Origin of the sequence: Ottowia sp. VDI28 (assembly GCF_049532675.1) — a bacterium.
Classification (GTDB): Bacteria; Pseudomonadota; Gammaproteobacteria; order Burkholderiales; family Burkholderiaceae_C; genus Ottowia.
On sequence record NZ_CP149820.1, the window covers coordinates 1,364,948 to 1,588,338 of the forward strand.

Annotated in this window: 223 protein-coding genes, 1 tRNA gene and 5 pseudogenes (2 of these 229 running past the window's edge); 139 read left to right on the forward strand and 90 right to left on the reverse strand. The window is 62.4% G+C overall.

What is annotated here, in order from left to right; translation table 11 throughout:
• On the forward strand, window positions 1-863 hold the 3' portion of the coding sequence (gene ubiB / locus WJU18_RS06360; protein WP_423459270.1) for a ubiquinone biosynthesis regulatory protein kinase UbiB. 706 nt of this gene lie to the left of the window's left edge; the window shows 863 of its 1,569 coding nt (coding positions 707-1,569); its start codon lies off the left edge, out of view; the stop codon is at window positions 861-863.
• Window positions 864-912: 49 nt separating this feature from the next.
• Here ubiB and WJU18_RS06365 read toward each other — a convergent pair whose 3' ends face one another.
• Window positions 913-1,812: a LysR family transcriptional regulator gene (locus WJU18_RS06365; protein WP_423459271.1), complete on the reverse strand. Its 900-nt coding sequence runs from the start codon at window positions 1,810-1,812 to the stop codon at window positions 913-915.
• Window positions 1,813-2,026: 214 nt separating this feature from the next.
• Here WJU18_RS06365 and WJU18_RS06370 point away from each other — a divergent pair, with 214 nt between their 5' ends.
• The 15 genes from WJU18_RS06370 (at window position 2,027) to WJU18_RS06440 (ending at window position 14,458) form a co-directional block, all read left to right on the forward strand.
• The gene (locus tag WJU18_RS06370) at window positions 2,027-2,869 is read left to right on the forward strand and encodes a DODA-type extradiol aromatic ring-opening family dioxygenase (RefSeq protein ID WP_423459272.1); all 843 of its coding nucleotides are present in this window, start codon (window positions 2,027-2,029) and stop codon (window positions 2,867-2,869) included.
• Between the two features lie 18 nt (window positions 2,870-2,887).
• Window positions 2,888-3,187 (forward strand): DUF2218 domain-containing protein, encoded by a 300-nt coding sequence (locus WJU18_RS06375; RefSeq protein ID WP_423459273.1) that lies wholly within the window; start codon window positions 2,888-2,890, stop codon window positions 3,185-3,187.
• Window positions 3,184-3,684: a hypothetical protein gene (locus WJU18_RS06380; protein ID WP_423459274.1), complete on the forward strand. Its 501-nt coding sequence runs from the start codon at window positions 3,184-3,186 to the stop codon at window positions 3,682-3,684. The genes WJU18_RS06375 and WJU18_RS06380 overlap by 4 nt, the downstream gene beginning before the upstream one ends.
• 258 nt (window positions 3,685-3,942) lie before the next feature.
• Window positions 3,943-5,388, forward strand: coding sequence for a sodium:solute symporter family protein (locus WJU18_RS06385; RefSeq protein ID WP_423459275.1), 1,446 nt, complete (start codon window positions 3,943-3,945; stop codon window positions 5,386-5,388).
• Window positions 5,389-5,596: 208 nt separating this feature from the next.
• Window positions 5,597-5,950 (forward strand): FmdB family zinc ribbon protein, encoded by a 354-nt coding sequence (locus WJU18_RS06390; RefSeq protein ID WP_423460950.1) that lies wholly within the window; start codon window positions 5,597-5,599, stop codon window positions 5,948-5,950.
• Window positions 5,951-5,975: 25 nt separating this feature from the next.
• The gene (locus WJU18_RS06395) at window positions 5,976-6,728 is read left to right on the forward strand and encodes a DUF502 domain-containing protein (protein WP_423459276.1); all 753 of its coding nucleotides are present in this window, start codon (window positions 5,976-5,978) and stop codon (window positions 6,726-6,728) included.
• Window positions 6,729-6,751: 23 nt separating this feature from the next.
• The gene (aspS, locus tag WJU18_RS06400; RefSeq protein WP_423459277.1) at window positions 6,752-8,548 is read left to right on the forward strand and encodes an aspartate--tRNA ligase; all 1,797 of its coding nucleotides are present in this window, start codon (window positions 6,752-6,754) and stop codon (window positions 8,546-8,548) included.
• A gap of 928 nt (window positions 8,549-9,476) precedes the next feature.
• On the forward strand, window positions 9,477-9,797 hold the full coding sequence (locus tag WJU18_RS06405; protein WP_423459278.1) for a DUF883 family protein: 321 nt from the start codon (window positions 9,477-9,479) through the stop codon (window positions 9,795-9,797).
• 48 nt (window positions 9,798-9,845) lie between these two features.
• Complete coding sequence (locus WJU18_RS06410; RefSeq protein ID WP_423459279.1) at window positions 9,846-10,232, forward strand: phage holin family protein; 387 nt, start codon at window positions 9,846-9,848, stop codon at window positions 10,230-10,232.
• Between the two features lie 21 nt (window positions 10,233-10,253).
• A complete protein-coding gene (locus tag WJU18_RS06415) occupies window positions 10,254-10,565 on the forward strand; it encodes a YqjK family protein (protein WP_423459280.1) in 312 nt (103 codons plus the stop codon).
• A gap of 23 nt (window positions 10,566-10,588) precedes the next feature.
• Window positions 10,589-11,059 carry a dihydroneopterin triphosphate diphosphatase gene (nudB, locus tag WJU18_RS06420; protein ID WP_423460951.1) on the forward strand — a complete coding sequence of 157 codons (471 nt, stop codon included), beginning with the start codon at window positions 10,589-10,591 and terminating at the stop codon, window positions 11,057-11,059.
• 35 nt (window positions 11,060-11,094) lie between these two features.
• Window positions 11,095-11,949: an endonuclease/exonuclease/phosphatase family protein gene (locus WJU18_RS06425; protein WP_423459281.1), complete on the forward strand. Its 855-nt coding sequence runs from the start codon at window positions 11,095-11,097 to the stop codon at window positions 11,947-11,949.
• Window positions 11,950-12,005: 56 nt separating this feature from the next.
• A complete protein-coding gene (gene folE, locus WJU18_RS06430; protein ID WP_423459282.1) occupies window positions 12,006-12,746 on the forward strand; it encodes a GTP cyclohydrolase I in 741 nt (246 codons plus the stop codon).
• A gap of 21 nt (window positions 12,747-12,767) precedes the next feature.
• On the forward strand, window positions 12,768-13,190 hold the full coding sequence (locus WJU18_RS06435; RefSeq protein ID WP_423459283.1) for a BLUF domain-containing protein: 423 nt from the start codon (window positions 12,768-12,770) through the stop codon (window positions 13,188-13,190).
• Between the two features lie 332 nt (window positions 13,191-13,522).
• Window positions 13,523-14,458 (forward strand): IPTL-CTERM sorting domain-containing protein, encoded by a 936-nt coding sequence (locus WJU18_RS06440; RefSeq protein ID WP_423459284.1) that lies wholly within the window; start codon window positions 13,523-13,525, stop codon window positions 14,456-14,458.
• Between the two features lie 29 nt (window positions 14,459-14,487).
• Here the strand turns inward: WJU18_RS06440 and WJU18_RS06445 are convergent, their stop codons facing one another.
• Both WJU18_RS06445 and WJU18_RS06450 read right to left on the reverse strand, forming a co-directional pair.
• Window positions 14,488-16,443, reverse strand: coding sequence for a sensor histidine kinase (locus tag WJU18_RS06445; RefSeq protein ID WP_423459285.1), 1,956 nt, complete (start codon window positions 16,441-16,443; stop codon window positions 14,488-14,490).
• A gap of 51 nt (window positions 16,444-16,494) precedes the next feature.
• Window positions 16,495-17,217 carry a response regulator gene (locus tag WJU18_RS06450; protein WP_423459286.1) on the reverse strand — a complete coding sequence of 241 codons (723 nt, stop codon included), beginning with the start codon at window positions 17,215-17,217 and terminating at the stop codon, window positions 16,495-16,497.
• Between the two features lie 109 nt (window positions 17,218-17,326).
• On the opposite strand from WJU18_RS06450, the gene WJU18_RS06455 reads away from it, so the two are divergent.
• A complete protein-coding gene (locus tag WJU18_RS06455; protein ID WP_423459287.1) occupies window positions 17,327-18,487 on the forward strand; it encodes an IPTL-CTERM sorting domain-containing protein in 1,161 nt (386 codons plus the stop codon).
• A 389-nt stretch (window positions 18,488-18,876) separates the two neighbouring features.
• The gene (locus tag WJU18_RS06460) at window positions 18,877-19,746 is read left to right on the forward strand and encodes a crotonase/enoyl-CoA hydratase family protein (protein ID WP_423459288.1); all 870 of its coding nucleotides are present in this window, start codon (window positions 18,877-18,879) and stop codon (window positions 19,744-19,746) included.
• 39 nt (window positions 19,747-19,785) lie between these two features.
• Here WJU18_RS06460 and WJU18_RS06465 read toward each other — a convergent pair whose 3' ends face one another.
• The 7 genes from WJU18_RS06465 to WJU18_RS06495 form a co-directional block, all read right to left on the reverse strand.
• Entirely contained in the window at window positions 19,786-21,480 is a 1,695-nt protein-coding gene (locus WJU18_RS06465) for a SulP family inorganic anion transporter (RefSeq protein ID WP_423459289.1), read from the reverse strand.
• Window positions 21,481-21,557: 77 nt separating this feature from the next.
• Window positions 21,558-22,802 (reverse strand): amidohydrolase family protein, encoded by a 1,245-nt coding sequence (locus WJU18_RS06470; protein WP_423459290.1) that lies wholly within the window; start codon window positions 22,800-22,802, stop codon window positions 21,558-21,560.
• A gap of 77 nt (window positions 22,803-22,879) precedes the next feature.
• Window positions 22,880-23,575 (reverse strand): ABC transporter ATP-binding protein, encoded by a 696-nt coding sequence (locus tag WJU18_RS06475; protein ID WP_423459291.1) that lies wholly within the window; start codon window positions 23,573-23,575, stop codon window positions 22,880-22,882.
• Between the two features lie 25 nt (window positions 23,576-23,600).
• Complete coding sequence (locus tag WJU18_RS06480) at window positions 23,601-24,521, reverse strand: ABC transporter ATP-binding protein (RefSeq protein WP_423460952.1); 921 nt, start codon at window positions 24,519-24,521, stop codon at window positions 23,601-23,603.
• A 2-nt stretch (window positions 24,522-24,523) separates the two neighbouring features.
• Complete coding sequence (locus WJU18_RS06485) at window positions 24,524-25,819, reverse strand: branched-chain amino acid ABC transporter permease (RefSeq protein ID WP_423459292.1); 1,296 nt, start codon at window positions 25,817-25,819, stop codon at window positions 24,524-24,526.
• 7 nt (window positions 25,820-25,826) lie between these two features.
• On the reverse strand, window positions 25,827-26,774 hold the full coding sequence (locus WJU18_RS06490; protein ID WP_423459293.1) for a branched-chain amino acid ABC transporter permease: 948 nt from the start codon (window positions 26,772-26,774) through the stop codon (window positions 25,827-25,829).
• Between the two features lie 104 nt (window positions 26,775-26,878).
• Window positions 26,879-28,123: a branched-chain amino acid ABC transporter substrate-binding protein gene (locus tag WJU18_RS06495; protein WP_423459294.1), complete on the reverse strand. Its 1,245-nt coding sequence runs from the start codon at window positions 28,121-28,123 to the stop codon at window positions 26,879-26,881.
• Between the two features lie 282 nt (window positions 28,124-28,405).
• Here WJU18_RS06495 and WJU18_RS06500 point away from each other — a divergent pair, with 282 nt between their 5' ends.
• A complete protein-coding gene (locus WJU18_RS06500) occupies window positions 28,406-28,912 on the forward strand; it encodes a TetR/AcrR family transcriptional regulator (RefSeq protein WP_423459295.1) in 507 nt (168 codons plus the stop codon).
• A gap of 2 nt (window positions 28,913-28,914) precedes the next feature.
• Window positions 28,915-29,154, forward strand: a complete 240-nt coding sequence (locus WJU18_RS06505; RefSeq protein ID WP_423459296.1) for a hypothetical protein — start codon at window positions 28,915-28,917, stop codon at window positions 29,152-29,154.
• A gap of 28 nt (window positions 29,155-29,182) precedes the next feature.
• On the opposite strand, the gene WJU18_RS06510 is transcribed toward WJU18_RS06505, so the two are convergent.
• The 3 genes from WJU18_RS06510 to WJU18_RS06520 form a co-directional block, all read right to left on the reverse strand.
• Entirely contained in the window at window positions 29,183-29,494 is a 312-nt protein-coding gene (locus tag WJU18_RS06510) for a BON domain-containing protein (RefSeq protein ID WP_423459297.1), read from the reverse strand.
• A 59-nt stretch (window positions 29,495-29,553) separates the two neighbouring features.
• Window positions 29,554-29,937 (reverse strand): glycine zipper domain-containing protein, encoded by a 384-nt coding sequence (locus WJU18_RS06515; RefSeq protein ID WP_423459298.1) that lies wholly within the window; start codon window positions 29,935-29,937, stop codon window positions 29,554-29,556.
• Between the two features lie 117 nt (window positions 29,938-30,054).
• On the reverse strand, window positions 30,055-31,521 hold the full coding sequence (locus WJU18_RS06520; protein WP_423459299.1) for a CHASE3 domain-containing protein: 1,467 nt from the start codon (window positions 31,519-31,521) through the stop codon (window positions 30,055-30,057).
• 143 nt (window positions 31,522-31,664) lie between these two features.
• On the opposite strand from WJU18_RS06520, the gene WJU18_RS06525 reads away from it, so the two are divergent.
• A complete protein-coding gene (locus WJU18_RS06525; RefSeq protein WP_423459300.1) occupies window positions 31,665-32,297 on the forward strand; it encodes a response regulator in 633 nt (210 codons plus the stop codon).
• Between the two features lie 82 nt (window positions 32,298-32,379).
• On the opposite strand, the gene WJU18_RS06530 is transcribed toward WJU18_RS06525, so the two are convergent.
• The 4 genes and pseudogenes from WJU18_RS06530 to gpmA form a co-directional block, all read right to left on the reverse strand.
• The gene (locus tag WJU18_RS06530; RefSeq protein WP_423459301.1) at window positions 32,380-32,769 is read right to left on the reverse strand and encodes a response regulator; all 390 of its coding nucleotides are present in this window, start codon (window positions 32,767-32,769) and stop codon (window positions 32,380-32,382) included.
• 191 nt (window positions 32,770-32,960) lie between these two features.
• Window positions 32,961-33,725 (reverse strand): HesA/MoeB/ThiF family protein, encoded by a 765-nt coding sequence (locus WJU18_RS06535; RefSeq protein WP_423459302.1) that lies wholly within the window; start codon window positions 33,723-33,725, stop codon window positions 32,961-32,963.
• Between the two features lie 135 nt (window positions 33,726-33,860).
• Window positions 33,861-35,299 (reverse strand): annotated as a pseudogene (locus WJU18_RS06540) (S41 family peptidase).
• Between the two features lie 126 nt (window positions 35,300-35,425).
• On the reverse strand, window positions 35,426-36,169 hold the full coding sequence (gpmA, locus tag WJU18_RS06545; RefSeq protein ID WP_423459303.1) for a 2,3-diphosphoglycerate-dependent phosphoglycerate mutase: 744 nt from the start codon (window positions 36,167-36,169) through the stop codon (window positions 35,426-35,428).
• A 132-nt stretch (window positions 36,170-36,301) separates the two neighbouring features.
• Here gpmA and WJU18_RS06550 point away from each other — a divergent pair, with 132 nt between their 5' ends.
• From WJU18_RS06550 to WJU18_RS06565, 4 genes are all read left to right on the forward strand, one after another.
• On the forward strand, window positions 36,302-36,709 hold the full coding sequence (locus WJU18_RS06550) for a rhodanese-like domain-containing protein (RefSeq protein WP_423459304.1): 408 nt from the start codon (window positions 36,302-36,304) through the stop codon (window positions 36,707-36,709).
• Between the two features lie 116 nt (window positions 36,710-36,825).
• Window positions 36,826-37,086 carry a glutaredoxin 3 gene (grxC, locus tag WJU18_RS06555; protein ID WP_423459305.1) on the forward strand — a complete coding sequence of 87 codons (261 nt, stop codon included), beginning with the start codon at window positions 36,826-36,828 and terminating at the stop codon, window positions 37,084-37,086.
• Between the two features lie 162 nt (window positions 37,087-37,248).
• Entirely contained in the window at window positions 37,249-37,689 is a 441-nt protein-coding gene (secB, locus tag WJU18_RS06560) for a protein-export chaperone SecB (RefSeq protein ID WP_423459306.1), read from the forward strand.
• Between the two features lie 33 nt (window positions 37,690-37,722).
• Window positions 37,723-38,748: an NAD(P)H-dependent glycerol-3-phosphate dehydrogenase gene (locus WJU18_RS06565; protein WP_423459307.1), complete on the forward strand. Its 1,026-nt coding sequence runs from the start codon at window positions 37,723-37,725 to the stop codon at window positions 38,746-38,748.
• Window positions 38,749-39,206: 458 nt separating this feature from the next.
• On the opposite strand, the gene WJU18_RS06570 is transcribed toward WJU18_RS06565, so the two are convergent.
• Together WJU18_RS06570 and panC are read right to left on the reverse strand one after the other, a co-directional pair.
• Window positions 39,207-40,256, reverse strand: coding sequence for an IS110 family transposase (locus WJU18_RS06570; RefSeq protein ID WP_423454084.1), 1,050 nt, complete (start codon window positions 40,254-40,256; stop codon window positions 39,207-39,209).
• Window positions 40,257-40,424: 168 nt separating this feature from the next.
• Complete coding sequence (gene panC / locus WJU18_RS06575) at window positions 40,425-41,273, reverse strand: pantoate--beta-alanine ligase (RefSeq protein ID WP_423459308.1); 849 nt, start codon at window positions 41,271-41,273, stop codon at window positions 40,425-40,427.
• Window positions 41,274-41,368: 95 nt separating this feature from the next.
• On the opposite strand from panC, the gene WJU18_RS06580 reads away from it, so the two are divergent.
• Window positions 41,369-42,781 carry a GntP family permease gene (locus tag WJU18_RS06580; protein WP_423459309.1) on the forward strand — a complete coding sequence of 471 codons (1,413 nt, stop codon included), beginning with the start codon at window positions 41,369-41,371 and terminating at the stop codon, window positions 42,779-42,781.
• 67 nt (window positions 42,782-42,848) lie between these two features.
• Here the strand turns inward: WJU18_RS06580 and WJU18_RS06585 are convergent, their stop codons facing one another.
• Window positions 42,849-43,643 (reverse strand): segregation and condensation protein A, encoded by a 795-nt coding sequence (locus WJU18_RS06585; protein WP_423459310.1) that lies wholly within the window; start codon window positions 43,641-43,643, stop codon window positions 42,849-42,851.
• Between the two features lie 88 nt (window positions 43,644-43,731).
• Window positions 43,732-43,956: a DUF3460 family protein gene (locus WJU18_RS06590; RefSeq protein WP_423459311.1), complete on the reverse strand. Its 225-nt coding sequence runs from the start codon at window positions 43,954-43,956 to the stop codon at window positions 43,732-43,734.
• A gap of 95 nt (window positions 43,957-44,051) precedes the next feature.
• On the opposite strand from WJU18_RS06590, the gene WJU18_RS06595 reads away from it, so the two are divergent.
• Entirely contained in the window at window positions 44,052-44,588 is a 537-nt protein-coding gene (locus WJU18_RS06595) for an outer membrane protein assembly factor BamE (RefSeq protein ID WP_423459312.1), read from the forward strand.
• 72 nt (window positions 44,589-44,660) lie between these two features.
• On the opposite strand, the gene WJU18_RS06600 is transcribed toward WJU18_RS06595, so the two are convergent.
• The 6 genes from WJU18_RS06600 to metG all read right to left on the reverse strand — a co-directional run bounded on the left by WJU18_RS06600 (window position 44,661) and on the right by metG (window position 52,714).
• Window positions 44,661-45,641 (reverse strand): tripartite tricarboxylate transporter substrate-binding protein, encoded by a 981-nt coding sequence (locus WJU18_RS06600; protein WP_423459313.1) that lies wholly within the window; start codon window positions 45,639-45,641, stop codon window positions 44,661-44,663.
• A gap of 2 nt (window positions 45,642-45,643) precedes the next feature.
• Window positions 45,644-47,032 carry an MmgE/PrpD family protein gene (locus WJU18_RS06605; protein WP_423459314.1) on the reverse strand — a complete coding sequence of 463 codons (1,389 nt, stop codon included), beginning with the start codon at window positions 47,030-47,032 and terminating at the stop codon, window positions 45,644-45,646.
• Window positions 47,029-47,727 carry an RraA family protein gene (locus WJU18_RS06610; RefSeq protein ID WP_423459315.1) on the reverse strand — a complete coding sequence of 233 codons (699 nt, stop codon included), beginning with the start codon at window positions 47,725-47,727 and terminating at the stop codon, window positions 47,029-47,031. Before WJU18_RS06610 ends, WJU18_RS06605 begins: the two co-directional genes overlap by 4 nt.
• A 98-nt stretch (window positions 47,728-47,825) precedes the next feature.
• Window positions 47,826-48,752 (reverse strand): LysR substrate-binding domain-containing protein, encoded by a 927-nt coding sequence (locus tag WJU18_RS06615; protein ID WP_423459316.1) that lies wholly within the window; start codon window positions 48,750-48,752, stop codon window positions 47,826-47,828.
• Window positions 48,749-50,449 carry a SulP family inorganic anion transporter gene (locus WJU18_RS06620; RefSeq protein ID WP_423459317.1) on the reverse strand — a complete coding sequence of 567 codons (1,701 nt, stop codon included), beginning with the start codon at window positions 50,447-50,449 and terminating at the stop codon, window positions 48,749-48,751. The genes WJU18_RS06615 and WJU18_RS06620 overlap by 4 nt, the downstream gene beginning before the upstream one ends.
• Window positions 50,450-50,602: 153 nt before the next feature.
• Window positions 50,603-52,714 (reverse strand): methionine--tRNA ligase, encoded by a 2,112-nt coding sequence (gene metG, locus WJU18_RS06625; protein WP_423459318.1) that lies wholly within the window; start codon window positions 52,712-52,714, stop codon window positions 50,603-50,605.
• Window positions 52,715-52,855: 141 nt separating this feature from the next.
• Here metG and apbC point away from each other — a divergent pair, with 141 nt between their 5' ends.
• Window positions 52,856-53,947 (forward strand): iron-sulfur cluster carrier protein ApbC, encoded by a 1,092-nt coding sequence (gene apbC / locus WJU18_RS06630; RefSeq protein WP_423459319.1) that lies wholly within the window; start codon window positions 52,856-52,858, stop codon window positions 53,945-53,947.
• A 73-nt stretch (window positions 53,948-54,020) separates the two neighbouring features.
• Here the strand turns inward: apbC and WJU18_RS06635 are convergent, their stop codons facing one another.
• The 4 genes from WJU18_RS06635 to WJU18_RS06650 form a co-directional block, all read right to left on the reverse strand.
• On the reverse strand, window positions 54,021-54,335 hold the full coding sequence (locus WJU18_RS06635) for a CcdB family protein (RefSeq protein ID WP_423459320.1): 315 nt from the start codon (window positions 54,333-54,335) through the stop codon (window positions 54,021-54,023).
• A 3-nt stretch (window positions 54,336-54,338) separates the two neighbouring features.
• Window positions 54,339-54,578: a type II toxin-antitoxin system CcdA family antitoxin gene (locus tag WJU18_RS06640; protein ID WP_423459321.1), complete on the reverse strand. Its 240-nt coding sequence runs from the start codon at window positions 54,576-54,578 to the stop codon at window positions 54,339-54,341.
• A gap of 102 nt (window positions 54,579-54,680) precedes the next feature.
• Entirely contained in the window at window positions 54,681-55,925 is a 1,245-nt protein-coding gene (locus WJU18_RS06645) for an alpha/beta hydrolase family protein (RefSeq protein WP_423459322.1), read from the reverse strand.
• Between the two features lie 162 nt (window positions 55,926-56,087).
• Entirely contained in the window at window positions 56,088-57,656 is a 1,569-nt protein-coding gene (locus tag WJU18_RS06650; protein ID WP_423459323.1) for a benzoate-CoA ligase family protein, read from the reverse strand.
• A 207-nt stretch (window positions 57,657-57,863) separates the two neighbouring features.
• Here WJU18_RS06650 and WJU18_RS06655 point away from each other — a divergent pair, with 207 nt between their 5' ends.
• The 4 genes from WJU18_RS06655 to boxA all read left to right on the forward strand — a co-directional run bounded on the left by WJU18_RS06655 (window position 57,864) and on the right by boxA (window position 63,491).
• A complete protein-coding gene (locus tag WJU18_RS06655; RefSeq protein ID WP_423459324.1) occupies window positions 57,864-58,769 on the forward strand; it encodes a helix-turn-helix transcriptional regulator in 906 nt (301 codons plus the stop codon).
• A gap of 137 nt (window positions 58,770-58,906) precedes the next feature.
• Window positions 58,907-60,550 carry a 2,3-epoxybenzoyl-CoA dihydrolase gene (boxC, locus tag WJU18_RS06660; RefSeq protein ID WP_423459325.1) on the forward strand — a complete coding sequence of 548 codons (1,644 nt, stop codon included), beginning with the start codon at window positions 58,907-58,909 and terminating at the stop codon, window positions 60,548-60,550.
• Window positions 60,551-60,608: 58 nt separating this feature from the next.
• Entirely contained in the window at window positions 60,609-62,036 is a 1,428-nt protein-coding gene (boxB, locus tag WJU18_RS06665; RefSeq protein ID WP_423459326.1) for a benzoyl-CoA 2,3-epoxidase subunit BoxB, read from the forward strand.
• 156 nt (window positions 62,037-62,192) lie between these two features.
• The gene (boxA, locus tag WJU18_RS06670) at window positions 62,193-63,491 is read left to right on the forward strand and encodes a benzoyl-CoA 2,3-epoxidase subunit BoxA (RefSeq protein WP_423459327.1); all 1,299 of its coding nucleotides are present in this window, start codon (window positions 62,193-62,195) and stop codon (window positions 63,489-63,491) included.
• Here the strand turns inward: boxA and WJU18_RS06675 are convergent.
• Window positions 63,485-64,276 carry a GntR family transcriptional regulator gene (locus WJU18_RS06675; protein WP_423459328.1) on the reverse strand — a complete coding sequence of 264 codons (792 nt, stop codon included), beginning with the start codon at window positions 64,274-64,276 and terminating at the stop codon, window positions 63,485-63,487. The genes boxA and WJU18_RS06675 overlap by 7 nt on opposite strands.
• 254 nt (window positions 64,277-64,530) lie before the next feature.
• Here WJU18_RS06675 and WJU18_RS06680 point away from each other — a divergent pair, with 254 nt between their 5' ends.
• The 6 genes from WJU18_RS06680 to WJU18_RS06705 all read left to right on the forward strand — a co-directional run bounded on the left by WJU18_RS06680 (window position 64,531) and on the right by WJU18_RS06705 (window position 70,901).
• A complete protein-coding gene (locus WJU18_RS06680; RefSeq protein ID WP_423459329.1) occupies window positions 64,531-65,991 on the forward strand; it encodes a 2-hydroxymuconic semialdehyde dehydrogenase in 1,461 nt (486 codons plus the stop codon).
• 36 nt (window positions 65,992-66,027) lie between these two features.
• Window positions 66,028-66,810 (forward strand): 2-oxopent-4-enoate hydratase, encoded by a 783-nt coding sequence (dmpE, locus tag WJU18_RS06685; RefSeq protein WP_423459330.1) that lies wholly within the window; start codon window positions 66,028-66,030, stop codon window positions 66,808-66,810.
• 21 nt (window positions 66,811-66,831) lie between these two features.
• A complete protein-coding gene (locus tag WJU18_RS06690; RefSeq protein ID WP_423459331.1) occupies window positions 66,832-67,746 on the forward strand; it encodes an acetaldehyde dehydrogenase (acetylating) in 915 nt (304 codons plus the stop codon).
• Window positions 67,747-67,759: 13 nt separating this feature from the next.
• A complete protein-coding gene (gene dmpG / locus WJU18_RS06695) occupies window positions 67,760-68,797 on the forward strand; it encodes a 4-hydroxy-2-oxovalerate aldolase (protein ID WP_423459332.1) in 1,038 nt (345 codons plus the stop codon).
• A gap of 168 nt (window positions 68,798-68,965) precedes the next feature.
• Window positions 68,966-69,754, forward strand: a complete 789-nt coding sequence (gene dmpH, locus WJU18_RS06700; protein WP_423459333.1) for a 2-oxo-3-hexenedioate decarboxylase — start codon at window positions 68,966-68,968, stop codon at window positions 69,752-69,754.
• A 163-nt stretch (window positions 69,755-69,917) separates the two neighbouring features.
• Window positions 69,918-70,901: a Bug family tripartite tricarboxylate transporter substrate binding protein gene (locus WJU18_RS06705; protein ID WP_423459334.1), complete on the forward strand. Its 984-nt coding sequence runs from the start codon at window positions 69,918-69,920 to the stop codon at window positions 70,899-70,901.
• 561 nt (window positions 70,902-71,462) lie between these two features.
• On the opposite strand, the gene WJU18_RS06710 is transcribed toward WJU18_RS06705, so the two are convergent.
• Window positions 71,463-71,681, reverse strand: a complete 219-nt coding sequence (locus tag WJU18_RS06710) for a SlyX family protein (protein WP_423459335.1) — start codon at window positions 71,679-71,681, stop codon at window positions 71,463-71,465.
• Window positions 71,682-71,687: 6 nt separating this feature from the next.
• Complete coding sequence (locus WJU18_RS06715; protein WP_423459336.1) at window positions 71,688-72,398, reverse strand: PaaI family thioesterase; 711 nt, start codon at window positions 72,396-72,398, stop codon at window positions 71,688-71,690.
• 9 nt (window positions 72,399-72,407) lie between these two features.
• Between WJU18_RS06715 and dapA the strand changes: the two genes are divergently transcribed.
• Entirely contained in the window at window positions 72,408-73,361 is a 954-nt protein-coding gene (gene dapA, locus WJU18_RS06720) for a 4-hydroxy-tetrahydrodipicolinate synthase (RefSeq protein ID WP_423459337.1), read from the forward strand.
• Here dapA and WJU18_RS06725 read toward each other — a convergent pair.
• From WJU18_RS06725 to WJU18_RS06775, 11 genes are all read right to left on the reverse strand, one after another.
• Window positions 73,283-74,917, reverse strand: a complete 1,635-nt coding sequence (locus WJU18_RS06725) for an IPTL-CTERM sorting domain-containing protein (RefSeq protein WP_423459338.1) — start codon at window positions 74,915-74,917, stop codon at window positions 73,283-73,285. The genes dapA and WJU18_RS06725 overlap by 79 nt on opposite strands.
• Window positions 74,918-75,135: 218 nt before the next feature.
• A complete protein-coding gene (locus WJU18_RS06730) occupies window positions 75,136-76,101 on the reverse strand; it encodes a helix-turn-helix transcriptional regulator (protein ID WP_423459339.1) in 966 nt (321 codons plus the stop codon).
• Window positions 76,102-76,364: 263 nt separating this feature from the next.
• Window positions 76,365-76,568, reverse strand: a complete 204-nt coding sequence (gene hemP / locus WJU18_RS06735) for a hemin uptake protein HemP (protein ID WP_423459340.1) — start codon at window positions 76,566-76,568, stop codon at window positions 76,365-76,367.
• Window positions 76,569-76,585: 17 nt separating this feature from the next.
• Complete coding sequence (locus tag WJU18_RS06740; protein ID WP_423459341.1) at window positions 76,586-76,996, reverse strand: ExbD/TolR family protein; 411 nt, start codon at window positions 76,994-76,996, stop codon at window positions 76,586-76,588.
• A 12-nt stretch (window positions 76,997-77,008) separates the two neighbouring features.
• Window positions 77,009-77,725, reverse strand: coding sequence for a MotA/TolQ/ExbB proton channel family protein (locus WJU18_RS06745; RefSeq protein ID WP_423459342.1), 717 nt, complete (start codon window positions 77,723-77,725; stop codon window positions 77,009-77,011).
• A 9-nt stretch (window positions 77,726-77,734) separates the two neighbouring features.
• Window positions 77,735-78,460, reverse strand: coding sequence for an energy transducer TonB (locus WJU18_RS06750; protein ID WP_423459343.1), 726 nt, complete (start codon window positions 78,458-78,460; stop codon window positions 77,735-77,737).
• Between the two features lie 241 nt (window positions 78,461-78,701).
• On the reverse strand, window positions 78,702-78,941 hold the full coding sequence (locus WJU18_RS06755) for a (2Fe-2S)-binding protein (protein WP_423459344.1): 240 nt from the start codon (window positions 78,939-78,941) through the stop codon (window positions 78,702-78,704).
• Window positions 78,942-79,043: 102 nt separating this feature from the next.
• A complete protein-coding gene (locus WJU18_RS06760; RefSeq protein ID WP_423459345.1) occupies window positions 79,044-80,135 on the reverse strand; it encodes an alpha-hydroxy acid oxidase in 1,092 nt (363 codons plus the stop codon).
• A gap of 233 nt (window positions 80,136-80,368) precedes the next feature.
• On the reverse strand, window positions 80,369-81,064 hold the full coding sequence (locus WJU18_RS06765) for a Fe2+-dependent dioxygenase (RefSeq protein WP_423459346.1): 696 nt from the start codon (window positions 81,062-81,064) through the stop codon (window positions 80,369-80,371).
• A 76-nt stretch (window positions 81,065-81,140) separates the two neighbouring features.
• Window positions 81,141-83,408 (reverse strand): TonB-dependent receptor, encoded by a 2,268-nt coding sequence (locus WJU18_RS06770; RefSeq protein WP_423459347.1) that lies wholly within the window; start codon window positions 83,406-83,408, stop codon window positions 81,141-81,143.
• 297 nt (window positions 83,409-83,705) lie between these two features.
• Window positions 83,706-84,053 (reverse strand): hypothetical protein, encoded by a 348-nt coding sequence (locus tag WJU18_RS06775; protein WP_423459348.1) that lies wholly within the window; start codon window positions 84,051-84,053, stop codon window positions 83,706-83,708.
• Between the two features lie 152 nt (window positions 84,054-84,205).
• On the opposite strand from WJU18_RS06775, the gene WJU18_RS06780 reads away from it, so the two are divergent.
• A complete protein-coding gene (locus WJU18_RS06780; protein ID WP_423459349.1) occupies window positions 84,206-84,727 on the forward strand; it encodes a hypothetical protein in 522 nt (173 codons plus the stop codon).
• Between the two features lie 3 nt (window positions 84,728-84,730).
• Here the strand turns inward: WJU18_RS06780 and WJU18_RS06785 are convergent, their stop codons facing one another.
• Complete coding sequence (locus tag WJU18_RS06785) at window positions 84,731-85,957, reverse strand: helix-turn-helix transcriptional regulator (RefSeq protein WP_423459350.1); 1,227 nt, start codon at window positions 85,955-85,957, stop codon at window positions 84,731-84,733.
• Window positions 85,958-86,134: 177 nt separating this feature from the next.
• Window positions 86,135-86,605, reverse strand: a complete 471-nt coding sequence (bfr, locus tag WJU18_RS06790; protein ID WP_423459351.1) for a bacterioferritin — start codon at window positions 86,603-86,605, stop codon at window positions 86,135-86,137.
• A 248-nt stretch (window positions 86,606-86,853) separates the two neighbouring features.
• Here bfr and WJU18_RS06795 point away from each other — a divergent pair, with 248 nt between their 5' ends.
• Together WJU18_RS06795 and fdhF are read left to right on the forward strand one after the other, a co-directional pair.
• Entirely contained in the window at window positions 86,854-88,614 is a 1,761-nt protein-coding gene (locus WJU18_RS06795) for an NADH-ubiquinone oxidoreductase-F iron-sulfur binding region domain-containing protein (protein ID WP_423459352.1), read from the forward strand.
• The gene (gene fdhF / locus WJU18_RS06800) at window positions 88,611-91,454 is read left to right on the forward strand and encodes a formate dehydrogenase subunit alpha (RefSeq protein ID WP_423459353.1); all 2,844 of its coding nucleotides are present in this window, start codon (window positions 88,611-88,613) and stop codon (window positions 91,452-91,454) included. Before WJU18_RS06795 ends, fdhF begins: the two co-directional genes overlap by 4 nt.
• Window positions 91,455-91,685: 231 nt before the next feature.
• Here the strand turns inward: fdhF and WJU18_RS06805 are convergent, their stop codons facing one another.
• On the reverse strand, window positions 91,686-92,831 hold the full coding sequence (locus tag WJU18_RS06805; protein WP_423458195.1) for an IS4 family transposase: 1,146 nt from the start codon (window positions 92,829-92,831) through the stop codon (window positions 91,686-91,688).
• 334 nt (window positions 92,832-93,165) lie between these two features.
• On the opposite strand from WJU18_RS06805, the gene WJU18_RS06810 reads away from it, so the two are divergent.
• The 9 genes and pseudogenes from WJU18_RS06810 (at window position 93,166) to WJU18_RS06850 (ending at window position 100,557) form a co-directional block, all read left to right on the forward strand.
• A complete protein-coding gene (locus WJU18_RS06810) occupies window positions 93,166-93,774 on the forward strand; it encodes a malonic semialdehyde reductase (RefSeq protein WP_423459354.1) in 609 nt (202 codons plus the stop codon).
• A gap of 27 nt (window positions 93,775-93,801) precedes the next feature.
• Window positions 93,802-94,698 (forward strand): sterol desaturase family protein, encoded by an 897-nt coding sequence (locus WJU18_RS06815; protein WP_423459355.1) that lies wholly within the window; start codon window positions 93,802-93,804, stop codon window positions 94,696-94,698.
• A 34-nt stretch (window positions 94,699-94,732) separates the two neighbouring features.
• A complete protein-coding gene (locus WJU18_RS06820; protein ID WP_423459356.1) occupies window positions 94,733-96,310 on the forward strand; it encodes a serine hydrolase in 1,578 nt (525 codons plus the stop codon).
• 225 nt (window positions 96,311-96,535) lie between these two features.
• Window positions 96,536-97,357 (forward strand): ABC transporter ATP-binding protein, encoded by an 822-nt coding sequence (locus WJU18_RS06825; RefSeq protein WP_423459357.1) that lies wholly within the window; start codon window positions 96,536-96,538, stop codon window positions 97,355-97,357.
• Window positions 97,354-98,137 (forward strand): annotated as a pseudogene (gene mlaE / locus WJU18_RS06830) (lipid asymmetry maintenance ABC transporter permease subunit MlaE). Before WJU18_RS06825 ends, mlaE begins: the two are co-directional and overlap by 4 nt.
• Before the next feature lie 22 nt (window positions 98,138-98,159).
• A complete protein-coding gene (gene mlaD / locus WJU18_RS06835; RefSeq protein WP_423459358.1) occupies window positions 98,160-98,648 on the forward strand; it encodes an outer membrane lipid asymmetry maintenance protein MlaD in 489 nt (162 codons plus the stop codon).
• A gap of 67 nt (window positions 98,649-98,715) precedes the next feature.
• Window positions 98,716-99,501, forward strand: coding sequence for an MlaA family lipoprotein (locus tag WJU18_RS06840; RefSeq protein WP_423460953.1), 786 nt, complete (start codon window positions 98,716-98,718; stop codon window positions 99,499-99,501).
• Window positions 99,502-99,617: 116 nt separating this feature from the next.
• Window positions 99,618-100,265, forward strand: coding sequence for an MlaC/ttg2D family ABC transporter substrate-binding protein (locus tag WJU18_RS06845; protein ID WP_423459359.1), 648 nt, complete (start codon window positions 99,618-99,620; stop codon window positions 100,263-100,265).
• 16 nt (window positions 100,266-100,281) lie between these two features.
• A complete protein-coding gene (locus WJU18_RS06850) occupies window positions 100,282-100,557 on the forward strand; it encodes an STAS domain-containing protein (protein ID WP_423459360.1) in 276 nt (91 codons plus the stop codon).
• A gap of 661 nt (window positions 100,558-101,218) precedes the next feature.
• Here WJU18_RS06850 and WJU18_RS06855 read toward each other — a convergent pair.
• Window positions 101,219-102,331: a helix-turn-helix transcriptional regulator gene (locus tag WJU18_RS06855; RefSeq protein WP_423459361.1), complete on the reverse strand. Its 1,113-nt coding sequence runs from the start codon at window positions 102,329-102,331 to the stop codon at window positions 101,219-101,221.
• Window positions 102,332-102,444: 113 nt separating this feature from the next.
• Between WJU18_RS06855 and WJU18_RS06860 the strand changes: the two genes are divergently transcribed.
• From WJU18_RS06860 to WJU18_RS06870, 3 genes are all read left to right on the forward strand, one after another.
• A complete protein-coding gene (locus WJU18_RS06860; protein WP_423459362.1) occupies window positions 102,445-104,310 on the forward strand; it encodes a serine hydrolase domain-containing protein in 1,866 nt (621 codons plus the stop codon).
• Between the two features lie 120 nt (window positions 104,311-104,430).
• Entirely contained in the window at window positions 104,431-106,536 is a 2,106-nt protein-coding gene (locus tag WJU18_RS06865) for a hypothetical protein (protein ID WP_423459363.1), read from the forward strand.
• Between the two features lie 92 nt (window positions 106,537-106,628).
• Window positions 106,629-107,072: a hypothetical protein gene (locus tag WJU18_RS06870; protein WP_423459364.1), complete on the forward strand. Its 444-nt coding sequence runs from the start codon at window positions 106,629-106,631 to the stop codon at window positions 107,070-107,072.
• A gap of 12 nt (window positions 107,073-107,084) precedes the next feature.
• Here the strand turns inward: WJU18_RS06870 and WJU18_RS06875 are convergent, their stop codons facing one another.
• The gene (locus WJU18_RS06875) at window positions 107,085-108,212 is read right to left on the reverse strand and encodes a helix-turn-helix transcriptional regulator (protein ID WP_423459365.1); all 1,128 of its coding nucleotides are present in this window, start codon (window positions 108,210-108,212) and stop codon (window positions 107,085-107,087) included.
• A 180-nt stretch (window positions 108,213-108,392) separates the two neighbouring features.
• Here WJU18_RS06875 and WJU18_RS06880 point away from each other — a divergent pair, with 180 nt between their 5' ends.
• The 21 genes and pseudogenes from WJU18_RS06880 (at window position 108,393) to tatC (ending at window position 124,738) form a co-directional block, all read left to right on the forward strand.
• Entirely contained in the window at window positions 108,393-108,869 is a 477-nt protein-coding gene (locus WJU18_RS06880; protein WP_423459366.1) for a hypothetical protein, read from the forward strand.
• A gap of 135 nt (window positions 108,870-109,004) precedes the next feature.
• On the forward strand, window positions 109,005-109,967 hold the full coding sequence (locus tag WJU18_RS06885; RefSeq protein ID WP_423459367.1) for an ABC transporter ATP-binding protein: 963 nt from the start codon (window positions 109,005-109,007) through the stop codon (window positions 109,965-109,967).
• Window positions 109,968-110,056: 89 nt separating this feature from the next.
• Window positions 110,057-110,797 carry an ABC transporter permease gene (locus tag WJU18_RS06890; protein WP_423460954.1) on the forward strand — a complete coding sequence of 247 codons (741 nt, stop codon included), beginning with the start codon at window positions 110,057-110,059 and terminating at the stop codon, window positions 110,795-110,797.
• Window positions 110,798-110,841: 44 nt separating this feature from the next.
• On the forward strand, window positions 110,842-111,081 hold the full coding sequence (locus WJU18_RS06895; RefSeq protein WP_423459368.1) for a BolA family protein: 240 nt from the start codon (window positions 110,842-110,844) through the stop codon (window positions 111,079-111,081).
• Between the two features lie 7 nt (window positions 111,082-111,088).
• The gene (gene murA, locus WJU18_RS06900; protein WP_423459369.1) at window positions 111,089-112,393 is read left to right on the forward strand and encodes a UDP-N-acetylglucosamine 1-carboxyvinyltransferase; all 1,305 of its coding nucleotides are present in this window, start codon (window positions 111,089-111,091) and stop codon (window positions 112,391-112,393) included.
• The gene (hisG, locus tag WJU18_RS06905) at window positions 112,393-113,046 is read left to right on the forward strand and encodes an ATP phosphoribosyltransferase (RefSeq protein ID WP_423459370.1); all 654 of its coding nucleotides are present in this window, start codon (window positions 112,393-112,395) and stop codon (window positions 113,044-113,046) included. Before murA ends, hisG begins: the two co-directional genes overlap by 1 nt.
• 41 nt (window positions 113,047-113,087) lie before the next feature.
• Complete coding sequence (gene hisD / locus WJU18_RS06910; protein ID WP_423459371.1) at window positions 113,088-114,458, forward strand: histidinol dehydrogenase; 1,371 nt, start codon at window positions 113,088-113,090, stop codon at window positions 114,456-114,458.
• 11 nt (window positions 114,459-114,469) lie between these two features.
• A complete protein-coding gene (gene hisC / locus WJU18_RS06915) occupies window positions 114,470-115,585 on the forward strand; it encodes a histidinol-phosphate transaminase (RefSeq protein ID WP_423459372.1) in 1,116 nt (371 codons plus the stop codon).
• Entirely contained in the window at window positions 115,582-116,178 is a 597-nt protein-coding gene (gene hisB, locus WJU18_RS06920; protein WP_423459373.1) for an imidazoleglycerol-phosphate dehydratase HisB, read from the forward strand. Before hisC ends, hisB begins: the two co-directional genes overlap by 4 nt.
• 407 nt (window positions 116,179-116,585) lie before the next feature.
• On the forward strand, window positions 116,586-117,257 hold the full coding sequence (gene hisH / locus WJU18_RS06925) for an imidazole glycerol phosphate synthase subunit HisH (protein WP_423459374.1): 672 nt from the start codon (window positions 116,586-116,588) through the stop codon (window positions 117,255-117,257).
• Window positions 117,258-117,335: 78 nt separating this feature from the next.
• Entirely contained in the window at window positions 117,336-118,076 is a 741-nt protein-coding gene (hisA, locus tag WJU18_RS06930; RefSeq protein WP_423459375.1) for a 1-(5-phosphoribosyl)-5-[(5-phosphoribosylamino)methylideneamino]imidazole-4-carboxamide isomerase, read from the forward strand.
• Window positions 118,077-118,113: 37 nt separating this feature from the next.
• Complete coding sequence (gene hisF, locus WJU18_RS06935) at window positions 118,114-118,893, forward strand: imidazole glycerol phosphate synthase subunit HisF (RefSeq protein WP_423459376.1); 780 nt, start codon at window positions 118,114-118,116, stop codon at window positions 118,891-118,893.
• 124 nt (window positions 118,894-119,017) lie between these two features.
• Window positions 119,018-120,346 carry an NADP-specific glutamate dehydrogenase gene (gene gdhA / locus WJU18_RS06940; RefSeq protein WP_423460955.1) on the forward strand — a complete coding sequence of 443 codons (1,329 nt, stop codon included), beginning with the start codon at window positions 119,018-119,020 and terminating at the stop codon, window positions 120,344-120,346.
• Window positions 120,347-120,390: 44 nt separating this feature from the next.
• On the forward strand, window positions 120,391-120,780 hold the full coding sequence (gene hisI / locus WJU18_RS06945; protein WP_423459377.1) for a phosphoribosyl-AMP cyclohydrolase: 390 nt from the start codon (window positions 120,391-120,393) through the stop codon (window positions 120,778-120,780).
• A 37-nt stretch (window positions 120,781-120,817) separates the two neighbouring features.
• Window positions 120,818-121,180: pseudogene (locus tag WJU18_RS06950) on the forward strand (phosphoribosyl-ATP diphosphatase); the annotation flags it as partial.
• A 19-nt stretch (window positions 121,181-121,199) separates the two neighbouring features.
• The gene (locus tag WJU18_RS06955) at window positions 121,200-121,595 is read left to right on the forward strand and encodes a DUF4870 family protein (protein WP_423459378.1); all 396 of its coding nucleotides are present in this window, start codon (window positions 121,200-121,202) and stop codon (window positions 121,593-121,595) included.
• A complete protein-coding gene (locus WJU18_RS06960) occupies window positions 121,588-122,619 on the forward strand; it encodes a patatin-like phospholipase family protein (protein WP_423459379.1) in 1,032 nt (343 codons plus the stop codon). The genes WJU18_RS06955 and WJU18_RS06960 overlap by 8 nt, the downstream gene beginning before the upstream one ends.
• Complete coding sequence (locus tag WJU18_RS06965) at window positions 122,616-122,975, forward strand: histidine triad nucleotide-binding protein (protein WP_423459380.1); 360 nt, start codon at window positions 122,616-122,618, stop codon at window positions 122,973-122,975. The genes WJU18_RS06960 and WJU18_RS06965 overlap by 4 nt, the downstream gene beginning before the upstream one ends.
• A 92-nt stretch (window positions 122,976-123,067) precedes the next feature.
• On the forward strand, window positions 123,068-123,307 hold the full coding sequence (tatA, locus tag WJU18_RS06970; RefSeq protein ID WP_423459381.1) for a Sec-independent protein translocase subunit TatA: 240 nt from the start codon (window positions 123,068-123,070) through the stop codon (window positions 123,305-123,307).
• Between the two features lie 90 nt (window positions 123,308-123,397).
• Complete coding sequence (tatB, locus tag WJU18_RS06975; protein ID WP_423459382.1) at window positions 123,398-123,871, forward strand: Sec-independent protein translocase protein TatB; 474 nt, start codon at window positions 123,398-123,400, stop codon at window positions 123,869-123,871.
• A 60-nt stretch (window positions 123,872-123,931) separates the two neighbouring features.
• The gene (tatC, locus tag WJU18_RS06980; protein ID WP_423459383.1) at window positions 123,932-124,738 is read left to right on the forward strand and encodes a twin-arginine translocase subunit TatC; all 807 of its coding nucleotides are present in this window, start codon (window positions 123,932-123,934) and stop codon (window positions 124,736-124,738) included.
• A 61-nt stretch (window positions 124,739-124,799) separates the two neighbouring features.
• On the opposite strand, the gene WJU18_RS06985 is transcribed toward tatC, so the two are convergent.
• Window positions 124,800-125,597 (reverse strand): hypothetical protein, encoded by a 798-nt coding sequence (locus tag WJU18_RS06985; RefSeq protein ID WP_423459384.1) that lies wholly within the window; start codon window positions 125,595-125,597, stop codon window positions 124,800-124,802.
• 137 nt (window positions 125,598-125,734) lie between these two features.
• Here WJU18_RS06985 and WJU18_RS06990 point away from each other — a divergent pair, with 137 nt between their 5' ends.
• Window positions 125,735-127,402 carry a hybrid sensor histidine kinase/response regulator gene (locus WJU18_RS06990; RefSeq protein ID WP_423459385.1) on the forward strand — a complete coding sequence of 556 codons (1,668 nt, stop codon included), beginning with the start codon at window positions 125,735-125,737 and terminating at the stop codon, window positions 127,400-127,402.
• Here WJU18_RS06990 and WJU18_RS06995 read toward each other — a convergent pair.
• Together WJU18_RS06995 and WJU18_RS07000 are read right to left on the reverse strand one after the other, a co-directional pair.
• On the reverse strand, window positions 127,356-128,030 hold the full coding sequence (locus WJU18_RS06995; RefSeq protein ID WP_423459386.1) for a LuxR C-terminal-related transcriptional regulator: 675 nt from the start codon (window positions 128,028-128,030) through the stop codon (window positions 127,356-127,358). The two genes, WJU18_RS06990 and WJU18_RS06995, sit on opposite strands and share 47 nt — an antisense overlap.
• A 74-nt stretch (window positions 128,031-128,104) precedes the next feature.
• Window positions 128,105-129,259 (reverse strand): trypsin-like peptidase domain-containing protein, encoded by a 1,155-nt coding sequence (locus WJU18_RS07000; RefSeq protein WP_423459387.1) that lies wholly within the window; start codon window positions 129,257-129,259, stop codon window positions 128,105-128,107.
• 192 nt (window positions 129,260-129,451) lie between these two features.
• Between WJU18_RS07000 and WJU18_RS07005 the strand changes: the two genes are divergently transcribed.
• Together WJU18_RS07005 and pdxA are read left to right on the forward strand one after the other, a co-directional pair.
• The gene (locus tag WJU18_RS07005) at window positions 129,452-130,225 is read left to right on the forward strand and encodes a Nif3-like dinuclear metal center hexameric protein (RefSeq protein WP_423459388.1); all 774 of its coding nucleotides are present in this window, start codon (window positions 129,452-129,454) and stop codon (window positions 130,223-130,225) included.
• Window positions 130,226-130,235: 10 nt separating this feature from the next.
• Window positions 130,236-131,276: a 4-hydroxythreonine-4-phosphate dehydrogenase PdxA gene (gene pdxA / locus WJU18_RS07010; protein WP_423459389.1), complete on the forward strand. Its 1,041-nt coding sequence runs from the start codon at window positions 130,236-130,238 to the stop codon at window positions 131,274-131,276.
• A 226-nt stretch (window positions 131,277-131,502) separates the two neighbouring features.
• Here pdxA and mscL read toward each other — a convergent pair whose 3' ends face one another.
• On the reverse strand, window positions 131,503-131,919 hold the full coding sequence (gene mscL, locus WJU18_RS07015; RefSeq protein ID WP_423459390.1) for a large conductance mechanosensitive channel protein MscL: 417 nt from the start codon (window positions 131,917-131,919) through the stop codon (window positions 131,503-131,505).
• A gap of 234 nt (window positions 131,920-132,153) precedes the next feature.
• Between mscL and petA the strand changes: the two genes are divergently transcribed.
• From petA to WJU18_RS07120, 21 genes are all read left to right on the forward strand, one after another.
• Entirely contained in the window at window positions 132,154-132,798 is a 645-nt protein-coding gene (petA, locus tag WJU18_RS07020; protein ID WP_423459391.1) for a ubiquinol-cytochrome c reductase iron-sulfur subunit, read from the forward strand.
• Complete coding sequence (locus tag WJU18_RS07025; RefSeq protein WP_423459392.1) at window positions 132,791-134,236, forward strand: cytochrome b; 1,446 nt, start codon at window positions 132,791-132,793, stop codon at window positions 134,234-134,236. The genes petA and WJU18_RS07025 overlap by 8 nt, the downstream gene beginning before the upstream one ends.
• Window positions 134,237-134,257: 21 nt before the next feature.
• Complete coding sequence (locus WJU18_RS07030; RefSeq protein ID WP_423459393.1) at window positions 134,258-135,025, forward strand: cytochrome c1; 768 nt, start codon at window positions 134,258-134,260, stop codon at window positions 135,023-135,025.
• Between the two features lie 99 nt (window positions 135,026-135,124).
• The gene (locus tag WJU18_RS07035; RefSeq protein WP_423459394.1) at window positions 135,125-135,736 is read left to right on the forward strand and encodes a glutathione S-transferase N-terminal domain-containing protein; all 612 of its coding nucleotides are present in this window, start codon (window positions 135,125-135,127) and stop codon (window positions 135,734-135,736) included.
• 47 nt (window positions 135,737-135,783) lie between these two features.
• Window positions 135,784-136,311 (forward strand): ClpXP protease specificity-enhancing factor, encoded by a 528-nt coding sequence (locus tag WJU18_RS07040; RefSeq protein WP_423459395.1) that lies wholly within the window; start codon window positions 135,784-135,786, stop codon window positions 136,309-136,311.
• 60 nt (window positions 136,312-136,371) lie between these two features.
• Window positions 136,372-136,447, forward strand: a tRNA-Thr gene (locus WJU18_RS07045).
• A gap of 176 nt (window positions 136,448-136,623) precedes the next feature.
• Window positions 136,624-137,859 carry a tyrosine-type recombinase/integrase gene (locus tag WJU18_RS07050; RefSeq protein ID WP_423459396.1) on the forward strand — a complete coding sequence of 412 codons (1,236 nt, stop codon included), beginning with the start codon at window positions 136,624-136,626 and terminating at the stop codon, window positions 137,857-137,859.
• A gap of 251 nt (window positions 137,860-138,110) precedes the next feature.
• Entirely contained in the window at window positions 138,111-138,821 is a 711-nt protein-coding gene (locus tag WJU18_RS07055) for a hypothetical protein (RefSeq protein ID WP_423459397.1), read from the forward strand.
• A 130-nt stretch (window positions 138,822-138,951) separates the two neighbouring features.
• Window positions 138,952-139,149: a helix-turn-helix transcriptional regulator gene (locus WJU18_RS07060; RefSeq protein ID WP_423459398.1), complete on the forward strand. Its 198-nt coding sequence runs from the start codon at window positions 138,952-138,954 to the stop codon at window positions 139,147-139,149.
• The gene (locus tag WJU18_RS07065) at window positions 139,149-139,334 is read left to right on the forward strand and encodes a hypothetical protein (protein ID WP_423459399.1); all 186 of its coding nucleotides are present in this window, start codon (window positions 139,149-139,151) and stop codon (window positions 139,332-139,334) included. Before WJU18_RS07060 ends, WJU18_RS07065 begins: the two co-directional genes overlap by 1 nt.
• A gap of 269 nt (window positions 139,335-139,603) precedes the next feature.
• On the forward strand, window positions 139,604-139,897 hold the full coding sequence (locus WJU18_RS07070; RefSeq protein ID WP_423459400.1) for a hypothetical protein: 294 nt from the start codon (window positions 139,604-139,606) through the stop codon (window positions 139,895-139,897).
• Between the two features lie 3 nt (window positions 139,898-139,900).
• The gene (locus WJU18_RS07075; RefSeq protein WP_423459401.1) at window positions 139,901-140,224 is read left to right on the forward strand and encodes a hypothetical protein; all 324 of its coding nucleotides are present in this window, start codon (window positions 139,901-139,903) and stop codon (window positions 140,222-140,224) included.
• Window positions 140,221-140,427 carry a hypothetical protein gene (locus WJU18_RS07080; protein ID WP_423459402.1) on the forward strand — a complete coding sequence of 69 codons (207 nt, stop codon included), beginning with the start codon at window positions 140,221-140,223 and terminating at the stop codon, window positions 140,425-140,427. The genes WJU18_RS07075 and WJU18_RS07080 overlap by 4 nt, the downstream gene beginning before the upstream one ends.
• On the forward strand, window positions 140,424-140,630 hold the full coding sequence (locus tag WJU18_RS07085) for a hypothetical protein (protein ID WP_423459403.1): 207 nt from the start codon (window positions 140,424-140,426) through the stop codon (window positions 140,628-140,630). Before WJU18_RS07080 ends, WJU18_RS07085 begins: the two co-directional genes overlap by 4 nt.
• Window positions 140,631-140,704: 74 nt before the next feature.
• Window positions 140,705-141,964 (forward strand): AAA family ATPase, encoded by a 1,260-nt coding sequence (locus WJU18_RS07090; RefSeq protein ID WP_423460956.1) that lies wholly within the window; start codon window positions 140,705-140,707, stop codon window positions 141,962-141,964.
• Entirely contained in the window at window positions 141,964-142,317 is a 354-nt protein-coding gene (locus WJU18_RS07095) for a hypothetical protein (RefSeq protein WP_423459404.1), read from the forward strand. The genes WJU18_RS07090 and WJU18_RS07095 overlap by 1 nt, the downstream gene beginning before the upstream one ends.
• Window positions 142,318-142,372: 55 nt before the next feature.
• Window positions 142,373-142,585 (forward strand): hypothetical protein, encoded by a 213-nt coding sequence (locus WJU18_RS07100; RefSeq protein ID WP_423459405.1) that lies wholly within the window; start codon window positions 142,373-142,375, stop codon window positions 142,583-142,585.
• Entirely contained in the window at window positions 142,575-142,775 is a 201-nt protein-coding gene (locus tag WJU18_RS07105) for a hypothetical protein (RefSeq protein ID WP_423459406.1), read from the forward strand. Before WJU18_RS07100 ends, WJU18_RS07105 begins: the two co-directional genes overlap by 11 nt.
• Window positions 142,768-143,022, forward strand: a complete 255-nt coding sequence (locus tag WJU18_RS07110) for a hypothetical protein (RefSeq protein ID WP_423459407.1) — start codon at window positions 142,768-142,770, stop codon at window positions 143,020-143,022. Before WJU18_RS07105 ends, WJU18_RS07110 begins: the two co-directional genes overlap by 8 nt.
• 73 nt (window positions 143,023-143,095) lie before the next feature.
• Window positions 143,096-144,349, forward strand: coding sequence for a phage major capsid protein (locus tag WJU18_RS07115; protein ID WP_423459408.1), 1,254 nt, complete (start codon window positions 143,096-143,098; stop codon window positions 144,347-144,349).
• Between the two features lie 1,073 nt (window positions 144,350-145,422).
• Window positions 145,423-145,683, forward strand: coding sequence for a hypothetical protein (locus tag WJU18_RS07120; RefSeq protein WP_423459409.1), 261 nt, complete (start codon window positions 145,423-145,425; stop codon window positions 145,681-145,683).
• 396 nt (window positions 145,684-146,079) lie between these two features.
• Here the strand turns inward: WJU18_RS07120 and WJU18_RS07125 are convergent, their stop codons facing one another.
• On the reverse strand, window positions 146,080-146,610 hold the full coding sequence (locus tag WJU18_RS07125; protein WP_423459410.1) for an IPTL-CTERM sorting domain-containing protein: 531 nt from the start codon (window positions 146,608-146,610) through the stop codon (window positions 146,080-146,082).
• 99 nt (window positions 146,611-146,709) lie between these two features.
• Between WJU18_RS07125 and WJU18_RS07130 the strand changes: the two genes are divergently transcribed.
• From WJU18_RS07130 to WJU18_RS07140, 3 genes are all read left to right on the forward strand, one after another.
• Entirely contained in the window at window positions 146,710-147,381 is a 672-nt protein-coding gene (locus WJU18_RS07130) for a hypothetical protein (RefSeq protein ID WP_423459411.1), read from the forward strand.
• A 139-nt stretch (window positions 147,382-147,520) separates the two neighbouring features.
• Entirely contained in the window at window positions 147,521-148,696 is a 1,176-nt protein-coding gene (locus WJU18_RS07135) for an acyl-CoA dehydrogenase family protein (RefSeq protein ID WP_423459412.1), read from the forward strand.
• Between the two features lie 23 nt (window positions 148,697-148,719).
• Window positions 148,720-149,370, forward strand: coding sequence for a glutathione S-transferase family protein (locus WJU18_RS07140; RefSeq protein ID WP_423459413.1), 651 nt, complete (start codon window positions 148,720-148,722; stop codon window positions 149,368-149,370).
• Between the two features lie 17 nt (window positions 149,371-149,387).
• On the opposite strand, the gene WJU18_RS07145 is transcribed toward WJU18_RS07140, so the two are convergent.
• From WJU18_RS07145 to WJU18_RS07190, 10 genes are all read right to left on the reverse strand, one after another.
• Entirely contained in the window at window positions 149,388-150,125 is a 738-nt protein-coding gene (locus WJU18_RS07145) for an aspartate/glutamate racemase family protein (RefSeq protein ID WP_423459414.1), read from the reverse strand.
• Between the two features lie 2 nt (window positions 150,126-150,127).
• Window positions 150,128-151,120 (reverse strand): Bug family tripartite tricarboxylate transporter substrate binding protein, encoded by a 993-nt coding sequence (locus WJU18_RS07150; protein WP_423459415.1) that lies wholly within the window; start codon window positions 151,118-151,120, stop codon window positions 150,128-150,130.
• Between the two features lie 50 nt (window positions 151,121-151,170).
• Complete coding sequence (locus WJU18_RS07155) at window positions 151,171-152,325, reverse strand: mandelate racemase/muconate lactonizing enzyme family protein (RefSeq protein ID WP_423459416.1); 1,155 nt, start codon at window positions 152,323-152,325, stop codon at window positions 151,171-151,173.
• 148 nt (window positions 152,326-152,473) lie between these two features.
• Complete coding sequence (locus WJU18_RS07160; protein ID WP_423459417.1) at window positions 152,474-153,376, reverse strand: LysR family transcriptional regulator; 903 nt, start codon at window positions 153,374-153,376, stop codon at window positions 152,474-152,476.
• 46 nt (window positions 153,377-153,422) lie between these two features.
• Window positions 153,423-154,901 carry a M81 family metallopeptidase gene (locus WJU18_RS07165; protein ID WP_423459418.1) on the reverse strand — a complete coding sequence of 493 codons (1,479 nt, stop codon included), beginning with the start codon at window positions 154,899-154,901 and terminating at the stop codon, window positions 153,423-153,425.
• Between the two features lie 21 nt (window positions 154,902-154,922).
• Window positions 154,923-155,186, reverse strand: coding sequence for a tripartite tricarboxylate transporter substrate-binding protein (locus WJU18_RS07170; protein WP_423459419.1), 264 nt, complete (start codon window positions 155,184-155,186; stop codon window positions 154,923-154,925).
• Window positions 155,102-155,821 (reverse strand): tripartite tricarboxylate transporter substrate binding protein, encoded by a 720-nt coding sequence (locus tag WJU18_RS07175; RefSeq protein ID WP_423459420.1) that lies wholly within the window; start codon window positions 155,819-155,821, stop codon window positions 155,102-155,104. Before WJU18_RS07175 ends, WJU18_RS07170 begins: the two co-directional genes overlap by 85 nt.
• A gap of 154 nt (window positions 155,822-155,975) precedes the next feature.
• A complete protein-coding gene (locus WJU18_RS07180; protein ID WP_423459421.1) occupies window positions 155,976-156,845 on the reverse strand; it encodes a Bug family tripartite tricarboxylate transporter substrate binding protein in 870 nt (289 codons plus the stop codon).
• A 156-nt stretch (window positions 156,846-157,001) separates the two neighbouring features.
• Complete coding sequence (locus tag WJU18_RS07185) at window positions 157,002-157,211, reverse strand: FAD-dependent oxidoreductase (RefSeq protein WP_423459422.1); 210 nt, start codon at window positions 157,209-157,211, stop codon at window positions 157,002-157,004.
• Window positions 157,151-158,419: an FAD-dependent oxidoreductase gene (locus WJU18_RS07190; protein WP_423459423.1), complete on the reverse strand. Its 1,269-nt coding sequence runs from the start codon at window positions 158,417-158,419 to the stop codon at window positions 157,151-157,153. The genes WJU18_RS07185 and WJU18_RS07190 overlap by 61 nt, the downstream gene beginning before the upstream one ends.
• A 107-nt stretch (window positions 158,420-158,526) precedes the next feature.
• Between WJU18_RS07190 and WJU18_RS07195 the strand changes: the two genes are divergently transcribed.
• A complete protein-coding gene (locus WJU18_RS07195) occupies window positions 158,527-159,330 on the forward strand; it encodes an IclR family transcriptional regulator (RefSeq protein WP_423459424.1) in 804 nt (267 codons plus the stop codon).
• Window positions 159,331-159,362: 32 nt separating this feature from the next.
• On the opposite strand, the gene WJU18_RS07200 is transcribed toward WJU18_RS07195, so the two are convergent.
• Window positions 159,363-160,259: a LysR family transcriptional regulator gene (locus tag WJU18_RS07200; RefSeq protein ID WP_423459425.1), complete on the reverse strand. Its 897-nt coding sequence runs from the start codon at window positions 160,257-160,259 to the stop codon at window positions 159,363-159,365.
• Between the two features lie 255 nt (window positions 160,260-160,514).
• Here WJU18_RS07200 and WJU18_RS07205 point away from each other — a divergent pair, with 255 nt between their 5' ends.
• The 3 genes from WJU18_RS07205 to WJU18_RS07215 all read left to right on the forward strand — a co-directional run bounded on the left by WJU18_RS07205 (window position 160,515) and on the right by WJU18_RS07215 (window position 164,667).
• Window positions 160,515-161,495 carry an amidohydrolase family protein gene (locus WJU18_RS07205; protein WP_423459426.1) on the forward strand — a complete coding sequence of 327 codons (981 nt, stop codon included), beginning with the start codon at window positions 160,515-160,517 and terminating at the stop codon, window positions 161,493-161,495.
• Between the two features lie 155 nt (window positions 161,496-161,650).
• Complete coding sequence (locus tag WJU18_RS07210) at window positions 161,651-164,125, forward strand: heavy metal translocating P-type ATPase (RefSeq protein ID WP_423459427.1); 2,475 nt, start codon at window positions 161,651-161,653, stop codon at window positions 164,123-164,125.
• A gap of 239 nt (window positions 164,126-164,364) precedes the next feature.
• Entirely contained in the window at window positions 164,365-164,667 is a 303-nt protein-coding gene (locus WJU18_RS07215; protein WP_423456851.1) for a hypothetical protein, read from the forward strand.
• A gap of 126 nt (window positions 164,668-164,793) precedes the next feature.
• On the opposite strand, the gene WJU18_RS07220 is transcribed toward WJU18_RS07215, so the two are convergent.
• From WJU18_RS07220 to WJU18_RS07245, 6 genes are read right to left on the reverse strand one after another with little or no spacing between them, the layout of a single operon-like run.
• Window positions 164,794-166,032 (reverse strand): FAD-dependent monooxygenase, encoded by a 1,239-nt coding sequence (locus WJU18_RS07220; RefSeq protein WP_423459428.1) that lies wholly within the window; start codon window positions 166,030-166,032, stop codon window positions 164,794-164,796.
• Window positions 166,033-167,028 carry a tripartite tricarboxylate transporter substrate binding protein gene (locus tag WJU18_RS07225; protein ID WP_423459429.1) on the reverse strand — a complete coding sequence of 332 codons (996 nt, stop codon included), beginning with the start codon at window positions 167,026-167,028 and terminating at the stop codon, window positions 166,033-166,035. It abuts the gene before it with no gap.
• Window positions 167,029-167,065: 37 nt separating this feature from the next.
• Entirely contained in the window at window positions 167,066-168,316 is a 1,251-nt protein-coding gene (locus tag WJU18_RS07230) for a CaiB/BaiF CoA transferase family protein (protein WP_423459430.1), read from the reverse strand.
• Between the two features lie 10 nt (window positions 168,317-168,326).
• Complete coding sequence (locus WJU18_RS07235; RefSeq protein WP_423459431.1) at window positions 168,327-169,301, reverse strand: Bug family tripartite tricarboxylate transporter substrate binding protein; 975 nt, start codon at window positions 169,299-169,301, stop codon at window positions 168,327-168,329.
• Between the two features lie 16 nt (window positions 169,302-169,317).
• Window positions 169,318-169,746, reverse strand: coding sequence for a MaoC family dehydratase (locus WJU18_RS07240; RefSeq protein ID WP_423459432.1), 429 nt, complete (start codon window positions 169,744-169,746; stop codon window positions 169,318-169,320).
• Between the two features lie 24 nt (window positions 169,747-169,770).
• On the reverse strand, window positions 169,771-170,244 hold the full coding sequence (locus WJU18_RS07245; protein ID WP_423459433.1) for a MaoC family dehydratase: 474 nt from the start codon (window positions 170,242-170,244) through the stop codon (window positions 169,771-169,773).
• Between the two features lie 128 nt (window positions 170,245-170,372).
• Here WJU18_RS07245 and WJU18_RS07250 point away from each other — a divergent pair, with 128 nt between their 5' ends.
• Window positions 170,373-171,131 (forward strand): IclR family transcriptional regulator domain-containing protein, encoded by a 759-nt coding sequence (locus WJU18_RS07250; RefSeq protein ID WP_423459434.1) that lies wholly within the window; start codon window positions 170,373-170,375, stop codon window positions 171,129-171,131.
• 30 nt (window positions 171,132-171,161) lie between these two features.
• On the opposite strand, the gene WJU18_RS07255 is transcribed toward WJU18_RS07250, so the two are convergent.
• A complete protein-coding gene (locus WJU18_RS07255) occupies window positions 171,162-172,154 on the reverse strand; it encodes an O-fucosyltransferase family protein (RefSeq protein WP_423459435.1) in 993 nt (330 codons plus the stop codon).
• A 221-nt stretch (window positions 172,155-172,375) separates the two neighbouring features.
• Here WJU18_RS07255 and WJU18_RS07260 point away from each other — a divergent pair, with 221 nt between their 5' ends.
• Entirely contained in the window at window positions 172,376-173,158 is a 783-nt protein-coding gene (locus WJU18_RS07260) for an aminoglycoside adenylyltransferase family protein (RefSeq protein ID WP_423459436.1), read from the forward strand.
• A gap of 76 nt (window positions 173,159-173,234) precedes the next feature.
• On the opposite strand, the gene WJU18_RS07265 is transcribed toward WJU18_RS07260, so the two are convergent.
• A complete protein-coding gene (locus WJU18_RS07265) occupies window positions 173,235-174,065 on the reverse strand; it encodes a DUF4743 domain-containing protein (protein WP_423459437.1) in 831 nt (276 codons plus the stop codon).
• Entirely contained in the window at window positions 174,055-175,164 is a 1,110-nt protein-coding gene (locus WJU18_RS07270; protein ID WP_423459438.1) for a metallophosphoesterase, read from the reverse strand. Before WJU18_RS07270 ends, WJU18_RS07265 begins: the two co-directional genes overlap by 11 nt.
• A 233-nt stretch (window positions 175,165-175,397) precedes the next feature.
• On the opposite strand from WJU18_RS07270, the gene WJU18_RS07275 reads away from it, so the two are divergent.
• From WJU18_RS07275 to WJU18_RS07285, 3 genes are all read left to right on the forward strand, one after another.
• Window positions 175,398-176,687 carry a hypothetical protein gene (locus WJU18_RS07275; RefSeq protein WP_423459439.1) on the forward strand — a complete coding sequence of 430 codons (1,290 nt, stop codon included), beginning with the start codon at window positions 175,398-175,400 and terminating at the stop codon, window positions 176,685-176,687.
• A gap of 125 nt (window positions 176,688-176,812) precedes the next feature.
• Window positions 176,813-178,447: a long-chain fatty acid--CoA ligase gene (locus WJU18_RS07280; RefSeq protein ID WP_423459440.1), complete on the forward strand. Its 1,635-nt coding sequence runs from the start codon at window positions 176,813-176,815 to the stop codon at window positions 178,445-178,447.
• A 24-nt stretch (window positions 178,448-178,471) separates the two neighbouring features.
• On the forward strand, window positions 178,472-178,795 hold the full coding sequence (locus WJU18_RS07285) for an EthD family reductase (protein ID WP_423459441.1): 324 nt from the start codon (window positions 178,472-178,474) through the stop codon (window positions 178,793-178,795).
• A 67-nt stretch (window positions 178,796-178,862) separates the two neighbouring features.
• Here WJU18_RS07285 and WJU18_RS07290 read toward each other — a convergent pair whose 3' ends face one another.
• Window positions 178,863-179,627 (reverse strand): SDR family oxidoreductase, encoded by a 765-nt coding sequence (locus tag WJU18_RS07290; protein ID WP_423459442.1) that lies wholly within the window; start codon window positions 179,625-179,627, stop codon window positions 178,863-178,865.
• 291 nt (window positions 179,628-179,918) lie between these two features.
• Between WJU18_RS07290 and WJU18_RS07295 the strand changes: the two genes are divergently transcribed.
• Genes WJU18_RS07295 through WJU18_RS07305 form a run of 3 tightly spaced genes read left to right on the forward strand, consistent with a single transcriptional unit; the run spans window position 179,919 to window position 182,481 of the window.
• Window positions 179,919-180,728, forward strand: a complete 810-nt coding sequence (locus WJU18_RS07295) for an AAA family ATPase (RefSeq protein ID WP_423459443.1) — start codon at window positions 179,919-179,921, stop codon at window positions 180,726-180,728.
• A gap of 5 nt (window positions 180,729-180,733) precedes the next feature.
• Complete coding sequence (locus WJU18_RS07300) at window positions 180,734-182,311, forward strand: hypothetical protein (protein ID WP_423459444.1); 1,578 nt, start codon at window positions 180,734-180,736, stop codon at window positions 182,309-182,311.
• Complete coding sequence (locus tag WJU18_RS07305; protein ID WP_423460957.1) at window positions 182,284-182,481, forward strand: response regulator transcription factor; 198 nt, start codon at window positions 182,284-182,286, stop codon at window positions 182,479-182,481. Before WJU18_RS07300 ends, WJU18_RS07305 begins: the two co-directional genes overlap by 28 nt.
• Window positions 182,482-182,489: 8 nt before the next feature.
• Here WJU18_RS07305 and WJU18_RS07310 read toward each other — a convergent pair whose 3' ends face one another.
• The 5 genes and pseudogenes from WJU18_RS07310 to WJU18_RS07330 all read right to left on the reverse strand — a co-directional run bounded on the left by WJU18_RS07310 (window position 182,490) and on the right by WJU18_RS07330 (window position 187,859).
• Window positions 182,490-183,641, reverse strand: coding sequence for an acyl-CoA dehydrogenase family protein (locus WJU18_RS07310; RefSeq protein WP_423459445.1), 1,152 nt, complete (start codon window positions 183,639-183,641; stop codon window positions 182,490-182,492).
• Window positions 183,642-183,694: 53 nt separating this feature from the next.
• Window positions 183,695-184,804 carry a CaiB/BaiF CoA transferase family protein gene (locus tag WJU18_RS07315; RefSeq protein WP_423459446.1) on the reverse strand — a complete coding sequence of 370 codons (1,110 nt, stop codon included), beginning with the start codon at window positions 184,802-184,804 and terminating at the stop codon, window positions 183,695-183,697.
• A gap of 3 nt (window positions 184,805-184,807) precedes the next feature.
• Window positions 184,808-185,986, reverse strand: a complete 1,179-nt coding sequence (locus WJU18_RS07320) for an acetyl-CoA C-acetyltransferase (protein ID WP_423459447.1) — start codon at window positions 185,984-185,986, stop codon at window positions 184,808-184,810.
• A gap of 98 nt (window positions 185,987-186,084) precedes the next feature.
• Window positions 186,085-186,866, reverse strand: a pseudogene (locus WJU18_RS07325) (SDR family NAD(P)-dependent oxidoreductase).
• A gap of 21 nt (window positions 186,867-186,887) precedes the next feature.
• Complete coding sequence (locus WJU18_RS07330) at window positions 186,888-187,859, reverse strand: Bug family tripartite tricarboxylate transporter substrate binding protein (RefSeq protein ID WP_423459448.1); 972 nt, start codon at window positions 187,857-187,859, stop codon at window positions 186,888-186,890.
• Between the two features lie 174 nt (window positions 187,860-188,033).
• Between WJU18_RS07330 and WJU18_RS07335 the strand changes: the two genes are divergently transcribed.
• A complete protein-coding gene (locus WJU18_RS07335; protein ID WP_423459449.1) occupies window positions 188,034-189,515 on the forward strand; it encodes a cryptochrome/photolyase family protein in 1,482 nt (493 codons plus the stop codon).
• A 1-nt stretch (window position 189,516) separates the two neighbouring features.
• On the opposite strand, the gene WJU18_RS07340 is transcribed toward WJU18_RS07335, so the two are convergent.
• Both WJU18_RS07340 and WJU18_RS07345 read right to left on the reverse strand, forming a co-directional pair.
• On the reverse strand, window positions 189,517-190,848 hold the full coding sequence (locus WJU18_RS07340) for an MmgE/PrpD family protein (RefSeq protein WP_423459450.1): 1,332 nt from the start codon (window positions 190,846-190,848) through the stop codon (window positions 189,517-189,519).
• Window positions 190,849-190,964: 116 nt separating this feature from the next.
• The gene (locus WJU18_RS07345) at window positions 190,965-191,864 is read right to left on the reverse strand and encodes a LysR family transcriptional regulator (protein WP_423459451.1); all 900 of its coding nucleotides are present in this window, start codon (window positions 191,862-191,864) and stop codon (window positions 190,965-190,967) included.
• A 201-nt stretch (window positions 191,865-192,065) separates the two neighbouring features.
• On the opposite strand from WJU18_RS07345, the gene WJU18_RS07350 reads away from it, so the two are divergent.
• The 7 genes from WJU18_RS07350 (at window position 192,066) to WJU18_RS07380 (ending at window position 199,111) form a co-directional block, all read left to right on the forward strand.
• Window positions 192,066-193,022: a Bug family tripartite tricarboxylate transporter substrate binding protein gene (locus WJU18_RS07350; protein ID WP_423459452.1), complete on the forward strand. Its 957-nt coding sequence runs from the start codon at window positions 192,066-192,068 to the stop codon at window positions 193,020-193,022.
• A gap of 34 nt (window positions 193,023-193,056) precedes the next feature.
• Window positions 193,057-193,923 carry a TauD/TfdA dioxygenase family protein gene (locus WJU18_RS07355; RefSeq protein WP_423459453.1) on the forward strand — a complete coding sequence of 289 codons (867 nt, stop codon included), beginning with the start codon at window positions 193,057-193,059 and terminating at the stop codon, window positions 193,921-193,923.
• 2 nt (window positions 193,924-193,925) lie between these two features.
• A complete protein-coding gene (locus WJU18_RS07360) occupies window positions 193,926-194,864 on the forward strand; it encodes a fumarylacetoacetate hydrolase family protein (RefSeq protein ID WP_423459454.1) in 939 nt (312 codons plus the stop codon).
• Between the two features lie 189 nt (window positions 194,865-195,053).
• Entirely contained in the window at window positions 195,054-195,872 is an 819-nt protein-coding gene (locus tag WJU18_RS07365) for a Bug family tripartite tricarboxylate transporter substrate binding protein (protein ID WP_423459455.1), read from the forward strand.
• On the forward strand, window positions 195,869-197,050 hold the full coding sequence (locus WJU18_RS07370; protein ID WP_423459456.1) for an alpha-hydroxy acid oxidase: 1,182 nt from the start codon (window positions 195,869-195,871) through the stop codon (window positions 197,048-197,050). Before WJU18_RS07365 ends, WJU18_RS07370 begins: the two co-directional genes overlap by 4 nt.
• 137 nt (window positions 197,051-197,187) lie before the next feature.
• The gene (locus WJU18_RS07375; RefSeq protein WP_423459457.1) at window positions 197,188-198,117 is read left to right on the forward strand and encodes a Bug family tripartite tricarboxylate transporter substrate binding protein; all 930 of its coding nucleotides are present in this window, start codon (window positions 197,188-197,190) and stop codon (window positions 198,115-198,117) included.
• A 52-nt stretch (window positions 198,118-198,169) separates the two neighbouring features.
• Window positions 198,170-199,111, forward strand: coding sequence for an SDR family NAD(P)-dependent oxidoreductase (locus tag WJU18_RS07380; protein ID WP_423459458.1), 942 nt, complete (start codon window positions 198,170-198,172; stop codon window positions 199,109-199,111).
• A 49-nt stretch (window positions 199,112-199,160) separates the two neighbouring features.
• Here the strand turns inward: WJU18_RS07380 and WJU18_RS07385 are convergent, their stop codons facing one another.
• On the reverse strand, window positions 199,161-199,715 hold the full coding sequence (locus WJU18_RS07385; RefSeq protein WP_423459459.1) for a carboxymuconolactone decarboxylase family protein: 555 nt from the start codon (window positions 199,713-199,715) through the stop codon (window positions 199,161-199,163).
• 100 nt (window positions 199,716-199,815) lie between these two features.
• The gene (locus WJU18_RS07390) at window positions 199,816-200,826 is read right to left on the reverse strand and encodes an AraC family transcriptional regulator ligand-binding domain-containing protein (RefSeq protein ID WP_423459460.1); all 1,011 of its coding nucleotides are present in this window, start codon (window positions 200,824-200,826) and stop codon (window positions 199,816-199,818) included.
• Window positions 200,827-200,970: 144 nt separating this feature from the next.
• On the opposite strand from WJU18_RS07390, the gene WJU18_RS07395 reads away from it, so the two are divergent.
• From WJU18_RS07395 to WJU18_RS07445, 11 genes are all read left to right on the forward strand, one after another.
• On the forward strand, window positions 200,971-202,032 hold the full coding sequence (locus WJU18_RS07395; protein ID WP_423459461.1) for a 3-keto-5-aminohexanoate cleavage protein: 1,062 nt from the start codon (window positions 200,971-200,973) through the stop codon (window positions 202,030-202,032).
• Window positions 202,029-202,616, forward strand: coding sequence for an RBBP9/YdeN family alpha/beta hydrolase (locus WJU18_RS07400; protein ID WP_423459462.1), 588 nt, complete (start codon window positions 202,029-202,031; stop codon window positions 202,614-202,616). Before WJU18_RS07395 ends, WJU18_RS07400 begins: the two co-directional genes overlap by 4 nt.
• A 37-nt stretch (window positions 202,617-202,653) precedes the next feature.
• Entirely contained in the window at window positions 202,654-203,628 is a 975-nt protein-coding gene (locus WJU18_RS07405; RefSeq protein ID WP_423459463.1) for a Bug family tripartite tricarboxylate transporter substrate binding protein, read from the forward strand.
• 33 nt (window positions 203,629-203,661) lie between these two features.
• Window positions 203,662-204,696 (forward strand): zinc-binding dehydrogenase, encoded by a 1,035-nt coding sequence (locus WJU18_RS07410; protein ID WP_423459464.1) that lies wholly within the window; start codon window positions 203,662-203,664, stop codon window positions 204,694-204,696.
• On the forward strand, window positions 204,693-205,496 hold the full coding sequence (locus tag WJU18_RS07415; protein ID WP_423459465.1) for a TauD/TfdA dioxygenase family protein: 804 nt from the start codon (window positions 204,693-204,695) through the stop codon (window positions 205,494-205,496). Before WJU18_RS07410 ends, WJU18_RS07415 begins: the two co-directional genes overlap by 4 nt.
• A gap of 289 nt (window positions 205,497-205,785) precedes the next feature.
• Complete coding sequence (locus WJU18_RS07420) at window positions 205,786-206,187, forward strand: carboxymuconolactone decarboxylase family protein (protein ID WP_423459466.1); 402 nt, start codon at window positions 205,786-205,788, stop codon at window positions 206,185-206,187.
• Complete coding sequence (locus tag WJU18_RS07425) at window positions 206,184-207,167, forward strand: Bug family tripartite tricarboxylate transporter substrate binding protein (protein ID WP_423459467.1); 984 nt, start codon at window positions 206,184-206,186, stop codon at window positions 207,165-207,167. Before WJU18_RS07420 ends, WJU18_RS07425 begins: the two co-directional genes overlap by 4 nt.
• A 961-nt stretch (window positions 207,168-208,128) precedes the next feature.
• Window positions 208,129-209,445 carry a DUF4365 domain-containing protein gene (locus WJU18_RS07430; RefSeq protein ID WP_423459468.1) on the forward strand — a complete coding sequence of 439 codons (1,317 nt, stop codon included), beginning with the start codon at window positions 208,129-208,131 and terminating at the stop codon, window positions 209,443-209,445.
• Complete coding sequence (locus tag WJU18_RS07435) at window positions 209,420-210,910, forward strand: argonaute/piwi family protein (RefSeq protein ID WP_423460958.1); 1,491 nt, start codon at window positions 209,420-209,422, stop codon at window positions 210,908-210,910. The genes WJU18_RS07430 and WJU18_RS07435 overlap by 26 nt, the downstream gene beginning before the upstream one ends.
• A gap of 671 nt (window positions 210,911-211,581) precedes the next feature.
• Entirely contained in the window at window positions 211,582-212,166 is a 585-nt protein-coding gene (locus WJU18_RS07440; protein ID WP_423459469.1) for a hypothetical protein, read from the forward strand.
• Window positions 212,167-212,198: 32 nt separating this feature from the next.
• Complete coding sequence (locus tag WJU18_RS07445; RefSeq protein WP_423459470.1) at window positions 212,199-212,894, forward strand: hypothetical protein; 696 nt, start codon at window positions 212,199-212,201, stop codon at window positions 212,892-212,894.
• Window positions 212,895-213,071: 177 nt separating this feature from the next.
• Here the strand turns inward: WJU18_RS07445 and WJU18_RS07450 are convergent.
• Together WJU18_RS07450 and WJU18_RS07455 are read right to left on the reverse strand one after the other, a co-directional pair.
• Window positions 213,072-213,695: pseudogene (locus tag WJU18_RS07450) on the reverse strand (tyrosine-type recombinase/integrase).
• A gap of 254 nt (window positions 213,696-213,949) precedes the next feature.
• Complete coding sequence (locus WJU18_RS07455) at window positions 213,950-214,747, reverse strand: hypothetical protein (RefSeq protein WP_423459471.1); 798 nt, start codon at window positions 214,745-214,747, stop codon at window positions 213,950-213,952.
• A 526-nt stretch (window positions 214,748-215,273) separates the two neighbouring features.
• Between WJU18_RS07455 and WJU18_RS07460 the strand changes: the two genes are divergently transcribed.
• Complete coding sequence (locus WJU18_RS07460; RefSeq protein WP_423459472.1) at window positions 215,274-216,215, forward strand: class I SAM-dependent methyltransferase; 942 nt, start codon at window positions 215,274-215,276, stop codon at window positions 216,213-216,215.
• On the opposite strand, the gene WJU18_RS07465 is transcribed toward WJU18_RS07460, so the two are convergent.
• Both WJU18_RS07465 and WJU18_RS07470 read right to left on the reverse strand, forming a co-directional pair.
• Window positions 216,205-217,182, reverse strand: a complete 978-nt coding sequence (locus tag WJU18_RS07465; protein ID WP_423459473.1) for a bestrophin family protein — start codon at window positions 217,180-217,182, stop codon at window positions 216,205-216,207. The two genes, WJU18_RS07460 and WJU18_RS07465, sit on opposite strands and share 11 nt — an antisense overlap.
• Window positions 217,179-217,922, reverse strand: coding sequence for an SDR family oxidoreductase (locus WJU18_RS07470; RefSeq protein ID WP_423459474.1), 744 nt, complete (start codon window positions 217,920-217,922; stop codon window positions 217,179-217,181). Before WJU18_RS07470 ends, WJU18_RS07465 begins: the two co-directional genes overlap by 4 nt.
• Window positions 217,923-217,975: 53 nt before the next feature.
• On the opposite strand from WJU18_RS07470, the gene WJU18_RS07475 reads away from it, so the two are divergent.
• Window positions 217,976-219,025: a GlxA family transcriptional regulator gene (locus WJU18_RS07475; protein ID WP_423459475.1), complete on the forward strand. Its 1,050-nt coding sequence runs from the start codon at window positions 217,976-217,978 to the stop codon at window positions 219,023-219,025.
• A gap of 4 nt (window positions 219,026-219,029) precedes the next feature.
• On the opposite strand, the gene WJU18_RS07480 is transcribed toward WJU18_RS07475, so the two are convergent.
• Entirely contained in the window at window positions 219,030-219,947 is a 918-nt protein-coding gene (locus WJU18_RS07480) for a LysR family transcriptional regulator (RefSeq protein ID WP_423459476.1), read from the reverse strand.
• A gap of 103 nt (window positions 219,948-220,050) precedes the next feature.
• Between WJU18_RS07480 and WJU18_RS07485 the strand changes: the two genes are divergently transcribed.
• The 4 genes in view from WJU18_RS07485 to WJU18_RS07500 are tightly spaced (at most 2 nt apart) and all read left to right on the forward strand, a layout consistent with a single transcriptional unit that may run on beyond the window.
• Window positions 220,051-220,350 carry a hypothetical protein gene (locus tag WJU18_RS07485; RefSeq protein ID WP_423459477.1) on the forward strand — a complete coding sequence of 100 codons (300 nt, stop codon included), beginning with the start codon at window positions 220,051-220,053 and terminating at the stop codon, window positions 220,348-220,350.
• The gene (locus WJU18_RS07490) at window positions 220,320-221,042 is read left to right on the forward strand and encodes a tripartite tricarboxylate transporter substrate-binding protein (protein WP_423459478.1); all 723 of its coding nucleotides are present in this window, start codon (window positions 220,320-220,322) and stop codon (window positions 221,040-221,042) included. Before WJU18_RS07485 ends, WJU18_RS07490 begins: the two co-directional genes overlap by 31 nt.
• Window positions 221,039-222,478, forward strand: a complete 1,440-nt coding sequence (locus tag WJU18_RS07495) for a M20/M25/M40 family metallo-hydrolase (RefSeq protein WP_423459479.1) — start codon at window positions 221,039-221,041, stop codon at window positions 222,476-222,478. The genes WJU18_RS07490 and WJU18_RS07495 overlap by 4 nt, the downstream gene beginning before the upstream one ends.
• A gap of 2 nt (window positions 222,479-222,480) precedes the next feature.
• Window positions 222,481-223,391, forward strand: partial view of a carboxylesterase/lipase family protein gene (locus WJU18_RS07500; protein ID WP_423459480.1) — the 5' portion only. Its footprint extends 691 nt past the window's final position; 911 of the gene's 1,602 nt are visible here — the first part of the coding sequence; the start codon lies at window positions 222,481-222,483; its stop codon lies off the right edge, out of view.

Below are 223,391 nucleotides of genomic sequence, written 5' to 3' on the forward strand. Positions count from 1 at the left end.
CCGATGTCATGGTCATGGAGCGCATGAAGGGTGTCCCGATCAGCCAGATCGAGCGCCTGCGCGAAGCCGGGGTGGACATCCCCAAGCTGGCGCGCGATGGCGTCACCATCTTCTTTACCCAGGTGTTCCGCGACGGCTTTTTTCATGCCGACATGCACCCGGGCAACATCATGGTGAGCCTGGAGCCCACTACCTTCGGCCGCTATATCTCGCTTGATTTCGGCATCGTTGGCACGCTGACGCAGTACGACAAGGAGTATCTCGCGCAGAATTTCACGGCCTTCTTCCGGCGTGATTACAAGCGTGTGGCCGAGCTGCACATCGAAAGCGGCTGGGTGCCGCACGACACCCAGGTAGACGAGCTCGAAGCCGCCATCCGCAGCGTGTGCGAACCCTATTTCGACCGCCCGTTGAAGGAGATCTCGCTCGGCATGGTGCTGATGCGGCTGTTCCAGACCTCGCGGCGTTTCCAGGTAGTGATACAGCCGCAGCTGGTGCTGCTGCAGAAAACCCTGCTCAACGTCGAAGGCCTGGGCCGCCAACTGGATCCGGAGCTGGATCTATGGCATACCGCCAAGCCGTTCCTCGAGAAATGGATGCTGGAGCAGGTCGGACCCAAGCGCGTGTGGCGCGAACTCAAGGACCAGGCGCCCTACTATGCCAAGATGCTGCCCGACATGCCGCGCCTGCTGCACGGCTATCTCTCGCAGCGCCCCTCGGAAGATCTGCGGCGCGAGATGCGGGCGCTGGTGGCCGAGCAGCAACGCACCAACCGGCTGCTGAAGGTCATCGCCAGCGTCAGCACGATCTTCTTGCTTGGCCTGATCGCGCTGTTCGTTTTTGCGCGGCTGCAGTGGTTCTAGGAGCATGGGCGCTGCCCCGCCCATGCTCCTGGGAGTGCCTTGATTCCATCTAGGGAAAAGCGGCTCCGATCCGCTGCACCAGAAAATCCACCATGGAGCGTACCTTGGCGGGCGGATGCCGGTTGGATGGCCAGACGGCGTAAATGCCGCCCAATTCGTGGCAGGGGTGATCCAGCGTCAGGGGCGTCAGAGCGCCGCTGGCTACTGATTCTCCCAGGATGAAACTGGGGTGATAGATCAACCCCAATCCCCCCAGGGCTGCTGCCAGCAGGGCCTCGCCGCTGTTGGCGCGCAGGTTGCTTTGTATGGGCTGCGTGACGCTGCCGTCTTGCCCGAAGCGCCACTGCATGGGGGCAGCACTGCTGGACAGCGTATAGGCCAGGCAATTGTGATTGGCCAGGTCGGCGACGGTGCGCGGCACGCCGTGCCGGTCCAGGTAGGAGGGCGCGGCGCACAGGATCATGCGGCAGCTTCCCATCCGGCGGGCCTGCAGCGTATCGTCATGCAGGTGGCCGATCCGCACCGCCATGTCCCAGCGCTCGTCCACCAGGTTCACGGCGGCATCGGTCATGCCCACATCCAGCGTTACGGCAGGGTGGGCCTCGCAGAAAGCCGGGAGCAAGGGCGCGATGTGGCGCATCCCGAAAGACAGCGGCATGTTCAGCCGCAGCATCCCGGTAACGCGCGTGCGCTGGGCGGTGGCGGCCGCATCGGCCTCGTCCACATCGGCGAGGATGCGCTGCGCCGACTCCAGATAGGCCTCGCCAGCTTCGGTCAGTACCAGCTTGCGCGTGGTCCGGTGCAGCAGCTTGACCCCTAGGCGTTCCTCCAGCGCGTCGACGTGCTTGGTGGCCATGGAAGGCGACATATCGAGGATGCGCGCCGCACCAGAGAGCGTGCCTGCCTGGGCGGCCAGGCAGAACACGCGCATACTGTTCAATCGGTCCATGACGTTATTTCAACCTTTGTTTTTTCGTTGCGGGGAAGCGTGGGGGCCACATTTTTTCGCCGCCGGGCCGTCCCAAGGCGAAAAAGGCCCCCTCGGGGGGCAGCGGACCTCGCGAAGCGGGGAAGCGTGGGGGCCACATTTCACACTCTGAGTCAAAACTGATTGGCCATTCTGGCGCTTTGAAAAGCGGCGGTCAAAGCACAAACTCTGATACATGAACACCTTCACCGCCTCTTCTGCATCCGTATCCGTCACCCGGATGCCTGCGCTCTACATTCCACACGGTGCCGGCCCCTGTTTCTTCATGGATTGGAACCCGGCGGATGCCTGGGACAAAACCGCTGACTTTTTGCGCGGCATTCCTGGCAGCCTGCCGGTGGCCCCCAAGGCTATCTTGCTGGTCACCGCGCACTGGCTGGCGCCACAGGTCACACTGACCGGTGCGGCGCAGCCGGACATGTTGTTTGATTACTACGGCTTCCCGCCCCATACCTACGAGCTGCGTTACCCCGCGCCCGGCGCACCCGTGCTGGCCGAGCGCGTGCGCGGCCTGCTGGCGGACGCGGGCATCCCCGCCGCGGTGGACCACCAGCGCGGCTATGACCATGGCACCTTCATTCCGCTGAAGGTGGCCTTTCCCCAGGCGGAAGTACCTGTACTGCAGGTCTCGCTGCTGGGCAGCCTCGATGCGCAGGCGCACGTCGACTATGGCCGCGCGCTGGCGCCCTTGCGGGACGAAGGCGTGCTGATCATCGGCAGCGGCATGAGCTATCACAACATGCGCGGCTACGGCGACCCGCGTTCGACACCCATCAGCGCCGAGTTCGATCGCTGGCTGTCCGACACCGTGGCGCTGCCGGCCACGGAGCGCAATGCGCGCCTGGCCGACTGGGCCGCTGCCAGCGGTCCCGCAGGACGCTTGTCTCATCCGCCGCGTGCCGAAGAGCACCTGCTGCCGCTGCACGTGGTGGCCGGTGCGGCGGGCGAGGGCGTGGGGCGCAAGGTGTTTTCGGATGAGGTGATGCGCACCACCATCTCGGCATTCCGGTTTGACTGACATGGCTCTGAATCGATCATGACTGAACGCACCGTATCCACCGCCACCATCACGACTGTGGAGCCAGCGCGCATCATCCTGCGTTTGTGCAAGCACTGGGGGCACAAGTTCCCGGTCAGCTACGACGACAGGCAAGGCCGCATCGAACTGCCGCTGGGTCTATGCCTGCTGGCCGCCGGCGAGGGGCAGCTCACGGCCCGCCTCGAAGGCGCGCCCGGCGCTGACATGGCGCGCTTCGAAGAGGTCGTGGCTGACCATGCCCAGCGCATGGCGCGTGACGAAACCTACTCCTGGGATTGGCGGCGAGAGTCCGCATGAGTGCTCCTGGCGTTCCCCTTGGGCTCTGGTTCAGGGAACTGAGCACAGAGGTCTGGTCCGCACCGGATGCCGGCGGGGCGGTCGATCTGGCGTTGCCCGTGGGCAGCAGTATGCTGGCCCGCGAGGTGCTGCGCCACACACCGCCGCGCCCGCTGGAAATCGAGCAGGCGATCGAGGTGGTGGAAGAAGCGGTCATGCCCGCACGTGCCCAACTGCCCGAAGCCATACAGCTTTTCTGCACGGATCCGCTGTTGCACGCGCTGGCCGCAGCCGAACCGCAGGCGGATGACCCTGTCTGGCTGAGTATGGAGGCCGTCGAGCAGCTGTTCAACCGCCTGGTGGCGCGTGCGGAAGGCCGGCCCGCCCCTCAGGACGATCTGCCCGTGGATGCCGCGAGCGCCGCCCGTCTGGTGATCGTGCGCGAAATCCTGCATCACTGGGGCTTGAACGGCTTGTACCTGGCCATTTCCCAGGGCGTGCCGCACACGACAACCTAGTCAGCGTTGCACCAGGGCAACGCTGAATAAGTTCTCATGCACGTCGCATCCCTGGACTCGGACGGTCTGCGGCGTTAAAAATGCTCGCGATATCGCCTGATATCGCTGCGCTTTTCGCCCCCGCACCCCATTACGATCCAGGGCGCGCCGCACACGACAACTAATTCAGCGTTGCCCTAGAATCGCCGTTTCCCACAGGAGCCCGCGCCGAAATCGTCAACAGGCTCTGAGACCTTCCTTTACTCCGGAGCGCCTGCCGTGCTGTTGACATTGGTCTTCGCCTATCTGTTGGTCACGATCGCCATCGGCCTGGTGGCCGCCAGGCGGGTCAAGAATACGGTTGATTTTGCGGTAGCCGGGCGGAACTTGCCGCTCATCATGATCGTCACCACCACGTTCGCCACGTGGTTCGGCTCCGAGACTGTGCTGGGCATTCCGGCCAAATTCGTCCAGGACGGCCTGGGCGGGGTGGTAGAGGATCCGTTTGGCGCAGGACTTTGCCTGATCCTGGTGGGCGCGTTCTTCGCGGCGCGCCTGTACCGGATGAACCTGCTCACCATCAGCGACTACTACCGCGAGCGCTATGGCCGCTCGATCGAGTTGGTGTGCTCGCTGTTCATCATGGTCAGCTACCTGGGCTGGGTGTCGGCGCAGGTGACGGCGCTGGGGCTGGTGTTCAACGTGCTGTCCGGGGGCGCGATCAGCATTCCAATGGGCATGACGCTGGGCGTGTGCTCGATCCTCATCTATACGCTGTTCGGCGGCATGTGGTCGGTGGCCATCACTGATTTCATTCAGATGATCATTCTGGTGGCTGGCCTTGTCATTTTGGCTTTCTACGCCGGCGAGCAGGCTGGCGGGGCGGACAAGGTGCTGGCGCTGGCTGTCAGCCAGGATATGTTCCGCTTCCTGCCGCCTCCCACCTGGCACGACATCATCTTCTTCGTGGCCGCCGCCATCACCATGATGCTCGGCTCGATCCCGCAGCAAGACGTTTTCCAGCGCGTGATGTCCGCCAAGAGCGAGAAAGCAGCCACCCGGGGGGCGATGATCGGTGGCGGGCTCTACATCGTGTTCGCCTTCATCCCGATGTTCCTGGTCACCAGCGCACTCATCATCATGCCCGAACGGGCCGCGGCCCTGCTGGCCGATGACCCCCAGAAGGTGCTGCCTCAACTGGTCATGGAGAACATGCCATTTGGCATGCAGGTCGTGTTTTTCGGGGCGCTGCTCTCGGCCATCAAATCCACGGCGTCCGCCACCATGCTGGCGCCCAGCGTCACTTTCGTGGAAAACATCTGGCGCCAGTTCCGGCCGCGCCTAAGCGACCGGCAGGAGCTTTTGACCATGCGCATCACCGTGCTGGTGTTCAGCGTGCTGGTATTGCTCTACTCGATCCGCATGCAGGGCACCTCCATCTATGAGATGGTCTCGGGGGCCTATCAGATCACCCTGGTGGGCGCCTTCGTGCCGCTGGTGTTCGGCTTGTATTGGAAGCGCGCCACCACGCAGGGGGCGATTCTGTCCATCGTGCTGGGCTGCCTGACCTGGCTGCTGCTGTTGGCCACGCCAGCGGGCGAGGCGTTTCCGGCGCAGCTGGCGGGTGTGTTGGCGGCGATGGCGGGCATGCTGATCGGCTCGCTTGGGCCGCAGGTGCTGCGCAATACCCACGGGAAGCACCATCAATTGCAGGGTTTAGGCTGAAAGCCTTTTCCGCTGGGACCGCCAAGCTCCAGCTTGGCAGGCTGCGTGCGAGAGAGGCGCTGCGGCCAAGCTGGAGCTTGGCGGTCCCAGAGTGCGCGTAGCGCGGCCGAGCCCTTGAATAAGTCCCCGCAAGCCTATAATTGAGGGTTTTTCTTCTCTCAGCCTGCCTTGGCCCGCTCTATCCGGAGCCTGTCCGGGCTTGATTGCCATGCCTATCTACGCCTACAAGTGCTCATCCTGTGGCCATGCCAAGGATGTGCTGCAGAAGATGTCCGATGCGCCCCTGACGGTTTGTCCGGAGTGCGGTGCATCCACATTCAGCAAGCAAGTGACCGCAGCCGGTTTCCAGCTCAAGGGCTCCGGTTGGTACGTGACCGATTTCCGTGGCGGCTCGCAGGGCGGGCAGGCCAGCGGCACGCCCAAGGAATCCAAGGGCACCGAAGGTGGCAGCACTTCCGAGAGCGCTTCGGCGCCCGCGCCATCGCCCGCACCCGCTGCCGCGCCGGCACCTGCGCCCGCGCCCTCCAGCGGTGGCACCTCCGGCTCGTCCTCCGCCAGCTGAACACCTCCAGACGGACGCCCGCCCGATGATGCAGCGCCTCAGGCAATATTTCATCACCGGCTTGCTGGTGTGGCTGCCCATGGGCGTCACCGTGTGGGTGCTGCTGTGGCTGCTCGGCATTCTCGACGGCATTTTCCTGGGCGTGCTCGGGGCCGCCGAGGCCATGGTGCCGGGCGCGGTGGGCGTGGCCGAGAAGCTGCGGCATATTCCCGGCCTGGGTGTCATCCTGGTCGCGCTCGTCATTTTCGGCACGGGCCTTTTCGTGGCCAACATGTTCGGGCAATGGTGGCTGCGCCAGTGGGACAAAGTGATGGTCCGCATCCCTGTGGTGCGAAGCATCTACAGCAGCGTCAAGCAGGTGTCGGACACCCTGTTTTCCGGCTCCGGCCAGGCGTTTTCCAAGGCCTTGCTGATCCAGTATCCCCGTCAGGGCGCCTGGACCATCGCCTTTCTGACCGGCCGGCCCGGCGGCGAGGTGGCGCGCCACCTGGATGCCGACTTTGTCAGCGTTTACGTGCCCACCACGCCCAACCCGACTTCCGGCTTTTTCCTGATGCTGCCCCGTGCCGACGTCATTGAGCTGAAAATGAGCGTGGACGAAGCGTTGAAATACGTCATTTCGATGGGCGTTGTGGCGCCCCCCACGCCGGTTTCGGGCCAAGAGCCCGGCCCAGCGGTACCTGCATCTTCCATTTCCACGCCCGCGGAGCAGAATCAGCTCCCTTTCCCTACTCCGGCAACCCCGGTAGGCGGCGCTGCCGCCAAGCCTGAATCCTGAACCGAATCCTGAAAGAAAACAGTATGTCGATGCGTTCCCACTACTGCGGCCTCGTGACCGAAGAATTGATCGGCCAGAGCGTGAGTCTGTGCGGCTGGGTGAACCGCCGGCGCGATCACGGCGGTGTGATCTTCGTCGATCTGCGCGACCGCGAAGGCTATGTGCAGGTGGTCTGCGACCCTGACCGCCCCGAGATGTTCAAGGTGGCCGAAGACCTTCGCAACGAGTTCTGCGTGCGCGTCGTCGGCGTGGTGCGTGCCCGCCCGGAAGGCACCACCAACGAGCAACTCAAGAGCGGCAAGATCGAGGTCCTGTGCCACGAACTCACCGTGCTCAACCCTTCCGTCACGCCGCCGTTCCAACTCGACGACGAGAACCTGAGCGAAACCACGCGTCTCACGCACCGTGTGCTCGATCTGCGCCGCCCCTACATGCAGCACAACCTGATGCTGCGCTACCGCGTGGCCATGGAAGTGCGCAAGTTCCTCGACACGAACGGCTTCATCGACATCGAGACCCCCATGCTCACCAAGAGCACGCCGGAGGGCGCACGCGATTACCTCGTGCCCAGCCGCGTGCACGATGGCATGTTCTTCGCGCTGCCGCAGTCGCCCCAGCTGTTCAAGCAGCTGCTGATGGTGGCCGGTTACGACCGCTATTACCAGATCACCAAGTGCTTCCGCGACGAAGACCTGCGCGCCGACCGCCAACCTGAATTCACGCAGATCGATATCGAAACCTCGTTCCTGGGCGAGCAGGAAATCCGCGACCTGTTCCAGGGCATGATCGCCAGTGTGTTCCAGAAAACGCTGGGCGTCGATCTGGGCGAGTTCCCCGTCATGCCTTATGCCGAGGCCATGCACCGCTACGGCTCCGACAAGCCCGATCTGCGTGTGAAGCTCGAATTCACCGAGCTGACCGACATCATGAAAGACGTCGATTTCAAGGTCTTCAGCGGCCCGGCTACCACCCCAGGAGGCCGTGTGGTGGCCCTGCGCGTGCCCGGCGGCGGCGAGATGAGCCGCGGCGAGATCGATGGCTACACAGAGTTCGTCAAGATCTATGGCGCCAAGGGCCTGGCCTGGATCAAGGTCAACGAGGCGGGCAAGGGCCGTGACGGCCTGCAGTCGCCTATCGTGAAGAACCTGCACGATGCAGCCATTGCCCAGATCCTGGAGCGGACCGGCGCCCAGAATGGCGACATTCTTTTCTTCGGTGCCGACAAGGCCAAGGTGGTCAACGACGCCATTGGTGCGCTGCGCCTGAAGATCGGCCACGGCGAACTCGCCCGCAAGACCGGCCTGTTCGAGGACCGCTGGGCACCGCTCTGGGTGGTTGATTTCCCGATGTTCGAGTTCGACGAAGACGAACAGCGCTGGAGCGCCGTGCACCACCCGTTCACGGCGCCGAAGGACGGCCACGAGGACTATATGGATTCGGACCCCGGCAAGTGCATTGCCAAGGCCTACGACATGGTCCTGAACGGCTGGGAGCTGGGCGGCGGATCGGTGCGTATCCACCGCGCCGATGTGCAGGCCAAGGTGTTCAGCGCCCTGAAGATCACGCCCGAGGACGCGCAGCAGAAGTTCGGCTTCCTGCTCGACGCCCTGCAATACGGTGCACCCCCGCACGGCGGCCTGGCCTTCGGTCTCGACCGCCTGGTCACCCTCATGACCAAGGCCGATTCGATCCGCGACGTGATCGCTTTCCCCAAGACCCAGCGCGCGCAGTGCCTGCTTACGCAAGCCCCCAGCCCGGTGGACGAGAAACAGCTCCGCGAGTTGCACATTCGCCTGCGCAACACAGCGCCAGCGGCTTAAGGCTGCTTTGGGGCGGTGTAGGGGGCGGTGTAGGGGGCGGGTTGGAAACCCATGCCTCTCAAGGTTTTTGGGCGGCACCCTGCGCCCTGGGTCTGAGTGCTGACGGCCCGGTATCTCCGGATGACTGTTGGGCCCTGTGATGAGGAGATTGGGAAATGAACAGCCGGGTGGAAGTGGCTGTGAAAGCCCCCACCGGCCCCCCAACCTTCCCCCAGAGGGGGAAGGAGTAAGACAGCGAAGCCCGTTGATTCGCGGGCCGAGCGCAGCGATGGCCCGAGCCACGGGTCCCCTCTGGCCGTGCCGAGGAGCGCAGAGCGAGGGGTAGGCAAGGGCACTGCAAGATGCCCTTGCTTCGTGCTCTGACTTGCTGCAGCTGTTTGAGCATAGAGAGCGAAGCGAACGCAGCGAGTTCTACAGCACTGCCCCTCGATCGAGCACCGGAGGTTGCCCGGAGCGAAGCGCAGGGACACGTCCAGTGGGGTCGCCTTTCTTCTGCCTACTCTTCTTTGGCGACGCAAAGAAGAGTAGGTGCACCGCCGGGGGCAATCCCGGCCTCTGACCTTAGATCAAACAGCAGAAGGCCATTAGGACGCAGAAGGCCGTTCAGATCAAGCGACTGTGAAAGCCCTCACCCCAGCCCTCTCCCAGAGGGAGAGGGAGCAAGGCATCCGCTCGGGCATCAATGCCCACCCTACGAGCGAAGGAGCTCCCGCATGGCAAAGACCTTGAAAGGCTGGGTTTGAAACCCGTCCGTACGGCGCTCGATTCCTTCGCGGCCCTCGCCACCTGAAGCCAGAAGCTTCAGTCATTTGTCACGCATCGCTAGATCGCGTGGCCAAGCATCAACGCCGTCCTACGCCGCCCGCACAAACGCTCTGCTAGGATTGACTCTCCACCCCATCTCCATCTTCAAAGAGAGAGTCTCATCATGTCCGATATGGTTGATTCCGCCATTGAAACCAAGGAACAGCTGGTTGCCAACCTGCGCCGCGTCATTGCCGATGCCGAGGACCTGCTGTCCGCCACCGCCGGGCAAACCGACAGCAAAATGGCTGAGTTGCGCGCCCGCGCCAAGGAAAACCTGTTCCTGGCCCGCGAAAAACTCGCCGATGCCGACTCGGCCATGCGAGCCCACGCACGCCGCGCCGCCGAAGCCACCGATGATTACGTTCACGAAAACCCCTGGTCGTCCATCGGCGCTGCCGCGGCTGTGGGCATGCTGATCGGCGTTCTGCTCGGCCGCCGTTGATGGGAGACCGTACGGGGTCTTCGAACACTGCCTTGATCACTGACCCGCATGCCACGTTCCCCGGGATCTGAGCAGCCCTCTACGGCAGCGCGCGTTCGCGGGCTGCTGGCTGATGTACTGGAGTTGGCGCAAGTCCGCTTCGAGCTGCTCACCATCGAGGCGCGGCAGGAGTTGCTGCGCCTGGGCCAAATGGCCATGTTCGGGGCCTTCGCGGTCACGTTTCTCAGTTTTGGCCTGATCTTCCTGGCCATCTTTTTGACCGTGCTGTTCTGGGATACGCACCGGTTGCTCGCGCTGGGCATTTTTACAGCGCTCTTCCTGGGCGGCGGCTTGGTCTTCTTCGCGGTAGCCTGGGCGCGTTTCAAGGAAGGATCGCGCATGTTCTCGGCTATCCGCGACGAAATGAAGCGAGATCAGGAGCGGCTGCGTTCATAAGCGCGGCCGAGAGATAATCCCGTGAGCGAAAAAGCCTACCTTGACGCCCGCCGTGAGCAGCTTCGCATGCGCTCGGCGCAACTGCGCGAGCAGCTCGCCCAGCGGGCTACCGTCGTCCAACCGGTTTTCCGCACTGCGGACCGTGTCCGTGAAGGCGCTTCGTGGGTGCAATCCAACCCGGCTCTGATCGCCCTGGTGGGCGCGGCTCTGGCCGGCGCCGTGCTGGCCAGGCCGAAAGCGGTGCTCGGACTGGGCCTTCGTGCCTGGTCCGGTTGGCAGATGTTCCAGCGCGTGCGGCCGGTGGCCAACGCATTCCTGCGCCAATTTCTGTAGGAAAGCCGTACTAAATGGCCGCAATGGCCGAGGCGGCTGCGCCGCGTCCTTACAAGATCCCTCAATCGGTGCTGGTGGTCATTTACACCACCGCGCTCGATATTTTGCTCATCCGCCGGGCCGACACCTCGGCAGACTACTGGCAATCGGTCACTGGCAGCAAGGATACGGAGGAAGAGTCCTTTGTAGACACCGCGGTGCGTGAGGTGTTGGAGGAAACTGGCATCGACGCGCGCGCGCCTTCCTGCGTGCTGCAGGATTGGGAACTTGAAAACGTCTACGAAATCTATCCCATATGGCAGCACCGCTATGCGCCAGGGATCACGCTCAACACCGAACACGTCTTCGGGCTCCGGGTTCCGGCCGATACACCGGTGCGCCTTAGTCCGAGGGAGCATACTGACTGGATCTGGTTGCCTTGGCAAAAGGCGGCCGACCGCTGTTTTTCGCCCTCAAACGCCGAAGCCTGTCTGCTGTTGCCGCGATTTATTTAGGGTGTCCTCAATTAAAGCTCCCACGCGCCTGACTCATGTTCACCGCTGATTTGACTGCCCACGGCAACGAAAGCGTGTTGCGCGTGGCCACTTACAACATCCACAAGGGGGTGCAGGGGATCGGGCCGGCGCGGCGGCTGGAAATACACAACCTGGCGTTGGCCGTGGACACGCTCGACGCCGACATCGTCTGCCTGCAGGAAGTGCGCATGGTCAACCGCCGCGAGGCGGACTATTTTTCAAGAAGGCGCCGGCCTGTTCAGGATTTCCTGAGCCCTCTGGGCATCGGGCCCGGGCGCGACTCCGATCCGGGGGCGCTTTGCTGGCCGGAAATGCCGCAGGCCGATTTCCTGGCGCCCGAGGGTTATGAGGCCGTCTACTGCACCAATGCGGTCACCAAGCACGGAGAACACGGCAATGCCTTGCTCTCGCGCTGGCCCATCATCGCGCACCGGCATGAGGACATGTCCGATCACCGCTTCGAGCAGCGGGGCCTGCTGCACGTGGAGATTCTCATCAACGGGGTGAGTCTGCACGCCATCGTGGTGCATTTTGGCCTGATTCCGGCTAGCCGCCTCCGGCAGACGGCGCAACTGCAGCGCTATATTGCCCGTGAGGTGCCGCCTGATGCGCCCGTCATCGTCGCCGGGGATTTCAATGACTGGGGCACCCAGGTGAAGAAGCTTTTGCGCGCCGAAGCGCTGCATTCCTTCGAAGGCCCGCGCACCTTCACCTACCCCTCCCGCCTGCCGGTGGTGCAGCTCGACCACATATACGCCCGGGGCATGCAGCCCCTGGGCCTGGCAGCACCCCGCGGGCGAGCCTGGAGCCGCATGTCCGACCATTTGCCGCTGATCGCCGAGTTCAAAATGGGCCGAGAAGCCGTTTGAGTTGAAAAGGCCCCGAAGCCCTATGGGCTACCAGCGCTGTTACCATGCGCATAGTCATGAAAACCCTGCCAGAACTTTCACCTGCCAGCGCAGCCAGTGCGGTGGCCGCCGATGATGCCGGCACCCCTGTCTCGGTCAAGATCCGCGAGCGCCTGCGCGCGGCGCGCCACCGTTTCAACGCCAACGACAACATCGCTGATTTCATTGAACCCGGCGAGCTGGAAAAGTTGCTCGACGAGGTCGAGCACAAGATGCAAGGCGTGCTCGACAGCATGGTGATCGACACAGAGAGTGATCACAACACGGCCAATACCGCGCGCCGTGTGGCCAAGATGTATATCAACGAAGTGTTCAGGGGCCGCTACGTGCAGGGCCCGCCGATCACCGAATTCCCCAACGCCGAGCGGCTGAACGAGTTGATGATCGTCGGCCCGATCACCGTGCGTTCGGCCTGTAGCCACCACTTCTGCCCGGTGGTGGGCAAGCTGTGGATCGGCGTCATGCCCAACGAGCGCACCAACGTCATTGGCCTTTCCAAGTATGCGCGACTTGCCGAATGGATCATGGGCCGTCCGCAGATCCAGGAGGAAGCCGTGGTGCAGCTGGCCGATCTGATCCAGGAAAAAACCAAGCCCGATGGCTTGGCCATCGTCATGGAAGCCACGCATTACTGCATGGCCTGGCGCGGTGTGAAAGACATGGACAGCAAGATGATCAACTCGGTCATGCGCGGCGTATTCCTGAAGGATGTGAACCTGCGGCGCGAATTCCTGGCCCTCATCCCACGTCAAGGCTAAACCCATACACGGCGGTTCATCATGCTCGTCCGACTCCTTTACGCCAGCCGCGCCGTCGACCCCTCGCCGGCCGCCATCGATGCCATCTGCGTCAGCGCGCGCCAGCACAACGCCGAGCACGGCGTGACGGGCGTGCTCGTCTATGGCGGCGGCATTTTCATGCAGGCCCTGGAGGGCGGCCGCCAGATCGTCAGCGATCTGTACGGCGTGATCCAGCGCGATGCCCGGCACAAGGACGTGGCGCTGCTTCATTACGAGGAAATTACCGAGCGCCGTTTCGGCGGCTGGACCATGGGCGTGGTCAACACCAGCCGCATCAACCCCAGCACCTTGCTCAAGTACAGCGAGCGGGCCGAGCTCAACCCCTATGCCGTTTCTGGCAAGGTTTCCATGGCCCTGATCGAAGAGCTGATGGCGACCGCCAGCGTGGTCGGGCATCCTTGATCAGACATGCTCTTGCCCCCTCTCCCGTGGTCGGGAGAGGGTTGGGATGAGGGGCAGCGGCGGTTCGCTTGTTCACGGCGTTTTTAATTTAATGGGCTTGCCCTAGCCAACGCAACTTGATCCCCCGTTCCCGCTCACGGGTGGTTACAACTCCATGTGCCATGTCGCCTTAAATGGCGACATACAGCAGCACTGCGACTGCGTACGCTTCCTTTTGTATTCATTTTTATCCGCTCGCGTCCATTTGTAGCCGCCTTGCCGGTTTGGCTGGTTCTGCGCGAGCAGGTGAATGAATCCCATCCCAGGCCTACATTGACGGAGACGCGGTAAAAATGAAGAAAACCCTCACATCCGGACGTCTGCTGATCGCCGGATTGCTGCTGAGCGGCACCATGCTGATGGCGGCACCCGCCCAGGCGCAGGCCGCCCCGCCGGCGAATGTGGCCACCAACCTCGACGCGCTTCCTGACGGTGCCGGCAACCTGGTCGTGAGCTGGACGCTACCGGTTGGCCAAGAAACCACTGCATCCGGTGTCCTCCTTGCGGCCTTGCCTCTCAGCGATCCTCCTGTTTTGCTTGGAGCGTCATGCGGCGCGGGAGCGACCAGTTGTGTCGTACCTGGCTATCAGGTTGGTACGGCTTACGGGGTGGCCGTAATTCTTACCGACAGCGAAGGCTTCCCGGTACAGTCGGAGGAATATCTGCAGGTGGCTACTCTGGCCTTGCCAGGCGGCAGCCAGGAAGCGACCGTACGCTGGCATGGCCCACTCACCGGCCAGACAGCGGAAGCCCCTGTATGCGTCTTGAGCGGATCGCCTGGCTTCACCACTCGCAGTGCTGAGGACTTGCAAAGCCAAGGCGCGCCAGCCGGCGCCACCGCGCCTTTGGGCGTGCTGCAATTTCAGGCCACGGGCTGCGGCCCGGAAGAGACGACACGGGTCGTTATCGACTACCCTGCGGGCACCCTGGCTGGGTTGAAAGCCTACAAGTATGGCCCGCCAGAAGCTGGGGCGGCATCCGGCTGGTTTGCGCACGGCGCCATCAGCGGCGACAGGGTGACCTATACGGTCGTCAACGATGGCGTCGGAGACAGCGACAGCGACCCCGCCGCGATCAATGACCCCTTCGCTCCGCTGGATGTACCGCCCGATACCTCCGGCCCTGGCGCTGGCGGCGTGCAGGCCGTGCCCACCTTGGGACAATGGAGCATCCTGATGCTATCGGCACTCGCCGGACTGCTGGGCTGGCGCGTGCGGCGCCGATTGTAAAAAGGGCCACTGCAGCTGACGAGGGAGATTCAGCGGGCTAGAGGAAGCCATAGCGTGAACACCGTTCCGGCATCTCCCGGCACCCAGGCCACATTCGCCCCCAGCGCCCGTGCGCGGCTGCGCACATTGCCCAAGCCCCGGCGGCCGGGCGGCACCATGGTGGGAGGGGTGAAGGGGCGGCCATTGTCCTGCACGCGAACCTGTACCCCAGGAATGTCCGCATCGGTGGGAGAGGGGGCCTCGGTGGTGGTCAAGATGATTTCCGCTGCGCCGCTGTGCTTGACGATGTTGGTAAGCACCTCCTGCAGGATGCGCAACACGTGTAGCGCGCTTTGCGCATCCAGCCAGGGCAGCGGCGGCAGATCGTTCATGCGCCAGCGCAGCGCCATGCCCGCGCCTTCCAGCCGCGGACCCAGCCGGTAACGCAGCGCGGCCAGCAGCGCCAGCAGGTCGGCATGTACGGGCTCCAGGGAGTCGATAGACAGCTTCAGATCGTCGATGCATTCCTTGAGCACCTGCGCGACATCCAGCGGAGCACCATTCGCCGTGCGATGGCCATGTTCCACCAGGCGCAACGCACTCATCAGCGAGGAGCCTACGCCGTCGTGCATCTCACGCATGAGGCGCTGGCGTTCATGCATCAAGGTCTGGTCGCGTTCAGCGGTGCGCAGCCGTTCATGTGCCTGTACCAATTCGTGCTCCTGCGCGGCCAGGCGTTCGGCGAGCACGTCGCGCGCATGCACGGCCATGTCTTGCGCGCGGCTGTAGCGCGTGAAGACAATCACCAGGAACAGCATGAGCAGCCAGACGCTGAAGTAGGGTGTGAGGTAGATGCCTTCGATATCCCTTAGATGGTTCTGCATCGCCATGTCGTGCAGGCTCAAGGGCGGGACCGATGCGCCCCACAGGGCCAGCAGGGCGCTGCTGCGGCTGCGCAGGCGCCAGGCGCCCACAGCCACGCCAACCAGCAGCACCAGCATCGCTGGTATCAGCAAGAGGCGGAAAACCGGCAGCATGGCCAGATAGGTTGGCCACCACGGGGGCAGTGTCACCACCGCCACGGCAATCAGGTACAGCGGCAGCACCCGCCCCAGGCGTGGCCACTGCTGGCCCTGCACCTTGCAGAGAAACTGGAACATGCACAGCAGCGACGCCAGCAGGGCCACCAGCGTCATCCAGCAGAACCAGGTGTAGTCCATGTCCAGGTCTTCGCTGTCCATCAGAAAGAGCAGGGCGGCGACCGATTGGCTGACCGACATGGCGAAGAACAGCAGGAAGAGGCTGGCCTCGTCAGGCCGGCTGCGGCGGTACCTGAACCACAGGGCGAATGCGAACAGGCTCAGAATGGTGAACGCGGCACGCCAGTACGTGACCAGGCCAGTTTGCCAGAAGGTGCGCCAGTGCAGCGACGGCAGCAGCGTCTGCGCAGTCCCCGTCCATACAGATGACAGTGCGCCGCCCGCACCTTGGGTACTGGCCATGCGGACGTGAACCGTGGCCGCTTGGCCTGGCGTTGCGAATCCGTCGAGATCGATCCACAAGGGGTGGTTGAATCCGCTCCATACTTGGCTGCCCGATTGCCAGGCCAGCCGCTCATTCACGTAGACCGCGAGCGTGCCCGACGTCTGCCAGCGCGGCAGGTACAGGCGGGGTTCCTGTATGCCGGGAGCGGCGGCAGGCAGCCTGAGCCGATACCAAAATACTTGGGGCACGTCGCCGGAAAGGCCTTGCCCCAGACCGCCGAAGGGTGCGCGCAATTGGGCGTGCGGCAAAGCCACGGGTTGCCACTGCGGCGAAGTGCCGAGCAGCAGGCGGTCACCATTGTCGAGGCTGGCGGCATCGAGGGCATTCGGAGGTTCCCAGGTGGTGCTGGCGGAGGGCCAGATACTGGCTTGCGTCAAGTGCACTTGCGCCCAGGCGGAGCCCGCGCCAGCCAGCATCCACCAGAGCGCGATCAGGCACAGGCCGTGCAGAAGCCTGGTCATGGGGCCGCGAAAGCTCTTGAATGGGCTCCGGCGTTCGGCCTTTTCTGGGGTCTATTTTTTTTCATGCAGCCATCCTTGACGCTCGCCCTCGCGCACTGCCTCGGCGCGGGAAGTGACCTGCAGTTTGTCATAGATGCGCCGCACGAAGGTGCGTACCGTATGGCGTGACACTTTCAGCTCATCGGCCACTTCATCCACTGTGTAGCCGCGTGCCACCAGGCGCAGCACCTCGGCCTCCCGCGCGGAGAGCGCCGGGCCGCTCCAGGCGGGGGACTGCGCGGGCAAGGCCGAAGGCGGCGCGGGTGCTGCACCCGCGTGGCCCAGGCTCGCCGCACGCATCAGCAGCTTGCGCGCCACCATGGGGTTGATGGGGCTGCCGCCCGCGCGCAGGCTGCGGATCTCATCCACCAGGGCCTGGGCGCTCAGATCCTTGAGCAGATAGCCCATGGCCCCAGCTTCGATGGAACGCAGCACGTTCTCCTCGTCGCCAAAGATGGTGCTCACCATCACCATAGCGTCGGGCGAGCGCTCGCGCAGCGCGGCCAGCACGTCGAGCCCGCTGCCGTCGGGCAAGCCCAAGTCCAGTACCAGCACATCCAGCGGCGTGTTTTTTGCCAACTCCTCCAACGCTTCCGCGCGGCTGCATGCCAACCACTGCACACGCATGTCGGGTGCAGCCTGCAGCGCATGGGCTAGCGCCATGCGGCAGGCACTGTCGTCTTCCACCACGGCGACGCGGATGGTTTCAGAAGGACTTGGCGGTGAACTGCTCATGTGGCAATGCTGCCACAGCGCCCAAACGCGTGCATGTCGCCTTAAAGGGCGACATACAACCTCTATTTATTTGTATACCTTAGGCTACATCCGAACATTGGAGGATCTTATGCGCAAGCTACCGATCTCGGCAATGAGCGCGACGTTAGCCGCCTGCCTGGCACTTCCAGCCCAGGCGCAGATGATCTCGCAACTGGTCAATGGCCCCTTCATGGGGGGCAGCCAGGGAGAAGGCCAGAGCTTCACATCCACGCAGACCGGCACCATCAAGCGGATCAGCGTGCGCCCCGGCCTATCCGGCGGTCCCGGCACCCCCACCACGCTGTACCTGTACAACGGTGGCGTTGGGAGCGGGATACTTGATGATCCAGGTACGCCTGCCTACACCCAATCCAGTCTGAGCCTGAGCGAAGGCCTCCAGGATGATCCTATGCAAGATCTGGTGTTGAGCACGCCATTTCCCGTGACGGCAGGGCAACGCTACACCTTCGTCCTGGAGGGAAACGGCAGCACGCCTTCCCTGTATCTGTCGTCCGACAACCCTTATCCGGGTGGGCAGCGCATCATGCGTTATAGCGAGACTATCCCGTTGCAGGATATGGACCTGGCGTTCCAGATCTGGACGCAGTGGACGCAAACGCTCGCCTTTACCAGTGCCGCGCCAACCAACGCACAAGCAGGCGGCACATACACCCCGGCGGCGCAGGCCACGTCTTCTCTTGCGCCGGAATTCTCGGTCGCATCCTCGTCCAGCGCGGTTTGCGCCCTGAATGGCGCCGACGTAACCTTCATCGGTCCGGGCACCTGTCTGCTCAACGCCGATCAGCCGGGAAATGCAGACTACGAGCCTGCGCCGCAGGTGCAGCAAAGCTTCACAGTGGCTGCCGCGCCGATCGCCTACACCATTGGCGGTACCGTGAGCGGCCTGACTGGAAGCGGGCTGGTGCTGCGGAACAACGGCGGCGATGACCTGCCCGTGAGCACGGACGGCTCCTTCGTCTTCTCTACCCTTGCCGTGCAGGATGGTCTCTATGAGGTCACGGTAGCTGAGCAGCCCGCGGGGCAGACGTGTACAGTGAGCAACGGCAGCGGTACAGCCAGCGGCGATGTGACCAGCGTGCAAGTTGATTGCCAGGCCCAACCGCCCGTCGGCCCGGGCCCTGGCGGTGTGCAGCCCGTGCCCACGTTGGGGGAGTCGGGCGTACTGCTGCTTTCCGCGTTGGCCGGCCTGTTGGGCTGGCGTGCTCGGAGGCGGGCGAACCGAGCCTGACGGCAGGCAGGGCCGGAGGCCCCCTCGACGGCGTGCAGGGTGGTATCAGATGGCCTATCTTGAGAGCGTGCTTACGATCTCCTCACGGATCCCTTGCGTCCGAAAAACTACGTCTGCGGCGTTGCCTATGCCGGCCGCGAAAATCCACGCGATATCACGAGGTATCCCTGCGGTTTTCGCCTTGCAGCCGCGGCTTTTCGAACACAATGGCTCTCGCGACGAGATCGTAAACACGTTCTAAGAACTTATTTAAAGTCTCTGCACAAGCCTCCCCCGTCATACCGGCTTTCGCCGGCATGACGAGGAAGAAGCTCAGCAAACCCCTCGTGGGGAGACTTTGAACACGCTTTAATATCCCTCTTTCTTTACCCTTCACAAGATCAAGGCAAATGACAGCTCCCGTATTCGAAACTCTCCGCTACGCGGTGGATCGGCACGTGGCCACCATCACGCTGCATCGGCCCGAGAAGCTCAACGCCTTCACGCCGCAGATGGCCGATGAGCTCATCGCGGCTTTCGATGCCACCGATGCCGACGACGAGGTCCGCGCCGTGGTCGTCACAGGAGCGGGGCGGGCCTTCTGCGCAGGGGCCGATCTGGGTAGCGGCGGTGCCACTTTCGACTACAAGGAACGCTACAGCATGCAGCCCGGCGAAGTGCACCGCGATGGCGGGGGCCGCGTCTCGCTGCGTATCTTCCGCAGCCTCAAGCCCGTCATCGGCGCCATCAATGGCGCGGCCGTAGGGATCGGCCTCACCATGCAACTGCCGATGGATGTCCGTCTGGCTTCGAGCGAGGCCAAGTTCGGCTTCGTGTTCGCGCGGCGCGGCATTACACCCGAAGCGGCTTCGTCGTGGTTTCTCTCGCGTGTGGTCGGTATTTCGTCCGCCCTGGAATGGGTCGCCACGGGGCGGATTTTCAGCGCACAGGAGGCCTTGGAGCGAGGTCTGGTGCGTTCAGTGCATGCCCCGGATCAATTGCTGCCGGCTGCATACGCCCTGGCGCGGGAGATCGCAGACAATGCGGCGCCTGTGTCCGTGGCCATGGCGCGTCAGATGATCTGGCGCATGGCTGGCGCGGCGCACCCGATGGAGGCGCATCGTCTCGATAGCCGCGCCATCCAGTCCCGCGGCAGCTCCCGCGACGCGAAGGAGGGCATTGCGTCGTTCCTGGAAAAACGCCCTGCGCAGTTTCCGGATCGGGTGTCGGCGGATTTGCCGGATTTCATGGATTGGCGCGGCGAACCCGAGTTTTTCTGATCCTGCAAGGAGTGGGGCGCCAGCGTGGCCTTCTGTGCCCTACACGGCAGCCGCAGGTTCGAGCTCTGGCACTGTGCCTGAGGCCTTGCCTGCAGACTGCTCCAGCCCCGTCAGCGCCCCGGCTTCGGTGCGGTACAGATGCAGCAACGGGTTGTCAGCCAGCGCGCCGGCGGCCTGAAGCACCTTCTCGGCCGGTAGCTTCAGGCCGCTGATGTGCAGGTGAATGCCATTGCCGTGCAGCATCCGGAGCAGACGGGTGAATACCTCGGCCCCGGTCGCGTCAATGCGGTTGATGGGTTGAGCAAACAGGCAGACGTGCCTGGTTTCGGGGTGATCGGCCAGGTACTCGACGATGGTGCGTTCGAACTGATTGGCCGCCGCGAAATCGAGCGGCGCATCCATGCGCAGCGCATAGGTGTGGGGCGCCAGCGGAGGGAGTTGCCAGAGATGGCGGTCACGCAGGCTGCCATCCGAGTGCAGGCCCACTTCGATGATGCGCGGGTGCAAATGCTGGAAGAGAAACAGCGAGAGCATCATCAGCACGCCCGCCAGCACACCCCAGTACAGGGCCGGCGCCGCCGCGATCGTCACCACGAAAGTGGTGGCCGCGATCAGGGCCTCTACGCGCGAGAGGCGCCAGAGCCTTGTGAATTCGCGCGGCTTGAGCAGCCCCACCACCGCGGCGATCACGATCGCCGCCAGCACCGGATTCGGTACGTAGCGCAGCACCGGCGTGAAGGTCAGCAGCGCGACCAGCACCACGGCCACTGAAAACACCGTGGCCCAGCCGGACTGCGCACCCGCGTACAGGTTGAGCGCCGAACGCGAAAAGGACGAACTGGTAGGAAACGCGCCCGAAAAACCGGAAACGATCTTGCCCAGCCCCTGGCCGATCAAGTCCTGATCCTGGTCCCAACGTTCGCCCTTGCGCTCGCTGTCCACCTTGGCGCTGGAGGCTGTCTCCAGGAAACTGACCAGGGTGATGATCATCACCGGCATCACCAGTTGGCCCATGGTGCTCCAGCCCGGCCAGCCTGGGATGTAGAGCGCGGGCAACCCTTGGGGCAGCTCGCCGATCACCTTGCCCCCGGAGGCTCCGAAACCCGTCAGGTAACTCAGCGCCGCGGCCAGGAGCACGATGACCAGCACGGTTGGAAACGTGGGCCGCCAGCGCCGCGCACCCATCAGCAGCGCCAGCGCCACCAGCCCGTAGACAGCCGACATGGCATGCCAGTGTGAGAAATCCGTCCAGCCGCCCTGCAGGCCCAGCAGTGGCGGGAGCTGCGAAGTGATGATCAGCACCGCTGCCGCCTGGGTAAAGGCCGTGAGCACCGGCGCATTGACCACGTTCAACAGCCAGCCGAAGCGCACGAAGCCCATCACCATCTGCAGCAAACCGGAGAGCAGGGCCAGCCACACCGCCAGCTCCACCCACCGTGCACTCCCCGGTTCGGCCATGCCGATGAGCGAGGCATAGATCAGCAGCGCGCTGAGCGCCGTCGGGCCTACCGAGAGGCGCGCCGAAGCCGAAAAGAAGGCGGCTATCAGCGCCGGCAGCATCGAGGCATAAATGCCCGTGACCAGCGGCATGCCCGCCAGCGCGGCATACGCCACGCCTTGGGGAATGACCATCAAGCCCACGGTGAGGCCGGCCATGGCCTCGCCTCGGAGTAAATCACCGCTCGGGCGCGGCCACCGCAGGGCGGGAATGAAGCGAGACCAGGAAAATCGCATCCCCATATGCTACAACCGCCGCGTGCCTGATTCCGAGGCTGGGCGTCCGGCCGCTGGCGCCCCGGCGACACCCGCCCCTACAAAGCGCTGAACTCCACCACGCCGCCCTTCATCACCAGGGGGATACGCTCGCCCTGCCCCAGCAGGCAGTCGACGCTGCGCAGCGGGTCGCCATCAACCAGCAGCAAGTCGGCCAGGGCCCCTGGGACGAGCCGGCCGAGCTTGCCCTCCATGCCCAGCACTTCGGCGCCGATCACAGTGGCGCTGGCGATCACCTCGGCGGGCGAGAGCACCTGGGCGCGCAGGCGGAATTCATCGCTTTGCAGGCGGTGCGATTCGCCCAGCAGATCAGTGCCGAAACCCATCTTGACGCCCGCGGCCTTGAAGAGCTCCAGCGAGCGCAGTCCGGCGCCGCGCACGCCTGCCACCTTGGCCACGCTGTCGGGAGGCAGGCCAAGCGAAGCGCCTTCGTTGGCCAGCGCATCGTAGGTGACAAGGGTCGGTACCGCGTAGGCATCGCACTTTGCCATCAGCGCCGCGGTCTGCGCGTCGACCAGGTTGCCGTGCTCGATGGTGCGCACACCCAGGCGCACGGCCCGCGCAATGGCGGCCGGCGTATAGGCATGCGCGAGCACGTAGGTGTTGCGGGCGGCCGCCTCCGCGACGATGGCCCTGATCTCGTCTTCGCTGTAGCCGAGCGCGTCCACCGGATCGGTGGGCGAGGCCACCCCGCCGGAGGCCATGATCTTGATCTGGTCGGCGCCCATCTGCAGTTCTTCGCGTGCGGCCTTGCGCACCGCTTCCACCCCGTCCGCCACGCGGGCGAGTGAGCCGACGCGCGCGCAGTTGGGGCAGAGGTTGTCGGGGAGAATGTAGTCGGAGCGCCCGCGGCTGTCGCCGTGGCCGCCGGTCTGGCTCAGTGCTCGGCCTGAAACGAACAGGCGCGGCCCCTGCGCCAACCCCGATTCCACGGCCTGTTTGAATGCGAAACTGGCGCCGCCCGCATCACGCACGGTGGTGAAGCCCCGGCGCAGCATGCCGCGCAAAATGGGCAGGCTGCGCAGCGTGACCAGTACCTGGGGCATGCTGGCCAGGCGCGTCAGGTTCAACTCGGTCGCGACCACGTGCACGTGCAGATCGATCAGGCCGGGCATCACGGTTCGCCCGCCGGCGTCGATGACCTGTGAATCGCGCACCGCAAGCGGCTTGTCGGATACCTCACGGATCAGGTTGCCTTCGATCAGGAGATCGTGGCGATTCTGCAGTTCCGGTAGCAGTGGGTCCAGCAGACGGGCATTCTTGACGATCAAGGTCTGGGTCATGCGGCCTCCGGAAATTCAGGAATGTGCAGGCGATTCAGTGCGCCATGATGCAGCAGCCCGTCGATGAACACCAGCCGTCAGACCTCAAGCCACTCCTTGCGTATGGAGCCGTCGGCGCGCAGGGTGGCAGGTGTGCCCTGGAACACGATGTTGCCGTGCCCCATGACCAGTGTGCGGTCGGAAATTTCGAGTGCGATGGTCAGCTTCTGTTCGATCAGCAGTACCGAGATGCCGCGCTCCTTGAGTTTCGTCAGATATTGGCCGACCAGTTCAACGATCTTGGGGGCCAGGCCTTCGGTGGGCTCATCGATGATGACGAGATCCGGGTCGCCCATCAGGGTGCGGCACAGCGTAAGCATCTGCTGCTCGCCGCCCGACAGAACACCCGCCTCGGTATGCTCCCGCTCCTTGAGCCGCGGAAACATCGCATACATATCGTCGAACGACCAGCGGCTGCCCTTGCCCGAACCCTTCTGTCCCAGCAACAGGTTCTGATGCACCGTGAGCTTCGGGAACACATCGCGGCTCTCCGGCACGTAACCCAGCCCCATATGAGCGATCTCGTAGGCCTTGCGCCCCACCAGTTCCTGATCTTTCCAGCGCATCGAACCCTGGCAGTCGACCAGCCCCATGATGGCCTTGGCCATGGTGGAGCGCCCCGACCCGTTGCGCCCCAGCAGCGCCACGATCTCGCCAGGCCGCACGTCAAAATTCACCCCGTGCAGCACATGGCTCTTGCCATAAAAAGCATGAAGATTCTCAATCTGAAGCATTTTCAGTCACCCATTGCGCTACGAGTCACCCGCAGCCTACGAAGCACAAAAATCCGAAAGGCCGCGGAGCAGGCCACCCCAAGGCGCCCGCGGAGCTGGCTCCGCCAGGCCGCCGGGCGCGTCCCCCCCGTGGGGGGAAGGCGCGAAGCGACTCAGGGGGCTTCCCAAGATATGCTTCTTGGACACGCGGATTGGCCCGGACGGCGTCGGGTGTGTCGAACGCCAGCACCTCGCCATACACCACGACCGCGATCTTGTCGGCCAGACCGAACACCACGCCCATATCGTGCTCCACCGTGAGCAGCGTGCGGCCTTCGGTGACTTCGCGGATCAGCCCGATGAAGCGGTGGGTCTCGCTCTGGCTCATGCCAGCGGTGGGTTCATCAAGCAGGATCACCTGCGCGCCGCCGGCAATCGTGAGGCCGATCTCCAGCGCGCGCTGCTCGGCATAGGTCAGATTCATCGACAGCACGTCGCGCTTGCGCTCCAGATGGATCAGGTGCAGCAACTCTTCCGCGCGTTGGTTGGCGTCTTTCAGGCCCGCCAGAAACTTGAAGCAGGTGTACTTATAGCCCAGGCTCCAGAGTACGCCGCAGCGCAAGTTCTCGAACACGCTGAGCTTCGGAAAGAGGTTGGTGATCTGGAAGCTCCGTGACAGCCCCATGCGGTTGATCTCGAACGGCTTGCGGCCGTCGATGCGCCGGCCGTCAAGCAGTATCTGGCCGCTGGTGGGCGCGAAGCGGCCGCTGATCAGGTTGAACAGCGTCGACTTGCCCGCGCCATTCGGTCCGATAATGGCCACCCGCTCTCCGGCCTTGACCGCCAGGTTGACGCCGCGAATGATCTCGGTCTTGCCGAAGCTCTTGCGCACGTCCTTCAGCTCCAGGGCGAAGGGGGCCTGCGCGCCGGATGTGCCCTGGCGCACGCCTGTCGTCGTCGCTTCCACGCTCACAGCGCCTCCTTCCGCTTGATTTCCGTTTCAATGTCTGCCTGGACGCGGTCCCATACGCGCACGAACCGTCGCCGTACAAGCTCGAACAGCCCCAGGCCGATCAGCAGCAGGAGCCCGGCGCCGATCCAGGAGGAGGGCGCCTTGGCATTCAGCGTCATGCCCACGAACTTGAGCTCGGGCCCGAGTGCCGCGTTGAGCTGCAGGTGGTAGATCATTTCAATCATGGCACCGCCACCCATCAACATCATCAGCGCCGCGACGGCCAGCCCGAGATAGCAGAGCCAGAGCCTGTGCAGCAGACCGAACCGCGCGACGCGTACGTTCATCATAATCAGGCTGGCGATGCCGCCGGGCGCATACATCACCATGAACAGGAACACGAGGCCGAGGTAGAGCAGCCAGGCAATGGTGAGTTCCGACAGCAGCACGGAGGCGAGCACCAGCAGCACCGCGCCGATGATAGGCCCGAAAAAGAACGTGGCACCCCCCAGGAAAGTGAAGAGCAGGTAGCCACCCGAGCGGACGCTGCTGACGCTGTCCATTGCCGTGATGATTTCGAAGTTGATGACCGTGAGGCCGCCGCCGATGCCCGCGAAGAAGCCGGCGATGATGAACGACAGGTAGCGCACGCGCTGCGTGTCGTAGCCGATGAACTCCACCCTCTCTGGATTGTCCCGCACCGCGTTCAGCATGCGGCCCAGAGGCGTACGCGTGAAGGCATACATGGCCGCCGTGCAGATGAAGCAATAGATGGCGATCAGATAATAGACTTGGATCTGCGGCCCGAAGGTGATGCCCAGGAACGGCTTGCCCACCATCCGGTCGGTCGTAATGCCGCCTTCGCCTCCGAAGAAGCCGGGAAACATCAGCGCCATGGACGCCACCAGCTCGCCGATGCCGAGCGTGATCATGGCGAAGGTCGTGCCGGATTTCTTGGTGGTGACATACCCCAGGAGGGCAGCGAAGAACATGCCCGCCAGGCCGCCGACGAGGGGCAGCAGCGACACTGGCAGCGGCAGCGCGCCTTTGCCGATCAGGTTCAGCGCGTGGATGGCGATGAAGGCGCCCAGCCCCGTGTAGACCGCGTGGCCGAAGCTCAGCATCCCGCCTTGCCCCAGCAGTATGTTGTAGGAGAGGCAGATGATGATCACGTAGCCCATCTGCGACAGCATGGTCATCGCCAGGCTGCTGCTGAACATCAGGGGGGCCACCAGCAGGATCAGCGCATAAAGGGACCAGATGATCCAGCGTGCGCGATTCGGGGACTTCAAGGGAAGGTAAGCGGTGTTCATGGCGGCTTCACTCTTCCCGCGTTCCGAGCAGGCCCTTGGGCCGGAAGATCAGGATCAGCACCAGGAACAGGTAGGGCAAAATCGGCGCCACCTGCGACAGTGTGAGCGATAACAGCGGAAAGCCCACCGTTTCCGGCGTGATGTCGAGCCCCATCGCCCGCAGCGCGCTGGCGCTCGAGTAATCGATGGCCACCGCGAAGGTCTGCACGATGCCGATCAGCAGAGAGGCCAGGAAGGCGCCCGCCAGAGAACCCATGCCGCCGACCACCACGACCACGAACACGATGGCGCCGACTGATGCGGCCATGGTCGGCTCGGTCATGTAGGTGTTGCCGCCGATCACGCCGGCGAGGCCGGCCAGCGCGGCTCCGCCGCCGAACACCAGCATGAATACACGCGGCACGTTGTGGCCCAAGGCTTCCGTCATTTCCGGGTGCTTCAGGGCGGCCTGGATGACAAAGCCGATGCGCGTGCGCGTGAGCAGCAGCCAGACCGACACCAGCATCAGCAGCGCCACCAGCATGATGAAGGAGCGCGATTTCGGGAAGGTGGTGCCGTAGAGCGTGAACAACGAGCCCTGCAGCTGCGGGGGCAGGCCGTAAGGGACGGCGGCTCGCCCCCAGATCAACTGCACCAGCTCGAGAATCAGGTACGACAGGCCGAAGGTGATCAGCAGCTCGGGAACGTGGCCGAACTTGTGCACGCGCCGCAGGCAGTACCGCTCGAACAGGGCGCCCAACCCGCCCACGAGCAGCGGCGCCAGCACCAGCGCCGGCCAGAACCCGACCAACCCCGAGATCGTGTAGGCCAGATAGGCGCCCAGCATGTAGAAGCTCGCATGCGCGAAATTGAGCACGCCCATCATGCTGAAGATCAGCGTCAGGCCGGAGCTCAGCATGAACAGCAGCAGCCCATAGCTGACGCCGTTGAGCAGGGAGGTGACAAAAAACTCCATGTCGGTGGTATTTTTCAGCAAAGAAAATCCGCCAGCTCCCGCAGGAGCCGGTCAACCCGAGGGCGCACCTGGCTGCAGGCGCACCCGATCGAAGACACGCCCGGTCAGGACGGCCGCTTCATCTGGCAGGAAGTCGGCGTGCTGGCCACGTAGGGGTCATAGGTTTTTACCGGCACGAAGGTGTAGCCCGTGTTCTCGGGCGAGTACGGGTGCTTGGCATCGGCCTTTTCCCAGCGCGAGATATAGAGCGTCTGCTGTGCCTGGTGATCGGCCTTGCGCAACTCGACCTCGCCGTTGAAGCTCTTGAACTTCATGCCTTCCATCGCGGCGGCCACTTTCGCGGGATCGGTGGATTTGATCTTCGCGAAGGTTTCGGACAGCGCCATGTACACCGAGTAGATGTTGGTGGAATAGAGGTCGTCGTTGAACTTGGCCTTGAACTGGTCGGTGTACTTCTGCATGACACCTTCCATGTTGTTGTAGCCGTAGGACGCCATGTAGACCTTGCCGGCCGAGGCTGCGCCCATGGCGGTGGGCGTTCCGCTGACGATGCCGTAGTAGGTGTAGAACTTGGCGTTCAGGCCGGCGTCGTTGGCGGCCTTGATGAGCAGGGTCAGATCGGACCCCCAGTTGCCCGTGATGATGGTGTCTGCGCCGGCCTGCTTCATCTTGGCGACGTAGGGCGCGAAATCGCGCACCTGGGCCAGCGGATGCAGGTCATCGCCCACGATCTTGATGTCGGGGCGCTTGCGCGACAGCATGGCCTTGGCGTAGGTGGAAACCTGCTGGCCGTGCGAGTAGTTCTGGTTAAGCAGGTAGACGTTCTTGATGTCCGGCTGGTCTTTCATGAAGGCGGTGAGCACCTCCATCTTCATCGAGGTGTCGGCATCGAAGCGGTATTGCCAGTAGCTGCACTTGCTGTTCGTGAGGTCCGGGTCGACCGCGGCGTAGTTCAGGTAGAGCACCTCCTTGCCGGGGTTGCGCGCATTGTGCTTTTCCAGAGCGTCGATGATGGCCAGCGCCGGGCCGGAGCCGTTGCCTTGCGCCACATAGCGTGCGCCCCGGTCCATGGCGGAGCGCAGCGCCGCTGTGGTTTCCTGCGGGCTCAGCTTGTTGTCGATGGGGATGACCTCGAACCTGACACCGGCCGCGTTCTTCTTGTTGAACTCCTCGGCGAAGAACTGGAAAGTCTTGAGCTGGTTCGTACCGACCGCCGCCATCAAGCCCGACAGCGGATCGAGCCAGGCGATCTTGACGACTTCGCCCTTCAAGGGGCCCGCGGACTGGGCAAAGGCCGTGCCTGCGCACGCCAGCGCCGCACCGATGGCAAGCTGATTCATCCATTTCATCTGTTTGTCTCCTGGTCGAAAAAAACCGCTGCGGCACCGGGCCCGTTCATGGTGTTATTCGTTTGTTTCCGGCGCGTTCTTCTTAAAAGAATGTAAATGTTTTTTTGGAAAAAGGGCATCAAGGAGCGGCACCGTTTCATAGGGAGTTACCCGGAAGAAGGCCGGCGCGGTGGGGACAGGAAGCTGAGGGAAGATGCTGGCACCGGCCTGGTTACTTTCTGGCACGATGCGTGTTATTCACGGTTTTCTGCCCGTGCCCAGGTTCTTCTCCATTCGCCTCGCATGCCCCCTACCAAGAACACCCGCGCACAAGACTTCGAGGCAAGCGATCGCCTGGGCCTTGCCATGGCCCCTACCGTGCCCGAGCCCGAGCGCCGGAAGCTGCCCCGGGGCACCTCGGGGCTACCGCGTGAAATCGTCGATCAGGAGCAGCGCAAGCGGCTCGTCGTGGCGACGGCGCATGTCGTGGCTGAAAAGGGCTACGCGGAGACGACCGTGGCCGACATCATTGCCGGCGCGGGCGTCTCGCGCGCCACGTTCTACGATCTCTTCAAGGACAAAGAAGAGTGCTTTCTCTACGGGTTCGAGAAGCTGTCGAAAGCCCACTTGCGCGACATGCTGCGCGCCATGGACCCTTCCTTGCCGCTTCCGGAGCAGTTTCTCAGCGGGCTGCGCGCTTACCTGCGCCGGGTCGATGCGGATTTGTCGCTGGCACGGGCTTTTTTGCGGAAGCTGAAAGCGCCACGCCGCGCATACGGGCCGAGTTCGCGCTTAGAGCGCAGGAGATGAGGGTGCGTTTCGGGGAGTGGCTGCGAGAGGTCCAGCGCTACCACCCCCAGGCCATCCGCACTGGTGAGAGCGAAATCCTGCTGATGACTTCGGGGCTACGGGGCTTCATCATCGATGGCGTGCGCAGCGGCCGGCCTTTCACTGAGAAAGATGCGCGGAAGGTGTGCCGCTTCGCGTTTGCCTGCTTCGGGCTCTACGCCTGGGCCGCGGAGTTCGACTCGATCGCGCCTCTGAACGAGTAGGCACCTCTACTCGGGAGCGATGCCGAACTCAGCGCACTACAAGGTTGTTGCGCACGCTCTTGACGCCTTTGACGTCGCGTGCAATCTGCCCGGCCCTGGCTTTTTCTTCGGCGCTCTTGGCAAAGCCTGCGAGCGAAACCTCACCGTTGAGAGTCTGAACGTTGATGGCTCCGGCGTCCACTGTTTTGTCGCCCACGAACTTGGCTTTCACCGCGGTCGTGATGGATGCATCGTCTACGTAGGCGCCTGCGGTTTCCTGTCCGCGGAACACGGAGCAGCCCGTGGCGACCAGCGTGAGGCCGGTCATGGTGGCGACGACGAGCGTACGAATCGCTTTCATGATGGGTTTCCTTTTCTTCTGGATGAATGGATGCGCGGTTGACGTGCGCGATGGGGGTCTCAACGGCGGCGGCGGCCCAGCAGCATGGCAAGCAGCGCGCCTGCAGCAGCAGCAATGGCCATGGATTTCATCGGCTGCTCGGCGACATAGGCACTGGTTTTGCCAGCGACCTCGTTGAACTTGTCGCGTGCTTGCGCAGAGGTTTCCGACGCAGCTGCTTTGCCGTGTTGCGCCATATCCTGCACCCGCGCGGAGATCGCGTCGATCGCAGGCTTGATGTCGTCGCGCAGCGTGCGAACCTTCGCATCTGCCTTGTCCAGCGTCTCGTTGGCAACTGAACGTGCCGCATCGACCGTGCGCTCGGCCTTGTCGGCCACTTTGTCCGTGGCGGCGGTAGCGCTGTCGGCGATCTTTTCAACCGAACTGAGGCTGGTCTTGCTCATGTGAGGGATCCTTTCAAGAATGACTAGAACCGCTACCGCCCTATCTCGAGCATCGGATAAGGCCAACTGTTTCGAGCGGTGTTGACCTAGTCTAGGACCGTATCCTCGCAGCAGTGATCAGCCACGAGCGGTGTCCGGTGTCGGCGAGGTTGTTTCGCGGGCGTAGGAGTTGACCGACATGGCGCCGGAGGCGGTCGCCAATTGGCTTTGCGCACGGGCCTGCCCCCGGGGTACCGTGCCGGTGATGCGCGTGCCGCGGCCCGCCCCGGAGTTGATGTCCAGCCTGCCGCCACCAGCTTCCACCCGGTGGCGCATGCCCACGAGACCGTGCGAGGATTGCGGCAGCGCGCTGGGGTCGAAGCCGCGGCCGTCGTCGGTGATCGAAGCTTCCGCGTGATAGACATAGTTCTTCAGCACGACGCGAATATTCTTGGCTTCGGCATACTTTCCGATATTGGTCAACGCTTCTTGCACCATGCGGTAGATGGTGAGCTCGGCGGCTGAATCCAGTTCCACGGGCTCCAAGGCGGTCTGCACGTGAAGCCCGGATCGGTCAGCGAACTCGCGGCAGAGGATTTCCAGCGAGGCGACGAGGCCCAGATTCGAAAGCGAGGAGGGGCGCAGGTCCTCGATGATGCGGCGCTTGAGGGCGATACCTTGATTCAGTGTTTCAGTGAGATGCTTCAGCCGCTCAGCCAAGTCAGTGGCGTCAGGCGGCAGGCGCGATTTCAGCCGGGCCACATCGAGCTTCGCTGCTGTGAGCAAGGCGCCCAGCTCATCGTGCAACTCGCGCGCGAGATGTGCACGCTCGTCTTCCACCGCCTGCTGCAAATGGGTGGCCAGTTCGGCCAGGCGGGTGGTGCGCTCGCGCACCTGCGACTCGAGCGCATCACGCTCGGCTTCCAGTGCGTTTTGATGCGCTTCGCTCGCGCGCTGCATCGCGCGGGTCTGCTTCAGGTGCAGGAAGAACGCCACGAATGCCGCCAACACGCCTGCCACCAGGCCAAGGCGCGACACATTTAGCAGGCGCTGCAGTTCCTGGCGCCTTTCCTGGATGTAGGTGTCGGCCTGGCTGAGCAACTCATCGCTTTGCGCGCGAAACGCCGCCATCTGCTCCAGGCCCACGTTGCTGGTGACCACGAAATCCACCACTTCAGGCCGGTTGTCTTCGCGCATGCGCACCGTGAGCGCCATTTCGGACATCTTCTCCGACATGAAGCTGCGAAAGCTCAGGAGCGTGCTCAGGTTGAACATCGACGTGGCCTGTGGCGTTTCCAGGGTCTTGCGAAGGCGCACGATTTCATTCAAGGCATTGTCATAGGGCTCCAGGTAGCGGCGGTCACCGGTCAGGGTGTAACCCCTTTGGTTCGACTCGGCTTCGGTGAGGGCGCGCGTGAGGCTGCTGATGGTTGTGCGCATCTGATTGGCCTGCTCGACTTCCTGCAGGACCTGGGTTGCCCGCATGTGCGTGCTTTCGTTGACCAGAACCATGGCCAGGGCGCAGAGTGCCGCGATGATCAAGGCCAGCCGTAGCGCGCTGAGGGAGCGCCGGCGTATCGATGAGTCGGATATTTGAGAGTGCATGGCGCTCGGCGAACTAGAATGGATGGATATCAAGAGTTGATCAACAACACCCGCCCAGGGAAATGCCGGGCTGTCCCAAGCTTTCTTACTCCTCGAGGGCAAGCTGGGCAGATTGCGGCGCTGGGGGGACTGAGAGGTATACCGTGATCAGAGTAGGTATTGTGGATGACCACGCCATCGTGCGTTCCGGGCTCAAGCAGTTCTTTTCCGAGCACGTAGATCTGCGCGTGGCGGGGGAAGCGGCCAGCGGGCGCGAAGCCATCGACCTGGTGCGGACCACCGAGCTCGATGTGCTGGTGATGGATCTGTCCATGCCCGGCCAAAGCGGCATCGATGCATTGGCCATGATTCGCGCCAAGGCGCCCGATGTGGGTATCCTGATTCTCTCCGGTTATCCCGAAGAGCACTATGCGATGAACCTGATCCGCCAGGGCGCCAGTGGCTACCTGAACAAGGAGTGCGAGCCTTCGGAGATCGTCGAGGCCATTCGCACCATCGCACTGGGCAAGCGCTACATCACACCTACGGTGGCGGAGCTTCTGGCGCAGCAACTCAATCGCAAGACCGATGCACCGCCGCATGAACAGCTGTCGGAGCGCGAGTTCCAGGTGTTTCTGAAGCTGGCCAAAGGCGAAACGGCCGGTGATATCGCCGAATCGCTCTCCCTCAGCGTCAAGACCGTCAGCACCTATCGTACGCGGCTGATGGAAAAAATGGGATTGAACTCCAACAGCGATTTGACCTATTACGCGCTGAAGAACAAGTTGATTGATTGAAATCGATATCTTGTTCATAGCGTCGTCTCCGGGACAGGTGGCTGTTCGGAGGCGCTTAGATCGTAAACACGTTCCAAGCCCTTTATCCGTTCGCACCCTCCAGGCCCACACAGAAATCAATCAGCGCATCGATGTCCGTGGACTTGTCGAACACGGCGTCCACGCCAAGCTCCTGGCAGCGCCGGCGGATATCGGGGGTGGCGTAGTTGGTGAGCACGACAACTCGCTGATGGGGTGCGCGGCTGCGGCAAGCTTCAATCACGCCCAAGCCGCTGCCTTGCTTCAGGAACAGATCCACGATCACCAGATCCCATTCGCCGGGATGAGCCTGTAGCCATTCCGCGCTCTGGTTCTCCGTTTCCGAAAAACCAACTGCTTCGACAGAGGCCAATTCCTCGAGAGTGCCGATCAGGTTCTCTCGGATGGTGGCGTTGTCTTCGACTATGTATGCGCGCACGGTAGCTACTTGCATGGAGAAGAAAGGCGGAAGACCTGCGAAAAACTCGGGTTCTTGGGCGGCATTGAAGTCGGGAAGAAGGGCGAGAGGGCTTGCTTTTGAATGTACGGGAGCAAGCGCGCGTCACGTGACAGCAGCAACTGCTTGCGCGTGTAGGAATGCGCTTACATTTCCCTCCGCCCCTCTAGGCGAAGGTGCCAAGCCTGTCAGTTTTTCCGCGAGGGTCCGTGCCCGCACACAGGGCATGCCGGGTCGCGCTGCAGCCGCATTTCATTGAATTCCGCGCCACGCGCATCAATGAGCAGCAGCCGGCTGACCAGCGGGATGCCCACGCCGCAAAGAACCTTCAAGGCCTCGGCGGCCTGAAGGGTGCCCACCATGCCGACAATAGGGGCGAAGACGCCCATGGTGGAGCAGCGGGCCTCTTCCACCTCTTGCGTCGGAGGGAACACGCAGGCATAGCAGGGCGAGGCAGCATCACGCGGGTCGTAGACCGATATCTGGCCGTCGAAGCCGATGGCCGCGCCTGAGACCAGCGGTTTGCCTGTGGCCACGCAGGCCTGGTTGAGTGCCTGGCGAGTGGCGAAGTTGTCGGTGCAGTCGAGGGCGATGTCGGCATGCGCCATGAGGGAGGTCAGGCGCTCGGCGTCGACGCGTTCCGCGATCGTGTCGACAATCACATCCGGGTTGATGGCGGCGATCGCCTGCCGGGCGGAATCGACCTTGGCCTGACCCACACGCGCCTCGGTGTGCATGATCTGGCGCTGCAGATTGGTGAGATCGACCGTGTCGTCATCCACGATGGTCAGGCGGCCCACACCCGCACTGGCCAGGTACAGCGCCACTGGAGACCCCAGGCCTCCCGCGCCCAGGATCAGGGCGTGCGCATCCAGCAGCTTCTGCTGCCCCTCGATGCCCAGGTCATCAAGGAGCAAATGGCGCGAATAGCGCAGCAACTGCCGGTCATCCATCGAATTGCCGTCTTCCCCCAGGGGGCTTCAAAGGGTTCTCGTCATTCCCGCGCAGGCGGGAATCCAGTGCAGCTCTTCAAGGCCCCCTGGATTCCCGCCTGCGCGGGAATGACGGAAGCGCAAGAGGGGCCTGGATTATTCCGTTTTTGGTTCTTCCTTACGCTCGACCAAAGTCTTGCTGACCTTCACCGGCTGGCCTTTCAGCTTGGCCAGAGCCTGCAGCAGCGGGAAATCCTTGTCGCTGCCGTATTCGGGCGGCCGGCGCTGGGAGGCGGGCTTGCGCGCTTCCTCTTCGAGCTTCTTGAGGGCTTCCTCGCGCTCTTTCTCCAGCGCAGGATCGGGTTTTTCCGGCTGATCGCCCACCAGCAAGTGCTTCTGCAAGTCCGCCTCGCGCGTGCGCAGCACGGCGAAGGGGCTTCCTCGGCGGTGTCGTCGACCATGATGTCGGGCACGATGCCCTTGGCCTGGATCGTCTTGCCGCTGGGGGTGTAGTAGCGGGCGGTGGTGATTTTCAACGCGGTGTCGGGGCCCAGCGGACGGACGGTCTGCACCGAACCCTTGCCGAAGGTCTGGGCGCCCATGATCGTGGCGCGCTTGTGATCCTGCAGGGCGCCAGCGACGATCTCGCTCGCAGAGGCGGAGCCTTCGTTTACCAGCACCACGATCGGCACCGTTTTCAGGGCGGCCGGCAGGCGCTTGAGCGGGTCGGCGGACCGGCGGCGCAGGTAGTCCTCGGGGCGTGCCTTGAAGACGGCCTTGCTTTCCTCGATCTGCCCGTTGGTGGACACCACGACGGCATTCTCGGGCAGGAATGCGGCCGAAACGGCTACCGCGGCGTCGAGCAGGCCGCCCGGATCGTTGCGCAGATCAAGCACCAGGCCTTTCAGGTTGGGCTCTTTCTTGTAGATGTCTTCCATCTTGGCGACGAAGTCATCGACCGTGCGCTCCTGGAATTGCGACAGGCGCAGCCAGGCGTAGCCAGGCTCGATCACCTTGGCCTTGACCGATTGGGTACGGATTTCCTCGCGTGTGATCGTGACCGGGAAGGTGCGGTTTTCCTCTTTGCGGAAGATCGTGAGCAGAACCTTTGTGCCCGGCTCGCCGCGCATGCGCTTGACGGCGTCGTTCATCGACAGGCCCTTGACCGCGGTGTCGTCGATCTTGGTGATCAGATCGCCTGGCTTGATGCCGGCGCGGTCGGCTGGCGAGCCTTCAATGGGCGAGACGATGCGGATCAACCCATCTTCCTGGGTGATCTCGATGCCCACGCCGACGAAGCGGCCCGTGGTGCCCTCGCGGAATTCCTTGTAGGACTTCTTGTCGAAATACTGTGAATGCGGATCGAGGCTGGAAACCATGCCGGAGATGGCGTCGGTGATGAGCTTTTTCTCATCCACCGGTTCGACGTAATCGCTCTTGATCATGCCGAACACTGCCGCCAACTGCTGCAGCTCTTCCAGCGGCAGGGGCGAAAGCGTCCCTCCGCGGGCCACGGTCTGCAGCGAGACGGTGGCCATTGCGCCCGCCAGTGCCCCGGCAGCGACCCAACCGACAATTTTGACTTTTTGACTCATGGCGTAGCGGTTCCAGGATTTCTCACAATACCCGTTCCAATATACATGCTCGCCGGTATTCGGGTGTGCCGGCTGCCGCTAAGTTCCGTACTTTTCTTGCGCTTTACGGAACGGTAGGGGAATCGGTCAGGTTTTCCCCTGATTGGCGACCGCGGCAGCGGCCTTGGCGGCGGCCTCCGCATCGCCCAGGTAGTAGTGGCGGATCGGTTTCAGGTTGGCATCGAGCTCGTAAACCAGGGGAATGCCGTTGGGGATGTTCAGGCCGACGATGTCCGTCTCGGAGATGCCGTCCAGGTATTTCACGAGTGCGCGGATCGAGTTCCCGTGGGCCGACACCAGCAGCCGCTTGCCGGCCGAAATGGCGGGTGCCATGGATTCATTCCAGAAAGGCAGCACGCGCGCCACGGTGTCCTTCAGGCACTCGGTGAGCGGGATTTCCTCGGGCTTGAGCTTGCCATAGCGCACATCGCCGCGTTCGCTGCGGGGATCGGTCGGCTCCAGGGCGGGGGGCGGCGTGTCGTAGCTGCGCCGCCAGACGAGTACCTGCTCGTCTCCGTACTGCTTGGCCATGTCGGCCTTGTTCAATCCTTGCAGGGCGCCATAGTGGCGCTCATTGAGGCGCCAGTGCTTGACGGTGGGCAGCCAGATGCGGTCCATCTCATCCAGTGCGTAATGCAGGGTATGGATGGCACGCTTGAGCACGCTCGTGTAGGCCACGTCGAATTCGTAGCCTTCCGCCTTGAGCAGCCGGCCGGCCTGCCTGGCCTGCTCCACGCCGGTGGGCGTCAGCGCGACGTCGGTCCAGCCGGTGAAGCGGTTTTCGAGATTCCAGGTGGATTCGCCGTGGCGGATCAGAACGAGCTTGTGCATGGGAGGACGGATGGGCGCGCAGCCTGAAAAATAACGGGATGAACCCAACATTCTAGAATCTCGTCAGTGGGCCGTAGTTTTGGCCGGATTTTCCGCAGGATTTCTGCACCTCGATTTTTAAGGAACAGGCAAGTGAATTTCGTGATGGCGAACTGGGCGCTGATACTTCTGGCGCTCGCCTCTGGCGGCATGCTGGCGTGGCCCCTTATCTCGGGTGGCCGGAGCGCCGGCGCACTGACACCTTCCGCGGCGGTGCATCTGATGAACCGCGAGAAGGCCGTGGTCATCGATGTGTGCGATGCCGCAGAGTACGCTGCCGGCCACATCGTGGGCGCCAAGAGCATTCCCATGGCTGAGTTGGAAGAAAAGCTGCCCAAGGTGGTCAAGAACAAGGCGGTGCCGGTCATCATGGTGTGCGCCTCGGGCGTGCGCTCCGCCCGCGCCGTCGGCATCGCGAAGAAACTTGGCTATGAGCAGGCCCAATCGCTCGGCGGCGGGCTGAAAGCCTGGCGGGACGCTAACCTGCCGGTAGAAGCGTGAGGTCCGCGCCCACTTCCCGGCGCGGCGGCTTCCGCCTCGCCGGTGCGGCGCTTGTCTGCGCGCTCATGTGGAGCGCGTCATGGGCGGCCGCGCAAGCACCCGACAAAGGAAAAACCATGCAACCAGTCAAGATGTACGCTACGGGCACCTGCCCTTATTGCATTCGTGCCAAGCAGATTCTCAAGGCCAAAGGCGCCCAGATCGAGGAAATCCGCGTCGATCTCGATCCCTCCCAGCGCGCCGTGATGACCGAGTTGACTGGCCGGCGTACGGTGCCGCAGATCTTCATCGGCAGCACCCACGTGGGCGGCCACGATGATCTGGTGGCGCTGGATGCGCGCGGCGGGCTCGATCCGCTGCTGACACCGGCACAGTGACTTTCTGTCACGGCCTGCTGAGATAATCAGGGCTTGTGTCGTCATTTCCGCGCAGGCGGGAAGCCAGTGCAGCCTTCGAAGACCCTCTGAATTCCCGTCTGCGCGGGAACGACGGGCACGAAGGCCCGACCTATTTTTTGCAAACTCCAACCGAGAATTTTTATGGCTGATCCCGTGTTCAACATCCAGCGCGTCTACCTCAAGGAGGCTTCGCTGGAGCAGCCCAACTCGCCAGCCATTCTGCTGGAAACCGAGCAGCCCGCCGTGGAAATCAACCTCGGCATCAACGCCGAAAACGTGGCCGAAGGCATTTTCGAGATCTGTGTCACGGCCACCGTGCAGACCAAGATCCAGGACAAGACCGTGTTCCTGGCCGAGTGCAAGCAAGCAGGTATCTTCGAAATTCGCGGCATTCCAGACGACCAGATGGGCCCCATCGTCGGCATCGCCTGCCCGCAGATCGTCTACCCCTACCTGCGCGGCAACGTGGCCGATCTGGTGACCCGTGCTGGTTTCCCTCCCGTGCATCTGGCCGAGATCAACTTCCAGTCCATGTACGAGCAGCAGCAGGGTGCCAATGCAGCGCCCGCGGTCACTCAGTAACCGTCCGTCCCCTTGGCGGCGGCGCGCTCTACTATGAAAATTGTAGTTATTGGCGCGGGCGCCTTTGGTACGGCCTTGGCCGTGAGTGCCTGCCGCAATCAAGCCGGGCACGCCGTCGAACTCTGGGCGCGCGACGAGGTCCAGGCTGCGGCGTTGCAGGCCGAGCGCCAGAACGCGCGTTATCTGCCGGGTATTCCGCTGCCCCATGCGCTGAAGGTGCGTGGCGGTCCCATTGCCACGTTGGTCGCCGGGGGCGGCTGGGCCGATCTGGTCGTCGTGGCGACGCCCATGGCGGGACTGCGCGAAATACTTACCATCTTGCGCGGCAGCAGCGCGCCCATTGCCTGGCTCTGCAAGGGGTTCGAGCCCGCCCGTGACCCGGCAGCCGCGCGCCCTTTCGGCTTGCTGCCTCATGAGGTGCAGCGTCAGGCGGCGCCCGAGCTGCTGGCAGGCGCCCTCAGCGGACCCAGCTTCGCGCAGGAAGTGGCGCGCGGTCAACCCACGGCGCTCGTGGCCACCAGCCGTCACGCGGGGGTGCGCGATGCCCTGGTGGCTGCTTTTCACGGCCTCACGCTGCGCGTCTATGCCAACGATGATCTGCCGGGCGTCGAAGTGGGCGGAGCGGTCAAGAACGTGCTGGCAATCGCCACCGGCCTGGCCGACGGCATGAACCTGGGGCTGAATGCGCGCGCTGCGCTCATCACCCGCGGGCTCGCGGAAATGTCCCGTTTTGGCCAGGCCCTCGGCGGGCGCGCCGAGACCTTCATGGGCCTTTCCGGCCTGGGTGATCTGGTACTGACCGCCACCGGCGATCTCAGCCGCAACCGCAGGGTCGGCCTGCTGCTGGCCGAGGGCAAGACACTGGAAGAAGCCGTCAAATCCCTGGGCCACGTGGCTGAAGGGGTGTACTGTGCCCGCACGGTGCTGGAGCGGGCGCGCCACGTGGGCGTGGAAATGCCGATCACCGAAAGCGTGGTGGCGCTACTCAACGGTGAACTCAAGCCGATCGAAGCTGTGGTCGCCCTGATGGGGCGCGATCCAAAGGGCGAGTTACTCTAGCGGGCAAAAGCTGTTGGACGGAGCGAGCACCCAAAGAAGCTCCGGGCCACACCTCTATCCCCGTCATTCCCGCGCAGGCGGGAATCCAGAGGGCGGTGGAGAGGTTGAACTGGATTCCTACTGGGGCATCCCACGTTGTCAAGCGAATATGGTTGTTATTTCTGATGGTTCTGATGGTTTAGTTGTTTATTACGGAGCTGACTGCAAGGACACTGAACTGAACGAAGAAAGACGGCCTACCTACTGACGGTCTTGTTGACGAGCTACGAAGAGCTTGGTGTCGGACCCAGATACGAGCCGCTCAGCGGAGGCTCCCATTCGCCTTTCGTGGCCTGAACAGGCCACCTGGAATCCATCGAGCTTATCCGCTGCCGGTCTAACCTGTTCAATTGATCTGCGAAGTGCCGTCCTGTTGAAACATCATTTTTTTGATAAACGAAACATGTGTCGATCTACTTCTACGTCGGTTTGACGCTCACATGATTGGCCACAAATGGCTGGCCTCGCGTGAACATCGCCCATAGAATGCGGGCGTTCTTGGCTGCCAGCGCGACAGCCGCCTTTTGCCAGCCCATGCGCTCACGCAACTGCTGCGCCCACAGCCACACTCGCTCCTGGCGTGGCTTGCTGCAGTGAATGGCCGATTTGGCGCCCTGCACCAGCAGCATCCGCAAATACGTATCTCCCTGCTTGGTAATGCCGCCAAGGCGGCTCTTGCCACCGCTGGAGTGCTGCGAGGGTGTCAACCCCAGCCAGGCAGCAAACTGCGCAGCCGTTTTGAACTGACTGAAGTCGGCCACGCTGGCCACGAGCGCCGAAGCGCCTATAGGCCCAATACCCAGTAGCTGCTGAGCCTGCTGAGCTCGACTGTCTTGCTTGATGTGTTGTGCAATGCGCTGCTCGCACCAGCCAATGTCCTGATCAAGCTGGCGCCACTGCATTTGCAGTCGCTCAATGCTTAATCTCACCAGCGCGGGCATCTCGTTGCTGGCATCCTCGTTGAGCTGGGTCAGCTGCTCCTTGAGCTTGCCCACCCCTTCAGGACACACCAGACCAAACTCGGCCAGCAGTGCACGAATACGGTTGATGCACGCAGTTCTGTCTTTCTCCCAGCCTTGACGCAGGGTGTGTACACCCAGGATCGCTTGCTGCTCGGTCGTCTTGATCGGCACAAAGTGCATTTGCGGGCGGCTGGCAGCCTCGCACACCGCCGCAGCATCATTGGCGTCATTCTTGCCTTTCTTGCCCTGCAAACGGTATGGCGCCACTAGATGAGGCGCGATCAGGCGCACCTGCAAACCAAGCTGGCTGAGCCGGCGTGCCCAGTGATGCGCTCCAGTACACGCCTCCATCACCACCAAACAACCGGCAGGCAACTTCGCGCACCAGGGCAGGAAACCTCGCCGCGCTAGCGCTCGGCGCACCAACACACCTGCCTGAGCATCCACCGCATGCACTTGAATCAAGTTCTTGGCCAGATCCACTCCAACTCGTGTAATCTCACTCATGGGACTTCTCCTTACTCTTTAGATTGACGTTCGCACCTCAATCTTGGCGCTTCGACGCCGTTCCTGGTAAGTGGGAAGTCCCCTCGTATTCGCCTGCGGGGGAATGACGGAGGAGGTGGCTGTGGAGTCAAAAAGCAGCCATTCCACACCAAGAGCGCGGGCTGCCTGTCAAAACTCCAAGTTGTCAATCAACCGCGTACTCCCCAGCCGCGCTGCCCCCAGCGCCACCAACTGGCCTGCGCCGTCACCTGCCTGCGGTGGCAGCAGATCGGCACGCCTGCGCACCGTCAGGTAATCAGGCTGCCAGCCGAGCGCTGCCAGCGCCTGCATGGCCGCCGACTCCAGGGTCGGCAGTTGGGCCGGTGAAGCCGCCGCCGCATCGCGTGCCAGGGCCTGCAGCGCCTGCGCCAATTGCAGGGCGTGGCTGCGCTCCTCGGTGCTGAGATAGCCGTTGCGGGAGCTCAGCGCCAGCCCGTCGTCGGCGCGCTCGGTCTCATGCCCGGCGATGTCGATCGGCAGGGCAAACTGCTGCACCATGCGGCGGATCACCATCAGTTGCTGGTAATCCTTCTTGCCGAAGACCGCCGTGCCTTGCGCCTTGCCGGCAAACACGGCCATGAACAGCTTCATCACCACGGTGGCGACCCCCGTGAAGAAACCCGGACGGAATTCCCCCTCCAGCAGATCGGCCAATGCCGGATCCGGCTGCACCTTGAAAGTTTGTGGTTCGGGATACAGATCGCGTTCGCGTGGCGCGAAAAGCACGTCGCAACCGGCGGCTTCCAGCTTGTCGCGGTCGGCTTCAAAGGTGCGCGGATAGCTGTCGAAATCCTCGTGCGGCAGAAACTGCAGGCGGTTGACGAAGATGCTGGCCACCGTGGCGTCACCCAGCGGCTTGGCCTGCGCGACCAGCGCCAGGTGCCCGGCATGCAGGTTGCCCATGGTGGCCACGAAAGCGGGGCGGGTGGTGTGGCGCAGCGCATGGCGCAACTCGGCGATGGAGTGAACGGTTTGCATGAATAAAAAAATCAGTTCTAAAACGTTTTTCGTAAGCTAGGCGTGTGGATCCCTTCGGACAATCATAAGTTTTTGCCTGGAGGAAACCGCTACTCATGAGCACTCTCGCCATTGTCCTATCGCTGCTGCTGCTGATGTTCCTGGCCTATCGCGGCTACACCGTGTTGTTATTGGCTCCCATCATGGCAGCGTTGGCGGTGCTGCTGTCGGGCGAGATCACGCAGATGTTGCCGATCTACACTGACACTTTCATGCGCGCATTGGGTAACTATGTGCTCGCATTTTTCCCTATCTTTCTGCTGGGGGCGCTGTTTGGCCAAATGATGGCCGACTCCGGCGCCGCCACTGCGATTGCCCGGTGGATCGAGCACACACTGGGCAGCAAGCATGCCATTTTGACGGTGGTGCTGGCTTGCGGCATTCTGACCTACGGCGGCGTGTCGCTCTTCGTGGTGGCCTTTGCCATCTACCCAATCGCCAAGTCGCTGTTCCGCGATGCTGACATTCCCAAGCGCCTGGTGGCGCCGGCCATTGCGCTCGGCTCGTTCACCTTCACCATGACGGCGCTGCCGGGCACGCCTTCCATCCAGAACGCTCTTCCGATTCCGTATTTCGGCACCAATACCTTCTCGGCGCCGGGCCTGGGCTTGATTGGCGGCTTCATCATGTTCGCGCTCGGCATGCTGTGGCTGCGCTCGCGCGAGAAAAAAGCGCGTACCGCAGGCGAGGGGTACGGAGATCACGACGATATCGACAACGACCCGCGCGGCATGGTCGGAGAGGCCGACATGAGCGGCGACGCCAGCCGCACCATGCCGCTGGTGCTTGCGCTGCTGCCGCTTGTGCTGGTGATCGGTATCAACGCACTGTTCACCTACAGCATTTTTCCTGGCATGGATTGGGGTTTCCTCAAGGGGCGTTTCCCACAATTGGACCCGGCCAAGCAGGCGGGCATGTGGGCATTGATCGTCGCGCTGACCACCGCGATCATCGTGCTGCTGGTGGTGGGCATCGGCCGCTGGGCGAATCTGCAGCAGACCATCAACAAGGGTGTATTGGGCTCCATGCTGCCGATTTTCAACACGGCTTCCGAGGTGGGGTATGGCGCGGTCATCGCCGGCCTGGCGGGCTTTGCCATCATCCGCGACGCGGTGCTGAACGTCTCCAGCAATCCGCTGATTTCCGAGGCGGTGGCCATGAACGTGCTGGCGGGCATTACCGGCTCCTCCTCCGGCGGGCTCTCGATCGCCCTGCAGACGCTGGGCGCGGACTATCTGCGCATGGCCAGCGAAACAGGCATCAGCCCTGATCTGTTGCACCGCGTGGCGGTGATGTCGGCGGGCGTGTTCGATTCACTGCCCCACTGCGGCGCCGTGATCACGCTGCTCTCGATCTGCAAGCTGACGCACAAGGAGTCCTACCTCAACCTCGGCGCCATGACGATCGTCGTGCCTTTGATTGCCCTGGCGGCAGTGATCGGCCTGGGAACGGTTTTCGGCAGTTTTTGATTCAGAAGGCCGCGGAGCAGGCCATTCGGGAATGCCGGGGAGGGAGCTTGGCCCGGCCGTAAGCGCCTCAGGGGGAGCTTGGTTGATAGGCTAGGCGAACGTAGATCGGCGCGAACGCCTCGGCTTGGGTAATTTCCACCAGGGTTTCTTTGCCCAGTTCCAGGAGGGCCAGCAGCGTGACCACCAGCACGGGCGCCCCCTGCTCGACGTCGAACAGCTCCTCGAAAGGCGCAAAGCGGCGGCCCTGGAGCTTTTTCAGCACCATGCTCATGTGCTCGCGCACGCTCAGTTCCTCGCGGCTGATCTTGTGGTGGGCCACCAGCTTCGCGCGCCCCAGGATGTCCTGCCAGGCGGCCTGGAGGTCGCCGATTTCCACGTCGGGAAAGCGGGGCTGCAAGCTCTGCTCGACATACACCTGCGCTTTCAGGAAATCCCGCCCATGCTGCGGCACCTCCGACAGGCGCGCCGCGGCCAGCTTCATGCGTTCGTATTCGAGCAGGCGGCGCACCAGTTCCGCGCGCGGATCTTCGGGCTCCTCTCCCTCGGCGGCCTTGCGGGGCGGCAGGAGCATGCGCGATTTGATCTCGATCAGCATTGCCGCCATCAGCAGATACTCGGCCGCCAGCTCCAGGTTGCGGCTGCGGATTTCGTCGACGTAGCTCAGATACTGCCGTGTCACCGCAGCCATCGGGATGTCGAGGATGTTGAAATTCTGCTTGCGGATCAGGTAGAGCAGCAGATCCAGCGGGCCTTCAAAGGCTTCGAGAAAGATTTCCAGCGCATCCGGCGGGATGTACAGATCCTGCGGCAGCGCAAACAGCGGCTCGCCATACAGGCGCGCCACGGCCACGTGGTCGATCACCTGGGGGAGGCCACTTCTTCCGCTGGCGCGGCGGCCAGCAGATCCGCGGCGTCGGCGGCCGGTTTCATTCGGGGCAGAAAGCGCGTGTTTACCGGTCGGCCGCAGGGGCGTTTTGGTACACGTAGGGCTTTTGCGGTACGCGGCCGGCACGAAACTCGGATTGCAGATCCCGATCGATCTGGCGGTCCCACAGCAGGGCACGGCCCTGGCGCTGGGATTGATCGAGCCCCGGCTTGTCGTGCTTGAGTTGCGCGATGAAGTCAGTGGTGTCCGAGGTGTAGTGAGGGCGGCGGAAAAAGTTGGCGAGGGACATAGATTTCTGTCGGTTTTTGCTGACGGCAAAGCAGGAACTCAAACACTACACTGCCAGCATCTGTTGATTGCCGTCGATTTTACCGGTACCTGCCCATGCAAAGTCTTTTGCACTTTTCTCTGTCCTTTTCCCGTCACGTGGCCGGTGCGCTGCTGGCCATTGGCCTGCTGGGCTTGGCGGCTTGCGATCCGCAGGCCATCCGCGAGCTGGAGGAGGGCGTTTCGACAGAAGCGGACGTCACCGCCCGCTTCGGCCAGCCTGAGCGCGTCTGGAACGGCTCCGGCGGCACGCGCATCTTCGAATACAACCGCCAGCCCGAGGGCACGCAGAACTACATGATCAGCATCGGGCCGGATGGCAAGATGAGTGCGCTGCGGCAGGTGCTGAATCCCGACAACTTCGGCCGCGTGCGGCCGGGCATGGGAGTCGAAGAGGTGCGGCAGATGCTGGGCAAGCCGGCCAAGCAGGTGCCTTATAAGCTCAAGAATGAGGTGATCTGGTCCTGGCGGTTCCTGGACCCTTCCGACAGCGCGAAAAAGATGTTCCATGTGGTTTTCAGCCCGGACTACCGGGTAATGCGGACTGAAACAGGGCCTGATATGGATGGGCCTGAGATGCGTGGTGGCGGCTAAGCTCAACAGGCTCCGCTGCCTTGCTTCTTCTCCGCAAGACCCTTCGCACCTTCCTGGAGCGTATGGACGTTCTTACAGCGTGATACCTGTTTCACGGATCACGCGGTCCCACGTGCCGACTTCCTTCCTGATGCGATCGCGTGCGTAGGCGGTGTTCTCTGTCACGACTTCCACGCCAAGTGCTGAGAAGCGGCTATTGACCTCGGGCTCACGCAGCACGGTATTGAGGTCTGCATTGAGCTGGTTCACAGCCGCCAGCGGGGTGGCTGCCGGTGCCGCGATGCCGAAAATGGAAACCACATCGTTGCTCATTTTCACGCCTTGCTCGGCCAGCGTGGGCACACCAGGCAGCGCCGCCACTCGGTTCGGGCCCGCAATGGCGAGCGCTTTGATGCGGCCGGTCTTGAGGTTGTTGATGGCCGTGGTCGTGTTGACGAACATGGCCTGGATCTGTCCGCCGATCAGGTCCGTCACGCCGGGGGTGGAGCCCTTATAGGGCACTGCCAGCATGTCGGTACCCGTGGCTCGCTTGAACATTTCGCCTGCGATATGCTCCAGGGAGCCATTGCCGGTCGACGCGATCGAGAAGCCGCCCGGTTTGGCCTTGGACGCCTTGATGAAGTCCTGCAGGGTGTTGACCCCCAGGCTTGCCGGCACGATGAGCACATTGGGCAAATAGCCCACGATGGCGACGTGCTGAAAGTCCTTCAGCAGGTCGTAGCCCATCGTGGCATCCATCAGCTTCTGGTTGATCGCGTAGGTGGTCAGCGCTGTCATCAGCAGCGTAGCGCCATTGGGCGGCGATTTGGCGACATACTGCGCGCCGATGTTGCCGGAAAACCCCGGTTTGTTGTCCACGATGACGGAGTTTCCGCGCAAGGCGCCCAGGCGCTGCGCAAGCACCCGTGCCATGGCGTCCAGCGAGCCGCCGGGAGGGTACCCAACGATGATGGAGGCATCATTGCCTCTGTTCTGTGCGTGGACGAATCCGGCATGAGCAGTCAAGGGCGCGGCTGCAGCGGCCAGGAGCCGGCGGCGGGAGATGGTAAACATGCCTAAGATGCCTTTCTGTTGTCTGATGGAAGCGCGAGCGCCTGTGCCAATTCACGCGCCGAGCAAGGAGGGGTTGAGCGGAGTTGACCGAGCAAGCGGCGGGTATGCGCCGCGCCGAGGGCTGGCCCGGCGCAAGCCGTGAATTTGGCTTCATGCTGGGCAGCTGAGAGCGGCATGCTGGGATGGCCGAGCGGCTTGGCTTGGCGCTGGCGGAAGATTTCCCTGCCGTCCCTCAGAACGGTCAGTTCGGCATAGTCGCCGTTGCCCGGCGGAAAGTCTTGCCCCACCGATAGGTGCACCTGACGGGCCCATTCGCGCAGACCTGGGCGTAAGAGCGCCTGGTCGGTGAAGTCAGCCACACCCTGAGTGCCGTCGCGGGCGGCCACTGCCACGCAGTACTCGACGTGAAACTTGGCGGCCAGTCCTGCGGCGGGCCAGCTCTTGCCGCGGGCGGCCTCCAGGCGCTGGCTGATGCCGCAGCGCAGTTCCAGGGATGACGACTGATGGCCAGCTGAGAAAAGCCTCTGGGCCCGTGCCTGCAGCACCAGATCGATCAGTGCATGCATCAAGGAGCAGGTAGGGTATTGCTTGTAGACGATTCCGGGCGTGAGCACCTCGAAGCGTTCGCCCAGGCCGTGCAGGGCGCGGGCTGCGTCTGCGCTGCCATCGTCGCAGAAGAGTTGCAGAAACCCCTCATGTCCTTCCAATGCCATGGGGCTGGCCGTCATGCCGGCGGCGGCCAGGCGGGCTGCCTGCATGCCGCGCTGAGCGGACAGGCCTACCTGCAGTGCCTTGGCCATGGTGCCGAAATTCGCGCGTAACCCGCCAGCCATGGAAGCGGCCAAGGCCAGGGCACGAGTGGTCTGGACGCCATCGAGCCGCAGCAGCCAGGCACAGGCCGCTGCCGCGCCCACGGTGCCCAGTGTGCTGGTCGTGTGCCAGCCCAGTTGCGAATGCCGGTCGTTGACACCACGCCCCAGGCGGCCCGCCACTTCCACGCCCGCAACATAGGCAGTCAGGAGATCCTCGCCGCTCGCGTTCACCATCTCACCCAGTGCCAGGACGGCGGGTACCAAGGGCGCGGAGGGATGTCCCCGCATGGATTCGTGTGTATCGTCCAGCGAGTGGGCATGGGCGGCGCAGCCATTGATGAGCGCGGCTTCGCCGACATCGGCATGCCTGGTGGAGCCCCAGAGGGTGCAGATGCCGTCCGGCCGCGAATGCACGGCGGTGGCGATGCGCGCCACGTCCTCATCCACCCCGGCGAGGGCGCTGCCCAGGCAGTCTGCCATGGCACGGCGCGCTTGCTCACGCGCGGCGGGCGGGATGTCGTCGGGGTGCAGGCCGGCTACGAAGGTAGCCAGCGCCTGCGTCAGGCCGGGGGGATTCATCGGGGCAGGCCTTCCGGAAACCAGGCCGCGACGTGCTGATCCATCTCCTGCAGAAAATGCTCGATGCCATGGCCGCCCGCGCTGTTGCGCAACGCCTGGGCTACGGCGGCCACGCTGCCGCGCGGGACGACCGCCACGCCTTCGCCGCTGGCGCAGACCACATCCCCCGGGCTGATCACCACGCCTGCGCAACCCACGGGTACATTGATTTCCGCAGGGCCGAGCTTGGGCCCCGAATGTGGCGAAACAGCCAGGCCATAGACCGGCAGGCCTTCGGCCTGGGCCTCCAGCACATCGCGCCAGGCGCCATGCACCAGCAATCCGGCCATGCCACGCTCATCACGGGCGTACTTGAGCAATTCAAAGCCGCCCATGCACCATTGGGTGAAGCCCAGGCCGTCCACTACGAGCACGTCGCCCCGGCCTATGTGGCGCACGGCCGCCATCACGCCCAGGTTGTCGCCCGGCGGGCATTTGACGGTGAAGGCCGGCCCGCACAGCGGCAGGGCAGGGGCGATGAGCGAATGGATGGACGGGTGGCAGGTGTACATCCGTCCTGCCAGGTCGCTGATGCGGGTGACGTCGGCACTGGCCAGCGTGGCGACATCTTCGGCGGCGGGCCGCTCGGCATCGCGGTTGAACACGAACGGCGTCAGCGGGTTTTTCCAGCGACGATCAGGGGTGTTCAGGGACATTGGAGGAGTTCCGCAAGCTGCTTAATGAATGCTGCGTATTGTCCCGAGCGCTTCCCTATTGGAAAAGCGATTAATAATAATTGGTTGAATAGAAAAACTTATGAACTTGAGCTGCCTGTATCCGGCTCAAGAGTCGGTGGCCGGGCGATTTCCTCAAGCAGCCAATCCCGGAATGCGGCTACTGCCGGGGCATCCTGTTTGGCTTCCGGGCATACCAGGTAGTAGCCTCGCGTGCTGGGCAACCCTTGGGCCGAGAGGCGAACCAGTTTGCCGCGGGCGATGCCCTCGGTCACCAGAAAGCGCGGCAGCAAGCCCACGCCCATGTGGGCCTGCAGCGCTTCCAGGATCATGTTGAAGCTATCGAAGCGCGGCCCCTGGAAGGCGTTGGCGGGATCCACCTGGACCTCGGCGAACCATTCCTGCCACGCCGAGGGGCGTGTGAACTGTTGCAGCAGCGTGGCGCGTTCCAGATCCGCGGGGGCATACAGGCCCAGCGAGCGCTGATAGTGCGCGCTGCAGACGGGCCCCATGTCGTCGTCCAGCAACTGGGTGCAGATGGCCCCGGACCATGAGGGCTCGCCGTAGTGAATGGCGGCATCGAAGGGCTCGGCATTGAAGTTGAAAGGTGCGTTGCGCGACACGAGGTTCAGGTTGATATGCGCATGCCTCGCGAAGAACCCCGACAGGCGCGGCACCAGCCACTTCACGGCGAAGGTGGGCACAGAGGCGAGGTTGAGCAATTCCCTGTCGCCAGTGGCCATTGCCTGGTGCGTGATCTCCCCTAGATCGCGAAGGATGCGCCTGACTTCCCGGAGATAGCGCTCGCCCGCGCTGGTCAGCAGTACGCGCTGGCGCACACGCGCGAACAGCGCCACGCCAAGCTGCGCTTCCAGGTGGCGCACCTGCTGGCTGACCGCGCCCTGTGTCAGATGCAACTCGGCCGCCGCGCGGCCGAAATTCAGATGCCGCGCGGCAGTCTCGAAGACCGTCAGCGTGGCGGTGGAGGGCAGGCGGATCCGTGTCATTCAAGAGGCTCCGGCTTGAAGGTCCGCACGGCCTCCTCCACAGCAGCCGCCACATCCGGCTGCAGATCGCCCGCCTGAGCTTCCAGCTGCCCCAGCAAACCAGTACGCCGGGCGATATCCAGCGGCTGGTTCATCAATCCGCTCACGATGAGGCGCACGCCCCGCTTGTGGCACGTGGCCACCAGGTTCTCCAGCGCCTCCGCGCCTGTGGAGTCGACATAGATCACGTTCTTCAGGTCCAGCACGAGCGTTTGCGGCGGCAAGTGGTCTTCCAGCGCCTCGACCAGTTTGGTGGCGCCGAAGAAGAGGGCGCCATAGAGCCGCCAAGCCTGCAGTTTCGCCTCATGGCCGGCCAGGGCCGGGTATTCTGCCGCCGTGAGCTGCTCTGAGCGCGAGAGGCTGGAGATGCGGTAGATGAAGGTCAGACAGGCGGCGAATATGCCGAACTGCACCGCGACCGTGAGATCGAACACCACCGTCAGGAAGAACACCGCCAGCAAGGTGATCCGGTAAGGCAGGCGGTAGGTGCGAAGGCGCGTGAATTCGCGCCATTCGCCCATGTTCCAGGCCACGAACATCAGAATGGCCGCCAGGCACGCCAGAGGGATCGAACTGGCCAGGGGGGCGGCGATCAGGATCACCGCCAGCAGGGTGAACGCATGCACCATGCCGGCCACCGGGCTGGTGGCGCCGTTCTTCACGTTGGTGACCGTGCGCGCAATGGTGCCCGTGGCTGGCATGCCGCCGAAGAACGGGGTGACGAAGTTCGCCAGGCCCTGTGCCATCAGCTCCTGGTTGGGGTCGTGCCGATCTCCGATCATGCCGTCGGCCACGCGTGCGCAGAGCAGCGACTCAATGGCGCCCAGAAGCGCCAGCGTGATGGTCGGCATGAGCAGAAAGCGCGCCGATTCCCAGCTGAAACTAGGCAGGGCGAACGCCGGCAGCGCGGCCGGGATGCCGCCGAACTTGCTGCCGATGGTTTCCACCGGCAGGTTGAAAATGCCCACCACCGCCGTGGCCAGCACCAGGGCCACGATGGAGCCCGGCACGCTGGAAAGCTTGTCTCCGAACGGCAGGATCGGCCCGAGACGGGGAATGCGCGCGGCCCCGCGTTGCCAGCCGACGATGATCGCCAGCGAGACCAGCGCCACGCCCAGCGCCCAGGGGTTCAGCGTATGCAGATGACTCCACAGCGCGCCCAGAATGCCGAAGAAATCGCCTGGCATGTGAGGGATCTTCAGGCCCAGAAAATCCTTGATCTGCGAAAGTCCGATCAGCACCGCAATGCCGTTGGTAAAACCGATGACTACCGAGATCGGAATGAAACGCACCAGCGTGCCCAGCCTGAAAAGGCCCATCAGGATCAGAAGCACGCCCGACATCGCGGTGGCGATGATCAGATTCGCTACCCCATACTGCTGCACGATGCCGTAGACGATCACGATGAACGCCCCCGCCGGCCCCCCGATCTGCACACGGCTGCCACCAAGCGCCGAGATGATGAACCCGGCAATGATGGCGGTAAAAATCCCCGCCTCGGGCTTCAACCCGGAAGCAATGGCAAAGGCCATCGCCAGCGGCAACGCCACCACCGCGACAGTCACCCCCGCCGCCACATCCTTGGTGAGCCGCGCCTTGTCATAGTCCTTCAAGGCATCGACAAGACGCGGACGAAAGCGAGGCAAGGCGAAATTCATGCCTTTGAATATATACCCATCTTCCTGAGAGGGATTTGGGCGTTGCGAAGCAGGCCGTGCGTGGTAGCCGCGGAGCTGGCTTTGCCAGGGCCGCTGGCTGCGTCCCCCTCCCGAAGAGAGAGGGGGAAGGCGCGTCAGCGCCTCAGCGGGTGGTTACCCCACCCTCATTCCGGGCTGCGCCCCAGGCCAAGGCTCCAGCACGTAGATGCCCGGGTTTTTCTTCTCGTCGGCGTGGCTGGCAGCCAGCACCATGCCTTCGCTCACGCCGAACTTCATCTTGCGCGGCGCCAGGTTGGCGACCAGCACCGTGAGCTTGCCAGCCAGTTGCTCGGGTTGATAGGCGCTGGCGATGCCGCTGAAGACATTGCGCAGCTTCGGTTGGCCGTCTTCGCTCGTTTCGCCGGCATCGAGCGTCAGGCGCAGCAGCTTGCTGGAGCCTTCGACCTTTTCGCAGGCCACGATCTTGGCAATGCGCAGGTCCACCTTGACGAAGTCATCGATCGAGATCGTGGGTGCGAGCGGCTCGCCGCCAGGGGCGCTGGTTGCAGGCGCTGTACTGGACGCTGAACCGGCGGCGGGCGCTTGGGGCGCGCCAGCCGGAGGTTCGAACAGCGCCTCGAGCTGCTTCACGTCCACGCGCTGCATCAGATGCTGGTACTCGCCAATCTGCGCACCCGCGCCCAGCGGTTTCAGGGCGGCGGCAAAATCCTCGGGCGGCAGTATCAGGAAGAGCGCCACATCGGCCGCCAGCTTGGGCAGGATCGGCTTCAGATAGATGGTAAGAATGCGGAAGGCCTCGATGCACACCGTGCACACATCGTGCAGGCGGGTTTCCATGCCTTCCTTCTTGGCCAGTTCCCAGGGCTTGTTCTGGTCCACATAGGCGTTCACGCGATCGGCCAGCGCCATGATCTCGCGCACCACCTTGCCGAACTCGCGCTCGGCGTAGAGGCCGCTCACCGTGGGAAGCGCATCGCGCAGATGGGTCAGCAGCGCGTCGCCGTCGGCTGAAATCTCGCCCAGGCGGCCATTGAAACGCTTGTGGATGAAGCCCGCGGCGCGGCTGGCGATGTTGACATACTTGCCCACCAGGTCGCTGTTTACGCGCACCATGAAGTCTTCGGCGTTGAAGTCCAGGTCTTCATTGCGCGCCGACAACTTGGCCGCCAGGTAGTAGCGCAGCCACTCGGGATTCATTCCCAACTGCAGGTATTTGAGCGGATCAAGGCCGGTACCTCGGCTTTTGCTCATCTTCTCGCCATTGTTCACGGTCAGGAAACCGTGGACGAACACGTTGTCGGGCACCTTGCGGCCGCTGAATTTCAGCATGGCCGGCCAGAACAGGGTGTGGAAGGTGATGATGTCCTTGCCGATGAAGTGGTACTGCTCCAGGTTCGGCTGCGCCATGTAGGCGTCGTAGCTCTCGCCGCGCTTTTCCAGCAGGTTCTTCAGGCTGGCCAGGTAGCCCACGGGCGCGTCGAGCCAGACATAGAAATACTTGCCCGGCGCATCGGGGATCTCGATGCCGAAGTAGGGCGCATCGCGGGAGATGTCCCAGTCGCCCATCTTGGGCTTGCCGTCGTCGCCGGGGGCGATCCATTCGCGGACCTTGTTGGCCACGTCGCTCTGCAGGCGCCCGTCCTGTGTCCACCTTTCCAGGAACTCCACGCAGCGCGGGTCGGACAGTTTGAAGAAGAAGTGCTCGCTGCTTTTCAGCTCGGGCTTGGCGCCCGTGAGCGCCGAGTAGGGCTCGATCAGGTCCGTGGGCGAATAGACCGCGCTGCAGACTTCGCAGTTGTCACCGTACTGGTCCTTGGCGTGGCAGTTCGGGCATTCGCCCTTGATGAAGCGGTCAGGCAGGAACATGCCCTTCTGCGGATCGAAGAACTGCTCGATGGTGCGGGAGGAAATCAGGCCATCGGCCTTCAGATCCTTGTAGATCGACTGTGCCAGCGCGGTGTTTTCCGGGCTGTGCGTGCTGTGCCAGTTGTCGTGGCTGATGTGAAAACCGTCAAGATACTGCTTGCGCCCGGCCGCGATATCGGCCACGAACTGCTCGGGCGTCTTGCCGGCCTTCTCGGCGGCGATCATGATCGGCGCGCCGTGGGCGTCGTCCGCGCCGACGAAATTCACCGCATGCCCCTGCATCCTCTGAAAGCGCACCCAGATATCGGCCTGGATGTATTCCATGATGTGGCCGATGTGGAACGTGCCGTTGGCGTACGGCAAGGCGGTGGTGACGAAGATCTGGCGCTGCGCGGTCATTCGGGGCTCTCTAGGATGAACCTCTAATTTTATGCGGGCTACTCCACCACCTGTTTTTCCCCTGCATGAGCGGCTTTAGCCGCCCCTGCAGCATGGAATCCTGGCGAACCGCTAGACTCTCGGGAAAAAGGAGAAGCCCCGATGGCTGTGAATGAAGGCGCGCTGATGGCCGCCCTGCAAACCGTGATCGACCCCAATACGGGGCGTGATTTCGTATCGACCAAGCAATTGAAGAACCTGCACGCGGGCGGCGGCGACGTCTCCTTCGACATCGAGCTGGGCTATCCCGCCAAAAGCCAGATCCCGGCGCTGCGCCAGGCCTTGATCGCGGCGGCGAGGAGCGTGGAAGGTGTGCAGAACGTCTCGGTCCAGATGTCGACCAAGATCACATCGCATGCCGTGCAGCGGGGCGTGCAGCTCATGCCCAACGTGAAGAACATCATCGCGGTGGCCTCGGGCAAGGGCGGCGTCGGCAAAAGCACCACGGCGGCGAACCTGGCCCTGGCCCTGGCCGCCGAGGGAGCGAGCGTGGGCCTTCTGGATGCCGACATCTACGGCCCGAGCATGCCCATCATGATGGGCATCAGCGGCCGCCCGGAGACCATTGACGGCAAGACCATGGAGCCGCTGGAAAATCACGGCGTGCAGGTCAACTCGATCGGTTTCCTGGTCGATCCCGACGAAGCCACGATCTGGCGCGGTCCCATGGCCACCCAGGCGCTGGAGCAACTGCTGCGCCAGACCAACTGGCGCGATCTGGACTATTTGATCATCGACCTGCCGCCCGGCACCGGCGACATCCAGCTCACGCTGAGCCAGCGCGTGCCCATGACCGGCGCCGTGATCGTCACCACCCCGCAGGATATTGCACTGGCGGATGCCAAGAAGGGCGTGGCCATGTTCGAGAAAGTGGGCGTGCCCATTCTCGGCCTGGTGGAAAACATGGCGGTGCACGTGTGCACCAACTGCGGCCATGTGGAACACATCTTCGGCGCCGAAGGCGGCAAGCGCTACGCGGCCGAAAAGGGCATCGATTACCTGGGGGCCCTGCCGCTGGCGCTGTCGATCCGCGCGCAGTCCGACAGCGGGAACCCCACGGTGGTGTCCGATCCTGATGGCGAAGTCGCCGGTATCTACAAGTCCGTGGCCAGGCAGGTCGCCCTGAAGATCGCGGCCAAGGCCAAGGATTTTTCGTCCAAATTCCCGTCGATCAAGATTTCTCAGGATACTTGAGACTTTGAACACGCTCTAAGCCAGCCTCTCCTTTGAAGGCTAGCCAGCGCACCGGGCAGACTGACTCCGGAGCTCAATAGGCTCCGAACAAGGTGTCCAGCGCATTGGCGATCAAGTCTGCATCTGTTCGCAGGTTCGCTACGGGCGTTTTCAGTTCAGACAAGGGTATGGCGCCGATGGCGGCTGTATCAAGTACGACGGCCACGCCATCGACTTCCAGTGCGGGGTTGAGATCCCGCATGGGAAGAGACAAGAGGCGGGCTGCCCGCAAGGGCAGAACCACCCGAGTATGGATGCCGCTGATGTACTCGTTTTGTACGTCGAGCAGGAACGGCGTGGCCTTGCGCAAGGCCGGATCAGGGTGCCGGTAGACATCGAAGCGAGCCATCGTTCAGAAGCTCCGGTATTTCGCGAGCGGCAGCCCTTCGGTGGCGATGCGCTCGTTGTACGCCGCAATGGCCTCCTGGTTGTCTTCATTCCAGCGCTCCCAATAACGGCGCTGGACTTCGGCTGCCAAAAGTTCATCCACAGTCTGGGACAAATTCATGCCCATGTTCCGCGCGGCTTCCAGCACCTTGCTGTTGAGCGAAAGATTGGTGGATTTCTTCGGGGCGTTGTCGAAGCGGAGCACGGTGGGCCTCTTCAATCGATTAGCGGATAAATGATGCGCATATTTTATGCGCATCATTTATCCGCCAAGAATTTTTGGGGCTCGCCATGGCCCCAACCCCTGTCACAGATCCCGTGCCAATGAGCCCAGGCGCTTCATCGTGAACTCGAAGTACTCTGGCACACAGCCCAGATGGCCGCGGTCCCCCGTGGTGCAGTCGGTCAGGCTCACGTTCGCGGCACCGGCCCCTGCTCCGGCGCTACGCAGTGCTTGTAGTGCGCTGACCGAAGCACCGTAAGGGACGGTCCGGTCGTCCTGGCCATGAAAGAGGTAGACCGGCGCCTGAGGCGCCCAGCCCAGGTGAACGCTGTGGTCGCGGGCAATCGCGTCCCGGTCATCGGCCAGATAGCGGTCTATGAACAGGGTTTGATAGGCGACATCAGCGTCGCCGGGAAATAGCCGCCCCATGAGCAAGCGGCGGACTTCGTTGCGCACGGATTCTGGCGCACGGCTCAGATTGCCGGGATTGAACAGTGCCCGCAGCCAGCTTGGCAGGCCCTCGCGCAATTCATCCAGTGTGAATTTGACATCATAGGGACCAGCGCCAGGAACAGACGCCACCACTTGCTGAGTGAGCCACCCATGGGTGCCGATACCTTGCAGGGCGCGGTGAGCCGCCATGGTGGCATAACCTCCTTCCGAATAGCCCGCCAGGAAAAGCTGACCGTTGTCGGCCACGCCTTGCTGCCAGCGCCAGGATTGCGCGGCAACCAGCAGATCGACCACGGCGTTGGCGGTCGCCTCGGCGGTCAGGTAAGGGTGTTCCAGGTCCTGGGTGCTGCCAAAACCCACGTAGTCTGGCGACACCACGATGTAGCCTTGCGAAGCCAGCACCATGGGCGGTTCACCGGGTTCAGTCCGGATACTGGGCGCCTCGTCGTTGTGGAAGATCGTGGCGTGCTGGTAGCTGAGCACAGGGCTGGCCGCGCCGGTAGCTTTAGCGGGTACGCTGACCAACCCGGACGCCACTACCCGCTGGCCATTTTTGTCGGTGGTCGTGTATGTGATGCGGTAGTTGCTGACGCCGTAGCGAGCAACAGCTGTGGTCTCGGGGCCTAACCGGCTGTCGGCCAAGGCCGCTTGCACCTGCGTGGCGGTCAACGTATTCACGAATTGCGCTGATCGCAGGCCGCCCTGTTCCTCGGGCGCCGGCATGGGCGGTGGCGCGGGGGCTGGAGCAGGTGCCGGAGGCTCCGCACCGCCGCTGTCGCCACCGCCGCAAGCCACCAGGCTGGCGGATAGGGCAGCCAGCGCGCACCAGCGGGTGAGTTGGCGGAGTCGAGTCAGTCGGGAGGGCGAAATCCGCATGAGGCAATGGGGTCGAAATGTAGACAACCCCATAGAGTAGCCACGCAGACCCTCGCGAGGCGCTCAAGCGCCTACTTAAACCGCTCTTACTTCAGGAACCCGTGAAAACAGCACGTTTTTCGCAGTGTGCGGGCTTCCTTGGGTGCCCTGTGAGGATTTTTTCTACCCGCGTTCTTGCTCTCTCAGCCGGAACCGCTGGATCTTGCCGGTCGCGGTCTTGGGCAGCTCGGTCACGAACTCTATGAAGCGCGGATACTTATAGGGCGCCAGGCGCTCCTTCACGAACGCCTTGAGCTCGTCCTCCGTCACCTTCTGGCCCGATTTGAGCACCACGAAGGCCTTGGTCTTGGTCAGGCCGTCGGCGTCGTCCTTGCCGATCACGGCAGCCTCCAGCACCGCAGGGTGTTGCACCAGCGTGGCTTCGACCTCGAAGGGGCTCACATAGATGCCGCTCACCTTCAGCATGTCGTCGCTGCGGCCGCCATAGGTATAGCTGCCGTCTTCGTTGCGCACGTACTTGTCGCCGCTCTTGGTCCAGCCGCCTTGGAAGGTATCGCGTGTTTTCTGGCGGTTGCCCCAGTACATCATGGCCGCCGATGGGCCCTGGATGTAGAGATCACCCGGTTCACCGTCAGGCACGGGTTCGCCATTTTCACCGCGCAGTTCCACCGTATAGCCTGGCACCGGCCAGCCGGTGGAGCCATAGCGGACCTTGTCCGGCCGGTTCGAGAGGAAGATGTGCAGCATCTCGGTGGAGCCGATGCCATCCACGATATCCACGCCAAAGTGCGCCTTGAAGCGCTCCCCCAGCTCGGCGGGCAGCGCCTCGCCGGCGGAGGACACCAGCCGCATGGCGACAAGCTCACGTGCCGGCAGTTGCGGATGCGCGAGCATGCCCGCGAACCCCGTGGGCGCACCGAAGAACACGGTGGGTTTGACGTCGCCCACCAGGCCGGTCCAGCGTTTGAAGGTGGCTTCCGGTGTGGGGCGCTCGCCCATCAGCAGCGTGGTGGCACCCACGCTCATGGGGAAAGTCAATCCATTGCCCATGCCATAGGCGAAGAACAGCTTGGCGGCTGAGAAGCAGACATCGTCCTCCTTCAGATCCAGCACGCCTTTGGCATAGAGCTCGCAGGTCCAATAAGGGTTGCCATGCGAATGCACCGTGCCCTTGGGGCGGCCGGTGGAGCCGCTGGAATAGAGCCAGAAACCAGGGTCATCAGGGCCGGTGGGGGCGGGTTTGTCCAGCGGCGCGTGGGCAGCCAGGAAGGCTTCGAATTCGATCTCTGAAGGGTGCAGGGGTGCCTGCGGATGCGAGACGATCACTTTCTGCACTTCATGATCGCTCTTGGTCAGGGCGGCATTCAGCGTGGGCAGCACAGCGCCCGATACCAGCACGGCCTGGGCGCGGGAGTGCTCCAGCATGTAGGCATAGTCATCCGCCGTGAGCAGCGTATTCACGGCCACGGGTACCAGGCCCGCGTACATGGCGCCGAGAAAGGACACTGGCCAGTCATTGCCATCTTGCATGAGCACCAACACCCGTTCCTCGCGGTGCAGGGACAGGCTGCGCAGGCCGGCCGCCATGCGGCGCACACGCTCGTCGAGCTGGCCGTAGCTCAGGGTACCGTGGTCGTCGATGAAGGCGGCCTTGCCGGCCCGGCCGGTATTTTGTGCAAGCAGATGTTCAGCGAAATTGAAACGCTCTGGCAGCGGGGCTGGGGTGCTCATGAGGCTTGTCTCCAACAGGTGAATGACTGGCTTGGGATACGAAAGGTGATCCTACGGCGGAGCAGTGGAGCGGGCAACGAGTGAACTGGTCTTCCGGATTTCGTCGTTCACCGGATTGATATTTCACCAACTCCATGTTGAAATGCATTATTCTGCTTGCACTATAACATGCAGTAAAGTGCATATCAAGCTATCCAAAAACAAAGAATGAGCATGGAGATTGAAGAAGCTTCGACCACGGCGGATGCCGGGCGCCATCCTTTTTTGATTGCTCTGGGGGAGCGGGTGCGTACGCTGCGCTCCCGCCGCGGCATGACACGCAAGGCCGTGGCCAAGGCCGCTGAAGTGTCCGAGCGCCATCTGGCCAATCTGGAGTACGGCGCAGGAAACGTGTCGATCCTGGTACTGCTTCAGGTAGCGCATGCATTGCATTGCGAACTCTCTGAATTGTTGGGCGACGTGACTACTTCATCGCCTGAATGGCTGATGATCCGCGAGCTGCTGGAGCGGCGCAGCGAGGCCGACTTGCGGCGCGCCCGCCAGTCGCTGGGCGAGCTGTTCCATAGCCATGGCGTCGATCGCGCCAAGAGTGCGCGCATTGCGCTGATCGGCCTGCGCGGCGCCGGCAAGACCACGCTTGGCAAGCGCCTGGCGGCTGATCTGGGTTATGCCTTCGTGGAGCTGAGCCGCGAGATCGAGCAGTTTGCCGGCTGCAGCATCAACGAAATCCACAACCTCTACGGTACCAATGCGTACCGCCGCTACGAACGCCGTGCGCTGGAGGAGGCCATTCAGATCTACCCCGAGGTGGTGATTGCCACGCCGGGCGGCTTGGTGGCCGATGCCGCCAACTTCAACCTGCTGCTGCAGCACTGCACCACCATATGGCTGCAGGCAGACCCTGCCGAACACATGGCCCGCGTGGCGGCCCAGGGCGATATGCGGCCCATGGCCGCCAGTTCGGAGGCCATGGAAGACCTCAAGCGCATCCTGGCCGGCCGTTCCGCCTTTTATGCCAAGGCGGATCTGCGCTTTGACACCAGCCACCACAAGGATGAAGATGCTTCTTACTTGGCGCTGCGGCAGCTGGTGGGCGAAGCCCTTTCCATTTGAAATAAATTTCTGCACTAAAGTGCATTGACGAATCCGGATTCATGCACTATTATTCATGAACTGGTTTCGCGGCCTTGTCTTGATCGCCCGTCAAGCCAGTGCCACTTCAGAACAATTTCAGCCCCAAGGATTCCACCATGACGCAAGATCTGACTGTCGACTATCGGACCGAGCCGAGCCGGTACCACCACCTCAAGCTGTCGTTCGAGGGCAGCACCGCGCACCTGGCGATCGATATCGACGAAAACGCGGGCCTGCGCCCCGGCTACAAGCTCAAGCTCAACAGCTACGACCTGGGCGTGGATATCGAGCTGCACGATGCGCTGCAGCGCGTGCGTTTCGAGCACCCCGAAGTCAAGACCGTCATCGTGACCAGCGCCAAGGAGAAGGTGTTCTGCTCCGGCGCCAACATTTTCATGCTGGGCGTGTCCAGCCATGGCTGGAAGGTGAATTTCTGCAAATTCACCAATGAAACCCGCAACGGCATCGAAGACAGCAGTGCGCACAGCGGCCTGAAATTCATTGCCGCCGTCAATGGCGCCTGCGCTGGCGGCGGGTACGAGTTGGCCCTGGCCTGCGACGAGATCATCCTGGTGGATGACCGCAACTCGTCCGTCAGCTTGCCTGAAGTACCCCTGCTGGGCGTGCTGCCCGGCACCGGCGGCCTGACCCGTGTGACGGACAAGCGCCATGTGCGCCACGATCTGGCCGACATCTTCTGCACCAGCGTGGAAGGCGTGCGCGGCCAGCGCGCGGTGGATTGGCGCCTGGTGGATGCCATCGCCAAGCCCCAGGTGTTCAAGGAGGCCGTGGCCAAGCGCGCTGCCGAACTGGCTGAAGGCAGCCGCCGCGGCGCCGGCAAGGGCGTGGCGCTGACCACGATCGAGCGCCAGATCGACGGTGACAAGATCAGCTATGCCAACGTCGGTATCGAAATCGACCGCGCCAAGCGCCAGGCCGTCTTCACGGTGAAGGCGCCGGCCGCCGCGCAGCCGCAGGACATCGCCGGTATCGAAGCCGCCGGGGTGGCCTGGTGGCCGCTGGCCATGGCGCGCGAGCTGGATGACGCCATCCTGCACATGCGCACCAACGAGCTGGACATCGGCACCTGGGTGCTCAAGACCAGTGGCGACGCCGCTGCTGTACTGGCTGCCGGCCAAGCGCTGGAAACGCACCGCGAGCACTGGTTCGTGAACGAAACCATCGGCATGCTGCGCCGGACCTTTGCTCGCCTGGACGTGACCTCGCGCTCCCTGTTCGCCCTGGTCGAACCCGGTTCCTGCTTCGCCGGCATCCTGGCCGAGCTGGCTTTCTGCGCCGACCGCGCCTACATGCTCGACGACGAGAACGCCGCCAGCATCATGCTCGACTCCTTCAACTTCGGGCTGCTGCCCATGGTCAACGGCCAATCGCGCCTGGCTCGCCGCTTCTACGAAGAGCAAGGCCCGATGGACGCCGTGCGCGATGCCGCTGGCAAAGCCCTGAGTCCCAAGGAGGCCTTGGCGCTGGGCCTGGTGACCGCCACGCCTGACGATATCGATTGGGCCGACGAAATCCGCATCGCCTTCGAAGAGCGTGCAGCCATGAGCCCCGATGCACTGACCGGCCTGGAAGCCAACCTGCGCTTCGCGCAACGGGAAAACATGCTGACTCGCATCTTCGGCCGCCTGACTGCTTGGCAGAACTGGATTTTCCAGCGCCCCAATGCCGTGGGCGAAAAGGGTGCGCTCAAGGTGTATGGCAAGGGAGACAAGGCCCAGTTCGATCTGAACCGCGTCTGAACCATCCATCTCACGGCCCCACACGCTTCACGATCAACCTTTCCTAGAGGAGATTCCCATGAGCAGCATCGACTACAGCGAAAAGATTCCCAATAACGTCAACCTGTCCGAAGACCGTACGCTGCAGCGCGCGCTGGAGCATTGGCAGCCCAACTACCTCGAATGGTGGAAGGACATGGGACCGGACGGCTCGCAGAATTTCGATGTCTACCTGCGCACCGCCATCAGCGTGGATCCGCAGGGCTGGGCCCAGTTCGGCCACGTCAAGATGCCTGATTACCGCTGGGGCATTTTCCTGAACCCGGCCGAGCAGGACCGCAAGATCCACTTCGGTGACAACAAAGGCGAAGCCGCCTGGCAAGACGTGCCCGGCGAACATCGCGCCAATCTGCGCCGTATCATCGTCACGCAGGGCGACACGGAGCCGGCATCGGTCGAGCAGCAACGCCATCTGGGCCTGACTTGCCCCAGCCAGTACGACCTGCGCAACCTGTTCCAGGTCAACGTGGAAGAAGGCCGCCACCTGTGGGCCATGGTTTACCTGCTGCACCGCTACTTCGGCCGCGACGGCCGCGAGGAAGCTGAAGCGCTGCTGGAGCGCCGCAGCGGTCACGATGACAACCCCCGCATCCTGCAGGCTTTCAACGAGAAGACGCCCGATTGGCTGGCCTTCTTCATGTTCACGTACTTCACGGACCGTGATGGCAAGTTCCAGCTCTGCGCCCTGGCAGAGAGCAGCTTCGATCCGCTGGCTCGTACCACGAAGTTCATGCTGACCGAAGAAGCCCACCACATGTTCGTGGGTGAATCCGGTATTTCCCGCGTGATCCAGCGCACCGTCAATGCCATGAACGAGCTCAAGACCGACGACGTGGCCAAGCTGCGCGCGGCGGGCGTGATCGATCTGCCGACGATCCAGCGCTACATCAACTTCCACTACAGCGTCACGATCGACCTGTTCGGCGCCGACGAATCGAGCAACGCCGCCACCTTCTACAGCTCGGGCCTGAAAGGCCGTTATGAAGAAGGCAAGCGCCAGGATGATCACGCGCTGAAAGGCCAGACCTACAAGGTGCTGAACATCGAAGGCGGCAAGCTGGTCGAGAAGGAAGTGCCGATGCTGAACGCGCTGAACGAAGTGCTGCGCGACGACTACATCACCGATTCCCGTGCCGGGGTCGAGCGCTGGAACCGCGTGATCGACAAGGCCGGCATCCCTGTCAAGCTCACGGTGCCGCACAAGGCGTTCCACCGCAACATCGGTTCGCTCTCCGGCGCCAAGGTTTCTCCAGACGGCCGTGTGGTGAGCGAGCAGGAGTGGAGCCAGAAAGTTGGCGAGTGGCTGCCCACCGACGAAGACCGCGCCTATGTAGCCTCCCTGATGGGCCGCGTGGTCGAGCCCGGCAAGTTCGCCAATTGGATCGCGCCCCCCGTCATCGGCATCAATCGCCAGCCGATCGACTTCGAGTACGTGCGCTTCAACTGAAACCAAAGCGCTGGGAGTGCGCGCCTGAGCTCCAGGCGCGCACATGACTTCTCGCCGCTCGCTTGGCATTCGTGGCAAATGACGTAAAAATCATCTGTCATCAAGCCGCGCCAGCGGCGAAGTCATTTGTCACAGCCCCACGAAAAGACCGCAATCATGGACACCTCCACTGACTCCACCGTCCTCAAGCAGCACCTGATTGATCCAGAGATCTGCATCCGCTGCAATACTTGCGAGTCCATCTGCCCAGTCAATGCCATCGAGCACGATTCGATGAACTACGTGGTCAAGGCAGACGTCTGCAACATGTGCATGGACTGCATTTCGCCGTGCCCAACGGGGAGCATTGACAACTGGCGCATCGTGGCACGCGCCAAGCCCTACACCATCGAGGAGCAATTCGGCTGGGACGAGTTGCCTGCCGAGCTGACGGCCGAGCAACTGGCCGAAATGGGTGCAGGCGGCGGCGAAGCTGACCAGGCCGCCGATCTGGTGCCGCAAGCGCAGGCAGCGGCGCCCGCCGCGGATCCTACCGGCGAAGCGCCTTTCAATTCCTCCGCCTATGGTGCCACGACGCCGCCCTGGTCGGCCGCGCACGCCTATGCCAACCTTTACGGCCCGAAAGCGGCCGACAAATTCATCACCGCGACCGTGGTGGGCAATGTGCGTGTGACCGATGTCGGCAAGGACTACGACACCCACCACATCGTGCTGGATTTTGGCGCCATGCCGTTTCCTGTCCTGGAAGGGCAGAGCATCGGCGTCATTCCGCCCGGAGTGGACGAAAGGGGCAAGCCGCATCATCCGCGCCAGTACAGCATTGCCAGCCCGCGCAACGGCGAGCGGCCCGGCTACAACAACATCAGTCTGACCATCAAGCGCGTGTTGGAAGACTACCAGGGCAAGCCGGTGCGCGGCGTGGCCAGCAACTACATGTGCGACCTGAAGGTGGGCGATCAGGTGCAGGTGACGGGGCCTTTCGGCATCAGTTTCCTGATGCCCAACCACCCGAAATCGAACATCGTGATGATCTGCACCGGCACGGGCTCCGCGCCCATGCGCGCCATGACCGAATGGCGGCGGCGCCTGCGCAAGTCAGGCAAGTTCGAAGGCGGCAAGCTGATGCTGTTCTTCGGCGCCCGCACCCAGGAGGAACTGCCTTACTTCGGTCCGCTGCAAAGCCTGCCCAAGGATTTCATCGACACCAACTTCGCTTTCAGCCGGACGCCCAATCAGCCGAAGAAGTATGTGCAGGATCTGATGCGTGAACGCGCGGCTGATCTGGTGGGTCTGCTGCGGGATCCAAATACCTTCCTCTTTGTCTGTGGTCTGAAGAGCATGGAAGAGGGCGTGGTCCTGGCGCTGCGTGATGTGGTGCAAAACGCGGGACTGAGCTGGGAAGAGGTCGGCGGCAAGCTCAAGAAGGAAGGCCGGCTGCACCTGGAGACTTATTGACCCTCCCTGTGGGCAGGGTGCGCACTTTGTGCGCACCCTGCAGGGGTCTTATAGGCGCTGAATATATCCACGCCCTCACGTGCCGCGGCTTTCAGCAACTCCGGCGTAGCCCGGATATGCGCCTCCAGCTCCAGCGCGGCGCGCAATTCATTGCCCGCCATGGCCGCCTCGAAGATGCCGCGATGCTCGTCGTGCACGTTGCGCCGGCCTTGGCCGATGCCGATGGCAAAACGGCGATAGCGCTCGCTGTGGCGGTTCAGGATGCGCAGGAGCCTGAGCGTCCAGGCGGAGCCGCAGTTGGCCACCAGCACCTCGTGGAACTGCGTGTTCGCGGCCTCCCAGCGCTGAACGCGCTCTGGAAGCAGGGGGCGCTCGATGTCTGACATCAATGTGTACGCCTGCTGCAACTCCTCGCGCCAGGGGGCGTTCGCATGGCGTATGGACTGCCGCAGCGCCTCGATCTCGATCCGTACCCGCAGATCCGTCAGATCATCCAGATCCTGCATGGTGACAGGGGTCACCCTGAAGCCACGCTGGCCCTCGGCCTCGACCAAGGCGTCGCTGACCAGGCGGTTGAGTGCCTCCCGCAAGGTGCCCGCGCTGACGCCGTAGCGCAGACGCAGGTGTTCCACCCGCAACTTCTCGCCGGGAAGAATGCGGCCTTCCACAATGTCATCGCGCAACTGCGTGTACGCCCGCTCGATCAGGGTGCGGGGCAAGCCGGCGTCATCGCCTTGGGGAAGCTCGTCGGAAAAGGCAGCGATGAGGGCAGGTCGTTTGGCCATGAGGGCAAGCATAGCAGTGATCTGCCAGCCAGAAGAGTGTTTTAAGCCAAAAATCTGTATAAATATCGATAAAGATGACGTTTCAATGCCTATTTCGATCTAATAATTCCGTATGAAAATTTAATTATCGAGATTTTTGTGGACAACAGAAAATTCTGATCCTAGAATCCGCCCCAGGCCTCAAAGCAATTGAAGCGCCGTCAGTCTTCAGTGCGGCACACCCGTTGCAGACACACGGAAACCAGGGACGTGAAATGAAAGAATTTCTCAACTTCATCAACGGCGAGTACGTCCGGAGCGCCGGCGGCAAGACTTTCGAGAACCGTAATCCGGTGGATGGCAGCGTCATCGGCCGAGTGCACGAAGCCGGCCAGCCTGAGGTGGATGCCGCCGTGGCGGCGGCCAAGGCGGCGCTCAAGGGCGACTGGGGTCGCATCGCCGTCGGCGAGCGCGTTCGGCTGCTTGATGCCGTGGCCCTTGAAATCAACCGCCGCTTCGATGATTTCCTGCAAGCCGAAATCGCCGATACCGGCAAGCCGCATGCCCTGGCCTCCCACGTCGACATCCCGCGCGGCGCGGCCAATTTCCAGGTCTTCGCCGACACGATCAAGAGCATGTCGACCGAATCCTTCACCATGCGCACACCCGACGGCAAATCGGCGCTCAGCTATGGCGTGCGCGTGCCGCGCGGCGTGATCGCGGTGGTGTGCCCGTGGAACCTGCCGCTTCTGCTCATGACCTGGAAAGTCGGACCAGCACTGGCTTGCGGCAACACTGTGGTGGTGAAGCCCTCGGAAGAAACGCCGGCCACCGCCACGCTTCTGGGCGAAGTGATGAACGCGGTGGGCGTGCCCAAGGGCGTGTACAACGTGGTGCACGGCTTCGGGCCGGGCTCCGCCGGCCAGATGCTGACCATGCATCCTGATGTGAACGGCATCACCTTCACGGGCGAAACCCGTACCGGCACGGCCATCATGCAGGCCGCTGCGGTCGGGGTGCGCCCGGTGTCGCTGGAGTTGGGCGGCAAGAACGCGGCAGTGGTGTTCGCCGACTGCGATTTCCAGGTGGCGGTGGATACCGTGACGCGCTCTTGCTTCGAGAATGCCGGGCAAGTGTGCCTGGGCACCGAACGTGTCTATGTGGAGCGCCCGATTTTCGACCGGTTCGTTGCCGCGCTGAAGGACAAGGCAGAGACCATGAAGCCCGGCCTGCCGTTCGAGAAAGACACGAAGATCGGTCCGGTCATCAGCAAGGAACACCAGGAAAAGGTGCTGTCCTACTACCGGAGGGCCAGGGAAGAGGGCGCCACGGTGGTGACCGGTGGCGGCGTGCCCGAGATGCCGGCGGCCCTGAAGGACGGCTGCTGGGTGCAGCCGACCATCTGGACCGGTTTGCCCGAAACAGCCGCTGTCATCACCGAGGAAATTTTCGGGCCTTGCTGCCACATCTCACCCTTTGACACCGAAGAGGAAGTGCTGGGCAAGGTCAACAATAACCGGTACGGCCTGGCCACGTCGGTGTTCACGCAGGATATCAGCCGCGCCAACCGCATGGGCCAGGCCATCGAGGTCGGCCTGTGCTGGATCAACAGCTGGTTCCTGCGCGATCTGCGCACCCCTTTCGGCGGCTCCAAGCAGTCAGGTATCGGGCGTGAAGGCGGCGTGCATTCGTTCGAGTTCTACACTGATCTTCGCAACGTGATGGTGAAGTTCTAGCCCATCAGAAGATAGATAAATCAGACATGAGGTGACATGAAAACAGAACTGATCAACCAACTCGGCGACGAGCTCTACGAAGCGCTCAAGGCCTGCCGCACGCTCGAGCCGCTGACCAACCGCCACCCGGACATCAGCATCGACGACGCCTACGCCATCCAGCAGCGGATGATGAAACGCCGCCTCGATGCCGGCGAGAAGGTCGTGGGCAAGAAGATCGGGGTCACCTCGAAGGCGGTGATGAACATGCTCGGCGTGTTCCAGCCTGATTTCGGCTGGCTGACCGACGGCATGGTCTACAACGAGGGCGAAGCCATCGAAGCCAAAACCCTGATCCAGCCCAAGGCCGAAGGCGAGATCGCCTTCGTGCTCAAGAAAACGCTGAAGGGTCCCGGCGTGAGCGCGGCCGACGTGCTGGCCGCCACCGAAGGCGTGATGGCCTGCTTCGAGATCGTGGATTCACGCATCCAGGACTGGAAGATCAAGATCCAGGACACCGTGGCCGACAACGCCAGCTGCGGCGTGTATGTACTGGGCGACCGGTTGGTGGATGTGCGCGACGTCGATCTCGCCACTTGCGGCATGGTGCTGGAGAAGAACGGCGAGATCGTCGCCACGGGCGCCGGTGCCGCCGCATTGGGCCACCCTGCCAATGCAGTGGCCTGGCTTGCCAACACGCTGGGCGCGCATGGCATCGCCTTGGAGGCGGGCGAGGTAGTTCTCTCGGGCTCGCTGGCGATCATGGTGCCGGTGCAAGCGGGTGACAACCTCCGCGTGAGCATTGGCGGCATTGGATCGTGCTCCGTCCGCTTCATTTGAAGAATACCCAAGGAAAAAGCCATGAACAAGAAGATCAAATGCGCCCTGATCGGCCCGGGCAACATCGGCACCGATCTGCTGGCCAAGCTGCAGCGCAGCCCTGTGCTGGAGCCCGTCTGGATGGTCGGTATCGACTCCACCTCCGATGGCCTCAAGCGCGCCAAGGAGATGGGCATCAAGACCACGGCCGATGGCGTGGACGGCCTGGTGCCTCACATCCGCGAGGACGGCGTGCAGATCGTCTTTGACGCCACCAGCGCCTATGTGCACGCGGAAAACTCGCGCAAGGTGAACGCCGAGGGCGCGATGATGATCGACCTCACGCCCGCCGCCATCGGCCCCTATTGCGTGCCGCCGGTCAACCTGAAGCAGCACGTGGGCAAGGCCGAGATGAACGTCAACATGGTCACCTGCGGCGGCCAGGCCACCATTCCCATGGTGGCGGCCGTGAGCCGCGTGCAGCCGGTGGCGTACGGCGAGATCGTCGCCACCGTGTCCAGCCGGTCGGTCGGCCCCGGCACGCGCAAGAACATCGATGAGTTCACGCGCACCACGGCGGGAGCGGTCGAGAAGGTGGGCGGCGCGAAGAAAGGCAAGGCCATCATCATCATCAATCCGGCCGAGCCGCCGCTGATCATGCGCGACACCGTGCATTGCCTCACGGTGGACGAACCTGACCAGGCCGCCATCACCCAAAGCATCCACGACATGATCACCGAGGTGAAGAAATACGTGCCGGGCTACCGGCTAGTGAACGGTCCGGTGTTCGATGGCAAACGCGTGTCCGTGTACCTCGAAGTGGAGGGGCTGGGCGACTACCTGCCCAAGTACGCGGGCAACCTGGACATCATGACCGCCGCTGCCGCACGCACCGCCGAGATGTTCGCCGAGGAAATCCTCGCCGGATCGCTCAAGCTCCAAGCCGTGGCCGCCTGAAGGAGAAAGAACGATGAGTGCACCCAAGAAGACCAGCGCCCTTAGCGGCCGGAAGATCACCGTGCATGACATGACGCTGCGCGACGGCATGCACCCCAAGCGCCACCTGATGACGCTGGAGCAGATGACCACCATCGCCAAGGGACTCGATGCCGCCGGCGTTCCGCTGATCGAAGTCACCCATGGCGACGGCCTGGGCGGCAGCTCGGTCAACTATGGCTTTCCCGCCCACAGCGATGAGGAGTATCTCGGCGCGGTGATTCCGCTCATGAAGCAGGCCAAGGTGTCGGCGCTGCTGCTGCCTGGCATCGGCACCGTCGATCACCTCATGATGGCGCGCGAACTGGGCGTGCACACCATCCGCGTGGCCACGCACTGCACCGAGGCCGATGTGAGCGAGCAGCACATCGCGATGGCGCGCAAGATGGACATGGACACCGTCGGCTTCCTGATGATGGCCCACATGAACACACCCGAAGGCTTGGTCACACAGGCCAAGCTCATGGAAAGCTATGGAGCCAACTGCATCTACATCACCGATTCGGCCGGCCACATGCTGCCGACCGACGTGACGGAAAAACTCGGCCGTGTGCGCGAGGCGCTCAAGCCCGAGACGGAGCTCGGCTTCCACGGCCACCACAACCTTTCCATGGGCGTGGCGAACTCGATTGCCGCCGTCGGAGCCGGCGCCAACCGCATCGATGCCGCCGCTGCGGGTCTGGGCGCCGGCGCGGGCAACACCCCGATGGAAATCCTGGTGGCGGTGTGCGATCTCATGGGGATCGAGACTGGCGTGGACGTGTTCGGCATCCAGGACGTGGCCGAGGACCTGGTGGTGCCCATCATGGATTTCCCGATCCGCTGCGATCGCGATGCCCTCACGCTCGGGTACGCCGGCGTGTACGGCTCCTTCCTCTTGTTCGCCAAGCGCGCCGAGAAGAAGTACGGCGTGCCCGCGCGCGAGATCCTGGTCGAGATGGGCCGCCGCGGCATGGTCGGCGGGCAGGAAGACATGATCGAAGACACCGCACTCACGCTCGCGAGGAGGTGACCCCCCTGAGTCGCTTCGCGCCTTCCCCCAGGGGACGCACCTGGCGGCCTGGCAAAGCCAGCTCCGCGGGTGCACTGGGATGGCCTGCTCCGCGGCCTTTTGAGATTTTGAGATTTATGCGGAGCGGGGGCGCTGCCCTGTGGACTATTGAGATGAAAGAGACGGAACATGGCACTCGATGACAAGACACTTGATCAACTTGCGGCGCATCTGGAAAACTGCCAGTTGAAAGCCGAGGACACTCCTAAGGTCACGGATACCCATCCGGATATGAGCTGGGACGATGCCTACGCCATTCAGGACCGCATCCTGGCGGCCAAGCTCGCGCGCGGTGCGCGCATCGCGGGCTATAAGGCCGGGCTGACCTCCCACGCCAAGATGAAGCAGATGGGCGTGACCGATCCGGTGTTTGGCTTTCTGGTGGATGGCTACACCGTGCCCGAAGGCGGCGAGGTCAAGGTGAGTGAGCTGATCCATCCCAAGGTGGAGCCGGAGATCTGCTTCGTGACCCGCACGGAACTCAGCGGCCCTGGTTGCAGCATCGCGACCGTGCTGGCCGCGAGCGATGTGGTGCTGCCTGGCATCGAGGTGATCGACAGCCGCTACCGTGATTTCAAATTCGATCTCAAGAGCGTGGTAGCCGACAACACTTCGGCCTCCCGCTTCGTGGTGGGCGGCCGTGCCATAGACGCACGCCGCGTTGATCTGCGCACCACGGGCATCGTGCTGGAGAAGAACGGTGAGGTGGTGGCGCTTGGTGCCGGAGCGGCCGTGCTGGGGCACCCCGCCGCTGCCGTGGCCATGCTGGTCAACCACCTCGGGCGCCGGGGCAAGAGCCTGCCCGCGGGGAGCCTCGTGCTTTCAGGGGGCATCACCGAGGCGGTCGCTGTGAAGGCCGGAGACAACGTGACATTGCGTGTGCAGGGCATGGGCAGCGTGTCTGTGCGGTTCACTTAAGCGCGTCTTGAGGCGCGGAGGCGCCTTTTCCTTATATCGCTTGAACTTGACGCCTTCTTCCGCACCGGAGGAGGCCGGAGGCCCAGCCGGGGGTGGGGGCGTGCGCGTCCTTATTCACATGGCATATGGGCCATCCATTCCCTAGTTTTCAATAGGAGACATCATGAAACGACGCGACCTGATCGCTGCCGCCGCTGCCACCGCCACTATCGGAAGTCTTCCTCGGACGGTTTGGGCGCAAGCCAACTATCCCAGCAAACCGGTCAAGCTGATCGTGCCGTTCCCGCCTGGAGGCCCTACCGACATCATGGGCCGTACCGCCGCCAAAGCGATGGGTGACAAACTGGGCCAGCAGTTCGTGGTCGAGAACAAGGCCGGCGCTGGCGGCAACATCGGTACCGATGCCGTTGCCAAAGCCGCGCCGGACGGCTACACCATCGCTCTAGCGGCCATCAGCAGTCTGGCGATCGGCCCGCATCTGTACAGCAAGTTTCCGTTCGACGTTGAGAAGGATCTCGCGCCGATCTCGCTGGTGGGCACGACGCCTTGCGTCATCGTGATCAACCCCTCGGCGCCATACAGTGATTTGAAGGGGCTAGTCGCTTATGCCAAGGCGAACCCGGGCAAGGTGCAGTATTCGGTGTCGGGCATCGGCACCAGCAACCACCTGGCGGCTGAGTTGCTGCAGTCGGTGGCGGACATTCAGCTGATGAGCGTGCCCTACAAGGGCTCCAGCCAGATCGTGCCGGATCTGCTTTCAGGGGTGATCCAATTGAGCATGGAGAGTTCGCTTGCCACGACCTTGCAGCACATCAAGGCGGGCAAACTCAAGGCGCTGGCGGTCACTTCGTCCAAACGATCCAAAGCTCTGCCGGATGTTCCAACGGTAGCTGAATCGGGCTACCCGGGCTTCGAGGTAGAGACCTGGTTCGGGCTGGTGGCCCCCGCGGCGACACCTTCGGCCATCGTCCAAAAACTTCATTATGCTTGGGCTCAAGGTGCCATGACGGGGGAGGCGCAAGCCGCTTTCGACAACATCTCCGGCAACCTGCGCGTGACGGCTCCGAAGGATTTCGGTGCGTTTATCCAGTCGGAGAGCAAGCGCTGGGGCGAGCTTATCCGCAAGCTGGGCATCAAGGCGGACTGAGGCCTCCCATTGCCCCGGGCCACGCGTCTGGGGCGCCAGCTCAATCCACTGAGATCTTTTGTTCCTTGATCAGGTTGGACAAGAGCGCATCTTCGCTGGCCAACAGGCTTTTGAACTCGCTCGTGGACATCGAAACCGGCTCCTGGGAATCCCTACTCGGCAATGGTGGGGGCATTTGGGAAGAAAGGCGAGCGCTTGGCGCTTACCATGCCAAGGAGCGTGACCCTGCCAGTACGGATGTGCGGAAAGGCGATGCCAGTGCAGCTCTCCGGCGAACCAGGTCTCCCGCACGCTGCACTACCTGCTCAAGATGCTCGAGAACATGCGGCACCTGGATGCCGATTGGCGCAATGGCGGAAACGAGGCCGGGGAGTAGGGCATTGCCCTAGGTGATAACCCTCTCCTCCGTCATTCCCGCGCAAGCGGGAATCCGGAGACTGTTGTGAGGATAAGCTGGATCCCCGCCTGCGCGGGGATGACAGCTATTGACGGTCTCGATCCAAAAATGCTTCAGCGCTGAATGGCTCGGCGCGGCTGTTTGCGGGCGAGCAAGGGGCAGAGTCAATAGTGCGGTGGGATTTCGTCCCGAGCATTCACAGGCCCTCCAGGGCCACCTTCCGGCATCCGGCGGCGCAACTCGCTCAGTTCGGACATCAACTGGTCGATCTGCTGCTGTTGGCGGTAGATCGTCATGTTCAATTGATCCAGCAAGTCTTCCTGGTAACTGGCCTTGATTTCGAGCGCGGTCAGGCGGTCGTCGGCGTCGCTTGGTGTCGGCATGGCGTGCTACACGGAAACAATTGTTCCTTGGGCCAACGCGACGAGCTTTTCTTCGCCCTCCGCCATGCAGATGATCTCGCACCGGCAGACGGCCTGGCGTTTGCCCGAATGAGCTGCCTGGGCGCGTGCCACCAGCCTGTGTCCCTTGGCGGGACGCACGTAGTTGATCTTGAATTCGGAGGTCAGCGCATCTCCGCCCAAGGCCAGACCGCCGGCGAAGGTCAGCGTATTGTCGGCAAGATAGCTGATCACGCCGCCGTGAACGAAGCCGTGCTGCTGTGTGTGGTGTTCAAGAATGGTCAGTGAAATTTCCGCACTGTCAGTGCTGGCGTCCGTGAGTTCGGCACCGAGAAACTGGCTGAATGGCTGGCTTTTGAAGACCTGCTGAGCGAATTCTTTGGTGGTCGTCATCCGGGGCAGGATAACAGGCTTGGTGAAATCAACTGTTTCGATATACTTTCGGCCATGGTTCGCCAACAGTCCTGCCGCTTCGCCTTGAATGCTTTCGCCGCTTCCCGCGCGATGGCAGCCGGCGCGCGCGCACCGGCCGTCAGCGCCAAATCCAAAGCCAAGAAACAGCCGCTCATCTGACCGGAGCACGCTGTTCCGTCGGATGAGCGACGGAACAGCCAGCCGGCAGCATCTTTTCTCTCGTTTTCCCTCCGGCTCGCACCCTCTTCGCCCTTCTGAACGGACTTTCCAATCGGTCGAGTTCAAGGGAAAAACATGTCTTTCTTTTCGGGTATCTGGGTTCCACTGGTGACGCCGTTCCAGGAAGGGCGCGTCGATGATGCGGCGCTCGATGCGCTGGTGCGGCGCTACAAGCGCGCGGGTATCGCCGGGTTCGTGGCGCTCGGCACGACAGGTGAGCCGGCCACGCTCGATGATCGCGAGCAGGAGACGGTGCTCGCCACAGTGCTCGCGGCGGCGGACGGCCTGCCGGTCATCGCAGGGGTAAGCGGCAACCATACGGCGCAAGTGCGTGAACGCGTCGAGGCGCTCAACGCGCTGCCCATTGCGGGCGTGCTGATAAGCGCGCCGTACTACGTCAGGCCCTCGCAGGCCGGCATCATCGGCCATTTCACGGCAGTCGCCGATGCGAGCCGCACCCCGGTGGTCCTCTACGATATTCCCGCCCGGACAGGGGTGGAGATGGCGTTGCCGACGCTTCTGGAGCTGGCCGGCCATGAGCGGATCAAGGCCGTGAAAGACTGCGGCGGTTCACCTGAGAAAACGCGCTCGCTGATCCTCGATGGCCGCCTGGACGTGCTGTGCGGTGACGACATCGACATGTTCGCCACGCTCTGCGAGGGCGGAAGCGGCGCGATCGCGGCATCGGCGCATCTTTTCCCCGAACGCTTCGTGGCAATGGCGCGCTTGCTGCGCGAGGGCCCTCTGGCCGAGGCGCGCACGATCTGGCATGGATTGATACCACTGATACGGGCCGCCTTTGCGGAGCCGAACCCTGCGCCGGTGAAGGCGGCGCTGGCTCGGCAAGGCTTCATCCGCAACGAGATTCGCGTGCCCATGACATTGGCGAGCCAAGAGTTGGAAGCTGTGCTGGGAGAGCTGATGCTTTCAAAGTCGTACACATCAGCGGATCAGACGCTGCCGCGTTTCCGGCGTTGCATGGCTCCCGCGCCCGCCATGGACAGCGACAGCAGGAGTACGCTTAACTGACCCAGGGTGGGCACCGCGGCCACCTTGTTGTCCGGCCCGCCGGGATTCCCGCCCGGACCGGCCTGGACTTGGGCGCACATGGAGAATTCCGAGCTTTCCATTGGCTGGCCGTCGTTGTAGTTACGACTGGCGATCATGGTCAAGTAGCTGCCTGCGGATACAGCGGGCAAGCCTACGGTGCCGGCGTAGCCGCCATTGGCGCCGAGGATGATCTCATCGTTGCCCAGCCATGTCTGGCCTTCCCCATATTGCGGACCATTGTTGCAGGCGGTGTTGGCGAAGAAGTCTACGCGGTAGCTGACGCTGGGCGCACCTGCCAGCTCGTAGCTCACGTGCGTGCCGGCCGCGTTGCCGGTCGCGCTGGTGAACATCGGGAGGCGAGGGCCGCCGTTCAAGGTGGGTGGGGGCGCACCGAAAGGGTCGGCTCCTGTGCCGGCATCGGTGTCGATCAGTTCCACCCCGAGACCGCCATTGCTGTGGATGCTGTTGACCAGCCACTCGTGGCGGCGTAACTCCGGCGCGTTGCTGGCGCGCTCCAGGCGGATGCCGTTGCCGCCCCAATAGGCGATGGTGTTGCCCTCGTCCGCCTGGTTGCCGCCGATCCGGGTACGCCGAGGGCTGGCGGCGTTGATGCTGACGATGTGAATGCCGTGCTCATCGCTGCCGCCGATGCCGCTGTTGCCGCCCGCGATGTCGGCTCCATTGGTGCCGACACCAATAAGATTTCTCTGGATGAAGGTGTCATCGGCGTCCCAGGAGACGCGGATGCCGGTGGCCAACGCGCCGATGACATTTTGATCGACGATCGTGCTCGCGCCGCCGTCGACCTTGATTCCCTCCATGGTGCCGCGCCGGGCGGAGCCGGCGGCATTGGTGCCGATATAGTTGCCTTGCACGCGTGTGTTGCTCGCGTTGCTGATGGCGACGGCGGCGCTGGTGGAGTTAGCCACGATGAGGTTTCGGGCGGCCGGGTTGGCGTCCTCGCTGCCCAACAGGGTATCGGTGGCCCGGTCATAGATCAGGACCCCGCCCTGGTTGGTGAAGGCGCTGCCCGCGTCAGGACCTGCGTCGCTGCCATCGGTGCCGATGCGGTTGCCTGCGAGAATCAGGCCGGTGAGGCTGCCCGCCATGTTCTGTCCATTGATCACCACACCAAAGCCAGGAAAGCGCGTGATCGTCAGCCCTCGCAGCACGGAGCCTGACGCGCCGGAGATGAAGCGCAGGCCGTGCAGATTCGAGCCCGCGAGATTGCCGCCGTCAAGGCGTGTGCCGCCAGCGTGGCCGTTGATGACGACGGGCGTACTGATCGCGGGCAACGTCGTGCCTACGTTGATAACGAGCGGGCCGGCGAAGGTGATCACGTCGGCGCCCGCCAGCGCGTTGGCTTCCTCGATGGCGGCACGCAGTGTGCACCCGCCGCCAATCACGTGGCAGAGCCCATCGCCCAGGGTGGCGTCGGGGGCATCGGCGGTGCTGTCCACAGTGAAGGTGGCCGCTTGCGTAATGGCAGGTATCCACAGCGTGGCGAGAACGAGGCGGCGAAGACGTGATGGCATGGTAGAGCGAGACTTTTTTGATGGCACTTGCACACTGCGAGGCCGGTCTGCTACATTTTTTGGAAACTACTTCAGCCTGTCTTGGCGTTGCACGACACGGCATTGACACCACGCGACACGGGTGCGAATTCGCAACGCTTCGTATTTTCGGGAGGGCGCTTTGCGGGAGGCTCCCCCGCTTTTGCATCTTTCGGCAGTGCGCCTCCAGGGGCTTTGGCCTATCGCAGGCTGGAGGGTGCTGCGCCAAATCGGCGGCGAAAGGCACGGTTGAAAGTAGAGGCCTCAGCAAAGCCGCAGTCGAGCGCGATATCGACCATGCGCAGGTGGCGCTTGGCGGGGTCGGTCAGCAAGGCGTGTGCCCGTTCCAGGCGGGCCGCGCGCAGTTCATCGGAAAAGCAAGTGCCTTCGGCCGCGAACAGGCGCTGTATCTGGCGTGGCGTGAGACCGTGACGGCGGGCCATCGCTTCGAGCGTGAGACTGGGTTGGCCCAGCCGGGTTTGCATGTCGCGGCGGATGAGCGCCAGGCGCGATGGCGCATGGGCTTCGTGCGGCGGAGTTATGCCTGGGCGGTGAGCGGACACCAGGGCGCTTGCCATCAACTCGTGCAGGTGGGTGGTTGCCAGGAACTGCTGGGCAGCGGGCAGGGCGGGGTTTGCGCTGAGCAGTTCAGCATAAGCCAAAGCCAAGGCAGCGCCTGGCGTGCCGGGCAGCAGCACGCGAAGCGGCGCTGCTTCCAGGCCGGGTGCCAGCCGTGCGATGTGGCGGTGCGGCACCTGCAGGCATACGCTGGGGCCGCCTCGGGGCGTGATGCCTTGATACTCGCGGGCTTTCGAGACGATGGCAACCGAGCCCGCAGGCACGGCCATTTCATAGCTGGGGGCGCGCAGCAACAGCCCGCTACTGCAGGCATACAGCAGCACGTCGTCGCATCCGTCCTGCATGAGCGCAGGCGAACGCCAGAGGTGCGTGGGCGTGTGGTGGGCGTGTACGTATACGGTACCCAGGCCCAGCGACGTAATGCGCGTGCGGAAATCGAATTTTCCGCACGCGTTATCGTGGCTCCAGAAGTCAGCGCGCATAACCTCTCGGCCGAAGAACTCGCGCAGCGCGGCCACACGATGATGAGCCGCAAAGTCGCTTGAGGCCAGAAGCGTGGATCGAAGGACGACAGGGCTGGCGGTCATGGGCGCGGTTCAGGGCGTTGGAAGCCAGGAAGATAGCAGCATGCCGGACTATCCGGAAAAGAAATTTTCGCGTTTCCCTGCTTCGCGTGGCTCGCGGCCATAAAAAAGAGCCTCGCTGGCTGACACCTTGAGGGTATCGGCTGGCTGTGGCCCTTGAATGGCGCCGTCAAGGCGCCTCCCACGATGAAAAAATTACGAGCGAAAGACTGTAGGCTGTGTACGAACGCTTCTTCAGCGGCTGGATGCGTTCTGCACCCGGCCGTTTATTTGGTGAGGATCAGTTTGCCCAGCTTGGTGGCCTGCAAGCGGTAGACGGAACCGTTGTGGCTGATCTCGATAGTCTTGCGGCCTTGCAGCAGATCGTCGCTGGGCAACGGTGCCGATGCCGCTTGCAGTGGCGTGGGCGGCACGCCGGTGGAGCGAACGGTGGCGCGCGGAAGACGCAGCGTTTGGAGGGAGCTTTGCATGGTGGTGTCCTCGTCGTTCAGTGCTTCGGTTCGGTGATGAAGCCGATCTTCTTCAGGCCAGCCTGTTGTGCCGCCGCCATGGCTTGCGCCACGCGTTCATAGCGCACGTCCTTGTCGCCGCGGATGTGCAGATCGGGTTGGGGTTCCTTGGCTGCTTCGGTCTTCAGGATGCCCGGCAGGGCGTCGTCCGAAACCTTCTCTTCGCCCAGGAAATAGCTGCCGTCAGCTTGCACGGAGAGATTCAGCGTCTCTGGCTTGATCAACTCCTTCTCGTTGCTGGCCTTGGGCAGTTCCACGTTGACGGCATGCTTCATGACCGGCACCGTGATGATGAACACGATCAGCAGCACCAGCATCACGTCGATGAACGGGACCATGTTGATCTCGCCCATCACCTCGTCGGTATCGTCGGCGGTGAATCCGGCCATTTACCGCTCCCCTCAGGCTTTCTTCATGGGGACCACGCGGCTCTCGGCGGGCATGGCGATGACGCGGGCGCCGGTCACGTAATAGGCGTGGAGATCGTGCGCGAAGCGGCCCAGCTTGGCCAGGATGTGCTTGTTGCCGCGCACCAGCGCGTTGTAGCCCAGCACGGCGGGGATGGCCACTGCCAGGCCCATCGCGGTCATGATCAGGGCTTCGCCGATCGGGCCGGCAACCTTGTCGATGGTGGCCTGGCCGGCCGCGCCGATACTCATCAAGGCGTGATAGATACCCCACACCGTGCCGAACAGGCCGACGAATGGGGCGGTGGAGCCGACCGAAGCCAGAATCGCCAGGCCGGCCTGCAGCTTGCCGGTAGTGTTGTCGATGCTGTTGCGCAGAGCGCGCGAGATCCAGTCGCTCACGTCGAGCGAATCATGCAGCTGGGCCTGGGTGGCGCGGTGGTGGGCAGCCGCCTCGCGGCCTTCGATCGCCAGCTCGCGGAAGGGGTTGCTGTCGGCCGTGCCGAGCTTGTTCATGCCCTCGGCCATGTCGGTGGAATGCCAGAAGCTTTCCACTTTGGCGGCCAGGCGCTTGGCGCGCACCACGTCCAGCGCCTTGATGATGATGACGATCCACGAAACCAGAGACATGCAGATCAAGGCGAGAAACACCGCTCGCGTCACGAAGTCGCCCTGCGACCAGACGTGAGAAAGACCAAACTGAGAATCCATGATGACTGTTTACTCCAAAACGAAATTAAGCGGCACGTTGAACCACATGGCTTCGGGCACGCCGTCGCGTGTACCGGGTTTGTAGCGCCAGCGGTTGAGCGTGGTATCAAGGGCGACCTGATCCAGGCGCTCGAAACCACTGGATTTCTGGATCCGCGCCTCTTGCGCGCGGCCGTCCGTGCCGATCAGTACGCGTACGACCACTCGGCCAGATTCACCCAGCCGGCGGCTCATGGGCGGATAGGGCGGCGGAGGGTTGTTCAGGTAGTCCGCGGTGTTTGAGGGTTGCACCAGTTTGGGCGGTGCGGGCGGCGCTGGTGGCGCGGGTGCCGGCGGGGCCGGTACGGGCGCAGGTGCCGGAACCGGGGCTGGAACTTCCACAGCCACGGCCGGTGCGGGCGCGGGATCGCTCACCGCCAGAGGCTGCGGCGCGGGGGCTGGCTTTGGACGCGGCGCTGGCTTGGGGCGCGGGGGCTGTGGCTTGGGCACCGGAGGCGCTGCCTGGGGCGGCGGGACGGGCTGAGGGGCGGGCTCGGGCGCAGGCGGTGCCGGCGTGATGAATTCAACCAGGATCTCGGCAGGGATCACCACCTCGGCGGCCCGCCTCAGCAGCCCGCTTTGCAGGGCCCACAGCCCGGCGCCATGCAGCAGCAGCACGGCGCCGACAATGGCCGTATTGCGGCCCAGGCGGGGCAGACGCATCGTATTGGGGGGCAAAGTAGCGGAAGCGGACATCGTACTCGTGGTGGGCGGCTCGGCGCTTGTAGTTTTTCCTGGCAGGGAGGGGAAGACGGAAAAGGCGGAAAAGGGAGAAGAAAGAAAACCGGGATAGCGCAGGAGCGCTGGAAAGCAGAACCAGGGTAGCTAACGCCGCAGAACCCACCACAGCGCGCCGATCACCAAGATCAGGCTGCCGCTGAAAGCAAGGAAAGCGCTGGCATGCATGAGGTGAAGCTCCTGGGACTTCAATACCCGCTCAGGCAGGTACCAGCGCCCCGCTTCCAAAGCCGCGCCGGTCAGCCGTGCTTTCCTGCCGCAGCGCGGCAGTGGGATGGCTGGTGCTGCACTGGGCCACGATATCGCGTGCGCAGCCTTCGCAGGCGCCGCAGCACGTGGCCACACCCAGCTCCAGCTGGATGTCGTCAAAGCTCATGCCGGCGTGGGCATGGCGGGTAATGTCGCGGTCAGAAACTCGGTTGCAAACGCAAATGATCATATTGATCACCCCTGAGGTGAAGTCTTGGGATGGATTCTAAATGAGAATTAGTCTCATTGTGAATATCTATTCGCCTGATAGGGAGAAGAATCTTGCGTTGGCTCAAGAAAGCTGCGATGCGCCATCCAGGAGCGCAGGGGTGGCGTCGCTCAGCGTCCGGCAGCCGGAGAGGGCCATGGCGATCTCCAGTTCGTCGCGCAAAATGCGTATGACGCGCGCAACACCCAGGGCACCTTCCACGGCCAGGCCGTGCATGACGGGCCGGCCCAACAGCACGGCGCTGGCGCCCAGGGCCACGGCCTTGAGCACATCCGTGCCGCGCCGGATCCCGCCGTCGACGATGAGAGGAAGCTTGCCTTCGAGGGCCTCGGCGATGCGGGGCAGCGCGCGGGCCGTGGCAGGGGCCGTGTCCAGCGTACGGCCCCCGTGGTTGCTGATGATCAGGCCGGCCACCCCAAGTTGCTGCGCCTGGAGGGCGTCCTGTGGGTGCAGCACGCCCTTGATCCAGACCGGCAGGGGCGTGCGCTCCTGCAGCCAGGCGATGTCTTCCCAGCGCAACGCGTGCGCGGGCAGGCCTCCGCAGTAGGTGCCGGCTTCAGCGTGCCGGAGGGAGGGCAGGCCTCGCAGATGGACGCTGGCGACGCCTGGCGGCAGGCTGAAACCCGTGCGCCGCTCGCGGTCCCGGGCGCCGCTGACGGGGGCGTCGGCGGTCAGGACCAGGGCTTCGTAACCGGCGGCACGCGCACGCTCGGCCAGGGAGAGGTTGAAGCCGCGGTCGTGCTGCCAATACAGCTGAAACCACAGGGGGCCGCGGCCTGGGTCGCCCAGCACGGCTTGCGACACGGTTTCCATTGGCACGCTGGATTGGGTGCTGAGCACGTATCCAGCGCCTTGTGCGGCAGCGGCCAGGGCGCTGGCGGCTTCGCCATCAGGGTGAGCCAGTTGCTGGTGCGCCACTGGGGCCAGCAGGATCGGGTGGGCCAGCGTACGGCCGGCCAACTGCACCTGGGTGTGCCCGCCGGCCAGGGCGCGCAGCACGCGCGGCCACAGTTCCAGGCGCTGCCAGCCCTCCGTGTTGGCGCGCAAGGTCAGTTCATCCGCCGCGCCGCCATATAGATAAGCCCAAGCGCCAGGATCCAGGCGTTCACGGGCCAGCGCTTCGTAGTCGGCGAGGGTGATGGGCTGTGGGGGCATGATGACGCGCGAGGCTCCGGGTTCTATTTCATCGCCCCACACCCTCACCCCAACCCTCTCCTAAAGAGAGAGGGAGCGAAGACCTCGCCATTTCACAGGGGTGGCAGGAAAAGGGGCAGAAAACAAGAGGCCGCGGAGCAGGCCATACGCAGGCACCCGCGGAGCTGGCTTTGCCAGGCCGCTGGGTGCGTCCCCCCATCGGGGGGAAGGCGCGTAAGCGCCTCAGGGGGGCCTCAAGTACTCGCCCACATCCGCAGCAGGTTGTGATAGGTGCCCGTCAGGGCGCGGGCTTCAGCCGATTCGCCGTGGCGCTGCCGCAGGGTGAGCAGGGACATGTCCATCTCGAACAGCAGCGCGCGCTGCTCGGGCGAGCGCACCATGCTTTCGATCCAGAAGAAACTGGCCAGGCGTTCGCCGCGTGTGACGGGCATGACCTCGTGCACGCTGGTGCCGGGGTACAGCACGGCATCGCCGGCCGGCAGCTTGATTTGGCGCGACGGCTCGCCGGGGCCGCCGTGGACCACGAGCTCGCCGCCGTCGTATTCATCGGGGTGGCTCAGGAAAACGGTGCAGGAAAGATCGCTGCGCACCCATTCGCCGCTGGCGGACGAGTGCATCACGGCGCTGTCGACGTGCGGGCCGTAGTGGTTGGCCATGCCGCCATAGCGGTTGAACAAGGGATTGAAGATCCGGCGGGGCAGAGCGGCCGAGAGCACCACGGGGTCGCGCCTCAGCGCCGCCAGCACCATCTCGCGCAGGGTGCCGGTACTGACGCTGTCTTGCGCCAGTTGCTGATTGTTTTTTTGCTGCACGGCCTGGGCGCCGGCGCTGGTCCGGCCGTCTACCCAGGGTGCTTCAGGGGCCAGCAGAAGAGCGCGAGCCTCGGCGACTTCGGTGGTGGTGAGCAGGCCCTTGAGGTGCAGCGTCATGAGGTTCGGGAAGCGGATACGGTCTTGCCCGAGATCGTACCCGCGAATGTGCCCGTGTTGGGGGCTGTTCCCTGACTTAGAACAGAGCCTTCACAGAGAGCTCCACCCGGCGCGGTGCGCCCGGCACGTAGAAGCCGCGGTACAGCGAATCGGCGTAGAGCTTGTTGCTCAGGTTGGTGACGTTGAGCTTGAGCGACACTTTCTCGTTGATCGCGTACTCGGCCATGGCATCGAAGGTCACGAAGCTGGAGGTGCGGTAGGTGCGCTGGCCGTCAGGGCTCTGGCTGCTGCGGTAGTTGGCACCCAGGCCCAGGCGCAGTTGAGGCAGCACGCGGTAGGTGGTCCAGAGGCTACCCGAATGCTTGGGCGTCAGGCCAGGGCGGTCGCCTTCGACTTGCGCACCGGTGCCGGTGGCCGAGAGCGCGACGTTGCTCTTGTCGATCTTGGCGCTGGGGATCCAGGTGTGGTTCCAGAACACTTCCCAAGCCGGGGTGATGCGGCCTGCGAAGTTGAATTCCATACCAGCGGCGTGGCGCTTGCCGGAGAGCAGTTCCTGCTGGGCGGCGGTGTCGGGATCGGTGTTGCGCTCGTTGTACTTTTCGCTGTAGAAGATGGCGACGCCTGCCATGGCGCGTTTTTCGAACAGGTCCCATTTACCGCCGATTTCGAAGTTCCGGCTTTTCTCGGGGCCCGTGTTGGAGGAGCGTTCAGTACCAGCGCTCACGTTCACGCCGTACTGGTAGGCATCACCCGAGGTGTTGAACGAGGTGCCGTACGAGGCGTAGTAGGACGAAGTGTCATTGGGCTGGTAGATCAGGCCGACACGAGGGCTGAACAGGTTGTCGCTGCGGGCATTGCTGAGCGTGCCGTCGGCGTTGTTGTAGGAGGCGCGGAAATGGTCGAAGCGCGCACCCGCCACCAGCTTGAAGGTGTCGGTAAGCTCCATGGTGTCTTGCACGTAGAAGCCGATGCTGCGCGAAGTGAATTTATTGAAAGGTACGGGCGTGGCGCGCTCGTCGGGTACCCAGGCGCCGTCGTTGGGCGTGCCCACGGTGGTGGGAGGGCGCGTGGCCGGGTTGGCGTAGTTGTTGGCGCGCTTGGCGCTTTCGTCGTAGACGTCCACACCCGTCAGCAACTGGTGTTTGCGCCCGCCGAGCTCAAAGGTGTTGCTGTAGTCGCTCTGCAGCATCACTACGTCACTCTTGCCGATGCGACCTTTCGAGGCTCGGTTGAGGACCGTGCTGTCCGTGATGTCGCTGACAGCCGTGGGGCGCGGTTGCGCGAATGAGATGGGGCTGCCGAGCAGGTCGCGCTCATATTGGCCGGCGCGCAGGCGGGTCTTGAGCTCGCCGCCGTTGTCGAACCGGTGCGTGTGGCCAAAAGTGACGTATTTGGCGGATGTGTTCAGGTGGTCGCCGTCCAGCCCGTAGAAGTTCCTGGCGGGCAGGGTGGGAATGATTTTGCCCGAGGAATCGATGATCCAGGGGTGCGCGTAGCTGGAACGGCCCTTGATGTCCAGGTAGTAGGCGCCCACGGTGAACTCGTCGCGCGTGCCGATGCCCCAGCGGAAGGTGGGGGCGACGCCGATCTTGCGTTGCTTGGCGCCCCAGTTCTCGGCGTCATAGCCCAGCAGGTTCAGGCGCAGCGCCGAGTCTTCGCCGGTCTGGAAGTTGAGGTCGCCCGTGATGCGCTTTTCGCTGCCGGTGCCGATCGTGGCGTTGACTTCGTGCTGGGTCATCAGGAACGGCTGTTTGCTGACCTGGTTCACCACGCCGCCGGTGGAGCCTTTGCCGAACAGCATGGAGGCCGAGCCCTTGATGATTTCGACGCGGTCGTCGTTGAACGTGTCGCGCTCATACAGCGGCGCATCGCGCATGCCGTCACGGTAGATGTCGCCAGCTTGGCCGAGCGAGAAGCCGCGCAAGCGCACGTCTTCCTCGCCTGTTTCACCGGCCTGGAAGGTGACGCCGGCGGTCGTGCGCAGCACTTCACGGAAGTCATCCAGGTTGCGGTCGCTCATGAGCTTCTCGGTCATCACGGTGACGCTTTGCGGAATGTCGCGCAATTCCTGGTCGCCCTTGCCGATCTGGGTGCGCTCGATGCGCAGCTCGTTCTTGCTATTGGTGGCGCCGCTGTCCTTTAGGGCAGAGTCCCGCACCGTGACGGTGCCGAGCGTCCCTGCGGTGGCGGGTGCTGCAGGGGCTTGTTGAGCCCAGGCGCCGCTGGCCAGGGAGCTTGCCAGCAGCATGGCGCCCAAAGGACGGAGTCCATGGACCGCCGGAGAAAAGGCTTCCCGCATGGAGCGGGAAAGAGGTGACTCGATGTTTTGGAAAGCAGAGGACATGCGGCGGCCCAGCCAGATAGTGGTTGAATGAGGAGAAGGCTGGCTACATGAGCGCTGAACCGGGAGGCCGGAGCGCACTTGGCTGGCTTGCAATGAAACAAAAACTTCACGATTCTATACAAATGAGAATCGTTGTTATTCGTGTTGTTGTGTTACGGCAACTAAATTCCGTGCAGTCTCGGGGAAACGGGGGGCGTGCACCTCATCGCGAGAGGGTGGGATGCCTGGTTGACGATACGCTTTGGTTTTTTCACCATGACGATGCCCACTTCCTCACCTGCCGCCGCACGCCAGCGCTTATGGCATGCGCTGGCCATGTATTGCGGACTGGGTTTGGGGCTTGCCCCGGTGGCGCCTGAGGTCTGCGCCGTGCTGCGCGGGTTGGTGGGCGCCGACGCTGCGGCGCTGTTCTGGCTCGACGCCCAAGGCCGGCACGAGGGCTTTTTCCACGAGGATTCGCCTGCCGGCGCGCAGGATCTGTTTCTCAACGAGTTCGACCGGCTGTTCGTGGGCCCGCATGAGATCAATGTGCCCACGCTCTCGCGGGCGGATGGGCCCCGTATTGGGCGCATGCTTGATCCTGGGGCGCGCTACTTCCGTTCCAACTCTTACAACCTGCTCGTGCGCGCGAGCGGTCATCACCATACGCTGGATCTGCGCGTGGAGGCGCAGGGCCGCACGCGGGCCGTGGCCATGTTGTTCCGTGCGCCGGGCCCGGGCTTCACGGCGGAGAATGCCGCGCTGCTCGAGCGTGCCGCGGGCTGGCTGGCGCGTGCTTTTGCGGAGTCTCCCCCGCCATGCCCGCGCACACGGCGGACGCGGGCGCCGTGGGCCATGTGGTGCTGGAGGCGGAAAGCCGTTTTCCGTTGTTTGCGGACGAGGCCGCCGCGCAATTGCTTCGCCAGGCCAATCTGCCGGGCCTGGGTCTGCGCGGGGAAACCCAGGTCACGCTGCCGCCTGATCTGCTGGAGCGCCTGGGGCTGGCGCGGTCCGAGGCCGCGGCCCGGATGGCGGTGCCTGGGGGCTGGCTGGCGGCGGGCATGAGCACGTTGCATTCGTTGGCGGGCCGTCCGGCGCATCACCTCGTGACCTTGCAGATGCAGCGTCCCCGCAGCGTCGACATGGTGCAGCGTGTGCTGGCATTGCCGTTGTCGCCGTTGCAGCGCGAATTAGCGTTGCTGGCCGGCTTGGGGCACGCGCGCGCCGACTGCCACCGTCTGGCCGGTGTGGGCGAGGCCGCGCTCAAGAAGCACCTGCGGGCCATCTTCGCGGCCACGGGGGCTCGCGACTGGGAGGATCTGGCGCAGCGAATCCGCTGACGATCAGGCGTGGAAGGGGTTGGTGCCGCCTGGAGGCGCGCCAGCGCGAGGCACGTCGCCCGGCGCCAACAGCATCAGGCGTGCGCCCAGCGCCACAAGATCCTGTTGGCGCTGCGTGCGCGTCTTGAGCAGCAGCGTGCTCATTTGAGTACGGACGGTGCGGATGCGCACGCCGCGTGCGTCCGCGAAATCCTGCGGCGTCTGGCCGCGCAGCAGCGCCAGCAGCAAGGCGGTTTCGGCCGGGCTCAGGCGAAAAGCCTGGCGCACGAGGGCAGCGGCCGCCGCGGCGTCCAGCGTGCGTTCCATGAGTACCCAGGCCACGCCGGAGGCGGGGTGGCCAAGCCCCAGCGCGGCAAGATCTCCCAGTGCCAGCGCGACCAGCAGCAAGCCGCCCGGCAACTCGATACATCCGCTGTCACCGCGCAGCGATTGCGCGAACAGGACGCGCAAGGACGCGTCCATCTGAGGGAGGCCGGCGAGCAGCCGCCTCAGGCTTCTGTGTTCCCGCCGTTCGGCCAGTGCCCGGGCTCTGGCATTGGCATGCAGCAGGCGGCCGCCGCTGTCGAAGAACAGCATGCCCATCGACAGGCGCTCCATCAGTCCTTCCAGCCCCTGGGTGCGCGTGCGAAGCGCCAGCATTTCACGGTGCAGGAAAGCGGCCTGCTGCACGGCGCCAAACTCCGCTTGAAACCGCTGCACCTGTTCACGGGTGAATCCGTCATCGTCGCGCAAGCGGTACACCGATGCGAACAGATCGCCCACCGGGTGCCGCGCGCTCCGGGCGCCGCCGAACATGCGTGTACCAATCCCGTGCGGGCGCAGGAAATCCTCATAGAAGGCCGCGTGGCGAAAGCGCTGCCGGGCTTGCCTGGGGGGATCCGTCACGACCGATATTCCGCCCGGGCCGGCCTGTGCATACCCTTCCATGGCCGCATCCCAAAGCGGATCCTGCGCGCGGAAGTGCTCTGCATAGCGCTGAGTCACCTCCGCGGTCACGCCCTGGCCGACGAGGGCAGGGCCGCCTTCGGCCGAGGGTGATTGCAGCCAGTAGGCCGGGTCGGGATGGGTGGCGAATTCCGCGCCCCGCTGGGCCAGTTGCTCCGGCCCGCTGGCCAGCACGAACCAGCCTATTTCGTCGGCTCCCAGGCTGACGGCATACCCATGCAGGGCCTCACCCCAGCGCGTGTCGTCAGCTACTGCGCGCAGCAAATCTGTCAATGCGGGATGCACAATTTCTCCTTCAGAGGGGCGATTGTTCCGGGGTGCGTGAACCCGCGCCATTCCCCTTGGGGATACCTTTTTGTGTGCCGAAAAAAAGCCGTCCACCCGCAGGGGGACGGCTTGAGCAGCACGGTAGCTTCGCTTTGGCGCGCGTGGGCGCACCAGAGTGAATGTCCGTGTGGAGTCTTACTCTTCCATCTGGCTCTGCAGGTAGTTCTGCAGACCCACCTTGTCCACCAGATCGATCTGCGTTTCGAGGAAGTCGATGTGTTCCTCGGTATCGTTCAGGATTTCCTGCAGCAGATCGCGCGAGACATAGTCGCGTACGCTTTCGCAGTGGGCCATGCCTTCCTTGATGGTGGCCTGCGCGCCTTGCTCCAGCTTCAGGTCGCTGCGCAGGAGTTCGGGCACGTCCTCGCCGATCATCAGCTTGCCCAGATCCTGCAGGTTGGGCAGGCCGTCGAGCGTGAAGATGCGGTCCATGAGTTTGTCGGCGTGCTTCATTTCGCCGATCGATTCCTCATATTCCTTCTTCGCCAATTTACCCAGGCCCCAGTGCTTGAGCATGCGGTAGTGCAGGAAGTATTGGTTGATGGCCGTGAGCTCGTTTTTCAGTTGAGCTTGCAGGTATTCGATGGCTTTTTTGTCACCTTGCATAAGCTGCTCCAGTTGGTTTCAGTTGGTTCAAGGCAACAGTTTAACTGTGGAAAATCACATGGGGGTTGAATCATTCGCATTTACGTTGTAGGGATTCTCATTCGCGCTGTAGGCATTCTGTAAGGGATCGCTGTTTGATCGCGTGATTTCATGGGTGTATGAGGAGAACACCCCCTAAACTCGGGGTAGTACAGGTTTTTTCGGCGTTGAGCGGAGACCGATCGGGCTCGGCGCGGTAGATGTGTTCCATGCAAGAAATAAATTCCCACAAAGAACGGCGGGTCATTCCGCTCCATGCGTCCGGCGGCGCAACCGGTAAAAAACGACCGCGCGCCGAACTGAAGGGCCGGCAACCCAGCGATGCAGCCCTGGCTGAAGTGCGCGCCCTGATCGGGGTACCCGAGGGCACCTATCGGCGCGATCTGCTGATCGAGTATCTGCACGCGCTCAACGATCACCACCACGGCCTTTTCGAGCGCCATCTGGTGGCGCTGGCCGCGGAGATGCGGCTGCCCATGGCCGAAGTCTATGAAGTGGCCAGCTTCTACCACCACTTCGAGATTCTCAAGGATGGCGCTCAGGCTCCGCGCCTCACGGTCCGTGTCTGCGAAAGCCTGAGCTGCCAACTGGCAGGCGCCGAGGACCTGCTTGAAAAGCTCCCTCAACTGCTGGGCACGGAGGTGCATGTGGTCCGTGCGCCCTGCATCGGCCGCTGCGAGCAGGCGCCGGCCGCGATGGTGGGGCGCTCTTCCATCGGGCATGCGACGGCCGAGGCATTGGCGGAGGCTTCATCGCAGGCATTGGCGCCAACCGCGCCGGTTCAGCCAGCCGTGCAGGCCGTGGCGTTCGCCGCCTATGCGCAAGCAGGCGGTTATGCCTTGGCGGCGGCGATCCAGCGCGGCGAGCGGGATGCCGAGGGCGTGATGAGCACGCTGGAGCATGCCGGCTTGCGCGGGCTGGGCGGGGCCGGTTTCCCCACGGGGCGCAAGTGGCGCATCGTCCGCGGGTTTGCGGCGCCCCGGCTCATGGCGGTCAATATCGACGAGGGCGAACCGGGCACGTTCAAGGACCGCCATTACCTGGAACGCGATCCGCACCGCTTCCTGGAAGGCGTGCTGATCGCGGCACAGGTGGTGGGCTGCGAGGCGGTCTATATCTATCTGCGCGACGAATACCCTGAATGCCACGCGGTGCTGGGGCAAGCCATTGCCGATTTGCAGGCGAACCCGCCGTTTCCGCTGCCGCATATCGAACTGCGGCGCGGCGCGGGCGCCTATATCTGCGGCGAGGAAAGCGCCATGATTGAGAGCATTGAAGGCAAGCGCGGCGAACCCCGCCTGCGCCCGCCCTACATCGCCGAAACAGGTCTCTTCGGCCGGCCGACGCTGGAGCACAACTTCGAAACCCTGTACTGGGTGCGGCAGATCCTGGAGCAGGGCGCCGAATGGTTTGCTTCCCACGGCCGGCATGGCCGCAAGGGCTTGCGCAGCTACAGCGTGAGCGGCCGGGTCAAAAATCCTGGCGTGAAGCTGGCGCCCGCCGGCATCACATTGCGCGAGCTGGTGGATGAATACTGCGGCGGCATGGCCGAGGGGCACGAGTTGTATGCCTATCTGCCCGGCGGCGCTTCGGGGGGCATCCTGCCTGCACGGCTCGCCGATGTGCCGCTGGATTTCGATACCCTGCAGCCGCATGGCTGCTTCATCGGCAGTGCGGCTGTGATCGTGCTCGGCCATCAGGACAAGGCCCGCGACGCCGCGCTCTCGATGATGCGCTTCTTTGCGGACGAGAGCTGCGGCCAGTGCACCCCCTGCCGGGTGGGCACGGCCAAGGCGGCGCAGTTGATGCAGGCAACCCAATGGGACCACGCCACGCTGGAAGACCTGGGCACGGTGATGATCGATGCCTCGATCTGCGGGCTGGGGCAGGCGGCGCCGAATCCCATCCGCTGCGTGCAGAAGTATTTCCCACATGAGGTGGGGGCAACCGCTGAAGGAGACCGTTCATGAGCGCGGTGCTGGATCAAAAACAGTTTCTTATTGAGTTCGAGCTCGACGGCAAGCCTGCCAGTGCATGCGAAGGCGAATCCATCCTGAAAGCCGCCGAGCGCCATGGCGTGAACATTCCGCGCCTGTGTTTCACGGACGGCCTGCGTGCAGACGGTAACTGCCGCGCCTGCGTGGTCGAGATCGAAGGTGAACGCACGCTGGCACCGAGCTGCTGCCGCGCCGTGCAGCCGGGCATGAAGGTCAAGGCCACGAGCGAGCGGGCACGCAAGTCGCAGGACATGGTGCTGGAGCTCTTGCTGTCGGAGATGCCGGAGGAAGGGTTCAAGTGGAACGATGCCGGCCTTCGCGCTGCGCCGGACGCACCCATGGGCCAGCACGGCGAACTCACCCATTGGGCTGCCCAGGCCGGCGTTTCAGTGCGCCCCGCGCTTCAGAACCTGAAGCGCAGCCAGCCAGCGCCGGACATCAGCCACCCCGCCATGGAGGTGAATCTCAGCGCCTGCATCCAGTGCACCCGCTGCGTACGCGCCTGCCGCGAGGCGCAGGTCAATGGCGTCATCGGGTATGCCGATCGCGGCAGCCACGCGCATATCGTGTTCGATCTGGATGATCCCATGGGCGCCAGCACCTGTGTGGCCTGCGGGGAGTGCGTGCAGGCCTGCCCCACAGGCGCTTTGATGCCCAAGACCCATGTGGGGGAGCAGAAGGTCGATCGGCAGGTGGATTCCGTCTGCCCTTTCTGCGGCGTTGGCTGCCAGCTCACCTACAACGTGCGCGACGAGAAGATCGTCAGCGTCACCGGGCGTGACGGTCCTGCCAACGAGGGGCGGCTTTGTGTCAAGGGCCGTTTCGGCTTTGACTATGTCGCCAGCCCTGAGCGCCTGACCAGGCCGCTCATCCGCAAGGCAGGTGTGGCGAAGGATCCGGCGCACTGCGACGACCGCGGTGATTGGCGGGACGTATTCCGGGAAGCGAGCTGGGAAGAGGCGTTGGAGCTGGCTGCGGGCAAGCTCAAGGGCCTGAAAGACCGGTACGGCGCCAAATCCCTGGCTGGCTTCGGCAGCGCCAAGGGCAGCAACGAAGAGGCGTATCTGTTCCAGAAGCTGGTGCGTACCGGTTTCGGGAGCAATAACGTCGACCATTGCACGCGCCTGTGCCACGCTTCCAGCGTGGCGGCGTTGCTTGAAGGCGTGGGTTCCGGCGCGGTGAGCAACCCGGTCAAGGACGTGGAGTTCGCCGAGCTGATCCTCATCATCGGCTCCAACCCCACGGCCAACCATCCCGTGGCGGCCACATGGATGAAGAACGCCGCCCAGCGTGGCGCGAAGATCGTGCTGGCAGACCCGCGCGTGACCGACATCGCCCGCCATGCCTGGCGCGTGCTGCCCTTCAAGCCTAGCGCCGACGTGGCCATGCTCAACGCCATGCTGCACGTGATCGTCATGGAGGGATTGGTCGACGACGCCTTCATCCGCGAGCGTGCCGGCAACTACGAGGCGCTCAAGGCCAACGTGCAGGGCTACAGCCCAGAGGCGATGGCGCCCATCTGCGGCATTTCCGCCGATACCCTGCGCGAGGTCGCGCGTGCCTACGCCACGGCCAAGTCTTCCATGATCCTCTGGGGCATGGGGATTTCGCAGCACGTTCATGGCACCGACAACGTGCGTTGCCTGATTGCGCTGGCCACCTGCACCGGCCAGATCGGGCGGCCCGGTACCGGCCTGCACCCCCTGCGCGGGCAGAACAACGTGCAGGGCGCGAGCGATGCCGGCCTGATTCCCATGATGTTCCCCAACTACCAGCGCGTGGACAACCCCGGCGCGCACGGCTGGTTCGAGGAGTTCTGGGATACCCGGCTCGATGACCAGCCTGGCTACACCGTGGTCGAGATCATGCACAAGGCACTGGCTGACGACAGCGATCCGCACAAGGTGCGCGGCATGTACATCATGGGCGAGAACCCGGCCATGAGCGACCCTGATCTGAACCATGCGCGCCATGCCCTGGGCAGCCTGGAGCATCTGGTGGTGCAGGACATCTTCCTCACCGAAACCGCGTGGCTGGCCGACGTAGTGCTGCCGGCTTCCGCATGGCCCGAAAAGACCGGCACGGTGAGCAACACCGACCGCATGGTGCAATTGGGCCTGCAGGCCTTGAACCCGCCAGGCGAGGCGCGCGCCGACCTGTGGATCATCCAGGAAATCGCACGGCGCATGGGCCTGGATTGGCGCTACGGCGAACAAGGCGGGCAGAGCCAGGGCTACCATGGCGTCGAACTCGTCTACGACGAAATGCGCCGCGCCATGCATGGCGCCATCGCCGGCATCACCTGGGACCGCCTGCAGCGTGAAAGCAGCGTCACCTACCCTTGCCTGAGCGAAGACGATCCAGGCCAGCCCATCGTTTTCACCGACGGCTTCCCCACGGCCGATGGCCGGGTCAAGCTGGTGCCAGCCGACATCATTCCCGCCGATGAGCGGCCCGATGCCGAATACCCCATGGTGCTGATCACCGGCCGCCAGCTGGAGCACTGGCACACCGGCGCCATGACGCGCCGCGCCACCGTGCTCGACGCGCTGGAGCCGGCGCCTACAGTGTCGATGAACGGGGAAGACATTACCCGCCTGGGGCTCAGCGCCGGCGGCATGGCTCACGTGACCACGCGGCGCGGCAGCGTCGAGCTGACGGTCCGGCGAGACGACGGCACCCCGCGAGGAAGCATCTTCATTCCCTTCGCCTACCGCGAAGCCGCCGCCAACCTGCTGACCAATGCGGCGCTGGATCCTTTCGGGAAAATCCCCGAATTCAAGTACTGCGCCGTGCGCGTGATGCCGGCGTAATCCGCCGCAAGGCCTCGCGGCGAAAGATGGATTCCGGCTTTCGCCCATATGCGCTAACGTAGTAAGTCATACGAATCAACTCTTTGAGAGCGTCGCCGTCGAGGCGACTCAGCCAGGCGCTGGCGCACAGATTGCCATTGCCGGATGGCCTCGCGCAGATTCATCGCAGGCGTCAGTGCACGGCATAGCAACTCGCGCATCAGCGAAGTCTCTCGCCAAGGGCACCAAGACTCAGTCGTACGCGATCTTCTCGATCTCGTATCCCCAGGGGGAAACGCGCTCGGCATGAGCAATCATGCGAGCGATCAGAAAGGCCACCAGCAGCTTGCCCTGCAGCCAGCTTCGCGCCGCCTGTTCATCGTGCTTTTTCAGATGCCCCAGCGAGATGAGCGACTTCAGCCGCTTGAACTCCAACTCGATTTGCCAGCGTAGACGGTAGATCTGCAGCACCTGCTGAGCACTGAGCTCTTGCGACAGACTGGTGAAGACAAAGACGTAATCAGCCGCCTCCAGCGTCTGCGGCTGCATCTGCGTGCCACTGCGCTGACTCTCACGCTGCACGCGCTGGCGTGCCCTGGCAGCAGCCTGCTGGCTTTTGCGTGCGATGCACAGGCGCCCGCGCACAATGGCCCCCTCCTTGGGGTGCACACACGCCTCAAACTCCTTGGGCTGACCTATCTGAACGGTGCGAGCACAAGCCAGAATATCAAGCTTTTGCGCCTTCGCAACAGGCACCCCAGTCTCATACAAAGGCAGTGTCACCAGGTTAAGCCGCACCAGCACATCGCCCCCACCGGCGCGCACGTGGGCAATGCCCGCCGGATGCGCGTAACCACGGTCGGCCACAAACACATCGCCCGCTCGCACCTCAAAGCGTTTGAGTGTCTCGCCCTGCCTGGCTGAGCCCAGGTGAACCTCCTGGCACTGCAGATCGGGCAGGCCGATCGCATAGTGCAGCCGCCACTGCGAGCCCGTGGGGCCCGGCTCGCGCACCACGCTGCCGTCGACCACGCGCAATCTGCGCCCACTCAGCAGGCTCTGCCCAGCCAGGGGCTGTGCTTGCAGCTCAGGCGCTTGCCTGACTTGCCCGGCCATCCATTCAAACCAAGCACCGCATGAGCGCAAGCGCTTGAGTAAGGCGACATCACTGATCTGGGCTATACCCGCCAGTTGCGCCTGCGCTGCCGTCTCCCGCAGGCTGCAGCCTTGCGCCAGGTGAATCAGCATCAGCCGCAACAGCATTCGCGCATCGCGCACCCCTCGCGTGCGCTTGAGCGCACCTAACTGCCTGGCCTGGCTTTGCCAATGCTCGGGCAATAGACTCTCTATGACTTGCCAGTCTTCACTCAAATTCACTCGCTCTGGCTCTTGGTCCATCTTCCACCTATCCGGATTGATGGCTCGAGCATACGCTAATTTACGTTAGCGCATATGGGCTTTCGCCGGAATGACGGTTCTGCAGGTACGGCTTGTGCTCGTTTCAAAAGTTCGGGCATAAAAAAGATCTCGCCATACCGGCGAAAGCCGGTATCCACTAGCGGCGCCTCATGGATAGCTATCGCTGGACTCCGCCAGTGCGGGGACCTGCCGCCTGGGAATAGCGGCAAAGGCACGCCCCGATGAAATCAGCCGTGTGTAGCCCATTCGGGCTGCATACAGAAGGTTTCAAATTCCGTAATCTCTGGGGGCCTACACGCATCGAGGACCGCCCATGGATACCCGCACCATCCCCCGCGCGCCGCTATCAGAAGCGGCGCTCCGCCAGCTGTTTTCCGATGCCCGCACGGTCAACGGCTTTCTCGATGTGCCGGTGCCGCGCGCCCTGCTTGAGCAGGTATACGCCCTGGCCTGCATGGGCCCGACGTCCATGAATACCCAGCCGGCACGCTTCGTCATGCTGGCATCGCGTGCGGCACGGGAGCGCCTGGAGCCGTTGCTGTCGCCGGGCAACCGCGCCAAGACGGTGGCGGCGCCGGTCTGTGTGATCGTCGCGGTGGATTCGCGCTTCTACGAGCATATGCACGAGGTCTGGCACGACGCCGGCGCGCGCGAAATGTTCGCAGCCGACCCCGCGCTCGTCAGCGCTACCGCCACGCGCAACGGCACGCTCGGCGGCGCCTACCTGATCCTGGCGGCCCGTTCCCTGGGGCTGGATTGCGGCCCCATGAGCGGCTTTGACATGGACAAGGTGAACGCCGAATTCTTCCCGGACGGGCGCTGGCGGGCCAACTTTCTCGTCAATCTGGGCTATGGCGACCCAGCCACGGTCTTTCCGCGCAACCCGCGGCTGCCGTTCGAGACGGCCTGCCAGGTTTTGTGACGTCCAGGTCAAAAGGAGGAAAGCCCCATGCAGGAACTACCCGACATCATGATGGCCGCGGCGCCGGCCTTTCTCGTGCTGATCGCCATCGGCGCCGTGACCAGCCTGCTCCGCCGGGACGGCCGCTACCGGGGCACCGATGCCGCCGCCAATATCGTGCTGGGCCTCGGCAACATGCTCGTCGCCATCGCGTTGGGCGGCCTGGTGCTGCTGGTATTCAGTTGGCTCTATGCACACCGCCTTTGGACGCTTCCCACCAATACCTGGTGGATATGGGTGCTGTGCTTTTTCGCTGATGACTTCACGTATTACTGGTTCCATCGCATCAGCCATGAATCGCGCTGGTTCTGGGCATCGCATTCGGTGCACCATTCCTCGGACCGCTACAACCTCAGCACCTCCCTGCGCCAGACCTGGACCGGCACCATCAGCGGCAGCTTTCTGTTCTGGGCGTGGATGCCATTGGCGGGCTTTCATCCGGCGATGGTGCTGTTCATGCAGTCGGCCAACCTGATTTACCAATTCTGGATCCATACCGAAGCCATCCACCGCATGCCGGCCTGGTTCGAGGCGGTGTTCAACACCCCGTCGCACCACCGGGTGCACCATGGCAGCGACGAGGAGTACCTCGACCGCAACTACGCCGGTACCCTGATCGTGTGGGACAAGCTCTTCGGCAGTTTCTACCCCGAAGGCAGCACCCCGCGCTACGGCCTCACGCACCCGATAGGCACCGACAACCCGCTACGCATCGCGTTCCACGAATGGGCCGGCATCTGGCACGATCTGCGGCGCGCGCGAAGCCTGGGCGAGATGTTCAACATTCTCGTGCAGCCGCCGGGCTGGAGCGCCGATGGCAGCAGCCTGACCACCCGGCAGGTGCGAGACCGGCAGCATGCGCCCACAGGGTTGCCGGCAGAGTAGGCCTGGAAAAATGGACCAAAGAAGAAAGCAGAAGATGAATCACCGGATTCCCGGAGCTCCTCTACCCATGGTCTTGCGCTCGCCCGCGCGCCGCATGGTGCTTCAGCGCGCCGCTGCCCTGGGGGCCGGTATTGGCTTGGGCGCAAGCCTGCCTGCCTGCGGCGGCATGAGCACCGAAGCACCGTCCAGCGCGGACAGTGCCCGCATCCGGGCCGCCGCTGGCGCCTTGCCCGCTGCGGCACGTGATCTGATGCAGAAAACCGGCGTGCCGGGGCTCTCACTGGCCGTGGTGCACCGGGGTGAGACGGTGCTCGCCGAGGGCTATGGCGTATGCCGGGCGGGCGGGAGTGAGGCGGTGAATGCCGACACCGTATTTCAGCTCGCCTCCGTTTCCAAGCCGTTGGGCGCGACCGTGGTGGCCCGGCAGGTTGGGGAGGGGCGCGTGCGGTGGGACAGCCCCATGCGCGAGTTGCTGCCCTGGTTCAAGCTCGGCAATGACGACACCAACGCACGCCTTACTGTCGCCGACCTCTATGCGCACCGTAGCGGCCTGCCTGACCACGCCGGCGACGATATCGAGGAGATGGGCTGGCCCCAGCGCGAAGTGCTTGAGCGCTTGCGCTTTCAGCCGCTGCAACCGCTGGGCACCCACTATGCCTATACCAATGCGGGCCTCACGGCGGCCGCGCTCGGTGTGGCGGCGCGCGCCGGCACCGATTGGGCTACGTTGTCCGAACAAACGCTGTACGCTCCATTGGGCATGACGCGCACTACCTCGCGCTATGCGGATTTCATGCGCCAGACCAATCGCGCCGTCGGTCACGTGCGCGGCAGCACCGGTTGGGAGCCTGGCGCGCCGCGCAATGCCGATCCGCAGTCGGCCGCTGGCGGCGCGAGCAGCAGCGCCCGGGACATGGCGCGTTGGCTGGCGCTGCTGCTGGCCCGGGGCCGCTGGGAGGGCCGCACGCTGGTTGGCGCCGAGGCCCTGCAAGCGGCCATGTCGCCGCAGGCCCCGGGTGGCGCCTATGGTTACGGCTTCAACGTGGGCACGCTCGGGGAAGGCGGCCTGCGCATGAACAGCCACTCCGGCGCTTTCCAGTTGGGCGCGGCAACCTGCTTCATGCTGGTCCCGGCGCTGGATGTCGCCGTGGTCGCGCTCACCAATAGCTGGCCCATCGGCGTGCCCGAAACCCTTTGCCGCCATTTCCTGGATCTGGCACAAAGCGGCCGCGCCACGCGGGACTGGTGGACCGCTTACAACCAGGCGATTTCGGGGCTGGTTGATCCCGTCGGCAGCCTGGTGGGCAAGGCGCCTCCCGCGAATCCCGCACCTCCCAAAGCGCTCTCCGGCTATGCAGGCCGCTACAGCAGCGACTACTTCGGTGAGCTGCAGGTCGATGTCATGGCGGGCAACGCGTTGCGCCTGTCCCTGGGTCCGCTGCCCCAGGTGTACCCGTTACGGCACTGGAGCGGCGACGACTTCGTCTTCCACCCCGCCAATGAAAGCGCTGCCCCCGGCAGCATCTCACTGGCCCGCTTCGACGTGACTGGCCGCAGCGTCTGGCTCGAGTTCTACGACACCAGCGGACTGGGCCGCTTCGTACGCGTGTAGGTGTGCATGTCCGGCAGTTGAAGTAACGGGGGCTTGCTCTTTCCCCTTCTGGGGCGAACGTTGGGGGGTGCGGCCATCCAGTAGGGGCTTTCACGGCTTGTCCCGCAGCAGGACCAATTTCCGTGGCCCCAAAAGGCCATCCCCGGGCCCGGCCAACCCCTTATTTTCCCTCGCTACAATGATCCCATCTTGCCTACTCGCCGGCTTCGTCCGGCTATTTTTGTCTTGACGCCAGATGCCCCTCCTGCTGCCGATTCCCTGGTTGAGCTGCGCGACGTAACCTTCGGTTATGACGAGCGGCCCGTTCTTCGGGATCTCTCGCTCACAGTGCCGCGAGGCAAGGTGACGGCACTCATGGGCGCCTCCGGTGGAGGCAAGACCACGGTGCTGCGGCTGGTAGGCGGGCAGTACAAGGCGCAAAAAGGACAGGTGCTGCTGGATGGCAGCGATATCGGCGCCATGGGCGAAGAGCAGCTTTATGCCGCGCGCCGGCGCATGGGCATGCTGTTCCAGTTCGGCGCATTGTTCACCGACCTTTCCGTCTTCGAGAACGTCGCTTTTCCGCTGCGCGAGCACACGAGCCTGCCCGAAGCCCTCATCCGCGACATCGTGCTGATGAAGCTCGGTGCCGTAGGGTTGCGCGGCGCCCGCGATCTGATGCCGAGCCAGGTATCAGGCGGCATGGCGCGGCGCGTGGCGCTGGCGCGTGCCATCGTGCTCGATCCGGAGCTGGTGATGTATGACGAACCCTTTGCCGGGCTCGATCCGATTTCCCTTGGAACCACGGCCCGGTTGATCCGCCGCCTGAACGACGCCCTGGGCATCACGAGCATCCTGGTCTCCCACGATGTGGAGGAAACCTTCCGCATTGCCGACCAGGTCATCATCTTGGCCGATGGCGACGTGGCGGCGCGCGGCACGCCTGATGAGGTGCGCGCCAGCCCCAACCCGCTGGTGCAGCAATTCATCGGGGCTGACGCCGAGGGGCCCGTGCAGTTCCATTACCCCGGCCCCACCGTCGAGCAGGATTTCGGAGTGGCCTCATGAGCTGGTGGCGTCCTTCCGACATCGGTTTTGCCGTGCGCTCAGGCCTGTCCGACATGGGCTACGCCACGCGTTTCTTCTGGCGCCTGGTCAAGTTGGCCGGGCCTACCTTCCGGCGCTTCTCGCTGGTGCGCGACCAGATCCATTTCCTGGGAAACTATTCTCTGGCGATCATTGCCATTTCCGGCATGTTCGTCGGCTTCGTGCTGGCATTGCAGGGCTATAACATCCTGCAGCGCTATGGCTCGGCCGAGGCGGTGGGCATGATGGTGGCGCTCTCGCTGCTGCGAGAGCTCGGGCCGGTGGTCACGGCGCTGCTCTTTGCCGGCCGCGCGGGCACATCGCTCACGGCCGAGATCGGCCTCATGAAGTCAGGCGAACAGTTTTCGGCCATGGAAATGATGGCCGTCGATCCTATCCGCCGCATCGTCGCGCCTCGCTTCTGGGCGGGCGTGATCGTGATGCCGCTGCTCACTGGCGGTCTTCAACGCGGTGGGGGTGCTCGGGGGCTGGCTGGTCAGCGTGCCGCTGATCGGGGTCGACCCAGGCGCTTTCTGGAGCCAGATGCAGGGCGGCGTGGATGTCTGGGCCGATCTGGGCAATGGCGTCCTCAAGAGCGTGGTGTTTGGAGTCACGGTAACTTTCGTCGCCCTGTTGCAAGGCTACCGTGCCAAACCCACGGCGGAAGGCGTGGCGCGCGCCACCACCCGGACGGTGGTAATGGCTTCATTGATGGTGCTGGGGCTGGATTTCCTGCTCACGGCCATGATGTTCAGTTTTTAGTATTAGTTTTCGAGGCAACGACATGGGACGTTCCAAAAACGACTTCTGGGTGGGCCTGTTCGTGCTCATCGGGCTGGTGGCCCTGGTATTTCTGGCTTTGCAGTCAGCCAACCTGTTGAACCTGAATTTCCAGCGGGGCTACCGCATTACCGCCGATTTCGACAATATCGGGGGACTCAAACCCAAAGCTGCCGTAAAAAGCGCCGGCGTGGTGGTGGGGCGGGTGGCCTCGATCGGCTTCGACGACAAGAAATTTCAGGCCCACATCGCGCTCGACATGGATTCGCGCTTTGCCTTCCCCAAGGACAGCTCCCTGAAAATCCTCACCAGCGGCCTGCTGGGTGAGCAGTACATCGGGATTGAACCGGGGGCCGATGAGAAAAATCTCGCCGCCGGTGATAATGTGCGCAGCACACAGTCCGCCGTTGTACTGGAGAACCTGATCAGCCAGTTTCTTTACAACGGCGCGGCCAGCGGGGGAACCGCGGGCGGTGCCAAAGGCGCCAAGTAAGGCGCCCCATGAACAAGAAGAGGTCGCCCTGGGGCGGCCTCCAGAAGAACAAGGTAATCCGATGAAGATGCAAGCGCCGGCGTGGTTCCGGCTGTCGGGCCGGTGGGCCGTGATACCGATGATGCTTATCGTGGCGGGCTGTGCCAGCACGCCGGGCGGCGACCCGCGTGACCCCTGGGAATCCTACAACCGCTCGATGAGCAAGTTCAACGATGCGGTGGACGACGCGGTTATGAAACCCGTTGCCACGGCGTATAAGACGGTGCTGCCGACCCCGGTGCGTACCGGCGTAGGCAATTTCTTCGGCAACCTGAGCGACGTCTGGTCCTTCGTCAACAACGTGCTGCAGGGCAAGGCGGAAGGCTCGCTGCATTCGTTCTGGCGTGTGGTCATCAATACTTCGATCGGTATTGGCGGCATTTTCGATCCCGCCACCGAGATGAGGCTTGAGCGCCACCGCGAGGACTTCGGGCAGACCCTGGGCCGTTGGGGGGCGCCACCGGGCCCTTATCTGGTGCTGCCGATCCTGGGGCCGAGCACATTCCGCGACTCCGTAGCCCTGCCGGTGGATTTCTACGGCCAGCCGCTGGGACACACCGACAACATCCGTTTGCGCAATTCTCTTACAGCCTTAGGGGCCGTTGACGTACGCGCGCGTCTGCTGGATGTGGGCAATATTCTGGATGCCGCCGCGCTCGATCCCTATACCTTCAAGCGCGAAGCGTTCCTCCAGAAGCGCCGCAACGATGTCTATGACGGTAACCCCCCGGGGGACGAGGAACGTTACGACCTGGAGGAAGGCGAGCCGGGCGCTGCGAAGGCGCCTGCGGCCAGTGCTTCTCAAGCACAGTAAGCACACGCTCTTAGAAACCCTTGACTGCACAGCTTGTAACAGCCTTGGGGAACCGAGGCTGCGGCAACTATTCAAAATGCAGGTGGCGCATGTAGCGCCCATGAGGATTAAAGAACATGACCCAGATCTTTCGCCGTTCGTTCGTCAAAAGTACCGCCGTGGCATTTTGCGCTTTGGCCATGGCCAGCGCTGCGCCATGGGCGCGTGCGGCCGATGAAGCACCGGACGAGATGATCAAGCGCCTTTCGACGGAAGTGCTTGACACCATCCGCTCCGACAAGGCACTGCAAAGTGGAGATATTGCCCGCGTGATGACGGTGGTTGACAGCAAGATCATGCCGAATGTCAATTTCCGCCGTATGACAGCCTCGGCCACCGGCCCCGGTTGGCGAAAGGCCACGCCCGAGCAGCAACAGAAGCTGCAGCAGGAATTCAAGACCCTGCTGGTGCGTACCTATGCGGGCGCGCTACGGCAAGTGAGCGACCAGACCATCGAGGTGCGCCCATTGCGTGCCAGCCCTGGCGACAATGAAGTGCTGGTCCGTACCTTGGTCAGGGGCAAAGGCGAACCCGTGCAGCTTGATTACCGTATGGAAAAAACAGCCGGCCAGGGCACTGGTTGGAAAATCTACGACCTCAACGTCGCGGGCATCTGGCTGGTGGATACCTATCGCCCGCAGTTTGCCCAGCAGATCAACGCCAATGGCGTTGACGGCCTGATCGCCTCGCTCGTCGAGCGCAACCAGACCAACGCCAAGAACTGACGCACGGAGCCTCAAGGTGCTGGTGCTGCCTGCTGAACTCACTTCCTCACAGGCCGAACCCTGCCTGAACATGTTGCTGAAGGCGGCGCATGCCGAGTCGGGCAACGATGTGCTGGTGGACGCCGCCGCGCTGACACGCTTCGATTCGTCCGCGCTCGCCGTTTTGCTGGAATGCCGCCGTGAATGCCTGCACGACGGCAAGACCTTTGCTGTGCGGGGCATGGCCCCGCACCTGCGTGAGCTGGCGGTTTTGTACGGCGTATCCGAACTGCTGCCTGATCAACAGTTGTGACCTGAGGCTCCTGGAACCATGCCTTTTTGCCAGGCAGGGGCCTTCGCTCGTAGGGCGAGCATATGCCCACGCAGCTTTGCTCCCTCTCCCTCTGGGAGAGGGTTGGGGTGAGGGCTTTCACGGTAGGTTGATCTGAATGGTCCTCTGCCTTCTAATGACCTTCTGCTGTTTGATTTAAGGTCGGAGGCCGGGATTGCCCCCGGCAGTGCACCTACTCTTCTTTGCGTCGCCAAAGAAGAGTAGGCAGAAGAAAGGCGACCCCACTGGACGTGTCCCTCCGCTACGCTCCGGGCAACCTGCGGTGCTCACGCATGGGGCGGTGCCGTCGAACTCGCTATGTTCACTACGTTCACGCCGCTCAAACAACCCCGGCAAGCTAGAGCACGAAGCAGGAGCATCTTGCAGTGCTCCTGCCCGCCCCACGCGCTGCGCTCTTCGGCACGTCCAGAGGGGACCCGCGGCTCGGGCCATCGCTGCGCTCGGCCCGCGAATCAACAGACCTCGCTGCACTCGGTGGTCTTGTTCCCTCCCCCGCTGGGGGAGGGTTAGGGTGGGGGCTTTCACAGCGCCACTCCCACCCGGCTGTTCCTTCCCCAATCTCAGGACAGGCTTCGACAAGCTCAGCCCGAACGGGTATTTCAAGTTCAAGAATGCCGACTTCTTAATAACAGGGGGTGGGCGCCAATCTTTCCAGCAACTCCCGCCGCTCCATTACCCCCAGGCGGTTATAGAGTTGGCGGCGGTGGTACACCACGGTGTTCGCGCTGATGCCCATGCGCGCGGCGGCTTCAGGCTCCGGCAAGCCACGCGCCAGCCACCAGGCCAATTCGTACTGGCGCTGTGGCAGGCCGAGCGTTTGCAGCGCTGACAACTGCCTCGCGGCGCGGGCTACGTGCTGCGTGATCGCGATATGGATCATGGGGCCCATGCCGCTTTCTGCGGCTTCCCCGGGCTTTGTCCCCGCCGGTACCAGCCATCCGACCCTCAGCGAGAAGCGGCCGCTGGCGTTGCACAACTCCATTGGCGATGGCAGCGGTGCTCCTGGCTCCATGCGTTGCAGCATGGCGCGCAGTGCGGGCGGCGGCGCTGCGCTCGCGCGCCAGCGCAGGCCGAAAGCCCGCGCCATCAGGGTGGCCGCCTGAGGCTCCTGCCAAAGCAGCTGGCCCTTGGGGGTCGTCACGAGCGAAGCCTGGGTCACCACGCAGTCTTCGGCATCGCCTTGTCCTTGTGTTGGAGGCTGCAGCACTCGGGCCAGGCAGGCCTGCAGCGGAGCCAACGTGTCCGCGTCTTCCTTCTGAAAGAGCGGAGATCCCACCCCCCGGTACAGCGTGAGCGTGCCCACGCCGCGGCCCTCCGGCGTATGTAGCGGCAGGCTGATCCAATCAGCAATGCGGGCCGGTCGCAGCAGGGTGTTGTAGAAATCGCTGCGCAGCAGCGAGGCGCGCGGCACCTTGAGAAGCTGACCCACCATTTGCGGGCCGCGCCTAGGGCCGATCGCGTGGTGAAGATCGCTCAGGGCGTGGTGAAAGACCTGGCGTTCACTGAGCCGTATGCGCGGATCGAAGTAATCGGGTGCGGTAGCCGCGAGCGCCGGATCCTCGACATGGATCTGAGTCTCCTGTGTCTTCGCTTCACCGCCGAGGTGAACATAGCTGCACATGTCGAAGCCGATGACTTGGTGCAGCTCACGCAATACGGGCGCGATGAATTGCGGCCCCTGGATGTCCAGGCAGGCCATCTGGCGCAAGCGGGCGGTGGCGGCGGTGGATGCCATGGTGCGAAGTCTATTCAAGCCTCAAGCGGAGACAAAGCATGCCACTGATGTGATGAATCTCATCATAATGTTAATGGGCGTTTACTTTTTTATACCTTATGAACCGAGACAACATGAGTTCACGCATCGGGCTGGCCATCGCCAGCCGCCGGCAATTTCTGGGCGCCGCCGGCGCGGGCCTGTTGGCTACCAGCCTGCCGGGCTGCGGCGGTTCCGGCGATTCCACCCCGTCCTATACCAAGACCATCGATTGGGGGCAGCGCGCCATCGCGCAGATCATGAGCGAGCAATCCGATGCCGCCGCCATATCGGTGGCGCTGCTCAAGCGGGACAGCATCGTGTGGCAGCAGGCCTTCGGAAAAGCGTCCGTGCCTGACAACATCCCCGCGACGGTCCGCACCCGCTTCAATATAGGCTCCGTCTCCAAAGTGCTGGCGGGTTTGGCCGGGGTGATCCTCCAGGACAGGGGCCTGATCGACCTCGATACGCCGATCGTCCACTATCTTCCCGAGTTCAAGATGCTCTCGCCTGCCTACGCGAGCATCACGTCGCGGCACCTGCTCTCGCACGCTTCCGGCTTGCCGGGAACGAACAACCCCAATCTGTTCAGCTTCACGCCCATCCCCGGCTATGCCGCCGCCACCGAGAACGAGTTGGCGAATGCGCACCTCAAGCACTCGCCGGGACAGTTGGCCGTGTACTGCAATGATGGCTTCACCATGTTCGAGCGGGTGGTGCTGGCCGTCACGGGGCTGGAATACCCGGATTTCGTCGAGCAGAACATCCTCAAGCCCTTGAACATGATGGATTCCGGCTTCCTGCGTAGTCCGCAGCCTGCTGGCGAATTCGCCCATCCTCAATATCGCGGCAAGCAGTACCCGCTGGAATTCGTCAATGCCTTTGCCACCGGGGGATTGAGTTCTACCCCTTCGGACATGATGAATCTCGCCAGGATGTTCCTTGGCGGCGGCGTCTTCCAGGGCGTGCGAGTGGTGTCCGCCGCCGGTATAGCGGCCATGGCGGTGGACCAAACGAAGGGCCTGACGATCAACCCTTCGCCTGAATGGCACTGGGGGCTGGGCTGGGACAGTGTTCAGCAGCCAGGGCTTGCGAAAGCGAATGTGCTCGCCTGGGAAAAGAACGGCGGCACCGCCTTTTTCTCCAGCGAATTCTTTGTGCTGCCCGATGCCGAGATGGGCCTGTTGCTGACGGGCAATTCCGCCTATGGCAGCAAGGCACTCGCCATTGCCGAGGGCATTCTCATCCGCGCGCTTCAGGAAGACGGCAGCATCGGCGCGGCGCCGGCCGCGATCGTCAATACGGCGCCGTCATTGGCAACGCCTCCTGACGTGTCGGAGGCCGCAGGCATCTACGGCAACTACAAGGCGCCCATACAGGTGGTCGTCGGTGCGGACAGCAGCCTCACGCTCAATGAGTGGAATGGCCAGGCATGGGCGCCGCTCATTGCCGACGTCAAATTCCAATACCGGAGCGATGGCTGGTGGTGGAGTGACAACGGCGCCATGCCGAGTTTCCGCTTCGCCGAAGCCGCAGATACCGACGAAGGTGGCCAGATACACCGCTACCTCATCGAGCGTGTGACCCCAGGTGCCGGTTTGGAGCGCATCACGCTGCCGCTGGGACAGCAATTGGCGCCTTTGCCGGCGCTTTCCGCCGCATGGCAGGCGCGGATGAAATCGAGATGGGTGGCGACTAATGAGTCTCCGGAGTCCGTCGTCTGGACGGTGACAGATGACCCGACGGTCACCATCGACAGTTTGCCGGAGCTGCCGGGGTACATCCTCTTTGGCGGCGGCGACATGGGGTATCAGTTGCTCACACCGCTTGCCGACGATCGCGGCGGCCCGTCGGTGAAGGTGCCGGTCAATCATGGGCGCGATCTGAACGAGATCGTGCTGACCAAGGTGAACGGCGCGGACGTGCTGCTGACCGCCAGCCTCATTCTGGCGCCTGTATGAGGAACTGCTGACCGGCTTCACCGGACTCCGCCACCCTACCCCCATGAGGTGGGGCGCAGCGTCTCGTGAATAGATAACTTTCGCGTTCTTGAATCCACCAACTTGGAAACAGACGCGATCATGAAACCATCAGACACCACGAGACGCCAACTGCTGGGGCGAGCCTTGACCCTGGGATTGGGCGCCACCGTCGCCGCATGCGGCGGTGAAGGCAACGCGCCGGGCGGCGGCGATGGAGGTGGGAGCGGCGGCGGAAGTGGCGATGGTGGCGGCGGAAGCGGCGGCTTCACCGTGGACCAGCGCTCCGAGGCCACTTACCGCATCGCCGAGAAGTACGAACAGCTCATGGCCGCCAATACGGCGGCGCCTTTCGAAGCCCTGCAAGCTTGGGTGCGCCAGCAGCCCCAGTTCGACGAGGTGGGTATTGGCGCGGGCAGCTTGTGGGCGCGCTTCACGGACGGCCGCTACTTTCTGTTCACGGACAACTGGCGCAACAAGGGTGTGGCACCGTCGTTCGCGCCAGCGGCCGGGCCACGCGAGGGCGACATCGCCGCATTGCTTTCCAAGGCCGGCGCTGGCAAGCAGGTGCCTGGCAGCGACCAGGCGGTGCTGCTCAAGATGATGAAGGACCCGGCCTCCTTTTCCCCCGAGGGCGATGCCACCCTGGCCAAGGCCAAGGCGGCGCTCGAGAAGCGCGGCTGGGCCGTACCCGCTCAGCACGCACTCACCGTGGACGCGCTCAAGAACATCGGCCAACCAGGGCTGCTTTATCTGAATACCCATGGGGCGATCTTTGGCACCGAAAGTGGCCGGGACGCCTATCAGGATTACTCGATCACCACGGACACTTTCATCAGCGGCGAACTCGACAAAGCCTACGAGGACGACCTGGACAACCGCCGCCTCATTTATCACCGCGACCGCAGCTACTGGGCCGAGATCGTCGAAGGCAAGCATCGCCCCAAGTACGCGGTCACCAGCTTCTTCATCTCGAAATATATCCAGTTGGCGCCCCATTCGCTGGTCATTCTTATGTTGTGTGAGGGCGGCCTGCCGCATGCCGCGGTCTTCCGTGCGGCCTTGAGCAATGTGGGCGCCGCCGAGATCATCGCCTGGCAAGGAAACGCCACTGCGGCCGGCTATCGCACCGTGGACGCGCTGTTTGACCGCATGACTGGCGCCAACGCGAACGATCCCATCGCTCCCGCGAACCGCGCGTTCGACTTCGAGGACGTCTGGGCCTATCTGGGCGCCAAGGGCCTGCTGGTGAATCCCGCGAGCGGAGAGCCCGGCTCGCAGCCAGCTCCCATCAAGCGTTTTGGTCCGGGCGGCTTCGATCTCACCAACCCGGTGATCACGAAGCTGGAGGTCGACTGGAAAGACAGGCTCATCATCCACGGCGGCTTCGGCACGGAGGCTGGTACCGTCAGCGTGGGCGGCCAGAATCTGCCCGTGGCGAACTGGAACGCCGACCGGATCGAGCTGATGCTGCCCACGGCGCCCAATGATCCGCCAGGCTCGCATGGCGACGTAGTGGTCACTGCCCGCAAGCGCACGAGCAATGTGCGGCCGCTCACTTCATGGCGCGGGCAGATCGAGTACCTCCAGGAAGAACTGGTCATGGAGAACGCCACGGGTAAGCACACCAGGCAATTGCTCGTGGATCTGCATCTGCGCGGAGATGCCTATGCTATTCGCGAACTGGTGGATGGCCCTGTGGAGCAGAATACCTCGCTTCTGATCGCGGCTTCCGATAGCCAGGCCAGTTACGTGGTGAGCGGATCCATCAAGCGCAACGTCTATGGTGGCAATTACACGACCTCTCAGCAGGGCCAGGGCACTCTGAAATTCGTCGGAAGCCAGGAGCTGCCCACGGCAGGGCCGGGTGCCATGACTATCGTGAGCCGCGTGAACGCACCGGCCAACGAGCTCGAAATATCGCCCGTGGCAACGCTGGGAGACTATTACCGTCAATACACCGATGGAGAGTTCCGCGACTTTGGCCGGCTCCTGTACGAGCTGAATGGCCTCGGGTTTACCGCCGGCGGCAGCAGTGCGGGCGCGCCGCTGCTGTTTGGCACGGCCTTCCCGCTGGCACCCGACGGCTCCGTGGCGCCCTATGACCGCACTATCGTGACGCAGGACGGCGTCAACCGGACTCAACAGACCGTCAAGACCGCTGGCTTGAAAGCATCTCCGCCATGGCGGCCTGATGTGGGCCTGTAGGCGCGTGGGCAGCTCGGCGCCCAGGCTCCTGGCTGGCCTTCCGCCCAATGTACCTAGTGTCCGAAGAAGAACATTTTTCCATGGAGTCCACCATGAAGAATCATGCTGCACATATTCTGGCCCGTCTGATCCTCGCGGTCTCCGCTACTAGCGTGCTGGCTGCCTGCCAGAGTACCCCTCGCTTTGTAGCCGAGGCATCGGGTTCAGAAGGCAGGGAGTTTTCAAATGAAACGCGGCAGATGGAGCAGGAGCTCATGACGGAGGCGGCCACGCTTGGCGCGATCCAGGGCGCGGCTGGCATCGCCGCCTCTTTTGACCGCAGCGGCGTCGCCGGTATGGTGCTCATGCACGCGGGGCAGGGCGCGCGCAATGCGCTGATGCGCAAGGCAGACGAAAGAATGCGGGAGCAAATGAAAAAAGACAGTGCCGAATTCCTTCGTCAATACGGCATCGAAGAAGAGCCTGACACCGAGATGGCGCCTGGTGCAACCTCTGCGTGTGCTTCTGGATTCAGGACAAGGTGCGGGTCGCGATAGCGCCATTGCAGGCTATTGGGCCGGGCGCTTGATCCTGGGCAAAGCGGGGGCCTGCCTCGTCAGCGCTTGCATCAGCTCGCCTCTCTCCATGACGCCCAGCCGGTTGTAGAGTTGCCGTCGGTGGTACACGGCGGTGTTGATGCTGATCCCCATGCGCTGGGCGATCTGCGGTTCGGAGAGGCCCCGCATGAGCCACCAGGCCGTCTCATGCTGGCGTTGCGGTAAATCCAGCGCCCGTAACGCCGACAGCAGCCTCACTCCCCTTGTCACGCGCTGGGTAATGTGAAGCGCGGCCGCCTTCCGTGTGCCGATGGCCGCGGCCATGCACGTGGCGCGCAGCGAGAACCAGCCTTGCGCGGTGCGCAGCTCCATGGCGGGCGGTTCCATCGTGGCCAGATCCGTCCGGCTCGCTGGCGTGTTCAAGCGCCGCAGCATTTCCTGCAGGGCGGGGGGCAACTCCGAGCCAGCTCGCCAGCGCCAACCAAACGCCAGGGGCATCAGCGTCTCGGCCTCGGGCGAGATCCATAATGGCCGTCCCTCGGGCGTTGTGATCAGCACGCCCTGGCTATGCACTTCGCTACCCGCGGCATCCTGCTCGCCGTTCTGAAGGGCGCGGGCCAGATGGCTTTCCAACCGCGCCAGCACTGCCACGTCATCGGCCGTGAACCAGGGAGATGCCGCCTCGCGGAAGAGGAAGATGGCGCCCACGCCTGCGCCCTGCGGGGTTCGCAACACCAGCTTCATGTACTCCATCGCATCGCCGGGCCGGGCCACCACGTTGTAGAAATCGCTGCGATGGAATTCGGTTTTGGGAACCGCGACCAGCTCCCGCAGCAGCTTGGGTCCGTGCTCATACCGCACCGCGCCGGCAAAGTCATGCGAGCTGCGCACCAGCACTTCGTGTTCGCTGCGCAGGATGCGCGGATCGAAACTGTCAGTCACCACCGTCCGCAAGGGGCCTTCCGCGTAGGCCGAAAGCTCGCCGTCGTCCCCCGGATACAGCAGGCCGCCGAAATCGAAGTTCACGACCCGCCGCAGCTCCTGCAGCAGCGGCTCGATGAGCTGCACGCCCCCTGTGTCCAGGCTGGCCATGTGATGCAGGCGGGCAAGGGCTTGTCGGGTGGATTTGAGCGAAAGCATGGCCAGGATGAATGACGAAATCAGCCAGGAAATCAGGAAATCTAGAAGCCGCCGCGTGGCCCGTCAATGCCCTGCGGACTGTGGGCAACACCCTATCCCGAGGGGTAGGGCGCGCCCGCTCAATGGCTGGTAGCCTGCGCGCCCATGTCCCATTTCTCCATATTCGCCATGCCTGAATTCATGACTGCGCCACCCCGCAGCCAGCTTGTCCGCTGTTCCATCTCCACACTCCGCGTTTTCACCGTCGCTGTGGCTTTGTGCGCCGGGCTGGCCAACGCCTGGGCCGCCGCAGATCCTGCTACTTTCCGCCTGACTCCCGCGTTGCTGGACCGCATGGACGCAGCCACCGCCGAGGTCAACAAGCTGCCGAACAAACCGGGCGCCAAGAAAGCGGAGGACGATGACGACGACAGCGATGACGAAAGCGTGGAAGACATTGCCCGCAAGATCGACGCCGATCCGCGCGTGCGCGCCGTACTGGCGCGTCATGGTCTCACCAGCCTGGAGTACGCCACCGCCACCCTGGCCTTGTTCCATGCGGGCATGGCCCTGGCTGTGGAAAAAGCCCCGGGTGCGAAGGCGGGGCAGCAGAAGTTCACTCCGGCCCAGCGCGCGAACCTGGAACTGATGCGTGCCCGCCAAAAGACCGCCAGATAGCTTGCAGGCATAGCCGACCTTCCCCTTCATTCCGGCGGAAACCGGAATCCAGTGAATAGCCGCCGGACCGCTCAGGCCAATAAGGCCGCGGGCCACGCGCTGAACCCCAAACACGTAAAATTGAGGGTTCAGCCTATGTCCGCCATCTCCATCCAATCGGTCTCCAAGGTCTACGGGGCCTCCGGTCGACCCGGTACCACCCCTCTCAAAGCCCTCGACAACGTCAGCTTCGATATCGAAGAGGGCGAATTCTTCGGCCTGCTCGGCCCCAATGGGGCCGGAAAAACCACCTTGATCTCCATCCTGGCGGGCCTTGCCCAGGCCAGCAGCGGCAGCATCAAGGTGCACGGTTTCGACGTCCGCCAAGACTACGTGCAGGCGCGCCGCCACCTGGGCATCGTGCCGCAGGAATTGGTGTTCGACCCGTTCTTCACCGTCCGCGAGGCGCTGGTGTTCCAGTCCGGCTACTTTGGCCTGCACCGCAACGACGCCTGGATCGACGAGCTGCTCGAAGGCCTTGGCCTGGCCGACAAGGCCAAGGCCAACATGCGCCAGCTCTCGGGCGGCATGAAGCGCCGCGTGCTGGTGGCCCAGGCCCTGGTGCACAAGCCGCCGGTCATCGTGCTCGACGAACCCACCGCCGGGGTGGATGTGGAACTGCGCCAGACGCTGTGGCAATTCGTGGCCCAGCTCAACCGGCGCGGCCACACCGTGCTGCTGACCACGCACTACCTGGAAGAAGCCGAAGCGCTCTGCTCGCGCATCGCCATGCTCAAGAGAGGCAAGGTGATTGCCCTGGAGAAAACCAGCACCCTGCTCGACAACGCTTCGGCCAACATCCTGCACTTCAAGACGGACAATGCGCTGCCGGAGGCACTCGCCCCATTGGCGCGCGTCACGGGGCGGATTGTCGAACTGCCCGCCAACGGGCCGGAAGAAATCGAACGCCACCTGAGCATGCTGCGCCAGGCCGGTGTCAAAGCCGAAGACGTCGAAATCCGCAAGGCCGACCTGGAAGATGTGTTCATCGAACTGATGAACCGCCCCTCAGGCACCGGCGCCACCGAAGCCGGCCTCGCGGAGGTGGCCACTGTATGACCGAAGCAACCGTTGCACTGAAATCCTCTCCAGCCTCGGCGGCCTCGAGCCATCTGCAGGCCGTGCCGGCGCCCAACGACGGCTGGAAGATGCTGCTCAAGAAGGAAGTGCTGCGCTTCTGGCGCGTGGCTTTCCAGACCATCGCCGCGCCGGTGCTCACGGCGGTGCTGTACCTGCTGATCTTCGGCCATGTGCTGAGCGACCGGGTGCAGGTCTACCCGGGGGTCACCTACGTGGCCTTCCTCGTGCCCGGCCTGGTCATGATGAGCATGCTGCAGAACGCCTTTGCCAACAGCGCCTCCAGCCTGGTGCAGAGCAAGATCATGGGCAATCTCGTGTTCGTGCTCCTCACGCCCCTGGGCGCATGGCACTGGTTCGTCGCCTACACCGGGGCCGCCATCGCGCGCAGCCTGCTGGTCGGCCTGGGCGTGTACCTGATCACCCTGTTCTATGCGCCGGCGCAAGCCGCCGCACCGGTATGGATCCTGGTATTCGGCTTGCTGGGCGCCATGCTGATGGGCGTGCTCGGGCTGCTGGCCGGCCTGTGGGCCGACAAATTCGACCAGATGGCGGTGTTCCAGAACTTCATCGTCATGCCGATGACCTTCCTGGCAGGCGTGTTCTACTCCATCCACTCCTTGCCGGGTATCTGGCAGAAACTCAGCCATTTCAACCCGTTTTTCTACATGATCGACGGCTTCCGCTATGGCTTCTTCGGCGTGAGCGACGTCTCCCCCTGGCTCAGCCTGGGGGTGGCGGGCGGAAGCTGCCTGGCAGTATCGCTGCTGACGCTTCACCTGCTCAGGATCGGCTACAAGCTAAGAGGCTGACGCAGATCCTGTGGCCTGGTCCCTGGCGCTTTTCAAGTAAGAACATGACTGCGGAACAACTCCAATCCCTCATCGCCGCCGGTTTGCCGTGCGAACATATCAATGTCGAAGGCGATGGCCGCCATTGGTTTGCCACCATTGTGTCGCCCGCCTTCGAGGGCATGCGTCCCATTGCGCGCCACCAGCGCGTGTACGCTACCCTGGGCGAGCGCATGAAAACCGACGAAGTGCACGCGCTCTCGATGAAAACCTACACCCCCGCCGAGTGGGCCAAGCAAAACTGAACCTCACATGGACAAACTCCTGATCCGCGGAGGACGCCCCCTCAAGGGAGAGGTCCTCATCTCCGGCGCCAAGAACGCAGCTTTGCCCGAGATGTGCGCGGCCTTGCTGACCAGCGAGCCCGTCATGCTTCTCAATGTGCCGCGCCTGCAGGATGTGCGCACCATGCGCAAGCTGCTGGACAACATGGGCTGCGTCACCGAAACCCACGGTGAGCGCGGCGGCATGAGTTTCCAGGCGCCGGATTCCCTCCTGCCCGAGGCGCCCTACGAGCTGGTCAAGACCATGCGCGCCTCTGTGCTGGCGCTGGGTCCCCTGCTGGCGCGTTTCGGCCGCGCGAAGGTCTCGCTGCCTGGCGGTTGCGCCATCGGTTCACGCCCGGTGGATCAGCACATCAAGGGCTTGCAGGCCATGGGGGCAGAAATCGAAGTCGAGCATGGTTACATGCTGGCCAGCCTGCCTGCCGGCCGCACACGGTTGAAAGGTGCGCGCATCACCACCGACATGGTCACCGTGACCGGCACCGAGAACTTCCTCATGGCTGCCACGCTGGCCGAAGGCGAGACCGTACTCGAGAACGCCGCTCAGGAGCCCGAGATCACCGATCTGGCGGAGATGCTCATCAAGATGGGCGCCCGCATCGAAGGCCACGGCACCAGCCGTATCCGCATCGAAGGCGTTTCCCGGCTGCATGGCTGCACGCACGAGGTGGTGGCCGATCGCATTGAAGCCGGCACCTTCCTGTGTGCGGTGGCGGCCACAGGCGGCGAGGTCACGCTCCGGCATGCCTGCGCCCACCACCTGGATGCCGTGATCGAGAAACTGCGCGATGCCGGCGCCGAGGTGGAAGCTCTCGGTGGTCCCGGCAGCGAAGACGGTGCCAAGGCCCACGCCATCCGCATTCGCGGCCTGGGCGGACGGGCGCTGAAGGCGCAGAGCTTTCGTACCAGCGAATACCCCGGTTTCCCTACCGACATGCAGGCGCAGTTCATGGCGCTCAATTGCGTGGCATCCGGCTCCAGCATGGTCACGGAGACCATCTTCGAAAACCGCTTCATGCACGTCAATGAAATGGTGCGCCTGGGCGCGGCCATTCACGTGGACGGCCGCACCGCCATGATCGATGGCGTGCAGCAACTGTCGGGCGCCACGGTCATGGCGACCGATCTGCGCGCCTCGGCCAGCCTGGTGATCGCCGGCCTCGTGGCCGAAGGCGAAACGCTGGTCGACCGCATCTACCACCTCGACCGCGGCTACGATCAGATGGAAGAGAAGCTGCGCGGCATTGGCGCCGATATCGAGAGGCTCAAATAATGATCACGCTTGCCTTGTCCAAGGGCCGCATCTTCGATGAAACCCTTCCCTTGCTGGCCGCGGCCGGCATCGAGGTGCTCGAAGACCCCGAGAAATCCCGCAAACTCATCCTCCCCACCAACCAGCAGGACGTGCGCGTGGTGCTGGTCCGGGCCACCGATGTGCCCACCTATGTGGAGTACGGCGGCGCCGACATTGGCGTAACCGGCAAGGATGTGCTGATCGAGCACGGCGGCGCCGGCCTGTACCAGCCGCTGGATCTGCAGATCGCCAAGTGCCACATGGCGGTAGCCGCTCCGGTCGGCTTCGACTACGCCCATGCCGTGCGCCAAGGCAGCCGGATCACGGTGGCCACCAAGTACACCGCCATCGCGCGCAATTTCTTTGCCGACAAGGGGGTGCACGTCGATCTGATCAAGCTTTACGGCAGCATGGAGCTGGCCCCGCTCACCGGCATGGCCGATGCCATCGTCGATTTGGTCAGTACCGGCAAAACCCTCAAGGCCAATAATCTGGTGGAAGTCGAGCACATCATGGACATCAGCTCGCGCCTGGTGGTGAACCAGGCCGCGCTCAAGCTCAAGACCGAGCGCGTCCGCCGCATCATCGATGCCTTCGCATCTGTTGTGGAAGCGCCTGCCACCAGCCCGTAGGTGATCCAACCCCGATCTGGCCCCACATACCGCCCAAGACTATGAATCCCGTAGCACTTCCCGCCCGCCTGTCTACCGCCAGCGCCGATTTCGAGCAGAAATTCGCCGAGCGCCTGCATTGGAGCGCCGAACAGGATTCGGCCATCGAGCAGCGTGTGAAGGACATCCTGGCCGACGTGCGCACCCGCGGCGATGCGGCAGTGTTGGAGTACACCGCCCGCTTCGATGGCTTGCAGGCCGCCAGCATGGCCGGTCTGGAGCTGAACGCCGCTGATTTCAAGGCGGCGTTCGACAGCCTCCCCGCCAGCCAGCAGCAAGCCCTGACAGAGGCCGCCGAGCGCGTGCGCAGCTACCATGTCTGGCAGAAGAAGCAAGGTGGCGAAACCGCGACCTACCGAGATGCGGACGGCACACTGCTGGGCCAGAAGATCACCCCGCTGGATCGAGTCGGCATCTATGTGCCGGGCGGCAAGGCGGCCTATCCCAGCAGCCTGATCATGAACGCCGTGCCAGCGCACGTGGCAGGCGTGAGTGAAATCATCATGGTGGTGCCGACTCCGGTGCGGGGTAGTGTCGCCACAGGCGGAAGCGAAGGCGCCGCGACCGCCACGAAAGGCGAGCGCAACCCGCTGGTGTTGGCGGCCGCCCACGTGGCCGGCGTGACCCGTGCATTCACCATCGGCGGCGCGCAGGCCGTGGCCGCACTGGCCTACGGCACTGCCACCGTGCCGCGTGTGGACAAGATCACCGGCCCCGGCAACGCCTACGTGGCCAGCGCCAAGAAGCATGTCTTCGGCCAGGTGGGCATCGACATGATCGCCGGCCCCAGCGAAATCCTCGTGCTGGCCGACGGCAGCACGCGGCCTGACTGGGTGGCCATGGACCTGTTCAGCCAGGCCGAGCACGACGAACTGGCCCAAAGCATCCTGCTCTGCCCTGATGCCGCCTACATCGACGCTGTGCAGCGTGAAATCGACCGCCTGCTACCGGGCATGCCCCGCGCTGAGATTATCGCCAAGAGCCTGTCCGGCCGAGGCGCGCTGATCCACACGCGGTCCATGGAAGAAGCTTGCGCCATCAGCAACCGCATCGCGCCTGAGCACCTGGAAATCAGCAGCAGCGAGCCGCATCGCTGGGAACCGCTGCTCAAGCACGCCGGCGCCATTTTCCTGGGGACTTACACCAGTGAGTCCCTGGGCGACTATTGCGCCGGCCCCAACCACGTGCTGCCCACCAGCGGCACCGCGCGTTTCTCTTCCCCCTTGTCGGTCTACGACTTCCAGAAGCGGAGCAGCCTGATCGAGGTGAGCGAGCAGGGCGCCCAGGCGCTTGGCCGCATCGCCAGCGTGCTGGCGCATGGGGAGGGCTTGCAGGCCCACGCGCGAGCCGCTGAAATGCGGTTGAAGGACTGATCGCCCAACAAATGAACACCGAGATACTCCGTCCCGACCCGCTTTCCCGTATCCGCCAGGACGTTCAAGGCATGCACGCCTATGCCGTGCAGGATTCAGCCGGCATGCTGAAGATGGACGCGATGGAAAACTCGCACCGCTTGCCCGCTGAACTGCGCGCCGAGCTGGGCCGGCGGCTGGGTGAGGTGGCTGTGAACCGTTACCCTGGCGAGCGGGTGGACGACCTCAAGCGTGCCCTGGCGCAGTACGCCGGCCTGCCGCAGGGGTGGTCGCTGATGCTGGGCAACGGCTCGGACGAGCTCATCAGCCTGCTGGCCATGGCCTGCGACATGCCCGGAGCAAGCCGGGCGGATGCCGTGGTAGCCCCGCTGCCGGGCTTCGTGATGTACGGCATGAGCGCCCAATTCCAGGGGCTGGCTTTTCATGGTGTTCCGCTTCAGGCTGATTTCGAGCTGGACGAAGCGGCCATGCTTGCCGCGATCGAGCAGCACCGTCCCGCCATCCTGTATCTGGCCTATCCGAACAACCCCACCGGCACCCTGTGGGATCAGGGCGCCATCGGCCGCCTGATCGACGCACAAGGCGCCCAGGGCGGCCTGGTCGTGATGGACGAGGCCTATCAACCTTTTGCGGCTCGCAGCTGGATCGATTCCGTTCGCGCCGCGCCTGGGCGGCATGACCATGTCCTGGTCATGCGCACGCTCAGCAAATTCGGCCTGGCAGGGGTGCGCATCGGCTACCTGATGGGGCCTTCGCGCATCGTCGATCAGGTGGACAAGTTGCGTCCGCCTTACAACGTGAGTGTGCTGAATGCCGAATGCGCGCTGTTTGCCCTTGAGCACGCCGGCGTGTTCGCTGCTCAGGCTGCCGATATCCGTGCCCAGCGCGAGAAACTCATCGCTGCGCTGAATGCGATGCCCGGCGTGCAGGCTTACCCCAGCGAGGCCAATATGCTCCTGGTACGTGTGCCGGACGCCGCGAAAACCTTCGCTGGCATGAAGTCGCGCAAGGTGCTGGTGAAGAACGTTTCTACAATGCATCCATTGCTGGCCAACTGCCTGCGTCTGACGGTGGGTACCGAAAGCGAGAACGCACAGATGCTGGCCGCGCTTCAAGCCTCCCTATGACTATCCCACGCACCGCCGAAGTCTCGCGCGACACCGCCGAGACCAAAATCAAAGTCCGCATCAACCTGGATGGCAGCGGCCAGTCCAACCTGGCCACTGGCATCGGGTTTTTCGACCACATGCTCGACCAGATCGCCCGCCATGGCATGGTCGATCTCGACGTGCAATGCCATGGCGATCTGCACATCGACGGCCACCACACCGTGGAAGACGTCGGTATCGCCATCGGCCAGGCCGTCAAGGAAGCCGTGGGCGACAAGAAGGGCCTCACCCGCTACGGGCACAGCTATGTCCCGCTCGATGAAGCCCTCTCGCGCGTGGTGATCGATTTCTCCGGCCGGCCCGGGCTGGTGACCGATGTGCGCTTCACCAGCGGCATGATCGGCGCGTTCGATACTCAATTGCTGCACGAATTCTTCCAAGGCTTCGTCAACCACGCCTTCGTGACCCTGCATATCGACAACCTCAAGGGCGTCAACGCGCATCACCAAGCCGAAACCATCTTCAAGGCCTTCGGCAGGGCGCTGCGCATGGCGATCACTCCTGATCCACGCGCCGCGGGTCAAATCCCCTCCACCAAAGGCGTGTTGTGACCCCCCTGAGGCGCTTCGCGCCATCCCCCCAAGGGGACGCCACTAACGGCCGGGCCAAGCCAGGAATGGGTTCCCCCCTGAGGCGCTTCGCGCCATCCCCCTAGGGGGACGCCACTAACGGCCGGGCCAAGCCCGCTCCGTGGTGGCACTGGCATGACCTGCTCCGCGGTCTTCGGTCTTGACTCCTTCCCCCTCTGGGGGAAGGCCGGGATGAGGGCTTTCACAGCGGTTGATCTGAATGGTCTTCTGTTGTGCAGAGAACCCCCTCTCCCGCCTGCGGGGGGACGGCCATCCGGGAGGGTTGGGGTGAGAGCCAGCGGCGCATCTCGAGACCTTTAGTCATCACTATCCCAAAAACTGAATAAAATTTCCCCTTCGGCGCTTTTTTTTCGAGAGCCCGCTTTGCTATGAATTCTGCAGTAAACCAGACTGTCGCGGTAATCGATTACGGCATGGGCAACCTGCGCTCGGTAGCGCAGGCGGTCATTCACGCCACGACCGATACGCACGTCAACGCCGTTATCACCTCTGATCCGCAGGCCGTGCGCCAGGCGCACCGCGTGGTGCTGCCCGGACAGGGGGCCATGGCCGATTGCATGCGCGAATTGCGTGAGTCGGGCATGCTGGAGCCCGTGCTGGAGGCCGCGGCCTCCAAGCCGCTCTTTGGCGTATGCGTGGGCATGCAGATGCTCCTCGATCACAGCGCCGAAGGCCATACCGCCGCCGGCACGCCTGGGCTGGGCCTGATTCCGGGAGAGGTCGTCAAGTTCGATCTGGCCGGCCAGACTGCCCCCGATGGCAACCGCTACAAGGTGCCCCAGATGGGCTGGAACCGCGTCATCCAGGCGCGGCAGCACCCCGTGTGGGCTGGCGTGCCTGACGAGAGCTGGTTTTATTTCGTGCACAGTTTCTATGCCCGTCCGTCGAATGCGCAGCACAGTGTGGGCGAATCAGACTACGGCAACCGCTTTACGGCAGCCGTAGCGCGCGATAATATTTTTGCTACTCAATTTCACCCGGAGAAAAGCGCCGCCCAAGGCCTTGCTCTGTATCGCAACTTCCTGCACTGGAATCCCTGAACGGCTAAGCGTTCAACGTGGCCTCCCCGGCAACGGGAGCCATGCGTGGCGCTCCATATTTCAACGTCAACGCTGACCATGCTTCTCATTCCCGCCATCGATCTCAAAGACGGCCACTGCGTTCGCCTCAAGCAGGGCGATATGGACCAGGCCACCACCTTCAGCGAAGAGCCCGCGGCCATGGCTGCGCAGTGGCTCGAGCGCGGCGCGCGGCGGCTGCATCTGGTCGACCTGAACGGCGCGTTCGCCGGCAAGCCGCAGAACATGACGGCCATCAAGGCCATTCTGAAAGAAGTCGGCAGCGACATCCCGGTGCAGCTCGGTGGCGGCATCCGCGATCTTGACACCATCGAGCGCTACATTGATGCTGGCATGGCCTACGTCATCATCGGCACCGCGGCGGTCAAGAACCCAGGCTTCCTGAAAGACGCCTGCAGCGCTTTCGGCGGCCACATCATCGTCGGCCTTGACGCCAAGGATGGCAAGGTCGCCACCGATGGCTGGAGCAAGCTCACCGGCCATGAGGTGGTGGATCTGGCCAAGAAGTTCGAAGACTGGGGTGTGGAGAGCATCATCTACACCGATATCGGCCGCGATGGCATGCTGAGCGGCATCAACATCGATGCCACGGTGAAGCTGGCCCAGGCGCTGAGTATTCCCGTCATTGCTTCCGGCGGGCTTTCGAACATGGCCGATATCGAAGCCCTGTGTGCTGTCGAGAGCGAAGGCGTGCAGGGTGTCATCTGCGGCCGGGCCATCTACAGTGGCGATCTCGATTTTGCAGCGGCCCAGCAGCGGGCTGACGAACTCAACGGCTGAGACGGCCTCTGAGTTTTTCCCCTTTTGCCTGAACCACATGCTCGCCAAACGCATCATTCCTTGCCTTGACGTCACCGGCGGCCGAGTGGTCAAAGGCGTCAACTTCGTCGAACTGCGCGATGCCGGAGATCCGGTTGAAATCGCCGCCCGCTACAACGAGCAGGGCGCTGACGAACTCACTTTCCTGGACATTACCGCCACCAGCGATGGGCGCGATCTCATCCTGCACATCATCGAGGCTGTCGCTTCGCAGGTGTTCATTCCGCTGACCGTGGGCGGCGGCGTGCGCACCGTAGAAGACGTACGGCGGCTTCTGAACGCGGGGGCGGACAAGACCAGCTTCAACTCCGCCGCCATTGCCAATCCGCAGGTCATCCGCGATGCCTCGGCCAAATACGGCGCGCAGTGCATCGTCGTGGCCATCGATGCCAAGCGGCGCACCGGCGACGAAATACGCGAACGCGGCGAAGGCTGGGACGTCTACAGCCATGGCGGCCGCAAGAACACCGGTCTCGATGCGGTGGAGTGGGCACGCAAAATGGCAGAATACGGAGCCGGCGAGATCCTGCTCACCAGTATGGATCGAGACGGCACCAAGGCCGGTTTCGATCTCGACCTCACCCGTGCGGTGTCAGACGCGGTGTCCGTTCCCGTGATCGCCTCCGGCGGCGTGGGTACACTTGACCATCTGGCCGATGGTGTTCAGGTCGGCGGTGCCGATGCGGTGCTGGCAGCCAGCATCTTCCACTACGGTGAATTCACGGTGGCTCAGGCGAAGGCCCGAATGGCCGAACGCGGCATCGTCGTGCGGATCTGAAAGCGCACGCGTTCCCGGTACCTTGAACGCTCACGGGCATCCCGCTCAAGCGGGGGTGTGCCCGATGGGGTCATGAACATATTGCAAGCACATACCTAGGAGAAACATCTTGACGACAGCGAGCATGCAGGAATTTCTGGATTCAGTGACCCGGAGAGATCCCCATCAGCCCGAGTTTCTGCAAGCTGTGAAAGAAGTCGTGGTCAGCCTCTGGCCGTTTCTTGACAAGCATCCCCATTACCGCGAATACGGCGTCCTGGAGCGTCTGGTCGAGCCCGACCGCGTAGTGCAATTCCGCGTCAGCTGGGTCGACGATAAGGGCCAGACCCAGGTCAACCGTGCTTTCCGCGTGCAGCACAGCATGGCCATTGGTCCCTATAAGGGCGGCATGCGCTTCCATCCTTCCGTTAACCTCTCGATCCTGAAATTCCTCGGTTTCGAGCAGACCTTCAAGAACGCCCTCACCACGCTCCCCATGGGCGGCGGCAAAGGCGGCTCCGATTTTGATCCCAAAGGCAAGAGCGACGGCGAAGTGATGCGCTTCTGCCAGGCCCTCATGACCGAACTCTATCGCCACCTCGGTCCCGACACCGATGTACCGGCAGGTGATATTGGCGTGGGCGGGCGCGAGGTCGGCTTCATGGCCGGCATGATGAAAAAGCTGTCCAACAATGCCAGCAGCGTCTTCACCGGCAAGGGCATCTCCTTCGGAGGCAGCCTGATGCGGCCCGAGGCCACGGGCTATGGCACCGTGTATTTCGCGCAGGAAATGCTGCGCCGCAAGCAGATGGGCTTCGAGAACCGCAGCGTCAGCATCTCCGGCTCCGGTAACGTGGCCCAGTATGCGGCTGACAAAGCCATGGAACTCGGCGCGAAGGTCATCACCCTGTCAGACTCCGAGGGCACCATGGTCCACGAAGCAGGCCTGACGGCTGGCATGCTCGAAGACATCATGGAGTGGAAAAACGTGCAGCGCGGCCGCCTGAAGGACTTCTGCAAACAGCACAAGCTGAAATTCGAGTCCGGCAAGCGCCCCTGGCACGTGCCGGTCGACATCGCGTTGCCCTGCGCCACGCAGAACGAGCTGAATGGCGCTGATGCCAAGCACCTGATCGCCAATGGCGTGGTATGCGTGGCCGAGGGGGCCAACATGCCCAGCACGCTGGAAGCCGTCGACCACTTCCTGGAGGCCGGTACGCTGTATGCGCCCGGCAAGGCTAGCAACGCCGGCGGCGTGGCCACCTCGGGCCTGGAAATGAGCCAGAACGCCATGCGCCTGTCCTGGTCGCACAGCGAAGTGGATCTGCGCCTGCACGAGATCATGAAGGACATCCACGGCAACTGCGTGCGCTACGGCGAGCGTGCCGACGGCAGCGTCAACTACGTGGAAGGCGCCAACGTGGCCGGCTTCGTCAAGATCGCGGACGCCATGCTGGCGCAAGGCGTACTCTGATCAGAAATCAGAGTATCCTGAATACGGTAAATCGAGGTGAAATCATGAGTTGGCTCGACGACATCCATTGGGACGCGCAGGGTCTGGTTCCCGTGATCGCGCAGGAGCAATCCACCGGCGACATACTCATGTTCGCCTGGATGAACCGCGAAGCCTTGGCCAAGACCGCCGAAACCGGCCGCGCGGTGTACTACAGCCGCTCGCGGGGCAAGCTCTGGGCCAAGGGTGAGGAGTCCGGCCATGTGCAGACTGTCCACGAGATCCGCATGGATTGCGACAACGACGTCCTCCTGCTGAAAATCACGCAGCTTGGGCACGATCCGGGCATTGCCTGCCATACCGGCCGCCACAGCTGTTTTTTCCAGAAATATGAAAATGGCAGTTGGATCACGGTCGAGCCGGTCTTGAAAGACCCCGCTTCCATCTACAAATAAGGGCATGAGTTTGCAGGAAGACACCCGTTCCGAGAACATGCGCGGCGAAGACATTCTGGCGCGCCTGGCCGCTGTCATCGAAAGCCGCAAACCGGCCGCCGGTGGCGACCCGTCCGCCAGTTATGTGGCGCGCCTGCTTGCCAAGGGCCCCGATGCCTTCCTGAAGAAAATCGGCGAAGAAGCCACCGAGGTCGTGATGGCCGCCAAGGATGCCGACCATGGCGGCGACCGGAGCAAGGTCGTCTACGAAGTGGCCGATCTGTGGTTTCATAGCATGATCGCGCTCGCGCACTATGGATTTTCCCCTGCCGATGTGGTGGCCGAACTCGCCCGCCGCGAGGGGGTCAGCGGTATCGAGGAAAAAGCCTTGCGCAAGGCCGATGCGCGCGCCCTTGATGAAAAAAGGAGCCTCCCCACTCATGAGCAAGAACGACATCATCGATGTGGAACCCCTGAGCCAGGAGCGTGCCCAATCGCTCCGCAGCTGGGGCTGGGTGAGCTACATCCTGCACCTCATCGTGGCTGTGGCTGCGGTGGTGCCGGGGGCGCAGGTCAGCATCGTGCTTCTGCTCGTCGCGCTTGTCATGGATCTGGTCAAGAAAGACGATGCCGAAGGCAGTTGGCAGGAAAGCCACTTCAAATGGCGCATCAGTTCGGTGCTGTGGGCCGGTGTGCTGTATCTGGTGACCGCACCGCTGTTCGTGCTCTTTTACTTGCCGGGCGCCATTGCCTGGACGATCATCTCGGTGTGGTTCCTCTACCGCATCATCAAGGGCATGGTGCGCATGAATGGCAACCAGGCCATGAATGGCTGAAAGCGCCCGGCAGGCGCCCGCGCCAAGGAAAACCATCAATCTCGCGCTGCAAGGCGGCGGATCGCACGGGGCCTTCACATGGGGTGTGCTCGATGTGCTGCTGGAGCATGAGAGCATCGATTTCGAAGGCCTGAGCGGCACCAGCGCAGGGGCCATGAATGCTGTGGTGCTGGCGCACGCGCTGGCCAAGGCGGAAAACGAGGGCGCCGGGGGCCGGGAAGCCCGAGAGGCCGCCCGCAAGGCCTTGTCGCGTTTCTGGGACGGTGTCGGCCTGATGGGCACTTTCGCGGCGGGCATCCCCCTGCCGGCGGCGCAGGCCTGGGCTAATCTCTTCACGCAGTGGTTCTCGCCCGCCCAGGTCAACCCGCTGGGCCTCAATCCGCTGCGCAGCCTGCTGACCCGTGAGGTCGATTTCGACCTGCTGGCCAGCCAGACCCGTTTCAAGGTGTTCGTGGCGGCCACGAACGTGCGTACCGGGCGCGGCGAAATTTTCACGGGCGAGCGCCTGTCGGCTGACGCCGTCATGGCTTCCGCGTGCCTGCCCACCCTGTTCCAGCCGGTGCAGATTGGTAGCGAACACTACTGGGACGGGGGCTATTCGGGCAATCCATCGATTTACCCGCTGATCTACGGTACCCAGTCCTGCGACGTGGTACTGGTGCAGATCAACCCCATCGAGTCCGCATACACGCCGGGTGCCAGCGCGCAGGAGATCATGGAGCGTGTCAACGAGATCACCTTCAATGCGCCGTTGCTGGCTGAAATCCGCGCCATCGAGTTCGTGCGGCGCCTGCTGGCCGAGGGCCGTCTCGATCCGGCACGTTACAAGAACGTGCTGCTGCATCGCGTGGACGGCGGTACTGCATTGGCCGAGTTCGGCGCCGCTTCCAAGTCCCGCGCCGACTCGGCTTTTCTGCGCCGCCTCTTTGAGTTGGGGCGGGCCACTGGCCTCAAGTGGCTTCGCGCGCACTTGCGCGATGTCGGGGTACGATCCAGCGCGGAGCACACTGATTCCCTATCATGAACCACGATCCTAACTGCATTTTCTGCAAGATCATCGCCGGCCAGATTCCGTCGAAAAAAGTCTACGAAGACGAAGAACTCCTCGCTTTCCATGACATCGCCCCCTGGGCGCCGGTGCACTTCCTGATCGTGCCCAAGGCCCATATTCCCTCCATGGCCCAGGTCGGGGCCGAGCAGGAAGCCCTGTTGGGGCGCATCATGGTGCTGGCCCCCAAACTGGCTGCGGAGCAAGGCTGCAACCCTTATCCCGAAGGGGGTTTCCGGATCGTCATCAATACCGGCATCGAGGGCGGCCAGGAGGTGCATCACCTGCACGTTCACGTCATGGGGGGCCCTCGGCCGTGGCTGAGAGGCTGAATTCCATGCTGAATAACCCCTTTGGCGGCAAACGGGGAACCCTAGTGTCACGCCCCGCGTCTAAAATCACCTGATTCGCAAGGAGAATTGCAATGGGTTCGTTTTCTATTTGGCATTGGCTGATCGTTCTGCTGATCGTCGTGATGATCTTCGGCACCAAGAAACTGAAAAATATGGGCACCGACCTCGGTGGTGCCGTCAAGGGCTTCAAGGATGGCATGAAAGACGGTGCCTCCGACACCGACCAGGCGAGCACGCCTGCAGGCCAGGTGGCCAACTCCACGGCGGCAGACAAAGGCACCATCGACGTACAGGCCAAGGAAAAGAGCTGATCTTTCCTAGGTGTTCACGCGTAGGATGTTGCCGCTGGCGCAGGCCGCGCGAGTTCCTTCACGCCAAACGCTGAACATTCAACTTCACCTATGCTAGATCTAGGTATTTCCAAGATGGCACTCATCGGCGCGGTGGCGCTGATCGTCATCGGTCCTGAGAAGCTGCCACGCGTGGCGCGCACGGTCGGCACATTGCTGGGCAAGGCGCAGCGCTATGTGGCTGACGTCAAGGCCGAGGTGAACCGCGCCATGGACCTGGACGAGCTCAAGAAGATGAAGGATACGGTGGAAGAAGCCGGCCGCGAGGTCGAAAAGAGCATTCATTCCACCAAATCCGATTTTGAGAACGAGTGGTCCAGCGCGACCTCAGGGTTGGACGGTGCCAGCGGCGTTCCCAGTTCCAGCTCCTGGGAGCCCGCGCCGCCTGCCTACAAGCACCCTGGCAAGAACTGGCGCTTGAAGCGTGGCTCTACGCCGCAATGGTACAAAGCGCGTCACGGCGTGCGCCGGCAGGCCCAATCAGGCGCGGCGCGCGTGGCGCGCTACCGCCCCAAGAGCAAATGACGACGGGCGGAAGGCGCCGGCCATCAATGGCCAAGCCCTCCGTCATAGACCCCACATCAGATGTCCGATCCCAAGCCCGATCCTGAAGACGAACTCGCCGGCACCGAGCAGCCTTTCGTCGCGCACCTCATGGAGCTGCGCGACCGGCTCATCAAGGCGCTGGTAGCCGTCGGAGTAGTGGCCGGCGTGCTGGCCATCTACCCGGGCCCAGGCCACTTGTACGACCTGCTGGCAGCCCCGCTGGTGGCGCACCTGCCCCAGGGCGCTACCATGATCGCGACCTCGGTCATTTCACCTTTCATGGTGCCGCTGAAAATCATGCTCATGGCGGCGTTCCTGATCGCGCTGCCGGTGGTGCTCTACCAGGTCTGGGCCTTTGTGGCGCCGGGGCTGTATTCGCACGAGAAGAAGATGGTGTTGCCGCTGGTGGTTTCCAGCACGGTACTTTTTTTCGCAGGCGTGTCGTTTTGCTACTTCCTGGTGTTCGGCAAGGTCTTTGCCTTCATCCAGCAATTCGCGCCCAAGAGCATCACGGCCGCGCCAGACATCGAAGCCTACCTGAGCTTCGTGATGACCATGTTCCTGGCTTTCGGCCTGGCGTTCGAAGTGCCCATCGCGGTCGTCGTGCTGGCGCGGGTCGGAGTAGTCACCATCGAGCAGTTGAAGAAGTTCCGCGGCTACTTCATCGTGCTGGCTTTCGTGGTGGCTGCTGTCGTTACCCCGCCTGACGTGGTCTCTCAACTGGCGCTGGCCATTCCCATGTGCCTGCTTTACGAGGTCGGGATCTGGGCGGCACAGATGTTCATCCGCCACACCAAAGCGCCTGACGAGAGCGCCGAAGAAGAGACCAAGATCGTCAAATCCTAGAAAGCACTCCTGTGCCCGCAGGCGGGCGGGGTATTTTCGGTCCCTTGGCGGCTCATCTCCTTCAGAACTGGCGGATTTCAACCGCCTCATTGATGACCGTAGTGCTGCCCGCGCTGTCTCCCTCGTCGGTGGATTGCTCTTTAAGGATGGCCCCCGTGCCTTTGGCAATCCACTGGATATATGCGGTTGCCTGGCTGGCAGCGCTGTTCCCGGTTGTGGTGAATTTGCAGGCCGTGAAAGTGCCCGCGGGCACCGTAATGGTCTCCTGCCCATGATAAGTGACGTGATCGACATGATCGGCCGAGTCGGTGGTGACTCTGCCGTCCCAGTCCTCAAGGCGCCGTGTACCCGAAAAAATGAGATCTGTACTTTGTCCCGGCATGAGTTGGAACATCCGGCTCGTCATTGGCGGGCTGTAGATAAAGGCCTCTGTCCGGATCCGTTGCGGAGCGCTTGCCCAGACAGTTGCACTGGCTGAGCCATATGCGGTAATGACCTCATTGGCGTCATCCACCGTGAAGTAGTCGACGATAATTTCGTTGCCGCTCAGGCCCGCCAAGTCACTGGGGCCTGTATAGGCGAAGCTCCTGCGCTCCGTGTTCTGGAGCACTGCCTGTCCATTGAAGTCCGCTTTTTCGCCGTAGGTATATTCCGTGTCCATGGTGCCGATTCGTGCTCCGCTAACCTGAAACTTGGTGGCGAAATGAGTCTGTACCGGACTGTTGCACTCCGAGGATGATGCCTGCGCGGGGCCGGGGTCCCCCTCGTCACCGCCGCCGCAAGCAGTCAGGATCAGCATGGCAACTGTGCTGGCGCCGGCCAATGCCATTCTTGAAAAGGGAAGGGGGGATGTATTCATGATGGTCCTCTCTCTCATAGACAAGGCCATTCTGTGAAAAGCCTCCAGGCTTGTCATGACGTACAGATGTACAGGTTGGACGAGCGGGCACTGCGCGGTAGAGTGCCGGTTGGATGCCTGCTCAACATTTTTCAGACATGCCGAGTGTTCATGTGAAGCCCGCGGCGGCTGGCGGCGCTCCGGCGTCGGGAGCTTTGGAACGCTCCCAGGCCATCGTGCGCATGACGACGATCTATCTGGGGGTGGGCTACATGACCTACCAGTTGGCCCGCGGCCGTATTCCGCCGGACAACCGGACGGTCATCGCCACCCTGTGCGTAGTGATCGCCATCGGCTCGCTGTTGCTGCTGCTCGCTGTGCTGCGTTGGCCTCAGCCCAACAGGGCGCGCCGCATCCTGGGAACGGCCCATGATTACGCAGCCATCCTGGTCGCATTGATCTTTGGCGGAGAAGCGCTGCTACCTATCTACGCATTGCTGCTGTGGACGACGATCGGCAACGGCTATCGCTATGGCGCCCGCTACCACCTCGTCGCGGTGGCGGTGGCGTTGCTGACCTTGGTGGCCGTGGGTCAACTCAATGACTATGTGCGCGGGCAGCCCTATCTGCTGTCCACGTTGTTCCTGACCGCTATTTTGGTGCCGGCCTATGGGCATGTGCTGGTCACGCGGTTGTACCGGGCACGCGACGAAGCCATGGAGGCGAGTCGTGCCAAATCGCGCTTTCTGGCACAGGCCAGCCATGACCTGAGGCAACCTATCCACGCCATCAGCCTGTACACCGCCTGCCTGCGCGACACAGGCCTGGACGCCGAGCAGCGCCGGATGGTGGCCAGCATCGATCGTTCGCTCAACAGCGTATCCCAGTTGTTCCGTTCGCTTCTCGATCTCTCGGTGCTCGACAGCGGACGCGCCGTTGTCAAGGCGGAGGCGATCGCACTGGATCATTTGTTGAACGACATCGCCCGGCAGAACGCCGAGACGGCCCAATGGTCCGGTGTGACACTCAAGGTCGTGCCCACCCGCAGCCGCATCCTGGCCGACGCGGGGTTGCTTGGCACCGTGCTGCAAAACATCGTCTCCAATGCCCTCAAATACGCGTCTGGCGGCCCCGTGCTGATCGGCTGCCGTCGTCAAGGCCATGTCATGGCTATCCAGGTCTACGATCGCGGCCCGGGTATCGCCGAGCAGCACCTGCCGCAGGTATTCGATGAGTTCTACCGTATCCATGCTCCCGGCGACCGCGATATCGACGGTGTGGGGCTGGGGCTCTCGATTGTCAGGCGGTTGACGGCACTGATGGGGCTGTCGGTCTCCATACGCTCGGTGGTGGGCAAAGGCACTTGCGTGACGGTCAGCGGGCTGCCGCTGATCGCTGCCGAGCCTGCGGGTCCGGCAGCGCCGCGCATGGTGAGTGCGCCCACGGTGATCGGCGGCTACAAGGTGCTCCTGATCGAAGACGATCCGCTGGTACTCGCGGCCACGGCCACACTGCTGGAGAGTTGGGGCTGCGCCGTGCGGCGCGAGACGGGCATGCCCGGCGACGGCAGCGAGGACTGTGATCTTGTCCTCACCGACTTCGATCTGGGCGAGAAAACCACGGGTAGCGAATGCATCGCCGAAGTCCGGCGCAGAACAGGCCGCCAGGTGCCGGCCATCGTCATGACGGGGCACGATCCCGAGAAGGTGCGTCAACTCACCGAACAACCGGATGTCGTTGTGCTGTCAAAGCCGGTGCGCCCGGCGGAGTTACGCTCGGTTATTGTGGCGCAGCGCCTAACGGCCCATTCAACGGCAGAAGGCTAAGCGGCCGCTGAGATGCCTGTGCGGCCGCTGCGGCGCGTGAGTTCACGCCGAGCGCGCGCAGCAGGGCGGACACATGCATGCGCGCAGTAAACGGTGAAATGCCCAGATGCCGGGCGATCTCCTTGTTGGAGAGCCCGGCGCGGATCAGATTCAGCACTTCGCGCTGCCTTGCCGTCAGGGCAACCGTCGCAGGGGCTGGTTCGTGCAGCCCCTCGGCGAGCTGCGGGAGGATACCGCTGGTCTTGCGTACAAACTCGCCCGAGCGAACCGCCTGAATGGCCGCGCTCATTTCGGTGGGGTCCACCGATTTGGCAATGAAGCCATCGGCGCCTTCGGTCAGAATGGTGTCGATCACATGGCTGTCCTCGAGCATCGACACGACGATGATCGACGAGCGTGTGAACTCCTCACGCAGCGCGCGGATGGAGTGCTCCAACCGCAAGCCGGGAAACAGCAGATCAAGGATGAAGAGTTCGGGGGGTATGCCCTCGCGGGCCTTTTGCAGTACTTCGTCCAGTGTGCCGGCTTCAAGGATGTCGGCGTCAGGCGCCAGTTTCTGCACGATGCGCCGCAATCCGTCACGAACGAGAGGATGATCGTCAGCGATCAGAATTCGCTCTTGCACCATCGTGGCATGCTACTACGCGGATTACGCCGGATTTTGTGATCAAACGCAACCGGCGTAACGGATGAAGCAGGTCTTCAGCGCGGCTGCAACTGCTGGCGTGGCCGAGGCCGCTGCGAAGGCGTGACGTTGGCCTTGACCTGTTCGCCGCGCCGCTGCAGAAGGAATTCCGACGCCTCGCCCGGCGTAAGCGCCGCAATGCGTGTCAGCAACTCGGACACCGTGCGAGTCGGCTGGCCGCCCACTTGCGTGATCACATCGCCCGGCCGGATACCCGCCTGCGCTGCGGGCCCGCCATTGAGTACGCCGGTCACGATCACGCCCTGATCGACGTTGGCGCCAAAAGTCTGCGCCAGCTCGGGGGTCAATTCTCCAGGCTCAATGCCGATCCAGCCGCGCACCACCTGGCCGTTCTTGACAATGCTTTCCATCACCTGCTTGGCCGTGGAGACGGGGATGGCAAAGCCAATACCCATGCTGCCGCCCGAGCGCGAATAGATCGCGGTGTTGATCCCCATCAGATTGCCCTCGATGTCGATCAAGGCTCCGCCGGAGTTGCCGGGGTTGATGGCCGCATCGGTCTGAATGAAATTCTCGAAGGTATTGATGCCCAGCTGGTTGCGTCCCAGTGCGCTCACGATGCCGCTGGTCACCGTCTGGCCGACACCGAACGGGTTGCCGATCGCCAGTACCCGGTCACCTACCTGCAACTGGTCGGAATTGCCCAGCACCATCACAGGCAGCTTGTCCAGTTCGATCTTCAGTACGGCAAGATCTGATTCAGGATCGGTGCCAATCACCTTGGCTGGCGCGCGGCGGGCATCGGTCAGCACGACCTCGATCTCATCGGCACCTTCCACCACATGGTTGTTGGTCAGCACGTACCCTTGCGGGCTCATGATGACGCCCGAGCCCAGCCCTGCCTGTTGCTGCTCGCCCTGGTCGCCAAAAAAGAAGCGGAACCAGGGATCGTTCGCATTAGGGTGGCGCGAAGTCTTGCTCGTATTGATGCTCACCACTGCCGGCGCGGCCCGCTTGACGGCCGCGCTGAAGCTGCCGACCGTGACTGGGTTGCTGGAGGACGGCGGCGGCGCTTCGAAGATTGAAATAGTGTTGCCTATGCTGCTGGGCGCGGCCTGGCCGAGCCAGTGGGGCTTGAGCGTGCCAACGACGAAATAGGCCGCCAGCAGCACGGTGACCGCTTGGGCGAACAAAAGCCAGAGACGTTTCATGAAAGAGGCGTGATGGCGGCAATGCAATATGCACTGCCAACGGGCCATTGTAGGCCGCGCATTACAGATTGCAGCGAGGCGCTCGGTTTTACTCCCTCTCCCTCTGGGAGAGGGCCGGGGTGAGGGCTTTCACCGCGCTACTTCACCCCGGCCGTTAATTAGACCCACCCCTATTTCACCGACAATCTCCCCATGTCAGAAACGCTCTCCATCGACCGCGCCGCGCTGCTGGCCGCCTGCAATGCCGAACTGCAACCCGAGCGCTTCAAGGATTACGGCCCCAATGGCCTGCAAGTGGAAGGCCGCGCGCGCGTCGGCAAGCTGGTTTCCGGCGTCACCGCCAGCCGCGCGCTCATCGAAGCCGCCATAGAGGCCCGTGCCGACGCGATCTTCGTGCATCACGGCCTGTTCTGGCGCGGCCAGGACGGTACTGTCACCGGCTGGATGAAAGAGCGCCTGCGCCTGTTGCTGGCGCATGACATCAATCTGCTGGCCTACCACCTGCCGCTCGACGCTCATCCCACTCTCGGCAACAACGCGCAATTGGGCAAGATGCTGGGTCTGCAGGCCACTGGGCGCTTCGGCGAGCAGGACATGGGCTTCATCGGCGGCCGCGCCGATGGCGAGACCTTCGCCGATGCCGATGTGCTGGCCTGGCAGCTTGAGCACGTATTGAAGCGCTCCGTGGTCGGCATCCAGCCGAAGCGCAGCCCCATCGAAAGAGTGGCATGGTGCACCGGCGGCGCGCAAGGCTACTTCGAGGCCGCTATCGCCGCAGGTGCGCAGGCCTTCATCACAGGCGAAATCTCCGAGCCGCAGGCGCACCTGGCGCGCGAGTGCGGCGTGGCTTTCTTCGCGTGCGGCCACCATGCCACCGAGCGATACGGCGCTCCCGCCCTCGCAGCCCATGTGGCAGCCCAACTGGGCATTGAGCACGAATTCATCGATATCGACAACCCCGCATGACGAGCGGCCCATGACTCTCCCCATAGCCATCACCATGGGCGATCCCGCCGGCATCGGCCCGGAAATCATCGCCAAGGCCTTCCGCGATGCCCCGGATCTGACTGCTGGCTGCTTCGTGGCCGGTGACGTTGCCACGTTGCGCCGCGCGGCAGGCCTCGTGCAGGAAGGCGAGGGCGCCAGCCTGCCCGTGGCAGTCCTTGACACCGCCAATGACGCATGGCGTGCCCCTCCGCGCAGCATCCCCGTCCTGCAGATCGTGGAGTCCACGCCTTTGGTGCCGTTCGGACTCGTGAACGCCGCCGCCGGAAAAATCGCCGGCGACAGCGTGTTCTGGGCGGCGCGGGCCGCGTTGCGCGGCGAAGTGGCGGCCGTGGTTACGGCGCCCCTGCACAAGGAGGCGCTCTCGGCCGCCGGCGATCCCTATGCGCGTTTTCCTGGCCATACGGAGTTGTTGCAGGCCGAGGCCGCTGCGCACCTGGGACGGCCGCTTCAGGAGGTGCCCGTGCGCATGATGCTGGCCAACGACGAATTGCGCACGGTCCTGGTCAGCATTCACCTTTCGTTACTTGAGGCTATCGGGAAGGTAACGGTCGGCAATATCCTGCAAACGCTGCGAATCACCCATGAATCTGTTGGGGCTGCACTACAGAGGCCACCCCGCATCGGTGTGGCCGGGCTCAACCCCCATGCGGGCGAGGGCGGGTTGTTCGGGCGCGAGGAAATCGAAGTCATCGCCCCTGCCATTGCCGCTGCCCGTGCCGAGGGGATCGACGCGCAGGGGCCTTTCGCGCCCGATACGGTGTTCATGCGCGCGCGCGCCACACCCGGGCGTTTGGGGGAATTTGACGTTGTCGTGGCGATGTACCACGACCAAGGCCTGATCCCCGTGAAGTACCTGGGCGTGGAGCAGGGCGTGAACGTGACGCTGGGCCTGCCCTTCGTGCGCACCAGCCCTGACCATGGCACCGCGTTCGATATCGCCGGCAGCGGCCGGGCCGACGCCGCCAGCCTGCTCGCGGCCATACGCATGGCCCGGCGGCTCATCCCCTGACTCCTCTCTTCCTCTTGAACTCCCTCTCCATCTGGGGGGCGGCCATCCGGGAGGGGCAGGGTGAGGGCTTTCACGGCGGTTGATTTATTTGCGGCCTCCTTTGATGACTATGTCCAAGGACGTACCTTTCTTGTCTTGAGCCGCCTCGGTAACAAAAAAACGCCTGCCCAGAACCCCGGGCAGGCGTTTTTGCTTCGATGTTTGTAGCTGGAGGCGCAGTTTTTGATTACCGCTTCAGGCTATCGCGAATTTCACGCAGCAACTGAACCTCTTCCGGCGGAGCCTCGGGCGCTGCTGCGGCCGGCTCTTCTTTCTTCAAGCGGTTGAGTTGTTTGACCATCATGAAAATGATGAATGCCAGAAGGATGAAATTCACCAGAATGGTGAGAAAGTTGCCATAGGCGAACACGGCGCCTGCCTTCTTGGCTTCAGCCAGGGCCATGCCTGCGGGTTGACCGGCCAGCCCGATGTAATAGCTGGAAAAATCCAGGCCTCCGATCAGCTTGCCCACCAGCGGCATGATCAGATCGCCCACGATCGAGTCGACGATCTTGCCGAAGGCACCGCCGATGATCACACCGACCGCCAGATCAACGGCATTTCCCTTGACCGCGAATTCTTTGAATTCGGACATCATTCCCATAATCGCCCGCTCCTGAATGAGTTGATAACGGTGCAAGTATTGCCGGGCATTGATGCTTGTCAAGCCCACTTTGAGCACGTTCAAAGTCCCCGCGCGAGGGGCCTCTCTCCGGCACCTGTTTCGCTCCGCTACAATCGCGAGTTGACTCTAGTGTTGCGCTACCGTTTCCGCGAGGATCGCCCGCTTGAGCGATGAACAGACACTACACATCAAGAACCCACGCATAGGACAGCCATGAGTGACGCTCCGGCCAACACCTTCACCCCCGCTCCCTTAGACGCCAGCAAGCGCACTTGGTTGATTGCCTCGGGTTGTGCCGGCGCCGTTGGCGCAGGTTTCGCAGCCGTGCCTTTCGTGTCCAGCTTCCAGCCTTCGGAAAAGGCCAAGGCCGCTGGCGCCGCCGTCGAGGTCGATATCTCCGCCCTCAAGCCCGGTGAAAAAATGACCGTCGAATGGCGCGGCAAGCCCGTCTGGATTCTGCGCCGCACGCCCGAAATGCTCGCGTCGCTCAAAAAGACCGACAGCGAAGTGGCCGACCCGAAATCTGACCGCAAGGCCTTCCCCATCCCGGAATACGCCAAGAACGAATGGCGCTCGATCAAGGAAGAGTATCTCGTGGTGGTCGGCATCTGCACGCACCTGGGCTGCTCCCCGGTCGACCGTCTCCAATCGGGCCCCCAGCCTTCTCTGCCCGACAACTGGGAAGGCGGCTTCTTCTGCCCTTGCCACGGCTCCACCTTCGACCTGGCGGGCCGGGTGTTCAAGAATAAACCGGCGCCGGACAACCTCGAGGTGCCGCCCTACATGTACCTGTCTGACGCCAAGATGTTGATCGGCGAAGACAAAAAGCTTAAAGAAATAGAGGCGGGACATGGCTGAGTTCAAGGAAATTTCTCCCAATGCGCCGGTAGGCGCCAAAGTTGGCAACTGGTTCAACAACCGTTTTCCGACGCTGTTCGCGGAATACCGCAAGCACATGTCGGAGTACTACGCACCGAAGAACTTCAATTTCTGGTATTTCTTCGGTTCCCTGGCCATGCTGGTGCTGGTCATCCAGATCGTCACCGGTATCTTCCTGGTGATGCACTACAAGCCCGATGCCGCCAAGGCCTTCGAATCGGTCGAGTACATCATGCGCGACGTGCCCTGGGGCTGGGTGATCCGCTATGCGCACTCCACCGGTGCCTCGGCGTTCTTTGTCGTCGTGTACCTGCACATGTTCCGCGGCCTCATGTACGGCAGCTACCGCAAGCCGCGCGAGCTGGTCTGGATCTTCGGCTGTGCCATTTTCCTGTGCCTGATGGCTGAAGCCTTCATGGGTTACCTGCTCCCCTGGGGCCAGATGTCCTACTGGGGCGCCCAAGTGATCGTGAACCTGTTCTCCGCCGTGCCTTTCATCGGCCCTGATCTGGCGCTGCTGATCCGTGGCGACTACGTTGTCGGCGACGCCACGCTGAACCGCTTCTTCAGCTTCCACGTCATCGCCGTGCCGCTGGTGCTGATTGGCCTCGTGGTCGCCCACTTGCTGGCGCTGCACGATGTCGGCTCCAACAACCCCGACGGCATCGAGATCAAGGCCGGCCCCAAAGGCAACCGCTGGTCGCCCGACGCGCCTACTGATGGCGTTCCGTTCCATCCCTACTACACGGTGCACGACATTGTTGGCGTCAGCGTGTTCCTGATGATCTTCTTCGGCATCGTGTTCTTCGCGCCGGAGATGGGTGGCTACTTCCTGGAGTACAACAACTTCATTCCGGCGGATCCGCTGGTCACCCCGTCGCACATCGCTCCGGTGTGGTACTTCACGCCGTTCTATTCCATGTTGCGCGCCACCACCGATCTCATGGTCAACGTGCTGTGCGTCATCATCGCGCTGGCGGCCGTGCTGGGCTTCCTCAAGTCCAAGTGCTCGATGATCCTGAAGATCGTCATGGCCGTGGCTGCGCTGGTGGCCATCGCCCTGCTCAAGACCTTCGACGCCAAGTTCTGGGGCGTGGTGGTCATGGGTGGTGCTGTCATCATCCTGTTCTTCCTGCCCTGGCTTGATCGCAGCCCTGCGCGCTCGATCCGCTACCGTCCCGACTGGCACAAGTGGCTGTATGCCGTGTTCGTGATCTGGTTCATCATCCTCATGATCCTGGGCATCAAAGTACCGGGCCCGATCTTCAGCACCACCTCCCTGAGTTGGATGACCAACGAACTGGTGGCCATGATCGGTACATTGTTCTACTTCGGCTTCTTCCTGCTCATGCCTTGGTGGAGCCAGCTCGGCGAACCCAAGCAAGTGCCAGAGCGCGTGACCTTCACCCCGCACTGATCGCCGCTGGAGACCGTAAACATGAACTTCTGCAAGAAAATCGTCTTCGGCCTGCTGCTGGCAATGAACCTCGCGGTGGGCGCTCACGCGGCTTCGGGCGGCATTGCATGGGACAAAGCGCCCGTCAAAACCAACGACCAGGCTTCCCTGCAAAACGGCGCCAAGCTGTTTGTCAACTACTGCCTCAGCTGCCACTCGGCCGCTTTCATGCGCTACAACCGCCTGACCGACATCGGTCTGACCGAGCAGCAGATCAAGGACAACCTGCTGTTCACCACCGAGAAGGTGGGCGAGACCATGAAGGCGAACATCGATCCGCGCCAGGCCAAGGCTTGGTTCGGTTCCAACCCGCCTGACCTCACGCTGATTGCTCGTTCACGCGCCGGCGCTGGCGGCACGGGTGCTGATTACATCTACACGCTGTTCCGCAGCTACTATCGCGATCCAGGCCGTCCCACCGGCTGGAACAACCTGGCTTTCCAGAACATCGGCATGCCGCACCCCCTGTGGCAACTCCAGGGCGAACGCCAGCCGATCTTCGAAACCCGCGAAGAGCATGGCCATGAAGTGCATGCCTTCACTGGCCGCTGGGAACAAGTGACCCCCGGCGCAATGACCCCGCTGCAGTACGAGCAGGCTGTCGGTGATCTGGTGAACTATCTGCAGTGGATGGGCGAGCCGGCGCAGAACAAGCGCGTGAGCATTGGCGTCTGGGTGCTGTTGTTCCTGCTGATGTTCACGTTCATTGCCTGGCGCCTCAACGCGGCGTACTGGAAAGACGTCAAGTAAGTTTTATTTTCATCCGGCTCCTCGTGGGCTGGTTTGACACGGAGTGGGAGTGCGCTGCGGCGACCTTCCCACTCCTTTGGTTTTAAGGAGCCTCACGCCATGATGGTGCTGTATTCAGGAACAACCTGCCCGTTTTCGCATCGCTGCCGTTTCGTGCTGTTCGAAAAGGGCATGGATTTCGAAATCCGTGATGTCGATCTCTACAACAAGCCGGAAGACATCGGCGTCATGAACCCCTACGGCCAGGTGCCTATCCTGGTCGAGCGGGATCTGATTCTTTACGAGTCGAACATCATCAATGAATACATTGATGAGCGCTTCCCTCACCCACAACTCATGCCAGGTGATCCCGTGGATCGCGCGCGTGTGCGCCTGTTCCTGCTCAACTTCGAGAAGGAACTGTTCGTGCACGTCAGCACCCTGGAAAGCCGTGCAGTGAAAGGCAACGAGAAAGCCCTGGAAAAAGCGCGCTCCAACATCCGCGACCGCCTGACGCAGATGGCCCCGGTGTTCCTCAAGAACAAGTACATCCTGGGTGACAATTTCTCCATGCTCGACGTGGCCCTTGCACCGTTGCTTTGGCGTCTGGATTACTACGGCATCGATCTGTCGAAGAACGCGGCGCCTCTGCTCAAGTATGCGGAACGCATTTTCTCGCGCCCTGCCTACATCGAAGCGCTGACGCCCTCCGAGAAGGTCATGCGCAAGTAATGGCGCGAACCACCACATAGCTACAGTTCTACAGGGAAAAGCCCGCGATGATGAGCGCGCTCGATTCCACTTCCACACGTCCCTACTTGGTGCGGGCGCTGTACGAGTGGTGCACCGACAATGGCCTGACCCCCTACATCGCCGTCCTGGTCGATGAAAGGGTGCAGGTGCCGCGAGAGTATGTGCAGAACGGTGAAATCGTTCTCAACATCAGCTTCGACGCCACCAGCGCCCTGAAGCTCGGCAACGAGTTCGTCGAGTTCAAGGCTCGCTTCGGCGGTGTGGCGCGCGAAATCATCGTTCCCATGGACCGCATCATTGCCATCTATGCCCGTGAAAACGGGCAGGGCATGGCTTTCCCCGTGGCGGTGCCCGCCACGCCGGAAGGCGAGGCTGCGAAGGAAACCGAAGAAGGCCAGGAGAGCCCCGCACCCGGCCAGCCGGATGCGCCAGCACGCGGAATACAGCTGGTACCCAGTGCGGAAACAGAAGCCGCGGAAGACACGGATCCAGAACCTCCCGCGCCTTCGTCGCCTGACACGCGCAAGCGCCCGGCACTCAAGCGGATCAAATAAGAAGAAATCCAGGAATTCAGAAATCGGCAGGCTATCTCAAGTTAGAATGCCACCCGGTTTGCCGCTTTAGCTCAGTTGGTAGAGCACCCGCCTTGTAAGCGGTAGGTCGTCAGTTCGAATCCGACAAGCGGCACCATTTGACTATCCCGGATAGTCTCAGAACACCCCAAAACCCGCATGCTTCCTAGGCATAGCGGGTTTTTCTTTGTCTCGGGTACTATTGCGTCATCTCACAACATACCGCCAATTTGTCGGTATTTCTGACGGTACCCAGACATACCGCCAGTTGGGGTACCGTCAATCGGAGCGAGCATGGCACTATCAGACACCTTTGTGCGAGCGGTAAAGCCCAGCGACAAGCCAGCTGGAGACAAGCATGCAGACGGACTGGGGCTGTACCTCTTGGTAAAACCTGCTGGCAAGTACTGGCGCATGGACTACCGGCACGGCGGCAAGCGTAAAACCCTGGCGCTTGGCGTCTATCCGGCTGTGACTCTTGCCAAGGCCCGCAAGGCCCGCGACACGGCCCGCGAGCTGCTGGCCGATGGGCAAGACCCTAGCGAAGCCAAACGCACCAGGAAAGCAGCAGAGAAGGCAGAAGCTGTCAACACGGTGGAGGCTGTAGGTCTGGCCTGGCTGGCGACTCACAAGGACGGGTGGAGCGCTACCCACTACACCCGGGAAGAACGCAATCTGAGAAAGGACGTATTCCCCTACCTTGGCAATCGAGCCATCGGCACCATTGAGCCGCCGGAACTGCTGAAGGTGATTCGCAAGGTAGAGGAACGTGGCGCTCTGGATGTAGCGCATCGTGTCCTGCTGACTTCTCGCGGGGTCTGGCAGCACGCTGTTGCCGAGGGGCACGCTACCCGAGACATCACCCAGGATATCAAGGGAGCGCTCAAGCCCCACTTAAAGCGCAACCTGCCTGCCATCATTGATCCGCTGGAGTTTGGCGAGCTGCTGCGGGCGAGTGATGCCTATCAGGGCGGTCCCGTGGTTCGCGCTGCCCTGGCCATCGCTCCGGTGCTGTTCCAGCGCCCTGGAAATCTTAGAACGATGCGATGGGCTGACCTGGACCTGGAGGCGGGCTTGTGGGCCATTCCCAGCGAGGACATGAAGCGCACGAAGGTGCAGAAGCTCAACGGGCAGGCCCACGTTGTACCGCTACCCCGTCAAGTGGTGGAGACTCTGCGCGAGCTACAGCCGTTGACCGGGGGGCGTGAGTATGTATTCCCTGGCTTTCGCGATCCGACTGCACCCATGTCTGAGGCTGGCATCAACGCTGCGTTGCATGCGATGGGCTACAAGGGGCGGCATTGTTGGCATGGCTACCGGGCAAGCGGCCGGACGATGCTCAGGCAGCAACTGAAATTCGATGTGGACGTGATTGAGGCCCAACTTGCGCACAGAGGGCAGATCACCCACAACGGCGCATATGACCGTGCCCAGCATGTGGATGAGAGAACGCAGATGGTCCAAGCATGGGCCGACTATCTGGACAAGCTGCGAGCTGGTGCCGAGGTATTTCAGTTCAAGGCCGCATAGTTTCTGCCAGCCCTACCGCGACGGCGGGAAAACCTGTTTCCCTGACAGGCCGGGCTGGCAATCTTTATTCAGGGGTGCATTGAGGGAATGCAATGACCATACCGCAGAAGAGGGATTTTCAAGATTGGAATAGGTGGGCGAGGCGCCGGCTTAGCGCTAAGGCTACAACAAGAATTTTGCGATATCTCGAAGAGGAGGGGTTGGAGCATTGCGATATTCGTAGACGTGCAGAAGAATATATTCGGACGCTGATGAATGTGGCTCGTAGTGAGCGGTGGGAACGAAGAAATGATCACATCGTATATCAATGGCTGAGCAATCAACCTGGATTCAATAGGTCCATTTCACTGGCGTTTAGTGAAAAGCGTATTGGCGCGCCCCTAGTTAACTGGGGTGATATCTGTCCAAGACATGTAGAGGCTATTTGTAATGCAAAGACTCCAGGGGTTGCTCGCCAGAAAATACAAGTTGCTTCAGATATTTTGCGCCCTCACTATTGGTGGGAATCTTATTTGATTCGAGCACTTGATGAGTACCTGCACGTTAATCATGATGAGTTATTCTTGGCAACCGCGAGAGTCAACAAGAATTGTGAAACTATTTTAAAATTGATTAATGAGATAAAACCGGCCATCGATGCGGACGGTTGGGATAGTGAAAAAATAGGAAAAAATGTTATTCGTCAGGTCGAATTTTGGGGAAATACCTTAGGGCCATATGGTTTGCTAAAAAGCAGAAACAATAAATTTAAAGCGGAACACAGATTTATTGAGAGAATGTATAGTGCAAATTTGAGATTTTTTCGTACGGCCAAACCACAAATAATCGCAGAACTGATGACGCTGGAGTGCTTTGACCGTCAATTTGATCTCAGGCATATCGGTAGGCTGTGTAGCGCTATCAAGATGACAAGATCGGAGCAAAAAAGGCAAACTTCTGTCATGGCAAATAAGACTAGTTAGCGGCGGCAATTTGCCATGACAAAGATGGCTTTGAAGAGTACGAATAAGACCAGTTACAAGGCAGACTGAAAATCTGACCATTACTCCATACCGCAACGCTGATGCAACGCGGGATCAGATGGAGTGAACATTGGCCTCATTTCCCCAGTCTTACCGCCCGAAGCAAGCCGCTGAACTGCTGGGCATTGGAACTGCGACCCTCTGGCGCTGGATCAAAACCCGGTCCGACTTCCCCCAGCCGATCCGGCTGTCTCCTCGCTGCACGGTCATCCCTGGTGACCAGTTGATTGCCTGGCGTGATGCCCAGGCCAAAAAGGCGGTGCAGTGATGGCCGCCGTCATCGACTTCAAAGCCTTCGACACGCTCCGCGCCCAGGCCGCATTGCAGGGCTATTCCTGCGGCTGCACGGCGGAAGGCTGGATTGTGATCCGCCGCTTCGGCATGTCGGCAGTTTTCGACACTGTGTCGGATGCTGCCCATTGGCTGGAGCATGGTGACAAGGGGCTTGCGTAATGACGCCCGCGCCCTATACTTCGCCTGTCACGTCAAAAAAGGCGTGATCGGGATTGGTCTCCCGCTACACTCGCTGCGACGAAAGCCGCAGTTAACCGCACATGGTCTGCGGCTTTTTCGTTCGTGCCCCTTTTTGGCGGCTCGACGAGCAGGCGCAAGCCTGGCCGGTTCGCGCAAGCGGGTGTCCGGTAGACCAACTCGTCGAGCCGCCGCCTTCGATTGGTCTCGAAGCGGTGGTTTCTGCAAACCACACCTGCTTGGAGGCCATCATGGCTGAATCCGTCTACGCGCACACGTCTGCGCATTCCCTCGTTCGTCTTGGCATCGTTCACGGCCTTTCGCTGACCGATCCACGCTGCGCCGAAGTTCTCAATGCGCTCCCCGGTGTGGCTGATCCGGCCGCTCCCGCTGCTATTCCTGCTGACCGCCTGACTGCTGTTCTCGCGGCCTTCAACGCTGCGAATCTGGCATCCAGCTACATAGAGCGCGGCAACTTCACCGCTGCCCATCGCAAGCTGGTGCAGGCCCTGGCGTCCGTCAACCAACTGCAAGCGGAGGTCTGAGCCATGACCACTCAGAACAATGCCTTGCAAATGGATCAAGACGAACCGCAGCCGCTCGATCTTCATGGTCTGTATAACTTGCAAACCGAAGAAGGCTACGACCGTTGCGTGACGCTGCCACCCTTTGTCGCTCAAAGCCTTGCAATGCACCTGCGAGGTATCGACGCCGTTGTCTCAGTACTGAGTGCCGCAAGAGACACGGAGGCGCTAAAGCTGAGCGATTGGATGAGCGGTGGCCTGATCGATGCGGTTGACGCTCTGAGCAGTGGCGCCCGAGACATCCTTTACCAAGCCGCCCAGCGCGCCAGGAAAGGGGATACAGCATGAGCGCTTTTAATGACCTGTACGCGGCTATTGCCAAGGCCAAGGCAATCTCATACATGACCTATGGTGATGCTGGAGAAGCCTTCCGCAACATGAGTGACGACGCCCAAGATGAGTACCTGTGGGCGTTGTCTGATTTGATTGCGGAGGCATCTAAGGCCCTGAAGCGCTTGGAGGACGAAGACAGGGAAGGGCGCGCGGCATGAGCGGCATCACCAAGAGCAACAGCGCGCAACTGTCCCCTGCCGAGATTCGCCGCCGTGCCCGCCAGTGGTTCGACCGACAGATCGAAATCATCGCACTGGCGCACGGCCCTTCCTGGCCTGAGCATCGTGAGTGGATCGAGGAATACCTGGTGGCCGAGATTCGCGCCCGTCTTCTTGAGCTCGGATGGAGGGATCGCGAATGACCCATGCCATTGAAAACCTGATCGACAAGATGATCCCTGACGCCGCCCCGCCCGTGCCGAAGAAGCGCCGCCGAATGGCCGCGGCTGAGGAATACGCCGACGTGAGCCGGTACGAGGTCAAACCCGCGCCCGCCAACGATGGCGTCATCCTCGTGTGCGGCAGCACGCTCACACCCCAGCCCATTGCCTGGCTGTGGCGCCACTGGCTGGCCCAGGGCAAGCTACACATCCTGGCCGGCGCTCCTGGCCAAGGCAAGACCACGATAGCGATCACCATGGCCGCCACGGTGACCATCGGCGGGCGCTGGCCGGACGGCAGTCGTTGCGAGGCGGGCAATGTCCTGATCTGGAGCGGTGAGGACGATCCCGCCGATACGCTGCTGCCCCGCCTGATCGCGGCTGGCGCTGACCGTGAACGGGTGTTCTTCGTGGACAGCGCCCGGGTCAATGGCGAGATCGTGCCCTTCGATCCAGCCCGGGACATGGTGCAGCTCATGGCAGCCATCAACCAGATCGGCGGCGTCACGCTGCTGATCGTGGATCCCGTGGTATCGGCGGTGGCGGGCGACTCGCACAAGAACACCGAAGTTCGTCGGGCATTGCAGCCCTTGGTTGACCTGGCAGCCGCTACCGGTGCCGCCGTGCTGGGCATCAGCCACTTCAGCAAGGGAGGGCAGGGGCAAGATCCGACGCAGCGCGTGGTGGGCTCTGTAGCCTTCTCCGCTGTCGCTAGAGTGGTTCTGGTGGCTGCCAAGGTCAAAAGCATGGAGGGTGAAGATCGGCGAATCCTGGCCCGATCGAAATCGAACATCGGGCCGGATGATGGGGGCTTTGAGTACGGCCTGGAGCAAGTGGAGGCCCTGCCGGGTATTCAGGCTTCCCGCGTGGCGTGGGGCAAGGTGGTGGAGGGCACTGCACGGGATCTGCTGGCCGAGCCGGAGGACGATGAGGCGGCAACGGACGCCAGCGATGCATGTGAACTGCTGCGGGCCGAATTGGTAGCGGAGGCATGGACTCCGGCGAACAGTGCATGCAAACCGCTGCGCGATGCTGGGTTCAGCAAAAAGCAAATTTGGTCTGCATCCAAAAGGCTTAATGTCGTCCGACGTAGAGGCGGGTTTCAGGGGGCTTGGTATTGGAGGATGCCGGGTGGCATAGACCCTGATCTGGATGAGCCTGGCGCCAATGATTCCCTCAATGATTCCAATGATTCCACTTTTCTAAACGTGGAATCTATGGAATCAATGGAGCCATTGGAATCATTGGGCGTCGTCAAATCCGGGCGTGAAGATACTGATCTTGATCCTTCGGGCGGCACCATCGAGGAATTCTGATGAATTCCTCCGTATTACTCCGAAACCTGCACGAAGCCCGGTTGACCGTCCATGTCCGTGACGGTCGGTTGCTGGTTCAACCGGCTGAGCTCCTGACCGACGATCACCGCGCGGCCATCCGCGCCCACAAGCCCGAGTTGCTGGAGTACCTGGCCGAGGTGGAACAGGTCACGGCCCAGCTACTGGAAACCGCCATGCGCTGCTGTGACTATCACGGAGATGGTGACAAAGCCCGGGAAGAGATGCGCCGGCAATGCACGGAGATTCCATGCCATTTAAGGCCTGAATTGCTCAGGCAGCTCCAAGAGTCCTACCCGATAAGGAGGGCGACAAGTGCTCCCGAAGCTGAATGACCCCCGTGTGATCCGTACCGCGGAGTCTTTGCGGCAGGCCGCTCAGGTTCTAGCCATGACCATTACCGCTGATGAGCGCGTTGGTGAAGCCGATGCTGCAAGGTTGGTAGGTACAGCGCAAGGCTCACTCAAGAACATGCGCACCCTTGGAAACGGTCCCGCCTTCTTTCGTCTGGGCGTGGGTAATGGATCAAGGGTGAGCTATCGCATCGTTGATCTCGCCTTCTGGCTCGAATCAGCACGAGAGGAATCACCACTTGAATACTGAACTATTGGAGCGCGAGTACCGGCGCGAGTATGTGGGCATGCTGCACTTTGAAATGGGCCTGTCTCGTGGCATGGCCAGAAAAGCAGCAGCACAAGCCACGCCAGACGCTATTGCCAAAGCCCTTCCACTTTACAGAAAACTCATTGCACGCACTCGTGCAGCCCACTACGAAAGGACATCCAGTGACTGATGCCGTCAAGAATTTCGCCCGTGCCGCGGCGCCAGCCTTAAGCGATATTCTGAAGTGCTTGCCCCCTGACCGGTTGGCCAAGCTGGAACGTCAGTTCGTGGCCGGCAATCGCGTGGTGTTGAGTTATGCCGTCGATGCCGATGCATCGTCCTCCGTGGTCTTGGAAATGGTTGGCGCCGACGGGACACGCACGTGGATCGCGGCCATCAACGGCGTTTTGCCGGCCGCCGGCACACAAGGCCATTGAACTGCATGGCGCGGTTTGCTAGGTCAACTCTCGCCAGAGAGGATGAGACTTTCCACTCTGACGAGACTTATCCATGTCTATCACTCCTCAACAAGCCGCCCAATTGCAAGCCGAGTACAAACAGGTCCAGCAGGATCTGCAGAAGGTCGGCGACGATCTGAAGCAGTACGCGAACGAAACGCGCGCCGAAATCCACGAGTTGGAGCAGAAGCTAGCTCGCCCCATGGGCCAAGGAAGCTCCATCGGCTGGAGTCAAGATGATGAATTGAGCCCCCATGCCCTGAGCGGCAATGGCTGGAAAAATAGCGATGGCAAACCCCTGATGGTTTTACGCAGCGCTAAAGACATTCGCAGCTACTATGCAGCGCGGGTTAGGGCCAGCACCGACGCGCCAGCGTTTGCCCTCGATGACTTCGTACGAGGTGTGGCCGGCATGTCTACCACGCCTGCGGTGAAGGCGGCGCTATCGACCGGTACCGATACCGCCGGCGGCTTTGCTCTGCCGTCCGTGGTGATGCCCTCCATTCTGGAGGCTCTGGTTCCGGCGTCGTCTGTGCTGAGTGCAGGTGCGGGCATCGTGCCCCTGGACTCCGGCGCCAAGATGTTCACGACCGTGGCTGTCGACAGCATTCCCACCGCTGCATGGCGCTTGGAGTCCGGCGACGTGGCGGTATCGGAGCCGACCTTTCGCGCCGTGCAGTCGATTCCCAAGTCGCTGGCCTTCATGTTCAAGATCAGCCGGGAGTTGCTGGCCGATGCGCCCAACCTCTCTCAAGCATTGACCACGGCCATAGCCCAGGCGTTTGCCGTGGAATTGGATCGCACTGCACTGCGGGGAAGCGGGACCAACCCTGAGCCGCTGGGCATCCTGAGTACCGCTGGCGTGGCATCCGTCACGAACGGAGCCAATGGCTCTGCACTCGCGGGCTATGCCAACTTCTTCAGCGCCATTCAGAGCATCCTGCAGTCCAACGCGCCACAGCCCACCGCCGCGATCATGAGCCCGCGATCCCTGGTCAAGCTGGGCGGCCTGGTGGACAGCACCGGCCAGCCCTTGCGCAAGCCCGAGATGATCGAGAAGCTGAACATGCTGAGCACCACGGCCATTCCCAATAACCTGACTGTCGGCACCGCCAGCGACTGCTCGGAGATCTATGTGGGCGACTTCAGCCGCGTGAACTTCATGATGCGCGAGCAGATGAGCATCCAGCTTGCCAAGGAGTTGTTCGCGGGGACGGGCGAGGTGGGCTTTATCTGCCACGTTCGCGCCGATGTGGCAATCGGCTATCCCAAGGCCCTGGCCGTCATCACTGGCGTGAAGGCATAACGCTATTGGCCTTACTCGATGAGTGGGCCAGCAAGTCAATAATCCCGAGAGCATGCGGCAGTCTCACCTGCGCGGCGTGCACCAAGCCCCGTATGGTTTGCCCTGCGGGGCTTTTGCTATAAGAGACTCCATCGGACGGAGGTAACTATGCTTGGCGAGATTGGTTGCTGGTATGTGGACTGGAATGCAATTGGTACGTGGGTAGGTGCCGTGGGTAGCGTAGCGGCGGGCGTTACAGCCTTCTGGGCTTGGAAAATTGCACGGTCATCTCATGAGCTGAGTAGGTCTTTGGCTGAGAGCGCGGTTGCCGATGCGTTCGAACTTGAACTCGAGCGAGTTTCGTTGCAGACGACAGTCGTTGAAGTGGAAGCGGCCAAGCTTCGATCTCAGGCAGAAAAAGTGCGACTGAGCGCAAACTCCAAGGCACTGGCTTCGGGACAGTATGGGAATAGCCGATTGAAGCTCTTTATAGAGAAGGTTGATGGGTATATTTGCGATGCAACTCAAGCGAGTACAGACCTCGAACCTTACAGGAAGAGCCTCCATCAACGCTTTGAGGGCTCCCGAGACCAAGCTAGGCGTGCACGAAATCAACTGAGCAAGTTGGCAACCGAGTTACGCGGCAAAGCCGAGTGCCTGGAGATCGAGAGCGCAGGCTGGGTATAGATCCCGTCCAGCCCCAGTAGGGACGGTGCGCAGGGGATAGAGCCAGGAGGGCGATCGACGCTCCTGCGGGCTGCTGACGGGCCGCAGAGGCATCAGCGAAGGCGGGCGAGGCAGGCCGGCACGGGGTAGGGGGGCAGAAGTCTAGGGGGTCTCGGCCCGGATACCGCCCTGTACCTCATTCGTAGGTTTTTTTCTGCCTCGGCTGAATTTTCGGCTAGGCTCAGTTATTGCGCAGAAACGGAATATTCAGATCAGCAAATCAAAGCCCCGAAAGCCAGCATCTATGCGGGTTGATAGCGCGTTTTGACCCTCTTGATTTCGTGGTGAGCCACGCATTTCGCCCCCCTTTCTTTCCGCACTGGCATTGCTCAAAATGGGCTGACGCAATACGGCGTCAGGAGATGAGCATGGAAATTCGATTGATTGGCGGACGCGCTGAAGGGCAGTCCATGACGGTGCCGGATGACGCGACCCACCACGCTGTCACGCATGAGGACGGAACGGTTGAGATGTACACGACTCACCATAGCTTTGAATTCAGCGACTCCAGATCAGGCCGAGGGGTGAGCAAATTTGCTTACTTTGCACTTCGCTCCATGTCGTTCGACGAAACGCTGGCACGCGCTCACGAGCTTTTTGATGATCCAGAAGAGGATTTGCCCCATTGAGTGGGGTACTTTGCAATTTGTCGGTACCTTTGACGGTATCTTCCAGAGTTGAGGTTGAGAAGCCAAGTGTTCATGCGGTTTGCAGGGTTGAATGCGGCTCCGACAAGCGCACCATTTGGCTATCCCGGATAGTCTCGGAATACCCCAAAACCCGCATGCTTCCTAGGCATCGCGGGTTTTTCTTTGTCTCACGTCATCCTGCGCGACTCCTGTCCATATCAAAAATATTGGTATCTTTGTTGGTATGAGATCGACCGACACTGGCAGATGCCAATAAAAGGGGCGTCCATGGTGCTGACAGACACGTTTTGTAAGGCAGGCAAAGCACTCCGTCGGCCAGCGGGCAGGCTCACGTTGAGGCGCTGCCTTATCAGATGGTCTCTTGCTTCAGCTAATTCAGGCTTTCCTGCGCCGAGTGGCCACGAAGCCCATCATTGCCATCAGCGAGGCAAGGCCTATTAAAGAGTACTCGGCAAGAGTGGGCACGGACGTTGGTGCGATTGCGGGCGGTGGGAAGAAGGCGGCGGAAATGTATCCCACGTAGTCCGACCCGTTTTTGATCCAATGGCCGGTAAAACACGCTTGACCAGGGGTGCGGGTGAACGTAAGGGGGACGTCGTACCTGGTATCGTTGCCGACGAGTGACAATTTATCCGCAGATAGCATCAGATCGTAAGCGCCGAGGCTCGTGCATATTAAAGAGCTGCCGTCCGTGCCCGTCATTTGCACGTGTCCCGACTGCGCCATTGATTGCGTGCCGTTCGTGTACTCGATACCACTGCATGTGCTGGGCTGAAGCCTCACCCAATTGATGTTTAGCGTTCCTGCCACCTCCGCGCATTTGGCTGGGTCGTAAGCGGCTTGCGCGAATGCGCTGCCGCAGCAGACCGCGCTCGCGAGTGCCAAAGACACAAGTCGTTTTGCCATGCTCCCTCTCCTTGAGTTGTCTATTTATTATCCATATTGGGAAATTGTCTCCGCATCGCAGCGGCCAAATGGCATGAAAACTGGAAACGGCAGGAAAACATGAACGTTGTCCTCAGCTGGTCCTCAGGAAAGGACTCCGCGCTGTCGCTGCTCCGGTTGCGCGAAGACCAGCGTTACCGCGTCGTGGGCTTATGCACCACACACGTCAGCGGCTGGATCCCCTATCAGAACGTGTCACTGGGCGTGGTGCATGATCAGGCGGCTCGATTGGGCTTGCCGCTCATCGGTATTGCGCTCCCGCAGGTGTTTCCTCCCAACGAGGTCTACCAGCGTTGCGTCGTCGATGGGTTGCGGGCCAGCGGCTTACCTTTTGAAGCCGTGGGTTTTGGGGACATGTTCCATAACGGCATTGCGGACTACCGGCGCAGCTATATTGAACCTGCGGGTTGGCAGTGCGTGTTTCCGCTGCTCGGCGAGGCGCCGGCGGCTCTGGCGCGGGAGGTGCTGGAACGCGGGATCCGCACCCGGGTCACCACAGTAGATACTGATCAACTGGAGGGTGATTTCTGCGGGGCTTGGTACAACGACGCTTTTTTGGCCGGTCTCCCCTCCGCCGTGGATCCCTGCGGAGAAAACGGGGAATTCCACACGCTGGTGCTGGAGATGCCCGGTTTCTCGCATCCTCTGGACATGGATGCTCTGGATGTGGACCGCAGCGGCCGTTTTCATTCGCTGCGTTGGCGCTTCCTCGCCCCCAGGAAGCCGCCTTGAATGCAACTGCCTGTGCGGGCGGGTGAGCTCTGTCTGACATGCGACAACCATCAACGCCCCGGTATGAGAGGATGAACGCAAGGGTTCGCGAACGAGCCTGAAGTCCCCAACGCTGATATCCCGAAAGGCTTTTCCTTTCATGAACTTTTCCCTATCGCCGGAAATCGCGGCCTTGCGCGACAAGACCCGCCAATTCATCGCCGAGCAGGTCATTCCCCTGGAAAGGGACAAGCGGCAATCGCATCATGGCCCTGATGAAGAGCTTCGCCGGGAGCTCATAGGGCGGGCCCGCGCCGCAGGCCTGCTGACGCCTCATGCCTCGAAGGAAATGGGCGGTCTTGGTCTCAGCCACATAGCCAAGGCCGTGGTGTTCGAGGAAGCCGGCTATTCCTGCCTGGGCCCCACGGCGCTCAACATCCATGCGCCGGACGAAGGCAACATCCACCTCATGGAGGAGGTGGGTACGCATGAGCAAAAGGAACGCTGGCTGCGTCCCCAGGTGGCAGGCGAGACGCGCTCCTGCTTTGCCATGACGGAGCCGTCCCCAGGTGCGGGAGCCGATCCCTCCATGCTCGCCACCACCGCCGTGCGTGATGGCGACAGCTACCTGATCAACGGCGAGAAGTGGTTCATCACGGGGGCCGACGGCGCTGACTACGCCATCATCATGGCCCGCATGGAAGACGGCTCGGCCACCATGTTCCTCTCCGACATGGACCGCCCTGGCATCAAGCTGGAGCGCAACATGGACGCGATGGACGCCTGCTTCACGGGAGGCCACGGCGTGCTGCGCTTCGAGAATCTCCGCGTGCCCGCAACCGACGTGCTTGGCGAAATCGGCAAAGGTTTCCGGTATGCCCAGGTTCGTCTGGCGCCAGCCCGGCTGACCCACTGCATGCGTTGGCTGGGGCAGGCCAGGCGCGCGCATGACATCGCGCTCGACTACGTGAGCAAGCGCCAGGCTTTCGGCAAGCCGTTGGCCGAGCACGAGGGGGTGGGCTTCATGCTGGCCGACAACGACATCGATCTGCACACCGCGCGCCTGCACATCTGGCACACGGCCTGGTTGCTCGACCAAGGCGAAAAGGGCAACTATGAATCCAGCCGGGCCAAGGTGGTCTGTTCCGAAGCCGAGTGGCGCGTGGTCGATCGCTGCGTGCAGATGCTTGGCGGGCAGGGGGTGACCACCGAAACGCCCGTCATGAAGATCTTCACCGATATGAGGGCCTTCCGGATCTATGATGGTCCCAGCGAGGTCCATCGCTGGAGCATGGCTCGCAAGCTCGTTCACGCGGCTGGAAAAACCGGCCACTGATTTCAACAGGAAAGAGACCACTCATGCTCAAGCTTTGCGGCTTTTCAGGCAGCAACTACTACAACAAGGTCAAGCTGGCGCTGCTTGAAAAAGGCGTGCCGTTCGAGGAAGTGCTGGCCTGGGTTGGCGAGACGGATCTGTCCGCCAGTCCGCTCGGCAAGGTGCCCTACGCCATCACGGATGAAGGCCCCTTGAGCGAATCCACCATGATCCTCGAATACATCGAGGGCCGCTACCCAGAGAAGCCGCTGCTGCCCGCCAGCTCTTACGAAGCCGCCAAGGTGCGTGAGCTGGTGCGCTACATCGAATTGCACCTGGAATTGGTGGCACGCAATCTCTATCCCGAGGCCTTCTTCGGGGGCAAGGTGAGCGATGGTCTCAAGGACAAGATCCGGCCTCAGTTGGAGAAGAACGCCGCCGCTTTTGCCAAGCTGGCCAAGTTCTCACCTTTCATCGCCGGTGACCGGTTCACGCTGGCCGACTGTGCCGCAGCGGTGCACTTGCCATTGGTCAGCAGCGCCAGCAAGATCATCTATGGCCAGGACGTGCTGGCGGGCTTGCCTGTGAAAGATTACCTCAAGCAACTGGGCGAGAGGCCGGCGATGCAGAAGGTGAACGCGGACCGCAAGAGCAACACCGAGGTCATGATGGCCCGCATGAAGAAGGCCCCCTGATACGCTTGCTAGCGCGCTTACCGACGCGCTTGGCTGGATGCCTCGGCCGGCTCGTCAAAAAGCCGGCCGTGCCCGGCGCTGTGAGCAGGTAGGCCCGCTGTGCGCATCAGGTCCCAGAAGCCAGCCGGGGAACTGGACACCACGGGTACTCCGAGCTCTGCCTCGACAAGGCGGGTGGCGGCCAGCGTGCGCAGGCCACCGCAGGAGATCAAAATCGCATCGGCGCCTGGCTGGGCGCGATACACCTCGCGGCACAGGTCGGCCAGTACCGACGGGGGAACTTCGCCGACCGCCTGCACATCGGTGATCGAAAGGCCGCGCACGGCAGTGGGAGTGAAACCAGATTCGCTCAGGAAGGCCTTGAGCTGCTGGTTGACTTCATCGATGTAGGCTGTCGCTACCGCGACCCGTTGGGCATTCATGCTGCGCAGGCCGTGAACCACCGCATCGCTCATGGTGGTGCAGGGCAGGCCGCTGGCTTGTGCCATGGTCTGCTTTAACGCTTCGTTCGCTTGGCCGCCACGGTAGAAGCTGAGCGACGTGCCCATGAGCGAGAGCGCCAGCGCACCGGCATCCGCCAACTCGCGTGCCAGCGCGGCCACGCGGTCAATCACGGCGTTGTAGCCGCGGTTGGAGATTTCGGAAAGGCCCAGCCCGCGCGCGCTGAAATGCGCGCGGCCTGTGTACAAGGCCGCACCCTCGGGCGGCACCGCGCCATCGCTTGGCGGAACGATCAACCCCAGGTGCGGCAGCATGTTTATCTCCCTTCAGGCGTCATCTTGCGCTCGCGAACCACGCGCAACCAGTGCGTTCCTTCTTCCTTCATCGCTTGCTGTGCCTGTTGCGGGTTCAGAAAGGAAATAGGAAGCCCTTGGGCCAACGCCCCGCGGGCGGTCTCGGGCTGTTCCAGCGCGGTCTTGATGGCCGCCGACAGCCGGGCCGTGATGGCCGCAGGCGTGCCAGCCGGTGCCAGCATGAACAGGCGCGGCTCCACGTTGAAGCCAGGGACGGCATCGGCCAGGGGCCGTATGTTCTCCGCACCGGCGACCGGCGCGCGGCTCATCAAAGCCAAGGCACGCACGCGGCCGGTCTTGGCTTGCGCGGCCGCTGCGGTCACGCTCACCACACCCAGTTGCACTTGGCCGCTGATCACATCGGGCACGATCTGAGAGGCTCCGCGGTAGGGAACATGCAGCGCGAAGGTATTGGTCTCCTGCTTGAGCATCTCGAACCCCATGTGGTGCACGGTGCCGACACCCGAGGTCGCATAAGACAGCTTGCCTGGATTTTTCTTGAGTTCGCGCACCAACTCGGCCGGTGTGCGGGCCGGAAAATCACCGCTGCTGATGATGACCAGCGGCGCCACGAAGAGGCCCGCCACGGGCGTGAAAGCCGTCAGCGGATCGACCGACTGCGCCGGTTGCAAGGCGCGGGCAATCATCAGCGCGCTTTCACCCACCAGCAAGGTGTAGCCATCGGGTGCCGCCTTGGCCACCGCATCGGCCGCTATCTGCCCTGTTGCTCCCGCACGATTCTCGACCACCACCGGCTGACCGAGCTGTTGCGAAAGCTGATTGGCCAACAAGCGTGCGGCGCCATCCACACCGCCGCCAGCGGAATAGCCGACCAGCAAGCGGATGGGGCGGCTCGGGTAGTCCGGCTGAGCCCAGGTCACGGAAGGCGCCAACGTGCTGGCCAGAGCCAGGGCGGCCAACCATCGGCGCCGGATGGGGCGATGCAAGAATTTCATCAGGGGGTCTCCGTTCTTCTTTAAACGACAGGGGCAGGCAGGCCGAAGCGTCAGGCTTTGCCTTTGCCGCCAGAAAGAGGCCGCTTGGCCAGTTCTTTCACGCGGGCTGGATCGGGTGCGAAGCCCAGCCCAGGCCGCTCGGACAGCGTCAGCCAGCCGTCCTGTGGTTCGGGCAGGTCGTTGAAAATCTGGCGCAGCATCTGCACCGCCACGTAGTGGTACTCGACCATGCCGCCATTGGCCACGCCGGCATGCAGGTGCATGTTATGGAAGGGCCAGGCGCCGCCGTTGTCGATCGGCACGTTGAAGGCTTGCGCCATTCCGGCGATCTTCAGGCACTGCGAATAGCCGCCGGAGATCGTCACGTTGGGCTGCAGCACGTCGGCGGCTTGCCCTACCAGCAAATCGCGGAAACGGAAGGCCAGGCCTTCGTTCTGGCCACAGGCGAGAGGGATGCGCGTGCGGCTGCGCAACTGGGCCATCTGCCGCACGTCGTTCTGCGTCAGTGGCTCTTCGAAGAAGCTGATACCGTAGGGCTCGATCTGTTGCGCCAGCTCCGTCGCATGGAACAGATCAAGGCCGCAGTTGGCGTCCACGTAGAGCTTGACATCCGGCCCCACGGCTTCGCGCACCGCGGACACGCGGCGCACATCTTCCGCAATCACTTCGTCGATCGGGCGCGGCTCATCGCGCCGGGCCAGGGCATGCCCGCCGACGGTCATCTTCAGGCGCTTGAAGCCCCGCTCGACCCACAGCTTGGCCGCGGCGGCCAGCTCATCGCGTTCAAAAAAGCCGAAGCCGAAGGTGGCATAGACGGGCACACGCTGCCGGGCACCGCCCAGCAGGCGCCACAGAGGTTGCTTCAAGGCTTGCGCCTTGAGATCCCACAAGGCGATGTCGAGCGCGGCGATGGCATGGCTGGCATAGCCGGTCTGGCCGCGTGGCGAGAGCAGCCAGTAAAGCTTTTCCCATAGGCGCTCAGTGGCGGTCGGGTCTTCTCCGATCAAGGCGGGCCCGGCCACGTCGCGCACGATGGAGGCAATGACTTCCTCTTCGGTAATGGCGGTCATGCCATGCCCCACCAGACCGTCATCGGTCTCTACTTCAGTCAGGCACAGGGAGAGGGATGTGGTCTTGTTCAGGCCCAACACATCGATGGTCACGGGGATGAACAGAGGTGTCGCACTGACGCGGACGATCTTCACGCTTGTGGTCTCCAGGGGAATCGTTTCAGTGGCGCAAATTATTTCATCGCGACGGCGCGCGGACAATTCGGCATTCATGCAACGAGCCTTCGCGTTACGCGAAGGCTCGTTGCATTGGCCGAGATCGAATCGGAAAGGAGGCGCAGGCTTAAGCGCGGGGCTGAGCGTCGGGGGCGCCCAGGAAATCCAGCACGGCGCGCGCTGCCACGGTCAATCCCTCCACCCGCCGCACGCACAGCAGATGCTTGCGGCGCATCCAGGGTGCGTCCAGTTGCAGGCAGCGCAGGCGCATGGTCGCCAGTTGAGGGGCAATGGCCGCACGCGGCAGCAAACCGATGCCCACGCCTTCTTCGGCCATGCGGCACACGATGTCGAAACTGCCCACCTGCATGCGAACCTTGAGCGATACGCCCAACTGTTCAGCACTGGCATGCAGCAAGCGATACAAGGCGGTGCCTTCGCGTACCACGATATGTTCGTGGCGCAGCATTTCGGTCACGTCCAGGCGCCGGCGCCGTGCCAGCGGATGGCTCAAGCCCACCACCACAGCCAGTTCGTCCTCGCGGTAGGGCAGGCATTCCAGGTCCGGTACCGGTGTGTGGCTTTCCAGCACACCGATGTCGGCCAGGCCGCTGCCCACAATCTTGCCCACTTCGGAGCTGGTGTGTTCCTGCAAGTCGATCTTCAGGCCGGGGTGCTGTCTCAGGAACGAGCCGATCTGGGCTGGCAGGAACTGCGCGATCGCCGAAGCGTTGGCCACAATCCGCACGATGCCGGTGATGCCATGATGGAAGTCGTCCAGCTCGGCGTTCATCCGGTCCAGGGCCAGCAGCACCATGCGCGCATGGGCCAGCAGCGCGTGTCCGGCGGGCGTCAGTACCACGCCGCGCGCGTGGCGGATCAGGAGCGGCAGGCGCGCCCGTGCTTCCATCTCGGCGATGCGCTTGCTGGCTGCCGCCAGCGCAAGATGGCAATGCTTGGCAGCGCGGCTGATGCTGCCGTGTTCGGCCACCGCGACGAACAGGCGCAGTGAGCGGAGGTCATCGGTCATGGCGGTTTGGGTTTGTGTCCGGATTTTGATGTTCCAGGCACGAATCCTATCTCGGCGTTCGCTGTACCCCTGGCCTTAAGCGGCTGTAGGGATAACCGGAAGGGTCTGCAGGGGCATCACCCGGTGCTTCCACCAGCAGGATGCCGCGAGCCAGCGGTGCGAAGTCTGCGCGGAAGTGGCAAGTACTCTTGAGAGCCAGGATGGCGGCTTGCGCGCGGTCGGCGCCCAGGTGATGAAACGGAGCCGGGTCGAAGGCTTGCATGCGCGCGGAACTGACCGCGATGCGCGTTCCTCCGGTGCGCAGCAGCGCCATCGGGCCAAGGTCCAGCTGCAGGCCGCCGGCCACGGTTCCCGTGGACATCAGCCGGCCGCTGCCCAGTCGCTCGACCAGGAAACGGCCTGCGAAGGCCGGCTGCCCCAGATTGACCTCGATGGTTGCGCCTTGCCCGGCAGCGTGGGCCACTGCCGCTGCCTGGCCATCGCACAGGATTCCCAGCAGCGCATCTTCGGCCTTCGCGCGGACCAGTTCCGCGAGCAGGCTGGTGGTGTTGGAGCCTGCACCCGCGCCAGGGTTGTCCTGTACATCTGCGAGGAGTATCGGCCCGTCCCCAGGCGCCCTGCAGCGCTGTATGGCTTCCTTGACGGCCGCATTCACGGGCCATAGAGCAGCATCGAAGTTCCGTGCCTCATCCATGAGCCTGCTGTACAGGTGCCCGCATGCGCCATCGGCGGCCTTTTGGGTGTCCGCGTGCACCATGATGGCCGGGCCGCACCAATGACGGTCATTCAAGGGGAAGCCCGCCGCATAGCAGCGGCTGACGACTTCGCCTGCGTCGGCGAGCGATTGCCCGGCGATGCGCTGGCTAGGGCCATCCAGGGTGCATTGAGCATGCAAGGGAATCAGGAACGGGGAATGCGCTATCGCCACTCCAGCAGAGCGGCCATGCGCCAGCAGCCGGTGGATCAGGGCGGCAGCGATCTTTCCGCATGCCACGCGATCGACGTGCGGGTACGTGCGGTAGACAACTGCGCCATCGATCATGCGGGCAAAGGCAGGGCTCAGGTTCGCGTGGTAGTCCAGCGTGACGGCGATCGGTAGGTCTTCTCCCACGACCTCGCGCACGCGGCGCAGCAATTCGGCTTCGGGGTCGTCCAGAGAGGGCGTTGCCATGGCGCCGTGGAGCTCCAGGTAGATGGCGTCGGGCAGAGGCGCTTCCGTGAGGCGCGAGAGCAGGGCCCCGCACACATGTTCGAAGGCCTCGTCGCTGACCATGCCGCCAGCTCCTCCGCTGGCCCACGCCAACGGCACCAAGGCATGCTCTTGTCCAATGGCTTGCAAGAAGCCCGTGGTGGGAAAGCTGCCCGTGCTCAGTTCGTCCAGCATTTGATCGCCGAGCAAAAGAGGTGGCCTGTCTCTACGGCGAAGGAAGTGATTCAACCCCACATCCTGCGAAGGCGCGAAGGAGTTGGATTCGTGCGAGAACCCGCCGATAGCGATGCGTCTTCCGGCGGTTTGAGCCCTCATGCGAGGGCTCCCTGACAGAGATTACTCAATCTGTACCCCGCTTTCCGCCACCATCGTGCGCCAGCGCCGCCGCTCGCTCTCCATGAATTGCGCATGCTGCGCCGGCGTGTTCGGCTCGCTTGGCGAGATGCCCATGTCATTGATTCGTTTCACCACGGAGGAATCGCGCAAGGCCGCGTTGATGGCGTCGTTGAATGCGCTTACCACCGTGGCCGGTGTCTGCCTGGGAAGGAAAACGCCATTCCAGGTCGGCATGGCAAACCCCGGAAAGCCTTGCTCTGCCACCGTAGGCAGTTCTGGCGCACCAGGCAACCTCTTGGGGCCAGGGTGGCGAGCATCCTGAGCTTGCCCTCCTGCGCCAGTTGGCGGCTCAGCGACAGGGTCATCAGAGCCAGATCCACACGGCCCGCCACCAGATCAGGCACGACGTGGCTTTCGCCCTTGTAAGGGATGTGATTCAAGGTGACACCCCCGCGTTTCCACAAATACTCTTGGGCGATGTGCAGCGTTCCCATGGGCCCGGCGGACATATAGGAAACCTTGCCCGGATGGGCTCGCGCGTCTGTCAGCACATCTGCCAGTGATCGGTAGCGGCTGGTGGCGGATACCGCCATGACAAAATCAACATAGCAGAAGTTGCCGGCATCGACGAAGTCGCGCGCGGGTTTGTAGGGAAGCGTGGGCTGCGTGTACTCCAGCAGTGCGTTGGTGCCTACGCCGCCAAACAATGCAATCAGGCCATCGGGGGGCGCCTTGGCCACGTAGGATGCCGCGATCACCCCCGCTGCGCCGACGCGGTTCTCGACGATCACGGACTGCCCGAACGAGCCTTCCATCGATTTGGCCAGAAGCCTGGCGAGCACATCGGTGGCGCCGCCAGCGGCAAAGGGCACCACGAGATGCACAGGCGACGATGGCACGCCTCGTTTTTTTCCTCGGCTCCGGCCTGCGTGTTCAGAAGCGGCAGCCCGCCACTGGCAAGGGCCATGCCAAGCCACTGGCGGCGAGACAACCGGGTGAACCGATCCGAAGCCTGTCCGTTTTCACGCATGCGTTCCTCCAATCGTTGAAGTTTCATTGATCCAGCCGAATCCCGGCTTCCTGCACCACACGGCCCCACTTGTCGTATTCGCTGCGCACGAAGCGTGCGAGTTCCTCGGGCGAACTGCCGGAGGGTTCGGCGCCCAGCGCATCCAGCCGCTGGCGGAGCGCGGGGTCGGCGAGCGCGCTCACCATCTCGGCGTTGAGTTTGCTGATCACGGCTGGCGGCGTCCCCGCTGGGGCGAACAGGCCGTACCACGCGCTGGCTTCATAACCGGGCACACCAGCCTCGGCAATCGTCGGAACTCCGGGAAATGCCGCCGAGCGTTTGCCATTGGCCACGGCGATCGGGCGCAGCTTGCCGGCCCGGATGTGTGGCGCCACGGTGGCGAGATCGAAGGTCATGTCGACTTGGCCCGCGACCACGTCAGTGACTCCCTGGGCGACTCCTTTGTAGGGAATATGTCTGATATCCACCTTCGCCATGGTTTTGAGCAATTCTCCTGCCAGATGCTGAGAGGCGCCAGCGCCGCCAGAAGCGTAGGTCAGCTTGCCGGGATGGGCGCGGGCGTAGGCCAGCAGGGATTTCATATCGGTGACGGGTACCGCGGGATTGGCAACCAACATCAATGTGCCGCTGGCCACCAATCCGATGGGCGCGAAATCCTTCAGCGTGTCATACGGCATGCGTGAGAAAAGATGCACATTGACCGCATTGGTGCCGATGGAGCCCATCAGCAGCGTATAACCATCGGGTTTGCTCTTCGCCACGAAATCCGCACCGATATTGCCGCTGGCGCCTGGCTTGTTTTCCACGATGAATTGCTGGCCCAGGCGCTGGCTGGCATGCTGTGCGATCGAGCGGGCCAGAATGTCGGTCAGGCCTCCGGCCTGGAAGGGCACGATGATGCGAACCGGCGCTAACGGATAAGGGGCGGCTTCCTGAGCCGGCGAGGCCAGAGACACGGTAGCCAGCACTGCGGCGGTCACGAGCTTCTTCATGAAAAGTCTCCTTGTGCGCGTTCGCGCTTATGTTGTTCTATCGCTTGAACCTGCCTCTCAGTGCGTGCCGTCCAGGATCGCGCCATCGGCACGCAGCCGGGCGCGCAGGACCTGTACGTCGAGCGCGTTGAAATCGTCGCTGGCCGTGTCTCTCAGCATCGCGGCGGCGGTACCCGCGGCCTGGCCCATTGCCAGGCAAGGGCCCATCACGCGGGCTGAGCCGTGGGCGCCGCGATCAGCCGAGAGAATGCGCCCTGCCGCCGCCACATTGCGCAGCCCCTTCGGCAGCAGGCATCCCCAAGGGATGTCGTAGGACCCTCCCCTTCCACGGGAATGCGGACCTGCCCGGTGCCGGACTGGTGAATATCCACATGATGAGAGCCTTTGCCGATGCCGTCCTCGCGCTTGCGCGCTGTCAGCACATCTTCCTGCGACAGGCAGGCATGCCCTTCGATGCGGCGCGTTTCGCGTACGCCGACCCGGCTGGCGATGCCGCTGTAGGCGGCCTGCTCGAAGCCGGGTACGTGCCGGCGCATGAACTCGCAGCATTGCCAAACCTGTTCGGACAAGCCGGCGAGCGTCGCGCTCAGATCCCTGGTGCGGGTTCCGTCAATACCACCCATGCGCGTGGAGTTCAGGCACACTTCGCCGCGCTGGCGAGAAGTGGGTTGGATCATGATCAGCGCGGTGGGGTAGAGCTCGCCGCGGGCGATCGCGGCGGACACCAGGGGGCCATTTCCGTTCAGGAACACGGTGGGCTCGCCTTGCGCCCGTGCTGCTTGCGCCAGCTCACGGTCCGTTCGGCCCTGGCGAATGGCCTCGCTTTCACCGAGCGCGAAGTGCTCAGGATGGTCGTGCAGGAATTCCAGCAGCGGCGTGGTCTGAACGCCGGACATGCGGAACATCAGCGACACCGGTTGCAGTTCTCCGTCGGGGCCGCCCTGCAGCACGGGTCCGCCGGCGGCTCGCACAATGTCGGCGTCGCCTGAACAATCGATGAAAAGTGGCGCGCGAATCTCCGTGCGGCCTTCCTTGTTGAGCACGTGCAATGCGCGCACACGCTCGCCTTCCATGCTCACACTGTTTGCCCAAGTGTGCAGCAGCAGCCGGACGCCCGCTCGGGCTAGCGTGCGTGCCACGGCCAGCTTCATGACCTCCGGATCCAGACATACATACCAGATCAACCGCCAGTCGTTTAGAGGTCCTATGTATCCGCCCAGTCGCTCGCATTCAGCCAGCAGCTCGCGCCCGACGCCGCCGAGAATCCATTCACCACGCGCATTGAGTGCGCCATCAATCGCCATGCCGCTGATCAACTCGCCGCCAGGCATCGGCCCGGACTCCACGAGTATCGTGCGGGCACCGCCGCGCGCCGCGGCCAGCGCAGCGGCAATACCGGACGCGCCCGCGCCAAGCACGACCACGTCGCTATCGGTCACCTGCGCAGCTGGCGCGAAGTCCGCTTGTGTCTCCATCTTCTCGATCTCCAGGTTGCCGCCTCGATCGGGCGTGAGGGAATTATTCGAGGTGCATGGCCATTCGTCCCATGGTGAGATGCTATTTTTTCCGTATAGTGGACAAAATGACCACGGCTACCTCAACTGCACAAATCGACCAGGCCGCAGACGGCGCGCGTAGCCTGCATCGCGCCATTGGCCTGCTGCGTCTGCTGTCGACACGCGGCGCTACGGGGTGGCGCTTGAGCGATTTGGCGCAAGAAGCTTCGCTGGAACATTCGACCGTACACCGCATGCTCAACTGCCTGCTGCTTGAACGGCTGGCGGTCCGAGTCGAGGGCACCAGGCGCTACACGCTCGGGCCATTGGCCTATGAGCTGGGCGTGGCTGCCGCGCCGCACTTCGCCATCGAGCGGGTGGCCGGCCCGGCCCTCATGCAATTAGCCGCGGAGACACGCGACATCGTGTTCCTGAACGTGCGCAGCGGCACGGAGTCGGTTTGCGTGGCGCGCTTTGAAGGGCGCAAGGCACTCAAGGCCTACACGGTGGAGGTCGGCACGCGCAGGCCGCTCAGCCTATCCGCTGGCGGGGTCGCCATGCTTATCGCCCTGCCGCGCGCGGAGCAAACCGGCATCGAGGCGCAGAATCTGCATGCCATCGAGCGGCGCGGCGAAGCACGGCAGACGGCGGTCAGAAGGATGCTGCAGCGCTCCCGGCGGTTGGGCTATGGCTGCAACCAGGAAGACATGATTCCCGGCATTGTCGCGATCGGTGTTGCCATTCGCGCCAAGACAGGGGAGCCTGTGGCGTCGCTCAGCCTGGCTGCCTCCTGTGCTGACTTGAGATCGCCTCGCAGGGGGCGTCTGATTGAGCGGTTGAATATCGAGGCTGCAAGCATCGGGGAGCAATTGGGGCAGTTGCGTTACTGAACGGTCAGAGCCATCTCCCTTGAGTCGACGGACTAACGTTTCTCGAGCGTACCGCGCAGGACTTCGACCAAAGCCAAGGCTGCGGGCGAGAGCGTCTTGTGCTTCAGATGCATGAGGCAGAGATCGCGCCCGACCACAGGTTTGTACAACTGGCGGGCCACGAGATTCGGAAACTGCAGCGAAGAGATCAGGTATGCGGGAAGAATCGCGACGCCCAGGCCGCGCGCTGTCAGTGCCAGTGCCGTCGTGAGATAGGAGACCTCGAACAGGGGCTTGAACGGCAGCCCGAGCTCGTCGCAAGTCCTGTCGATCAGCGTGCGGATGCCGATCCCGCGCCGCACGGTGATGCAATCCAGCTTCACGACATCCTCCCAAGTGGGGTGGCGCCGCAAGGCGGGTGGTGGCATATCCGAGCGGTAGATCACGCTCAACTGATCGCGCAGGATCGTGGTATGGACGATGGAGTCGTTCAGCGTGTCAGGAGTGCCAATGCTGAATTCGGCTTCGCCTTGCTCCACCGCGGTGGTGAGATTGTCGGAGCCGACATCGAGCATCGTCAGCGAAATATTCGGGTACCGGCGCCTGAAGGTGTCAATCACCGCGGGCATCAGGCCCGCCGCGACGGCCGACGTGGCGGCGAAGCTCAGGCGGCCCCGGCTACGCTCGGCCAGGCCTTTGGCGCTGCTCGTCAGATGTGCGACGTCCCGGATGATCCGCTCCGCCGTGGCGAGCGCATCCTGCGCAGCCGGAGTAGGGCGCAGCGCCTTCGAAGTGCGGTCGAACAGGCGCACGCCGAGGCTGCGCTCCAACTGCTGAATCAGCACGCTGACAGCCGATTGGGTAATGCACAGCTTGTCTGCCGCCCGGGTCAGGCTCCCGGAGTGGTAGACGTTGACGAATGCCTGCAACTGGCGAAGGGAGGGATCCATGAATGCATCTTATGCTTTGAGTCAGATCTTTCTTCTCCTGCTGATCTTCGATTTTTGGGAAAAAGACCCCTGTATTCAAGGGTATTGCAATTCCGTCGAGCTAAAGGTAAGCATTCAGTTAACTTATGCTTGACTGAAAATATTTCGTTTTACGGTCCGGTACCAAGACACTAAAGTCGCATCCTGCAGACTATCGGCGGCATGCGTGATTCCAGCAATGCCGTCTTCAAAAATCCCAATTTGGAGATTCACCTCATGCCCATCATCGATGTACACACCCACATGTTCACCACGGAGTGGCTGGAACTGCTGAAGAGGGAGGGAGGCACCTACAACATCAAGACCCGTCCGGACGGTCAGCAGGAAATCTTTCGCGGCGATACCCCGGTAGTCATTCCGCAAAAGGGCCATTTCGATTGGCGGCTGCGCATTCAGCACATGGATCAGGCCGGCATCGACATCTCGGTGGTCTCTCTCACATGCCCCAACGTGTACTGGGGCGGAGAGGATGTGAGTTGCAGGGCCGCGCGCGAGGCCAATGACAATGTGGCGCAGGCACAAACAGCCTACCCGGACCGGATCCGGTGGTTTGCATCCCTGCCCTGGGAATATCCCCAGCGCGCGGTGGAGGAGTTGGAGCGTGCCTGCGCGCAAGGCGCGGTAGGCGTGATGGTTCTGGCGAACGTCGCCGGCAAGAGCCTCACAGACCCGATGTTTGCCCCGGTCTGGGAGGCCATCGACAAGCGCGGCCTGCCCGTGCTGGTGCATCCGACGGATCCCCCTGGGGTGGATTTCATGGACATGACTCAGTTCGATCTGAGCTGGTCGGTCGGGTTCATGTTCGACACCACATTGGCCATTACGCGGATGATCTTCAACGGCTTCTTCGACCAGTATCCGAACCTGAAGATCATTGCCTCGCACGGCGGGGGGACGCTGCCTTATCTGGTGGGCCGTTTCGAGAAGGGCGATGAGGTGGAGTTGGCATCGCGCCGCAAGATGAAACGCAAGCCGACGGACTACCTGCGGCATATCTATTACGACAGCATCACGTACAACCTGGGCGCGCTCCAGTACCTGCTCTCGGTGGTGGGCACCGAGCAGGTCATGCTGGGGACGGACTGGCCGCATTGGGTGCATGACACCAAGGGCGCGCTTGCGAATACGGCCGCGCTGGGGGCAGGGCAGTCACTCGCGGTGCGAGGCGCCAACGCGCAGCGTGTGTTTGGCTTCTGAGCACCGTGACAGAAGAACCCGCTGCGGCCCTCGCAGCGGGTTTTTTTCTGGGAAATGGGCCTCATAGATAAATAAAGTGGAAAAGCGCTTGACCTTCCCACGATGGGAAGCCTCAAAGTTCATCCATGTCGAATTTCAACTATGGGGAAATCACCATGAACATGCCCAGCAACAATGCCATGATCAGCCTGCCCATCGGGGGGATGACCTGCGCAAGCTGCGTGGGCCGGGTGGAGGCCGCTCTGGCAAAGGTCGATGGCGTCGGCGGCGTTTCCGTCAACCTCGCCACTGAAAGGGCCGACATCCGTCCAGACGGCCCTGTAGACCGTGCGGCGTTGATCCAGGCCGTGGAGAGCGTCGGCTACGAAGTACCTGCCGGCACCATGGAGCTGGCCGTCGGAGGCATGACCTGCGCTTCGTGCGTGGGCCGTGTGGAGCGGGCGCTCAAGGCTGTACCGGGCGTGACGGGGGCCGTAGTCAACCTGGCGACGGAGCGGGCCACGGTGCACGGAGCCGCTTCGCCGGAGGCGCTGGTGGCCGCTATTGGCGAGGCTGGCTACGAGGCGCGTCTTATTGACACCGCCGCGCAGAACCACGAAGAGGCTGCGGAGAAAAAGGATGCCGAGCGGGCAGAACTCAAGCGCGACCTGATCCTGGCCACCGTGCTCGCGCTGCCGGTGTTCGTGCTCGAAATGGGCTCGCACCTGATTCCCGGCATGCACGAATGGGTAATGAACACGATTGGCATGCGGGAAAGCTGGTATCTGCAGTTCGCGCTGACCACGCTGGTGCTGGCCATTCCAGGCCGGCGCTTCTATATCAAGGGCTTTCCGGCATTGCTCCGCCTGGCGCCGGATATGAATTCGCTCGTTGCGGTGGGCACGGCTGCAGCGTTCGGCTATTCGCTCGTGGCTACTTTTGCGCCCGGCTGGCTGCCGGAAGGCACGGTGAATGTCTATTACGAGGCGGCTGCCGTCATCGTGGCGCTGATCCTGCTGGGGCGTTTTCTCGAAGCGCGTGCCAAGGGGCGCACCTCAGAGGCCATCAAACGGTTGGTCGGCCTGCAGGCCAAGATGGCCCATGTCTCGCGCGACGGGCGCAGCGTGGACATTCCGATCGGTGAGGTGATGCTGGGCGATCTCGTCGAAGTCCGGCCGGGCGAACGAGTGCCCGTTGACGGTGAGGTGACCGAAGGCCGCAGCTTCGTGGACGAATCGATGATCACCGGTGAGCCGATTCCGGTCCAGAAGGAAGCAGGCAGTGCCGTGGTGGGCGGCACCATCAACCAGAAAGGCGCCTTGACGCTGCGCGCCACCGCCGTGGGCGGACAGACCATGCTCGCCCAGATCATCAGGCTGGTGGAGCAGGCGCAGGGCTCCAAGCTGCCGATTCAGGCCGTGGTGGACAAGGTCACACTCTGGTTCGTGCCTGCGGTCATGCTGGCCGCGCTGCTGACTTTCTTGGCGTGGCTGGTCTTTGGCCCCTCTCCGGCGCTGACTTTCGCGTTGGTCAATGCGGTCGCCGTGCTCATCATCGCCTGCCCCTGCGCCATGGGCCTGGCCACGCCGACCTCCATCATGGTGGGTACTGGCAGAGGCGCCGAGATGGGCGTGCTGTTCCGCAAGGGCGAGGCCTTGCAACTGCTGAAAGACGCGCAAGTGGTGGCGGTGGACAAAACTGGCACGCTGACCGAAGGCCGTCCTGTCCTGACCGATCTCGAGGTGGCCGCGGGTTTCGGGCGCGATGAGGTGCTGGCGAAAGTGGCCGCCGTGGAGTCGCGCTCGGAGCACCCCATTGCCCGGGCTATCGTCGAGTCTGCCGCCTTGGGCGGGATCGAGCTGCCTGCGATGAGCAGCTTCGAATCGGTGACCGGCATGGGTGTGCGCGCCATGGTGGGAGGCTCCCGGGTAGAGGTAGGGGCGGACCGCTTCATGCGCCAACTGGGCTTGGATGTGGGCAGCTTTGCCCCCACTGCCAACCGCTTGGGCAGCGAAGGCAAATCCCCGCTATATGCCGCGATCGATGGCCGGTTGGCCGCCATCATCGCGGTGGCCGACCCGATCAAATCCAGTACGCCCGCCGCCATCGCCGCGCTGCACCAACTGGGCCTGAAGGTCGCCATGATCACCGGCGACAACGCGCGCACGGCACAGGCCATTGCCCGGCAGTTGGGCATCGATGAAGTGGTGGCCGAGGTGATGCCTGAAGGCAAGGTCGACGCGGTGCGCCGGCTGAAGGCAGCGTACGGCCGCATCGCATTCGTGGGCGATGGCATCAACGACGCGCCAGCGCTGGCCGAGGCCGATGTGGGCCTGGCCATCGGCACGGGCACTGATGTCGCGGTGGAATCCGCCGATGTGGTGCTCATGTCCGGCAATCTGCAGGGTGTGCCCAATGCCATCGCGCTCTCGAAGGCGACTATCGGCAACATCCGCCAGAACCTGTTCTGGGCTTTCGCCTACAACACGGCGCTGATTCCCGTGGCCGCCGGGGTGCTGTATCCCGCGTGGGGTGTGCTGCTGTCCCCAGTCTTCGCCGCCGGGGCCATGGCCATGTCGAGCGTGTTCGTCCTGGGTAACGCGCTACGCCTCCGCCGGTTTCAGCCGCCACTGGCCGAAGGAAAGAGCTGAGGCTGCGGTGTGGATTGTTTCCTGAACAGAAAGGGTCTTGTTCAATTTAGCTAGTGTTTACCCTAGTCCTTAAGGCGCAAACTACGTCTTACGGAGCCGGCCAAAGCCTTCCAAGCCAAAAGCCTCCTCCGCGGTGAATCCCAAAGTAGTCACAACGGATTCAACGAAGAGGGGGCTGCCACGGTGGCAGTCTCGCTGGTCCAAAAGATTGAACAGATTGAACTGAAAAGGAAAGAATCATGCAAGCCAAGAACATCGCCCTCGCTACCGTCCTCGCCGCTGTTTTCGCTGGTAACGCTTTTGCCGCCCAGCCCGCTGCCGGCGAAGGCCCCCTGTTTCTGAACGAGCCGGCCACGGTGAGCACACTGACCCGTGCTGAAGTGACCCAGCAAGCCATCGCCAACCTGCCGGCCACCGATGCCAACCTGCTGGCTGCCAAGGCACCCGTCTCCGCCAGCAAGGTCACCCGCGCTGAAGTGCGCCAGCAAACCCGTGAAGCCCTCGCTGCCGGCTACCAAGTCAAAAGCGGCGAAATGAGCTGATCACGCCTTCTGGCGGCCTGCAATGGCCGCCACCACCCAAAAACGAGACGCTTGCCGTCTCGTTTTTTTTGCTCTTCGTTTGAGGCAGACTATCCGGAAAGATTCGGAAAGATCCGAGGAAAAGGCTCACGCTGGGCGCACTGACCAGGAAGCTCTCTGATTCAAAGTATCCACATCAAAGCCTGCCAGCTTCTTGTAATCGCGTTCGACGTCCTTCAGGGCTTCTTGCGCCTTGTCGTGCGCGTTGGAGCGGACCAGCGCGCCGACTTTGGCCATCACATCTCCCGCTTGACGGCGATTGGCCAGCTGTACCGCCGAGACCGGTTCACGCCGGTCGCGTTCATACAAACGCAGGCCCTCAATGACATCATCGCGAGCACCCGCGAGCCGATAAGCCAGGACCCTGGCATCGAGGATGGCCTGCGATGCACCGTTCGAGCCAAATGGATACATGGCGTGAGCTGCGTCACCCAGGAGCGTGGCCCGATTGACGCTCCAGCAAGGAAGTGGATCAATGTCGGCCATGGGATATTCATAGACCTCAAGCGTGCCGCGGACCATCTGAGGTACGTCAAGCCATGAGAATCGCCAGTCCGCCACATAGTCTGCAACGCTTGGCGCATCCACAAGCTTGTTCCAGTTGCCGAGATCGCCGATGGATTCCCCGGTGGCCATTGGCCTGACCAGAAGCCAATTGAGTGTTTCGGCATCCAGCGCGTAGACAACGATTCTCAGCGTCTCATCCCCCACGATCACCATGGTGTGGCCATCGAGAAAAGATGTATGACGGGTTGCTCCTCTGTACATGACCCATCCGTTGGAGGCCAATTTTGTTTCGCGGCTTACGATGGAAGAACGAGATGCAGACCGGATGCCATCAGCAGCCACAAACGTGTCGCAGTCCCAGTGCTCACGCTCTCCAGTTGTTGAGCCGATCACGTCAATGCCAACGCTGGACTCATTGGTGCAATCTACAGACACGATCCGTTTGCCAGCGTAGACTGCACCCGCACCGAGCCGGTTGTGGACGGCGCTGAGCAGCATTTGCTGCAAGCGGCCGCGGTGTACCGAATACTGAGGCCAGCGATAGCCGGCTTTCATGCCTCGTGGTTCGGCCCAAATGAGGTGCCCCGAGCGGTCGAAATAGCTCAGTTCCGAGGTGGGCCAACCGATGGCGGCAAGCTCTTCTCCCAGCCCCAGTTCCACCAGTTCCCTCACCGCATGAGGAGGTAGATTGACGCCGACGCCAATTTCACGGATTTCCCTGGCCGCCTCAAGAACCGAGACGTCATCAAACCCCGCCGCATGGAGGCTCAGTGCCGCCGTGAGCCCTCCTATTCCTGCTCCTCCGATCAAAATTCGCATTTAAGGCCTTCCCAACTTGGCACGCTCTACCAGAGAGCGTTCGGACACGAAGAACTCACGGGCCCAAGCCTCGTATTCCGGTGGTCCCTTGTACCAATAGGTTTGCCGCAAGGACTTCAAAAGCTTCGCATATTCAGGGCTGTCAATGGCTGCCTTGAACGCAGTGTTCAGCTTCGTGACTACGGCGGGATTCATGCCCTTGGGACCGACCAGGCCATAGGGCGCGGGGTAGACAAGGTCATAGCCCAGACTCTTCGCAGTGGGAACCGATGGCATCCAGTCGGCAGGCTGCGCGTCAAATGACATGAGAAGCCTCAGATCGCCCGATTCGACGAATGGAAGCACGCTGCCGACAGCATCCAATGCGGCCACGGTGTGACCACCGATCAGGTTCGTGGCGGCTTCACTGCTGCTCTTGAAACCGATGTGCGTCAGCTCCACTCCCGCCATTCCACCAAACGCCTCTGTGAGCAGATGCATGGTGGTGCCGGCTCCGGCGGTGCCCACGGACACTTTTCCGGGGTTTGCCTTGGCATACGCTACCAAATCCGCCACGCTGCGAAAGGGGGAGCTGGACTTGACTGCGAGAACGAAGGTATAGCCTCCAAGCCCCGCAATCCAGGTGAAATCCCGCGTCGGGTTCCAATCAACTTTCTGCATGTGGGGAAAGCGCAGCAGGCCCGCCGTTGCCGCGGCAATCGTGTATCCGTCAGGCTTGTCAACTCGTGCCATGGTGGAAGGTGCCAGCGTGGCGCCCGCACCAGGTTTGTTTTCCACGATGATCGGTTGACCAAGCTCCTTGCCTGCAAGTTCGGCGAGCTTCCTGAATGTCAGATCCGTTGGGCCTCCCGCACCGAAACCCACGAGCAGCCGAATGGGACGGTTGGGGTAGTCACCGTCCGCTTTCGCCAGACTTGCGGAAAGGGCCAGCAGCAAAGCCAGTCCCAGCCAAAAAATGCGGCTCGCGGCATGTTTTGCCGCCCAGATATTCTTCATGTTTGTCTCCTGCGTTGTGGGTGCGTATTCGGCTGGCTCAGATCACCTTGGCGTGGCGGTAAGCCTCCAGTTCATCGTCGGTCTTGTTCAAAAGAGTTTTCAAGACGCTTTCCGTACTGCTTCCAAGCTTCGGCGGTGGCCGCTGGTATTGCACAGGGGTTCCCATCAAGCGAAGAGGGCTGGCGATCGTCGAGACGGACCCTCCGTCCTCGGTCGGCATGTCCACGCGAAGTTGCCGGTGCGTGACTTGAGGGTCTTCGAATACCTGCTGATAGTTGTTGATGGGCCCGCAGGGCACGCCGAAGGCTTCCAGCTTCTCGATCCAAGAGGCCGAGGTGCGGGAGCGCATTGTTTTCTCCAATTCAGGAATGAGCACTTCCCGGCCGGTGATACGCCCCGTCACCTTGATCCAGCGTTCGTCGGAGGCAAGATCAGGGCGCTCGATGGCCTGGCAGTATTTCTGCCATTGCGCATCATTGCCAACGGCCACCACCATGCTGCCGTCGGCCGTCTGGAACACCTGGTAGGGCACCAGGCTGGCGTGCGCGTTGCCATACCGGAAAGGCACCTTGCCGCTCGAGAAGTACCCCGTAACCTGGTTGCCGCCGAGCGCCACGAGGCAATCGAGCAGCGCCATGTCGATGTACTGGCCGCGTCCCGACACCTCTCGGTGATTGAGGGCGGCCAGGATGGCAACCGAGGCGTACATGCCCGTGATCACGTCGGCGATGGCTATACCCACTTTCTGCGCTCCACCGCCGGGCACCTCATCGCGCTCGCCCGTGATGCTCATGAGGCCGCCTTGCGCCTGGAACACGAAGTCATAACCTGGCTTGTGCGCGCTGGGGCCCGTCTGCCCGTAGCCTGTGATCGAGCAATACACCAGCCGCGGATTGACGGCGCTCAAGGCTTCGTAGTCCAACCCATAGCGCTTGAGATCGCCGATCTTGTAGTTCTCGACCACCACATCCGAAATGGCCGCCAGTTCCTTGATGAGCTTTTGCCCCTCTGCGCTGGCGATGTCCACGGTGATCGATCGCTTGCCGCGGTTGGCGGCGGCGTAGTAGGTCGAATCGTGCGTGTATTCGCCCTTGTCGTCCCGGATCCAGGGCGGCCCCCAGCCGCGGGTATCGTCGCCCGATCCCGGCCGCTCCACCTTGATGACTTCCGCGCCCAGATCGGCCAGGTTCTGCGTGGCCCAAGGCCCAGCCAGCACTCTCGAAAGATCCAGCACGCGAAGGTGCGAGAGCGCGCCCATGTTCTGCATGGGCTGAGTTGTCGACATCATGGGACAGCCCTTATTCCAGCTTCACGTTGGCGGTTGAAATCACTTTGGCCCACTTGTCGATCTCGGCGTTCACGAACGAGGCGAACTCGGGCTGTGTTCTGATGCCAGGCTCGGCCCCCTGTTCCAGGAACAGCGATTTCATCTTCGGTGTGCTCAGAACTTCGCGCACATCGGCGTTGATCTTCGTGGCGATCTCCGGCTTCATGTGTGCGGGTCCGTAGAGGCCGAACCATGCCGTGGCTTCGAAGCCTTTCACACCGGCTTCATCCAGCGTAGGAATATCTGGAACAGCCGGCGAGCGCTTGAGCGACGTCACGCCCAGGGCCTTCAGCTTGCCGGCCTTCACATGCTGAATGACACCGGTGACCGAATCGAACATGACGGGAATCGTTCCGCCCAGCAGGTCATTGAGCGCCGGCGCTGCCCCTTTGTAGGGAACATGCACCATCTGCACCCCGGTCATGCTCTTGAAGAGCTCGCCGGAGAGATGATTGGCACCGCCCGTTCCCGCAGAGCCAAAGCTCAGCTTGCCGGGGTTGTCCTTTCCGTACTGGATCAGCTCCTTGACTGTCTTGGCGGGTACGGCGGGGTTGACCAGCAGGAGGTTGGGAACGGACGCCACCTCCGCTAGCGGCGTGAACGCGGTCTTGGTGTCGTACCTCAGGTTCTTGTAGAGCCCTGGGTTGATCACATGATGCGTGGCCGTGAGCATCAGGGTATAGCCGTCAGGTGCCGTGCGCACGAGCTGCTCCGAGAAAATGGTACCGCTGGCGCCGGCTTTGTTGTCCACCACGACGGGAACAGACCATTTCTGAGCCAGTTCCGCCGCCAACTGCCGCGCGAGGATATCGGTGGTGCCGCCTGCCGGAAACGGCACGACGATCTTGACGGGCTGGGATGGATAGGCCTGGCTGAATGCCAGGCTTGCAGACACCGCCGCCACGAGGCCTACTGACCACTTCACAAGCCTGGATGTTGTTGTCATCGCCAGGTCTCCTGGTTCAGTGAGGAAACTCGGCCATGGCTTCACCGACCGCCACCACTTCATTGCGCTGATTCCGCACCTCGACGTCGAGGCAGGCCCAGCGGCTGTTGGACGTTTTCTTGAGAGATGTGATCCGGCCTCTCGGGGTAATGGTGTCTCCAGGTTTGACGGGGCTCTTCCAGCGTGTTTCCAGGCGGCGCTGCACGGCGTTCTGCTCATGGAGCCAATCGGTCAGCATCTTGGTGATGACGCCGAAGTTGTTCATGCCATGCATGATGATTCCACCGAAGTTGGTCTTGCCGAAATCACCTTTCATGTAGTCGTCATCGAGGTGCAAGGGGTTGAAGTCCAGGGAGGCTTCGCAGAAGTCGCGAATGGTTTCGCGGGTGGGCGAGAAGGGCGTGCCCACGATTTCCTGGCCGATACTTAGTTGTTCAAAGCTCATGTTTCGTATCTCCTTCAATCTGGTTCATTGCGGACGGATGGTCCAGCCGCGGCCGGAGCAGATCACTTCGTTGTGCTGGTTGAAGAACACGTTGTCGTGCACGACGAACAGGCGGTCCTTCTTGATGAACTTGTCCAGAGCGCGCGCTTCGAGGCGAATCACATCTCCTGGCCGCGCGGGCTTGTGATAGCTCCAGGATTGGCCTGCGTTCACGGTGCCGGGGCTGCGCATCCAGTCATCGGTAGGCGTGCACGCGAACATCAGCAGGATGTGGATCGCAGGCGGTGCGATCAGGCCGCCGTACGGCGACTTCCTCGCATATTCCTCGTCGAAATACAGGGGGTGCAGATCTCCCACCACCCGGCAGTATTTCTGGATGGCTTCGAGCGTCAGGGTGTAGGGGATGGTCTTGCGGGGTTCGCCGGGAACGATGTCGTCCCAGATCTTGCGAAGGTTCGCGTCTTTCCAGAAATCTGTCTCGAAAGTCGTTTCTTTCATGCTTTCCTGCTTGGTTGAAATTGTGGAGGACATGATGCATAATGTCCGCTAAGCGGTTAATAGAGACCGCTCTACGTTCATTTTTGGAGTTTTTAAACCTGCGTCAACCCATTCGCGGGAAATCCCTTATGGCAACACCGGAAAGTGAGTCGTTCGTCAGAACCTTCGCGCGGGGCCTGCGCGTGATCGAAGTCATGGGGCAATCGGCGGGCAGGCAGAACATCGCCCAGCTCAGCGATGCCTCGGAACTGCCCCGCACCGTCGTGCGGCGTTTGCTGCTGACGCTGATCGATCTCGGGTTCGTGAAAACAGATGAGAAGGACTACTGGCTCACGCCCAAGGTGTTGCGGCTGGGCATGACCTATCTCTACACACTGCCGTTCTGGCGCCAGTCGCAATTGGTGCTGGAAGAGCTTGGCACCCGCATGAAGCAGTCATGCGCAGTATCTGTGCTCGATGAAGGTGACATCGTCTATATCCAGCGCTTCCACACCAAGCGCATCCTGGCATTCAGCCCATCCATAGGTACCCGCCTGCCCGCATACTCGGTCGCGATGGGGCGGGTGCTTCTCAGTGGCCTGCCAGAGGATCAGCTTGACGCCTATTTCGAAACGACCGACTTCACGCCGCTCACCCCCAGAACCGAAACCGACAAGAGCAAGCTGCGCGCCGCCATCTCGAAAGTGCGGGAGCAGGGCTATGCTTGGTCAGACGCCGGATACGACGAATCCATTTGCGGTCTGGCCGTGCCCATTCGCGGCGCTGGTGGCTCGATCGTGGCCGCCATCAATGTGAGCCTGATTTCGGGTGAGTTCTCGGAAGACCAGGCGAAAGCGGAATTCCTGCCGCTTCTGAAACTGGCGGCCTCGCGGCTGAAAGAGCAGTAGGGGAGGATGCTTCCCGCTTTTCTGGTGGTGTCAGATCAGCTGGCGAAGCCTGCGTATCCATGCACTCAGGTGTCCCATAGCTGGTCGCTCTTCCGCCGGCCGCTCTTCCGCCGGTTGGGCGGGAGCGCTTTGAGCTTGCGCACGCTCGTTTTCGGAGTCCTCAAGCAGGCGCTGAAGTTCCTGGATGTTCTTCTCAAGGATGGCCGCGGTGGGTTGGTAAGTAGGGGGTGGAAGCAATGCAAGGTATGCCCGGCCGAGGGAGGGACCGCCAGAATTTGGGGTAATCCACAGAGGTGGAACCGGATGCACGCGTTGAGTCTCTTCCGCAAAAAACATGGCTGCGCGTGAGACATTCGACACACCGCAGACGACGTGACTGCAACGTGAGAGCAGCAGCGCGTCGGTGAGCACTTCCAATCCCAGGCAATAGTGGTGGCGGTCACGCTCGCTTGCGCCGAACAGCCACGTGTAGTCCTTGCGGAAATTCGCTTCCACGACGTCGGAAGGGGTACGGTGCGCAGGGATTGTCAGCAGCCGAGCGCCGAATTCCCGTTCGAACATGCTCACGGTCTCCTGCTCGTCAGTGGCAAGGAAAATGCGGTCGAACGAATATTCCTTGTCCAGCATGACGGTCTGTTCCAGATAGGCATCGGGACCGGCTGGAACAGGGTGCCCAGGAAAACCGCCGTGCCTTTGGTCGGTTCCGCGCACATGGACGCCGGCGCAACGGGCCCCCGCTTCCTTGGTGAGCAAGCTGTCCAGGTGCCGCGCTATCTCAGGCTTGAGGCGTACATACTTCCGTACGAGTTCACGGCCTCTGGCCAACACGTCGGGCGCGGGCGCATTGAGAGCAAAGCCGGTGAAGAATAGCCCTCCTTTGACAACTCCACCGCTATCCAGAGGGTCCTGTGTCAGCGCTTCGGCCAGCGTCAGGGCTGTAGGTTGTTCGAAGTAGTACTCCCAGGCGTTCATGGTCCCGTTCACAGGCTCCGCCTCGTTATAGCGTGTAACGTAGCGTTCCATGTCTACCACTGGTACAAGATGGCGCTGGTCTGCTTCCTCCAGGCCCTGCAGGACGACGGTAAAGTTGGACCAGAATCCCCAACCCGGAGGCTCACGATAAATAATGAAAGGACGGCGCTGGTCTTGCTGCATTGTGGTGGCAGGTGTTACGAGGGGTTACCGCTATTTTCGCATCTGAGACCAAGGCCCTTTTGGCTGAAAGAGAAAAGGACATATCACACGTGGCTAAGCTGCCTCCCGAAATCGCCTCTCAGGTTTCAACCACTCTGTCCGTTCTCGATCGGTATCTGGGCAGCGATCTCCGGGCCATTCACCTGTACGGTTCAGCCGTGGATGGGGGACTGAAGCCGCACAGTGACATAGACCTGATGGTCTCGGTGTCCGCGCCGCCCGCTGAAGCTGCGCGGAACGCGCTGATGCGGGAACTTCTGGCATGCTCTGCACCGCCCGGCGAGTCAAAGGTTCTCCGGCCGCTTGAAGTCACCATCGTTGCGCTCAGCGAAGTGGTGCCCTGGCGGTATCCTCCGAGGCGCGAGATGCAGTTCGGAGAATGGCTCCGCGACGATATAGGAGCGGGCCGCTTCGAGTCCGCCATGGCTGACCCTGACCTTGCCATTCTGATGACAAAGCTGCGGTTGCACAGCGTGCCCTTGCGCGGGCCTGAGGCTGCAGAACTGTTCGAACCCGTACCACCATCCGATCTCAGGGAGGCATTTGCCGCGACCATCGCACAGTGGAATGTAGAACCGGACTGGCACGGCGACGAGAGAAATATCGTGCTCGCCTTGGCCCGTATCTGGTTCAGCGTGTCTACCGGTTCCATTGCCTCGAAGGACGCTGCGGCCGCCTGGGCTGCGGAGCGCTTGCCCCCAGAACATGCGGCCCTGCTGGCCGGCGCCGCGGAATCCTATCTCGGCGGTGGGGAGCCGTCTCTGCCTTCCGGCTCGGTGGCTGGCTTCATACGTTTCTGTAAAACGGAAATCGAGCGAGAGCTTTCTCGTTAGAGCGTGTTCAAAGTCTCGGCGCGAGCCTCTCCTCCGTCATACCGGCGAAAGCCGGTATCCAGCGGCGGCGCTTCATTCACCGCTCTACGCAGCCTTGAGCGACGGAGCAAGCCGCTTCATGCGTGAAGTGGCCTTGCTGCAGATGGCTGACCAACTGCTGTTCGTCGAGCAGCATGAATTCCGCTACCTCACCATCCTGGTTGCTCGGAACGAAACTTTCCGGCAATGCCAGTTGGAAGATGAAGATCCGCTCATGCACCCAGTCTTCGCCGGCAAGCTGCGCCGTCACTATTTGGCCGGCCGGCGTCAGGCGTTCTGCCAACGGGGCGGGTACCCCCGCTTCTTCCCATAGTTCACGTATGGCGCATGTCCTCGGTGTCTCGTCAGAAGGCAGGCCGCCGGCAGCCAGGTTGTCGAGCATGCCCGGATCCGTCGGTTTGCTGAGAGAACGGCGGCTGTACCACATGCGCCCATCGGGCGTGAAGGCGTTGATGTGTACCGCGTGGCTGCGCAAGCCCAGCGCACGAAAGGCGGAGCGCTCCAGGCGGAAGAGTTCGGGCGCTTCGAGCGATGCCACGTCTTCGGGCCAATAGCTGAAACGCTCATCCCGCCAGCCGGTGATGAGGCCTTGGCTTCTCAGCGCCTCTGCGGCGCGTTGCAGTGCCTGCGTGCGCTCGCCGGCTGAAAGATCCTTGGCATGCCATGACCAGCGTGTCGGCGCGCCGAGGGGATGATCGGCCACGAGACCAGGCAGCAGCTCCCGAAGGGCCAATGCGCGCCGGCGCGACAGGTAGCCGATGATCCGGCCGTCAAGCATCAGGCGGTCGAGATGCTCCGGGAACGGGCGGGCCGCGTGGCCGAGAAGCTCCCGCGCGAGCGATGCCAAGGGCCGGTGATCAGAGCTCATCCGCGGGTTGATTCTGAATTTTGGAAGATCCGTGCTCCACTCCAAACCCTTGAGTCGCCTGCACGTGGCCATCGTCGAACTGCAGCACCCGCTCCGGCCAGCGCAGCGCCGCCAGCTTGAAGTCGCGTCCCACGGGCGTGGCCGATTTACGTGCCAGCCAGCGGCCGCCTACCGAGAAATCAACGCAGAACACATTGCCGCGCGCACCGTGCCAGGCATAGGGGTGCGTGTTCTCGAAGAGATCCGCATCGCCTTTGCCCACGGCACTCCGGTCAATCTGGTGCACTCGCCGCCAGTAGTGGCCCACCACGACCGGCGTCGGATCCGTATAAGCATCCCACCAGGGCACGCGCTTCACAAAGCGCCATTTGCCGCCAGCAAAGAACGTGGCCGTGCCTTTCTGTTCCACGCCCGAGGTCAATACCTTGAGTGGATTGAGCATTTGCTTGTTCGCTTCGAATTCCGCATGCGCGTGAAGGAACGGAGGTTGATGCTTGTGGCTCTCCAGGCCATGCTCCCATTGTTCCAGTTCCTTGGCCATGCGTTCTTCCAGCGCACTTTCCCGCGCCTGTTGGCGGCCCAGTTCCTCCCAGCGGTCGTATTCTTCGCGTACGGAGCCCAATGGGAGAGGCCGCACGGCTTCAATCTGAGCATCCTGCCAGGCTGCATGAATGACCCGGAGATCAGGCCGCTCCAGGGCGATGGGCAGTCCAGAAAGGAATTCCACGATCTCGCGCCGCTGCTGCGACGTGGGACGGTGGAAAGGGGCATACTTTTCCTGATCGCGCGCCATCCGGGCATCAAAGAACCAGCCGGACCCGTCCTTGACGTCTTCACGAAGAAGATTGATTTCATGGTTGCCCAGGACGGCGAGCGCGCGCCCGGATTGAACCAGCGCGCGGGCCAGTTCCAGCACAGCCGGGCTATCCGGTCCGCGATCGCAGAAATCACCCACAAACACCAGCATGCGGCCCTCAGGATGATGTCCCTGGCGGTCGTAGCCGAGGTGGCCCAGTAGTTGAAGCAGCGCGTCGATTTCTCCGTGGATGTCGCCCACGATGTCAAGCGGGCTGGCGGGCAGGGGCTGGATGAGGCTCATCAGTGTTTCCTGGGAAGGCAACTGGCCGGTTGAGGGACGGCCATCAAAACGCTATTGTGAATGGGTCTTCAATCCGGGGTCAGGCGCCTGTCTTCCAGGTGACGGCTATGGATCCCTTGGGGGGCACTATTTCGTCGAAAGCGACGATTCCAGCTGCACTCATCGTCTATATTCTTCGTGGGCTAAACATATGAGCTGCTTTTCCCGGAGCGCATGGTTTCAAAGGACTGAGCATGAGCAAGCCACTTAACACCACTTATTGGACAGGGGCCTGGATTCGATTCCGGGAGCCCGTCAACGAATTTGCTTCCTGTGAGCTGGCGACTGTGTATGCGCGTGACGGCGCTCAGTGCAGGGGCTTGTACTGGACGCCGAAAAACAACCCAAAGCCGAAAGTAGCCGTGATCGCTGCCCACCCCCGGGTTGACTTCAGCGAACACTACGCGTTTCCTCAACTGCTGCGCGCCGGTTACGCCTGCCTCGGTGCCAACCTTCGTTCGTTGAAGAACGATGTGAACTGCATTCATGAGCAGTTGTTGCTGGACATGGCCGCCTATGTGCAATGGCTGAAGGAGGTCCAGGGCATCGAGAAAGTGGTGTGGCTTGGCAACTCCGGCGGAGGGTCGCTGGGCTGCTTCTATCAGGCGCAAGCGAAAGCAGCGCCCGGCCAGAGACTTAAATTGACGCCGGCTGGGCGCCCGGTACCGTTGGCGGAGATCGAAATGCCGGCCTTCGATGCCATGGTGATCTCGGCCGCGCACACGGGCCAAGGGCTCATCGTGAACGAGACCATCGACCCCTCGGTGGTGGATGAGCATCGCCCGTTGCTCACGGATTCCAGCCTGGACATGTACGATCCGGCCAATGGGTTCAAGCCTGCCCCCGAATGGTCGAGCTACTCTCCAGAATTCGTGGAGCGTTACCGGGCCGCCCAACTGGCGCGTGTCGCGCGCTTGGACGCCGTGGCGAAGGCCATGGTCCGGGAGAGAATCGATGCCGAGGCCGCGCAGTCGAGCGAGGGGCTTTCGTCACTGCCGTTTGCGGCGCAGCGAGCCCTCATGCAGCAGGCCAACTTCCAGCCAGTGATGGTGATCTACAGGACGATGGCGAACCTGCATTACACAGACAATACGCTGGATCCGACTGACCGCGGCTATGGCTGCCTTATCAGTACGCGGCCGCATCTCATGAACTACCAAATATCAGGGTTTGCCCGCATACAAACCCCGGATGCCTGGCTGTCCACATGGTCTGGCTTGAGCAGCAATGCCAATCTGCTGAAAAATGCCCCTGCGGTGACCGAACCGGTGGCCGTGGTTCACGCGGGCAGGGATCTGGATGTCTACCCGCGCACGCACACCCAGCGGATATGGAATTCCTTGGGCAGCACCGACAAGACTTACTTTGACTTTCCAGAGGCGCTCCACTATTTTGAGCCCGCTGCGGGGGAAGATCCCAATGCCGGTGCGGTGGCTCAATTGGGTAAGGTGGTGCCCTGGCTGCAATCCCGGGTGCCTCTTTAATTCCCGTGTGGCACGGTCACGGTCAGGGTCACGGAGACGCGAGTTGAGGATCCGAGGTGCCGTGTGTTGCGGCGTTCGCTTCAAGCCGTATCGATAAGCGGTATTTTTCCAAAGGAGACAGTTCAATGCACAGCACGATGATGAATGTGCCGCTCTCGGTCAACCACCTGCTGGAGCGCGCGGGAGCGCTTTTTCCCGATCGCGAGATCATCAGCCGCCGTCCCGACAAGACGCTGGTGCGCCACACCTACCGGCAGTGGCACCAGCGCACGCTCCAACTGGCTTCGGCGCTGAGGGCCGCGGGCATCGGCAAGGGCGACCGGGTGGCGACCCTGTGCTGGAACCACCACGTACACCTGGAATGCTATTTCGGCATCCCCGCATGCGGCGCTGTGATGCATACGCTGAACCTGCGCCTCACGGGCCAGGAAATAGGATGGATCGCGGCCCATGCCGAGGATCGCTTCCTGATCATTGATGACATCCTGTTGCCGCTGTACCGGCAGTTCGAGCATCTGCACCGCTTCGAACGGGTCATCGTGGTGCCGTTCTCGGGCGAGCCTGTGACTGCGGACGGTGCGGATGACTACGAGCAGTTCATCGCCGGGCAGGATGCCGGGGCATTCGAATTCCTCCCCCACGATGAGAATGATCCGATTTCCCTTTGCTATACCTCCGGCACCACAGGCTCGCCCAAGGGCGTGGCCTATTCGCACCGCTCCACGGTGCTGCATGCGCTTTCGGCATCGCTGACCGACCACTGGGGGCTGCGAAGCCAGGACGTCGTGATGCCCGTCACCCCCATGTTCCACGCGAATGCCTGGGGCGTCCCTTATGGCGCGGTCATGTGCGGCGCTGGCTTTGTGTTTCCGGGACCCAACCTGCATGCCGACGATCTCCTCGATCTGATCACCGAAGCGCCTTCCACGCTGGCCCTGGGAGTGCCGACGATCTGGATGAGCCTTGTACAGACCTACGAGGCCTCCCGCGATCCTGGACATCCTGATCATGGCCGCTGGAAGCTGCCAAAGAGCATGAGATCCCTGGTCGGCGGAGCGGCCGTTCCCGAGGCGCTGGCGCGGGCTTGCGATGCCATGGGAATGCACATGCTGCAAGGTTGGGGCATGACGGAGACATCGCCCTTGGCCACGGTGTCTTATCTACCCGCGGCCCTGCAGGATGTCAGCCATGACGAGCGGATGCGCCGCACCGCCATGGCGGGTATTCCAGTGCCCCTGGTTGAGCTTCGCATCCGGGGTGAAGATGGTGCCAATGCGCCGCGCGACGGACAAAGCGTGGGCGAGATCCAAGTGAGAGGCCCCTACATCACAGGAAGCTATTACGGCCTTCCCGTGACGGAAGACAAATTCTCCGAAGATGGTTTTCTGCGGACAGGAGACGTGGGCACGCAGGATGCATACGGCTTCGTTCAGATCACAGACCGTACCAAGGACGTCATCAAGTCCGGCGGCGAATGGATCAGTTCAGTCGCGCTGGAAAACGCGCTGATGGGGCATCCGGCGATTCTTGAGGCGGCCGTCGTTCCCATTCCCGACGCGAAATGGAGCGAGCGGCCATTGGGCTGTGTCGTGTTCAAGCCAGGCAAGACGGCCACCCCGGAACAGCTCCATGAGCACCTGCTGCAGAACGGCTTCGCCAAGTGGCAGTTGCCCGAACGCTACGAGGTCATCGCCGAGATTCCGCGGACTTCCACCGGCAAGTTCTGGAAGATGAAGCTGCGTGAACAGTTTCCCCATTGAGGCCGCGAAGGCTGGAGCAATTTCATGATCAAGATCAGTGTGATGTACCCCTATTCGCCCGAGGGCCGTTTCGACATGGACTACTACTGCAAGGTCCATATGCCTCTCGTGAAAACCCGCATGGGCGAGTATTGCCGTGGATACGAGGTAGATCTTGGATTGAGTGGGGGCGCTCCGGACAGCGCGCCGGTCTACGTGGCGGTGGCGCACATCTACTGCGAAAGCATGGATGATTTTCGCAAGGGCTTTGGTCCGCACGCGGGCGAGTTCAAGGAAGATCAGAAGAACTACACCAACATCGCGTCCGTGATGCAAGTGAGCGAGCTGGCCGCGTCGGTTCGCGGCTAAGCGTACTTCATGCCTTTTCTGCGCCCGGGAGAGCACCATGCTCTTCCCCGTGTGTCATGGATGGTTTTCAAGCTGCTGTAAAGCCAGCGTCGATCGCCAGGACCGTGCCGATCGCCGAGGCGGCCCCTGGCGAGCTCAACCACAGGATACCGGAGGCGATTTCCCCAGGAGTGCTGTAGCGGCCGAGCGGATAGTTTGCCCCTCCGGCTGAAGGCGCACCGCCTTGGAACGACGCCACGATTCTTTCTGCCATGGGCGTTTGAATCCCCGAAGGGCATACGGCATTGATACGGACGCCCTTGCGCGCATACTGAAGTGCGGCGCTCCGCGTGAGGCCCACCACCGCATGTTTCGATGTGCCGTATACCGCCGAGCGCGCCGATCCGACCAGGCCGGCTCCGGATGACACATTCACGATGGAGCCTCCGGTGTCCTGCCTCAGCATCTGCTCTATCTGAGCCCTCATGCAGTTCCATACTCCGCGCACGTTGATATCCATCACGCGGTTGTAGAGATCGTCGTCCTCTTCCAGCAGAGGGCGCGTGGCACCTTCCACCCCTGCAGCGTTGACGGCTGCGTCCAACCGGTTCCAGCGCGATAAAGTATTCTGAACGGCATCGCGTACCGAGCTGACCTGGGTGACATCGCAGTCCAGTGCCAGTGCCGCTTCAGGATTCGGCAGCAGGGCGATCGTTTCGGCCAGCCCTTCCCGATTCATGTCCAACAGTGCAACATTGGCGCCTTCAGCTGAAAACGAGAGAGCGCAGGCCCGGCCGACCCCCGATGCCGCGCCTGTAATGAAGGCGACTTTTCCCTGGAGGGTCATGTTCATTGGCGCTTTATAAATTTCGCTCGGATGCCTGCAAAGAAGAGGGTTGAACGGCAAAGGAGTTGTAAAAGTTCGATAATTACTTATATGGCTAAGTATATGAATGGTTCGGCTTCACGTCTATGGAAAGTTGGCATGAAGACTCTGATTTCCTAGGGTATGGCTACGCCCGGTTTCAAGTTCGGAGGTATAGACATGTGCCCCAATCGTTCAAGTTCTGCACCCCCTGGTCCCGCTTCTTTCGCATCTCCCCGACCTTCTGCCCGCGTCACGCGTCTTTCCATTGCAGACCTGGTGCTGTCCTCAGGCGTCTTCAAGCTGGTGCTGGTGCGCGGTCCTGCAGGGTTCGGAAAGACGACTGCCATGCACCAGCTTCGAGAGCGGTTTGATCAGGCTGGAGCGACGACCTTATGGCTGGGCCTGGAACCTGCGGACAACGACCGTTCGCGCTTCCTCAAGTCACTTGGAGAGGCGGTTGCGGTGTTGCGGCCTCAATCGCCGGCATCGGCGTCGCCTCTCGATGCCGTTCGGGTGATCGGTTCCAGTTCGTCGCCCTTCGTGCTGTTCCTGGACGACATGGAAGTTATTCGCGATCCGGCCGTGATCGGGCTGCTGCGCGAGATGGTCGACCGGTTGCCTCCGCACGGCAGGATCGTCATCGGAAGCCGCAGCCTCCCTGATCTGGGGGTGGGGCGCCTGCGTGCACGCGGCGAGTTGGTCGAGGTGGGCGTGGAGCAGCTCCGGTTCACCCAGGCAGAAACGGCCGATCTGTTCAGCCAGCTTGGCCTGAATCTTTCCGACGCGCACGTGCGCAAGCTGCACGAGAAAACCGAAGGATGGATCGCTGCCTTGCGGCTGGCCTCCATGGTGGTAGGCCGCAGGGGCATTGCGGACGGTTTCATCGATTCGTTCGACGGCGCGACGGACGCGGTCGCCGAGTATCTGTCTCAGGACGTCCTGGCCCACCAGCCAGATGACGCACGCGAATTCCTGCTTTGCACCAGCGTGTTGCGGCATGTCAGCCTGCCTGCTTGCCAGGCGCTGCTGCCTCACCTCGATTGCGTGCGGTTGTTTGATTCGCTCGTGGCGGGCGGATTTTTCTGACGCCGGTGCCAGGGCAGGCGGGTGTATACCGCTATCACAGCCTGTTCGGGGAGTTTCTGCGGGCGCAGCTGGAGCGAACACACGCGGGCCGCCTGCAGCGGCTTCATCTGGCGGCCAGTGGATGGTATGTGTCGCAGGGGCGCCCCGTGCCGGCCATTGACCACGCCATCGAGGGCGAGGACTTTCCGCAGGCACTGCAGCTTCTGGAAGCGCATGTGGACGAATTTCTCGAGCTGGGGCGCATGCGCTTGCTTGACCGGTGGTTCGATGCCATTGCGCTTTCCGGGCTGGAACTGAAGCCCATGATCCTGGTTGCATCGATCTGGGCCAGATGTTTCACGCGAGGGCCTGGGGAGGCGCACAAGCTGCTGGAGGCTTCCGGCATCGGACACAGTGAGGATGCCCAGGTAAGGGCCCATGTCTCGGCGTTGAAACCATTGTTGCTGGCCATGCTTGATCAGCACGAGGATGCCGCGCGCGTGGGGGAAGAAGGATTGGCGGCGCTTCCCACGCCGTTTCCGTTTGCCGACAGCGTGCTGATCAACGCGATGGCCAATTCGGTCATGGTCTTGGGGCAGCGTCAGGAATCCTTGCGTCTGCTTGATTCCGCCAGACGCATGCCGGACGGAGGCGCATTCAATCGCATGTACTCGGAATCCGTCGGTGGCGTCGCAGACCTGGTCAGAGGGCGGTTGCGGCAGGCGATGGCGCGGTTCCGCCTGGCCGTGAATGCGACGCCGCGCACTCAAAGCTACGCCTACACCAACGGGAATGCCTGGGCGGGCGTGCTGTATGCGGGCGTGGTTTATGAGGTCAACGATATCGAAGAAGCTGAGCACCTGCTCAATGCCTATTTGCCGCTGGCCCGAGACGTTGGGCTTCCTGACCACATGATCGAGGGGCACCGGATCCGGGCCCGCATGGCGTTTGGCCGCGGAGATATCCTGGCTGCGCACGAGGCGCTCACCGAACTCGAGTACCTGGGGCACCAGCGCCAACTGCCTCGGGTCGTGGCCAGCGCCCAGTTGGAACGCGCGCGCGTGTTTACTTTGCAGGGCAATGCCGTGGCGGCCCAGGAAGATCTTGCGCGCGCCGCCGATCACGCGCTATGGGCGCGCGTGGACCACCTGCTCCTGCTGGCGCATGACTGCGAAGATCTTTTCATCGGCCAGCAGCGTTGGAACATCCGGTTCCGCAAGGCGGCCGATGCCATTGGGGAGTTGCAGCATGCCGTAGAACGGGCCGTCGCGGAAGGCCGCTTGCGCAGGGCTTTGAAGCTTCAGATGCTTCAGGCTCTGGCGCAGGATTCGCACGGCAACGCCGCTGCCGCGGTCGCCACGGTCTGCGAAGTGCTGGCTTCCGCGGCACCTGAGGGGTTCTTCAGATTGCTGGTGGATGAAGGGCCGGCGGTGGCCCCGCTCGTGGCGCGCGCCATGGCGGTGTTGCAAGCCGGGCATCACGCGCCCATGGTGCTGCAGCATGCCGAGCGGATCCTTGATCACTTTGGCTGGGCTGTGGAGGCGCCGGCCGCGCCGGAGAGGGGCTTTTGCAGCCGGTGGAGCCTCTCACGCGGAAGGAGCTGAATATCCTGCAGCTGCTGGCGGAAGGGTACTCCAACACCGCGTTGTCAGAGAAGCTGTTTGTCTCCGACAGCACGGTGCGCACGCATCTGCGCAATATCAACATGAAGCTTGACACCAAGAGCCGCATGCAGGCCGTCCACTACGGACGCCTCATGGGGCTCATCCGGTAGACGCTCACTCAAGCCAGGCTGCGGGCGATCACTTCCTTCATGATTTCGTTGGTGCCGCCGTAGATCCGCTGCACCCGCGCGTCGGCATACATGCGAGCGATGGGATACTCGTTCATGTAGCCGTAGCCGCCCCACAGCTGCAGCAGCTCGTCCAGTACGCGGTTCTGGGTATCCGACACCCACATCTTGGCCATGGAGGCCGTGGCCGTATCCAGTGTGCCTTCCAGCATTTCCTCGATGCATTGGTCGACGAAGGCACGGCCCACCCGGATCTGGGTGGCGATTTCGGCGAGCTTGAAGCGGGTGTTCTGAAAATCGGCAATACGCTGGCCAAAGGCCTTGCGCTCGTTCACATACTGAAGGGTGGCTTCGAAGCCGCCCTCCATCATGGCCACGCCCGTGACGCCAATGATCAGCCGCTCATAGGGCAGGTCCTGCATCAACTGGTACATGCCCTGGCCCTCCTGGCCGCCCAGTACGCGGTCATGGGGTACGGTGACATTGTCGAAAAAGAGCTCGGAGGTGTCTTGCGCCTTCATGCCCATCTTATCCAGCACCCGGCCCACGCGGTATCCGGCGAGCCCCTCGGTTTCGACGAGCAGAATGGACATGCCCCGTGAGCCCTCCGCGCCGCCGGTCTTGCACACCACCAGCACCAGGCCCGCGAGGAATCCGTTGCTGATGAAGGTCTTGCTTCCGTTGATGATGTAGTGATCGGCATGCCTTTCGGCACGGGTGCGGATGCCTTTCAGATCGGAGCCTGTACCGGGCTCGGTCATGGCAATGGCGCCCACCAGTTCGCCGCTGGCCAGGCGCGGCAGATAGCGCTTTTTCTGTTCCTCGGTGCCGTGGCTCAGTAGGTAGTGAGCCACAATGGAATGCACGGCGTTGTTCATCCCCGTCAGGCCTCGGCGCGCCAATTCCTCATGGATGACCGCCTCGTGCCGGAAGTCTCCTCCCGCTCCGCCATACTCCTCCGGAATATCAGTGCACAGAAGGCCCAGCTTTCCTGCCTCGCGCCAGACTTGATGGCCCACATGGCCCCGCCGCCGCGCTTCTTCGTCGCCAGGCTGTACCTCTGACTCGATGAAGCGGACAACGGAATCACGGAACGATTCGAGCGTCGGGTCGCTCCAGGTGCGTTTGAATTCGATCGGCATGGTGGTGTGGTCCTTGGTACACGCTCTGAGAACCTGAGCACATCTTCAGAATCTCAGGGGTTTCCGGTGTGGCCGGTACTCCATTCTCGGAGAATCTCGCTGGCGTGTGCAGCGACTGGGGCGGAGGGCGTTTCGAGCGCCGAGCGGGAGAAGCGGGGCGCGGGCGCGGGCTGCGTCAGGCCGCCCACTTCCACAAAGGTGCCTCGCGCGGCGTTGTGAGGATGCCGAGGGGCTTCCTCCCAATCCAGCACCGGCGCGAAGCAGGCATCGGTGCCCTCCAGGAGCCGGGTCCATTCGTCACGGGTCCGTGAGCGGAAAATGTCGGCCAGCCGCAGTTTCTGCAGAGGCCACGCGTCCTGATCGTGCTGGCGGTCGAAGAGCGGATCCTCGATGCCGCAGTGCTTACGAAGCTCGGCATAGAACTGCGGCTCGATGGGCCCGATGGCGACATAGCGGCCGTCAGCGCATGCATAGGTGTCGTAAAAGGGGGCTGCGCCGTCGAGCAGGTTGTTGCCGCGCTGATTGTTCCATCGGCCGCTGGACATCAACCCGAAAACGAAACTGGAAAGCAGGGCGGCTCCGTCGGTCATGGCGGCGTCAACCACCTGGCCTTGTCCGGTGGCTTCGACCTGGCGCAATGCCGCCAGCACCCCGACCGCCAGCAGCATGCCGCCGCCACCGAAATCACCGATCAGGTTCAGCGGGGGCGCGGGTGGTTCGTGCGGGCGTCCCATGGCATGGAGCGCGCCACTCAGGGCAATGTAGTTGATATCGTGCCCCGCTGCCGCGGAGAGCGGCCCGTGCTGCCCCCAGCCTGTCATGCGGCCGTAGACCAGGCGGGGATTCTTCTCAAGGCAATCCTCGGGCCCGAGCCCGAGCCGTTCCATGACGCCGGGGCGGAAGCCTTCGATGAGTACGTCGGCGCGCGCCGCCAGGCCGAGCGCGAGGCGCTGATCATCCGGTGCCCGCAGATCCAGTGCCACGACACGCCGGCCGCGCGCGAGCACGTCCTTTCGATTCAGTTCCTGATCTTTGCGCGCGATGCGCACGACATCCGCGCCCAGATCCGCGAGCATCATGGCGCAGAACGGGGCCGGCCCGATCCCGCTGAATTCGGCGACTCTGAGGCCAGACAGCGGCTTGGCTGTTTGAGGTGACGGCACGGTCTAGAGCCTCTCGATGATCGTCACATTGGCCATCCCGCCGCCTTCGCACATGGTTTGCAGGCCAAAGCGGCCACGCCGCTGCTCCAGCACGTTCAACAGCGTGGTCATGAGCCGCGTACCTGATGCACCCAGAGGGTGGCCCAGGGCGATGGCGCCGCCGAACACGTTCATGCGCGCCGGATCAGCACCCGTGGCCTGCAGCCACGCCAGGGGAACGCAGGCAAAGGCTTCGTTGACTTCAAAGGCATCGATGTCGCTGGCGCGCAAGCCGGTTTTCTGGAGCGCTCGAAGAGTGGCCGGTAGCGGGGCATCCAGCATCATGACGGGGTCATGTCCCAGCACGCTCATATGGTGGATGCGCGCCAGGGGTTTCAAACCGAATGTCTTCAGTCCGCGTTCGCTGACGACCATGACACCGCTCGCGCCATCCGCGATCTGGCTGGCATTGGCGGCGCTGATGACGCCGCCCTCCTGCAGCAGTTTGACACTTGCAATGCCTTCCAGCGAGGCGTCGGCGCGGACGCCCTCATCCTTCAGATGAAGCTCCTGAGTGCGCTCGCCTTCCATGCGGTGGATGGGCACAGGGAGAATTTCCTTCTCGAAGTAGCCTGCAGCGGCAGCTTGGGCGGCACGCTGATGGCTCGCCAAGGCAAAGGCATCCAGTTGGGCCCTGCCGAGGCCAAACTTCTTGGCCAGCATCTCCGCGCCCATGAACTGGCTGAAGTCGATGCCCGGATAGCGCCGCTGGATTTCCGGCCCCATGTAGTAGCCCATGCCATGCTTGCGGGGCAGCTCCGATGGCGTGAACATGGGCACGCGGCTCATGCTTTCCACGCCCGCCGCGATGACGCAGTCCATGCTGCCCGACATCACGGCCTGCGCCGCGAAATGCAGTGCCTGCTGGGACGATCCGCACTGGCGATCGATGCTGGTTCCCGGCACCGACTCAGGCAAGCGGGAGGCGAGCACCGCGTTGCGTCCCACGTTGGTGGATTGCTCCCCGACCTGGCTGACGCATCCCATGAGCACGTCTTCCACCGCCGCCGGATCAATGCCGGTACGGTCCAGAAGGCCGTCGATCAGTTTTCCAGCCAGATCGACGGGGTGCCAACCAGAGAGCGCGCCTTTGCGCCTGCCGCCTGCGGTGCGCAATGCGGCCGTAATGAATGCATCTGCCATGGATAGGTTGAGTTGAAAAAGAGTTATGGGGCTTATTGCTGAGGCCTGAATTCCGTTCGGGCTGAGCTTGTCGAAGCTTTGCGCGGCGCTTCGAACATTTACCGCGGCGCCATGCGTATGGCTCCGTCGAGCCGGACGCAAGCACCATTGAAGTAGCCATTGCGGGCCATGGTCGCGACGAGATCCGCGAACTCTTCGGGTTGCCCCAACCGCTTGGGAAAGGGCACTGATTCAGCCAATGCGGCGCGCACGTTCTGCGGCACCGTCTGCAGCAGCGCGGTATCAAAGATGCCGGGGAGGATGGTGTTCACACGGATGCCCTCGCCCATGAGGTCGCGGGCGATCGGCAAGGTCATGCCCACGATGCCGCCTTTGGAGGCCGAGTAGGCGGCCTGGCCGACTTGCCCGTCTTCCGCCGCCACTGAGGCGGTATTGACGATCACGCCGCGTTCGCCATGCTCGAGCTGGGAGAGGGTCATCATGCCGGCGGCCGACTGGGCAATGCACCGGAAAGTGCCGACGAGATTGATCTGCAGGGTGCGCTCGAACTTGGAAATGGGGTGCGGCTTGATCTCCCCGGTGTTCCTGTCGCGGCTGGCTGTCTTGATGCCGTCTCCCGTGCCCGCGCAGTTCACCAGGATGCGCTCCTGGCCGTGGGCGGCACGCGCTTGTGCGAAGCCCGCTGCCACGGCCTCGTCGCTCGTGACGTCGACCTGGCAAAACACGCCACCGATTTCGGCTGCCAGCGGAATGCCGCGATCCGCGTCGCGGTCGAACAGGGCGACGCGCACGCCCAAAGATGCCAGGTGGCGTGCTGTGGCGGCGCCAAGGCCGGAAGCTCCCCGGTGACGACGGCTGGGATGGAGGAATCGAGTTTCATGTTGATGGTGATAGCGCGGGTCTATTGCTCGAACTTCACGCCGGACTGCTGGATCAGGTTGCGCCAGTTGTCCATGTCGCGCTTCATCTGTGGTCCGAAGGTGCTGCCGTCCGCCCAGTTCACCACCAGTTCCATGTCTGAAAGACGCTTCCGCATGGCTGGCTCATCGAGGATGGCCTTCAGCTCCTTGGTCAACCGGTCGGCGATCTCTGGCGGCAGCTTGGCGGGGCCAAAGAAGGCGTACCAGCCCCCCGGATAGGTCATCTCCTTGAATCCCTGTTCCAGGAACGTCTGCACGTTCGGCAGCGAAGGAATACGGGTGGAGCCGATGGCGGCGATGGCTTTCAGCTTGCCGGCCTCGATGTGGGGCTTGACGGCGGTAATGCTGAACAGGCCGGTCTGAATGGTGCCCGAGAGCAGATCCGAGAGACAGGGTGCCTCCCCCTTGTAGGACACGCTGACCAGGCCGATGTCGTTCGCCTTGTTCCAGACCTCCTGGATGACCTGAGGGCCGGGCGAGGAACTGCCGTAGTTCCAGCCTTTGCCCTTTGCCAGCTTGACGAAATCGACGGCGTTGTTGACGGCCAAGTCGCTGCGCACCACCTGGACGGTGGACGACGCGCCAATACGAGCCAGCGGAGTGAAATCCTTGATCGGATCGTAGCCGGGCGACTTCATCTGCACCGGGTTCTGGATGAGGGCCGTCTGGCCGAGCAGCAGGGTATACCCGTCTGCCGGCGCCTTGGCCACGAATACGGTGCCGATGATGGTGCCCGCACCGGGTTTGTTGTCGACGACAACGGGTTGGCCCAAGCGCGACGCCAGCTGTTGCGCAAAGTCCCGCCCCAGGAGGTCTTGCGCTCCGCCGGGCGCGGTAGGAACGATCAGTTTGATCGGCCGGTCAGGCCAGGCGGTGTTGCCAAAGGAAAGTGCAGGCAGCGCTGCGGCGCCGGCTGCCGAGAGAGCCCGCTGGAGAAAGACGCGTTTTTTCATAAGACTGAATCCGGATGGTGGGAGTGGAAGCCGAGGTCATGCAACAGCGGCGCTGATGGATGAAATGGATTGGAAGGCGGTAGCCGGAAGCCCGCATCGTCGCAACCGACGAATTTTTCTCACCCGGCAAAGCGGAGCCCTGGCGAAGGGGGGCGTCTGACCGACAATCTGCCCATGAATTCTTCCGCCTTGGTGTGGTTCCGCCGCGACCTGCGCTGCGATGACCATGCCGCGCTTTATCACGCCCTGCGCCGCTTTGAGCGGGTGTACTGCGTGTTTTTCTTCGACACGGACATCCTGGATACCCTTCCAAGCCGGCAGGACAGGCGCGTGGAGTTCATCCATGCCAGCATCGTGGCGCTGGATGAAGCTTTGCGGGCTTTGGCATTGCGCAGCGGAGCGCCTGGCGGCGGGTTGATCGTGCGCTACGGCCCGGCGGCCGATGGCGTCGTGCGCCTGGCGCAAAGCCTGGGCGTGCAGGAAGTGCTGGTCAACCGCGACTACGAACCGCAGGCCATCGCCAGGGACCGGCGGGTGGCGCAAGCCTTGGGCTCCCTGGGCATCGCTTTCAGCGACTACAAGGATCAGGTGCTCCTGGACCGGGATGAGGTGCTTACCCAGCAGGGGCATCCGTACAGCGTATTCACGCCCTACAAGCGGGCATGGCTGCAGAAGCTGGATGCCTTTCAGCTCAAGCCTTATCCGGTGGAACGGCATGCCCATCATCTGGCCGCGCCTCCTGCCTCGGAGCCCCTGCCGTCGCTGGAGGACCTGGGATTTGCGCGCTCCAATTTACGGGATTTGCCCATTCCCACGGGAATGCAGGGCGCTGAAAAGCTCCTGCAGGATTTCCTGCCCAGGATGCGCGCCTATCACGAAGCGCGGGATTTTCCCGGCCGCAAGGGCGTGTCGTATCTGTCGGTACACCTTCGCTTTGGCACCGTCTCCATCCGCCGGCTGGCGGCGCTTGCCCGGCAGCAGGCCGTGCAGGGCGATGAGGGGGCGCAGACCTGGCTGTCGGAGCTGGCGTGGCGCGATTTTTATTTCATGATCCTGCATCACCACCCGCATGTCGTGGCGCAATCGTTTCGCCCTGAATATGACCGTGTGGTGTGGGACGAAGCGCCTGAACTCTTGCGGGCCTGGTGCGAAGCAAGCACGGGTTATCCGCTGGTGGATGCCGCCATGCGGCAACTCCATCAGACAGGTTACATGCACAACCGCTTGCGCATGGTGGTGGCCAGTTTTCTGACCAAGGACCTGGGTATCGACTGGCGCCGAGGCGAGCGCCATTTCGCCGAACACCTGAATGACTACGACCTGGCGGCCAACAACGGCGGCTGGCAATGGGCGGCTTCAACCGGCTGCGACGCCCAGCCGTGGTTCCGGATCTTCAATCCGGTCACGCAATCTCAGCGCTTTGACCCAGACGGCCATTTCATCCGCCGCTACGTGCCCGAGTTGGCAAAGTTGCCCGCCAAGCACATTCATTTTCCTGCCGCCATGAAGCCCCTGGAACTGCAGGCTTGCGGTGTGCGTCTTGGGGAAACCTATCCGGCCCCTGTTGTTGATCATGCCAGCGCGCGCCAGCGCACGCTGATGCGATTTCATTTTCTCCGCGAGGAGAACGGCCCAAGGAACGCCTCAGATACCTGATTCATGCCGTGCACAGCGTCATCAAACGACGAACATCAGGCTCCGCCGCAATACCTGCAATCCGGTGGCGCAGTTCGCTGTAGCGATGCATGCTGTCCGCAAACGGCCATTCACCGACCACGAGGTCGAGTAGTGCCGTGACCTCGTCCCAGCCGAACGCAAAGCACGACTGATCATCATGCCTGCCTTCCCATAGGCGGCCGTCATTCGCTTCAAGGACCAGGCGATTTCCCCACGTGGGCAGCGCGGCCTCCTCCCGCACCATGATCCGGCCGCTGGCGGCGTGCAGCGGATCCGGACCGTAATGCCTGTCGAAGTCATGGTGCCGTAGCGTGCCGTTGCGCAGCAGCATCTCGAGCATGAACGGAGCGCTCATGACCGCCCCCGTTCGGTCCGGGAATGGGCCATGGCTGGCAACACCCGGGTAGTTTGCGTTCTGCGGTGGCAAGTGCACGATGACGCTGCGGATGTCGCTGCCCGCCAGGTGTTCCCGCCGCATAAGCGTCTGCAGAAGATGAAGCGGCCCCTGGTTGATCAGGCAACCAGGATACGGCTTGAAGACCAGGTCCAGCGAGCGCCATGCCGAAGTCTCCAAGGCCTCCGGGACCATTCCGGCAAAGCAGCGATAGAAGCCGCTGCGGCCCTCCAGCGCATGCTTCGATGCGGTGCAGCCTTCGGCGGCCGCCAGGGCGGCAAATACGCCCGCTCGGCTGGCTTGTCCTACCTGGATGCGCCACTCCGGCGTGCCTTCTTCCCAGCATTGCATGGTGCCGGCGGCTTGCTGCGTGGCGATGGCCAGCGCATGGGCCGTTTGCCGCACGTCGAGCTGAAGCAGCCGTGCAACTGCGGCAGCGGACACAAAGACCCCGAAGACCGACGTGGCACGAAAGCCGCGGGACACGACTGCGGATGAGATGGGTGCGGCTATGGACGCCAGCGTTTCATAGCCGGCAGCCAGCGCTTCCAGAACCTGCGCGCCAGTCGCTCCGCGGTGTTGCGCGACAGCCAATACGGCAGGTATGGCCACGCAGCCAGGGTGTGCCACAGCCTCCGTGAAAGTATCGTTCTGGCCCCGTACGCACGCCAGCGCTGCGTTCAGGAACGCGGCGTCGGCCATGCTGAACGGCCGGCCGTCCACCAGCAGGGTGGATTGTGGCGCGGACGGGTGGGCGCGGAGCAGGCCCGCCCAGAAGTGATCGGCCGGGTCGTGGCCCGTGAGGGCCATCACCAGCGTGTACAGAAGGCTGGCTTTGAGCTTGTCCTGGACGGCATCTGGAATGGAGCCGAGATGCATGGAGGCGGCACGTTCTGCAATTTTCTCCAGATAGGTCATCGCTGCTTTCGAGTAGGAGAGGGCAGAAATAATCTAGCCGCAAGCGAGGGAGAGCAGCGCGGAATTATGGTTATGCCTGCCCATAAAAAATCCTTGTGGCTGCGCAGGCCTTGCCATCATGTGTTCTTGCGGAAGGTGCTTACTTCAGCGGCCACGTGCATGACCTCTTCAAGGATTTGCTGGGTGTCGTCTCTGGCTCGGACGATGGACGACTCCACGGGCGCACTGGGTTGCAAGCCAGGTACGGGTACCAGTTGGCCGCGCGCCAGCTCCTCCTGGGCCAGGGTCTCGGACAGCAATCCCACGCCAGCGTGGCCAAGCACCATGTCCTTCGCCGCCGCCATGTTGTTGATGCCGTTCAGGTTCTCCAGCGTTGCGCCGTGAACCGTCAGCGCCTGCATGGCCTCGCTCCAGAAGAATGAATCCCGCTGTACGCACCACAGCGGAGTGCTGTTGAGGAACGCCTCCAGGTCCAGCGGCTCGGCTGCCTGCAAAAGGGCGGGGGTGGCGAGCCAGACCATGCGGTCGTGCCCCAGGCTCACGGCATGGAATTTGTGCCCGTCCACCGGGCCCGAGACAATGGCGAGATCCAGCTTCCGCGCATCCAGCTTGTCGAGAAGCTTGGCGGCCCGCTCGATCTCGACGTCATAAGTCACGCGCGGCATCCGCCGCTTGAGTTCGTTCATCAGCGCGGGAAACCACCCCATGCAGATGTTGCCGGCGCCAATACGCACCACGCCGGACATGGCGCCTGATTGATTCAAGGACTGGGCGAGCACCTCCAGCTGCTGCAACAGAGGCTCGGCATGGCGTATCAGCTCGCGCCCCTGCATGGTGAGTTCGACCCCCCGGCCGCCGCGCACGAACACCTTGGTGCCCAGGGCGGATTCCAGTTCACGCACGCGCGCGGAGATGGCCGGCTGTGTGGCGTACATGCGTTCGGCCGCCGCCGTGAAACTACCCAGGCGCGCGACCCAGCAGGCGGTTTCGAGATTGAGGATGTTCAGGTTGCGCATGGGCTGCCTTCATCGATAGCGTCTTCGCGAGCGAGCATACAGGAGCCATCCTGATCCCGGGACTGACGGCGGAACTCATCAATTTTGGGCATGGTGAGGCATAAAAATTTGTCGTAGTGGCCTTGCCGATGGCTGGCTAAAGTGCTCCCAGCCCGCGACGCGCAGCGCGTGACCCTCGCGGCCATTACACAGGAGACAACCATGCCGTTCCCGCTATCTCGCGCCTGCCTGGCGCTGCTCTTTGCCTGTGTGGTGTCCACCGTCTCCCACGCCGCGGGTAATGTGGAGATGGTGATCCCGCTGGCGGCGGGAGGTGCCATGGATGCGGCTGGACGGGCGGTGGCCGATGAATGGAGCAGGCGCACGCAGGTGCCGGTGGTCGTGCTGAACAAGCCAGGTGCAGGCACGATGATCGGCACACGCTTTGTCGCCGAGCAGGCCGCTGCGGACGGGCACACGGTGCTGCTGGGCGCGATGGCGATGACCACCACCGAGTTCCAGAAAGCAGGAGCTTCATTTGACATGGCGGAGCTTGCGCCCGTGTCCTATGTGGGTTGGCAAGTCACGGTGCTCTATATCCGCGCGGACATCCCGGCCAACACCCTGTCGGAGTTCGTGCAATGGGCCAAGGGGCAGCCTCAAGGCGTGAGTTTCGGCTCTTCCGGCAATGGCAGCACGCCTCATCTGGCCGCCGAGCAGTTGGCTGTCAGCACCGGTATCCGGATGACCCACGTGCCTTTCGCGGGCTCCAGCGCCTACATTCCGGCACTCTTGGGGGGCCACATCGATGCCGTGTTCGATGCGCCATCGCGCCGGGGCCTCGTGAAGGAGGGCAAGCTCAAGGCCCTGTTGGTGGGTTCGAACAAGCCTTTGCCGGATTGGCCCGAGCTACCGACATCGGATGCCGCCGGCATTCCGGGCTTCCGTACCGGTGGCTGGTATGGCGTGTTCGTGCCGGCCCGCACGCCCGCCGAGGTTCAGAAGAGGATCAACGCTGAGCTCAATGCCGTGCTGGCAGTGCCCTCGGTGCGCGAGAAATTTGCCTCTCTGGGGATCGAGCCCACGGGGGGCAATCCCGCGGAGTTCGCACGGCTTATTCAGGTGGAGCGCGAGCGCCTGCGGCAGCTCGTCCGGTCGCGCAACATCGTCTTCAACTGAGCCTGTCCACGGCTCCCTATTTTCAAGGAAATCTATGCCTATCCAGGTACAACCGACCGCGTCGGGATTCGGTGCTGAGGTGTCCGGTGTCGATTTGCGCCAGCCTCTCACGGAGGCGCAGTACGCCGAAATCGAAGCCGCGCTTGCACGTCATGGCGTGTTGAGCTTTCGCGATCAACCCATCGAGGACGAGCAGCAGGAGCAGTTGATACGCTGGTTCGGGCCACCGAACGCGACGGCGGCGCAACTGAACAACAGCCGCATGACGAACCCTTATTTCTACGACGTTTCCAATGTCGACGAGAAGGGTGAAATCATGAGCGAAGAACATGAGCGCCGCCTGTATCTCCAGGCCAACCTCCATTGGCACACGGACATGTCGATGCGCCAGCCGCCTGCGCGGGTGACCATTCTGTCAGCCCGTGTGCTGCCCGAGGTTGACCCGCCGAATACGGAGTTCGCCGACATGCGGGCTGCCTGGGAGGCCTTGCCGGCGGAGCGCCAGCGCGAACTCGAAGGCTTGCGTGTAGAGCACAGTGTCTATGCCTCGCGGGCCAAGGTGGGCTATACCAACTTCAACGAGGAGACGCGCAAGCTGTTGCCGCCTTCGGAAAAACCGCTGGTGCGGCTGCATCCCGGCTCCGGGCGCAGGCATTTCTACATGGGGGCCCATGCCTCTCATGTCATTGGCTGGCCCAAGGAGAAGGGGCAGCAGTTGCTGGAAGAGCTTGTGGAGTATGCGACTCAGCCGAGATTCCGCTATGTGCACCAATGGCAGCCACGGGATCTACTGATCTGGGACGACAGCTGCACCTTGCATCGGTCTCGCCCGTTCGACGACCAGAAATACCGGAGAGAGCTGCGCTGGTGTTCAGCGCGCGAACTCGAGCCGGTGGTCTAGGCATGAAGCTGGCGCGCTATCAGATTCCAGGGAGCCTGACGGCCTCCTTGGGCATCGTTTCCGGCCTTCCTGGGGCGGAGTCTATCGTGGATGTGCCGCGTGCGTTGGCTGCCCGCGGGAAGGGGGAGGCGGTCGCTTCGACGATGGAAGCATTGGTTGGTGCTGGTCCACAGGGGATGGATGCGATTCGCGAACTGCAGGCCTGGGCTGGCTCGCGCCTGGAGCCAGGTTGGCAACTGCGCGGCGACGACGTTCAATGGCTGACGCCGCTTCCTCCCAGGTCCTGTTTTGCCGCGGGGCGCAACTTCGGGCGGCACCGAATGGAAAGCATCCAGGGCAATCCGCAAGCGGGTGCGAACTTCCACATCGATTTTCCGACGGGCTTCATCAAGTTGGGGCGCGCACTCGTGCCTCACAAGGCCACGGTTGCTCGGCCGCAAGATGTATTGCAGTTCGACTACGAGGTCGAGATCGCTGTGGTCGTGGGGGAGCCGCTTTTCAATGTTAGCCGCACCCGCGCGCGCGAGGCGATCTTCGGTTATACGGTGTTCAATGATCTTTCAGCGCGCGAGTGGCAACTGGCCGAGATGCGTAATCAACTGGTGCTGATAGGCAAGAACTTCCCCGGCTTCGGTCCGGTGGGGCCCTACATCCTGACCGCTGACGAGGTGCCTGACCCCACGGAGCTGGTCCTGTGGCTCGAGGTCAACGGCGAACGGCGGCAGCATTCCGATTGCAAGGATCTGATTTTCGGCTTCGACGAGATGGTCGCGTTCTGGTCCCATGCGGGGCTGGAACCAGGGGACTTGATCAGTACCGGAACACCCGACGGCGTAGCGCTGCATCGCAAGCCTGATCCCACGCCGTTTTTCCTGAAGCCCGGCGACATCGTGCACGCTGGCGTGGATCAGATTGGTGTGCTGGAAACCCGCATCGTCTGACATGGCGCCCTGAACATGACGCCATAAAAAAGAAAGAGACAAGCTCATGAACTATTCCATCCGCGCACTGCTCTGCGCTGCGGCCTGCTTGGGGGCGTCGCCACTTACGCCCAGGAAGGATTTCCCAACCGCCCCATTCGTCTTGTCGTTTCGACGGCGGCCGGGGGCTCAAGCGATGTCACTGCACGCGTGCTGGCGACTGCGCTGCAGGCAGATCTCAAGCAACCGGTGGTGGTCGAGAACAAGGTCGGAGCGTCGGGCACCATTGGCGCGGGTTTCGTGGCCAAGGCGCCTGCCGACGGCTATACCTTGTTTTTTGGAACGGGTTCCACCCATGTGATCGCACCGGCCATGATGAAGACCGTTGGATACGATCCCGTCAAGGATTTCGCGCCTATCGGCTTCATCGGCCGTGCCCCCTTTGTTTTCTTTGGTGGCCCGGGCAAGAAAGGCAAGACATTGGCCGATGTGCTGGAAGACGCGCGGGCGCGGCCTGGCCAGGTCAGTTTTGGTACCACCGGCACGGCCACGGTGTACGAGGTGGCGGCGCTGTTGCTGGAATCCGCTGGCAACGTGAAGTTCAATCATGTGCCCTACAAGGGATTTGTGCCCATGCAAGTGGACGTGTCTGGTGGCGTGGTGGACTACGGCATCGGGCCGATCGATGGCTTTGTGAAGTCGGAGAAGGCCTATGTCATTGCGACACTGGGGGCCAAGCGCGCACATGAGTTCCCGCAGGTGCCCGCGGCGGGAGAGACCGGCCTGGCGGCATTCGACGCGCCTGCCTGGGCAGCGATCTGGGCGCCTGCGGGTACGCCACCGGCGGTGGCCGCCCGGTTGTCCGGCGCGCTGCGCACAGTGCTGGCCCGCAAGGAGGTGAAGGACGCTATTCAAGCCACCGGCATCTATGTGGAACCCGGGGACGAGACCATGCTGAAGAACCTGGTGACGGATCAATACGCCAATATCCAGTCCATCATGCGCAAAGCAGGGATGGATCCACAGTGAGCTTCGATCCGCGCTTTGGCTACAACTTCCATGATCTGCGCGAAAAAGCACGAGTTCGTTTGCCGCATGGGCTGTTCGAGTTCATCGATCGGGGTGTGGAAGACGACGCAGCCATTCGCCGCAATCATGCGTCTTTCGAAAGGGTCGGCTTGTACCAACGGCCGCTTGTGGATGTGTCGGAGCGGGATCAGGCCATCACCTTGTTCGGCCGCCGCCAGGCATCACCGTTCTGCCTTGCCCCCACGGGTGCCGCGGGCCTGCTCTGGTATGAGGGCGAGGTGGCGACTGCCCGCGCGGCCGGCCATGCCGGTGTTCCCTATTGCATGTCGACAGGTTCCATCACCTCGATGGAGCGCGTGGCGGAGGCCGCGCCCGATACCGACCTCTGGTTTCAGCTCTATCTTTTTCCGGACAAGGCCATGTCGCACGAACTGGTGGTTCGCGCGCGGGAGGCGGGTTACAGCACCCTCATCGTCACGGTAGATACGACTGTAACGCCCAACCGTGAGCACAACCTGCGCAACGGTTTCACCATTCCGTTGCGCCCCAATCTGCGCAACGTCGCGGATGTGCTGACACACCCGCGTTGGGGGGCTGGCGTGATCGGGCGCTACCTGGTCACGACGGGCATGCCGCGATTTCACAACCTGCCGAAGGCCTTGCAGCAATCCATGACGGCAAATATGCGCAAGACCGGTTTGATGCCCAAGAACCCCGCGCTGACCTGGGATGACCTCAGGACAGTGCGCGACATGTGGGAGGGGCCGCTGATCGTCAAAGGTATCACCCACCCGGAGGATGCCCGCCAGGCATTGCGTTGCGGTGCTGACGGCGTAGTGGTCTCCAATCACGGCGGACGCACGCTGGACAACGCGCCCGCGCCGCTCGATGTGCTGCCGGCCATCGCCGAAGCCGTGGGCGACCGAATGACAGTGCTGATGGACAGCGGCATTCGGCGAGGCAGCGATGCGGTAAAGGCGCTCGCCCTCGGTGCCGATGCCGTCATGGTGGGCCGAGCAGCCATGTGGGGCACGGCGGTGGGCGGCGAGGCCGGTGCCCGCCACGCGTTGGCGATGTTGCGCGACGAGATCGATCGTGTGCTCGGCTTCGTGGGCTGCTCCTCGATCGGCGCGATCAAGCCCTCTTGCTGCAGGGTCGAGCGGATTCCTTACCTGTGAACGGGAGAGATCATGAAAAATGGCCCCCACGCTTCCCCGCTTCGCGCGGTCCGCTGCCCCCCGAGGGGGTGCTTTTTCACCTTGGGAGCGGCCCGGCGATGAAAAAAGCCATTCTCAGATTGTCTGGAGCCTTCCTTGTGGGATTGCTTGCATCTGCTTCTGGGGCAGCTCAGGACTTCCCCACCAAACCCATTCTGCTTGTCGTGCCCGCAGCGGCAGGGGGCATCACCGATGTGGCTGCGCGGATCATCGCCGACAAGATGAAAGACACGCTCGGCCAGCCGCTGGTGGTGGAGAACGTGGTGGGAGGCAACCTCACGATCGGTTCGCGCCGCGTGGCACGGGCCAACCCTGACGGATACACCTTCATGGCTGGCACCACGACCAGCCATGCGGCGATTCAGGGATTGATGAAATCGGTGCCCTACGATCCGCTGGCCGATTTCAAGCCGGTGGGGATGGTTGGCTACGCATACCAGATGCTGATCATCTCGAAGACGCTGCCGGCGGCGAACCTGAAGGAGCTGGTGCAGTACGGAAAAGCCAACCCGGGCAAGATTTCATTCGGTGCAGGTTCTGCGTCCGCGCGGCTGGCGGCCGCATCTTTCGGCAAGGCAGTTGGTATCGAGATGCAGCATGTGCCCTACAAGGCCAACGTGCAGGCCGTGACCGACACGGCAGGCGGACATATTCAGCTCATGTTCGCCGAGGCACAGGCGATGCTGCCTGCCGTGCAGGACGGCCGTGTACGGGCGATCGCCGTGGCAGGCAGCGCGCGTACGCCTTTGGCACCCAGCACGCCCACGCTCAAGGAGCTGGGCGTCGCAGACGTGGACATGATTCCATGGATGGGGTTTTTCGCCCCGGCGGGCGTACCTGATCCCATCGTCGACAAGCTCAATCACGCTCTCCGAGATGCCATGGTCCAGAAAGACGTGCAGGAAAAGCTGGCCGGACTGGGTTTTGAACCCGCGAACATGACCCCTCGGGAAACACGTGATTTTCAAGTCAAGGAAGTAGCCAAATGGATGGCAGGCCTCAGGGAGGCAGGCATTGTTCCTGAGTAAGGCGCGAGCGCGTATCGGACAGAAGCTGGACTATTTCCAAAGGAGCGGATGAATGACTCGGCAAGCAGCAGGAATACAAGTGGCGGATGTTCCGCAGCGGAATTTGGCAGGCCGGCTGGCCGGGAAGGTCTGCGTGGTTTCAGGCGCGGGGTCGGTAGGATACGGCTGGAGCATAGGTAATGCCGTGGCTGCCTTGTTCGCACGCGAGGGTGCTCTCATCTTCGCAATAGACCACAAAGCGAAGGCGCTGGAACCCTTGAGGGGCGTGGTCGAAGGCATGGGCGGCAGGTTCAGCGGCGCGGTAACCGATGCCACTCAACTGGAGCAGGTGGAAAAAGCCATTGCTCAGTGCGAAGATCAATATGGCCGCATTGACGTTCTCTATAACAACGTTGGCGGCGGCAAGCCTGGCGGCGTCGTGGAGATGACCGCCGAGGCATGGCGCGAGAACCTGGACTTCAACCTGACTTCCGCCTTCAACACTTCCAAATGTGTACTTCCGGTGATGCGCCGCCAGAAAAGCGGGGCGCTGGTTCACTTGAGCAGCGCGGCTGGTAATGCCTACCAGCGGCAGACCATGGTGGCCTATGCGGCGGCCAAGGCAGGGCTTCAGCAGATGAGCAAGGTCATCGCCATGCAGCATGTGGAGCAGGGCATCCGATCCAACTGCGTCATCGCAGGGATGATCGAGACGGCCGCCATTTTGCGCCGGGTCACGGCTGGTTTTGGGGGCGACCGGCTCCGCGAAGTCATGGCGCTGCGCAATCAGGTGATTCCCATGGGACGCAGCGGTGAGGTGTGGGACATCGCTTATGCCGCGCTCTATCTGGCCAGCGACGAATCGAAGTACGTCACGGCGACCGAGATCCTGGTGGACGGGGGCCTGGCAACGCCCCAGCTTGGGTCCTATATCGACATGGCCCTGGCCAGGGACCATGCCGCTGGCCGTGCCGGCGCGGCGCACGACGGCTTCGTGCCGTCTCTCAGCGCCTGAACCACACGGCTGAACGGCGTCGGGCAGCCTGAGCAGACCGCCCCTGCCTTCAAGCTAACGGGGGTACGACATGCTGGGCGGCTTCGGGCTCGAGTTCGCAGTCCAGCGAGTTGACGATGCGCGCCACGCTGCAGTAGAACGCGCCGGTCGCGAGCAGTTCGATGGTGTGCTTTTCTCCAAAGCGCTCCTGCAAGGCCTTCATGGTGGCCGCGCTTGCGCCGCTGGCATGCGTCAGATCGTCCGCGAGCTGCAGCACCACGGATTCGTCGGCATCGAACAGCCCGCTGTCACGCCAGTTGGGCAATGAGGCCAGCTGCGCCTGCGTGACGCCTTCCGTCAATGCCATATGGGCGTGGTGCCCGTATTCGTACCTGGATTCATGCCGGCAGGCGATCTGCACGATCAGCAGCTCGCGCAGCCTGCGCGAAACCGACAATTCGTTGCGGAGGCCTCGCGCGAATGGCGCCCAGACCTTGGCGAGCGCGGGGGACCAGGCCAACATCCGGTAGACGTTCAGCACCGTGCCGCGCTGCTTCATCTTCTCGAAGACGTCCTTTAGTTCCGGATCGGAGGTCTCCGTGTCCACCATCTTCATACGTCCCATGCTCATGCTTCCTTTTGGCGTGTCTGCGTAAACAGCGGCATCATGCGGCTGGCCGATCAAGGGAAATTGATCAGCGGTAACATCGAATTGCTCTTTTGTCTCATGGCCTGCCGGCTCGGCGGGATCGCATGAAGCTGGTGCCGAAGCTGGCGCGGAACCAATGCGCAAAGGCGCTTGCCGAGGAGAAACCCAGCATTGAAGCGGCATCTTCCAGAGAATGGTCGCTGTCGTTGCACAGCTTGACCGCTACTTCCCGCCGGACGGACTCCAGCACGGACTTGAATTGTTCGCCTTCCTGGCTCAGTTGCCGGTGCAGCGTTTGCCGGCTGACACCGAGATGCTGCGCCACTTTGTCGACCGTGCAGCGGCCGTTGCCCATCAGGGCCGCGATCAGATGGCGGACGGTTTCCCGCCGCGCGGGCTTGCGCTGGCTTAGCGCGGTGTCAAGAAAGTGACGCGCGAAGCTGGCAAGCCCGGGTTGCGACGGGGTCAGTGGAAGCGCCATGTCGGTGGCCGCGCAGACGATTCCGTTGAATGCGCTGTTGAACTCGATGTTCTTGCCCAGGAAAGAACGGTGAAAGCGCAGGTCGCGCGGCGGCCGGTGGCTGAAGCAGACCAGGCGAGGTGCCCACCCGGGCCCCAGGAGGTCGCGCAGCACCTGGAACATCACGCCCACCGTCAGTTCTATGGCTTGGCGCGTGGGGACTGACTTGCCCAGCATCAATTCCTCGCGGATGACGACGACATCGCCTTCTTCGTCGACCCGGCCCAGCAGCGCCTCGCTGAGTACCCGGTTGTAGCTGAGCAGTGTCTTGACCGCTGTCAGCGCCGAGCTCTCCTGCTTGATCACGAGGCTGACCGGCCCGAGTTCCCAAATGCGGCGGCGGCTGGCCAGCCTCAGGCCGAAGGCCTCCATCTCCGCAGCCTGCGCGCAATCGCTCAGCAGGTGGCACACGGCTTCCATGGCTACAAGGGTTTCGTTGTCATCGAGGCAGCGGCGCGGCAGGCCTGCCTTGTACATCATCGCGAAGGGGTCTAGCCCGGCGGATTGCGCCAAGTCCGTGAACCCCGTCAGGCACGCGCTGCGGATGAGGTGCGACGTCAAGGTCATGGCGTTTTCCTTCGCTTTCGCTTGAGACAACTAATCAATTTGCCGTTACAACGGATCAATTCGGTAGAGGCTGTGGTACGCATCATAGCGGCAAGCGCGGTCACCAGCCTGCCATCGCAGACTCCGCAGCTGCCAAGGAACACCATGCATTTCCTCGACGGGGCTCTGCTGCCCGAAAACCAGGAGAAACTGGTCATTACCGCTGCCCCCTACGGCCCTCAATGGGAGCCCGGGGATTTCCCTTCCGACATCGCGATCACGATCGAAGAGCAGGTGCAGAAGGCGGTGGATTGCTACAACGCCGGCGCCACGGTGCTTCACTTTCATGCCCGTGAGGACGACGGCTCCGGCTGCAAGAATCTCAGCCGCTTCAACGAAGTGCTGGCAGGCATCAGGCAGGCGGTGCCCGACATGATCGTCCAGGTTGGCGGCTCGATTTCCTTCGCACCCGTCGAGGAGGGCGCCGCGGCCGAATGGCTGAGCGACGAGACGCGCCACATGCTGGCGCGCCTGAAGCCCACGCCAGAGCAGGTCACCGTGGCCATCAACACCGGCCAGATGAATATGGTGGAGCTGATGACCGCCGAAGACCGGGCGGGAACCTCGTTCGAGCGCAAGGCGGTCTACGACGCCTATGAGGAGATGATCGTGCCCGCCGGGCCGGCCTGGCTGAGGGAACACCTCGCGCAGCTGTCCGCCAACGGCATCCAGCCGCATTTCCAGATCACCATGAAGTCAGGGCTCGTCACCCTCGAGCGCATGGTCAGGCAGGGTATCTACAAGGGTCCGCTCAATGTGAACTGGGTCGCGCTCAGCGGCGGCTTCGACAACCCCGACCCCTACAGCATGATGGAGTTCATCCGCCTCGTCCCCGATGGCGCGACGCTCACGCTGGAAGCGCAGATGCGCGCCTGCCTGCCGATCAACGCCATGGCGATCGCCATGGGCCTGCACGTGCGGTGCGGCATCGAGGACACGCTCTGGGGCCCCAAGGGGGAATACATCAGCAGTGTGAAGCAGATCGAGCAACTGGTGCGCATCTCGCGTGAAATGGGCCGGGAGATCGCGTCGGGCCAGGAGGCGCGCACGATCTTCAAGATCGGCAAGCAATACGAGACGGTGGATCAGGCGATCTCCGAGCTGCGCTACCCCAGCGCCCGCCGTCCGGCCCGGCCGGGGCTGGCGGAACGGATGGTGGCCGCATGAGCTTCAAGCCCACGCTGCTGCTAGTACCCGGGCTGCGCGATGAAGCGCCGGGCCACTGGCAAGCCATCCTCGCCGGCCAGTGGCCGGGCGCGGTGTCTCTACCGGCGCTGGGCCGCAGGAACATCGACCTGGCTGCCCGGCTGGTGCAGATCGAGGATGCCGTCCAGGCCATCCAGGGCCCTGTGGTGCTGGTGGCCCATAGCGGCGGCGTCATCGCCACGGTGCATTGGGCCCAGCGTACCCGCGCCGCCATCCACGGCGCCCTGCTGGCCACGCCGCCGCTGTTCGCGGGCCCGCTGGGCTCCGAGTTCCCGGATCTTGCTGAATTCCAGCGCCACGGCTGGATGCCGATTCCCTGCTCGCCGCTGCCGTTCCGCAGCATCGTGGCGGCGAGCCGCAACGATCCGCTGGGCTCCTACGAAGGCGTCAGCGAACTGGCGCACGGCTGGGGCGCCCGCCTGGTCGACCTGGGAGAAAGCGGCCACCTGAATCCGGCTTCCGGCTTCGGCCTCTGGCCCGCCGCGCTGGAGTTGGTCCGCGAGCTGGCGCTTCCCGCGCCGATGCCGGAATCCAGCGGCCCATGAAACAGCATCCCGCATAAGACTACTCAAGGAGACATCAATGAAAGCTTCGATCCACGTGGTTGGCCGCTCCGTGCTCGCCGCCTTGTTCCTGGCTGGCGCGTCGCTGGCACAGGCCTGGCCTGAGCGGACCGTCAAGATCATCGTTCCCGCACCGCCCGGCGGAAACATGGATGTGCCTGCCCGCGTCTTCGCCAACTTCTTGTCCAAGGAGATCGGCCAGACGGTCATTGTGGAGAACACGGCCGGCGCAGGGGGATCCATCGGCGTGCAGGCCATGCTGAACGCGCCGGCCGACGGGAACACCATCCTGTACACCAGCTCCAACGTGCTCACCGAGATTCCGCACGCCATGAAGCCGCCTTACGACCCCATGAAGGACGTGCGGCCCGTGGCCGCGCTCTCCAAGTACCGTTACGTGCTGGTCGTGCCGCAGGACTACCCCGCGAATGACCTGGCCGGCATGGCGCGCCTGCTCAAGGCCGAGCCGGACAAGGGCAGCTTTGCCTCACCGAGTCCTGGAACGGTGGCGCAGTTCGGTGGTGAAATCCTCAACCGTAAGCTCGGCGTGAACATGCAGCACGTGCCGTATTACGGTACGCCGCCTGCCCTGAACGCGCTGATGTCCAAGCAGGTCACGCTGATCCTCGACAGTGTGGTCACCTCGGGGCCCTTGCTGCAGGGCGGCAAGCTGAAGGCGCTGGCCATCGCCGGTACCACCCGCTATGCCGGCATGCCGAAGGTGCCGACTTTCGCCGAGCAGGGCTATCCGGAGTTCAGCGATTTCTCCGGCTGGCAGGGCATCGCGGTCTCTCCCAAGGTGCCCGCGCCCATCGTCGAGAAACTTTACGCCGCCACGCGCCGTGTCGCCGGTCTGGCGCAGTTTCACGAGCAGATTGCCCGGATGGGTTTCGAGCCGGTGGTTCCGGATTCCCCGCAGCAGTTCGCCCAGCGCCTTCAGCTGGACTATGACCACTTCGGCGAGCTGAACCGCACGTTCGTCCTGAAGCAGTGAAACCTGGCCAACCTTGAAGGAAATGAGTCAACCATGAAAGCAGCCATGATTGTTCCAGGCCCGCAGGGCGGCCACCTGGAAGTCCGGGAAATTCCTTGTCCGGCGCCAGGTCCCGGTCAGGTGGTCGTTCAGGTGATGGCCTCGGGCTTGAACCGGGGTGAATTGATCCGCGTGCGCGAAGCCAGATCCGGAGTGCCGATCCTGGCAGGCATCGAGTTCGCCGGCATCGTCAGCCAGGTCGGGAAGGGGGTGCGAAGCGTGCGCGAAGGCGATCGCGTTTCCGGCCATGGCTGGGGAGGCCAGTCTGAATATGTGCTGGCCGAGGCGCGCGCCTTGATGCCCATGCCTGCCACGTTGTCGTGGGCCGAGGCGGCCGCATTCCCCAACGTGTTCATCACCGCGCACGACGCGCTGGTCACCAACGGCGAGTTCCGCGCCGGCCAGACCGTGCTGGTCAATGCCGCCACCGGCGGCGTCGGCCTGGCCGCCATCCAGCTGGCTTCCCAGCTCGGCGCCAGCCAGGTCATCGGCACATCGCGCTCGGCGGCAAAACTGGCACGGCTGCACGAATATGGCGCCACGCACGCCATCGACGCTTCGCAGCCGGACATCGTGCAGGCCGTGAGGGATATCACAGGCGGACGGGGCGTGGACGTGATCATCGACTCGCTGGGCGGCTCGGTATTCGACGCCAACCTGAGAAGCATGGCAGTGCACGGCCGGCTGGTCATCATTGCGCGCATGAGCGGTATCGAGACCGCTCAGGTCGACATCAAGCATCTGTGGGTCAACCGCCTGAAGGTGATGGGAACCACGTTCCGCACCCGCACCGAGGAAGAGCGGCTCAGCCTGATCGAGGCATGCGCGCGCGACGTGCTGCCGCTGCTGCGCGAAGGCCGCCTCCAGCTGCCGGTTGACCGCGTCTTTGCGCTAAGCGACATTGAGCAGGCCCATGCCTACATGGCCAGCGACCAGCATTTCGGCAAGATCGTTCTGGCTGTCCATGAGGAGGCCATGGCAGCCGGCACACAACCCATGTCGCCGCGGGCGACGAAGGAGATGGCATGACACTGAAGACAACCCCTCTCACCGGGTCGGTCGGTGCCTCGGTCGAGGGCATCTCGCTCTCGGAGCCCGTGACCGGCGAGCAGTTCGAGCAACTGCGCGAGGCATTTCTGCGCCACTGCGTGCTGGTGTTCCGCGACCAGCGCCTTGCCCCGGCACCTCAGCTCGCCTTTGCCCGCCTGTGGGGCGAACCAGTGGTTCCCGCGCTGCTTTCCAAGCTGCAGCTCGGGGAGTACCCCGAAGTGATCCAGCTCCAGACGGCCCCCAAGGAACTCGTTTCGACCGAAGCCTGGCACTACGACGCGCCCCACACCCCTGTGCCGCCCAAGGTCACCATGCTCAGCGCGCAGGTGGTGCCGGCGGGGGGCGACACGATGTGGAGCAACCAGTATCTTGCCTACGAGCGCCTGTCTCCGGTGATGCAACGCATGCTGCAAGGCCTGCGGGTGCACTTCCGCGCCGTGCGGCTAGCCCGCTTCCAGGGCGTTCCCGAGTCGGAGGCGCCCTCGGCGGTGCACCCACTGGTGCGCACGCATCCGGAAACCGGCCGCAAGGCGCTCTATATCGGCCATGCCGACAACGTGCTGGGCATCGAAGGCATGACGAAGGCCGAGAGCCGGCCCCTGCTGGAGTTTCTGTACCAGCACAGCACACAGCCGGACAACGTGTACCGCCACATGTGGCGCGCCGGTGACGTGGTCATGTGGGACAACCGCTGCACCATGCACTACGCGGTGCATGACTACGGAAGCCAGGAGCGCGTGCTGAACCGGGTGACGCTGAAGGGCGAGGTGCCCGCCTGATACCGAGTCGCGTTCAAGAATATTAATCCGTTCACGCTGAGCGAATATTCACCGCGAGGGCGGCGAAAGAATCGAACAGGGGGTTTGAAGAGCCTTTATATGGGGACTCAAATTACCCCCTAACCGTTCGGGCTGAGCTTGTCGAAGCCGGGTGCCGCGCTTCGACAGGCTCGGCTTCGACAAGCCTGTCCTGAGCTCCGTCGAAGGGCTCAGCCCGAACGGTTCTTATGGATTGAATGCGAACCCGTATGAGGCGCGCTGGCGCAGGTTTCAAAGCCAAGGAATCGACATGAATATGAAGTTGAATATGGAAAAGACAGCCACGCCGCATTGCAACGCCATGCGGGAAGTGGGCGACTGGAACGCGGATTGGGAAGCCATGGCGGAGTTACAGCCCGAATGGACGGAGCGGTTCATGCACACTGTCAGCATGAGCATGGATCCGTCGGTGCTCGATCCGAAGATATTCGAGCTGGTCTGCATCGCGATCGATGCTTCCGTGACCCACATGTATGCCCCTGGAACGCGCCGCCATATCCGCCGCGCCCTGGATATCGGAGTCAAGCCCCAGGAAATCCTGGCGGTGCTGCAACTGACGGCCTCACTGGGCTTGCACACGATGAGCTTGGCGGCCCCGATCTTGCGGGATGAGATGCAGAAGCGGGAACCCGCGCAAGGAGGCCAGGCATGAAGCGCCGTTTTGCAATGACCGTGCTGGCCACTCTGGCTGGTGTGTGCGCCGCTGTACCGATCATGGCTGAGGCCCAGCCGCTGTCGGACCGGCCCATCCGCATCATCGTCGTCGGCACGCCCGGCGCCACAGCTGACATTCTGGGGCGGACCGTCGGTGAGGCTCTCTCCAGGAGCCTCAAGCAGCCGGTGCTGGTGGACCCCAAGCCCGGAGCGGGTGGGAACGTCGCCATGGATGCTTTCCTGAAGGCGCCGGCCGATGGCCATACCTTCCTGCTGTCGATCAGTTCGCTGGTGTCGGAGCTGCCCTATACCTTCAAGCCCAAGTACGACCCGTTCACGGCCCTCAAGCCCCTGGTCGATCTTGGCGGGTTCGGCGTCGTACTGGTGGGCAACGTCAAGCTGCCGCCCAGGAATCTGGAGGAGATGATCAGCTACGTGAAAGCGCACAAGGGGCAGATCAATATCGCTTCCTATTCGCCCGGGACGATGTCCCACGTGCTCGGCCTTCAGCTCAACAAGCTGGCCGGGCTTGATATGAACATCGTGCAGTACAACGGCTCCACGCCGGGATTGGTGGATGTCATCGGCGGCAACGTGCAGTTCATGATGGATACCCCGGTCACGTCCATTCCCATGGTCAAGAGCGGGAAACTGAGGGCATTCGCGACCGGATCCGCGCAACGCCTTGAAGCGCTGCCGGACGTGCCGACCTTTGCGGAGCTCGGGTACGAGAGCATGAGCCGAATCTCCTGGATGGGGCTCTGGACCTTGCCGGGCGTGAAGGATGAGATACAACAGCGAATCCGCAGTGAGACGCTGAAAGCCCTGGCGCAGCCTGGAGTTCTGGAGCGCCTGACGGGCTTGGGCTTGACTGTCAACGTCAAGAAGCCTCGTACACCGGAGGAGCTGTCCGCCAGTTTGGCCGCTGACTACAAATCGACTGGCGAGCTACTCAGGTCGGTGAACTACAAGCCGTAGAGCATCCCTGAGTCAGATACTGATAACCAGCGCTCGTCATTCCCGCGCAGGCGGGAATCCAGTCCACCCCTTCAACGCCCTCTGGATTTCGCTTGCGCGGAAATGACCGTAAGGGAAGGCGTCGTCACATGAATCAGAAGCGCTAGGACTTCGAGGATTGCGCATTTTAGCCTTCTAGGGGCGAAGCTACAAAAAACATGTACTGCTGTATCAGAGCCAAACATGGTGCGGCAAGTGGGGTCTGAGTTCTTCGCAGTTACGTTCAATCTCTGCTTCCAGTTTTGTGACTATTCGCCGAATTTGCCGCAGCTCTGATTGCCGAAACGGACTGCGTGCGACTCTGCAAATTCTTCCATCTCCTTCGGGAAAGATGTCGAGTGAGATTTCAAGAGCGTTGGCATCGGAGTGAGCTATTGAGATCGTTGACCGAGGCATCGTCGGCACCTAACATAATGTACAACGCACCAACCTGAAGCCCGTCGGACTCCTGGGTCTTGTATTTTCAGACGGCTGAATGACGGCTTTTGCGTTTTCATCTGCATGGCAGCTCAGGGTCGACAACCGCATCTCAGCCCGCAGCGCATGACAGCAGCCAGCCTGAAGCAGTCGCCAAGAACTTGAGGACTAATTGGCAGCGATTGCTGACCGTTGCAGTTTGGGCGCAAATTTCAACTGTGGGTTCAGAAGCGGACCTTGGCAGATCAGCCCCTGCTGAGATATAGGGGGATGCCAACAGGCGCTATGTCAAGCCCGCTGAGCATCTAGGCTTGGCGGCTGATGTTCCGCATGATTTATTAGATGGCATATGTCGGGGTACATCCGAGGGCAGTGCTGCTGCGTAGGCATGCCTGCTCGTTTATGCGGTAGAGTGAGCCCTTAGCTGTTTTCTGGACGCATGGTCCTGCCAACTGCTTGGGAACAGTTGCCCGCTCGCAGAATCATCTAGGGAGACGGAAAGAGGATGTCAGAAAAGAAGCTGACGGAACAACAACTGCTTGGTGAACAAGGAACCTCCCTTATCAGCCTCGCTGTCTCCAGGATGGGATACGTCTGGCGACCGACATCTCAGCATGACACAGGCATTGATGGTGAGATAGAGATCCGAGATGCCGCCTCAGGTGTGGTATCGGGGTTGTCGCTCAAAGTTCAGAGCAAGGCTGTCTCCAACTTCGAAGGCGAGACCGATGAGGGTTTTGATTACCGGGCGCGTCAGCGCGATGTGGACTACTGGCTGCAGCACAACGTCCCGGTGATCCTTGTCCTATCGAGGCCTCGCACTAACGAGGTTTATTGGCTCCCTGTTCGCGATCCTTCTGGGAAAGTCCGAGAGCGCAAATTCCACTTTGTCAAAAGTCGGGACCGGCTCGACGACAGCGCGGCAGCCGGACTTGCTGAGCTTGTCCGAACGCAGGCTCAAGGCGTGCGAGGTATTGCATTGCGGCGCCCAGAGCGTCTCATCAGCAACCTGATCCCGGTCAAATTTCTGCCGTCCCGTCTATTCCTGGCAGAGACGCCGCACCATCAACCCAAAGCGATGGGGCAAGCCCTTAAGGGACGAGAGTTGATTTTTGAGAATGTGGTCCGCAGCAAGCAGGTGTTGACGGTGCGTGACCTGACTGATCCCCAATACTCTTTCCTGTGCGACCGAGGAACGGTCGAAGATTTCCCTGTCGAACAGTGGTCTGCATCAAAGGACCCAGTCGTTCAGCGCGAATTTGTCTGGCTCCTGAACAGCTGCTTGCGTCAGTTCCTCCGAACTTCGCCAGGAAGAGTGTTGTTCGACAAAAACTCTAATGTTTACTTCTTCCCTGCGCAGGAGCCTGGCAGCCCGACCATGCTCAGCTATCAAGGGCAGAAGAAACTCACCGCACGAGAGGTCGTGAAGGTATTGGTGAACAAGAAGAAGAGCCACGTCATGGGCCATAGGCACTCGGCCATGAACGCCCAGTTCGCCAGGTACGGCAATGTCTGGTATCTGGAGGTCAGCCCCACCTACATCTTCACAGGGCCTGATGCCATTAAGCCAAGCAAGTATGCAGCCGAATGGACAACTGGCATCAAACGCCTCGAACGCAACAACGCGGTACTTGGCCAGTTGGGTATGTGGGCCGAAGTCCTGACCCAAACAACGGACCTTTTTGCCGAACCGTATCCCTACCTCAGCTTTGGGGAGCCGCTAACGTTCCAGTCAGACCGTGGCTTAGATGACGCGGCCTGGACCGCAGGAGACGAAGAGGCGCCACTTGCCGGCAATGAACTTCCTCTCGGCCTTTTCTAAAAACATGAAACTAGATTTTCTTGAAGAGCCAGAGCTCGAGTTCGGCCGACACGGCCGCCACGTGGACATCAGGCAAGGCCTGAGGATGTATGGTCCCCTAGACACGGTGGATGAAGACGTGCGTCGCATTCGGATCGGGATCGTTGGCACTCAGCAGACCATAGAAGGGCTGCGCCGCTGGCTTGAGCGATGTGCAACTGGCGTTGAGGCGAAGAAAAGTCGGCAGCCAAACCTTTTTCCAGACTTTCCCGGCTTCGGGGATCACTCGCCGTTTCAAGCCTCCTTCGAGATTGACGAAGCATCGTGCCGCGTCATTCCGCCTCGAGAGCTACGCGAACTTTCCAACCACGCCCATTACGGCGCGCTGATTCGCGGCGTGGAGCTCTTGGCCAATGAGGTCAGAGCCTTGTCGGAGGAAATCCGGCCTGCTGTCGTCCTGGTCGCGCTACCTCCCGAGCTTGTGGGGCTGGATGACGACGAAGATGACAGCGAGGAGGCAAAGGCCAAGGAGGCACCCCGAGGAGAAAATGAAGAGCTGGCCTACGGGACTGACCTAGACCTTCATCACATGTTGAAGGCGGCGGCCATGAAGTTCGGCCAACCAATTCAGCTCGTGCTGCCAACCACCTACGATCCAACCGCGAAGGCGAAGATAGACAAGCTCGACGGAAAGCGAAAGCTTCAAGATGAAGCTACCCGCGCATGGAATCTGCATATCGCCTTGTATTACAAGGCCAACTATCGGCCTTGGCGGATCGTACGTAATCCGAATGACCTGAAGACATGTTTCGTCGGCATCAACTTCTATCGTTCGCTAGACAAGGTCAACCTCATGACCAGCATGGCTCAGGTTTATGACGAACGAGGTGAGGGCGTAATCGTGCGTGGCAAGCCAGTGGCCTTGAAGAAGGACGACCCGATTCCGCATCTGTCCAGTGAAGATGCGTTCGCGCTGATCGTTCATGCCCTCACAGAGTATCGGCGGGAGCATAAGCACTCGCCCGCACGTTTGGTTCTGCACAAGAGCTCAAACTTCAGCGCGGATGAGTTGTCAGGCTTCAATCGAGCGGTCGAGGATCAGCGGCTCGACACCGCTGACTTCCTCGTAGTGGAGAAGAGTTTCACGCGACTGTTTCGGGAGGGCAGCTATCCACCGTTGCGGGGGACGCTGCTGAGTCTCGATGACCGCAATCATGTGTTGTATACAAAAGGGAGCGTTCCCTACTACTCCACATTTCCGGGCATGTATGTTCCACGCACGCTTCGATTCAAGATTGCTCAAGGCGATGAAAGCCCTCGCAACCTTGCCGAGGAGATTTTGGCGTTGACAAAGCTTAACTGGAACAACACGCAGTTCGATGGGAGTGAGCCGATCACTATGCGGGTTGCCCGCCAAGTCGGCAAGATTCTCAAATATGTCGCGGCGGATGGGGTTGTGCAGCCAAAATATAGCTTCTATATGTGATTGACTTTGAATTTAGGCAGGACTTTCCTAGTCTGTTGATATCCACGTAAACCTGAGCTTTGGAGTTTAGCGTGTCATTTCTGCGCGGGAATCAACACAGTTGAGGCTGACATCCAGTTGCTGCTGGTTTAGTTCACGGGCATGACGTCATGGACTGCATTCAGCCTGAAGCCGAATTCAGACTCGTAGGTCGGCTGCGCAGCGATTGCCGCTGTTCGTAGCCGCATCGCGACCTATCGGTTACTGCTTCATAACGGCCATCCGAGCATTGACGCTGGCAGTTGTCCAATGACGGGTTTCAGGTGAGCAGTGGACAGTGACCGTCAGTACGCTGATGGCTGCTGGAAGTCCGCTCTCACGGCTCATGAACAGGTGCTGCCGACCCTGAGCAGTCTTTCTGAGTAGCGGCACCAAGCAGCCGTTCAGAGCGATGTCAGGTCGGAGCTTTAGTATTCCTGGCGAGCCCGATCTTGGGCTGGGCAGGCAACAGAAGAAGCAGGAGGAGGGTTTGATGACTGATTTTGGTAATATAAATTCATATAGCTCGCATACCACTGAGCGAGGCTGCAAGCCATTCCTCGGCCTTTGATTTTCCAATTTAGACTGCAAGCGCCAGATATGGCCTGCAGATTGTTGCGGCCTACATTACGTTATGCAAGCGAAAGGAAACCATGAGCGACCTGGAAACAATGCGATCGATTACTACTCTAGGGGCTGTGTTGCTTGGTTTTCTGCTTGGCCAAGCCTCAGAGTGGTTTAAATCGCGACGGAAGGCCAAGAAACAAAAGGAATCAGTACGCAGACTCATCGAGTTAGAAACGAAAAATAACGTTTCCCTTATTCAGAAATTTTGGAATGCAATTCTGGAAAGAAAGGAAAACTGGGATTCAGAGGATGGGTCGTTCCTCTACGCCCAACTCGCTGACCAAGCTTCACGTATCCCATTCCCTCCATTAACAACAGATGCTTGGCGAGCCAATTTGGGTGAAGTCGCCATCGCATATACAGAGCCCGAACTTGAGGCGATGTGGAAGCTTCAAAGAGAGCTAGATCGTATCCTTTCTCTTCATGCCTTCTTCTGCGAAGCCCAAAACGAACGCCGAGATGCAAGCAGGTTTACCCATACAGCGCATGGCAGTTCAGCTATGGGTGCAATTATTAGTAGCTTTGGGTTTTCTGACTCTGTGATGGAGCCTGCCAGAGAGTTTAAGAAATTAATAGAGAATATTTCAGCATTCAAACTACTCAATGCATAACCACCCATTCCAGCCAACTGTCAGGGATTTCAATGCCATTCTCCGAATCAGTTCAGAAGTCCATCAACGAGTACATAGAGAGGTACACCGGAGATGGTTCGTTTTACAGTGAGTACTTCTGGTTCATTTCAGACGAAGACCTCCGCACACGGCTTGAAGAAGAGTTCAAGTCAGCAAGATATGTCTACAAGCTGCTTGAAGGAATGCAGGCCAGAGACTGGCTCCTCACGGCAGAAGTCCGAATTCAGATTTTGCTGTATGCATCGATCTACGAAGCCGTACTTCATCACGTTCTCCTTCAGGACTACGCGACTACAGATCCCGTAAAGCGGATCACAACTTACGAAGCTCGCAAAAAGATCAACATCTCCGGCGCGATCAAGCAGAAGATCGTAGACACCTACGCGCCGACCGGAGAGATTGCCGTTTACCAATTAGAGTCAGCAGCGATTGATGAGCGAAAAATCGTGTTTGAAGAGAAGGCGGCCGCAGCCCTGGAGCTAGGTTTAATTGACCAATCAATTTATGAGGTCATCGTCAAGGTCTATTCATTACGAAACGCCATCCACTTGCATGCGGAGCTTCGACGAAACATTGCGTACGAGATTAAGGCGGCGCGGGATGCCTATTGGCATTTGCAAGGCTTCTGCAGGCGCATCGCCGATCGGATGGTCAGAGATGGAAAGGCGACCAGAGCACCGAAGCTTTCTGAATCACCAGGCATCTAACTTTTCATTCCACCGAACTGTTTTCGGTAGCCGGTGAGTTCGAGTGTTGAATGACCGCTCTTTCTTAACGCCACCGGCCGCTCCTGGCCGAGAGTGCCAATTTGGCCCAGCGCCGCATTGCAGCCGTTGAAGACAGTCACCCTGCCGCAGTTTCCGGGGTGGCCGTCAGCGGCGACTTCAAATCTCCGTCTGTTCAGATATCTCGAGGGCATCGTCGACCTCAATGCCCAGGTACCTCACTGTCGACTCCAGCTTAGAGTGGCCGAGCAGCAACTGCACAGCGCGCAGGTTCTTGGTGCGGCGGTAGATCAGTGTCGCCTTTGTTCTGCGCATCGAGTGCGTCCCGTACTCCATGCGGTCCAGGCCTAGCTCGTCAACCCAGTGACCGAGGATTCGGGCGTATTGCCGTGTCCCCAGATGTGGCGATTCGTGTAGCCGGCTTGGAAACAGGAAGTCCTCTGGCTTCAGCCCAGCCTGCTCGATCCAGGCCCGCAAGGCATCACGGGCAGCCTGCGTGATCTCGAACTGCACTGGACGCTGAGTCTTGTGTTGCATGACGACAGCGCGCGCCGCCACCTGATCACCGTGGCATACGTCCCGAACCTTGAGGGCGACGAGGTCGCATCCCCGCAGCTTGCTATCGATGCCCAAGTTGAAGAGAGCAAGTTCGCGCACCCTGCCTTCCATCTAAAGCCTCACGCGCAGCGCCCAGATGTCCTTGAGCTTGAACGGTGCCTTCTGCCCAACAATCTTGCCCTTGTTCCACGGCTCGCGATGAGCGGTATTACCTGTGGTTCCCATGATGGTCTCCCATCGAGTTGAGGGCCACACAGGATGCGCTCTCGAGCGGGCGCACCTCCGACCTGCGTGAACGGCTAGCAATGGGCGGTTGCCACAGCCTTATGACTGTCAGCTTCCTGGTGTAGCCATGGATTCATCATTTCGGCCAGAAGCAGCCGATGGCCATAAGAGAAAGCAGCCACTTGACGTATGAATTTAACGGACTCCGCGCTTTTGCGCAGGTTCAGTGGAATGATAGGTGGCCCATCAATGCATCATGGATTCTTGAAGTAATCCACTGCTATCGTCGAGGCAATGCCTATGACAAACGCTATTACGACGCCCCAGACAAATTTCTCTCTAAGACTAACTAGGCGATCATGCGCTTGAGCGAGCTTTCCCCAATAGAAGATATTTCTTGGATATGCTTTATCCAAAAGCGTGCCAAGAAAAAATAAAATCACAAATATCACTATCATGGCGACAAAGTACCACTTAATAGGACCTGGGTTTTGACCTAAACGGGACTCTATAAGAAAATTTAGCTTGGCCTGCACATCGCTAGATTCAAGAATTGCGGCCACAGCTTCCCCTTTTGGTGATTCTTTAATGCCGGATATACTGATAAATAGGAACGGTAGCATCAAGAGCGGAAAAGTGTGCTTTGAACTTAACGTGGAATCGAAGCTAAAAGATCGGAACTTCAGTATTTCAGAATTCACGTAGTCCTTGACGTCAGCCGCGAGAAGATAGGCCAGATCTCGATCATTTGCCTCTATACCAAGATCGGTATTATCCTTGGGATCAAATTTTAGGCTCAGCTTGTAGGTCGCCCCTGCAGACAATATTTCTACTCGCTTGATCGCGTTCCGGCTAGAGTTTTCTTCCGCAGCTACGGCACTTGGATTATCGAATTCAACAAGCATCCCATCAGCGCGAAAAACTTTGAACTGCAACGTTGCGTTAGGGTCAGCAGCCAGAAGGCGCTTTCTAATGATGTCATCCAGTTTGATAAGTGCCTCCTCTGTCAAAAAGAAGCCTCGCTTGAAGTTGTTTTCTAAGTGTGCATTCATGTTTGGAGCGTGATGAGAACAGTGTTACGCGCTAAACGGTTGTCGGATTTGGTTTGTGTGCGTAGTTGTTACAAACACTATAGCCTAAGCGTCGAGCAAACGAGTACGAAAGCTCTTCTAGCGACGGCTTGCGGCTTGAATCCATCTGACTGCTCAGGGTCGACCCGAGCCTGTCGGGGCATGCAGAAGCGGTCCTTCGAGCCAGTGCGTGGCAAACCGCGCAATCGAGCGGCCAGTCCTGAGGGTGAAGCGGCCGTTCAGGACAGGCAGCGTTCAACGGCTCGTGTTGGCCTTTGCTGTCGCCTAGGCACTGGACTGTGAATGACTCAGACCAGCCTAAAGTGGACTCAAGTCAACGGGACGCACCGCCTGCAGCCCACATTCCCGTGCCAGCGGCACGTGCACACGGAAGCAATAAAAGCTCAGCGCGCCATTCCGGGCTTTGTGGCCTCTGTCGCATCCGGCTGGCAGGGCAGTACGGCAGCACAATGGCGGCTTAGAAATTTCCGAACTTTCACACTTTCGAATGCAGCTCCTGCTCAACGCCATAGCCTCCATGCCCCTACCCAGTGAGGCGCAGCGTATCTTCCATGGTCGCGGAGGGCTTTACCCCGGTTGCGCCCATTGGTCACTCGATTTCTTCCCACCGGTATGGGTGTTGACCAGTTTCCTTCCGGTGGAGGACGACCAACTGTCTGCAATAGGTACCGCACTTGAGCAGCGCTGGGCCGAACTGGCGCCCGGCCAGCCGCTGAACTGGGTGTTCCAGTGCCGGCACGAAGGCCGAAGCAGCACGCAGGTGATGGCCGGTGCGGTCCCTGATCCGCATTGGGTCAGCGAAGGCGGCGTGCGCTATTACATTAGTGTGGCAAAGGGCCAGAACCATGGGCTGTTCTTGGACATGGCGGAAGGACGGCGGTGGGTACACGACCATATAGCCGCGCGCGCAGCCGCCGGTGATCGGGTTAAGGTACTGAACCTGTTTGCCTACACCTGCGCATTTTCCGTCGTCGCCTTGAAGGCTGGGGCGCGTCACGTCACCAACCTGGACATGAACAAGGGGGTGCTAGCCATAGGTCAGCGCAACCACCAACTCAACGACGTATTGGCCAACGCCAGCTTCCTTCCGCATGATATTTTCAATACATGGGGAAAGATCACGCGAGGAGGCCCCTACAGCTTGGTGATCGTGGATCCACCGAGCTACCAGAAAGGCAGCTTTGTCGCGACTAAGGACTATGCGCGGCTGCTCAGGCGGATGTTCGACTTGGTCGAGCCTGGGGGCCATGTACTACTGTGCCTCAACGCGCCCGAGCTGGGCCCCGCGTTCCTGCAGAGCCAGATGAACGAACTGGCGCCCGAGCTGATCTTTGTCGAGCGTTTGGCGAACCCGCCTGCTTTTGCGGATATCTCTGATGAGCGCTCGCTGAAAGTCCTGGTGTACCGGGCGCCGCCACTCAAAGGATGATGTTGTTCTTCGGACGCCGAAGCGTCGGCAAATCGGTTTCACCAAGCAGCTCAAGCACCTCGATTTCGATCATCCGGGCTATCTGAGCGATCGGCACGTCATTGGCGCCACCCTCGAAGGGATTTTCGGTGCTTTCCCCGACCTGTTGCAGCGAGGTGTACATCCAGGAGATCATCACGCTGAACGGGATCACCAGCCACACGCGATGCAACGCGTCGAACTCCTTCAGCATGCCCAGCGGGAGCAGGATGCAGAACAGCCTGATGAAAAACGAGTTGATGGTGGCGTACTGCCGCGGGTACGGGAAATTCTTCAGGCGCTCGCTGCGCCCCTGGTGGTCGAGCAGTTCCTTGATCGATTTTTCCATCTCGATGAAGAAGTTGATCACGATCTTGCCGCTGTCGAATAGGCCGCGGATCGCCCGGCTCTGATGAGCCAGTAGCTGGGTGGCCTTGTTGCGCGATGCCAGCACGCCGCGCAGTTCGTCGGCTTCGAGATAGCGCGCAAGTTCGGCTTCCAGCGTGTTTTCTTTTTCCGGCACATCGTAGAACGACTGGTACTCGGCGTTGGTCGCCCGGTTGGTGCTCTCCCACGCGCGGCTTCGCCGCATCTGGTAGCGCAGCACGGTCACCCAGGCGAGGTGCCGGTTCACCAATTGGCGCGCAGCCTCGGGATCCTTGAGGTAGTCACGGCTCATCAGGCCCCAGGCTTTGCTGCTGCTGAGAATGCCGGTCCATACCTGTTGGGCTTCCACCGTACGGGCATAGGTTTGTGTGTTGTTGAAACTCACGATCAGCGCCGTGGCCGTGCCAATCAGCGCCACCACCGTCCATGGAATGGCTAGCCACCGCCAGCCGGCTAGTTCGTACAGGCATACGGGTACGATGCCGAGGATCATCAGCAAGTAGAGCTCGCGCCGCGTCCACAGCAGGAACTCGCGCAGCCGGTAGGAGCGGCCGACGTTCACCGCGCGTCTAGCCAGGCATCAAGGGTGGTGGTGCCGAGCCGGGCTCCGGCGTTGGTGGTCAGCGAGCCATCGTCGACGGTCACGCCGAAATAAGGTGCTTTCGAGTCGGCCACCACGGTGCGCTGATCACCGGTGGCGCGAAGATAGCGCTCGACCATGGCTGCCATGCCGGCACGTTCTGGCCCGCCCACTTCGAGCATGCCGTTGAGAGGCGCGCTCAGCGCCGCATCAGCCATGGCTAATGCGACGTCTTGCGCTGCCACAGGCTGAAGGTGTGCCGACGGCAAGCGAATCGTTTGCGCCTGCATGCCCGATTGCGCGATGGCCGGCAGGAACTCCATGAACTGCGTGGCCCGCACGATGGTGTACGGGATCTTCGAGGCTTCGATCAATTGCTCCTGCACCAGTTTGGCGCGGAAGTAGCCGCTGCCTTGCAGGCGCTCGGTGCCAACCACTGACAGCGCCACATGGTGCTGCACACCGGCCGCGGCTTCTGCCGCCAGCAGGTTGCGGCCCGAGGTTTCGAAGAAATGCATCACGGGAGCATCTTCGAAAGATGGTGAATTGGCGACATCGATCACCGTGTGTGCGCCAGCGAGCGCTGCCGCCAAACCTTCGCCGGTCAGCGTGTTGACGCCGGTGCTGGGGGAGGCCGCGATGGCCTCGTGGCCACGCTGCCGAAGGAGGGGAATGAGCTTGCTGCCGATGAGGCCGTTACCCCCGATCACAACGATCTTCATGAGTGTTCCTGTTGGTTGAGGCTCCATGGTAGATGTGGAACAATATGGCTCAAATGACTAAGACCCCTGAATTACTGCCATCAAAGGCGCAAAAACGCCAGCGTGCGAAGCGGGTGCTGTTCGTTGCTTTTCCCGAGTTCGGCTTGCTGGACTTGAGCGGTGCGCAAACCGTGTTCTGGGCGGCCACCAAGGCCATGGAGGCACGGGGCAAGGAGGGTTACGAGCGTTGTACCGCAAGCCTTGACGGCGGCTTGGTGCGTAGTGCGGAAGGCTTGCTCATTCAGACCGATGCGCTCACGGCCTATCGGCCGAGCTCCGTCGACACCCTGATCGTGCCCGGTTCACCACACATGGCAGAGGTGATCGAGAACGCCGGACCGGTGGTGCAATGGTTGCGGCGCGCGTCGGCCAAGGCACGCCGCACCGCGTCGGTATGCAGTGGCGCGTTCTTGCTGGCCGAAGCCGGATTGCTCGATCACAAGCGCGCCACCACCCATTGGCTCATGTTTGACCTGATGAGCAAGCGTTTCCCCGCCGTACAGATTGACCGCGACGCCATCTTTGTGCCACAGGGTGCGGTGTGGACATCGGCGGGCGTGACCGCCGGTATCGATCTGGCCCTGGCGCTGGTCGAGGCCGACTGCGGCCACGAGATCGCGATGGAGGTGGCACGGGAGCTCGTGGTGTTCCTGAAGCGCCCCGGCGGTCAGTCGCAGTTCAGCGGTATGTTGCGGGCCCAGGCCGAAGACTCGGCGGGGACGTTCGACGAGCTGAATCTGTGGATCACCGAGAACCTCGTTCGTACTGATCTCAACGTGGAAGTATTGGCTGCCCAGGCACGGATGAGTCCGCGCAATTTTGCGCGCGTCTACAAACAGAAGACCGGGCGCACTCCGGCCAAGGCCGTGGAGGTGTTCCGGCTCGAGGCGGCCAGGCGCTTGCTTGAAGACTCGTCCTACAACGTCGATCAGATTGCGCGTTTATGCGGTTTCAGCGACGAGGAGCATTTGCGCGTGACGTTCCAGCGCCACCTGAGCGTGGCGCCTCGGGACTACCGGCGGCGATTCGCGGCCCGGCGTGAGACGGTGCACACTTCCAGGTGAATATCTAGCCTTTTGAGTCCAGCGCCTCATGGGCCAATTCTTGGCAGAACTGCCTCACCACTTGCAGTGCGGGCGATTCTGCCCGCCCCTTGAGCGTCACGAACGCGAATTGGGCCTGCAGCTTCGCGCTCGGGGTAAGCAGAAGCTCGTGCAGGCTTCCCTCAGAGATCTGGGCGCTCGCCGCGGCGACCACGCCGAGAAATACGGCATCGGTCGCGGCGACGGTACGCAACAATGCCCCCACGTCTTCGGAGGCAGCCTGGATCCACGGTTTCAAATGCGCCTGCTCGCCGTAGCGCTCAAGCAGGGTGCGTGCAGCGTCGTCGCTCGCCTGCGTACACACCAGCGGATAGGCGCGCAGGTCCTCGAAGCGCAGTTTTGAGGACTGCGCAAGAGGATGGCCGGCACGGCAGATGAACCCCGAGCGCAGAGCAGGCAGCACATCGACTTGCAGATCTTCGGCGGGAGGTAATGCGCGATATGTAATGAGCAAGCCGTCGGTCTGGCGAGCGCGAAGTTGCGAAATCTGCAGGTCGGGCGAACCGCCCAGCAAGCGCAGTTGAATCTTCGGATGCGCGCGCAATAGATGCGTCATGAGCGGCGCGGCAAACAAAGCTCCCGGCGCTGACCCCATCCCCAGATTGATCGGGCCAGTGGCCCCATACGCCAGCAATGTGGCTGCGCGCTTGAGCTCTCCCGCCTCCTGCACGATGTGGCGCACCCGGGCCAGTACCTGCGTACCGAAAGGCGTGAGCTCATTGCTCTTGCCGATGCGGCTGACGAGAGGGAGCCCGAGCTCCTGCTCCAGCAACTGAATACTGCGCGACAGGGCGGATTGCGTGATGTGCACCGACTCCGAGGCCCGGCTGAATGAGCGCGTCTCGGCTAGCGCGACAAAGTGAGTGAGCTGCTGCAAATTCATGGATTTATTATTCATAAAAATCATGAAAATTACAAAAACAATCCATTGGACGACTTATTCCAAGTGTCGAAGAATTCACGGCAAACATCCTCAGGAGTTCGTTATGGTTCATCGTTGGAGCCGCGTTGCCGTGGGCTTTCTGTGCAGTCTGATGCTTTCGTCGCTGGCCGCACAGCCGCGCGAGGCCACATTCACCCAACCTGCCACGCTGATGGTGCCGTACCCCGCCGGCTCGGCCAGCGACTACACCGCGCGTACCTTTCAGGAGCCGTTGGCGCACCTGTTGGGCGTGCCCGTCGTGGTGGAAAACCTGGGGGCGCCTCCGGCGCCATCGCCGCAAATAAGGTGCTGGCTGCACCCGCGGATGGGCAAGTGTTGTTTCAGGGCTCGCCCAATGAGCTGATTCTTTCGGGTTTGGTCAACAAGAGCGTGAGATATCAGCCGGATGATTTCCGTATGGTGGCACCGGTGGCCATCTCGCATCTGGTGGTGATCGCGCGGGCCCATCTTCCTGCCGGCACGCTGGACCAGCTCGCGGAGCTTGCACGCACGCGCCGCAGCGAGCCGATGACCTATGGGTCTCCTGGTCTGGGCACGCTGTACCACCTTCTGGGGGAGCTGGCTTCCCGCCGCGTGGGCGCACCGATGACGCATGTGCCCTATAAGGGCGGCACACCGATGGTGCAGGACTTGATGGGCGGCCTGATCGACTTTGCTTTCGTGCCCTATCAAAGCAACTATGCGGACTTGGTCAAGCAGGGCCGCATCAAGATCATTGGCTCGCTGGCTGATGCGCGTTTACCCGCGCCGTTCCAGAACGTGCAGAGCTATCGCGATACCCAGAATTTCAAGGACTTTTCGTTCAGTATCTGGACGGGCTATCTGGTCAAGCGAGGGACTCCCCAGCGTTTGGTGGAGCGGCACGCCGCGGCGCTGCAGGCGGCCCTGAAGCTACCGCAGGTGCGCGGCTCGCTGGAGGCTCAGGCCAAAACCTTGTTCTCTCCCATGTCTCTTGAAGAGGCTGCGGCCTACTATCGTGAAGAGGCCGCGCGCTACCGCGAACTCGTGAAAACAGTGGGGTTCGAGCCGCAATGAAGCCCGCATCCCTTGTTCCTTTTGCCACTCTGGCCCCGGTTCAGCAATACCTGCAGGCGACCGAAGAGGCCACCATCGCTTGGCTCGAAGACTACCTGCGCCTGCCCAGTGTCAGCGCCAATCCGGCTCACGCCAGTGACATGGCCGCCACGCGCGGCTTTCTGGTTGAACGGCTGAAGGCGATGGGCTTGGACGACGTCCAATTGCTCGATGGCGGTGGCGAGGCTGCCGTCTTCGGTCAGTGGCTTGGTGCGCCGGGCCGGCCCACGCTGCTTATTTATGCGCACTACGATGTGCAACCTCCCGAGCCGCTGGAGCTATGGCGTACACCGCCATTCGAGCCGACGACCATTGGCGACCATATCTATGCACGCGGCGCCTCGGATGTAAAGGGCGCTACCGCCATTGCGTTGGCCGTCGTCGAAGCCTTTCTGCGAGTCCATCAGGCCTGTCCGGTGAATATCAAGGTGTTTCTGGAGGGGGAGGAGGAAGTGGGCAGCCGTTCGCTGCGCGCGCTGGCTGAACGCCATCGCGCGCTGTTGAGCGCAGACGCTGTTCTCTCGGCGGATGGGGGCCGCGCGAGCGCCGAGGTGCCCACCATTAACACCGGCGCACGCGGCAATGCGCAACTGGAGGTGCGGCTGCGCTGTGCACACAAGGATCTGCACTCCGGCCGCTATGGCGGTGCTGTGCGCAACGCGCTGCATGAAGCTGCGCGGCTGGTGGCGTCATTGCATTGTGCTGATGGCACGGTGTCTGTACCGGGTTTCTTTGATGGCGCGGTACCGCCTGGAGAGGGCGCGCGTGCCGACACCGCGGCGTTTCCATACGACGAGGATGCCTTCTTTGCCGACGTGGGCGCCGCGCCGCATGGAGAGGCGGGCTACAGCGCACGCGAACGCATCACGCTGCGTCCGTCGCTGGATGTCAATGGCCTGTATGGCGGCCATACTGGGGCAGGCGGCAAGACCATCGTGCCATGCGAAGCGGTTATCAAGCTCACGATCCGTGTGGTTCCCGGCCAGGACCCCGGTCAAATCATTCGAGCCGTGGCCGCTCATTTGCACGAACAGACGCCCCCTGGTTGCACGCTGGAGGTGACTGAGTTGCATGAAGGAGCGCGTGCAGCCACCCTCGTGCCAGCGCATCCGCTGGTGCGCTCCGCGGAGGCTGTGCTGACCCGATCCATGCAGCGGCGGCCGATCCACGTACGGCTGGGCGCCAGCGTGCCCATTACCGCGATCTTCAAGGAAACATTGGGCATCGACACGCTGATGTTTGGCTACAACTTACCTGATGAGGACGTGCATGCGCCCAACGAGTTCTTTCGGCGTTCTTCGATTCGCGATGGTATGAGGGACTGGTCCGCACTTCTTGAACAACTGAGCCATTTCGCACCGGCCGATTTCACTATTGCCATGGCAGAGGAGACATGATCATGCGATTTTTACTTCACACGGCGCTAGCCGCTGGACTTGGATTCTGTCTGGGCTTGTCCGGTTGCGGTGGTTCGGATACTTCGGCCGATCCGACGCTGGCGGATACCACGGAGGGGCGCGTCCGTGGCCAGATAGCGGAGGAGTTGGTATCTTTCCTCGGTATACCCTATGCGGCCCAACCCGTGGGCACATTGCGCTGGGCTCCCACGGCAGCGCCACCCATGCATACAGAGACGCAGGAGGCTGCGCGCATGGGTGCTTCCTGCCCGCAGACTGGACCAGGCGCCGATGCGGTGACCGACGAAGCTTGTCTGTACCTCAACATCTGGAAGCCTGCCGACGCAGCGCCAGGTGCCAAATTACCTGTACTGGTCTTTATGCACGGCGGGGCCTTCGTGATCGGTTCGGGCGCGCAAGCCGACCTGAGAGAGATCAGCAAACGCCACGTGGTGACGGTGAGCTTCAACTACCGGTTGGGTGCGCTCGGCTTCCTGGCCAATACAGCGCTAAGTGCATCGAATCAAGACGGCAGCTTGGGCAACTTCGCATTGATGGATGCGATCGGCGCACTGCAGTGGATCAAGCGCAATATCGAGGCTTTTGGGGGAGATGCGGGCAACGTCACGCTGTGGGGCCTATCCGCCGGCGCGACACAGACTTTCTCGTTGCTGCAGTCGCCCAAGGCGCGCGGCCTGTTTCACCGGGCGATGATGCAAAGCGGTGGCGGTGCCGAGTATTCCAATCTCAGTGCAGAGGCAGCCACCGCCGTTGGCGATGCGGCGGTCACTGCTCTTGGCTGTGGCGCGGCGGCAGACCAGGCAGGGTGCCTGCGCGCAGTGCCGGTGTCGGCCATCCTCGCCGCTCAAGGGCCCGGAAAATGGCGTCCCACGGTCGATGGCAGTGTGCTTAC

Excerpts from the sequence above, each read along its gene's own strand:
- WJU18_RS06890 (WP_423460954.1), top strand. The coding sequence starts at position 110,057 with ATGCTGCTCAAGAAGGAAGTGCTGCGCTTCTGGCGCGTGGCTTTCCAG.
- tatC (WP_423459383.1), top strand. The coding sequence starts at position 123,932 with ATGTCCGATCCCAAGCCCGATCCTGAAGACGAACTCGCCGGCACCGAG.
- WJU18_RS07025 (WP_423459392.1), top strand. The coding sequence starts at position 132,791 with ATGGCTGAGTTCAAGGAAATTTCTCCCAATGCGCCGGTAGGCGCCAAA.
- WJU18_RS06985 (WP_423459384.1), bottom strand. The coding sequence starts at position 125,597 with ATGAATACATCCCCCCTTCCCTTTTCAAGAATGGCATTGGCCGGCGCC.
- WJU18_RS07055 (WP_423459397.1), top strand. The coding sequence starts at position 138,111 with ATGAATGTGGCTCGTAGTGAGCGGTGGGAACGAAGAAATGATCACATC.
- WJU18_RS07160 (WP_423459417.1), bottom strand. The coding sequence starts at position 153,376 with ATGACCGATGACCTCCGCTCACTGCGCCTGTTCGTCGCGGTGGCCGAA.
- WJU18_RS07220 (WP_423459428.1), bottom strand. The coding sequence starts at position 166,032 with ATGCGAATTTTGATCGGAGGAGCAGGAATAGGAGGGCTCACGGCGGCA.
- tatB (WP_423459382.1), top strand. The coding sequence starts at position 123,398 with ATGCTAGATCTAGGTATTTCCAAGATGGCACTCATCGGCGCGGTGGCG.
- WJU18_RS06605 (WP_423459314.1), bottom strand. The coding sequence starts at position 47,032 with ATGAATCCCCCCGGCCTGACGCAGGCGCTGGCTACCTTCGTAGCCGGC.
- hisB (WP_423459373.1), top strand. The coding sequence starts at position 115,582 with ATGACTATCCCACGCACCGCCGAAGTCTCGCGCGACACCGCCGAGACC.
- WJU18_RS06995 (WP_423459386.1), bottom strand. The coding sequence starts at position 128,030 with ATGGTGCAAGAGCGAATTCTGATCGCTGACGATCATCCTCTCGTTCGT.
- panC (WP_423459308.1), bottom strand. The coding sequence starts at position 41,273 with ATGCAAACCGTTCACTCCATCGCCGAGTTGCGCCATGCGCTGCGCCAC.
- WJU18_RS07255 (WP_423459435.1), bottom strand. The coding sequence starts at position 172,154 with ATGGAACGCTACGTTACACGCTATAACGAGGCGGAGCCTGTGAACGGG.
- WJU18_RS07455 (WP_423459471.1), bottom strand. The coding sequence starts at position 214,747 with ATGAATGCACACTTAGAAAACAACTTCAAGCGAGGCTTCTTTTTGACA.
- WJU18_RS06520 (WP_423459299.1), bottom strand. The coding sequence starts at position 31,521 with ATGCACTCTCAAATATCCGACTCATCGATACGCCGGCGCTCCCTCAGC.
- WJU18_RS06845 (WP_423459359.1), top strand. The coding sequence starts at position 99,618 with ATGACCCAGATCTTTCGCCGTTCGTTCGTCAAAAGTACCGCCGTGGCA.
- WJU18_RS06530 (WP_423459301.1), bottom strand. The coding sequence starts at position 32,769 with ATGCAAGTAGCTACCGTGCGCGCATACATAGTCGAAGACAACGCCACC.
- tatA (WP_423459381.1), top strand. The coding sequence starts at position 123,068 with ATGGGTTCGTTTTCTATTTGGCATTGGCTGATCGTTCTGCTGATCGTC.
- WJU18_RS07005 (WP_423459388.1), top strand. The coding sequence starts at position 129,452 with ATGTCAGAAACGCTCTCCATCGACCGCGCCGCGCTGCTGGCCGCCTGC.
- WJU18_RS07150 (WP_423459415.1), bottom strand. The coding sequence starts at position 151,120 with ATGAAATTCTTGCATCGCCCCATCCGGCGCCGATGGTTGGCCGCCCTG.
- WJU18_RS06965 (WP_423459380.1), top strand. The coding sequence starts at position 122,616 with ATGAACCACGATCCTAACTGCATTTTCTGCAAGATCATCGCCGGCCAG.
- WJU18_RS06775 (WP_423459348.1), bottom strand. The coding sequence starts at position 84,053 with ATGGTGATGACCGCTCGCGCGCACGAGCAGGTTGTAAGAGTTGGAACG.
- WJU18_RS06570 (WP_423454084.1), bottom strand. The coding sequence starts at position 40,256 with ATGAGTGAGATTACACGAGTTGGAGTGGATCTGGCCAAGAACTTGATT.
- WJU18_RS07345 (WP_423459451.1), bottom strand. The coding sequence starts at position 191,864 with ATGCGCAACCTGAACATCCTCAATCTCGAAACCGCCTGCTGGGTCGCG.
- hisD (WP_423459371.1), top strand. The coding sequence starts at position 113,088 with ATGAATCCCGTAGCACTTCCCGCCCGCCTGTCTACCGCCAGCGCCGAT.
- WJU18_RS07250 (WP_423459434.1), top strand. The coding sequence starts at position 170,373 with ATGGCAACACCGGAAAGTGAGTCGTTCGTCAGAACCTTCGCGCGGGGC.
- WJU18_RS06365 (WP_423459271.1), bottom strand. The coding sequence starts at position 1,812 with ATGGACCGATTGAACAGTATGCGCGTGTTCTGCCTGGCCGCCCAGGCA.
- WJU18_RS06425 (WP_423459281.1), top strand. The coding sequence starts at position 11,095 with ATGTTCACCGCTGATTTGACTGCCCACGGCAACGAAAGCGTGTTGCGC.
- WJU18_RS06880 (WP_423459366.1), top strand. The coding sequence starts at position 108,393 with ATGACTGCGCCACCCCGCAGCCAGCTTGTCCGCTGTTCCATCTCCACA.
- WJU18_RS06805 (WP_423458195.1), bottom strand. The coding sequence starts at position 92,831 with ATGGACCAAGAGCCAGAGCGAGTGAATTTGAGTGAAGACTGGCAAGTC.
- WJU18_RS06815 (WP_423459355.1), top strand. The coding sequence starts at position 93,802 with ATGCAGGAACTACCCGACATCATGATGGCCGCGGCGCCGGCCTTTCTC.
- WJU18_RS07410 (WP_423459464.1), top strand. The coding sequence starts at position 203,662 with ATGAAAGCAGCCATGATTGTTCCAGGCCCGCAGGGCGGCCACCTGGAA.
- boxB (WP_423459326.1), top strand. The coding sequence starts at position 60,609 with ATGAGCAGCATCGACTACAGCGAAAAGATTCCCAATAACGTCAACCTG.
- pdxA (WP_423459389.1), top strand. The coding sequence starts at position 130,236 with ATGACTCTCCCCATAGCCATCACCATGGGCGATCCCGCCGGCATCGGC.
- WJU18_RS07290 (WP_423459442.1), bottom strand. The coding sequence starts at position 179,627 with ATGAACATGACCCTCCAGGGAAAAGTCGCCTTCATTACAGGCGCGGCA.
- WJU18_RS06390 (WP_423460950.1), top strand. The coding sequence starts at position 5,597 with ATGCCTATCTACGCCTACAAGTGCTCATCCTGTGGCCATGCCAAGGAT.
- petA (WP_423459391.1), top strand. The coding sequence starts at position 132,154 with ATGAGTGACGCTCCGGCCAACACCTTCACCCCCGCTCCCTTAGACGCC.
- WJU18_RS06755 (WP_423459344.1), bottom strand. The coding sequence starts at position 78,941 with ATGATCATTTGCGTTTGCAACCGAGTTTCTGACCGCGACATTACCCGC.
- WJU18_RS07120 (WP_423459409.1), top strand. The coding sequence starts at position 145,423 with ATGGAAATTCGATTGATTGGCGGACGCGCTGAAGGGCAGTCCATGACG.
- hisI (WP_423459377.1), top strand. The coding sequence starts at position 120,391 with ATGAGTTGGCTCGACGACATCCATTGGGACGCGCAGGGTCTGGTTCCC.
- WJU18_RS07485 (WP_423459477.1), top strand. The coding sequence starts at position 220,051 with ATGGTTCATCGTTGGAGCCGCGTTGCCGTGGGCTTTCTGTGCAGTCTG.
- WJU18_RS06990 (WP_423459385.1), top strand. The coding sequence starts at position 125,735 with ATGCCGAGTGTTCATGTGAAGCCCGCGGCGGCTGGCGGCGCTCCGGCG.
- WJU18_RS07340 (WP_423459450.1), bottom strand. The coding sequence starts at position 190,848 with ATGACCTATCTGGAGAAAATTGCAGAACGTGCCGCCTCCATGCATCTC.
- WJU18_RS07145 (WP_423459414.1), bottom strand. The coding sequence starts at position 150,125 with ATGCTGCCGCACCTGGGGTTGATCGTTCCGCCAAGCGATGGCGCGGTG.
- WJU18_RS07320 (WP_423459447.1), bottom strand. The coding sequence starts at position 185,986 with ATGGCAGATGCATTCATTACGGCCGCATTGCGCACCGCAGGCGGCAGG.
- WJU18_RS07115 (WP_423459408.1), top strand. The coding sequence starts at position 143,096 with ATGTCTATCACTCCTCAACAAGCCGCCCAATTGCAAGCCGAGTACAAA.
- WJU18_RS06750 (WP_423459343.1), bottom strand. The coding sequence starts at position 78,460 with ATGTCCGCTTCCGCTACTTTGCCCCCCAATACGATGCGTCTGCCCCGC.
- WJU18_RS07065 (WP_423459399.1), top strand. The coding sequence starts at position 139,149 with ATGGCCGCCGTCATCGACTTCAAAGCCTTCGACACGCTCCGCGCCCAG.
- WJU18_RS06780 (WP_423459349.1), top strand. The coding sequence starts at position 84,206 with ATGCCCGCGCACACGGCGGACGCGGGCGCCGTGGGCCATGTGGTGCTG.
- WJU18_RS06705 (WP_423459334.1), top strand. The coding sequence starts at position 69,918 with ATGAAACGACGCGACCTGATCGCTGCCGCCGCTGCCACCGCCACTATC.
- WJU18_RS07035 (WP_423459394.1), top strand. The coding sequence starts at position 135,125 with ATGATGGTGCTGTATTCAGGAACAACCTGCCCGTTTTCGCATCGCTGC.
- hisH (WP_423459374.1), top strand. The coding sequence starts at position 116,586 with ATGAATTCTGCAGTAAACCAGACTGTCGCGGTAATCGATTACGGCATG.
- WJU18_RS06500 (WP_423459295.1), top strand. The coding sequence starts at position 28,406 with ATGCCCCCTACCAAGAACACCCGCGCACAAGACTTCGAGGCAAGCGAT.
- WJU18_RS06465 (WP_423459289.1), bottom strand. The coding sequence starts at position 21,480 with ATGCGATTTTCCTGGTCTCGCTTCATTCCCGCCCTGCGGTGGCCGCGC.
- WJU18_RS06595 (WP_423459312.1), top strand. The coding sequence starts at position 44,052 with ATGCAAAGTCTTTTGCACTTTTCTCTGTCCTTTTCCCGTCACGTGGCC.
- WJU18_RS06450 (WP_423459286.1), bottom strand. The coding sequence starts at position 17,217 with ATGAGCAGTTCACCGCCAAGTCCTTCTGAAACCATCCGCGTCGCCGTG.
- hisC (WP_423459372.1), top strand. The coding sequence starts at position 114,470 with ATGAACACCGAGATACTCCGTCCCGACCCGCTTTCCCGTATCCGCCAG.
- hisA (WP_423459375.1), top strand. The coding sequence starts at position 117,336 with ATGCTTCTCATTCCCGCCATCGATCTCAAAGACGGCCACTGCGTTCGC.
- dmpH (WP_423459333.1), top strand. The coding sequence starts at position 68,966 with ATGGCACTCGATGACAAGACACTTGATCAACTTGCGGCGCATCTGGAA.
- gdhA (WP_423460955.1), top strand. The coding sequence starts at position 119,018 with ATGCAGGAATTTCTGGATTCAGTGACCCGGAGAGATCCCCATCAGCCC.
- WJU18_RS06435 (WP_423459283.1), top strand. The coding sequence starts at position 12,768 with ATGCTCGTCCGACTCCTTTACGCCAGCCGCGCCGTCGACCCCTCGCCG.
- WJU18_RS07275 (WP_423459439.1), top strand. The coding sequence starts at position 175,398 with ATGAGCAAGCCACTTAACACCACTTATTGGACAGGGGCCTGGATTCGA.
- WJU18_RS06770 (WP_423459347.1), bottom strand. The coding sequence starts at position 83,408 with ATGTCCTCTGCTTTCCAAAACATCGAGTCACCTCTTTCCCGCTCCATG.
- WJU18_RS07085 (WP_423459403.1), top strand. The coding sequence starts at position 140,424 with ATGAGCGGCATCACCAAGAGCAACAGCGCGCAACTGTCCCCTGCCGAG.
- WJU18_RS07265 (WP_423459437.1), bottom strand. The coding sequence starts at position 174,065 with ATGAGCTCTGATCACCGGCCCTTGGCATCGCTCGCGCGGGAGCTTCTC.
- WJU18_RS06955 (WP_423459378.1), top strand. The coding sequence starts at position 121,200 with ATGAGCAAGAACGACATCATCGATGTGGAACCCCTGAGCCAGGAGCGT.
- grxC (WP_423459305.1), top strand. The coding sequence starts at position 36,826 with ATGCAACCAGTCAAGATGTACGCTACGGGCACCTGCCCTTATTGCATT.
- WJU18_RS06675 (WP_423459328.1), bottom strand. The coding sequence starts at position 64,276 with ATGGCCAAACGACCTGCCCTCATCGCTGCCTTTTCCGACGAGCTTCCC.
- WJU18_RS07050 (WP_423459396.1), top strand. The coding sequence starts at position 136,624 with ATGGCACTATCAGACACCTTTGTGCGAGCGGTAAAGCCCAGCGACAAG.
- dapA (WP_423459337.1), top strand. The coding sequence starts at position 72,408 with ATGTCTTTCTTTTCGGGTATCTGGGTTCCACTGGTGACGCCGTTCCAG.
- WJU18_RS07165 (WP_423459418.1), bottom strand. The coding sequence starts at position 154,901 with ATGAGGGCTCAAACCGCCGGAAGACGCATCGCTATCGGCGGGTTCTCG.
- WJU18_RS06650 (WP_423459323.1), bottom strand. The coding sequence starts at position 57,656 with ATGAGCACCCCAGCCCCGCTGCCAGAGCGTTTCAATTTCGCTGAACAT.
- WJU18_RS06470 (WP_423459290.1), bottom strand. The coding sequence starts at position 22,802 with ATGACCCAGACCTTGATCGTCAAGAATGCCCGTCTGCTGGACCCACTG.
- WJU18_RS07355 (WP_423459453.1), top strand. The coding sequence starts at position 193,057 with ATGCCTATCCAGGTACAACCGACCGCGTCGGGATTCGGTGCTGAGGTG.
- WJU18_RS06460 (WP_423459288.1), top strand. The coding sequence starts at position 18,877 with ATGACAGCTCCCGTATTCGAAACTCTCCGCTACGCGGTGGATCGGCAC.
- WJU18_RS06600 (WP_423459313.1), bottom strand. The coding sequence starts at position 45,641 with ATGTTTACCATCTCCCGCCGCCGGCTCCTGGCCGCTGCAGCCGCGCCC.
- WJU18_RS07075 (WP_423459401.1), top strand. The coding sequence starts at position 139,901 with ATGACCACTCAGAACAATGCCTTGCAAATGGATCAAGACGAACCGCAG.
- WJU18_RS07100 (WP_423459405.1), top strand. The coding sequence starts at position 142,373 with ATGACCATTACCGCTGATGAGCGCGTTGGTGAAGCCGATGCTGCAAGG.
- nudB (WP_423460951.1), top strand. The coding sequence starts at position 10,589 with ATGGCCGAGGCGGCTGCGCCGCGTCCTTACAAGATCCCTCAATCGGTG.
- WJU18_RS07080 (WP_423459402.1), top strand. The coding sequence starts at position 140,221 with ATGAGCGCTTTTAATGACCTGTACGCGGCTATTGCCAAGGCCAAGGCA.
- WJU18_RS07420 (WP_423459466.1), top strand. The coding sequence starts at position 205,786 with ATGAATATGAAGTTGAATATGGAAAAGACAGCCACGCCGCATTGCAAC.
- WJU18_RS07360 (WP_423459454.1), top strand. The coding sequence starts at position 193,926 with ATGAAGCTGGCGCGCTATCAGATTCCAGGGAGCCTGACGGCCTCCTTG.
- WJU18_RS07440 (WP_423459469.1), top strand. The coding sequence starts at position 211,582 with ATGAGCGACCTGGAAACAATGCGATCGATTACTACTCTAGGGGCTGTG.
- WJU18_RS06645 (WP_423459322.1), bottom strand. The coding sequence starts at position 55,925 with ATGCGGATTTCGCCCTCCCGACTGACTCGACTCCGCCAACTCACCCGC.
- WJU18_RS07350 (WP_423459452.1), top strand. The coding sequence starts at position 192,066 with ATGCCGTTCCCGCTATCTCGCGCCTGCCTGGCGCTGCTCTTTGCCTGT.
- WJU18_RS07430 (WP_423459468.1), top strand. The coding sequence starts at position 208,129 with ATGTCAGAAAAGAAGCTGACGGAACAACAACTGCTTGGTGAACAAGGA.
- WJU18_RS07470 (WP_423459474.1), bottom strand. The coding sequence starts at position 217,922 with ATGAAGATCGTTGTGATCGGGGGTAACGGCCTCATCGGCAGCAAGCTC.
- hisF (WP_423459376.1), top strand. The coding sequence starts at position 118,114 with ATGCTCGCCAAACGCATCATTCCTTGCCTTGACGTCACCGGCGGCCGA.
- WJU18_RS07040 (WP_423459395.1), top strand. The coding sequence starts at position 135,784 with ATGATGAGCGCGCTCGATTCCACTTCCACACGTCCCTACTTGGTGCGG.
- WJU18_RS06440 (WP_423459284.1), top strand. The coding sequence starts at position 13,523 with ATGAAGAAAACCCTCACATCCGGACGTCTGCTGATCGCCGGATTGCTG.
- dmpG (WP_423459332.1), top strand. The coding sequence starts at position 67,760 with ATGAGTGCACCCAAGAAGACCAGCGCCCTTAGCGGCCGGAAGATCACC.
- WJU18_RS06960 (WP_423459379.1), top strand. The coding sequence starts at position 121,588 with ATGGCTGAAAGCGCCCGGCAGGCGCCCGCGCCAAGGAAAACCATCAAT.
- WJU18_RS06895 (WP_423459368.1), top strand. The coding sequence starts at position 110,842 with ATGACTGCGGAACAACTCCAATCCCTCATCGCCGCCGGTTTGCCGTGC.
- WJU18_RS06870 (WP_423459364.1), top strand. The coding sequence starts at position 106,629 with ATGAAGAATCATGCTGCACATATTCTGGCCCGTCTGATCCTCGCGGTC.
- bfr (WP_423459351.1), bottom strand. The coding sequence starts at position 86,605 with ATGCAAGGTGACAAAAAAGCCATCGAATACCTGCAAGCTCAACTGAAA.
- WJU18_RS07195 (WP_423459424.1), top strand. The coding sequence starts at position 158,527 with ATGACCACGGCTACCTCAACTGCACAAATCGACCAGGCCGCAGACGGC.
- apbC (WP_423459319.1), top strand. The coding sequence starts at position 52,856 with ATGGCTGTGAATGAAGGCGCGCTGATGGCCGCCCTGCAAACCGTGATC.
- WJU18_RS06375 (WP_423459273.1), top strand. The coding sequence starts at position 2,888 with ATGACTGAACGCACCGTATCCACCGCCACCATCACGACTGTGGAGCCA.
- WJU18_RS07380 (WP_423459458.1), top strand. The coding sequence starts at position 198,170 with ATGACTCGGCAAGCAGCAGGAATACAAGTGGCGGATGTTCCGCAGCGG.
- WJU18_RS07385 (WP_423459459.1), bottom strand. The coding sequence starts at position 199,715 with ATGGGACGTATGAAGATGGTGGACACGGAGACCTCCGATCCGGAACTA.
- hemP (WP_423459340.1), bottom strand. The coding sequence starts at position 76,568 with ATGCAAAGCTCCCTCCAAACGCTGCGTCTTCCGCGCGCCACCGTTCGC.
- WJU18_RS06620 (WP_423459317.1), bottom strand. The coding sequence starts at position 50,449 with ATGAATTTCGCCTTGCCTCGCTTTCGTCCGCGTCTTGTCGATGCCTTG.
- WJU18_RS07435 (WP_423460958.1), top strand. The coding sequence starts at position 209,420 with ATGAACTTCCTCTCGGCCTTTTCTAAAAACATGAAACTAGATTTTCTT.
- WJU18_RS06610 (WP_423459315.1), bottom strand. The coding sequence starts at position 47,727 with ATGTCCCTGAACACCCCTGATCGTCGCTGGAAAAACCCGCTGACGCCG.
- WJU18_RS07395 (WP_423459461.1), top strand. The coding sequence starts at position 200,971 with ATGCATTTCCTCGACGGGGCTCTGCTGCCCGAAAACCAGGAGAAACTG.
- boxC (WP_423459325.1), top strand. The coding sequence starts at position 58,907 with ATGACGCAAGATCTGACTGTCGACTATCGGACCGAGCCGAGCCGGTAC.
- WJU18_RS07200 (WP_423459425.1), bottom strand. The coding sequence starts at position 160,259 with ATGGATCCCTCCCTTCGCCAGTTGCAGGCATTCGTCAACGTCTACCAC.
- WJU18_RS07425 (WP_423459467.1), top strand. The coding sequence starts at position 206,184 with ATGAAGCGCCGTTTTGCAATGACCGTGCTGGCCACTCTGGCTGGTGTG.
- WJU18_RS07235 (WP_423459431.1), bottom strand. The coding sequence starts at position 169,301 with ATGACAACAACATCCAGGCTTGTGAAGTGGTCAGTAGGCCTCGTGGCG.
- WJU18_RS06635 (WP_423459320.1), bottom strand. The coding sequence starts at position 54,335 with ATGGCTCGCTTCGATGTCTACCGGCACCCTGATCCGGCCTTGCGCAAG.
- WJU18_RS07390 (WP_423459460.1), bottom strand. The coding sequence starts at position 200,826 with ATGACCTTGACGTCGCACCTCATCCGCAGCGCGTGCCTGACGGGGTTC.
- WJU18_RS07240 (WP_423459432.1), bottom strand. The coding sequence starts at position 169,746 with ATGAGCTTTGAACAACTAAGTATCGGCCAGGAAATCGTGGGCACGCCC.
- WJU18_RS07335 (WP_423459449.1), top strand. The coding sequence starts at position 188,034 with ATGAATTCTTCCGCCTTGGTGTGGTTCCGCCGCGACCTGCGCTGCGAT.
- WJU18_RS07130 (WP_423459411.1), top strand. The coding sequence starts at position 146,710 with ATGAACGTTGTCCTCAGCTGGTCCTCAGGAAAGGACTCCGCGCTGTCG.
- WJU18_RS06565 (WP_423459307.1), top strand. The coding sequence starts at position 37,723 with ATGAAAATTGTAGTTATTGGCGCGGGCGCCTTTGGTACGGCCTTGGCC.
- WJU18_RS06710 (WP_423459335.1), bottom strand. The coding sequence starts at position 71,681 with ATGCCGACACCAAGCGACGCCGACGACCGCCTGACCGCGCTCGAAATC.
- WJU18_RS06730 (WP_423459339.1), bottom strand. The coding sequence starts at position 76,101 with ATGACCGCCAGCCCTGTCGTCCTTCGATCCACGCTTCTGGCCTCAAGC.
- WJU18_RS07205 (WP_423459426.1), top strand. The coding sequence starts at position 160,515 with ATGCCCATCATCGATGTACACACCCACATGTTCACCACGGAGTGGCTG.
- WJU18_RS07310 (WP_423459445.1), bottom strand. The coding sequence starts at position 183,641 with ATGCCGATCGAATTCAAACGCACCTGGAGCGACCCGACGCTCGAATCG.
- boxA (WP_423459327.1), top strand. The coding sequence starts at position 62,193 with ATGGACACCTCCACTGACTCCACCGTCCTCAAGCAGCACCTGATTGAT.
- WJU18_RS06760 (WP_423459345.1), bottom strand. The coding sequence starts at position 80,135 with ATGCCCCCACAGCCCATCACCCTCGCCGACTACGAAGCGCTGGCCCGT.
- WJU18_RS06840 (WP_423460953.1), top strand. The coding sequence starts at position 98,716 with ATGCAAGCGCCGGCGTGGTTCCGGCTGTCGGGCCGGTGGGCCGTGATA.
- WJU18_RS07125 (WP_423459410.1), bottom strand. The coding sequence starts at position 146,610 with ATGGCAAAACGACTTGTGTCTTTGGCACTCGCGAGCGCGGTCTGCTGC.
- WJU18_RS07480 (WP_423459476.1), bottom strand. The coding sequence starts at position 219,947 with ATGAATTTGCAGCAGCTCACTCACTTTGTCGCGCTAGCCGAGACGCGC.
- WJU18_RS06490 (WP_423459293.1), bottom strand. The coding sequence starts at position 26,774 with ATGGAGTTTTTTGTCACCTCCCTGCTCAACGGCGTCAGCTATGGGCTG.
- dmpE (WP_423459330.1), top strand. The coding sequence starts at position 66,028 with ATGAAAACAGAACTGATCAACCAACTCGGCGACGAGCTCTACGAAGCG.
- WJU18_RS07245 (WP_423459433.1), bottom strand. The coding sequence starts at position 170,244 with ATGAAAGAAACGACTTTCGAGACAGATTTCTGGAAAGACGCGAACCTT.
- murA (WP_423459369.1), top strand. The coding sequence starts at position 111,089 with ATGGACAAACTCCTGATCCGCGGAGGACGCCCCCTCAAGGGAGAGGTC.
- aspS (WP_423459277.1), top strand. The coding sequence starts at position 6,752 with ATGTCGATGCGTTCCCACTACTGCGGCCTCGTGACCGAAGAATTGATC.
- WJU18_RS06855 (WP_423459361.1), bottom strand. The coding sequence starts at position 102,331 with ATGGCATCCACCGCCGCCACCGCCCGCTTGCGCCAGATGGCCTGCCTG.
- WJU18_RS07445 (WP_423459470.1), top strand. The coding sequence starts at position 212,199 with ATGCCATTCTCCGAATCAGTTCAGAAGTCCATCAACGAGTACATAGAG.
- WJU18_RS06445 (WP_423459285.1), bottom strand. The coding sequence starts at position 16,443 with ATGACCAGGCTTCTGCACGGCCTGTGCCTGATCGCGCTCTGGTGGATG.
- WJU18_RS06405 (WP_423459278.1), top strand. The coding sequence starts at position 9,477 with ATGTCCGATATGGTTGATTCCGCCATTGAAACCAAGGAACAGCTGGTT.
- WJU18_RS07225 (WP_423459429.1), bottom strand. The coding sequence starts at position 167,028 with ATGAAGAATATCTGGGCGGCAAAACATGCCGCGAGCCGCATTTTTTGG.
- WJU18_RS07000 (WP_423459387.1), bottom strand. The coding sequence starts at position 129,259 with ATGAAACGTCTCTGGCTTTTGTTCGCCCAAGCGGTCACCGTGCTGCTG.
- WJU18_RS06655 (WP_423459324.1), top strand. The coding sequence starts at position 57,864 with ATGAGCATGGAGATTGAAGAAGCTTCGACCACGGCGGATGCCGGGCGC.
- WJU18_RS07140 (WP_423459413.1), top strand. The coding sequence starts at position 148,720 with ATGCTCAAGCTTTGCGGCTTTTCAGGCAGCAACTACTACAACAAGGTC.
- WJU18_RS06485 (WP_423459292.1), bottom strand. The coding sequence starts at position 25,819 with ATGAACACCGCTTACCTTCCCTTGAAGTCCCCGAATCGCGCACGCTGG.
- WJU18_RS06725 (WP_423459338.1), bottom strand. The coding sequence starts at position 74,917 with ATGCCATCACGTCTTCGCCGCCTCGTTCTCGCCACGCTGTGGATACCT.
- fdhF (WP_423459353.1), top strand. The coding sequence starts at position 88,611 with ATGAGCGCGGTGCTGGATCAAAAACAGTTTCTTATTGAGTTCGAGCTC.
- WJU18_RS06580 (WP_423459309.1), top strand. The coding sequence starts at position 41,369 with ATGAGCACTCTCGCCATTGTCCTATCGCTGCTGCTGCTGATGTTCCTG.
- WJU18_RS06510 (WP_423459297.1), bottom strand. The coding sequence starts at position 29,494 with ATGAAAGCGATTCGTACGCTCGTCGTCGCCACCATGACCGGCCTCACG.
- WJU18_RS07330 (WP_423459448.1), bottom strand. The coding sequence starts at position 187,859 with ATGAAAAAACGCGTCTTTCTCCAGCGGGCTCTCTCGGCAGCCGGCGCC.
- WJU18_RS07475 (WP_423459475.1), top strand. The coding sequence starts at position 217,976 with ATGACTAAGACCCCTGAATTACTGCCATCAAAGGCGCAAAAACGCCAG.
- WJU18_RS07270 (WP_423459438.1), bottom strand. The coding sequence starts at position 175,164 with ATGAGCCTCATCCAGCCCCTGCCCGCCAGCCCGCTTGACATCGTGGGC.
- WJU18_RS06795 (WP_423459352.1), top strand. The coding sequence starts at position 86,854 with ATGCAAGAAATAAATTCCCACAAAGAACGGCGGGTCATTCCGCTCCAT.
- WJU18_RS07460 (WP_423459472.1), top strand. The coding sequence starts at position 215,274 with ATGCAGCTCCTGCTCAACGCCATAGCCTCCATGCCCCTACCCAGTGAG.
- WJU18_RS07030 (WP_423459393.1), top strand. The coding sequence starts at position 134,258 with ATGAACTTCTGCAAGAAAATCGTCTTCGGCCTGCTGCTGGCAATGAAC.
- WJU18_RS06865 (WP_423459363.1), top strand. The coding sequence starts at position 104,431 with ATGAAACCATCAGACACCACGAGACGCCAACTGCTGGGGCGAGCCTTG.
- hisG (WP_423459370.1), top strand. The coding sequence starts at position 112,393 with ATGATCACGCTTGCCTTGTCCAAGGGCCGCATCTTCGATGAAACCCTT.
- WJU18_RS07280 (WP_423459440.1), top strand. The coding sequence starts at position 176,813 with ATGCACAGCACGATGATGAATGTGCCGCTCTCGGTCAACCACCTGCTG.
- WJU18_RS06495 (WP_423459294.1), bottom strand. The coding sequence starts at position 28,123 with ATGAAATGGATGAATCAGCTTGCCATCGGTGCGGCGCTGGCGTGCGCA.
- WJU18_RS07405 (WP_423459463.1), top strand. The coding sequence starts at position 202,654 with ATGAAAGCTTCGATCCACGTGGTTGGCCGCTCCGTGCTCGCCGCCTTG.
- gpmA (WP_423459303.1), bottom strand. The coding sequence starts at position 36,169 with ATGCACAAGCTCGTTCTGATCCGCCACGGCGAATCCACCTGGAATCTC.
- WJU18_RS06690 (WP_423459331.1), top strand. The coding sequence starts at position 66,832 with ATGAACAAGAAGATCAAATGCGCCCTGATCGGCCCGGGCAACATCGGC.
- WJU18_RS07400 (WP_423459462.1), top strand. The coding sequence starts at position 202,029 with ATGAGCTTCAAGCCCACGCTGCTGCTAGTACCCGGGCTGCGCGATGAA.
- WJU18_RS06535 (WP_423459302.1), bottom strand. The coding sequence starts at position 33,725 with ATGGATGACCGGCAGTTGCTGCGCTATTCGCGCCATTTGCTCCTTGAT.
- WJU18_RS06860 (WP_423459362.1), top strand. The coding sequence starts at position 102,445 with ATGAGTTCACGCATCGGGCTGGCCATCGCCAGCCGCCGGCAATTTCTG.
- WJU18_RS06680 (WP_423459329.1), top strand. The coding sequence starts at position 64,531 with ATGAAAGAATTTCTCAACTTCATCAACGGCGAGTACGTCCGGAGCGCC.
- secB (WP_423459306.1), top strand. The coding sequence starts at position 37,249 with ATGGCTGATCCCGTGTTCAACATCCAGCGCGTCTACCTCAAGGAGGCT.
- WJU18_RS06740 (WP_423459341.1), bottom strand. The coding sequence starts at position 76,996 with ATGGCCGGATTCACCGCCGACGATACCGACGAGGTGATGGGCGAGATC.
- WJU18_RS07210 (WP_423459427.1), top strand. The coding sequence starts at position 161,651 with ATGAACATGCCCAGCAACAATGCCATGATCAGCCTGCCCATCGGGGGG.
- WJU18_RS06590 (WP_423459311.1), bottom strand. The coding sequence starts at position 43,956 with ATGTCCCTCGCCAACTTTTTCCGCCGCCCTCACTACACCTCGGACACC.
- WJU18_RS06370 (WP_423459272.1), top strand. The coding sequence starts at position 2,027 with ATGAACACCTTCACCGCCTCTTCTGCATCCGTATCCGTCACCCGGATG.
- WJU18_RS06615 (WP_423459316.1), bottom strand. The coding sequence starts at position 48,752 with ATGACACGGATCCGCCTGCCCTCCACCGCCACGCTGACGGTCTTCGAG.
- metG (WP_423459318.1), bottom strand. The coding sequence starts at position 52,714 with ATGACCGCGCAGCGCCAGATCTTCGTCACCACCGCCTTGCCGTACGCC.
- WJU18_RS07070 (WP_423459400.1), top strand. The coding sequence starts at position 139,604 with ATGGCTGAATCCGTCTACGCGCACACGTCTGCGCATTCCCTCGTTCGT.
- WJU18_RS06395 (WP_423459276.1), top strand. The coding sequence starts at position 5,976 with ATGATGCAGCGCCTCAGGCAATATTTCATCACCGGCTTGCTGGTGTGG.
- folE (WP_423459282.1), top strand. The coding sequence starts at position 12,006 with ATGAAAACCCTGCCAGAACTTTCACCTGCCAGCGCAGCCAGTGCGGTG.
- WJU18_RS06455 (WP_423459287.1), top strand. The coding sequence starts at position 17,327 with ATGCGCAAGCTACCGATCTCGGCAATGAGCGCGACGTTAGCCGCCTGC.
- WJU18_RS07190 (WP_423459423.1), bottom strand. The coding sequence starts at position 158,419 with ATGGAGACACAAGCGGACTTCGCGCCAGCTGCGCAGGTGACCGATAGC.
- WJU18_RS06475 (WP_423459291.1), bottom strand. The coding sequence starts at position 23,575 with ATGCTTCAGATTGAGAATCTTCATGCTTTTTATGGCAAGAGCCATGTG.
- WJU18_RS06810 (WP_423459354.1), top strand. The coding sequence starts at position 93,166 with ATGGATACCCGCACCATCCCCCGCGCGCCGCTATCAGAAGCGGCGCTC.
- WJU18_RS06515 (WP_423459298.1), bottom strand. The coding sequence starts at position 29,937 with ATGAGCAAGACCAGCCTCAGTTCGGTTGAAAAGATCGCCGACAGCGCT.
- WJU18_RS07230 (WP_423459430.1), bottom strand. The coding sequence starts at position 168,316 with ATGATGTCGACAACTCAGCCCATGCAGAACATGGGCGCGCTCTCGCAC.
- WJU18_RS07090 (WP_423460956.1), top strand. The coding sequence starts at position 140,705 with ATGGCCGCGGCTGAGGAATACGCCGACGTGAGCCGGTACGAGGTCAAA.
- mscL (WP_423459390.1), bottom strand. The coding sequence starts at position 131,919 with ATGGGAATGATGTCCGAATTCAAAGAATTCGCGGTCAAGGGAAATGCC.
- WJU18_RS06820 (WP_423459356.1), top strand. The coding sequence starts at position 94,733 with ATGAATCACCGGATTCCCGGAGCTCCTCTACCCATGGTCTTGCGCTCG.
- WJU18_RS06765 (WP_423459346.1), bottom strand. The coding sequence starts at position 81,064 with ATGACGCTGCACCTCAAGGGCCTGCTCACCACCACCGAAGTCGCCGAG.
- WJU18_RS07095 (WP_423459404.1), top strand. The coding sequence starts at position 141,964 with ATGAATTCCTCCGTATTACTCCGAAACCTGCACGAAGCCCGGTTGACC.
- WJU18_RS07215 (WP_423456851.1), top strand. The coding sequence starts at position 164,365 with ATGCAAGCCAAGAACATCGCCCTCGCTACCGTCCTCGCCGCTGTTTTC.
- WJU18_RS07415 (WP_423459465.1), top strand. The coding sequence starts at position 204,693 with ATGACACTGAAGACAACCCCTCTCACCGGGTCGGTCGGTGCCTCGGTC.
- WJU18_RS06885 (WP_423459367.1), top strand. The coding sequence starts at position 109,005 with ATGTCCGCCATCTCCATCCAATCGGTCTCCAAGGTCTACGGGGCCTCC.
- WJU18_RS07495 (WP_423459479.1), top strand. The coding sequence starts at position 221,039 with ATGAAGCCCGCATCCCTTGTTCCTTTTGCCACTCTGGCCCCGGTTCAG.
- WJU18_RS06410 (WP_423459279.1), top strand. The coding sequence starts at position 9,846 with ATGCCACGTTCCCCGGGATCTGAGCAGCCCTCTACGGCAGCGCGCGTT.
- WJU18_RS07135 (WP_423459412.1), top strand. The coding sequence starts at position 147,521 with ATGAACTTTTCCCTATCGCCGGAAATCGCGGCCTTGCGCGACAAGACC.
- WJU18_RS06875 (WP_423459365.1), bottom strand. The coding sequence starts at position 108,212 with ATGCTTTCGCTCAAATCCACCCGACAAGCCCTTGCCCGCCTGCATCAC.
- WJU18_RS06380 (WP_423459274.1), top strand. The coding sequence starts at position 3,184 with ATGAGTGCTCCTGGCGTTCCCCTTGGGCTCTGGTTCAGGGAACTGAGC.
- mlaD (WP_423459358.1), top strand. The coding sequence starts at position 98,160 with ATGGGACGTTCCAAAAACGACTTCTGGGTGGGCCTGTTCGTGCTCATC.
- WJU18_RS06745 (WP_423459342.1), bottom strand. The coding sequence starts at position 77,725 with ATGGATTCTCAGTTTGGTCTTTCTCACGTCTGGTCGCAGGGCGACTTC.
- WJU18_RS07285 (WP_423459441.1), top strand. The coding sequence starts at position 178,472 with ATGATCAAGATCAGTGTGATGTACCCCTATTCGCCCGAGGGCCGTTTC.